We start from the raw sequence: 227,931 nt of genomic DNA, 5'->3' as shown, positions 1-227,931 counted from the left end.
CACGTCCGAATCCGGTGCGAAGGCGATCGGCGAGCGCCTCGCCGCGCACGGCGGTCATGGCCGTGTGCTCGACGTGAGCGATGCCGAGTCCATCGAAGCGCTGATCGACGGCATCGCCAAGGACATCGGCGCCATCTCGATCCTCGTCAACAACGCCGGCATCACGCGCGACAACCTGTTGATGCGCATGAAGGACGAGGACTGGCAGGCGATCCTCGACACCAATCTCACCAGCGTCTACCGCACCAGCAAGGCGGTGATGCGTTCGATGATGAAGGCGCGCAAGGGCCGCATCATCAACATCGCCTCGGTGATCGGCGTGACCGGCAACGCCGGCCAAGCCAACTACGCGGCGGCCAAGGCCGGCATCATCGCCTTCAGCAAGTCGCTGGCGAAGGAGATCGGCAGCCGCAACATTACCGTTAACGTGGTGGCGCCGGGTTTCATCGATACCGACATGACCAAGGCGCTGCCCGAGGACGCCAAGAACGCCATGCTGGGGCAGATCGCGCTGGGCCGTTTCGGCGAGCCGGCGGACATCGCCCGTGCCGTCGCCTTCCTGGCGGGCCCGTCGGCGGCCTATATCACCGGTGAAACCCTGCACGTCAACGGCGGCATGTACATGCCGTGAAGCGGGCCCGGCAGGGCAATGTTTCAGCTGTAACCGCTTGAACCCCAAGGGCTTTCGCGTATGCTCGCGAACGCCTTCGATTCAATTAGACTATTCCGTCGAATATCCCGTCCCGGGAGGAGTGAGAACCCATGAGCAGCATCGAAGAACGCGTCAAGAAGATCGTGGTCGAACAGCTTGGCGTTAAGGAAGAAGAAGTCACCAACAACGCTTCGTTCGTCGACGACCTCGGCGCGGACTCGCTCGATACCGTCGAGCTGGTGATGGCGCTCGAAGAAGAGTTCGAGTGCGAGATCCCGGACGAAGAAGCCGAGAAGATCACCTCGGTGCAGCAGGCCATCGACTACGTGAAGGCTCACGTCAAGTCGTAAGTTCATCCTGCGCGCGGGCCGGCCATCCGGCGGGACCGCGCGAGAACGCCATCGCCATCTCTGGCGCCTGGTATGTCAGGAAAATCAGACCGGGGCCGCACATCGCGGCCCCGTGTCTTATCAGCCGGTCTATACGCCGGCGTAGTGTCAGACGGAGTGTTTCATGTCCAACAACCGACGCGTAGTCGTGACCGGCCTCGGCGCGGTGTCGCCGCTGGGCAACGACGTCGCCAGCACCTGGGACGGCATCGTCAACGGTCGCTCCGGCATCGGCCCGATCACCCATTTCGACGCCTCCGCCTTCACCACCCGTATCGCGGGTGAAGTGCGCGACTTCGACATCACCCAGTGGGTGAATCCGAAGGACGCCAAGAAGATGGAGGAGTTCATCCATTACGGCGTCGCCGCTTCGCTGATGGCGATGAAGGACGCCGGCCTCAACGTCGATGAATCCAATGCCGAGCGCATCGGTGCGCTGATCGGCTCCGGCATCGGCGGCCTGCTCGGCATCGAAGAGCAGACCGTGAAGTACCACGACGGCGGCCCGCGCAAGGTCTCGCCGTTCTACGTGCCCAGCACGATCATCAACATGCTGCCGGGCCAGGTCTCGCTGCTGACCGGCATCAAGGGTCCAAACTTCTCGGCCGTCTCGGCCTGCGCCACCGCCAACCATTCCATCGGCATGGCGATGCGCATGATCCAGTACGGCGATGCCGACGTGATGGTCGCCGGCGGCGCCGAACGCGGTTCCTCGCCGACTTCGGTCGCGGGCTTCTGCTCGATGAAGGCGATGTCCACCCGCAATGACGATCCGACGCACGCGTCGCGTCCGTGGGACAAGGACCGCGACGGCTTCGTGCTCGGCGACGGCGCCGGCATCCTGATCCTGGAAGAGTACGAACACGCCAAGGCCCGCGGCGCGCGCATCTACTGCGAGCTCGCCGGCTTCGGCGCCAGTTCCGACGCCTTCCACATGACCGCCCCCAGCGAGAACGGCGAAGGCCCGGCGCGCTGCATGGTCGCGGCCATGAAGGACGCGCGCATCAATCCGGAAGAGGTGGCCTACCTCAACGCGCACGGCACCTCGACGCCGCTGGGCGATCTGGCCGAAACGCTCGCGATCAAGCGCGCACTCGGCGACCATGCCTACAAGACGATGGTCAGCTCGACCAAGTCGATGACCGGTCACCTGCTCGGCGCGGCCGGCGGCGTGGAAGCCATCTTCTCGGTGCTGGCGCTGCATCACGGCATCATCCCGCCGACGATCAACCTGTTCGAAGCGGGCGAGGGCTGCGATCTGGACTACGTGCCGAACGTGGCGCGCGAGAAGAAGATCGACGTCGCGATGTCGAACGGCTTCGGCTTCGGCGGCACGAACGGCACGCTGGTGTTCAAGCGCGTCTGATCGGGTCCGCGTGATGCGATCCTGGAAATCCCCGCTTCGGCGGGGATTTTTCGTTTGGCCGGCTTCGACCATTCCTGAAGCCGCATCCACACCCTCAGCAGGGCGCTCAAGCGAAGTCGTCTGCCAAGTCCCCCGACGACGTTCCTAACCGACGCTCCCAACCAACGATCCCGAAGCGAAGTCCTCAACCGAAAGTCTTCAACTGAAGTCTTCAACCGTAACGGTCAACCGTAGCCGTCATCCCGGCGAAGGCCGGAATCCAGGCCGACACACGTTCCGTCGCAAGGGCCTTCGCTCGGTCGATGATCCGGCTGCCTCGGCCTGCCTTGGCCGCTTCGAACGGCAAGCACCGCGAACGTCGAACGTGAAGGCCCTGGATCCGCCCTTCGCCGGGATGACGGGCGGTTGCGCCAACGCCTGGGGAACCCGTTCTTGCCTCCCCATCCCAGCCGCGAAGCCTCACCAATAGCGGACAATGTCGCCATGCTCCTGACCCATCCGCTGCCCGGCTCCTTCGATCTGCTCGCGCTGCAACGCCTGGCGCCCACGCGCTACCCGCTGCTGCTGGAATCCAGCGCGCACGGCACCGCGCAGGGACGTTGGGACCTGCTGCTCGTGGCCGGCGCAGGACAGCTTCGTCTCGAGGCCGACGGAACGGTGCGCGACGAACGCGGCGCCGACGTCGGCACCGACTTCTTCGCCGCCCTCGATACCCGCTGGCAGCACGAACGCGTGCCGCGCGACGAACCGCGCTGGCCGTTCCGCGGCGGTTGGGCGCTGCTGTTCGGTTACGAGGCCGCGGCGCAGGTCGAGCCGATCCTGCAACTTCCGCGCGCCGAAGGCCGGCTGCCCGTCGCACTTGCGCTGCGCTGCCCGGCGGCCGTGCTGCGCGACCACACCAGCGGCGAGTGTGTGCTCGTCGTGGAAACCGGACAGGACGCCCTGCGCGATGGCGTGCTCGACGACATCGCCCGGCTCGCCGCGCTGGCGCCGTTGCCGACGTGGCGAACGCCACACGCACTCGAAGAAGACGAGCCCGAACGCTTCACCGATGGCGTGCGCCGCGTGCTCGACTATCTCGCCGCGGGCGACGTATTCCAGGCCAACCTCTCGCGCGGCTGGCGCGCCCGCTTCGATCGAAAGGTCGAGGCCGCCGAGCTCTTCCAGCGCCTGCGCGACAACAACCCCGCGCCGTTCGCCGGCGTGTTCGCGGGCGAGGACTGGGCCGTGGTCAGCGCCTCGCCGGAACGTCTGGTGTCGGTGCGCGGCGACGTCGTCGAGACGCGGCCCATCGCCGGCACGCGCCCACGCTTCGCCGGCGACGACGATGCCGCACGCATCCAGGAACTCGTCGGCCATCCGAAGGAACGCGCCGAACACGTGATGCTGATCGATCTGGAGCGCAACGACCTCGGCCGCGTCTGCACGCCGGGCAGCGTCGAAGTGGATGAGCTGATGACGGTCGAGAGCTACGCGCACGTGCACCACATCGTCAGCAACGTGCGCGGTCGCCTGCGCGCGGAGGCGACGCCGGGTCAGGTGATCCGCGCGGTGTTCCCGGGCGGCACGATCACAGGTTGCCCGAAGGTGCGCTGCATGCAGATCATCGCCGAGCTCGAAGGCGTCGGCCGCGGCGCGTACACCGGCGCGATGGGCTGGCTCAACCGCGACGGCGACATGGACCTGAACATCCTGATCCGCAGCGCCGAACTGGAATCCGCGCAAGGCGGTGCGACGCTGCGCTTCCGCACCGGCGCCGGCATCGTCGCCGACTCCGATCCGCGCAAGGAACTCGACGAAACCCGCGCCAAGGCGCGCGGCATGCTGCGCGCGCTGGGAGTCGCCGGGTGAGCGTGCGGCACTTCATCAGCGACGACGCCGTCGCGGGCACCCCCGATCACGATCGGGGCCTCGCCTACGGCGACGGCCTGTTCGAAACGATGCGCGCCCATCAGGGCGAAGTGCACTGGTGGTCCGCGCATTGGCGCCGGTTGCAGCGCGGCGCGCAGGTGCTCGGCCTTGCTCTGCCGGATGAATCGCGCGTCCAGCGCGAGGCGCGAGCGCTGCTCGAGGGCACCGGCGGCGTGCTGAAACTGATCGTCACGCGCGGCACGGGCGGTCGCGGCTACGCACCGCCGGAAAGCCCGACGCCACACTGGATCCTCTCGCGTCACGACGTACCACCTGCCGCGCCTGCCGAAGGCCTCACGCTCCGCTGGTGCGACATGCGACTGGCGCTGCAACCGGCGCTGGCCGGAATCAAGCACTGCAACCGGCTCGAACAGGTGCTGGCGCGCGCCGAATGGCGCGATCCGGACATCCACGACGGCCTCGTGCGCAGCACCGATGGCGACGTCGTCTGCGCCACCGCCGCCAATCTCTTCGTGGTCCACGGTGACCGCTGGACGACCCCGGCCGTGGACCGCTGCGGCATCGCCGGCGTGTGCCGCGAATGGGCGATCGGCGCGCTCGGAGCCCGGGAAGCGCGCCTGGCTGTGACGGACGTCGAAGCGGGCGACGCGGTTTTCCTGTGCAATGCCGCGCGCGGTATCCTGCCCGTGGCGCGGCTCGGCGCTCGCTCATGGCGACCGCATCCGCAGGTGGCGCAACTCCGCCGCCGCCTGGCCGCCGAGCATCCCGCATTCGCCACGGAGGTTGCGTGAGTCGCAAATCTGGACGCCGCCTGGGCGGCTTCTTGTTCGTGCTGCTGTTGATCGCCGCAGGCGTCGGCGCGTATCTGTGGCACCGTTATACGAGCTTCGCCGACGCCCCGCTGGCGGGGTTGGAACCCGGAGAGAGCCTGGTCGTCGAACGCGGCGATTCGCTGCCCTCGGTCGTGCGCAAGCTGCGCGAGGCCGGCGTGCGCCAGGGCGACCTGATCGAATGGCGCGCGCTGGCGCGCCAACTCGGCGCCGCCGGCAAGCTGCAGGCCGGCGAGTACGCGCTGGAGCCCGGCACCTCGCCGCGCGACCTGCTCACCGCGATGCGCGACGGCAAGGTCGTGCGCCGCCGCTTCACCATCGTCGAAGGCTGGAACATCCGCGAACTGCGCGCGGCGCTGGCGCGGGCGAAGGAACTGGAGCAGGAAACCGCGGGTCTCGACGACGCCGCGCTGATGACGGCGCTCGGCCATCCGGGCCAGCATCCGGAGGGCCGCTTCCTGCCGGAAACGTATCTGTTCACCCGTGGCGACAGCGACCTGGACGTGCTCCGCCGTGCGCACGAATCGATGGAAAAGGCGCTCGCCGCCGCGTGGGAGCGCCGCGTGCCGGACAGCGTGCTGAACACCCCGGAGGAAATGCTGATCCTCGCGTCCATCGTCGAGAAGGAGACCGGCATCGCCGAGGAACGCCCGCGCATCGCCGGCCTGTTCGAGCGTCGCCTGAAGATCGGCATGCGCCTGCAGACCGACCCGACGGTGATCTACGGACTGGGAACGAGCTACGCCGGCAACATCCGCAAGGCCGATCTCACCAGCGACACGCCGTACAACACCTACACGCGCGCTGGCCTGCCGCCGACGCCGATCGCGATGCCCGGCGCCGATGCGCTGCAGGCCGTCGCGCGTCCGCAGCGCGGCGAGGAGCTGTACTTCGTCGCGGTCGGCGACGGCAGCGGGCGCCATCTGTTCGCGCGCACGCTGGCCGAACACGAGGCGAACGTGCAGCGATACTTGGTCAAGTATCGCCAGGCGCGCGCGGCCGAACGTGCCATCGAATCCGGCGCGAAGACGCAGGAGCGGCAATGACGCTGCGTTCGTATCCACGCTTCATCACGCTGGAAGGCAGCGAGGGCGCCGGCAAGTCGACCGTGCTCGCGGCATTGCGCGACGTGCTGTCGAACGACTCGCGCGCGACCGTGGTCACGCGCGAGCCCGGCGGCACGCCGCTGGCCGAACAGATCCGCGGCCTGCTGCTCGACACGCACCATGAAACGCCCACGTCCGAAGCCGAGCTGCTGCTGGTCTTCGCGGCGCGCGCGCAGCACGTGCGCGAAACCATCGTGCCGGCGCTGGAGCGCGGCGCGTGGGTGATCAGCGATCGTTTCACCGACGCCAGTTACGCCTACCAGGGCGCGGCGCGCGGCGGCGATGCGGCGTTCATCGGCGAACTGGAACGGCGCGTGGTCGGCATCGCGCCCGGCATGACGCTGCTGCTCGACGTGCCGGTGGCCATCGGTCTGCAACGCGCGCGCGGACGCGGTGCCGCCGACCGCATCGAGGCCGAACGCGAGGACTTCTTCGAACGCGTGCGCGAAGGCTACCTCGCGCGCGCCGCGGCCGAACCGGCGCGGTTCCGCGTGATCGACGCCACGCAGCCGGCCGACATCGTCGCCGCGCAGGCGGTCGCGCACCTGCGCGCATGGATGGAAGCGAACGCATGATCGCCGCGATCCCGAACTTCGCGCCGTGGCAGCAGCGCGTGTACGAACAGGCCGTGACGGCGCTCGACGCGGGACGGCTCGCGCACGGGCTGTTGTTCTGCGGCCCGGCGAAACTGGGCAAGCGCGCCGTGGCCGAACGCCTCGCGCGACGCGTGCTGTGCCAGCAGCCGGTCGCCGGCGGCGAGCCCTGCGGCGCCTGCCGGAGCTGCCACCTGATCGACGCCGGCACGCATCCGGATTACCACGTCGTCTCGTTCGTTCCGAACAAGGAAGGCACGCGGCTGCGCACCGAGATCGTGATCGAGCAGATCCGCCAGCTGTCCGAGCAGCTCGCGCTGACGCCGCAATACGGTGGCGCGCAGGTGGCGATCCTCAACCCGGCCGAAGCCATCAACAACGCCGCGTGCAACGCGTTGCTGAAGACGCTGGAGGAACCGGTGCCGGGTCGCTACCTGTGGCTGGTGAGCGCGCATCCGGCGCGATTGACGGCGACGATCCGCAGCCGCTGCCAGCGTTACGAATTCAGGTTGCCGCCGCACGACGACGCGCTGGCGTGGCTGCGCGCGTGCGGGCACGCCGAGGCCGCCGCGCGCGAAGCGCTCGACGCCGCGCGCGGGCATCCCGGCCTGGCGCACGAATGGCTGGAGAACGACGGCCTCAAGCTGCGCCGCGACGTCGCCGCCGATCTGGCGAAGCTGGGTCGCGGCGACGCGGGGGCCGTGGAAATCGCCCAGCGCTGGGTCGGGGATGAACAGGCGGCGCTGCGTCTGCGGCACGCCGCGGACCTCGCGCTGGCCGAGGCATCCGGCTTGACCGACCCAGTGCGAACGCGCAGTCTGGCCGCGTGGTTCGACCAGGCGAACCGGACCCGGGACCTGTTGCGCACGACGGTGCGGGCGGACCTCGCGGTCACCGAATTGTTGCTGGCCTGGCGCGGCGCGAGCGGCGCCCGGGCGTCAGGGGGAAGCAGGAGATGAGCGGTATGAACGCAGCGGGCGGCGCGCGCCAGGGCATCCTGTCGTGCGCGATCAAGGACAAGGCGCAGCTCTACAGCGCCTACATGCCGTTCCTCAAGAGCGGCGGCATCTTCGTACCCACGCCCAAGCGCTACTTCCTCGGCGACGAGGTCTTCCTGCTGCTCACGCTGCCCGAATCGAGCGAACGCCTGCCGGTCGCCGGCAAGGTCGTCTGGGTGACGCCAGTGGGCGCGCAGGGCAACCGCCCGGCCGGCATCGGCGTGCAGTTCGCCGACACCGCCGAAGGCGAAACCGTGAAGGGCAAGATCGAAGCCCTGCTGGCCGGCACGCTTACCGCCGAGCGGCCGACGCATACGATGTGAGCCGCGCGCGGCTGGATCAACGCGGCGCGCCGTCGAGGAAATCCAGCAGCTGCCCGGCGATGACCGGATAGCTGAAACGCTTCGCCACGAATTCGCGGGCCCTCACGCCGAGCGCATCACGCAACTTCGCATCGCACAGCCGCAGGATCGCGTCATCCCCGCGAAAGCCGGGATGACGATGTTCTTGGGATGACGATCTTCCCGGTACGACAATCCTTCGCGGGACACGGCTTGCTCCTGTAGCCCGGGCAAGCGAAGCGCACCCGGGTTGGAGAGGCGACCGCGCTCCCGGGTGCGCTTCGCTTACCCGGGCTACAAAAGCGGCTGCTCTTTGCTCGTCATCCCCGCTTGCAACGTGATGAGCAACAAACGCCGCGCTGCACGCACGGAGCAGTTATTGCCGGCCCCGCACCACGAGCCGCCGAGCCAAGCGCGTCAGGCCGCCCGCGAAACCGCAGCCTGCCCGCGCAGCGTCGGATTGTCCCAGCCCGGTCGCGGCTTGAAACGATCGCCGTAGCGCTGCTGGAGGATCTCCAGTCGCGCCACCAGGTTGTCGACGCCCGTTTCGCGCACGTACTGGATCGGGCCGCCGCGGAACGGGGCGAAGCCGGTGCCGAAGATCACGCCGGCGTCGAGCAGTTCCGCATCGTCCACCACGCCTTCGTGCAGGCACGCCACCGCTTCGTTGATCAGCGGCATGATCAGGCGGTCCTCCAGATCGGAGGGGATCTGGTAATCCTTCGGCAGCGCGGGCTTCACCGGTTTGCCGTTCTCCCACTTGTACAGGCCCTGGCCGTCCTTCTTGCCTCGCTTTCCGGCTTGCGGCGGCGTGGAGAGCGACGCCGGGATCGGCAGGCCGAGGAACGGCGCGAGCTCCGCGCCCACGCCCGCCGCGACGTCCAGGCCCACCGTGTCGATCAGCTCGATCGGGCCCATCGGCATGCCGAACTTCACCGCGGCCTTGTCGATCGCCGCGCCCGGAATGCCATCGGCGTAGGCGGTCGCCGCCTCGAGCATGTACGGGAACAGCACGCGGTTGACGAGGAAGCCCGGCGTGCCCGCGACCGGCACCGGCAGTTTGTCGATCGCCTTGCAGAACGCCGCCAGGCGCTGCTCCGTCTGCGGCGCGACGCGATCGTGGTGGATGATTTCCACCAGCGGCATCAGCGCCACCGGGTTGAAGTAGTGCAGGCCGGCGAAATGCACGGGACGCGCGATGTGTTCGCGCAGTTCGGTCAGCGGGATCGACGAGGTGTTGGTCGTCAGCAGCGCGTCGAACTTCATCCGCGGTTCCAGCGAGGCGTACAGCTCGCGCTTGGCTTCGGCGTTCTCGATGATCGCCTCGATGACGAGGTCCGCATCGGCCACGCCGTCGCCGGCGAGGTCGCCCTTCAACCGCGCCGCGACCGAGGCTCGCTTGGCCTCGTCCTTCACCTTCTTCTCGAACAGCGCCTGCGCGCGGGTCAGCGCGGCATCGATGAAGCGCTGTTCGCGATCCTGCAGCGTGACGTCGAACCCCTTGCACGCCGACCATGCGGCGATGTCGCCGCCCATCACGCCGGCGCCGACCACGTGGACATGGCGGATGCCGTGATCCTTTCCGCCCAGGCCCTTCAGCCGTTCCTGCAGGAAGAACACGCGGATGAGATTGCGCGCGGTCGGCGTGGACGCGAGCTTCACCACCGCCTTGCGTTCGGCCGAGAGCTGCTGCTGGATGCCGCCGCCCGCGTTCGCCCAGCTGTTGATCAGTGCGTACGGCGCGGGGTAGTGCTCCCTGCGCGCCTTGCGTGCGACCTGCTTGGTCAGCATCGGCGCGAGCAGCTTGCGGGCGGGCAGGGTGTTCGTCGCCCAGCCGAGGAAGCGCTGCTTGAACGGACGCTGCGCGCCGGCCCTCAGCGCGAAGGCGACCGCAACGTCGACCAGCGTGGCGGGATCGGTGACCTTGTCCACCAGTCCGTTCGCGCGCGCGGCCGAGGCCGAGAGCGTGCGGCCGGTCAGCATCATGTCGAACGCCGCCGGCGCGCCGATCAGGCGCGGCAGGCGCACGCTGCCGCCCCAGCCCGGGAAAATGCCGAGCTTCACTTCCGGCAGGCCGATGCGCGTGGACGGATCGTTGCTGGCGACGCGGTAGCGGCACGCCAGCGAGATCTCGGTGCCGCCGCCCATGCAGAAGCCGTGGATCGCCGCGACCGTTGGGCAGGGCAGTTCGGCCAGGCGCTGGAAGGTCTGCTGGCCGCGACGGATCGCGTCGCCGACCGTGCCCTTTTCGTCGAAGGCCTGGAATTCCCGGATGTCGGCGCCGGCGATGAAGCCCGAGGTCTTGGCCGAGCGCAGCACCACGCCCTTGGGCGGATCCAGCGCGAGGCGTTCGATCAGGGTGTCCAGTTCGATCAGCACGTCCTGCGAGAACGTGTTCACCGGCGTGCCGGCCTTGTCGAAGGACAGCAGCAGCACGCCGTCGGGGCGCAGCTCGGTCTGCCAGTGCTGGAAGCGAAGCCCGTCGAAGCCAGCCGTCATGGGAGGCACCATCCGTTCAGGTATGGAGAGACCGCTATCATCCCGAGGATGTTTCGCCGGCGTCAATCGCCGCGTCTTCCGCACCTCCCGCCGGACCCCTGACGGCCGGCGCTTGCGGGCCATCGGCGCATCCCCATTAATGATCGTGATTCAGTCTTCGCCCCGTTGAACGTCGTGTTGAACCCGCCGTTGAACTTTCGTCCTCCGGGGTTGTCCATTCGTTCGGCCATGGCCGAGCTGACAGGAGCGCCGGCGCGGTATGGCCGAAACGACGTTGCACAAAGATGCTGAGTTGGACCAGGAGCTGGTCGCGCGCGTGCAGCGAGGCGACGGCGCGGCCTTCGATGCGCTGGTGCGCAAGTACCAGCACCGGATCACCGCGCTGATCGGCCGCTACGTCGCCGACTGGAGCGAATGCCAGGACGTGGCCCAGGAAACCTTCATCCGCGCCTACCGGGCGCTGCCGAACTTCCGGGGCGACGCGCAGTTCTATACATGGTTGCACCGTATCGCCGTGAATACCGCCAAGAACCACCTGGTCGCACAGAACCGCCGCCCCCCGACGGACGACGTCGATGCCGGCGAGGCGGAACTGTTCGACACCGGCACGCGGCTGCGCGACACCGACACGCCGGAACATGAACTGTTGCGGCAGGAAATCGAACGCACGGTGATGCGTGTGGTCGAAGGACTGCCGGAGGAACTGAGGGCCGCGATCACCCTGCGCGAGGTGGACGGCCTGAGCTACGAGGACATCGCGCAGAAGATGGGGTGCCCCATCGGTACGGTCCGCTCGCGCATCTTCCGCGCGCGCGAGGCGATCGATACCGAACTGCGGCCCCTGCTGGACCACGACACTGCGAAAGCCACCAAGCGATGACTTCCAACCAACGATCCATCGACGATCGACCCACCCAGGACCGCGAGACGCTGTGCGCGCTGTTCGACGGCGAGTTGCGCGGCGACGAAGCGCGCTTCGCGTTGAAGCGGCTGGGCCATGACGTGCAGTGGCGCGACACCGTCGGCCGGTGGCAGTTGTACGGCGACGCGTTGCGCGGACAGGCGCAGGGCATCGCAGGGAGCCGTTTCGCCGATCGCGTGGCGCTGGCGATCCGCGAAGAGGAATCGCTGCATGTCGCGATGCCGGCGAAAGCCGTCGGCGGACGTCGCGCCTGGGCCGGCGGCTGGATGGGCGGTGCGCTCGCGGCATCGGTCGCGGTCGCGGCGTTGTTCGTGACGCGACCGTTCACCGACGACGCGCCTTCGACGGGCGATCGCGTTTCTCCCCAGGTCGCCAGCGCGCCGGGCGCCGCGGTGTCGCGCATCGCCGCCGGTGCGGCCTCGCGCACGCCGGTCGCGCCGGCCGCCACGCCCGCGACGCCGGGCACGACCGATCCGCAGTCGCCGGGCGCCACACTCGCCGCGAGCGCGGCGGCCGTGGCCGCGATCGAGGCCCCGCGTCGCGCCAGCCGCGCCGCGCGCAACACGAATCCACGCGTGCCACGCGTCACGCGTGCGATCGAGCAACCCACCGTCGCGAGTGCCGACATCGCCCGCACCGCCGTCGCCGATGCGACCCCGTCGATTGTCGCGCCGACTCCGGCGAAGCCGTTCCAGCCCGAACACATGGAGCCGGCTTCGCGTCCTTGGCCGCGCGCGGTGTTGCCGCAGTACGGCGGCAGCGGCGCGCTGACCGCCAGCTTCGGCGGAAACAGCGCCGCCTCGCCTTCGTTCTATCCGTTCGAGCCGCAGACCGCGATGCCCGCCGCCGAAGAAAGCCCGGCGCCACGCGAGTCCCAGGACTGACCCCACGGACGGGCCCGCTCCCGCGATCGGGCCCGCAGCGATCCCCACTTCCTCGCGCCGTGAAAACGGCGTACCGCCCACACTCATCCCAACGTTTTCCCGAGGCCCGATGCCGATGAACCGCACGCCCCGTTCCCCCCTGCGCAGCATCTTCCTGGTCGCCGCGATCGCCGCGGCGCTCCCGGTCGCCTGCACGGCGCAGCCGCCCGCGAATCCGATCGCACAGCCGCCTGCCGCGACGCCGGCGCCGCCGCTGGTCTCGGGCCTGCCGGACTTCACCAACCTGGTGCAGCGTGTCGGCCCGGCCGTGGTCAACATCCGCGCCGAAGTCGCGCCGCGTCGCACCGCGCGCGGGCAGATGCCGGACGAGGAGCAGATTCCCGAAATCTTCCGCCGCTTCTTCGGCGATGAGCTGCCGTTCCCCGGCGGTCCCGGCGGCCCGGGTCCGCGCGGCCCGCGCGGCGGCGGCACCTCGCTGGGCAGCGGCTTCCTGATGTCGGCCGACGGCTACGTCATGACCAACCACCACGTGGTCGATGGCGCGGACAGCGTGACGGTCACGCTGTCGGATCGTCGCGAGTTCCCGGCCAAGGTCGTCGGCAGCGACGAGCAGTCGGACGTCGCGCTGCTGAAGATCGACGCCAAGGGCCTGCCGTTCCTGCGCATGGCGCCAGCGAATGCGACGAAGGCCGGTCAGTGGGTGATCGCCATCGGTTCGCCGTTCGGCCTGGATCATTCGGTGACCGCCGGCATCGTCAGCGCGGTCGGCCGCGCCAATCCGTACGCGAACCAGCGCTACGTGCCCTTCATCCAGACCGACGTGGCCATCAACCAGGGCAACTCGGGCGGCCCGCTGCTCAACACCAGCGGCGAAGTGGTCGGCATCAATTCGCAGATCTTCAGCAACTCCGGCGGCTACATGGGCGTGAGCTTCGCGATCCCGATCGACGTCGCGATGAGCGCGGCCGAACAGCTGCGCGCGACCGGCAAGGTCAGCCGCGGCCAGTTGGGCGTGCAGGTGCAGGCGCTGACCAGCGAATCGGCGAAGGCGCTCGGCCTGCCCGACAGCAGCGGCGCGCTGATCGCCGACGTGCTGCCCGGCAGCCCGGCGGAAAAGGCCGGCATCGAACGCGGCGACGTGATCCGCGCCGTCGACGGCCGCACCATCGACGATTCGGCCGACCTGCCGCCGATCATCGGCAACATGGCGCCGGGCACGAAGGCGAAGGTCACGCTGATCCGCGACGGGCGCACGATCGACAAGACCGTGACCGTCAACGAACTAGACGAGCTGGCCGGCAACGGTCGGGCGACCCCGCGGCCGGCCACCGATGGCGGTTCCGCCAAGCCGTCGTCCGGCAACGCACTGGGCCTGGTCGGTCAGGACCTGTCGGCGGGCGAACGCCAGCGCCTGGGCCTGCGGTCGGGCGAGGGCGTGCTGATCCGCAACCCGGGCGACTCCGGCGCCGAAGCCGGCCTGCGTCCGGGCGATGTGGTCCTGCAGGTCGGCCGCAGCGCGGTCGGCTCCGCCGCCGCGCTCGACAAGGAGCTGGGCTCGGTGAAGTCCGGCGACACCGTGATGCTGCTGGTCCGCCGCCAGGGTTCCACGCAGTTCATCGCCGTCACCGCGCAGGACGACGCCCAGACCGGCTGAGGTCCATCACCGCCATCCCGGCGCCCGCCATGGCGTGGCGCCGGGACCGGCTGCGGCGGGGCCTGTGCGATAATCGCGCGTTGATTTCAAGGAACGGCCAGCCTCGCGCGCCCCCGCATGCAGCAGATCAGAAACTTCTCCATCATCGCCCACGTCGACCACGGCAAGTCGACGCTCGCGGACCGCATCATCCAGCTCTGCGGCGGCCTCGAAGCCCGCGAGATGGAAGCGCAGGTGCTCGACTCCAACCCGATCGAGCGCGAACGCGGCATCACCATCAAGGCCCAGTCCGTGTCGCTGCCATACAAGGCGCGCGACGGCCAGACCTACTACCTCAACTTCATCGACACGCCCGGCCACGTCGACTTCAGCTACGAAGTCAGCCGCTCGCTGGCCGCCTGCGAGGGCGCGCTGCTGGTGGTCGACGCCGCGCAGGGCGTCGAGGCGCAGTCGGTCGCCAACTGCTACACCGCGGTGGAGCAGGGGCTGGAGGTCGTGCCGGTCCTCAACAAGATCGATCTGCCGACCGCGGACATCGAGCGCGCCAAGGCCGAGATCGAGGCCGTCATCGGCATCGACGCCGAGGACGCGGTCGCCATCAGCGCCAAGACCGGCCTGAACGTCGTGGACGTGCTGGAGGCGATCGTGCATCGCATCCCGCCGCCGAAGCCGCGCGACACCGACAAGCTGCAGGCGCTGATCATCGACTCGTGGTTCGACAACTACCTGGGCGTGGTCTCGCTGGTGCGCGTGATGCAGGGCGAGATCCGCGCGGGCAGCAAGATCCTGGTGATGTCGACCGGTCGCACGCACCAGGTCGACCAGGTCGGCGTCTTCACCCCCAAGCGCAAGGTGCTCGACAAGCTCGGCGCCGGCGAGGTGGGCTGGATCACGGCGTCGATCAAGGACGTGCACGGCGCGCCGGTCGGCGACACGCTCACGCTGGCGGGCGATCCCGCGCCCAAACCGCTGCCGGGCTTCCAGGAAATGCAGCCGCGCGTGTTCGCCGGCCTGTTCCCGGTGGACGCCGAGGACTATCCGGACCTGCGCGAAGCGCTGGAAAAACTGCGCCTCAACGACGCCGCGCTGCGTTTCGAACCGGAAAGCTCCGAGGCGATGGGCTTCGGCTTCCGCTGCGGCTTCCTCGGCATGCTGCACATGGAAATCGTGCAGGAGCGCCTTGAGCGCGAGTACAACCTCAACCTGATCACCACCGCGCCGACGGTGATCTATGAGGTGCTGCGCACCGACGGCGAGATCGTCCCCATGGACAACCCGGCCAAGCTGCCGCCGGTGAACATGGTCGAGGAGATCCGCGAGCCGATCATCCGCGCCAACATCCTCACGCCCGAGGCGTACATCGGCAACATCATCAAGCTGTGCGAGGAAAAGCGCGGCGTGCAGCTGGGCATCCAGTACCTGGCCAGCCAGGTGCAGATCAGCTACGAGCTGCCGATGGCCGAAGTGGTGCTGGACTTCTTCGACAAGCTCAAGTCGGTCAGCCGCGGCTACGCTTCGCTGGACTACCACTTCCTGCGCTTCGACGCCGGCCCGTTCGTGCGCGTGGACACGCTCATCAACGGCGACAAGGTCGACGCGCTCTCCATCATCTGCCATCGCAGCCATGCCGACCGCCGCGGTCGCGAGCTGTGCGAGAAGATGAAGGAACTGATCCCGCGCCAGATGTTCGACGTGGCGATCCAGGCGGCGATCGGCTCGCAGATCATCGCCCGCACCACGGTCAAGGCGCTGCGCAAGAACGTGCTGGCCAAGTGCTACGGCGGCGACATCACCCGCAAGAAGAAGCTCCTCGAGAAGCAGAAAGAGGGCAAGAAGCGGATGAAGCAGGTCGGCCGCGTCGAGATCCCGCAGGAGGCGTTCCTGGCCGTCCTGCAGGTGGACAAGTAATAAAGGCGATGCCGCGGCGTTTTCCTACGTCCGGGCGGGGAGTTCCCGCCAGCTTCGGGAAGGGTTCGCCCATGACGGACGGCACGCACGCGGCTATCCTCGCCATGGCAGGTTGCCGGGGGGCGACCTGCGCGGTCCCCGGGCCTTCCTGCCCGGCCTCGGTCCACTCGTCCGTATTCCCGTTCCCCGCTCTGCCAAGGAGCATGCATGCGCTGGTTTGAAATCGCCCTGGTCGTCCTGACCCTGTTCACCGGCCTGGTGTGGCTGCTCGACAAGCTGGTGCTCGCCAAGCGCCGCGAAGCGCGACAGGGCCTGCTGGACGACGGCAAGGAGCCGATCGTCGTCGACTATTCCAAGGCCTTCTTCCCGGTGCTGGCGGTGGTGCTGATCCTGCGCAGCTTCGTGGCCGAGCCGTTCCGCATCCCGTCCAACTCGATGATGCCGACGCTGCTGACCGGCGACTTCATCCTCGTCAACAAGTTCACCTACGGCCTGCGCCTGCCGATCAACAACCACAAGTTCCTCGGCATCGGCGAACCGGAGCGCGGCGACGTGGTGGTGTTCCGCCCGCCTCACCATCCCGACCAGGACTGGATCAAGCGCGTCGTCGGCCTGCCGGGCGATCGCGTGGGCTACCACGACAACCAGGTCAGCGTGAACGGCAAGGTGCTCGGCTACGCGCCGGTGGGCGTGTACCAGGGCAAGGGCAACGGCACCGAGATGACCGGCGCCGAGGAACTGCAGGAAAACCTGCTGGGCCGAGAGCATCGCGTGCTCGAACGCACCAACCTGCCGTTCATCGACCAAGGCGAAGGCGACTGGATCGTGCCGCCGGGTCACTATTTCGTGATGGGCGACAACCGCGACAACAGCGAGGACAGCCGATACTGGGGCTTCCTGCCGGAGCAGAACCTGCGCGGCAAGGCGTTCCTGATCTGGATGAACTTCGACGGTGGCGTGGACACCTCGCGCATCGGCAACAGAATCCAGTAAGACACTGCCTGCGGCGGCGGGGGAGCGCGCCGCTCGCGGGTTCGAAGCTGACTCATGGGGGATAGAAAAAATGAAGCGTACGCAGAGCGGCATCACGCTGATCGGGTTCATCGTGGTGCTGGCCGTGGTCGGTGTGTTCGTCTACATGGGCATCAAGGTGGTGCCGATGTACACCGAGTTCTTCGCGGTGAAGAAGGCGTTGAGCCAGCTTTCCGAGGAACCGGGCATCACGCGGGAAGACCCCGCGCGCATCAAGGAGCTGTTCTTCCGCCGCCTGGACATCAGCTACGCCGACAGCGTGAAGAAGAACAACGTGAACGTGCTGCGCCGCGACGCGGGGTTCCTCGTCACGGTCAACTATGAAGTCCGCCGTCCCCTCATCTCCAACATCGACGTGGTCGGGCGCTTCAACGCCGAGCAGAGCCTGAGCCGTAGTGAGTGATGCGATCGGCCACCGCTTCGCGCGCCCGGAACTGCTGCAGCAGGCGCTGACGCACCGCAGTGCCGGTGCGCCACACAACGAGCGGCTGGAGTTCCTCGGCGACGCACTGGTGAACCTGATCGTTGCCGAGGCGCTGTACACGCACTGGCCGCGCGCCGATGAAGGCGCGCTCACGCGCGCGCGCGCCGAGCTGGTGCGCGAATCCGCGCTGGCGCCGATCGCGCGCACGCTCGAGTTGGGCCCGCGCCTCACGCTGGGACCGGGCGAGATGAAGTCCGGGGGGCATCGGCGCGATTCCATCCTGGCCGACGCGCTGGAGGCGGTGATCGCCGCCATCTACCTGGATTCGGATTTCCCGACCTGCCGGGCCGTGGTGATGCCGTGGTTCGAGGCGGCCATCGCCGCGCTGCCGCCGCCGCACAAGGTGGGGAAGGACGCCAAGACCCGCCTGCAGGAATGGTTGCAGGCCCGGCAGAAGCCGCTGCCGGTCTACGCGCTGCTCGCCGAATCCGGCGAGGACCATGCCAAGAGCTTCCAGGTCAGCTGCACGCTCGGCCAGCCGTCGCTGGTCGCCGAGGGCGTCGGCAACTCGCGACGCGCGGCCGAGCAGGCCGCCGCCGAGGCCGTGCTGGAATTGCTGCAGGAGCGCTGAGCGCCCGCTTTCGCCGCACGCTCCCGGGCGGCGCCTTACAATTCCCAGCATGAATACCCCCGCCCATCGCGCCGGCCACGTGGCCGTCATCGGCCGTCCGAACGTCGGCAAATCCACCCTGGTCAACGCCCTGGTCGGCGCGAAGGTCAGCATCACCTCCAGCCGCCCGCAGACCACGCGCCACCAGTTGCTCGGCATCGCCACCTTCCCGGAGGGCCAGCTGCTGCTGGTCGACACCCCGGGCATCCACCGCGAGCAGAAGCGCGCGATGAACCGTTGGATGAACCGCGCCGCCCGCGGCGCCCTGGAAGGGGTGGACGCGGCCGTGCTCGTGGTGCGCGCCGGGCAATGGGACGACGAGGACGCGCTCGCCTACGACGCCCTGACGAAGGCGGGCGTCCCGGTGGTGCTCGTGGTCAACCAGGTCGATCGCATCAAGGACAAGGCGGCGCTGCTGCCGTACCTGGCCAAGGTCAGCGAAGGCCGCGACTTCGCCGGCGTGCATCCGGTTTCCGCGCTCAAGCGAACCGGTCTGGACCCGCTGGTGAAGACCATCCTCGCGCAGCTTCCCGAACAACCCGCGCTCTATGGCGAGGACGAGATCACCGACAAGAGCCAGCGCTTCCTCGCCGGGGAGATGGTCCGCGAACAGCTCATGCGCCAGCTCGGCGAGGAACTGCCGTACGCGACGACAGTGGAGATCGAGAAGTTCGAAGTCGACGGCAACCTGTTGCGCATCGGCGCGGTGATCTGGGTCGAACGCGACGGCCAGAAGGCCATCGTCATCGGCAAGGGCGGCGAACGCCTGCGCGAGATCGGTGCCCGCGCGCGCCAGCAGATGGAACGCCTGTTCGGCAACAAGGTGTTCCTGGAAACCTGGGTCCGCGTCCGCGAAGGCTGGTCGGACGACGAGGCGGCGCTGCGGGCATTCGGCTACCACGATTGAGGCAGGAACGAGTGGAGAGGAACGAGGAACGAGTGTCGCGCTCACGACTAACCCGTTTCCCCGTCGGTCGTTCCTAGCATCATGCGTCTCAGCGCCGAACCCGCCTTCGTCCTGCACGCGCGCCCCTGGCGCGAGACCAGCCTGCTGGTCGAAGTGCTGAGCGAACACCACGGCCGGCTCGGCCTGGTCGCGCGCGGCGTGCAGGGGCCGAAAAAGCAGGCGCTGCGTGCGGCGTTGCAGCCGCTGCAGTGGATCCGGCTGGATGCGGTGCAGGTCGGCGAGCTGGCACGGTTGAACACCGCGGAGGCGCTAGATGTCGCGCCACGTCTGTCCGGCGAGGCGATGCTCTCGGGTTTCTATCTCAACGAACTCACTCTGCGCCTTGCGCCGCGCCAGGACCCCGCGCCGGAACTCTACGAAGCCTACGGTCGCGCCCGCGCACGACTCGGCGCCGCCGAGCCGCTCGCATGGACGCTGCGCCGTTACGAGCGCGACCTGCTCGACGCCCTGGGCTTCGGCTTCGACTGGGCCAACGACGGCGACGGCGTACCGATCGATCCGGCGGCACGCTACCGGCTCGATCCCGAATACGGTCCGCGCCGGGTGCTGAGCGATCGCGGGCACGGCGATCGCAGCCAGGCCGCCACCGGCCGCGGGCTGCTCGCGCTGGCCGACGACCGGTTGCCGGAATCCGACGACCTGCCGGGTCTTCGCCGCGCCATGCGCGACGTCCTCGCGCATTATCTCGGCCCGCGCGGGCTCAAGTCGTGGGACATGCTTGCCGAGTTGAACCGCGTTTCGCGCGCCCCGGATCAAAGCGCGGCCGACTGAGCCTCGGTGAGCGGTGCCCGGAACGACGGGACGTCGGCGTGCGCGAGCGTTTCGTTTGCGACGTGTTCCAGCGCCGCCAGCCGGGCCGTCGACGAGGGTTCCTCCTGCAACGTCTGCACGGCCGCGGCGAGGCGTTGCGCCCCGACGAAGCCGCAACTGGCGCGCAGCCGATGCAGGTCGCCACGCACCGAGTCCAGGTCGCCGCGTTCGGCCGCGGTGGAAATCGCATAGACCGACTTCGCCAGCTCCTGCACGAACAGATCGCGCAGCGTGTCCACGTGCGTGCGGTTGCCGTTGAGCGCGAGCGTCGCCGCGTCGTCGTCCCATAGCGGCAGCTCGTCGCCGGCCACCGCGAGGGCCACCGGTGCGCTGTCCGACGCGACGCCGAGCACGCGACGCAGCGCGGATTGCACGGTGATGGCGGGCATCGGCTTGACCAGCGCCTCTGCGAAGCCGGCGGCGACCAGCGCGTCCAGCACCTGCGCCTCGTGCGCGGCGGTGTGCGCGATGGCCGGCGTGCGCGGATCGCGTTCGCGCAGTCGGGCCAGCAGTTCCTCGCCGCTGCCGTCGGGCAGGCGCGCATCGATCATCCACGCCGAATACGCCTGCGAGGACGCAAGCGCCCACGCCGCGGCCATGGTGTCGACGGCGTCGACGTCGGCCGGCGTCGCGCGCAGCGCGGCGGTGAGGAAGGTACGGCTGGTCGGATCGTCCTCGACCAGCAGGATGCGGGGGAGCATGTCGGGCATCATCGGCATTTCGCGTCCTGTCGGTATGCTGATCGGATGTCGCGTTCGATCTTACGCCTCCTGCTGGCCATGACGGCCATCGCGTTCGCCGCATGCAGCGGCGTTGCCGCCGCCGCGACCGCGCAGGCGAGGATCGCCCGGGTGAGCACCGCGGTGGCTACGCTGGAAAACGTCCGCGTGCAGCTCGACTGGCCCGATGCCGCGCCGCAGGGCGTCCTGCGCCTGCAGGCCGCGCGCATCGACGCGCCCGGGCTCGGCTACCGCTTCGGCGACGTCGCCTGGCAATGCCCGCTCTCGCGTGCAGGAAACCGGTGGCGGTGTGAAGGCGCCGTGCGCGAGGGGCGCGGGCCGGTACTGACGCTGGCCATCGACCTGGACGACGCGCGCACCGACGCGCGTCTTTTTCGTGGGCGAAGCAGCATCGCCCTGCATCGCGACGCACGCACGCCGGACCTCACCCGCATCGACCTGACGCAGGTGCCGATCGTCTGGGCGCAGGCGCTGGTCGCGCGCGCCTGGGAGGCCGGACGGCTGGGCAAGGGCACCCTGGAAGGCCGGATCGACGTGCGTGCACCGGCCGATGCGCCGTTGCAGGTGAGCGGCCCGCTGCGCCTGTCCGGTGTGGCCTTCGATACCGCCGATGGCCTGATCGCGGGAGAAAATGTCTCGGCGCAGGCACGCCTGGACATGCGCGTCGGCCCGGATACCTCGGTCGCGATCGACGGCGCGCTGCACGGCGGCGACCTGCTGTTCGGCAACGCATACCTGGCCCTAGAGCAGCGTCGCGTCGCCGTCGATCTGCTGGCGACGCAGCACGGCGCCGACGGCTGGCACCTGCCGCGGATGCGCTGGAACGACACCGGCATCCTCAGCGCCGAGGGCAGCGCGGCACTGGGCGCAGGCGGTGCCCTGCGTTCGCTCGACGTGCGTGCGCGCAGCGAGGACCTCGCGCCGTTGCGCGACGGCTATCTCACGGGCTTCCTCGGCATCGCGGGCCTGGCGGACCTGCAACTGCGCGGCGCGGCCGACGCCCATCTGCGCATGCACGAAGGCACCGTGCTTGACGCGTCCTTCGTGCCGCACGGCGTGTCGATCGACGATCCGCGCGGGCGCTTCGACTTCGCCGGGCTCGAAGGCGACGTGCGCTTTTCCTCCACGAAGCCGCTCGACAGCGAACTGCGATGGAGCGGCGGCCGGCTGCACGGGCTCGCGTTCGGCGAAGCGACGCTGCCGTTCGCCAGCAGCGCGGGCGAATTGCGCCTGCGCGCGGCGTCGCGGATGCCGATGCTCGGCGGCACCGTCACGTTCAACCATCTGCACCTGCGGCCACCTGCGGGCAGGCAGGGACTGGAGATCCGGTTCGGCATGGACCTGGACCGCCTGGACATCGCGCAACTGTCGCAGGCGCTGGGCTGGCCGCCGTTCACGGGCGAACTCACCGGCCGCATCCCTGAAGCGCGCTATGCGGACGAACGGCTCGATTTCGAAGGCGGGCTTTCGGTCGAACTGTTCGGCGGCACGGTGCAGGTGTCGTCGCTGGCGATGGAGCGGCCGTTCGGCGTCGCGCCGACCTTGTCATCGGACATCGCCTTCGAGGACATCGACCTGCAATCGCTCACCAGCGTGCTCGGTTTCGGCGAGATCACCGGCAAGCTCGATGGCCGCTTCGACCGGCTGCGCCTGGTGGACTGGCAGCCGGTGGCGTTCGAGGCGGCGATCGCCACCGATGCGCAGGCCGCACGCCGCGCGCGTGTCCGCCAGCGCATCAGCCAGCGCGCGGTGCAGGATCTGTCGAGCGTGTCCGACGCGTCGTTCGTGGGCAGCCTGCAGGCGCAGCTGATCGGGCTGTTCGACGATTTCGGCTATCGGCGGCTCGGCCTGTCGTGCTATCTCGACGACGAGGTGTGCCGGATGAGCGGTCTGGGTTCAGCCGGCAACGGCTTCACTATCGTCGAAGGGTCCGGCCTGCCGCGGCTGACGGTGGTGGGATTCAATCGTGACGTGGACTGGCCGACCCTGCTGGAACGCCTGAAGGCCGCCAGCACGGGCGACGTGAAGCCGGTCTTCGAGTAAGTTTCGCGGCATCCCGGCGCACGCTGCATGCCGGTCAACGGATCAACAGGAGAAATCGTCATGCGTCGTTGGATGGGCATTCCGCTGGCGGCGGTCGCGTTGACCGCCTGCGTCACGATCAACGTGTACTTCCCGGCGGCCGAGGCCAAGGAAGCGGCGCGCGAGTTCGTCGAGAAGGTCATCGGCGACGAAGCGCAGCCCGCACCGCAGCCGCAGGACAAGCCCGGCGGGCAGAGCGCGTTCGTGCCGTCTGCGCAGCGTTCGCTGGCCGCGCGCATCGACTGGCTGTCGCTGGTCGGTATCGGCAGCGCGCATGCGCAGGGACAGCCGGACATCACGATCAGGACGCCGGCGATCCAGGCGATCCAGTCGCGCATGTCGCAGCGGTTCGATGGCCAGTTGAAGGCGCATTTCGGATCCGGCGCGCTGGGCATCGCCAACGACGGCACCATCACCGTGCGCGACGCGGCGAAGATCCCGCTGCCGCAGCGCGTGGCGGTGAACCAGGCCGTCGCCGACCAGAACCGCGACGCACGCGCCGTGTATCGCGAGATCGCCGTGGCCAACGACCATCCCGAGTGGGAGCAGCAGATCCGCGCGGTGTTCGCGCGCCAGTGGATCGACAGCGCGCGCCCGGGCTGGTGGGTGCAGGATGCGGGTGGGGGCTGGCGGCAGAAGTGATCGGGTAGCGCCGACAGCGCGCCCCGTCCGACTCACCCGACAGCGCCCTCACCGCCACCGCCGATGGCTCCCTCCCCTGCGTGCAGGGGAGGGTTGGGGAGGCGCAGCGGGCCACGCAGCGGCGAACTGGCCTGGCACGCGTCCATGAAGACCGGGACCCTCCGCCGGAATGCCGGTGACATCGTTCGCCGGTAAGGGACTGCCCGAACATTCCGGGCCTGGATCCCGGCCTTCGCCGGAATGACGGATCCCGAGTACCGAATCCCGGCCCCCCAGCCGCGATCTGCGACAATACGCGGCCCTGTTGAGCAGTATCGCCAGCCGCTGTGGCCCGCATCGATCAGACCCCCTTCGAAGTTTCCATCACCGACCTGACCCACGACGGACGCGGCGTCGCCCGCCGTCCCGACGGCAAGGCCGTGTTCGTCGCCGGCGCGCTGCCGGGCGAACGCGTCATGGCCTCCCAGACCGGCCGCCACCGCAGTTTCGATGAAGCCCGGACCGTCGAGGTCCTGGACGCCGCGCCCGAACGCGTCGCGCCACGCTGCGCGCATTTCGGCGTGTGCAGCGGCTGCGCGTTGCAGCACTACGACGAGGGCAGGCAGATCCTCGCCAAGCAGCGCGTGCTCATGGAGAACTTCGAGCGCATCGGCCACGTCGAGCCCGAACGCATCCTGGCGCCGCTCGTCGACGGCGCATGGGGCTATCGCCGCAAGGGCCGGTTCTCGGTGCGTCGCGTGGAGAAGAAGGACAAGACGCTGGTCGGTTTCCGCGAGACCGACCCGCGTTTCGTCGCCGACATCCGCGAATGCCACACGGTGATGCCGCAGATCGCGTCGAAGCTGCCGGAACTGGCCGCGCTCATCGACGGCATGCAGGCGCGCCGCGAGATCCCGCAGATCGAGTTCATCGCGGGCGACGCGCAGGACGATTTCAGCGGCGTCGCGTTGACCATTCGCCATCTGGCGCCGTTGTCCGACGGCGATCGCGATGCGCTGGTCGCCTTCGGAAAGACGCACGGCTTCGCCATCTTCCTGCAGCCTGGCGGCGTGGACAGCGTGCATCCGCTGTGGCCGGAATCGCCGAAGCTGGCGTTCTCGCTGCCGCAATGGAACCTGGAATTCCTGTTCCGCCCGCTGGATTTCATCCAGGTCAACGCCGGCCTCAACGGCAAGATGATCCAGCTGGCGATCGACCTGCTCGATCCCAGGCCCGAAGACCGCGTGCTCGACCTGTTCGCCGGCCTGGGCAATTTCACCTTGCCGCTGGCGCGCCAGGTGCGCGAAGTGGTGGGCGTGGAAGGCGAGGCGGGCCTCGTCCGTCGCGCGCGCGAGAACGCCGCGCACAACGGCATCGCGAACGCCGAGTTCCACGCGGCGGACCTGGCGAAGGACCTGTCGAGCGAATACTGGATGAAGCAGCCCTTCGACAAGCTGCTGCTCGACCCGCCGCGTTCCGGCGCCGACGTCGTGCTCGCGCAGCTCCCGCTGAAACAGTTCGACCGTATCGTCTACGTCAGCTGCCACCCGGCATCGCTGGCGCGCGATGCGGGTTTCCTGGTGAAGGAGCGCGGCTGGAAGCTGAAGGCGGCCGGCGTGATGGACATGTTCCCGCATACGGCGCATGTCGAATCCATTGCGTTGTTCGAGCGCTGACCGCTTTCGTCCTGCAGGAATCACGAAGATGGCCCTCGAAATCGAACGCAAATTCCTGGTCACCGGCGACGGCTGGCGCGCAGCCGCGCGCGACGTGGTGCCGATGGCGCAGGGCTACATCAACGACCAGAAGGCGATGGACGAAGGCGCGATGAAGGCGTCGGTGCGCGTGCGCATCGCCGGCGACGAGGCCTTCCTCAACCTCAAGTCGCGCGAACTCGGCCATACGCGGCAGGAATTCGACTACGCCATTCCGGTCGCCGATGCACGCGCGCTGCTCGCGCTGTGCGTTGGAGGACTCGTCGACAAGCGCCGCCATTACGTGCGGCACGAAGGCCATCTGTGGGAGGTCGACGAGTTCCTCGGCGACAACGCCGGGCTGGTGGTGGCGGAGATCGAACTGTCCAGCGCCGACGAGGCATTCGCGCGTCCGGAGTGGATCGGCGCGGAGGTCACCGACGCCTCGCGCTACTACAACCTCGCGCTCGCCACGCGCCCGTACAGCCAGTGGAGCGCCGACGAGCGCGCCGGCGTGGTTGCGTAAGGCCGGCCCGGCCCCACTTCAATTCAATGGACAACACTCCCTTGCGCATCGACATCTGGTCCGACGTGGTCTGCCCCTGGTGCTGGATCGGCAAGCACCGGCTGCGCGAAGCGCTGGCGCAGCTGGGCGACAAGGGCCGCACGGCCGAGATCCACTGGCACGCATTCCAGCTCGATCCCGAATCCGACGACACGCCCGTGCCCTTGCGCGAGGCGTACGAAAAGAAGTTCGGCGGCGCGCAGCGCACCGAACAGATCCTGTCGCAGACCCAGGCCACCGGCCTTGCCGAAGGCCTGCCGTTCGATTTCGATCGCGGACAGGTGCGCGTGAGCACGCTCAAGGCGCATCGGCTGATCTGGCTCGCCGGTCGCGAAGGCGATGCGGACAAGGTCGGCGAGGCGCTGTTCCGCGCGCATTTCGCCGAAGGGCGGAATCTCGCCGACGTGCAGACGCTGGTCGAGGCCGGTGCCGCAGGCGGACTCACCGAGGCGCGCGTGCGGGCGATGCTCGACTCCGACGAAGGCGTGGCCGAAGTCCGCGCCCAGCTCGCCCAGGCGCAGGCGCTGGGCATCCAGGCCGTGCCGACGTTCGTGTTCGACGGCCGCCTGGCGGTGCAGGGCGCGCAGACGCCGGCGGTGTTCGCGCAGGTATTCGAGCGCCTGGGGCTCGAATCGCGGCCCACCGACGAGCGCGCCGGCGGCGACGCCTGCGGTCCGGGCGGTTGCGCGGTCTGAGCACCGCGCGTTCACACCGGTCCCATGCGTGCGGATGCCCCGCCAGGGCATCTGCGCGACAATGCGGCTCCGCGCGTACGGCGCGGTCCGCCCTGACGAAGTGTCCACTGGAGTCTTCCGCATGCTCGTGATCGGCGTCGCCGGTACCGAACTCACCACGCAGGAGCGCGACTGGCTGCAGCACGACGCGTGCGCCGGCGTGATCCTGTTCAGCCGCAACTTCGCATCGAAGGCGCAGGTGACCGAACTGTCGGCCGCCATCCGCGAGGCCGCGCCGCGCCCGCAGCTGGTCTGCGTCGACCAGGAAGGCGGGCGCGTGCAGCGCTTCCGCGAGGGCTACAGCGCGCTGCCGCCGCTCGACGGTTTCGGCCGCCGCTATGCCGCCGATCCCGAGGCCGCGCTCAAGCTCGCGGAGGAACACGCCTGGCTGATGGCGAAGGAAGTGCTCGCCAGCGGCGTGGACCTGAGCTTCGCGCCGGTGGTCGACCTGGGACGCGGCAACCTCGCCATCGGCAATCGCGCGTTCTCCGGGGATCCGGCGGTCGTCGCCGACTTCACCCGCGCCTACATCCGCGGCATGCACGCCGCCGGCATGCCGGCGACGCTGAAGCATTTCCCCGGCCATGGCTCGGTGCAGGCCGACACGCACTTCGGCGAGGCGGTCGACCCGCGTTCGCTCGACGAACTGCGTGCGAACGACCTCATCCCGTTCATCGCCGGCATCGACGCCAAGGCCGACGCGGTGATGATGGCGCACGTGAAGTACCCGGCCATCGCGCCGGAACCGGCCGGCTATTCCAGGCGCTGGATCGAGGAGATCCTGCGCGGCGAGCTGCATTTCCGTGGCGTCGTCTTCAGCGACGACATCGGCATGAAGGCCGGTGAACACGCCGGTGGCGTGAAGGGCCGCATCGACGCGCACTACGACGCGGGCTGCGACGCGGTGCTCGTCTGCCACCCGCAGCTGGTGGAGGAATCGCTGGCGGCCGTCGAAGGCCGCAAGCTCAACACGATGGCGCTGACCGGCCTGATCGGCCGCGGCGCCCTGGGATGGGACGGGTTGCTCGCGGACGCCCGCTACGGCGTGGCGCGCAACCGGCAGGAAGGACTGGCTTGATGGAAACCATTGCGAACACGCACGACCTGGCCGCGGCGCTGGCCAATTCCGATCTTCTGCTCGACCGCGCCACGCTGGAGCAGGCCATCGCGCGCATGGCACGCGACATCGATGCCGATTACACCGCCGCCGATGTGCCGGTGTATCTGACGATCATGCACGGCGGCCTGCCGTTCGCCGCGCAACTGGCGATGGAACTGGGCGCGCTGGGCCAGGACCTGGAATTCGATTACCTGCACGCCACGCGCTACCGGGGCGAGACCTCCGGCGGCGAGCTGGTGTGGAAGCACCGTCCGGCCACGCCGCTGAAGGGGCGCCGCGTGCTGCTCGTCGACGACATCCTCGACGAGGGCCACACGCTGGCGGCGATCCGCGACTGGTGCCAGGAGCAGGGCGCGCGCGACGTGCGCATCGCCGCACTGGCGGTGAAGAAGCACGACCGTTGTGTCGAAGGCATCTGCGCGGACTACGTCGGCGTCGAAGTGCCGGACCGCTACGTCTTCGGTTACGGCATGGACTACCACGAGCAGGGCCGCAACCTGCCGGCGATCTACGCGCTGAAGGACTGAGCCTCCGGGCCCTCCCCATTCGAGGGAGCCGCGCAAAGCCCTCCCGTTCAATGGGAGGTTGGGTGGGATGGTCTCGAGCCGACACGCAAACCAGAGAAACCGAATGAGCAACATCGAACTCGCCGTCATCGGCGGCACCGGCCTGTACAAGCTGGCCGACCTGCAGGACGTGGAGACGCAGCAGCCCGACACGCGCTTCGGCGCGCCGTCCGGGCCCATCCGCATCGGCACGCTCGATGGCCACCGCGTCGCGTTCCTGGCGCGCCATGGCGAAGGCCATTCACTGCCGCCGCACAAGATCAACTACCGCGCCAACCTCGCCGCGCTGCAGGCGCTCGGCGCCACGCGCGTGCTCGCGATGAACACCGTCGGCGGCATCACCGAACGCTTCGGCCCGCGCGTGCTGGCCTGCCCGGACCAGCTGATCGACTACACCTGGGGCCGCATCTCGACGATCTGCGAGGAGCCCGGCACCGACGTGCTGCACGTGGATTTCGGCGAGCCGTACACGCGCTCGCTGCGCGAGGCGGTCATCGAGGCCGCCCAGCGGGCCGGCGTCGAACTGGTCGCCGACGGCTGCTACGGCGCCACCCAGGGCCCGCGCCTGGAAACCCGCGCGGAGATCGCCCGCATGCGGCGCGACGGCTGCGACCTGGTCGGCATGACCGGCATGCCCGAGGCCGGACTCGCCCGCGAACTGGGGCTGGAGTACGCCTGCCTGGCCATCGTCGCCAACTGGGCGGCGGGGGCGGGGCCGGACGTCGACGAGGTCATCACGCTGCAGGATGTCCTGGACAATGTCGCCGCCGCTTCGTCCGGCCTGCCGCGCCTCCTGTCGGCCCTGCTCGGCGCCCCTGTCAAAAGGTGATTGTCAAGCCGGCATTCAGTTTGCATACTCGCCGGGCGCTCCGGATCGCATCCGCGTCGGTGCGCGACTCGCATCCAGCATGAGGTTGACAAGGACATGCAGTACGGCACCGTGAAGTGGTTCAACGACGCCAAGGGCTTCGGGTTCATTTCCCCCGAAGATGGCAGCGCAGATGTGTTCGCGCACTTCTCCGCGATCAACGCCAAGGGCTTCCGCAGCCTGCAGGAAGGCCAGCGCGTGAGCTACGAGCTGACGCAGGGCCCGAAGGGCGCCCAGGCGTCCAACATCAACGTGGTCGCGTGATCCCTCGGGAACCACGCCACATCGCGTTCGAAGGCCCCGCTCTCGCGGGGCCTTTTTTTCGCCCCGACCGCGGGCACTGACCGAAGGCACGACCGGTTCAAGGATGGAACTTCCAGCTTCGCCCCTGCGCATCGGCATCGTCGGCTACGGCACGGCCGGGCAGGCGGCTGCGTTGTTGTTCACGCGCGACGGGCATGACGTCGAGGTCTTCGAACGCGCACCGGTACTCGGCCCCGTCGGCGCCGGCTTCCTGCTGCAGCCGACCGGACTGGCGGTGCTGTGGGAGCTCGGCCTTCTCGACGCGGCGCTGGCGCACGGCGCGCGCATCGGCCGCCTGTTCGGCGAGACCACCGCCGGGCGCGCGGTGATGGACATGCGCTACCACGAGCTGGAGCCGCGCTTCTTCGGCCTGGGCATGCAGCGCGGCGCGCTGTTCGGGCTGCTGGACGACGCATGGCGCGAAGGCCGCCGCGTGCATTGCGGCCGGCGCATCGTCGAGGTGGACGCCGATCGTGGCGTGCTGCGCGACGAACATGGCGCCGAACACGGCGCGTTCGACGTGGTGATCGTCGCCGACGGCTCGGCCTCGGCGCTGCGCGGCGCGGTCGCCGCGCCGGCACTCGATCGGCCGTACCCGTGGGGCGCGCAGTGGTGCCTGGTCGCGCAGGAGGCGTGGGCGTTCCCCGACGAGCTGCGCCAGCGCTACGTCGGCGCCCGCCGCATGGCCGGCATGCTGCCGGTCGGCACGCGGCCTGGCGATTCCGTGCCGCGCTTGAGTTTCTTCTGGAGCCTGCCTGCCGCCGCGCTGCCGAGCGCTGGCACGGATGAGGCCGCCTGGCGCGACGACGTCGCCGCCGTGTGGCCCGAAGCCGCCGAACGCCTGCGCGATACCGCGGTTCCGGCCGGCCTCGCGCAGGCGCGCTATCGCGACACCGTGCAGCGTCGCTGGCATCGTGGTCGCGCGGTGCTGATGGGCGATGCCGCGCATGCGATGAGCCCGCAGCTCGGGCTGGGCGTGAACATGGCGCTCGCCGACGCGCTGGCGCTGCGCGACGCGTTGCGGACGCACGGCCGCACCGCCGATGCTTTCGCCGATTACGAACGCCGCCGCCGCGATCATCTGTCGGCGTATCACTTCTGGAGCCGCTGGCTGACGCCGCTGTTCCAGTCCGAACGCGATCGCCTGGCGGCAATGCGCGACCTCGTCTTCCATCCGCTCTCACGCGTGCCGGGCGGGCGCGGGCAGATGCTGCGCGTGCTCACCGGGACGCGCCGCGGCTGGCTGGGCACGTTCGCGCTCGACCCCGGCTTCCTCGATGCATTGGCCGAGCGCAGCTTCCTCGCGCTGGGCCGTCCCGCCGGCGAGGCGTCGTAGCGAACGAAAAGCCCCGCCGGAGCGGGGCTTCCCTCACGAGCCAATCGCGGCGGGCGCGTCAGAAGCTGGCGCGAATGCCGACGCGGTATTCGCTGATCGTGCCGCCGAGGTTGGCTTCGCCGACCAGGCCCCAGGTCTCGTTGAGCTTCAGCTGGCCGCCGAGCGTGGCGCCGAAATCGCGGTCGTAGGCATCGCCACCGATGTAGTTCGCCAGCGCCCAGCCTTCGACATGCTTGCCCATGCGGCTGCGCACGCCGACCGACAACCGGGCGTCGCTCGCGCCGGCATCGCTCGTGTTGAGGCTGTGGCGGCCGTCGACACGGACGTCGTACACCTTGGCGTGCGTCCACAGGTAGGCGACTTCGCCGATGAGGTCGGTGCGTTCGGAGATCCCGTGGTGGAAGCCCAGGCCGATCGAGCCCTGCTCGACGTCCGCTTCGAACGAGCCGTCCGAGGACGTCACGGCGTTGCCGATGCCGAAACCGGTAGTGTCCTTGCCCTGGCGGTAATCGGCGAGCACGTACAGCGTTTCGCCGGCCGCCACGGAGCCGCGCACGTAGGCGCCCCTGGGCTTCATGTCGTCGATGTGGGCCCACTGGTCCTGGCCGAGGGCCTGGTCGCTGCCGGAGTCGATCTTCGCCTGCGCATAACCGGCCTCGACGAAGCTGTAGCGCAGGCCGGCGGCGTTCGCCGAAAAAGCCGTCGTGGACAGCAGGAGCAGGGGGAGGAGCTTGTTCATGTACGTTCCTTGAGAGTCGGTGCCGTCCTGGCGATGTGCCGGCCGGGCGCGCACCTTATTGGCGGCCCGTTCCGGCGGACATGCGGTTTTTTCCCGATGGCAGCGGCCGCCGCCCGGGCCGGCCTACGTAGCGTTCCGGAGGCCCCCTGTGTCCTCCTAGAATCGTTTCATCGGTGCCCCTCCATCCCCGCAGGAGCCGCAGTGGACCCTCTGCCGCCGTTTGCCACGCATCGCGTCGAGAACCAGCCGCCGGAATTCGCCCCGCGCGACCTGTGGAAGGACGACGTCGCGCTGCGCGAGGCGGTGGTTCGCGAGGGCGGCGGCGATTTCGCCGAGTCGCTGGCGACCTACGGCGCGCTCGCCGGCGACGAGCTGTACCGGCTCAGTTTCGACGCGCATCGCGACCGGCCGCGGCTGCGCACGCACGATCGTTTCGGCCAGCGCATCGACCTGGTCGAGTTCCATCCGAACTACCACCGCATCATGCAGGCGGCGATCGAACACGGCGTCGCGGGGTTGTCGTGGGCGCAGCCGCGTCCGGGCGCGCACGTCGCGCGCGCGGCGCTGAGCTACCTGCACCATCAGGTCGAACCGGGCACGAGCTGTCCGTTGACGATGACGCACGCCGCCGTGCCGGTGCTGCGCCACGCACCGCGGCTGGCCGGTTGGGAAGGCAAGGCGACGTCGCCGTTCTACGACCCGCGCGACATCGTGTGCGAGCAGAAGCTGGGCATCACCCTCGGCATGGGCATGACCGAGAAGCAGGGCGGCAGCGACGTACGCGCCAACACGACCGTCGCGATGCCGCTGTCCGGCGAGGGCGAATACCGGCTGGTCGGCCACAAGTGGTTTTTCTCCGCGCCGATGTCCGACGCGTTCCTCGTGCTCGCGCAGGCGCCCGCCGGGCTCAGCTGCTTCCTGATGCCGCGATGGACGCCCGACGGCGTCAAGAACGCCTTCGCGCTGATGCGGCTGAAGGACAAGCTCGGCGACTGGTCGAACGCGTCATCGGAAGTCGAGTTCATGGACGCGTGGGCGTACCGCATCGGCGAGGAAGGGCGCGGCGTGGCGACCATCATCGAGATGGTGATGCTCACGCGGCTGGACTGCATGCTCGGCGCCGCCGCGGAAATGCGCATGGCGCTGGCGCAGGCGATGCATCACACGCATCACCGCGCGAGCTTCGGCAAGCGCCTGGCCGATCACGCGTTGATGCGCAACGTGCTGGCGGACCTGGCGATCGAGGCCGAGGCGTCGATCGCCTTGGCGATGCGCGTGGCGCGTGCGGTCGACCGCGCTCCGTACGATCCACAGGAAGCCGCGTTCGCACGCATCGCCACGGCCGCCGGCAAGTACTGGATATGCCGCCGCGCGCCGGGCTTCGTCAACGAGGCGCAGGAATGCCTGGGTGGCGCGGGTTACATCGAGGAATCGATGCTGCCGCGCCTCTATCGGCAGGCGCCGCTGAATTCGATCTGGGAAGGCAGCGGCAACATCCAGTGCCTGGACGTGCTGCGAGCGCTGCAACGCGAGCCGCAGACCGGACGCGCGCTGCTGGCCGAACTCGAGGTGGCGGGTCAGCTCGATCCGGATTTCGACGCGGAACTCGCCGAGCTGCGGCCGGTGCTGGAAGGCCGGAGCGTGCCGGGTGAAGTCGAGGCTCGACGCTGGGTGGAAGCACTGGCGATCGCGTTGCAGGCGAGCCTGCTGCTGCGCAACGGCAGCCCGATGGCGGCGGCGTTCTGCACCACGCGCATCGGTGGCGATCATGGCAATGCGTACGGAACGTTGCCGCGGGATTTCGAGCTGGGCACGTTGATACAGCGAGCCTGGGTTGGCTCGTGATCAACGCGGTATCTGCTTCGCGATAAGACCGAAGAGCTGCAGTGCCGGCGCTCAGCGCGGAGCGGGGTAGGCCGGCGTGTCGGTGATCGACGTGGTGCTCAGCACTGGTATTTGCCGCGAATATGGTCGTTGTAAAAGTTGCCCTTTGAAGCGGCGCGCATGAGACCGTCGAAGACGTGCTTCGGAACGCCACAGAAGTCGTAGCTGTGTCCTTCCTTGAAGCGGATATTCATTCGCATGGTCGACGCGTCGTATCCCACGGCGTCGATGGCGGAAGAGTGGACTGGAATCATGTCCATGTTGGCTCCTTCGTTGGTCGAGTGCGGCTCAGGCGGCAGATCTTGCGCTCCATGTTGGGGCAATCCATCCATGCCTCACCACCTTGGCGAGGCGTCAGATTCCTGAATCAATCCAGGAACTGCAACTTGGCCAGTTCCGAATACAGCCCGCCCTGCGCCAGCAGTTGCTCGTGCGTGCCCTCGGCGATGATGCGGCCGTGATCCATCACGACGATGCGGTCGGCCTTGAGCACGGTGGCGAGCCGGTGCGCGATCACCAGCGTGGTCCGGCCTTCCATCAGCGTTTCCAGCGCCTGCTGCACGGCACGTTCGCTCTGCGCGTCCAGCGCGCTGGTGGCCTCGTCGAGCAGCAGGATCGGCGCGTCCTTCAACAGCGCACGGGCGATGGCGATGCGCTGCTGCTGGCCGCCGGAGAGGCGCGCGCCGCGTTCGCCGAGCTCGGTGTCCAGCCGCTGCGGCAGGGCGGCGATGAAGTCCGACGCATGCGCGGCCTTGACGGCGTGCACGACGTCCGCGTCGCTCGCGTCGAGGCGCCCGTAACGAATGTTGTCGCGCGCGCTTGCCGCGAATATCGTCGGCTGTTGCGGCACGAGCGCGATCGACTCGCGCAGTTCGGCCGGATCGAGCTGGCGCACGTCGGCGCCGTCCACGCGCACCGCGCCGGACTGCGGATCGTGGAAGCGCAACAGCATCGAGAACACGGTGCTCTTGCCCGCGCCCGATGGACCCACCAGCGCGACCGTCTCACCGGGCCGCACGCGCAGATCGAAATCCTCCAAGGCTGGCGCATCGGGTCGGAGCGGGTAGTGGAAGCTCACGCGTTCGAACGCCAGCTCGCCTCGCACGGGCTTCGGCAGCGCAACCGGATGCGCGGGCGGTTTCACGGAGGCGGTTTCCACCAGCAGTTCGCTGATGCGCCCCATGCCGCCGGCCGCGCGTTGCAGTTCGTTCCAGACTTCGGCCAACGCGCCGACCGAACCGCCGCCGATCAACGCGTAGAGCACGAACTGGCCCAGCGTGCCCGCACTCATGCGGCCGGCGACGACATCGTGCGCGCCGGACCACAGCACCAGGGTGATCGCGCCGAAGATCAGCACGATGGCGATGGCGGTGACCCAGGCCTGCGCCTGGATGCGGCGACGCGCGGTGTCGACGGCTTCGCGCAGAGCGGTGCCGAAGCGGTCGCGTTCGTACGGCTCGCGCGCGTGCGCCTGCACGGTGCGGATCGCGCCGAGGGTTTCGTTGGCCAGCGTGTTGGCGTCGGCGATGCGGTCCTGGCTGGCGCGCGAGATCTTCTTCAACCGTCGCCCGCCGACGACGATCGGCAATACCGCCAGCGGGATGCCTACCAGCGCGAACGCCGCCAGCCGCGGCGCGGTGACGAACAGCATCGCCAGGCTGCCTACGACGGTCACGAGACTTCGCAGCGCGACCGACATGCTCGATCCCACCACGCTGCGCAGCAGTTCGGCGTCCGCGGTGAGGCGCGAGACGAGTTCGCCGCTGCGGTTCCGGTCGTGGAAACCGGCATCGAGTGCGATGAGATGCGAATAGAGGCGTTCGCGCAGGTCGGCCACCACGCGTTCGCCCAGGAGCGAGACGAAGAAGAAGCGCGCGGCGGTCGCCAGCGCGAGCGCCACCGCCACGGCGAACAGCAGCAGGAATGCCCGATCGATCGCCGCGCCGCCGCCCTGCGCGAAGCCCTGGTCGATCATCGTGCGGAACGCGACCGGCAGGCTGAGCGTGGCCGCGCTGGATCCTGCCAGCGCGACGAGCCAGGCGACGAACAGTGTGCGGTGGCGGCGCACGAACGGCCACAGCGTGCGCAAACTGCCGATCGGAGCGTTGGCGGATGGGGCGTCGGTCATCGGATGGCCAGTATGGAGGCGGCGGTGGAACCGCGGAACGCGGAACGGACCGCGCGCGAGTGTCGGAAGTTTCCGCGTTTCGGCCTCGGCGGGAGAACCGCCTACGCCTCGGAGAAACGCACCCGATCACGGGTGGCGTCGCGCAGGCGGGCTTTCAAGGTGTCGGCACGATCGGCCGGCAGGCGCAAGAGCAGGTGGACGCCGTCCGTCTCGAAGCGTTCGTCGAGTTTTTCCGCCTCGAATTGCGCGATCAGTGCGTGCACCGTGCCGGTTTCGGCGAACGGGTAGGCGAGGCGGAATTCGGCGAACACCACCAGCGGGCGACGCGGCGCGATGCGCAGGCATTCGGCCGCGCTGCCGCCGTAGGCGCGAACGAGGCCGCCCGCGCCGAGCTTGATGCCGCCAAACCAGCGCGTCACCACCGCGACCACGCGGTCCAGGCCCTGGCCGTCGATGGCGGCGAGGATCGGGCGTCCGGCGGTACCGGCCGGTTCGCCGTCGTCGTTGAAGCGGTATTCGCCGCCGATGCGGTAGGCCCAGCAGTTGTGCGTGGCGTCGGGATCGCCGACGCGCGCGACGAATGCCAGCGCGTCCTCCGGCGTCTCGACCGGCGCGGCGTTCACCAGGAAACGGCTGTGCTTGACCTCCAGTACATGCGAGGTCGGGCCGGCGAGCGTGCTGCTCATCGCGTCGTGGCGGGCTGCGCGAGCGCGCGCAGGTCGCGCGGCAGGCGCACGCGCGGATACGCCTTGCGGAACTGCGCGAGGCTTTCGCGCGCGTCCTCGACGTTGCCGGCGTCGCGGCGCTCGCGGATGCGTTCGAGCCATGCGGCCGGCTCCAGGCGCGCGTCCTCGACGACGGGCGTGGCGGCGATCCCGCCCTCCGAAGCGAGCCGGCTGCCGGTGACTTCGACGCGATCGAGCGTGGACGGCGGTTCGGCACTGGCCGGGGCGGCGGCGGAAGCTGCGGCAGGCACGGAGGCCGCGACGTCGCGTTGGGCGGCGACCGTCTGCTCGTCGCTGCGTTGCTGGCGTGCGCGGGCGAGCTGGAAAGCCTCGCCCCGTTCGGCATCGGAGTACGCCTGCACTTCGCGCGGCGCCACGGGAGCCGCCGCCGGGGCGGCGAAGGCATCCCGGCTTCGCGCATCCGCGGCGTCCTTGCGGAACGCGGCGGGATGCTCGTCCGGACCGACCGTCGCGATGCGGGGTGCCGCGCCGGCCGGTGCTTCCTCCGGCAAGGGCGCCGGAGCAGCGGCCGGAGCCGCTGCGGTCGCCTTTCGCTGCGCCACCACCGCAGCCCGGTCCACAGGCGGCGGGTTCAACGCCTTCGCCGTCGCGGGCGCTTCCGCGGCAGGCGGCGGCGGCGCCACCACCTGCTGGCGTCGTTCGATGATTTCCGCGCTGACATAGGCACCATCGCCCTCGCCGCGCGCCGGACGCGGCGCCGGATCGGACGGCCGCAACTGCCACACGGTGCCGATGACCAGCACCAGCGCGGCGGCCATGCCGGCGCCGGTGATCAGTCCGCCGGGAATCGCGGTGAGTCCCAGCCGGCGGCGACGGCGCGCGGGTCCCGCCACGGCGGCGTGGGCCGCGGCGAGGATCTTCGCGTCCAGCGCCGCCGACGGGCCATCGTGCGGGCCCAGCCGCGCCAGGCGGTCGGCCAGCGCGCGTTCTTCCGGGCTCAGCGGTTCGTCGTCGAAGCGGCTCATTCGTTCAATCTCGCGCGCAGCTTGTCCATCGCATAGCGAAGCCGCGACTTGACGGTTTCCCGGCCGGCGCCGGTGATCGCGCCGATCTCCTCCAGGCTCAGTTCCTGCTCCAGCCGCAGCAGCACGGCTTCGCGCTGCTCTTCGGGAAGTTCCTCGATCGCCAGCTGCAGGCGACGGCGCTGTTCGAACTCCGACAGCTCGCGCTCCGGGCTGCTCGGGTCGGGCACTCGGGCAGCGCGCTCGTCGGCGTCGTCGGGCGCGGCGGGGCGGTGCTTAAGACCGCGCCAGTAATCGTTGAGGCGATTGTGGGCGATGCGGAACAGCCAGGTCCTGAACGCGGCCTCGGGTTTCCAGCCCTGGCGCGCGGCGATCACGCGCTGCCAGACGTCCTGGAAGAACTCGTCCGCAAGCGCCGGATCGCGCACCTGCCGCAGCAGGAATCGGTACAGCGGCCCGCGATGGCGCGCGTAGAGCAGCTCGAACGACGCGGCGTCGCCGGCCGCCCAGGCCAGCATCAGCACGTCGTCGTCGGTGTCCGCTCCCGCATTCATGCGCGGCAGGGTACGGGGTGAGGGCGCCGGCGGGAAGTCGCGGGAGTCGCGGGCCGGTCCGGCGACCGCATGCGCTGCGAGGTTCATATTCAGACGAACGGGTCGCAGTTCCGGATGGGGTTGAGCACGCGGACGAATTGCCGCGTTATCCTGCCCCGTCCGCCCAGGGGTTTCTTCCGCAGTGTCCACTCGTCCCAGGCCCAAGGCCGTGAGAATCGTCGACGCCCGCAGCGGGCGGGACGCGCTCGCGGACACGCTGCAGGAAGCCCTGCCGGCCGGGTCGGAAGTCGCCGTGCTGTGGCGCGACGGCTACGGCGGTGTGGCCGGATCGGCTTCGCCCGGCGCGAGCTCGTCGCTGGCCCACCGCGCCGAGTCGCTGCTCACCCGCGATCCGCTGACCCAGCATTCCCAGCGCATCGAGGCGAGCTGGACCACCTCCGAAGGCGTGCGCGTCGGCCTCGCCGCGCAGCTGCCGGCGGCGCTGTCGTCGGAAACGCGCGAGATGTGGCTGGCGCTGGCGCGCATCGTCATCGGCGCGCACCTGGTGGCGCTGCGCACGCTGGCGCGCGCGGAGTCGCTGGAGAAATCCGAACGGCTGCAGCAGGCGCTGTTCGAGATCGCGGATCTTGCCGGCTCGGACCTCGAACTGGCCGACATGCTGCGCCGGATCCACACCGTCGTCGCCGGCCTGATGTACGCGGCGAACCTGTACATCGTGCTGTACGACGACGTGCGCGATTCGATGCGCTTCCTGTACTTCGCCGACCAGCGCGACACCTACGTGGCCGAGCCCGAGCGCGACATCCCCGTGGAGGAGATGCCGAATTCGGTGACCGTCGCGCTGCTGCGCCATGGCGAGCCGCTGCAGGGGCCGTCGGCCGCGATCCGCGAACGCCTCGGCGTCGCGCGCGACATCCGCCACGGTCCGGACAGCGAGGACTGGCTCGGCGTGCCGATGCGTCGCGACGACCGCATCTGCGGTGCGATCGTGGTGCAGAGCTACGACCGCCCCGATGTCTATGGCGAAGAGGAACGCGCGCTGCTCGCCTTCGTCGCGCAGCACATCCTGACCGCGCTCGACCGCTTCCATGCGCGCGAGGAACTCGAACGCCGCGTCGAGGAGCGCACGCAGGCGCTGCAGCTGAGCAACCGCGACCTGCAGGCGGAGATCATCGAGCGCCAGCGCGCCGAACGCCTGCAACGCGCGCTGTTCCGCATCGCCGAGCTGTCGATCACCTCCGAGACGCTGGAACGCTTCTACACGCAGGTGCACGACGTCGTCAGCGACCTGCTGTACGCGCGCAACTTCTACATCGCACTGCTCACCGACGACGGCGAGCGGCTGGAATTCCCGTACTCGATCGACGAACGCGATGCCGTACGCGAAACGCGCAAGCTCACCTCGGGCCTGACCGAGTACGTGATCGCACGCGGCCGGCCGCTGCTGGCCGACCGCAAGCGCATCGCCGCGCTGGAAACGCAGGGCGTGCTGCGCAGCCGTGGTTCGCTGGCGCATTGCTGGCTGGGCGTGCCGCTGTTCCGCAACGAGGCGGTGGTCGGCGTGATCACCGTGCAGAGCTATTCCCCCGCGATCAACTTCAGCGTGCGCGACCAGGAACTGCTGACGTTCGTCGCGCACCACATCTCCATTGGCCTGGCGCGCAAGCAGTCGCAGGATCGCCTGGTCGCCGCGCATGCGGAACTCGAACAGCGCGTGGAATCGCGCACGCGCGAACTGGCGCAGGCGAATGCGGAACTGCTTTCGCAGATCGGCGAGCGTTTGCGCGTGGAGCAGCAGCTCACGCATCAGGCCACGCACGACGCGCTCACCGGGTTGCCCAACCGCAGCCAACTGCTCGATCGCCTGTCGCACGCCATCGCGCGTGCGCAGGGTGATTCGCAGCGCACTTTCGCGGTGCTGTTCCTCGACCTTGACCGCTTCAAGCTGGTCAACGATTCCGTCGGTCATTCCGCAGGCGACGAACTGCTGATCGAAACCGGCCGGCGCATCGTCGATGCGGTGCGCACCGACGATACCGTCGCGCGCCTGGGCGGCGACGAGTACGCGATCCTCATCGAGGACATCGACGGCCCGCAGGTCGCCGAGGAACTCGCGCAGCGCGTGCTGCGCGCGCTGGGCGAACCGTGCTGGATCGCCGGTCGCGAAGTCTTCCCGTCGGCGAGCCTGGGCATCGCGCTGTGGCATCCGCGCTATCGCACCGGCGCCGAACTGCTGCGCGATGCGGACGCGGCCATGTATCGCGCCAAGTCGGCCGGCCGCGATCGCTGCGCCGTGTTCGACGAGGCGATGCGCGAGGAGGCCGTGCGCATCCTCGACCTCGAAGCCGACCTGCGCCGCGCGATCAACGGCGATGGCTTCGTCGCGTTCTACCAGCCGATCGTGCGTCTGGACGACCAGCGCGTGATCGGCCACGAAGCGCTGCTGCGCTGGCGCCACGAACGCCGTGGCCTGCTCACGCCGAGTGAATTCATCGGCGTGGGCGAGGACAGCGGCCTGATCGAGGAGGTCGACTGGATCCTGTACCGGCAGGTGATGGACGAACTCGCGCGCGGCGGCGAGGGCTACATCTCGGTGAACGTGTCGCCGCGGCACTTCCGCTCGTCGGACTTCGCCGACCGGCTGCTGCGGATGATCGACCAGGCCGGCGCGGACCCGCATCGCCTGCGCATCGAGATCACCGAGGTCGCGCTGCTCGACGACGTGCCGCGCGCGCTGCGCATGCTGCGCACGCTGCGCAGCCACGGCGTGCTGGCGCAGCTGGACGACTTCGGCACCGGCTTCTCGGCGCTGTCGTACCTGCACCGCTTCCCGATCGAATGCCTGAAGATCGACCAGAGTTTCGTCTCCGGCCTGGTCGGCGACACACAGCCGGAAAGCGTAGCGGTCGTTCGCGCGATCCAGGCGCTGGCCGGCACGCTGGGCATCCACACCATCGGCGAGGGCGTGGAAAACGAAGCCCAGCGCGCGACCTTGCGCGAACTGGGCTGCACGTACGGGCAGGGCTATCTGTTCGGCTATCCGGCCGAACGCCTGCGCGTGGCGCCGCTGAAGGTTGCCGTCACCAGCTGATCCGGCGCCGCAGCGCCGCGGTCACTCCACCGGATCGCGGATCACCAGCAGCCGCTGTTCGGTCATGTCCTCCATCGCGTAACGCACGCCCTCGCGCCCGAGGCCCGAGTGCTTCACGCCGCCGTAGGGCATGTTGTCGACACGGAAGCTCGGCACGTCGCCGACGATCACGCCGCCGACGTCCAGCCGGTCCCACGCGCGCATCGCGTGTTCCAGCCGGCCGGTGAACACGCCGGCCTGCAGGCCGAAATCGCTGTCGTTGACCTGGTCGAGCACCCGTTCGAAGTCCTCGAAGGGTTCGATCAATGCGACCGGCGCGAAGGCTTCCTTGCGGTACAGGTCGCTGTCGTGCGGCACGTTTTCCAGCAGCGCCGCCGGCACCATGTTGCCGTTGCGTTCGCCGCCGGCCAGCCGTTTCGCGCCGCCCTTGCGCGCGGCGGCGATCCACGACTCGATGCGTTGCGCGGCCTTCTCGTCGATCATCGGACCGATGAAGGTGGACTCTTCGCGCGGATCGCCCATGCGCAGCTTCGCCACCGCGGCCTTGAGCTTCTTGCGCAGCTTGTCGTACACCGCCGCGTGCGCGTGGATGCGCTGCACGCTGATGCAGCTCTGGCCGCTCTGGTAGTACGCGCCGAAGACGAGGCGCTCGACGACGTGATCCAGCGATGCGCCCGGCTCGTCATCGACGATGCATGCCGCGTTGCCGCCGAGTTCCAGCGTCACCTTCTTGCGACCGGCGCGCGCCTTCAGGTCCCAGCCGACAAGGCCGCCGGTGAAACTCAACAGCGCGACGCGCTCGTCCTCGACCAGCTGCGCGGCGTCGTCGTTGCTGCAGGCGAGGATGGAGAACGCGCCTTTCGGCAGGTCGGTCTCGGCCAGGATCTCGCCGATGATCAGCGCGCCGATCGGGGTTTTCTCCGAAGGTTTCAGCACGAACGGGCAGCCGGCGGCGATCGCCGGCGCAACCTTGTGCGCGACCAGGTTCAGCGGGAAATTGAACGGTGTGATGAACCCGCACAGGCCGATCGGCACGCGCTTCGTCATCCCGCGATAACCGCGGGTGCGTGGCGAGATCTGCAGCTCGATCACCTCGCCACCGATGCGCGTGGCTTCACCGGCGGCGATGCGGAAGGTGTCGATCAGTCGCGTGACTTCGCCGCGCGCGTCGCGGATGGGCTTGCCGGCTTCGATGCACAGCGCGAGCGCGAGTTCCTCGAAGCGCTCGGTGAAGCGCCGCACGCAATGTTCGAGCACGTCGCGGCGCGCGTCCGGCGGGAATGCCGCCATCGACTCGCGCGCCTGGTAACCGGCGACGATCGCCTTGCGCACGGCCGCGGCGTCCGCCAGCGCCACGCGCGTCGCGCGCTTGCCGCTGTATTTTTCGAGCACGTCGAGGTCGGTGTTGGCCGCGACCGGCGCGTTGGCGAGGTAGTAGGGATAGCTCGACTTCAATCCCTTGCCGGCGCGCGTCTTCTTCTTGTCCTTGGGCATGATGGACTCCCCGGAAAAGCCGGCAGTGTAGGCGAGCGGCCGTTAGTGCGCGGTGGTCTGCGCGGGAGACGCGGACATGTTCGCGACGGCGTCGAGCCCGGCGACCGGCGGGCGGTAATGGCCGATGATCGCGTGGCCGAACAGGATGTCGTCCTCGCGCGTGCCCCAGCCGATGTTGTGCAGGATCAACGGCACGCCTTCGCGCGAGGTGAGGTCGGACACGATGCCGATGTGCAGCAACCCGCTGCCCTGCAGGCGCCAGGCGACGATGTCCTGCGGCTGGTAATCCGCGGCGTTTCCGGACGGCGGCAGCTCCCAGCCCTGTCGCGCGAACCAGCGCATCAGGTTCGGCACGCGACGATGGTCGATGTTGCGGTCCGGCGCGCGTGCGCCCCACATGCGCGGATAGGCGGCGAAATTCCGGCGCATGTCCTCGTGCACGGCACGTTGCAGGTCGAGCCCTTGCCGGCGCAGGGCGCGGACCACCACGTCGGTGCACACGCCGCGATCGACCGGCACGTCGCCGTTGGGGTAAGCGATCGCGGTGTATTCCGGGTCGTAACGCACGGTCACTCCGATCTGTTCGCGCGCGGCGGCGACGAGTGGCGGCGACGGTGGCCTCGTGGGCGGCTCGGCGCGCTGTGTCGCGGTTGGCGCGGGCGCCGGGGCCACCGGAGTACGTTCACAGGCGATCAGGCAGAAGGACAGCGATACCAGCAGGAGCGGACGGGCCGGTCTGGATGGACGCATGCGATGCCCGTAGGCGGTGGCGTTGCGGCGATTCTATGCGCGATCCGGCGCGCGATCCCGGCCACTCAGTCGCGCGTGTCCTTCGCTTCCACCCGGACGGCCAGTTCGCCATCGGACAGGCGCGCGGACAGCCGATCGCCCGGCGCCGCATCCAGCACGCTGCGGACGATCCGGCCGTCGTCGTGGCGCAGGATCGAATACCCGCGCGCGACCGTCGCCAGCGGGCTCACCGCTTCGAGCGAGCGCGCGAGTCCGCGCAGGTGCAGTGCTTCCTTCGACAGCCGGCGCACGATGGCCGACTGCGGCCGTTGCGCCATCGCGGCCAGGCGTTCGCGCAGGCGGTTGATGCGACGCTGCGGATGCGCGGCGCGCAGCACCGCGTCGGCGTGGCGAAGGTGGGCGCGTTCGCGTTCGATGCGGCGTTTCCATGCGGCGTCGAGGCGACGCAGCGCATCGGCCTGCCGCCGGCACAACATGTCCAGCCGGGCGCGGGGACGCAACGCGTTGAGGCGCAGCGCCGCGCGGTCGGCGCGCTGCATCGCCTGGCGCAACCGCTGCAGTTGCAGGTTGCGCAGGCGCGCGTCGAGCACGCGCAGCCGGTGCAGCAGGTCCTCGCGATTGGGCACCAGCAGTTCGGCGGCGACCGACGGCGTCGGCGCGCGCACGTCGGCGGCGAAATCGCTGAGGCTGAAGTCGGTTTCGTGGCCGACGGCGGAGACGATAGGCACGGGCGAGGCGGCGATCGTGCGCGCCAGCCGTTCATCGTTGAACGCCCACAGGTCTTCCAGCGAACCGCCGCCGCGCGCGAGCACGATCACGTCATAGCGCTGCGCGGCGATCGCCTTGAGCAGCATCGTGGTGATCTGCGCCGCCGCGCCTTCGCCCTGCACGGGCACCGGCAGCACGTCGGCCTGCACCAGCGGGAAACGGCGCGACAACACGCTCAGCACGTCGCGCACGGCAGCGCCGCTGGGCGAGGTGATCACGCCGATGCGCCGCGCGAAGCGCGGCAGCGGGCGCTTGCGTTCGGCGTCGAACAGGCCCTCGGCGGCGAGCTTCGCCTTGAGTTCCTCGAACGCGCGGCGTAGCGCACCTTCGCCGGCTTCCTCCAGGTGGTCGAACACCATCTGGTACTCGCCGCGCGCTTCGTACAGCGTGAGCCGGCCCCGGCCGAGCACGCGCAGCCCTTCGCGCGGAGTGAAGCGCAGCCAGCTGCTCTTGGGCCGGAACATCGCACAGCGCACCTGCGCGCGCGCGTCCTTGATCGTGAAGTACAGATGGCCCGACGAGGGGCGCGAGACGTTGCCCAGCTCGCCCTCGACCCAGATCGAGGGAAAGGCGCCTTCCAGCAGGTCGCGCGCCAGCGTGTTCAGCTGGCTGGGCGTGAGCACCGTGTCGGGGCGGCTGGCGTCGGCGAAGGAGGGCATGGCGGGGCCGTTCGATGGCCGGCCACGGTACCTCAGGAGGGGGCGTCGGTCACGTGATCGTTCGCACGCCCGGCCGCGTGAAGACGCGCGGTCGCCACGGCCGCGTGGCCTACAATAGGCGCATGAATTCGCACGCCCAGGCGCCCTGCGCCCATCCCGGTTTCGGACCCCTGCCACGCCGCCTGACGACGGCGGTGCGCATCGGCGGCGTCGACGTCGGCGGCGGCCATCCGGTCGTCGTGCAGTCGATGACCAACACCGACACGGCCGACGTCGCCTCCACCACGAAGCAGGTCGCCGAACTGTGGCGCGCCGGCTCGGAACTGGTCCGCGTCACCGTCAACACGTTTGAAGCCGCCGCCGCCGTGCCGCGCATCGTCGACAAGCTGGCGATGATGGGCGTCAACGTGCCGATCATCGGCGACTTCCACTACAACGGGCATCAGCTGCTCACCGCCGAGCCGGCCTGTGCCGAAGCGCTGGCGAAGTACCGCATCAACCCGGGCAACGTCGGCTTCGGCAAGAAGAAGGACAGCCAGTTCGCGACGCTGATCGAACTGGCGATCCGTTACGGCAAGCCGGTGCGCATCGGCGCGAACTGGGGCTCGCTCGACCAGGCGCTGGCCGCGCAGCTGATGGACGAGAACCACACGCTCGCCGAGCCGCGCGAGGCCGGCGAAGTGCTGCGCGAGGCGCTGATCCGTTCGGCGCTGGATTCGGCGGCGCGCGCGGAGGAACTCGGCCTGCCGGCGGACCGCATCGTGCTCAGCGCGAAGGTCAGCGGCGTGCAGGAACTCATCGCGGTGTATCGCGAACTCGCGCGCCGTGGCAACTACGCGCTCCACCTGGGCCTGACCGAGGCCGGCATCGGCAGCAAGGGCATCGTCGCCTCCAGCGCGGCGTTGGGCGTGCTGCTGCAGGAGGGCATCGGCGACACGATCCGCATCTCGCTCACGCCGGAGCCGGGGCAGTCGCGCACGAACGAAGTCGTCGTCGCGCAGGAACTGCTGCAGACCATGGGCCTGCGCGCGTTCACGCCGATGGTCACCGCGTGCCCGGGCTGCGGTCGCACCACCAGCACGTTCTTCCAGGAACTGGCCAAGACCGTGCAGGAACACGTGCGCGCGAAGATGCCGGAATGGAAGGTGACGCATCCGGGCGCGGAGAACCTGACGCTCGCGGTGATGGGCTGCGTCGTGAACGGCCCGGGCGAATCGCGCCACGCGAACATCGGCATCTCGCTGCCGGGCACGGGCGAGGCGCCGTCCGCGCCGGTGTTCGAGGACGGCGAGAAGACCGTGACCCTGCGCGGCGAGAACATCGCGCACGAGTTCGTGGCGCTGATCGACCATTACGTCGAGCGCAAGTTCGGGGCCGGCGCGGCACGTGGCGGCTGAGGCGGGCGGCGGCGCGCTGGCGAGCGTCCTGCGTTTCGGCGCGGGCCTGCTGCGCCGGCACGGCCTGCGTCTGGCGGTGGTGTTCGTCGGGTTGCTGCTGCCGCTGTGGGTGTTCGGCGAACTCGCCGACGAGATCCACGAGCAGGAAGCCATCGCCTTCGACGAGCCGATCCTGCGTTTCGCCCACGCGGTGGCGCGCGAGGGCTTCGATACGTTCTTCGTGTTCATCTCGAAGGTCGGCTACGCCTGGGGCGTGGTGCCGTTCGACGTCGCGTTCGTGCTCGTGCTGGCGCTGCTGCGCCGTTATCGCGAGGCGGTGTTCGCGGCGATCGCGCTGGGTGGCTCGGCGCTGCTCAACATCGGTGCGAAGCTGTTCTTCGCGCGCGATCGCCCGGCGCTGTGGGATTCGGTCGCGCCGGAAACCACCTACAGCTTCCCCAGCGGCCACGCGATGGGCTCGATGACGCTCGCATGCGTGCTGGTGCTGCTGGCCTGGCACACGCGCTGGCGCTGGCCGGTCGCACTGTCGATGGCGGCGTTCGTGGTCCTCGTCGGCCTGTCGCGCGTGTACCTGGGCGTGCATTACCCGTCCGACATCCTCGCCGGCTGGGCCGTGGCGATGGCGTGGGTCGCGGCGGTGTTCCTTTCGGTGTATCGCGTGCACGGCCGGCCCTGGGCGCGGCCGGTCATCGATCCCGCGGCCGACTGACGCGGGCGCTCATTCGCCGGGCTTGGCGGCTTCCGTGGGTGCGGTCGTTGCGTGCCGGCGCAGGAGCACGGCTTCACGGTGCGCGATGTAGGCGACCGACGAAAGGATGATGCCGGCGCCGATCCAGGTCCACAGGTCCACCGTTTCGTCGAACCAGAGCCAGCCCACCAGCGCCACCAGCGGCAGCTGGATGAAGCTGATCGGCGTCAGCGCGGAGACCTCGCCGAGCTTGAGCGCGTGCGTCCACAGCACCTGGCCGCCCGTGCCGAACAGGCCGGCGGCGATCACCCACAGCCAGGTGATGCCCTGCGGCCATTCCCACACGAACAGCGCCGGCACCAGCGAGATCGGCACCCAGAACAGGTACGTGTAGAGCACGATCGTGTTGGCGGCATCCACGCGCGAGAGCTGCTTGATCTGGATCGCCACCACCGCGCTCAGCACCGCGGCGAGCAGCGCGATCAGCGTGCCGCCGGTGAACTCGTGCGAGAACGGCCGCACGATCACCAGCACGCCGATGAAGCCGGCCGCGACCGCGGCCCAGCGCCGGCCGCGCACGTGTTCGCCCAGCAGCAGCGCCGCGAGGATCGTCACGAACACCGGCGAGGAATACGACAGCGAAATCGCCTGCGCGAGCGGCAGATGGCCGATCGCCCAGAAGCCGCACAGCATCGAGAAGATGCCGATCACGCATCGCACGAAATAGCGCGGCAGCTGCCGCGTGCGGAGCGAGGCCGGGTCGACGCGCATCACCAGCGGCAGCACGGTGAGCAGGCCGAACAGGTTGCGGAAAAATGCGATCTCCAGCGTGTTCAGCGACTGCGAGGCCAGGCGGATGGCGATGGCCATCACGCCGAAGCAGAGCGTGCTGGCGAGCATGAAGCCCGCGGCGCGAAGCGGATGGGGCAGGGCTTCGCTCACCGTGGAGGCTCCTTACCAGCTCGCGCCGACGATGCGCGGTTCGGGTTCGATGGATACCGAAAAGCGCGTGTGCACCGAGTCGGCGATGCGTCGCGCCAATGTGAGCAGGTCCTGTCCGGTCGCGCGGCCGTGGTTCACCAGCACCAGCGCGTGCGTGGGCGCGACGCCGGCGTCGCCGTCGCGGTGGCCCTTCCAGCCACAGGCGTCGATGAACCATGCGGCCGAGAGCTTGCGCGTGTCCGGACCGTTGCCCCGGAACACGGGCATGCCCGGATGTTCCGCCGCCAACGCTTCGGCTTGCGCGTGCATGACGATGGGATTCTTGAAGAAACTGCCCGCATTGCCGAGCACGGCCGGGTCCGGCAGCTTGCGCCGGCGGATCGCGATGACCGCCTGCGCGACGTCGCGCGGCGTGGGCGAGGCGATGCCCATGGCGACGAGCTCGTCGCCGATGCCGGCGTAGTCGAGTTTGAGCGCCGGCGTGCGCGGCAGCGCGAATTCCACGGCGGTGACGATGTAGCGATCGGGCTCGTGCTTGAACACGCTGTCGCGATACGCGAACGCACACTGCGTCGCGTCGAAGCGGTGCACGCGACCGGTGGCGGGCTCGAAACTTTCCACCGCATGGATGAACTCGCGCACCTCGATGCCGTACGCGCCGATGTTCTGGATCGGCGCGGCGCCGACGGTGCCGGGTATCAGCGCGAGGTTCTCCAGCCCGGCGAAGCCTTCGTCCAGCATGCGCAGGACGAAGCCGTGCCAGGTCACTCCGGCATCGGCGCGCACGATCGCGATGTCGCCTTCGTCGCGGACAACGCGAACGTCCTGCCCGGTGAGCGCGAGCAGCGGGACGGCCGGATCGCCGGCGAACAGCAGGTTGCTGCCGCCGCCGAGCACGAGCGGCGTGTGCGTGTCGAATTCGGGCCGTGCGAGCAGGTCGGGCAGGGCGCGGGCGTCGGCGACTTCGGCCAGGAGGGGCGCGGTCGCCGCGACGCCGAACGTGTTGCGCGAGTGCAGCGGCGCGTCGCGCAGTACGCGGATGGCGTCGGTCATCGGGATTCGCACTCGTCGTTCACGCGGCTGCGAGTCGCCTTCGTGTTGCGGAAGCGGGCGGTTGGACGGGACATCGGTCGTACTGTCAGGGAACCTTGCGGCCCCGCAACCGGGGGAACGGCGATCGAAGGCCTCATACGATCGGCGGCATGTTGCCGCGGCTCGGCGCTTCCTTGCGGCGACGCATGGCTTCGACGCATTCCTTGATCAGCGCGGGGCCGCGATAGACCAGGCCGGTGTAGCACTGCACCAGCGTCGCGCCCGCGGCCATCTTCGCCGCGGCGTCGGGACCGGAGAGGATGCCGCCGACGCCGATCATCGGGATCGATTCGGGCAGGCGCGTGCGCATCATGCGCAGCACCGCGGTCGCCTGGCCGAGCAGCGGCCGGCCGGAGAGCCCGCCGGTTTCCTGCGCCAGGGGCGAGCCTTCGATGCCCACGCGCGAAACGGTGGTGTTCGTCGCGATGACGCCGTCCACGTGCAGATCGCCAAGTACGCGGGCGGCGGCCTCGACGTCGTTGTCGGTGAGGTCCGGCGCGATCTTCACCAGCATCGGCACGCGCCGGCCGTGCACGCCGGCCAGCCGTTCCTGCGCGTCGCGCAACGTGCCGACGAGACGGCGCAGCGCCTGCTCTTCCTGCAGTTCACGCAGACCGGCCGTGTTGGGCGAGGAGATGTTCACCGTCACGTAGTCGGCGAGCGGGTACACGCGCTCCAGGCAGAACAGGTAGTCGTTCTCGGCCGACTCGTTCGGCGTGTCCTTGTGCTTGCCGATGTTGATGCCGAGCAGGCCGTGCCGGCGCTTCGCGCGTTCGACATTGCGCACCAGCGCATCCACGCCGCCGTTGTTGAAGCCCAGGCGGTTGATGACCGCTTCGTGCTCCGGAAGCCGGAACATGCGCGGCTTCGGATTGCCTTCCTGCGCGCGTGGCGTGACCGTGCCGATCTCGATGAACCCGAAGCCGAGCGCGAGCAGCGCGTCGATGTGCGCGCCGTTCTTGTCCAGCCCCGCCGCGAGGCCGACCGGATTCGGGAACGTCAGCCCGAACGCGCGCGTCGGCAGCGGAGCCGGCCGGCGCGAGAGCAGCGCGCCCGCGCCGGTGCGGTAGGCCACTTCCAGCGCGTTGAGCGCCGCGCCGTGCGCGGCTTCGGCGTCCAGGCCGAACAGGAAGGGGCGGGCGAGTCCGTACATGTCTTTTCGGAATTCGGGATTCGGATTTGAGATTTGGGGATTCGAGAGGGTCGGACGTGGTGGATCAGCGGTCGCAAGGACGGGCTTGCCGCGATTCGTCGGCGGCTGGCGCCGCCGCCTTTGCGCATCCCGAATCCCGAATCACGAATCCCGGCGTCACAGATCGAACTTGATGCCCTGCGCCAGCGGCAGCGCGTCGGAGTAGTTGATGGTGTTGGTCTGGCGGCGCATGTAGGCCTTCCAGGCGTCGGAGCCGGACTCCCGGCCGCCGCCGGTTTCCTTCTCACCGCCGAACGCGCCGCCGATCTCCGCACCCGAGGTGCCGATGTTGACGTTGGCGATGCCGCAGTCCGAACCGGACGCCGACAGGAACGCCTCGGCCGCCTTCAGGTTCTGCGTGAAGATCGCCGACGACAGGCCCTGCGGCACGTCGTTCTGCATGTGGATGGCGTCGCCGAGGTCGCTGTACTTCATGACGTACAGGATCGGGGCGAAGGTCTCGTGCTGGACGATGTCGACGTCGTTCGACAGGCCGGTCACGATGGTCGGCAGCACGAAGTTGCCGGCGCGATCGATCGCCGCACCGCCGGTCTCGACCTTGCCGCCGGCAGCCTTGGCCCGTTCGACCGCTTCGAGGTACGCCTGCACCGCGTCGCGGCTGTTGAGCGGGCCCATCAGGTTGGCCGGATCGGTCGGATCGCCGATCTTCTTCTCCACCTGCTTGTAGGCGGTGACGAGCTTGGCCAGCACGTCGTCGTAGATGGATTCGTGCACGAACAGGCGGCGCGTGGTGGTGCAGCGCTGGCCGGCGGTGCCGACGGCGCCGAACACGATGGCGGGAATCGCCAGCTTCAGGTCCGCCGACGGGTCGACGATGATCGCGTTGTTGCCGCCCAGTTCCAGCAGCGAACGGCCCATGCGGCGCGCGACGCGCTCGCCGACGATGCGGCCGACCCGGGTCGAACCGGTGAAGCTGATCAGCGGGACGCGCTTGTCGTCGACGAAGGTCGAGGCGAGTTCGGTGCCGGCGTCGTTGAACAGGAAGAAGATGTCGGGGAAGCCGCCGGCCTTCAGCGCTTCGTTGCAGATCTTCATCGAGGCGATGGCCGACAGCGGAGTCTTCGGCGACGGCTTCCAGATCGTGATGTCGCCGCAGATCGCAGCGATGAACGAGTTCCACGCCCACACCGCGACCGGGAAGTTGAACGCCGAGATCACGCCGACCAGGCCGATCGGATGCCACTGCTCGTACATGCGATGGCCGGGGCGCTCGGAGTGCATGGTCAGGCCGTACAGCTGGCGCGACAGGCCGACCGCGAAGTCGCCGATGTCGATCATTTCCTGCACTTCGCCGTCGCCTTCGGGCTTGGACTTGCCCATCTCCAGCGCGACCAGCGAACCCAGCGCGTCCTTGTGCCTGCGCAGCGCGTCGGCACACAGGCGGATCGCCTCGCCGCGGCGCGGGGCCGGCGTGGTGCGCCACACCTTGTAGGCGGCCTGGGCGCGCTCGACGATGGTGTCGTAGTCGGCCTGCGACGACGCGTGGACCTTCGCCAGCACCTCACCGTTGGTCGGGTTGACGGACTCCAGCACGCCGGCGTCGCGGGTGGCGGACCACTCGCCGTTGCCGAGGTAGGTGCCGGATTCGGCGTCGTTCAGGCCGAGGGCGGTGAGGACGGGGTGGGTCATGGCGGCTCCCTTTACTGCGAGAAACGAGTGGAGAGGAACGAGAAACGAGTCGCGGGCGGAGAAACCGTTCGTTTCTCGTCCGGGCACTCGCTGCTGCTTCATGGCGGCCCCGACACGATTCGAACGTGCGACCTGTCCCTTAGGAGGGGACCGCTCTATCCAGCTGAGCTACGGGGCCATGCGGCGGGCATTTTCGCATGAACGCGTGCGGATCGGGCCGGCCCGCGGGCCGAAGTGGTGTCGGAAAAGTCTGCGGATTCGCGTCAGGACGCGGGCCGGCGCGCCTTTCGCGGGTATGCGTCGCGCGGCCCGGCCGCGCGATCAGCCGTCCGACGGCCCTTCGCCGAGCCCCGGATCGACCGGATCGCGTTGTCCCTTCGCCACCACCGTCGTGGCGGTGAGGTCGCCGGTGACGTTGCCGAGCGTGGCGAACACGTCGGGAATGGTGTCCAGCGCAAGCAGCAGGCCGAGCGGCTCGACCGGCAGTCCCAGCGCCTGCGTCACCGGCATGTTGGTGGCCATGAAGCTGACCTGGCCGGGCAGGCCGACGGAGCCCATGCTGATCACCACCGCCAGCGCCGCCGCGGCGGCCCACTGGGCGATGGTCAGGTCCACGCCGTAGGCCCAGGCGATGAACGCGGCCACGCCCAGGTACTGGATCGGGCTGGTGATGCGGAACAGCGACACCGCCATCGGCAGCACCAGCGAGGTCACGCTGAGCGGATGGCCGAGGCGTTCGCGTGAGGACTCGATCATCGCCGGCAGCGACGCCAGCGAGGACTGCGTGCTGGCGGCCACCACCTGTGCCGGCGCGATGGCCGAGGCGAAGCGGCGCAGGCGTTCGCGGCCCGCGATCGCGGCGATGGGATACATCAGTGCCGTCGCCAGCAGGTACATCGTGCACAGGATCGCGATGTACCAGCCGAACGCGCCGATCATGCCGTGACCCACGCGCGCGCACACGGCCAGCACCAGCGCGAACACGCCGACCGGCGCGACCCACAGCACCCAGTGCACGATCACGATCATCACGTCGGCGATGCCCTGCACCAGGTCGAGCAGGCGCGCGCGGCGTCCGGCTTCGATCCTCGTCAGCGCGAAGCCGAAGAACAGCGCGAACACCACCAGCGGCAGCATCGCGCTCGCCGCGGCGGCGGCCAGCGCGTTGGCGGGGATGATGCCGGCGAACCATTCGGACAACGAACTGGGAAGCGAGAGTTGCGCCGCGCCCGCGGTGGCCGCGCGCAGCGAATCGGCCAGGCCTTCCTGGCGCGGCACGAACGAGAACAGCACCGGCGCGACAATCGCCGCGAGCGCCGCGCACACCGAAAGGATCACCACGAAGGTGACGATCGCCTTGCGCGCGGTACGGCCGGATGCCGCCGCATCGGTGGCGTTGTTCACGCCGATCACCACCAGCGCCGCGACCAGCGGCACCACCGTCATCTGCAGTGCGTTGAGCCAGAGCCGGCCGACGGGCTGGACGAAGTCGGCGACCTTGACCGCGAGGTCCGGCGCCAGCCACGCGAGCAGCAGGCCGATGACGGCGCCGAGGAAGAGTCCGAGCAGTACGCGGGCGGTGTTCGACATCGGGCGTCAGTTCCGGTTGTGCGGTGGAGCCATCCTCGCGCAGCGGCGGGGGCGTGGGTCGCGAGGCGCGATATTTTCAGCGGGACGATGCCGGAGCCGGCAAACGCCAGGTTGCGTGGAGGCGTTCGAGTTCATCCTCGGGCAGCAGCGCGAACACGGGCCTGCGGCGCGGATCCAGCCACGCGAGCAGTGCGCGCATCGCCGGTTCCGGCATGGCGGTGCAACCGGCGGTGGGCTCGCCCGGCGCGCGCCACAGGTGCGCGAAGATGCAGCTGCCCGCGCCGCTGCGATGGCCTGCGTTGTGTTCGATGACGAATCCGAGCTTGTAGCGCACATCGCCGTCGGCGTGCAGGTCGCGGCGCATCGGCTCGGTGGAGCCTTCGACCGCGGCATCGCCCACCGCCTTCGCATCGACGATGCGGTTGTAGAGCGGGGACGCGGGCACGTCGATGCACCAGTCCGAGGCGGACATGCCCTGGTACGGCCACGCCGTCGCGGCGCTGTCGGCATAACCGAACGCCGTGCCGATGCGGAACACGCCCGCCGGCGCGCGGCCGTCGCCTTCCTGTTTCTGCGGGCCGTCGGATTGCGCCGGATTCAGGCCCAGGCCCCATGCCGAACCGCTACGGCCCACCGTGATCGGCGTCGCGCTGCCAACCTCGCGCCATGACGCGCCATCGCGCTCGTAGCGACGCAGCGTGCCGGTCGTCGCGTTCCAGTCGGCGGTGGTGACCAGCACGAGTTGTTGCGCGTCGCTCCACGGCACAGTGGCATCGGTTTTCGAGGCCATCCCGGCGCAGCCGGCGAGCAGCGCGAGCGATGCGGCGGCCAGGCCCCGGACGAATGCAGCGGTCGAACGCATGGAGAACCCCGGTCAGTGGTCGAGCAGATCCTGCATGCGCTCGAAGTTGAAGTCGAGTTGCAGCCGGCGTTCCTCGCTGGCATCGCACAGCAGGATGAAGATCAGGTCGAGCAGGTGCTGCAGCGCCGACTGGTACAGCAGCGGCTCGATGTGTCGGCGCTCGTCGTGCGCCGATACCAGCAGCGCGGCATCGGCGTGCGCGCGCAGCGGATTGGGCGTGTGCCGCGTGACGGTCACCACGCGACCCACGCGCTCGCGGAACAGATGGCTGATCTGGCACAGGGTCGGTTGGCGGCCGTGTTCGGAGAACACCAGCAGCACATCGCCGGGCGCGGCGCTGGAGACGCCGGCCTGCATCAGGATCGCGTCGACGTAGTGCACCGTGAGGATGCCCAGCATCGACAGCCGCGTGGCGAACGCGCGCGCCGGGATGCCGTCCTCGCCCAGGCCGATGATGAACACCTTGCCGGCCTGCGCGATGGCGTGCGCGATCGCGTCGATGTTTTCCGGCGGATTGATCAGGCGCGTTTCGGCTTCGGCCATCGCCTTCAGGTGCCAGAGGTCTTCGGCCAGCGCCGCGTGCGGATCGCCCGCGCGCGCTTCGCGACCATTGCCGCCTTCCTCGCCGCCATCGCCACGCGCCACGGCCTGACCGATGGAGTACTTCAGGTCCGGATAGCCCTTGTAGCCGAGCTTCTGGCTGAACTTCACCACGCTCGACTGGCTGATGCCGAGCGCGTTGGCGAGCTGCTGCGAGGAGTAGTCGCGCAGCAGGTGCGCGTTTTCCAGCAGGAAATCCGCGATGCGCCGCTCGATGGCGGACATCTGGTCGCGCTCGGAGCGGATCTTCAGCAGCGGCGACATGGGGCCCGCAACGAGTGGGAAGGAGTGAGAAACGGGTGGGCAGCCTCGCACGCGTGACGGGCCAAGAACGAGAAACGGGGACGGCGGAACCGGGAACGAGCGGGCGCGTTCCTTCGCTGCATGCGCGGGAAACGGCGATGGCCTTTGCTTTTCACTCGGTTCTCCCTCCTCGTCACTCGTTTTCCGCCTCCCCGTCACCCGTCCCTGCGCTTCAAAGAAGCTCCAGCCCCCGAATCTCCCGAATGCCCAGCCCCGGCGCATCGGTCACCGAGATCTCCGATTCGTTGAAGATCACGCCGCCATCGACCGGATTGAACGCGGAAAGCGAGGGGCCGTCGAGGTCCACCTTGGTGATCGCATTGGACTTGGCCACCGCCAGGTGCACGGCCGCGGCCACGCTGATGCTGCTTTCGAGCATGCAGCCGATCATGCATTCCACTTCGTACAACGCCGCGATATCGGCGATGCGGATCGCGTTGCTCAGGCCGCCGGTCTTCATCAGCTTGATATTGATGATGTCGGCCGCGCGCATGCGGATCAGGTCGATCACTTCCTTCGGCCCGAACACGCTTTCGTCGGCCATGATCGGCGTGTGCACGCGCTCGGTGACGTACTTCATGCCATCCAGGTCCTGCGCCTTCACCGGCTGCTCGACCAGTTCCAGGCGCACGCCGGCGTCTTCGAGCATGTTGATCGCATGCACGGCCTGCTTCGCGGTCCAGCCCTGGTTGGCGTCGAGGCGGAGCAGGGCGCGGCCTTCGACGGCGGCGTAGATCGCCTTGACGCGCTCGATGTCCACGCCGATGTCCTTGCCGACCTTGATCTTCAGCGACTCGAAACCGCGATCCACGGCGCTGAGCGAGTCGGCGACCATCTTCTCGATGTAGTCGACGCTGATGGTGATGTCGGTGGTGATCACCGGATCGCCGCCGCCGAGCATCTTGTACAGCGGCACGCCGTACAACTGCCCGAACAGATCGTAGACGGCGATTTCGACCGCGGCCTTCGCGCTGGTGTTCTTCTCCAGCGCGGTCTGGATGAGCTGCGTGATGCGGTTGAGGTTGGCGATTTCCTGTCCGATCAGGCGCGGCGCGATGAACTTGCGGATCGCCTCGACGATCGAGCCGTGCGTGTCGCCGGTGATGACCGCCGTCGCCGGTGCTTCGCCGTAACCGACCTGCCCGGTGTCGGTGTGCACGCAGACGATGATGTCCTCCACCGCCTCGACCGTGCGCAGGGCGGTCTTGAACGGCGTTTTCAGCGGAACGCGCAGCATGCCGAACCGGATGTCGGTGATTTTCATTCGTGTGGTTCTGGGATGTGGGGTGCGGGCGGGAGTGGGTGCCGGCGCTTACGGCCGGATCCGCTGGATGTTGGTGATGCGGTCCACGAAGCTGGTCTTGCCGTTGAACAGCAGCGGCGTGAGCGGCGAGACGGTGACGCCGTTGGTCCTGGCACGCACGATCCCGCCGTCGGGGCCGGCGAAGCTCAGGCCGGTGGTGTCGTGGATCACGTACGGTTCGCCGTCGATCCGGCCGATCACCATCATCACGTGGCCGGGAATGTAGACCAGATCGCCGACCTGCAATTCGCGCACGGCGGCCATCCGCTTTGCGTGGCTGTCCTTTTCGGCGAACGCGATGCGGTTGAGCGCGGGGCTCACCGCCTGGTCGCTGGTGTTGCGCGGCAGTTGCACGCCCATGCTGCGGTAGATCTCGGATACGAAACCGCTGCAGTCGCGTGCGTTGTAGCTGTGGCCCCAGCCATAGCGTTCGCCGAGGAACTTGAAGCCCTGCTGGATCAGGTTGCGCGGGGTGAGCGCGAGCGGCGCTTCGGCGGTCGGTTCGCGGCGAGGGAGCAGCGCCGGCGCGAAACGCAGCGAACCGTCGTCATTGCGCACCGGTAGCTGGATGACATGCGAGGTGTAACCATGCTGACCGTTCACGGCGGTGCCGACCGGCCAGTCGGCGAGTACCGGCACGCGCACGCCCATGTCGAGCTGCACTTCGGAAACGCCCGGTTCCTCCGGCGTGTAGACGGTGGTGGCGCGTGCGCCGGTGACGATGCGGAACGGCGTCTTGCGGCCGTAGCCCAACACCGCGTCGCGGCTGCCTTCGGCGACGTACTGCTTCTCGATCCACGCCGCATAACGCGTGTTGACGATGAAGAACCACTTGCCGTCGCGGCTCTCGTGCACGATCGCCACCGGATCGCCCGGGAAAAGCCCGCTTTCCTGGAAACGGTCGATGTCGTGGTCGTCGTTCGAACTGAACACGCGCGTCCGCGTCGGGAACGAGCGCAACGCGGCGCGATGCACGACCAGACCGAAGCGCGTGGCCTGCGTCGCGGGCACCGCGGCGAGGTTGGCGTTGTCGACGATCGCGTCGAGATCGGCAGCCGGCACGACTTCGCCGCGTTCGTCGTAGAGCGTGCGCGTGGGACGCTTCGACAGGCCCTCGATCCAGCCGGCCACGCGCGCACGTTCGAGCGAGGACGGCAACGCATCCAGGTCGTGCATGCTGCGATCGAGCTGCATCAGCTTCGCGTTCTGCACGGCGATGGCCTGCGCGTCGAGGATCACGCGGTCCGGTTCGGTCTGCCTTTCGACCCACCACGCGGGATCGAGCTGCGCCTGTTCGACACCGACCACGCCGGTATCGGCGGGAATGGTCCACCCGCGCTCGTAGGCGTTGGCCGACGAGAGCAGGCCCGTTGAAAGCAGGGCGGTGGAAAACAGGCAGGCGGCGAGGATGGGGCGAAGGCGCATGGAGCGGAATCCGTGAACGGCGGCGCGAGGGCCGGAAGACTGGACCGCGGCGTCGCGGCGCGGTTCCGGCAACCCGCGAACAGCGGCGGACGCCTGCGCGGCGTTCGCCGTGCGGCGGCCGAAGGCCGAAGCGTCCTCGATCATCGCGTCCCCTCCTGGACCGCCTTGCGGGAGGCGGCGGCCGGCTGGGACAGAATAGATACTTCTTTCTGCCGGATAGTCAAGAATAAATTATTGACCGGGTACTCCACTCATGTTACACAGCGGTGAACGGCCCATCTAACGGCCGCCCAGTGAGTGGTCTGCGTGGACGATCTACGGTTACCGCTTCGATCGCCGATGCCCCGGACGCGCCGCCGGCACGTCCTGTTCGCCGCCATTCTCGCCCTTGGGGCGATGGCCGCGACGGACGCCGCCCTGTCCGCCACGGACCCGCTGTCCGACGTGATCGCCCGTATCGACAGCGGTGATTTCCGCGAAGCGACCGCCCGCATCGATGCGGCCCTGGCGCAACCCGGACTCGACGCGCGAACCCGCGCGGACCTCGAATTCCAGCGCGAACGCATGCGCCGCATCCGCCTGGATTTCACGCTCACCGCCGACCAGGCGCGCGCGAAGCTGCGCGAATCCATTCCCGACCTGCGCGAGGACGAATTCCAGCGCTGGACGCAGGCGGACCTGCTCGAGCACATGGTGATCGACGGGACGCCGTGGTACTTCAACCGGTCCATCTCGAATCTGTTCCGCGTGAGCCCGGAGGCGATGGCGCGACGCGCGACGCCGTTCCAGCGCAACGACGGGCCGATGGAAAACGCCAACGCCTACCACGACGAGGCGGTGGCCGATGCGCGACGGACCGGCAACAGCAGCGTCGCGCCGCGCCGCGTGCGGGTGAAGCAGTCGATCACCGTCGATGCCGACGCGGTGCCCGCGGGCGAGACCGTGCGTGCGTGGATCCCGTATCCGCGCGCGATACCGGGGCGACAGGAAGACATCCGTTTCCTCGCGAGCCTGCCTGCGAAGCAGCGCATCGCGCCGGAGTCGACGATGCAACGCACGGTCTATCTCGAACAGCCGGCGGTGGCGGGCAAGCCGACCACGTTCTCGATCAGCTACGAACTCACCATCTTCGGCGAGCACCACCTCATCGATCCCCCCAAGGTGACGCCGCTGGGCGACCGGCCGGACCTCGCGCCGTACCTGGCGGAGCGTCCGCCGCACATCGTCTTCACCGACGAGATGCGCGCGTTCTCGAAGAAGGCCGTCGGCGACGAGACGAATCCGTATCGCATCGCGAAGAAGCTGTTCCAGGCCGTGGACGCCATTCCGTGGGGCGGCGCGCGCGAGTACTCGACCATCACCAACATCAGCGATTACGCGCTGCGCGGCAACCACGCCGACTGCGGCCAGCAGACGCTGCTGCTGATGACGTTGCTGCGCCTGAACGGCATTCCGTCGCGCTGGCAGTCGGGCATGGTCTATTCCGATGGCACGTACGACAACCTGCACGACTGGGGCGCGCTGTACCTCGCCCCGTACGGCTGGGTGCCGATGGATGTGACGACCGGTCAGTTCACGGGCGCGCGCGATCCTGAAGTGGAGTGGTTCTATCTCGGCGGCCTGGATGCGTACCGGATCGCCTTCAATGACGATTTCGGCACGGATTTCGTGCCGGCCAAGCAGCACGTCCGGTCGGAGACCGTGGATTCGCAACGCGGCGAAGTGGAGTGGGCAGGGGGCAACCTCTACTTCGACCAGTGGGATTACAGCTTCGAAGCGCAGGTGCTGCCCGTCGCCGGGACCGGACGGTAGCGCCTTCCGCATCACTTTCACCGTGGAGAGGGGACATGAAGAGCATGGGGTTTCGTAGGACCGCGTTGTGCATGGCGCTGGGCGTTTGCCTGACATCCGCGCTGTCGTTGCATCAGGCGCACGCCGCCAACACGGACGGTTCGCTGGTCGGCCGCACCACGCCGAACGCCGAGGTGACGGTGCGCAATCCCGCCACCGGCTTCACCCGCACGGTGCGCGCGGACGGGCAGGGCAACTACCGCTTTCCGTTCCTTCCGGTGGGCGACTACCAGGTCGAGGTGAGCCGCGACGGCCAGCCCGTGGCGGAACCGTTCGCGACGTCCATCAGCCTCGGCAACGCGACCACGTTGAACATCGCCGAAGGCGGCGCGGCGACGGAGCTCGCCGCGGTGCAGGTCGTCGGTTCGCGCGTGATCTCGCCGGTGGACGTGACCTCCACCGAATCGGCCACCAACATCAGCCGCGAGGAAGTGGCGCGCCTGCCGGTGCAGCGCGACATCCTCGACGTCGCCACGCTGGCGCCCGGCGTGAACCGTGGTGAGTTCGGCGGCCTGTCGTTCGGCGGTTCGTCCGTGGCGGAAAACACCGTCTACATCAACGGCCTGAACGTCACCGACTTCTACAACCGCGTGGGCTTTTCCTCGCTGCCGTTCTCGTTCCTGGAAGAGTTCCAGATCAAGACCGGTGGCTACTCGGTGGAGTACGGCCGCAGCACCGGCGGCGTGATCAACGCCGTGACGCGTCGCGGTACGAACGAGTTCCAGGCCGGCGCGGACATCGTGATCGACGGCCTGTGGCAGGGCAAGGGCAGGAACTACGCACCGACGCTGTACACCCGCTGGGACGATTCGGACGAGAACAACTATTCGATCTGGGGCTCCGGCGCGCTGGTGAAGGACCGCCTGTTCTTCTTCGGTATCTACGAGAAGCGCGACCTCGAGGCGCAGAACACCGACGACGGCGGCGGGAACTTCTTCGAGAACCAGGGCGACAACGACTTCTGGGGCGCGAAGATCGACTGGCAGATCAACGACGCCAACCTGCTGGAGGTGTTCGGCTTCTCCGACAAGAACGACACGACGCAGGACGTCTACGGGTTCGACGCCGACACCGGCACGCGCGAGGAATTCCGCAACCGCATCGTCAACAAGTCCGGCGGCGACAACTGGGCGCTCACCTACACCAGCTACTTCACCGATACGTTCTCGATGAAGGCCATGTACGGCGAGAACGAGCGCAACGCGTCGTCCATCGGCGTCAACGACGACCGCTGCAGCCTGGTGCAGGACCAGCGCGTGAACACCTCGTTCATCGGCTGCACCAGCAACACCGCGGTGATCGACCGCACCGATACGCGCGAGGCCGCGCGCCTGGACTTCGAATGGAGCCTGGGCGACCACCTGCTGCGTTTCGGCGCCGACCACGAGAACAACACGTCCGACTACAGCAGCCGTTATCCGGGCGATGGCCTGCGTTACGAGGTCAACAACGCCGGCGCGCGTGTCAACGGCGTCGACGTGCCGGAAGGCACGGTGTACGTGCGTACGCGCCAGGTCGCCAACCAGGGCACGTTCGAGACGGAGAACCAGGCCTTCTACATCGAGGACAACTGGAACGTCACGCCGAACCTGCTGCTGAACCTGGGCGTTCGCATCGAGAGCTTCGACAACAAGGACGCGGCCGGCAACAGCTACATCAAGCTCGACGACATGATCGCGCCGCGCTTCGGCTTCTCGTGGGACATGAACGGCGACGGGCGCTCGAAGGTGTTCGGCAACGTCGGCCGCTACTTCCTGCCGGTGGCGAACGTCATCAACATCAAGCAGGCCGGTCCGTTCCTGGATGCACGCCGCTTCTACTTCTGGGACGGCACCTTCGCCGACGGCGACAACCCGATTCCGGGCCTCGGCGCGGAAATCGGCACCGTGGACGACTCGCAGGGCGATGGCAGCGTCGCCGACTTCCGTGGCGAAGTCGACAAGGACATGGATCCGGTCTACCAGGACGAGTTCATCCTCGGCTTCCAGCAGATGCTGGGCGAGAAGTGGTCGTGGGGCGTGAGCGGCACGTACCGCAAGATGCACAACGCCATCGACGACATCGAAGTGGTCAACAGCTGCGGCGACAGCGGCTTCGTCATGGCGAACCCGGGCAAGAACCTGACCTACTACACCGACACCGACTGCGACGGCGAGAACGACGGCTTCGTCACCATCGACACCGGCGTGACGGGCTGGGAACTGCGCGACGGCACGATGATCGGCTGGGAGAACCCCAAGCGCACCTATCGCGCCATCGAGCTGCAGCTCGACCGCGCGTGGGACGACAAGTGGGCGTTCAATGCCACCTACGTCTGGTCGGCGAGCAAGGGCAACTACGAAGGGCCGGTGAATTCGGATACCGACTTCTCCGACTCGGGCCGTACCGAAGCCTTCGATAATCCGTTCGTGGAAATCGGCGGCTACGGCTTCCTGCCCAACGACCACCGCCACCAGATCAAGCTGCGCGGCAACTACGCCATCACCGACAACTGGACCATCGGCGCGACGCTGGATGCGCGCTCGGGCCGTCCGATGAGCGAATACGGTGCGGGCAATCCGTACGACGACAACGAGTTCCTCACGCACTACATCTGCGAAAGCGATCCGAGCCTGTGCTACACGGACGAGGGCCAGTGGCGGCTGTCGCGCCGCGGTGCGTACGACACCCTGCCGTGGACCTACAACCTCGGCCTGAGCGTGGCGTACAACACCGACCTGGGCCCGGTGAAGCTCAATGCGAAGTTCGCCGTCTACAACGTGCTCAACGAGCAGACGGTGATCGAACGCAACGAGACGCTGCAGGAAGAGGAAGGCGTGGGCCTGATGAATCCGTTCTTCGGCAACCCCACCGCGTTCCAGGCGCCCCGCAATGCACAGTTCATCCTTTCGCTGAGCTATTGATCTCCCTCGAGCGGCGGGCGGCCAGGTGCCGTCCGCCGCCTTTTTTCTTCCACAGGGACGGGCCTTGTCGAACTTCCATCCCGGCGAACTGGACGCGATCGCGCGTCACGTCCACACGCCGTTCTACGCATACTCGGCCGACATGATCCGCGCGCGGATCGCCGGCCTGCAGAACGCCTTCCGCGGCCTCGACATCCGCATCTGCTACGCGGTCAAGGCCAACCCCAATCTCGCGATATTGCAGCTGATGGCCGGCCACGGCGTCGGCGCGGACATCGTCTCGCTCGGCGAGATGCAGCGCAGCCTGAAGGCAGGCATCGCCGCGGACCGCATCGTGTTCTCCGGCGTCGGCAAGACGGCGGAGGAAATCGACGCCGCGCTGTCCGCGGGCGTGTGGCGGTTCAACGTCGAATCCGCCGACGAACTGCAGCTGCTGCAGCACGTGGCGCAGGCACGCGGCGCGTCTGCGCGCGCGGCGGTGCGCATCAACCCCGACGTGGATGCGCGCACGCACGCCAAGATTTCCACCGGCAAGGCCGAGAACAAGTTCGGCGTGTCCATCGACGAAGCGCGCCGCTGGTTCTCGCAGGCGGCGTCGCTGAGCCACGTGCGGCTCGATGGGCTGCACGCGCACATCGGTTCGCAGATCCTCGACCTCGAACCCTTCCGCATGGCGCTGCAACGCGTGGAAGCGTTCCGTCGCGAACTGGTCGAAGCCGGCCATGCCATCGCCAGCGTCGACATCGGCGGCGGCCTGGGCGTGGTCTATCGGCCGGGCATCGACCGGCCCATCGACATCGCCGACTACGCCGCGCTGGTGCGCGAGACGTTCGCCGGTTTCCAGGGCACGCTCGCGCTCGAGCCCGGCCGTTATCTCGTCGGCGAGGCCGGCGTGCTGGTGACGCGGGCGATCCGCGTGAAGCATGGAACCGATCGCCATTTCCTCGTCGTGGATGCGGCGATGAACGACCTGCTGCGGCCTTCGCTCTACGACGCGTGGCACGAGATCGTCCCGCTCCACGGCCGCGCCGAGGCCGAGGTGGCGTACGACGTAGTCGGCCCGGTGTGCGAAACCGGCGACACCTTCGCGCAGGGCCGCACGATGGCGCGCTGCGAGGCCGGCGACCTGTTGATGATCGGCGGCGCCGGCGCGTACGGTGCGTCCATGGGGTCCACCTACAACTCCCGGCCGCTGCCCGCGGAAGTGCTGCTGGACGATGGCCGCTACGCCATCGTGCGCCGGCGCCAGACGCTCGCGGAGATGATGGCCGGCGAACAACTCGCGCAGGCATGGCATGAAACCTGACCGGATCGTCGCGTTCGCGCTTTCGTTGTGGCTGGCGTGCCTGCCGGCCGTCTGCGGCGCGGCGTCATCGGCCTCGGACCGCGAGGCGGTCGATGCGATCTTCGAGGACGTGTTCGCGCGCTACCGCCTGCCAGGGCTTGCGCTGGGGATCGTCGAGGATGGGCGCGTGGTGTATTCGCGCACCGCCGGCGAACTCGTGGAGGGCGAGGGCGACAGGATCGACTCGCAGACCCTCTTCAAGGTCGCCTCCAATACGAAGTCGATGACGACGGCGACGCTCGCGCGCCTGGTCGATGCCGGCAAGCTGCGCTGGGACGACCCGGTGGTGAAGTGGCTTCCGGACTTCCGCATGCATGACGCATGGGTCGGTCGCGAAATGCAGGTGCGCGACCTGCTGATCCACAACAGCGGCCTGCGCGCAGGTGCCGGCGACCTGATGCTGTGGCCGGAGCCGAACACGTTCACGCGCGCGGACATCATCCATGGGCTCGGGTATCTCAAGCCGTACCGGAGTTTCCGTTCCGGTTACGACTACGACAACCTGATGTACATCGTCGCGGGCGAAGTCGCCGCGGCGGCGGGCGGTGCGCCGTATGAAACGCTGGTGCGTCGCGAAGTGTTCGAACCCCTGGGCATGTCGCGTTGCCAGGTCGGGCAGTGGAATCGCATCGAGGTTGGCAACGTCGCCCAGCCGCATCGCCGCGAAGGCCAGCGCAACGTGCCCGTGCGCAGCGATGGCGATATCGTTCCCGCGACGACGATGGACCCCGCCGGCGGCGTGCGCTGCAGCCTCGACGACATGCTCCGCTGGACCGCGAACTGGCTGAAGCCCGAACCCGCCAACGCGGGCTGGCTTTCGCAGGAGCAGCGCCAGGCATTGTGGGCGCCGCAGATGCCGATGCCGGTCTCCAGACGCATGCGCGAATGGGATCGCAGCCATTTCGCCGCCTATGGTTACGGCTGGCGCCTCGCCGACGTCGATGGCGTGTTCAAGGTCGCGCACACCGGCACGTTGATGGGCATGTACTCGGCCGTGACGATGCTGCCCGACAAGGGCGTGGGCTTCGTCATCCTGATCAACGGCGAAGGCGACGAAGCGCGCACCGTGCTGACCCAGGTGCTGGTGAAGCGCTACACGTCCAACGATCCGGCATTGTCTGTCGCGCATTACGCGCGGTTGCTGGACGAGGAGGAAGCCGCGCGACCGGTCGCCGAAAAGGCGCCGGACACGTCGCGTCGCCGGCGCGCCACCGCGAAGGAGTTGTCGCCGCGACTCGGCGCGTATCGCGATCCGTGGTTCGGCGAAGCGACGCTGTGCCGCGATGGCAATGCCGTGCGGTTCCGCGCGCGCAAGTCGCCGCTGCTCGATGGCGTGGTGCAGCGCGTCGGCGATCGCTGGCTCATCGACTGGAACGAACCGAGCGTCGATGCGGAAGCGTGGCTCGACTTCAACGAGGGTGGCATGCGCCTGGCGAAGGTCGATCCGCAGGCCGATTTCAGCTACGACTACGAGGACCTTGCGTTCGAACGGGTGGGGGATTGCCCCTGATGCGTCACATTGCATGCCTGGCGATCGCGTTCGCCACGCTCGCATTGGCGGCATGCGCGTCGACGCCGCGGATGGAGATCGATCCCGCGACCACGCCCGAAGCCGCCGGACTCGTCGATATCCGCACGCTCGTGCCCGACATCGACCTGGACATGCGCTACGCCGGCAGCAACAACTTCACCGGCGCGACGGTGGACGGCTACGGCGCACCGCGTTGCTACCTGCTGGAACCGGCGGCTAAGGCGATCCAGCGCGCCGAAACCGCGCTGCGCGCGGAAGGTTTCCGCCTTCGCATCTTCGACTGCTACCGTCCCGCGCGTGCGGTGCGTTCGTTCGTGGCATGGGCGAACAACGCGGATGAGCGCACGAAGGCACGCTTCTATCCGGCGCTGGAGAAGCCCGATCTGCTGGGCGGCTACATCTCGCCGACCTCCGGGCACAGCCGTGGCGCGACGATCGATCTGACGCTGATGCGTTGCGACACCGCGGGCGCATGTACGCCGCTCGACATGGGCACCGGGTTCGATTTCTTCGATCCGCTCGCCAATACCGATTCGCCGCACGCGACGCCGGAGCAGCGCGCCAACCGCGATCGCCTGCGTGCTGCGATGGCGCGTGCGGGACTGAAGAATTACCCGATGGAGTGGTGGTACTTCACGCTCGATCCGGAGCCGGCGCCGAAGCGATTCTTCGACGTGCCGATCGAATGAGTTCCTGCTCTTGTAGCCCGGGTAAGCGAAGCGCACCCGGGAATGCCGCCGTCTCTGCGCCCCGGGTGCGCTTCGCTTGCCTGCGCTACAACGACACGCGTCAATTCGTCGCGGTTTCGCCCATCGCCAGTGCGCCGATCCTCTTCGCAAGCTCGTAAGGCTCCGGATCGTCGCGATTGGTCAGCATCACCACGGTCAGGCGCCGCTGCGGCCAGCGCACGATGACGTTGCGAAAGCCGATGGACTCGCCCGAATGCCACAGCGAATCGCCTGTGATGCGCCAGCCGAAGCCGTATTCCACCTGCGGATCGTCGGTCGGCGTGGCCGGCGTGAAGGCCTGCCGCAGCGATTGCGCGGACAGCAGGCGCCCGTCGTAAAGCGCGGCGTCCCACTTCGCCAGGTCGTCGATGGACGAATAGATGCCACCATCGCCCAGCACCGCGCTGGTCGTGCTCTGGTCGGTGCGCGTCCACGCGCCGTTCTCGAAACTGTAGCCGTACGCGCGATGCGCGACTTCGGACACGCCGGCCTCGTGGGCGACGGTATCGCGCATGCCAAGCGGCTGGAAGATGCGATCGTGCAGGAACCGCGCGTAGCGCTGGTTCGATGCGCGTTCGACGATCAGCGCCAGCAGCGCATAGCCGCTGTTGCTGTAGCGGTATCCGGTGCCGGGCGCGAAGTAGGTGCGGTCCTGCGACTGCAGCAACGTGAGGACATCGGCATCGTGCACCTGCCGCGTGTCGGCGGGGTCCATCACGTCCTCGTAATCGATCAGGCCGGACGTGTGCGTGAGCAGGTGGCGGAGGGTGATGGCGTTCGTTGCGGCGGGCAGGCCGGGCAGGTACTGGCCGATGCGGTCGTCCAGCTTCAGCCGTCCATCCTCGATCAGCAGCAGCACCGCGACGGCAGTGAACTGCTTGCTCACCGAAGCCAGTCGGTAGTTCGTCTGCGGTGTGGCCGCGGTGCCGTCCTCAAGGTTCGCCATGCCATGCGCCCGCCGCACCAGCGGCTGGCCGTCACGCAGCACGAGCACGCTCGCGCCGGGCACGCGGCCCTGGTAATCGCGCATGAGCGCGTCGATGTCGTGCTGCATTCGCGTCCCTCCGCTCGCGCAACCGGCGAGCAGCAGGGCGGCGCCCGTAAGCCAGTGATGGATGCGCATCGACGCATGGTAGCCGGCGCGGGTCCGGGTATGCGAGGCTGCCGTCACGAAGGGGGCGGCCTCGTGCCGCGCAGGGAAGATCGCGGCTGCACACGCCGCACATTCGCGAGGGGAACGGGATGAACGCAGTGAAGGCATGCGTCGGCGCGCTGGTGCTGGTGGCGGGCGTGGGCGTGTGGAAAACCTACATCGACAGCGGACGCGTGGACCCGAAGGCGTGGGTTGCCGAGCGCGTCGGCTCGTCCGCTGCGGGCGACGCGAGCGCGCAGGGCTTCCAGGCGATGCCCATGCCCGATGGCGTGCCGTCGCGGGGCGTCATCGTGTTCGCGCCGAAGCACTGCACCTCCGACGCCGCGCGTCGCACCGAGCAACTGGTCAGCCATCTTTCGAAGCAGCGCATCGCCTACGTCCGCACCGACCAGGCGAGCTACAACAGCCTCACCTCGCCCGAGGAAGCCTCGCGCGTGATGTCGGTGATGAACGGCCCGGTGCCCATCGTCTACGTCAACGGCCGCGCGAAGGCGAACCCGACGCCGGAGGAAGTGGTCGCCGAGTTCCGCGGGAAGTCGGCGGGCTGAAGGTCGGGCATTCCCGGGTCTCGTGCATTCCGGGGCCCCATGGCAAAACAGCGCGTAACGCCTGAGGCGTAACGCGCTGTCCTGGCTGGATGAGTGGTGGAGCGGAGGAGGATCGAACTCCCGACCTTCGCATTGCGAACGCGACGCTCTCCCAGCTGAGCTACCGCCCCACGAAGGTGCAAATTCTAGCGGGCGATGCGGCGGTGCGCTAGCCCCCGGGCGGGAATCGGGCCCGGAGGGGAGACATCGGCTCAGCAGCGAGCCGGCGGACGATTGATCGGGCTCAAGCGCGGTGCCGGGCCGCGGCGGGACAGTGCGGTTTTCCCATCGCAGGAGGTCCCGTGTCCATGCAGGAACATCGCGAAACCGCGTCGATCGACGTGCCGTCGACCGACACCCACGGCCCGAGGATCGCCGACGGCGGCGACCGGCAGCCCGACGCCGCGCCCGGCGCCCGCATGTCCCGTGTCCGCTACGAGCGCGAGAAGCGCGGGCTGCAGATCGAACTGCTGAAATGGCAGGCGTGGGTGAAAGGCTCCGGACAGCGGGTGGTCATCCTGTTCGAGGGACGCGACGCGGCCGGCAAGGGTGGGGCGATCAAGCGCTTCATGGAGCACCTGAACCCGCGCGGCGCGCGCGTGGTCGCGCTGGAGAAACCCAGCGATACCGAGCGCTCGCAGTGGTATTTCCAGCGTTACGTCGAACACCTGCCGGCGGCGGGCGAGATCGTGCTGTTCGACCGCTCCTGGTACAACCGCGCCGGCGTGGAGCGGGTGATGGGGTTCTGCTCGACCGACGAGTACCTGGAGTTCATCCACCAGTGCCCGAACTTCGAACGCATGCTCGTGCGCAGCGGCGTGCGGCTGTTCAAGTTCTGGTTCTCGGTGAGCCGCGCCGAGCAGCACCGCCGTTTCGCGCAGCGCAGGAAGGATCCGCTGAAGCAGTGGAAGCTCTCGCCGGTCGACCTGGCCTCGCTCGACAAATGGGACGAATACACGCGCGCGAAGGAGGCGATGTTCGTCGCGACCGACACGCCGGATGCACCATGGACGGTGATCCGTTCCGACGACAAGAAGCGCGCGCGGATCAACGCGATGCGCGTGGTACTGGACGCGTTCGACTACACCGCCAGGGATCGCGACGCGATCGGCGAGCCGGATCCGTTCATCGTCAGCCCGGCCTCGCGCGCGTACGAGGACGGCGACGGCCCGCTTGCGGGCGATCGCTCACGTCGATTCGCACAACTGGCGGCGGTGTAGGGCTTCAGCGCGCCTGCGCGAGCAGCGGCGCCAGTCCGGGCTCCAGCGCCCGGCGGCGCCAGCCAGCCAGCGCTTCGGGCCATTCGCCCTGGTCCATCAGCACTTCCAGCCAGCGGCGCGAGGCGAGCACGCCGTCGGGCAGGCCGAGTTCGGCGCTGCGCACGGCGACGGCGTCCTGCAGTTTGCGCAGGCGCTGCTTGTCGCGCTGTTCGGACTGCACGGCGTCGGGCGCGTCGCCTTCGTCGGACAGTGGCGTGTTCAGCGCGGACCAGATCGCATCGGTGAGGCGGCGCGGCGACTTGGGAATCGCGTCGAGCGTGCGCTGCAGTCCGGCGCGATCGACCGGCGGCGTGCGCGCGAGCGTGACCGCCAGTTCGTTGTCGAGGATCCAGCTGCGCGGACGGTCGTTCTGGCGCGCGTACACGTCGCGCCAGCGCAGCAGCCGCAGCAGGCGCAACTGGGCATCGCGGTCGAGGAACTGCGCGCTGCGCATCGACGCGTGCGGCCAGCGCTCGGGCGCTTCGTGCTCGGCGTTGAACACGGTACGCGCGGCGTCCTCGGCCAGCCATTCGCGACGATTGAGTTCGCCCAGACGATGGTCCAGCTGGTCGTGCAGTTCGAACAGGTGGCGGACGTCGTCGGCGGCGTATTCCAGCTGCGATGGCGAGAGCGGGCGACGCAGCCAGTCCGACCGCGTCTCACCCTTGGGCAGCACCACGCCCGTGAGCTGCTCGACCAGCTTCTGGTAGCCCAGGCCGCCGCCGACCCCGGTCAGCGCCGCGGCGAGTTGCGTGTCGAACAGCGGCTTGGGCACGACGTCGCACGCATGCCTGAACGCCACCAGGTCCTCGCTCGGGCTGTGCATGACCTTGACGATCGCCTCGTCGGCGAGGATCGGCGTCAGCGCCTGCAGCATGCCGGGCACCAGCGGATCGATCAGCAGGATGTCCGGCTCGCCGCCCGCATCGCCCAGCGCGATCTGCACCAGCGCCAGTTGCGGCCAATAGGTGCGTTCGCGGATGAATTCGGTGTCCAGGCCGATGCGCGCCGGCTTTGATGCGAAGCGGGCCCGCAGTTCGGCGGGGTCGTTGATCCAGGCGACGGGCATGTCAGCGGTGAACGGACGATTCGGCGGCGGTTGCCGGGGCGGGCGACAATAGCCTACTTTCGGGGCTCCCGGCATCGCGGTCCGTGAAGGCCGGACCCATGACCACCCGCATGATCTGCCCAGGAGGCGAGGAGGACGTTTGCGCGCATTGCCTTTGACCGCCGGCATCGCGGTGATGGCACTGGTGGCGGCGGGATGCTCGCGCGATGCGTCCTCGCCTGCGCGCGACGGCGCGGGCGCACGCACCCCGATCGTCACCATCAGCGCCGACCAGGCGGTGTCACCGGTGCCGCCGTGGCGCGTGCCGGCCGTGCAGGTGACGGACGAAAACGTCGCAGAGCTGAAGGAAAAAGCCTCACAGGCGCTGTCGCGCGGCCGGCTGTTCGGCGGGGCGGAGGATGCGATCCCGCTGTATTACGCGCTGCGCCGTTTCGATCCGGAAGACGCTGCGGCCAACGCCGGGTTCGATCGCTCGCTGAAGCGGCTGATCGCCAGCGGCGACGAGGCGCTGGCCGCGCTCGACCGCGATCCGCTCTCGCTGCGCCGCGCGCACGAGATCGCCGCCGTCGCGCGCGCCGTCGCGCCGGGCAACGTCGACATCGTCGAATACCTCGCGCGACTGGATCGCGCCGACGAAGCGCAGGAAGCCAACCGCCTGGGCGAGGAAGCGCTCAACGCCGGTCGCCTCGGCGTCGGCGGCGAGGCGGGGCATGCGCTGACGCATTTCCGCCAGGCGCTCGAACTCCGGCCGGGCGACATGCGCGCCAACCAGGGCATCGCCGCCGTCGAGAGCGCGCTGATCCGCCGCGCCGAGCTCGCGGCCGATCGCGACGATTACGTTACGGCCGAACGCGAACTCGACATCGCCGCGAAGGTGCGTCCCGACGCGCCCAGCGTGGAGGACGCGCGCGGGCGGATGGCGATGCAGCGCATCGTGCGCGTCAACGCGTTGCGCGACGCCGGCATGGCGGCGCTGATGCGGCAGGGCGGCATCGACGAAGCGCGGCGCCATCTCGCGGTGATGCTGCGCATCGCGCCGGCCGGCGATCCGGCCACGCGCGAGTTGCGCGAGCGCATCGACCTGGCGACGCATTACGGCCTGTTCCGCCCGGGGCAGGTGTTCACCGACGCGATGCAGGGCGGCGGGCGCGGGCCGCAGATGGTGGTGATTCCCCACGGCGCGTTCCGCATGGGCTCGGAGGAGAACGAAGGGCAGGAATCCGAGCGTCCGGCGCGCAATATCCGTTTCGAGCGCGGCCTGGCGATGTCGCGGACCGAGATCACCGTGGGCGAGTTCCGCCGCTTCATGCAGGCCACCAAGCATCGCGCGCGCGCCAGCCGGCGCGGCTATTCGACCGCCTACGACGAACGCAGCGGCAACCTGGTGCGTCGCGGCAACGTGGACTGGCAGTCGGACTACGTCGGCCAGCCCGCGCGCGACGACATGCCGGTGCTCCACGTCAGCGCGAAGGACGCGCTGGCCTACGCCGAATGGCTGTCGGCGCAGACCGGCGAGCGCTACCGGCTGCCGAGCGAGGCGGAATTCGAATACGCACTGCGGGCCGGCAATCGCGGACGTTACCCGTGGGGCGAAGGCCCGCCGCCGCTGCGGATCGGCAACTTCACCGGCGGCGCGGACGTCTCCCCGAGCGGTCGGCGCTGGCGCAATGCGTTCCCGGGGTATGGCGATGGCGCGTGGGGGCCGGCGCCGGTCGGAACCTACCAGCCCAACGCCTGGGGACTGCACGACATGGTCGGCAACGTCAGCGAATGGGTCGCCGACTGCTGGCACGACAGCTTCCGTCGCGCCCCGCGCGGCGGCGAGGCCTGGCTCAATCCCGGCTGCCGTTCCCGTGTGGTACGGGGCGGCTCGTGGACCAGCGCGCCGGAGGAAATGCGTTCGGCCTGGCGACAGGGCAGTGACGCCAACAACACGACCGCGCGGATAGGGTTCCGCGTGGTGCGCGACATCTGAGCATCGATCCGGCCGCGACGCGGCCGCACACTGACCAGGGACGGAAGAGGAGGCGCAGATGAGGATCGACCCGTTTGGCGGGGCTCGGCAGCAACAGGGCCGTCCACGCCGTGGCTTTGGCGGGATCCGCTGGTGGATCCTGATCCTGTTCGCCGGTTACGCGGCGTGGCAGTGGTTCGGCAATGCGCGAGTGGATCCGTACACGGGCGAGAAGGCCCACTACGGCACCACCGCCGACGAGGAAGTGCAGCTGGGCGCGCAGGCGTTCCAGCAGGTGCTGGGCGATGCCAACGCGCAGGGCGCGCTGTTGCCGGCCGATTCGCAGGCGAGCGTGCAGATCCGCCAGATCGCGCAGCGGCTGATCCAGCGCGTGCCCGAGGTGACCGCGACGCTGGCCGCGCAGAACCAGCAGCAGGTGCCGACCGAGCACCAGCAGTTCCAGTGGGACGTGGCGGTGATCCAGTCCGACCAGGCGAACGCGTTCTGCCTGCCGGGCGGGAAGATGGCCGTCTACACCGGGCTGATCCCGATCGCGCAGAACGCCGATGCGATGGCGGTGGTGATGGGCCACGAGATCGCCCACGCACTGCTGCGCCACGGCAGCCAGCGAATGGCCCAGCAGAAGCTGGTGCAGATGGGACAGATGGCGGCCGGCATGGCGATCGGCGGCATGGACCCGCAACAGCAGCAGGCGGTGATGGCGGCGCTCGGCGCCGGCGCGCAGTACGGTTTCATCCTGCCGTACGGGCGCAACCACGAGACGCAGGCGGACAAGGTCGGGCTGATGCTCGCCGCGGCGGCGTGCTACGACCCGAATGCGGCGATCCCGCTGTGGGAGCGCATGTCCGAACTCGGCGGCGGCGAACGCCCGCCGGAATTCGCCTCCACCCATCCGGACCCGGCCAACCGCATCCAGGTGCTGCAATCGCTGATGCCGCAGGCGGAGCAGTTCCGGGCGCAGTATTGCGGGGCGGGGGCGAAGACGGCGGTGGCGGCGACGGCGGTGCGCTGAGGCGCGCCGGCGCGAAGGCAAGGCACCGCGTCGGTGAACCCGGGTGCGCTTCGCCTACCCGGGCTACAAAAGCTCGCTACAAACGCTCGCGTCGTCATTCCGCGACATCTTCGCCCTCGGTCCGTCATGCGCCAGGACGACGGGCGAACTCAGCGCTTCTGCTCGCCGCCCTTGGCCTTGTTCGGCGGCGGCGTGGTGCTCTGGCCGACGCTGCCGGACAGGTTGCGCTGGAACTCGTTCCACATCTGCAGATTGCGCTCGGTGAGCTGGTTCATCAGCGCCCACGGGGTCTGGCCGAGGATGCCGCCCATCTGGTTGCGGAACTGCTGCTGCTGGTCGAGGAAGACCTGCATCGACCGCTCCAGGTAGCTGCCCATGAAGCCCTGCAGCGAGTCGCCGTAGAAGCGGATGATCTGGCTCAGCAGCTGGGTCGAGAGGACCGGTTCGCCGTCCTGTTCGTGCTCGGCGATGATCTGCAGCAGCACCTGGCGGGTCAGGTCGTCGCCGGTGCGGGCGTCGCGCACCTCGAACTCCTCGCCGTCGACGATGAGCTGTCGAACGTCCTCGATGGTGATGTAACTCGAAATCTCGGTGTCGTAGAGCCGGCGGTTCGGATACTTCTTGATGACGCGCATCGAGGCCATGGAGCATCGGCTCTAAATCGTGATGCTTCGCAGCATGGCGCAGCCCGGCGGGCCTTGCAACTGCCGCCGGGCACGGTCGGCAGGCGCGGTCGGGTGAATGGGGAAGGCGCCGTCGCGACCGGCAACGCAGGCTGAAAGCGCTTGAAAACGTTCCCGGAAACGACACGCCGGCGGCGCGAACACCGGACGCGCGCCTCACCAGCCCATGTGGTGGCCGCCGTTGATGTCGAGGTTCGAGCCGGTGATCCACGCCGCTTCCTCGGCGACCAGGAACGACACCGCATAGGCGATCTCGTCCGGCGTGCCCAGGCGCCCGGTGGGGATCTCGGCGACGATCTTCGCCCGCACGTCCTCCGGCACCGCCATCACCATGTCGGTGGCCACGTAGCCGGGCGAAACGGTGTTCACGGTGATGCCGAAGCGGGCGTTCTCGCGCGCCAGGGAAATCGTGAAGCCGTGCATGCCGGCCTTGGCGGCGGCGTAGTTCGCCTGGCCATACTGGCCCTTGAGGCCGTTGATGGAGCTGATCTGCACGATCCGCCCCCACTTGCGCTCGCGCATGCCCTCGATGACCGGACGGGTCACGTTGAAGCAGGAATTGAGATTGGTGCCGATCACCTCGTTCCACTGCACCGGCGTCATGCGGTGGAAGGTGGAATCGCGGGTGATGCCGGCGTTGTTCACCAGGATCTCGATCGGCCCGAGCTGGCGTTCGATGTCGTCGACCAGCGCCTGCGCCTCGTCGGGCGAGGACACGTCGCCGCGCGCCAGCACCACCTCGACGCCGCGCTCGCGCATCTTCGCCTGCCAGGCGAGGGCACGCGCCTCGTCGCGGTAGTTCGTGGCGACGCGATGCCCCATGGCCGAAAGGCGCTGGACGATCGAGCTGCCGATACCGCCGGTACCGCCGGTGACGAGGGCGACGCGAGACTGCATGGGGGATCTCCTGGACGGGTCCGCACGACGCGCGACCCATGACGATTCTATGGTCAAGGCAATCGCCGGATCGTGCGCGACGCTCATGACATTTCGTGCGGTGCGCCGTCGCGTGGCGGAATGCGCGACGGGTCGAACGCCGTCGTCGCGCGGGCCAGCAGGTCGGGCACGTCGCGGGCCTCGGCCAGCGCCTGCGGTGCCTGCCCGAGCCGGAGCCATGCCGCGCGCAAGGTCGTGAGCGGATCGGCCGGATCCACCGGCTGCGCCGCATCCGACTTGGACAGCTTGCGCCCGTCCGGCCCCAGCACCAGCGGCAGGTGCGCGTAGCGCGGCGTCGGCAGGCCGAGCGCGCGCTGCAGCAGGATCTGTCGCGGCGTCGAATCGAGCAGGTCGGCGCCGCGCACCACGTCGGTGATGTCCTGATCGGCGTCGTCCACCACCACCGCCAGCTGGTAGGCCCAGAACCCGTCGGCGCGCCTGAGCACGAAATCGCCGACCTCGCGCGACACGTCCTGTTCGACATGTCCGCGGATCGCGTCGTCGAACGTCACGACGCTGCCATCCTCCACGCGCAGGCGCACCGCCGGATCGGGCCGCGTGTGGCGCGCGACGCACCTGCGGTGGATCCCTGACACGGTGGCAAGGTCGGTCCGGCTGCAATGGCAATGGAAGGCGCGGCCTTCGTCGAGCAGCCGCTGCAGCGCCGCCTCGTACAGCGCCGGGCGCCGGCTCTGCCAGACGATCTCCTCGTCCGGTTCCAGGCCGAACGCGTGCAGCGCGTCGAGTTGCCGACGAGCGGCGCCTTCGACTTCACGCGGCGGATCCAGGTCCTCCACGCGCACCAGCCAGCGCCCGCCGGCGCGGCGCGCCAGCAGCCAGCTGCCGAAGGCGGCGAGCAGGGAACCGAAATGCAGATCGCCGGTCGGAGAAGGGGCGAATCGCCCGCGATAGCCGGAAGGGCCAGGGGAAGTCGTCACGGCGGGTCGTCGGCGGGTCGCGGTTTCACTTGAATTCAACGCGAGCGTGCCACATTTTTCCGACATGCCGCGCGTGGTGCGCGGAAGGTTCCCATCATGTTCAAGCGTCTGTTCCTGTTCCTTGCCACCAATTTCGCGGTCCTGATCCTGCTGAGCATCGTCATGTCGATCCTCGGCGTCGATCCGCGCACGTTCTCCGGCCTGCTGGTGATGGCGACGGTGTTCGGCTTCGGCGGTTCGCTGTTCTCGCTGATGATCTCCAAGTGGGTCGCCAAGCGCTCCACCGGCGCGCACGTGATCGAGCAGCCGCGCAACGAGTCCGAACAGTGGCTGGTCAGCACCGTGCGCCGCCAGGCGGAAGCGGCGGGCATCAAGATGCCCGAAGTCGCCATCTACGACGCGCCGGAAATCAACGCCTTCGCCACCGGCCCGAGCCGCAACAACTCGCTGGTCGCCGTGTCCACCGGCCTGCTGCGCGCGATGAACCGCGACGAAGCCGAAGCCGTGCTCGGCCACGAAGTCAGCCACGTCGCCAACGGCGACATGGTGACGATGGCGCTGATCCAGGGTGTGCTGAACACGTTCGTGATCGTGCTGGCGCGCGTGGTCGGCCGCGTGATCGACAGCTACCTCAGCGGCAACCGCGAAGGCGGCCCGGGCCTGGGCTACTTCGCCATCGTGTTCGTGCTCGACATGGTGTTCGGCCTGTTCGCGAGCATGATCGCGATGTGGTTCTCGCGTCACCGCGAGTTCCGCGCCGACGCCGGCGGCGCCCGACTGGCCGGCCGCGAGAAGATGATCGCCGCGCTGCAGCGCCTGTCGATGACCTACGGCGAAAGCACGCTGCCCAAGACGGTGCAGGCGTTCGGCATCAGCGGCGCCGTGGGCCACGGCCTGCGTCGCCTGTTCCTGAGCCACCCGCCGCTGGAAGAGCGCATCCTGGCCCTGCGCAATGCGCCGATGGAGCAGGTGCGGGGCACGGTGGTGGGCTGACTGCCCGCATAAGTCAGCAAGCAAGCCCGCCTTCCGGCGGGCTTTTTGTTTCAGGAGTTATCTGGTACGCGCCGATGCTGCGGTCGTCATGCGTCGCTCGATCAAACCGGCGATCAGGAACCCGGCCGCGCAGGCGATGAAGAACACGCCCGGGACATGTCCGGCGGGCTGGGCACGAGGCTGGACGTCATACAACTGGCTCAGTCCGAGCGACATCAGCGTCCAGAACAGGAACTGATGGATATCGAGGTATGGCGCGATGGCGCGCTGCCATCGCGATGGGCGGCCTCGTCGCGACCGGATGCCGAGTAATGTTGCGAGGGGCGGAAAGATCAGCCAGATGCCAGCGATCAGCGGCCAGTGCGCATCGGCACCGGGATGTGCGAATGCCGCCGTGCGGTCCACGTCCAGCCCGCCCGAGAGGCCCAGGGGCACGCCGATCAAAAGAGCGTTGAGCCTGGGAGGGCGCAATCTTTCGAACACGTCGACGCCATCAGAACTCGTAATCCATCGCCGCACCCGGCGGCGCGAGGAAATTGCCCTGCGCGTAATCGATGCCCGCGCCGAACAGCGTGCTCATGCTGGCCGCGTCCTGCACGAATTCGGCGATGGTCGTCTTGCCGAGTTCGCGCGCCTTCTCGGCGATCTCGCGCAACCGCGCCTGGTGGTCGGGATTGCTGGACAGGTCTTCCATGAAGCTGCGGTCGATCTTGAGCAGCGCGGCGTTGAAGTGGGCCAGCAGCTGGAACGAATTCAGGCCCACGCCGAACTGCTCCAGTCCGACGCGCACGCCGTACTGCGCGACCTGCGCCTGGAAGTCCTGGGCCGCGCGCAGGTGCGTGAACACCTTCGATTCGGGCAGCTGCAGCACCAGCAGGTGGCCGTCGGCGCCGTGCTTGGCGAGCTTTTCCTGGATGAACTGCGCCAGCGTGTTGTCCTGCAGCGAGGCCTGGGTGATCTTCACCAGCACCGTCGTCGGGCGGCCGGCGCGCGAACGCTCGCCGATGACCGAGATCGCCTTGCCGACGACCCAGCGGTCGATTTCCCACAACAGCCCGTGTTCCTCGGCGATCTGCAGGAACGCCAGCGGCGGCACCAGCTCGCCGTGTTCGCCCTGCAGGCGCAGGTAGGCCTCGTACATCTCCAGCGGTTCGCCGTGCAGGCCGATGAGGGGCTGGTATTCCATGACGAAACGGTCGGCGTCGAGCGCGTCGCGGATGCGCTGCACCCACGCTTCGACGCGTTCTTCCTCGGCGCGGTCGGCCGCGCCGGGGTCGAACAGTTCGGTGCGGTTGCCGCCCACGCCGCTGGCCGATTGCAGGCACTGGCTGGCCTTGCCGAGCACGGCGGTGATGCTGGCGATCTTCTCGCCGATGAGCACGCCGCCGATGCTGACGGTGGTGCTGAGCGAACGGTCCGGCGTTTCCAGCACGTGGTCGGCGAACGCCGCGCGGAGCTTTTCGGCAAGGCCGGTGACCATGCGGTGGTCGGCGTTGGGCACGAGCACGACGAACTGGTGTTCGCCGAATCGCGCCGCGACGTGGTCGGTGCCGAGCACGGTGCGCAGGCGGTCGCCCATCGCGGACACCAGTGCGTCGGCGGCATCCAGGCCGATGTCCTGCAGCAGGCGGTTGAAGTGGTCCGGCTCGATCAGCAGCAGGCCGTGGTGTGAGGCGTTCTGCGCGGCATCGCCGACGGTGTCCTCCAGCGAACGCAGGAAGGTCGCGCGGTTGAGCAGGCCGGTGACCTGGTCGCGCTGGCGCAGTTCCTCGACTTCGCGCGCGAGTTCCGGATCGACTTCCTGCCGGCGCAGGATCACCTGCAGGCAATGCTCGCCTTCGTACGTCGCCGTGGTGAACTCCATCACCGCCGGGAACGCGCTGCCGTCGAGCGCGCGCGCCTCGGTCTCATGGCGCGGCGGCGCCTCGCCCTTGGCGATCTGCTTGAGCAGCGTCTTGAAGCCCTCGACCTTCGACGGAGCGATCAGGTCGAGCAGCGACATGCCTTCGATGTCCTCGAAGGACTCGAAGCCGAAGATTTCCAGGTACGCCGGATTGGCGCGGATGTGCATGCCTTCGTGGATGTAGGCGATCGGCTCGCGCGAGGAGTCGATCAGCGCGTCGCAGCGGCGCTCGGTCTCGCGGATCTGCGCCTCCAGGCGGCGCTGCGAACGGCGCGCCTCCAGGTCCGCCCATTCCTGGCGGACGCGGACCTGCAGGTGTTCGCCGCTGCGGCGCAGGACGATGCCGCGGGCGCCGAGGGTCACCATCTCCAGCACGCGCGAGTCGTCCACGGTGTCCAGCAGCATCAGCACGGGCAGGTCCTTGCCGCTGGCGTCCACCGCCTGCATGACCCTGGTGATCGGAACCAGCGTCGCCTCACGGGCCGCGAGGACGAGGTCCGGCGACTGGCTCGCGATGAGCGTGGCCAGTTCGTTCTCGTTCTCCGGTCGCGACGGGCGCACGGCGATGCCGCTGTTGCGCAGTCCGCTGACGATGGCCTCCGCCGCCTCGACGCTGTCGTCGACGATCAGCAGCCGCAGCGCCGTGTCTTTGCCGAATTGCATTGCGTCACCTCCCCGAACGCGAGTTATGACATGAACGGGAGTGTTCAGTCCATTCACGCACGCCGGAACTGGGGGATATGACGGTTTAGCGACCGGAGCGGAACGAACTTGAGACGGACGTCGCGCGCGGCTTGCCGATTGCGGCGGATCGGAGGTGTCGACTACAGCGGGCGCTTGCCCGGATCGCCGGCGACTTCGCGCACCAGCTTCGGCACGAGATAGCCGGACACGCGCGCGGCCAGCTCGCGGTGCAGGCGCAGGGCGACCTCGTCGGGGACTTCGAAGTGCGCCGAGCCCTGCACGCGATCGAGCTGGTGCAGGTAGTAGGGCAGTACGCCGGCCGCGTGTCCGCGCTCGCCGAGGGCGGCGAGCGCATCGACCGAATCGTTGACCCCGCGCAGCAGCACGGCCTGGTTGAGCAGCATCGCGCCGGTGCCGCGCAGGCGGGCCAGTGCGGCGTCGACGTGGGCGTCGAACTCGTTGGCGTGGTTGGCGTGGAGCACCACGGTGACCGGCCAGGGCAGGGCGGCGAGCCAGTCGGCGAGCGCATCGTCGACGCGCTCGGGCAGCACCACCGGCAGGCGCGTGTGCACGCGCAGGCGCTTGAGGTGCGGGATACGGGCCAGCGCATCGGTCAGTTCGGCCAGCTTCGGCGTAGCCAGCGACCAGGGGTCGCCGCCGGAGAGGATCACCTCGTCGATCGAGGCGTCGTTCCGGATCGCCGCGACCGCCTCGCGCCAGCCGGCCGCCGCCGCGGTTTCCCCGGCGTAGGGGAAGTGGCGGCGGAAGCAGTAGCGGCAGTGGATCGCGCACGAACCGGTGGCGATCAGCAGTGCCCGGCCGCGGTACTTCCGGATCACGCCATGGCCGGCCTTCGCCGCGCCGTCGCCGACGGCGTCGAGGGCGAAGCCGGGCATCGGGCGCATCTCGTCGTCCAGCGGCAGCACCTGGCGCAGCAGCGGATCGTGCGGATCGCCACGGCGCATCCGCGCCACGAACCCGTGCGGCACGCGCAGCGGGAACTGCGCCGCCGCCTCGTCCGAAACGCCCAGCCCGGACGCGTCCAGCCCCAGCATCGCCAGCAGCTCGCGCGGGTCGCGCACGGCGTCGCGCCACAGCTGTTGCCAGCGCGGCGGGGTGGCAGGGGACGAAGCGGGGTGAAGAGGGGCGGGGGCAGCAGGTATCATGGCGGACCGGTTTTCCTTGCGCCGCGGCCATCCGGCCGGGCACAACAGCCCGACATTCTAGCCTCCCGCCCGCGTCCGGGCGGCCGGCGACACCTATTCACCTACGCAGGAGTTCCACTCATGGCCAGCCTGGGCATGAACGACGTCAAGACCGGACAGAAGATCCTGGTCAACAACGACCCGTGCATCATCACCGAAACCGAGTACGTCAAGCCGGGCAAGGGCCAGGCCTTCACGCGCGTGAAGTACCGCAGCATCAAGTCGGGCCGCGTGGTCGAAATGACCATGAAGGCGACCGACAGCGTGGAGCAGGCGGACGTCGTCGACACCGACATGCAGTACCTGTATTCGGACGGCGAGTACTGGCACTTCATGAACCAGGAGTCCTTCGAGCAGGTGCAGGCCGACAAGGCCGGCATGGGCGGTGCCGAAAAGTGGCTCAAGGGCGAGGAAGAGTGCGTGGTCACGCTGTGGAACGGCACGCCGATCGCCGTGCAGCCGCCGAACTTCGTCGAACTGAAGATCGTCGAGACCGACCCGGGCCTGCGCGGCGACACCTCCGGCGGTGGCGGCAAGCCGGCGACGCTGGAAACCGGCGCCGTGGTCCGCGTGCCGCTGTTCGTGAACCAGGAAGAAGTGATCAAGGTCGACACCCGCTCGGGCGAGTACGTCAGCCGGGTGAAGTGACGCACCGGCGCGTTCGCGCGTAGCGCGAACGCCTTTGCCGATGCGTCATCCTCGCGAAAGCGAGGATCCAGGCCGTCACGCGACCCGGAGGAAACCGGGCCGTGACCTTCCCGGAACACCGGCAAGCCACCTGGATCAAAGCGAGCCGCGACGCGGCTCGCCCCCTCCCCAACCCTCCCTGCAGGCAGGGGAGGGAGTAGCCAGAAACGAGGCCGCATGACCCACGATCGAGCCCCCGAATCCTGCGATCTGCTGATCGAAGCCGGCTGGGTCGTGCCGGTCGTCCCGCACGGCGTGGTGCTCGAAGCCCACGCCGTCGCCGTACGCGACGGCGCCATCGTCGCGGTGCTGCCGGTCCGCGAGGCCCGCGAGCGTTTCTCCGCGAAGGAAACCGTCTCGCGCCCCGACGCCGCGCTCATTCCCGGCCTGGTCAACGCGCACACGCACAACCCGATGACCCTGCTGCGCGGCATCGCCGACGACCTGCCGCTGATGGAATGGCTGCAGGGCCACATCTGGCCGGTCGAAGGCGCGGTGATGGGGCCTGAGTTCATCGAGGACGGCATCGCGCTCGCCATCGCCGAGATGCTGCGCGGCGGCACCACCTGCGCCAACGAGAACTACTTCTTCCCCGACGTGCAGGCCGCCGTCTACAAGCAGCACGGCTTCCGCGCGCGCGTCGGCCTGCCGGTGATCGATTTCCCCACCGCGTGGGCGAAGACATCCGAGGAATACTTCGAACGCGCCGGCGAAGTGCACGACCAGTGGCGCGACGATCCGCTGGTGGCGACCGCCTTCGCGCCGCACGCGCCGTACACGGTGTCGGACGAGAACTTCGAGCGCATCCGCATGCTGTCGGACCAGCTCGACATTCCCGTGCACCTGCACACGCACGAGACCGCGCATGAAGTCGTCGAATCGCACGCGAAGCTCGGCCAGCGGCCGATCGCGCGCCTGGACCGCCTCGGCCTGGTCAACGACCGCCTCATCGCCGTGCACATGACCCAGCTCACCGACGCGGAAATCGCGCTGTGCGCGCAGCGCGGCGTGAGCGTGGTGCACTGCCCGGAATCCAACCTCAAGCTGGCCTCGGGCTTCTGTCCCGTCGGCAAGCTGGTGAAGGCCGGCGTGAACGTCGCCATCGGCACCGACGGCTGCGCCAGCAACAACGACCTGGACATGTTCGGCGAGGCGCGCACCGCCGCGCTGCTGGCCAAGGCCGTGGCGGAAGACGCGTCGGCGTTCGATGCCGCGACGGCGCTGCATGCGGCCACGCTGGGCGGCGCACGCGCGCTGGGCTTCGACGCGCTGGTCGGTTCGATCGAACCGGGCAAGCAGGCCGACCTGGTCTGCGTGGACCTGGGCCAGATCGAAACCCAGCCGCTGCACCACGTTGTCTCGCAACTGATCTACGCGACCGGCCGCCACCAGGTGAGCGACGTATGGATCGCCGGCCGCGCGAAGCTGCGCGAGCGCATGCTGGTCGACATGGATGCCGCGGCGCTGGTCGCCAACGCACGGCAGTGGCGCGAGCGGATCGCGGCGATAAGACTCACCTGACACCACGGCCGGTGCCCGTCGTTCCCGCGCAGGCGGAAATCCAGCGACTCGCGCGCGACGCGGCAAGGCACCGATTCCCGCATCGCGGGGACGAAGAAACGGAGCGCCAATGACGACCAACGCATCCACCGACGGCAACTTCACCCAGTCCGAGCTCGACAAGTTCGGCGCGCTCGCGCAGCGCTGGTGGGATCCGGACGGCCCGCAGAAGGCGCTGCACGCGCTCAATCCCGCGCGGTTGGGCTACGTCGCCGATCGCACGCCGTTGCGCGGCGCGCGCGTGCTCGACGTCGGCTGCGGCGCGGGCCTGCTGAGCGAAGCGATGGCGCGCGAAGGCGCGCAGGTCACCGCGCTCGACCTCGCACCGGAACTGGTCAAGGTCGCGCGCCTGCACGGCCTGGAATCGGGGGTGAAGGTCGATTACCGCCTGCAGTCGGTCGAATCGCTCGCCGACGAAATGGAGGGCCAGTTCGATGCGATCACCTGCATGGAGATGCTCGAGCACGTGCCCGATCCGGGTTCGATCATCCGCGCGTGCGCGACGCTGCTTCGTCCGGGCGGCAAGCTGTTCCTGTCGACGTTGAACCGCACGCCGGCGGCGTTCGCGCTCGCCATCGTCGGCGCCGAATACATCGCCCGGCTGCTGCCGCGCGGCACGCACCAGTACCGCGATTTCATCAAGCCGCACGAACTCGGCGCCTGGTTGCGCGACGCGGGCCTGGCGCTGGAGGACGTCAGCGGCCTGATGTACGAACCCTGGCGCAACGGCGCGCGCATCATCCCGCGCACCGACGTGAACTACCTGGCCTGCGCGGCCAAGCCGGACGCGGCGTGATGCCGGCGGTGGAAGCGGTGAAGTTCCCGAAGGCGGTGCTGTTCGACCTCGACGGCACGCTGCTCGACAGCGCGCCGGACATGGTCGCGGCGATCGACGCGATGCGCGCCGAACGCGGCCAGCCGCCGATGCCGCTGGAAGCGCTGCGTCCCCACGTTTCGAAAGGCGCGCGCGCGATGGTCGCGGCGGCGTTTCCCGACGTCGCCGAAGACGAGCGCGAGCGCTGGATTCCGGAATTCCTCGATTGCTACCAGCGCGCGCTAGGGCAGTACGGCGCGCCGTTCGACGGCATCGAGGCGATGCTCGCGGCGCTGGAAAACGCCGGCTGCGCGTGGGGCATCGTCACCAACAAGCCCGAATACCTCGCGCGCCAGCTGATGCCCGTGCTCGGCTGGGAGCAGCGCTGCGCGGTGCTCATCGGTGGCGACACGCTCAAGGCGCGCAAGCCCGATCCGCTGCCGTTGATCGTCGCCGCGGAGCGCATCGGCGTGGCGCCGGAACAGTGCGTCTACGTCGGCGACGACGAACGCGACATCGTCGCCGCGCGCGCGGCCGGCATGCCGTCGGTGGTCGCGCTGTGGGGCTATCGCCTCGACGAGGACGATCCGATCGCGTGGCAGGGCGACGCGATGATCGACCTGCCGTCGCAACTGATCGCCGCCGAGGCCTGGCCGGGCACGCGATGAACACGATCGGGCCCGCACGCGACGAAGCGCTCGACAGCTTCCTCGACAAATGGCGCACGCGCTGGCCGGAATGGGCCGTCGCGCAGGCGTTCGTGCCGCCGGCGCAACGCGACATCGCGCTCGCCTGGGCCGCGTTGCAGCAGGAGCTCACCGACGCCGCCTGGGGCGGCAGCGATCCGCGTCCGGGCGAGGCGAAGCTCGCGTGGTGGATGGAGGAACTGCAGGGCTGGTCGCGCGGCCTGCGCCGGCATCCGCTCGGCATCGCGCTGCAGAAGCTGCCGGCGCCCTGGACGGCCCTCGCGGCGGCGATTCCCGCGCTGCGCGAGAGCCGCGAACGTCCGCGCGATCGCGACGAGGCCTTCGCCGCGTTGGCGCCGTTCGCGCAGGCGGTGGCGGAGATCGAAGCGGTGCTGTTCGACGCATCGCCGGGCGCGGCGTCCGCCGTGCAGGCGGGCCTGCTGCACACGCGGCTCGCGCATGCAGGCGAGGCGTCGGTGCCGATGAGCGTCATCGCCCGTGCGGGCGAGGGCGCGACGACGCGCGCCTGGGCGGCGGAACTGCTCGGACACTGGCCGGAGGACGCGGCCAATCGCCCGCGTCGCGTCTGGAACGCGCTGGCCCGCCAGCGCCTGCGCCGCGGCGATGCGTCGCAGCCGCTGCCGCCGTGGTCGGCGCTGTGGACCGCCTGGCGGGGCGCTCGCGGGTGAACGCGCCGCGGCTATCGGTCCGATAGCCGTCTTCACGCCCCGTAACTGACTGTTGCAGCCTGTCCGGCTGGCCGTCCGGATACGGCCGCTACAATGGCCCGGCTTGCGCTCCCCCGCGCCAACCCCACATCGTCCGCCGTGACCACGACTTCCAACACCCCGCGCCGTCTGCCCGATGTCGCCTTCGATGCCGCCGCCGCGGCGCGACCGCTCGACTGGGTCGGCATGTCCAACATCGCCCTGCCGCTGCGCGTGGCCGGACCCGAGGGCGAGGCGATCACCGTCGCCGCCTCGGTCGATGTCAGCGTCGACCTGAAGGACGCCAACGCGCGCGGCATCCACATGTCGCGCATGTACCTGCAGTTGCAGGACGCCTTCGCCAGCGAGACGGTGACGCCCGCCGGCCTGCGCCGCGTGCTGCAGACGCTCATCGAGAAGCAGGGCGGCATTTCCAGCGCCGCGCGGCTGGTGCTGCGCTACGAACAACTGCTGCTGCGCCCCGCGCTCGCCAGCAACAACGCGGGCTGGAAGCGCTATCCGGTCGAGATCGATGCGACCCTGCGCGACGGCCATCTGCATCTGGCGCTGGCGTTTTCGGTCGAATACTCCAGCACCTGCCCGGCGTCGGCGGCGCTGTCGCGCCAGCTCAACGCCGAGCGCTTCGCCGAGGATTTCGCCGCCGCGCGCCCGTTGTCGGCGGCGGTGGTCGGCGAATGGCTTGCCTCCGAACGCGGGCTGGCCGCCACGCCGCACGCGCAGCGCAGCCGCGCCGATGTTCGTGTCGAACTGCGTCCGGCGTTCGACGAGGTGCCGCTGTCGGCGCTGATCGACGCATTGGAAACCGCCGTGGCCACGCCCGTGCAGACCGCGGTGAAGCGCGAGGACGAGCAGGCCTTCGCCCGCCTCAACGCCGAGAACCTGATGTTCTGCGAGGACGCCGCGCGTCGCGTCGCCGCCGCGCTGTCGGCCGATCCGCGCATCGAGCGCTTCGACGCCCGGGTGTCCCATTTCGAAAGCCTGCACGCCCACGACGCGGTGGCTCGGGTGACGGGGCAGGGCGCCCCGGCCTGACCTTCCGGGGCACCGCCGGCCCCGGCCGGCTTGCCCTTCGTCGGACGGTTCCGCGACGGCCGTCTCATTACGGTATGCTCCCCGGCCTTGCTCGGGGGCCAGACGGGTCATGGGGAAACCCTTTCGTCGGTGGTGGCAGGCCGCATTGGCCGCGTTCGGCATGCTCGTGGCGACGTCCGCGTCGGCGCAGCTGTTCGACGTGTCCCGCCTCGACGGAGATCCGGTGCCGCTGGAAGTCCTCTCCGGCCGGCACCAGGGCGAATTCGCCAGCGTGGAAGGCCAGGCCATCCACGAGACCAGCCGCCGTCCGCGCTGGTGGCGGCTGACCGCCCGGGAAGCCGTGCAGCCGGCCGATGCGCCGAACCTGATCCTGCGCTTTCCCTATCTCAACCACGTCGAAGTCTGGCGTCCGGGCGACGCGATCCCGGTGCGCCGGGGGCTGGTCGGCGACGACGCCGACCTCGAATTCTCCACCCGCGCGCTGGTCGTCCCGCTGCCGCAGGGGCTGGCCACCGGCGAGTCGATCTACCTGCGCGTGAGCGCGTTGTCGCCCACGCCGATGGCGGTGGACATCGAACCGCTCGCCGCCGTGCACCGGCACGACCTGCGCCACGTCGCGCTGCGCACCTTCGTGCTCGGCACGCTGGTGGTGTTGGCGCTGCTGGCGGTGGGTTTCTGGGTGGGCATCGGTGAGCGCAGTTACGCCTATCTGTCGTTGACGCTCGCCGCGCAGGCGTTCTACCTGGCCTGCATGGGCGGCGAGATCCGCGCCGTGCCCTGGCTGGCCGAACTGGTCGGCTCCGATCCGCGCGTCGGACGCATGTTCGGATTGCTGGGCGTGCTGGCGAGCAACAGTTTCGTCGCGCTCTACCTCAACCTGCCCGAACGCCACGTGCGTTTCATGCGCGCGCTGCACGGCTGCAACGCGGTGCTGCTGGCGCTGCTGCTGGCGAACATCGGCAGCGCGGCAGGCTGGCTGGGCTGGGTGGCGAACGTGGTGTTCCTGCTCTCGGCGGTGATGACCTTCGCCGCCAGCGTGACCGGCGCCTGGGCCCGCCAGCGCGAGGCGTACTTCATGGTGCTCTCGTGGGCGCCGATGGTCGCGCTGGTGATGTTGCGCATGGGCGAACTGCTGGGCGGCTGGCGCAATCCGGAGTGGATGGAGTACGCGTTCCCGATCGGCCTGGCGATGGGCGGCCTGGTGCTCACCATCGGCCTGACCGATCACATGCACCAGATGCGCCGCGACCGCGACCATGCCAGCCGCCTGGCGACCTACGACGTGCTGACCGGCGCGCTGACGCGTTCGGCCATCAACGAGCGGCTGGAAGCGCTCGCCGAGGCGGCGCAGCGCGGGCGGCGTCCGTTGTCGGTGGTGTTCTTCGACATCGACCATTTCAAGCGCATCAACGACGCGCACGGCCATCGCGTGGGCGACCAGACATTGCGCATCGTCGCGCTGCGCACGCGCAACCGGCTGCGCACGTACGACCTGTTCGGACGTTACGGCGGCGACGAGATCCTCGTCGTCCTTCCCGACACGCAGTTGCGCGAAGCGCTGTGCGTCGCCGAGAACCTGCGCGCGGCGGTGAACTGCCGGCCGCTGTCGATCGACAACCGTTTGTTCACCACGACGTTGAGCCTGGGCGTGGCGGAACTCCACCACGGCGAAACCGTGGAGAAACTGCTCGAACGCGCCGACGCCGCGCTGTACGCCAGCAAGGCCGCCGGCCGCGACCGCGTCACCGGCTACACCGCCTCGCGCCTGCGCACCACGTCGGCGACGCCGGTGGCGAATACGGCCGATTCGGTGGTATGAGGCGTGAGGTGAGAGAAGTGAGAAGTAGGAAGTGAGAAGGCGGCTGTACTCGCTGCCCGCTCCCCTTCACCCACTCCTGCACTACTGCGTGCGCTCCAGCACCAGCAACGGATCCACGCGCACCTCGAACCAGTTCATCCCCCAATGCAGATGCGGCCCGGTCGCGCGTCCCGTCGCGCCCACCGCGCCGATCACCTGGCCCTGCTGCACGCGATCGCCCACCTTCACGTCGATCCGCGACAGGTGCAGGAAATTCGAACTCACGCCATGCCCGTGATCGAGCAGCAGCGTACCGCCGGTGAGGTACAGGTTCGGCGCGGCGAAGGTGACCACGCCCGCGGCCGGCGCCAGCACCGGCGTGCCGTTGGGCGCGGCGATGTCCATGCCCGAATGCGGCGATTTCGGCACGCCGTTGTACACGCGCTGGTTGCCGAAGCGCCCGCTGATGCGGCCCTGCAGCGGCCAGATGAACGCCTGCGCGAAATCGACCCGATCGTCGTCGCGGGCACGCGCCGCGGTGACCTGCGCCTGCTCGCGTTCGATGCGCGCGGCGATGTCCGGCGGTGGTGCCACCGTCTTCGGCGGGACGCCGCGCACGTTCTCGACCGGCCAGTCGCGCGGCGTCACGTCGACACTCGCGACCTGCGTGCGGCCGTCGGCGGTCAGGATGTCGACGCTGACCGGCCCCGCCTCGTCGCGCCCGACGCCGAACACGACCGTGCCGTAGTTTGTCGGCCGCAGCACGCGGGTGCCGTAGCGCACGGTCGCGTTCGCCGGCACCTTGCCGAACACGAGCGAGCCCTGCTGCACGGACGCGGGAAACACCACGCGCGTATCGACCGGCGCGGTCGCGGCGGCCGAAACCTGCGCAATCGCCTGCGATACCGGAGCCGCCGCACCACCCGCCGACGCCATCGCCAGCAGCGACAGCGCGAACGCCTGCGCGAACCTCATCGATCGAACGCCAGTCGCTGGCCGCGCGGTTGCCCGACCAGTTGCCGGCCGTCCCACGCGAGCTCGCCGTTGACCCAGGTCGAGGCGATGCGCGAACGGAACGTCGTGCCTTCGAACGGCGACCAGCCGCACTTCGACAGCACGTCCTCGCGCTGCACGGTGAAGGGCGTGTCGTCGATGAGCACGAGGTCCGCCGCGTAGCCTTCGCGCAGGAAACCGCGCTGCTTCACGTCGAACAGCTGTGCCGGCGCATGCGCGAACTTCTGCACGACCTGCGCCGTGGTCAGGCGACCTTCGTGCACGAGTTCGAGCGCCGCGACCAGCGCGTACTGCACCAGCGGCAGGCCGCTCGGCGCGCCGGTGTACGGACGCGCCTTTTCCTCCAGCGTGTGCGGCGCGTGGTCGGTGGCGAGCACGTCGAGCACGTCGTCGGCCAGCGCCTGGATCAGCGCCTCGCGGTCGCCGGCGTCCTTGATCGCCGGGTTGCACTTGATCAGGTGTCCCAGCCGCGCGTAGTCGTCGCGGTCGAAGCGCAGGAAGTGGATGCAGGTCTCGGCGGTGATGCGCTTGCGGCTGCCGTCGGCGCGGACCAGCGGACCGGCTTCGAACAGCGCCAGTTCGTCCGCCGTGCTGATGTGCAGCACGTGCAGGCGCGCATCGTGCTTGCGGGCCAGCGACAGCGCCAGCTGGGTGGACTTCATGCACGCTTCGCGCGAACGGATGTCCGGATGGCACGCGGCCGGGATGTCGTCGCCGTACTTCGCCTTGTAGCGGGCGAGTTCGGCGTCGATCATCGGCGTGTCCTCGCAATGCGTGATGATCGGCGTGGGCGCATCGCGGAAGATGCCGTCGAGGATCTCCGGGTTGTCGACCAGCATGTTGCCGGTGGAGGCGCCCATGAACACCTTGATGCCCGGCGCGGCGAGCGGATCCAGCGACTGGATCGCGGCGAGGTTGTCGTTGCTCGCGCCCATGTAGAAGCCGTAGTTGCCCCATGCCCGGCCGGCGGCGCGGCGGTATTTGTTTTCCAGCGCTTCGGCGTCGAGCGTGGGCGGGTTGGTGTTGGGCATGTCCATGAAGGACGTCAGCCCGCCCGCGACGGCGGCGGCCGATTCGGTCGCGATGTCCGCCTTGTATTCCAGGCCCGGTTCGCGGAAGTGCACCTGGTCGTCGATCATGCCCGGCAGCAGGCGACGGCCACCGGCATCGATCACCGATTCGTTCGCGCGCGCCGACAGGCCTGTGCCGATCTGGGCGATCCGCCCGTCCTCGAAGCGCAGGTCGCCGTCGAATTCGCGGCCTTCGTTGACCAGGCGGGCGTTGACGATCAGTGTCGATGGCATGAGTGTTTCCCAGAGGGTGGTTCCGGAACGGGATCGATCCCGCCCGGGTGAAGGGGATGGCAACGCAGGATCCGGCGCAGCGCCAGCCAGCTGCCCTTGAAGGCGCCGAAACGGGCGATGGCCTGCATGGCGTATTCCGAGCACGTCGGATGGAAACGGCAGCGCGGACCAAGCAGCGGACTGATCCAGCGCTTGTAACCGCGCAGCAGGATGATGAGCAGACGGTCGATCACGGTTCCTTAATGCGGACAGGCATCTGAATATGCGGTTGCCGCAGGTGCCGGGGCAGGGTATAACAGCGCGCTTTCCCGTCACAAGGCTCCAGTTTTCGGCCGATCCACGGATCGACCGACCATCGCGGAACCGGCACGATCGATGGCTTCCGCGGACGGTGTCCGGCACATGCATGCGATGTCATGCAGCGCGGACACGAAGTGGGGCATGCTGTGCTCCACACCGCCTTCGGACCGTCGTCCGGAGGTCCTCAGGGAACAGAAGGACACGTCGCTCGTGGCAGTGAAAAAAACCGCGAAGAAGGCCGCCAAGGCCATCAAGAAGACCGTCAAGCCGGCCGCCAAGAAGGCCGCGTCCAGCAAACCCGCAGCGAAGAAGACCGCGGTGAAGAAGCCGGCCGCGAAGAAGGCGGCTCCGGCGAAGAAGCCGGTGGCCAAGAAGGCCGCTCCGGCCAGGAAGACTCCCGCCACCAGGCCGGTCGCCAAGAAGGCTCCGGTGGCGAAGAAGGTGCCGGCCAAGCCGGCCGCCAGCACGAAGAAGCCCGTCGTCGCCAAGAAGGCGGCTCCGGCGGGCAAGCCGGTCGCCAAGCAGGCGCCGGCCCCCGCGAAAAAGGCCGCCCCGGTGAAGTCCACGCCGGTGAAGGCCGCCCCTCCCCAGGAAGGCAAGTCCACGGCCGCAAAGCCGGCGGGCAAGCCTGTCGTCAAGAAACCCGCAGTGCAGCCGGCCGCCGAATCCCAAGCGGCCAAGCCGGTCGCCAGCAAGCCAGAAGTCGCCAAGAATCCAGTGACACAACCCGCATCCAACAAGGCGCCTGCAACCAAAGCGGCGGCAGCAAGCAACCCCGCGACCAAGACCGCTCCGCGCCCGGCCGGCAAGGTCGCCGTGGCCGTCGTCGCCAAGCCGCAGGCTCCCGCGCCGAAAGGCAAGGTCAAAGTCGTGCCGTACCAGACAGATGAGGCCACCGGCCGTCCGCTCGTCCCGCAGGGCTACAAGCCCACGGTGGACGAGGAATACATGAACCCGCTGCAACTGGAGTACTTCCGCCAGCGCCTGCTGCAATGGCGTGCGGACCTGGTCGAGGAATCCAAGCAGACCATCGAGAACCTCAAGGACGAAGTCCGCGACGTCGGCGACGAAGCCGAGCGCGCGACCCGCGAAACCGAGAACTCGCTGGAACTTCGCACCCGCGACCGCTATCGCAAGCTGATCAGCAAGATCGACAGCACGCTCAAGCGCGTGGATTCGGGCGATTACGGTTACTGCGTCGACACCGGCGAGGAAATCGGCCTGGAACGCCTGGAAGCCCGCCTCACCGCCGAGCGCACGATCGACGCGCAGGAGCGGTGGGAACATCTGCAGAAGCAGATGGGCGACTGATCCAGCGTCGCTTGTACAGCCACGAAAGCCCGGCGCATGCCGGGCTTTTCGTTTCGGTTTCCTTCCGTCGGTGGAGCCTTCCTCTGCGAAACATTGCCGGTTTGCTGCTGGTCGTGATTGCGGGTTGTGGCAGCGGTGCTCCGCCGGTGTACCGCAATCTCCATGTGCTTCCGGACGGCAGCCTTGAACTGGATGGCATGACGGGCGAGCTGGACCGCCTGCAAAGCCACCTGGGCGATCCGGAGTCGATACGGGTCAATATCGTGGGCTGCCCGCAAACCCCGTACCGTGCGGTCGCGCGCATCGCGAGCGCGCTCGAATCGGCGGGCTACCGGCGGGTGGGCTTCGTGGAAGGCGATTCGCCGCGAGCGAAACGGCTCTGCTCGCAAGCGCATCCGGTCGGCGACATCGTCGCTCCGTAACGGCCCGATCCAGTCCATGCGCCGCGCCCGCCGCCGGTGCATGCTGCTGCTTCCGAACGAAGCCCGCAGCCGTCATGTCCGAACCCACTGATTTCATGCGAGAAGCCATCGCGCTGGCGCGTGCGAACGTCGCCGAAGGCGGGCGTCCGTTCGGCGCGGTGCTCGTGCGCGATGGCGAAGTGCTCGCGCGTGCCGCCAATCGCATCCATGCGACCCTCGATCCCACCGCGCATGCGGAACTGCTCGCGATCCGCGAGGCCGCGCAGCGGTCGGGTTCGCCCCGCCTCGATGGAGCGGTGATCTATGCGAGCGGGCATCCGTGTCCGATGTGCATGGCCGCGATGCACCTGTGCGGCGTGACGCGCGCGTACTACGCGTATTCGAACGAGGACGGCGAGCCGTTCGGTCTCTCCACCTCGGCCGTGTATGCGCAGATGGCGCTGCCGCCGGATCGGCAATCGCTGTCGTTGGAGCCCCTGCGTCCCGAAGGCGAGCGCGGACTCTACGAGGCGTGGTCGGCGGTGCGCGGCTAGGGTTTCAGCCGCTTGCGCATGAAGATGCGCTCGTGCGCGTCCGGGTAATCCTCCAGCACCGCGAACCGCTCGTAACCCTGGCGCCGGTAGAACGCCTCGGCCTGCCAGTCGAACGTGTCCAGCCGTGCGTGAAGCGCGCCCAGTGCGAGCGCCCGCTGCTCGCAGGCGTGCAGCAGCGCGGCGCCGTGGCCCTGCGCGCGGACGCGTTCGTGAAGCCACAACACGTGGATTTCCAGCCAGCCGAGCAGGACTTCGGCGACGATGCCGCCGATCAGTTCGCCGTTGTCGTCCTTTGCCGCGAGCTGGATCGCAATGCAGTCGATACTGCCCGCCGCCGCGCGATTGAACGCCTGCAGCCCCAGGCAGATGCGCTGCGTTTCCGCGGCGGTCGCGTCGGTGATGGCGGACATCAGTGCAGGTCGCGCAGATCGAGCCGGCGCAGTTTCGGCGCCAGCTTCGCGGTCGCGCCCACCACGGCCAGGGTCATGCAGCCGCCGAAGATCACCGACGGCACCAGGCCCAGCAGTTTCGCCGCGACGCCCGATTCGAACGCGCCCAGCTCGTTCGACGAGCCGATGAAGATGCCGTTGATCGACGACACGCGCCCGCGCATATGATCCGGCGTCGCCAGCTGCAGGATGGTCGAGCGCAGCACCACCGACACGCCGTCGCACATGCCGGAGAACACCAGCATCAGCGACGACAGCCACAGATGCCGCGACATCGCGAAGCCGATGATCGACAGGCCGAAGCCCGCCACCGCGATCAGCAGCACGCGTCCCGCGTGGCGTTGCAGCGGCCGTCGCGCCAGGTAGATGCCCATCAGCACCGCGCCCACCGCCGGCGAGGCGCGCAGCAGGCCCAGCGCTTCGGGGCCGTAATGCAGGATCTCGTTGATGAACGCCGGCAGCAGCGCGACCGCGCCGCCGAACAGCACCGAGAACATGTCCAGCGCCTGCGCGCCCAGCACGACCTGCGTGTTGAGGACGAAACGCAGCCCTTCGCCGATGCTCTTGAACACCGGCGCGCGTTCGCTCGGCAGCGGCGGCTCGGTCACGCGAAGCGTGATCACCGCGATCGCCGCCGCCGCCGCGAAGGCAGCCGCGACGAGGTAGGCGGCGCTCTTGCCGCCCCAGGCCACCAGCAGGCCGCCGGCGGCGGGGCCGAAGACCAGGCCGGTCTGCATCACCACGCTGCTCACGCCCGCGCCGCGGACGAATTCCTCGCGCTTGAGCACGCGCGCGAACAGCGACATGTACACCGGCGCCAGGAACGCACGCACCACGCCGTTCACCGCGATCGCCGCGTAGATCGTGAGCGTGCCGAACCAGGAGGTGCCCGCCGGCAAAACGCCCGACGCGACGCCGGCGAGCGTCAGTGTCGTGAGCAGCAAACCGATGCACGCCGCCATGCCGAGCCGGCGACGTGGCAGGTGGTCCACCGCGTATCCGGCGAACAGCGCGAAGCAGAAATACGGAATGACTTCGGCCAGGCCGATCAGGCCGAGCGCGAACGCGTCGCGCGTGAGTTCGTACACATGCCACCCGACCGTCACCGCGACGATCTGGTAGGACAGCATCGCCAGCAGGCGATAGGTCAGCAGGCCGGTGAAGCCGCGGTTGCGCAGGAGTTCGCCGACGCCGGGGTGGGCGGGACTTTCGCTCTCTGCAGCTTCGCTCACCGGTCAGGACTCACAGCGCCTGGCGCGCTCGCTCGCGGATGAAGCCCAGCAGGGCCGCCAGGCCGTTGCTGCGGGTGGGCGAGAGGTGCTTCGCCAACCCGATCTCGGCGATGTAGTCCGCGTCGGTTTCGGAGATCTCCTTCGCGCTGCGGCCCGAATAGACGCGCAGGGCGAGGTAGATCAGCCCCGAGACGATGGCCGAGTCGCTTATGGCATGGAAATCGAGCCGGTCGGCATCGCCCTCGGCGACGATCCAGACCATCGACTGGCAGCCGTGCAGGCGGTGTTCCTCGGTCTTCCAGTCCGCCGGCAGGTCCGGCAGCTTGCGGCCGAGGTCGATCAGATACTGATAACGCTCGGACCAGTCGCCGAAGAAGGCGAACTCATCGCGGATGGCCTGCTGCGCCTCGCGCGCGGTGGCTTCGAGCGGGAACGGGCTGGTGGGGGCGGCGATGGCGTTCATTGCGTGTGATTTTACGCGTGCGAGCGGAATGCACGGTGAGGTTTGTTGTTGCGCCGCAGGCTGTCTCGCGGGGCCGTCTTGTTTGCTCCTCCCCCTGCTTGCAGACGGAGGTTGGGAGGGTAGGCGGCGCGAAGCGCCGGGTGCAGCGACCAGGTCAAACGTGGCCGCAGTTCACTTCACCTTCCCCCAAAGCAGGGGAAGGAGCAAAAAAGCATCAACCGCGCTTCCAGCGCACGCCCTGCGGCGTGTCTTCCAGCAGGATGCCTTCGCCGGCGAGCTGGTCGCGGATCGCGTCCGCACGCGCGAAATCACGGGCCTTCTTCGCCGCGACACGCTCGTCGATGAGCGCCTGGATCCGCGCGTCGTCGTCATCGTCGGTGCCGCGCGCGAACCACGCCGCCGGTTCCTGCTGGAGCAGACCGAGCGCCAGACCCGCGCCGAGCAGTTCCGACTTCAGTCGCGCCTTCTCGTCGACCGACCCGGCCTTGCGCGCCTCGCCGGCGATGCGCGCGATTTCCGCCATCACCTGCGGCGTGTTGAGGTCGTCGTCCAGCGCGGCTTCCACGGTGTCCGGAATCGCGGCATCGGCGGAGACATCCGCCAGATCGCGCAAGGTTCCGTACAGCCGGTCCAGGGTGCGCACGCTCTGTTCGATCAGCCCGTCGGACCACTCCAGCGGCTGGCGGTAATGCGCCGACAGCAGCGCGAAACGCAGCGCCTCCGGCGGGTACTGCCGGACCAGATCGTGCACGCGCTGGATGTTGCCGACCGACTTGGCCATCTTGGCGCCGCCGAAATTCAGCATGCCGTTGTGCAGCCAGTAGCGGGCGAAGATCCTGCCGCCGTGGGCGCACTCGCTCTGCGCGATCTCGTTCTCGTGGTGCGGGAACTGCAGGTCGACGCCGCCAGCGTGGATGTCGATGGTCTCGCCCAGGTGCGCGGCGGCCATCGCCGAGCATTCGATGTGCCAGCCCGGACGGCCGCGGCCCCAGGGCGATTCCCAGCCGGGGAGATCGTCGGTGGACGGCTTCCACAGCACGAAATCGCCCGCATCGCGCTTGTACGGCGCCACGTCGATGCGCGCGCCGGCGAGCAGTTCCTCCGGATCGCGGCGCGACAGCTTGCCGTAGCCGGCGAAGGTGCCGACGGCGAACAGCACGTGGCCTTCGGCCTCGTAGGCGTGGCCGGCGTCGATCAGGCGCTGGATCATCGCGATGATCTGGGGCACGTGCGCCGTCGCCTCGGGCTGGATGTCCTGCGGCTTCACGCCCAGCGCGGCCATGTCGTCCAGGTACGCGGCGGTGAAGCGGGTGGTGATCTCCGAGATCGGCACGCCGCGCTCGCGGGCGGCGTTGTTGATCTTGTCGTCGATGTCGGTGATGTTGCGGGCGTAGGCCAGGCCGCCGAATCGGCGGCGCAGCACCTCGGCCAATACGCCGAACACCACCGGCCCGCGCGCGTTGCCGATGTGGACGAAGTTGTAGACCGTGGGCCCGCACAGGTACATGGTCGGGCGGGCGGGATTGAGGGGCGCGAACGGCTCGACCCGACGCGTCAGGCTGTTGAAAAGATGCAGGCTCATGGGGTTACCGCCGGAAGTGCCGGCCATTCTAGCGGCAGCGCCGGGGCTCGCGACCCGGCTCCGCGCGTCCACCACCCCGGGCAACCTAAAGGCGGGGTTCAGACCCCGGCCACCGTATCCGCTTACACTTTCTGAACATTTCCCTACCTTGCGAGAGTGATGGCCCGTCGAGTCACGTTCCTGCCGGCGACAGCAGCCGCCCTGTCCGGGCCCGTCGCCGCGGTGGCCATCGCGATGCTGTGGGTGGGGGCGGCGCAGGCGCAGCAGGCGCCGACGCAGAACACGGTCATCCAGGCGGAGAACGTCCGCTTCGACTACGCGCAGGTGCTGCGCGTGACGCCGGTCTACCAGACCCTCAAGGCGAGCTCGGTCGAGGAGCAGTGCGAGGAACCCAAGGGCGATTCCAAGCTCTCGCGCGCGATCGGCGCCGTGAAGGAAGCCCTCGGCCGCGAGGAGAAGGACAAGCAGGCGGCGGCGGTGGACTGCAAGCCGGTCACCGTCGAACGCGAGTTCCGTCGGCCGATCGCCTACGACGTCGACTACACCTACAAGGGCGCCAAGTACCGCTCGCGCCTGCCGGAGGATCCGGGCAACCGGCTGCGGATCCGGGTTTCCGTGACGCCGGTCGTGCAGCCGCCGCGCAGCCGGTAGATCCGGGCCGCGTCCGCCAAGCCAGCTGCGTGCAGCGGCTTTGCCGGATCACCATGCCGGCAGGCGCGACCCATCCGTTCCCAACCCCGGGCACAAATGTGTTGCGCCGGCCCCCCTCGCATGCGAGCATTCGCCCCCTCATGAACGCCCTTTACGCCGACGCCGACGTGCTCACCTCCGCCTGGATGGCGGCGGGGATGACCTCGCGCGCGCGCCGACCGTACACCCGCCAATCCGCTGGGTAGACGGTCGCACGCGCCATTCGCAACAGGCGAAGTGACACACGGAAAGCCCAGCCTACGCGCTGGGCTTTTCTGCTTTTCGGCCCAGCGATCCACTCCCCACCGGAACGCAGTCGATGACCCACAGGCACTTCCTCAACACCCAGGACTGGTCGCGCGACGACCTCGACGCGCTGCTCGCGCAGGCCGCGCGGTTCAAACGCAGCAAGCTCGGCGACCAGCTGAAGGGCAAGTCGATCGCGCTGGTGTTCTTCAACCCCTCGATGCGCACGCGCACCAGCTTCGAACTGGGCGCCTTCCAGCTCGGCGGCCATGCCGTGGTGCTGCAGCCGGGCAAGGACGCATGGCCGATCGAATTCAACCTCGGCACGGTCATGGACGGCGACACCGAGGAGCACATCGCCGAAGTCGCGCGCGTGCTGGGCCGTTACGTCGACCTGATCGGCGTGCGCGCGTTCCCGAAGTTCGTCGACTGGCAGCTCGACCGCCAGGACATCGTGCTCAACAGCTTCGCGAAGTACTCGCCGGTGCCGGTGATCAACATGGAGACGATCACGCACCCGTGCCAGGAACTCGCGCACATCCTCGCGCTGCAGGAGCACTTCGGCACCTCCGACCTGCGCGGCAGGAAGTACGTGCTGACCTGGACCTACCATCCCAAGCCGCTCAACACCGCGGTGGCGAACTCCGCGCTGACGATCGCCACGCGCATGGGCATGGACGTCACGCTGCTGTGCCCGACGCCGCAGTACGTGCTGGATGAGCGCTACATCGGCTGGGCCGAGCAGAACGTCGCCGAAAGCGGCGGCTCCTTCGCCATCAGCCACGACATCGAAAGCGCCTATCGCGGCGCCGACGTCGTCTACGCCAAGAGCTGGGGCGCGCTGCCGTTCTTCGGCAACTGGGAACCGGAAAAGCCCATCCGCGATGAGTACAAGCACTTCATCGTCGACGAGGCGAAGATGGCGCTGACCAACAACGGCGTCTTCAGCCACTGCCTGCCGCTGCGCCGCAACGTGAAAGCCACCGACGCGGTGATGGATTCGCCGCAGTGCATCGCCATCGACGAAGCCGAGAACCGGCTGCATGTGCAGAAGGCGATCATGGCGGCGCTGATGCAAGGCCGTGATTCGTGATTCGGGATTCGTGATTCGAAACAGCAATCACGGTCCAGTTCTCCACCTCTCATCGAAACAGAGCCCCCCCATGTCCCAGCAGAACGCTTCCACGAATCCCGAATCCCAGACCCCGAATCCCGGCGCCAGGGACATCGTCCTCGCCTTCTCCGGCGGCCTCGACACCAGCTTCTGCGTTCCCTACCTGAAGGAGCGCGGCTGGAACGTGCACACCGTGTTCGCCGACACCGGCGGCGTGGATGCGGAAGAGCGCGCCTCCATAGAGCAGCGCGCCGCGGAACTGGGCGTCGCCTCGCACGTCACCGTCGATGGCGGCCCGGCGATCTGGGCTGGCTTCGTCAAGCCGTTCGTGTGGGCGGGCGAGGGCTACCAGTCGCAGTATCCGCTGCTGGTGTCCGACCGTTACCTCATCGTCGAAGCGGCGCTGAAGCGTTGCGCCGAGCTGGGGACGAAGGCGATCGCGCATGGCTGCACCGGCATGGGCAACGACCAGGTGCGTTTCGACCTGGCGGTGAAGGCGCTGGGCGAGTACGAGATCGTGGCGCCGATCCGCGAGATCCAGAAGGAACACACCGAAGTCCGCGCCTACGAGCAGAAGTACCTGGAAGACCGCGGCTTCGGCGTGCGCGCGAAGCAGAAGGCATACACGATCAACGAGAACCTGCTGGGCGTGACGATGTCCGGCGGCGAGATCGATCGCTGGCAGACGCCGGGCGAGGGCGCACGTGGCTGGTGCAGGCCGCGCGCCGAGTGGCCGGCCGACACGCTGCGCGTGAAGATCGGTTTCGTGAACGGCGAAGCGGTGACGCTCGATGGCCAGAAGATCGAAGGGCACACGATGCTCGCCAAGCTCAACGGTCTGTTCGCGCAGTACGGCGTGGGTCGCGGCCTGTACACGGGCGACACGACGATCGGCCTGAAGGGCCGCATCATCTTCGAAGCGCCGGGCCTGACCGCGCTGCTCACCGCGCATCGCGCGCTGGAGGAAGCGGTGCTGAGCAAGCAGCAGAACCGCTTCAAGCCCGAGGTCGCGCGCAAGTGGGTGGAGCTGGTCTACGAAGGCTTCTTCCACGATCCGCTGAAGACCGACCTGGAGGCGTTCCTGCAGTCGAGCCAGTCCACCGTGAACGGCGAAGTCACGCTGGAAACGCAGGGTGGCATCGTCAATGCGGTCGCCATCGAGTCCAGGCACATCCTCAACGCCAAGGGCGCGACCTACGCGCAGGCGGCGGACTGGGGCGTGGCCGAGGCCGAAGGCTTCATCAAGCTGTTCGGAATGAGCAGCACGCTGTGGGCCGAGGTCAACCGGAAGGGCTGAGAAGCGAGAAACAGCAGAAGCGGGAAGTGAGCGAAGCGATGCTCACTCCTCACTCCTCTCCACGCACTCCTGCGCAAACGACATGCTCGACCAGACCCTCCAACACCTCGAAGCCCTGGTGTCCTTCGACACCCGCAATCCGCCGCGCGCCATCGGCACCGGCGGCATCTTCGATTACCTGCGCACGCAGCTTCGTGGCTTCCGCATCGACGTGACGGACCACGGCGACGGCGCCGTGTCGATGCTGGCCGTGCGCGGCAATCCACGCCGCCTGTTCAACGTGCATCTCGACACCGTTCCGTCATCGGAAGCGTGGAGCGCCGATCCGCACGTGCTGCGCGTCGCCGGCGACCGCGCCATCGGCCTGGGCGCGTGCGACATCAAGGGCGCCGCCGCCGGATTGCTCACCGCCGCTGCGGCGACCAAGGGCGATGCCGCGTTCCTGTTCTCCACCGACGAGGAAGCGAACGACGCGCGCTGCATCGCGGCATTCCTCGCGACCGCGCATGCGTTCCAGGACGTCATCGTCGCCGAACCCACGCAATGCGAAGCGGTACTCGCGCATCGCGGCATCAGCTCGGTGCTGATGCGCTTCCGCGGCGTTGCAGGTCACGCATCGGGCGCGAACGCGATGCAGGCCAGCGCGCTGCACCAGGCGATCCGCTGGGGCGGTCACGCGCTGGACTTCGTCGAAAGCCAGGCGCACCAGCGTTTCGGCGGGCTGACCGGCCTGCGCTTCAACATCGGCCGCGTCGAAGGCGGGATCAAGGCGAACATGATCGCGCCGAGCGCCGAGTTGCGTTTCGGCTTCCGCCCGCTGCCGTCGATGTCGATCGATGCGCTGCACGAGCGCTTCGGCACGCTTATCGAGGCCGGCGCGGTGGAGCGTTACGAGGAAACCTTCCGCGGTCCGTCGCTGCCGTCGGGCGACATCGCGGATGCGGAGAACCGGCGCCTGGAAGCGCGCGACCTCGCCGATGCGCTGGGCCTGCCGATCGGCAACGCGGTGGATTTCTGGACGGAAGCGTCGCTGTTCTCCGCCGCCGGCCTCACCGCGATCGTCTACGGTCCCGGCGACATCGCCCAGGCGCACACCGCCGACGAATGGGTCGCGCTGGAGCAACTGCAGCGCTACACCGAATCGGTAACCCGCATCCTCGAACATTGACGTAGCCCGGGTAGGCCGCAGGCCGCACCCGAGATCGACGCATACCCGGGTGCGCCGCGCTTACCCGGGCTACAGAGACCAACGGAACGCAATACGTGAACGACACCCGTGACATCCAGACGAGACAAACCATCGTGCGCCTGCTCTCGAGCATGGCCAGCGCGAAGGAGATCTCGCAGTACCTCAAGCGCTTCTCGCAACTGGACGCCAAGCGCTTCGCCGTGGTGAAGGTCGGCGGCGCGGTGCTGCGCGACGATCTGGAAGCGCTGACGTCCTCGCTCGCGTTCCTGCAGGACGTGGGCCTCACGCCCATCGTCATCCACGGCGCCGGCCCGCAACTCGACGAGGAGCTGTCCGCCGCCGGCATCGTGAAGCAGACGGTGAACGGCCTTCGCGTCACCTCGCCCGAAGCGCTCGCCATCGTGCGTCGCGTGTTCCAGTCGCAGAACCTGAAGCTGGTGGAAGCGCTGCAGGCGTTCGACGCGCGCGCGACGTCGATCGTCTCGGGCGTGTTCGAATCCGACTACCTCGACCGCGACACCTACGGCCTGGTCGGCGAAGTGAAGCGCGTGAACCTCGCGCCGATCGAGGCGAGCCTGCGCGCCGGTTCCATTCCAGTGATCGCGAGCCTCGGCGAAACTGCGTCCGGCCAGATCCTCAACGTCAATGCCGACTTCGCCGCGAACGAACTCGTGCAGAAGCTGCAGCCGTACAAGATCGTCTTCCTCACCGGCACCGGCGGCCTGCTCGACGACAACGGCAAGGTCATCGACTCGATCAACCTGTCCACCGAGTACGACCACCTGATGTCGCAGCCGTGGATCAACGGCGGCATGCGCGTGAAGATCGAGCAGATCAAGGATCTGCTCGACAAGCTGCCGCTGACCTCTTCGGTGTCGATCACCAAGCCAAGCGAGTTGGCCAAGGAGCTGTTCACCCACAAGGGCTCGGGCACGCTGGTGCGTCGCGGCGAGCGCGTGCTGCAGGTGTCGCAGTGGAACGAGCTCGACCTGGAACGCCTGCGCGGGCTCATCGAATCGGCGTTCGGTCGCCGCCTGCTGCCGGACTACTTCGAGCGCACCAGGCTGCATCGCGCGTACGTCAGCGAGAACTATCGCGCGGCGGTGATCCTGACGAGCGAGGAAGCCGGTATCTACCTCGACAAGTTCGCCGTGCTCGACGAAGCGCAGGGCGAGGGCCTCGGCCGCGCGGTGTGGCTGGTGATGCGCGAGCAGAATCCGCGCCTGTTCTGGCGTTCGCGCCACGGAAACCCGGTGAATCCGTTCTATTACGCCGAGTCCGACGGCTGCCTGAAGCAGGAGAAGTGGAAGGTGTTCTGGTACGGCATGGACACGTTCGACGAGATCGCCCGCTGCGTGGCGCACTGCGCGGGACGGACCGCTACGCTGAAGGACTGAGGGGAAACGAATGAGCGCGCAAGTCGATCACTGGACCCGTGTCCCCAGCCTTCGCGGCGAGCATGTCGCGCTCGAACCGCTGCGTCCGGCGCATGCCGCCGGGCTGCGCATCGCGCTGGGCGACGGCGAACTCTCGCGCCTGTGGTACACCAACGTGCCCGAGCCGAAGGACATCGAAAGCCATATCGCCGCCGCGCTGGAGATGCAGTCGCAGGGCAAGGCGCTCGCGTTCGCGGTGCATGACGCGAATGGCGAGCTCGTTGGTTGCACGCGTTTCTACGATCTCGATCCGACCGTGCCGCGCGTCCAGATCGGCTACACCTGGTACGCGTCGCGCGTGCAGCGCACGGGCCTGAACACGCAGGCCAAGCTGCTGCTGCTCACGCATGCGTTCGAATCGATGGGCTGCATGTGCGTGGGTTTCGAAACCAGCTGGTTCAATCACGCCTCGCGCACGGCGATCGCGCGGCTCGGGGCGAAGCAGGACGGCGTGCTGCGCAGCCATCGTCGCCATGCCGACGGCAGCGTGCGCGACACCGTCGCGTTCTCGATCATCCAATCCGAATGGCCAGCGGTGAAGCGCAACCTGCTTCATCGCCTGGAACGACACGAGCAAGGGAGCGACCGGACGTGAGCAGGTCCGTCAAGAGCAGGTCCGTGGGCATCGTCGGCGCGCGTGGTTACGTCGGCGCCGAACTCATCCGGCTGATCGCCGGCCATCCGGATTTCGAACTCGCGTTCGTCTCGTCGCGCGAGCTCGTCGGCCAGCGCGTCGCCGACCACTTCGAAGGCGTTGCGGGCATCGATTCCGGGCTGCGGTACGTCGCGCCGGCGAACGATGAGTTGCCGGCGCTTGGCGCCGACGCGGTCGTGCTCGCGCTTCCGAACGGCAAGGCCGCCGCATGCGTGGCGGCCTTCGATGCGGCGGGCGTGGATCCGGTGATCGTCGATCTGTCCGCCGATTACCGTTTCGACGATACGTGGTACTACGGCCTGCCCGAACTCACGCGCGCGAAGTACGCCGGACAGCGCCGCATCAGCAATCCCGGCTGTTATGCGACCGCGATGCAGCTGGCGGTCGCGCCCATGCTCGATGCGCTGGGAGGGCCGGTGCAGTGCTTCGGTGTGTCGGGCTGTTCCGGCGCGGGAACGTCGCCGTCGGACAGGAACGATCCGGAAAAGCTGCGCGACAACCTGATGCCGTACGCGCTGACCAACCACGTGCACGAGCGCGAGGTCACGCGCCAGCTCGGCCACGAAGTGCAGTTCCTGCCGCACGTCGCGCCGCACTTCCGTGGCTTGACGATCACGGCGAACCTGCCGCTTTCGACCTCGTTCGATCGCGAGGCCGTCGTCGCGCGTTATCGCGAACGCTACGCGGGCGAGGCGCTGGTGGACGTGCTCGACGAGGCGCCGTGGGTGAGCCGCATCGCCGGCAAGCATCACGTCGAACTCGGCGGTTTCACGCTTTCGCCGGATGGTCGTCGCCTGGTCGTGGTCGCGACGGAGGACAACCTGCTGAAGGGTGCGGCGACGCAGGCGCTGCAGAATCTCAACCTCGCGTTCGGCTTCGACGAGAAGCTGGGCATTGCACGATAAAGCGCTACGAGACCGCGCCAAGATCGCTGGAAGGTGACCCCCATGTCCGAACTGTTGTGGCAGAAACCCGGCGTCAAGGTCGACGCGCGCATCCAGAAATTCCTCGCCGGCGAGGACGTGATCCTGGATCGCGAGTTCTTCGTGTTCGACATCGAAGCCAGCCGCGCGCACGCGCAGGGATTGCAGCAGATCGGCATTCTCACCGCCGCCGAGCTCGCCGGGCTGGAACGCGAACTGTCGACCCTTGCCGATGACTTCAAGGCGCGGCGTTTCGTGCTCGACGAGCAGTACGAGGACGGGCATTCGGCGATCGAAGCCCGACTGGTCGAACGCCTCGGCGATGCGGGCAAGAAGATCCACACCGGCCGCAGCCGCAACGACCAGATCCTCGTCGCGACGCGCCTGTGGCTGAAGGATCGCCTGACGCGCCTCGTCGCCACATGTCGCGAAAGCGCGCAGGTCGCACTCGCTCGCGCGGAGGCCGAACAGGCCGTGCCACTGCCGGGCTACACGCATCTGCAACGTGCCGTCGTGTCGTCGCTCGGCATGTGGTGGGCCGCGTGGGCGGAAGGCTTCATCGACGACGCGCAGCGCGCCGCCGACACGCTAGCGTGGGTCGACGCGAATCCGCTCGGCAGTGCCGCCGGCTACGGCGTGAACCTGCCGCTCGCGCGCGACCACACCACGCAGGCGCTGGGCTTCGGACGAATGCAGGTATCGGCCGCGTACGCGCAGCTGTCGCGTGGCAAGTTCGAGATGGCGGCGATCGAAGCGTTGACGTCGGCGCTGCTCGACCTGCGTCGTCTCGCCTGGGACCTGAGCCTGTTCACCAGCGCCGAGTTCGGCTTCGTCGCGCTGCCGTCGCAGTACACGACCGGCAGTTCGATCATGCCGAACAAGCGCAATCCCGATGTGATCGAACTGATGCGCGCCAGCTATTCCGCCGCCGCCGCCGCGCGCACCGAGATCGAACAACTGCTCTCGTTGCCGTCGGGCTATCACCGCGACCTGCAGTTCTCGAAGGGCGCGATCTTCCACGCGTTCGGTCGTGGACTGGATGCGCTGGAGTTGCTGCCTGACCTGCTGCGCAACCTCGAATGGAAGACCGACCGCATGCGCGAAACGCTGGACCCGTCGATGTACGCGACGGATCTCGCGGTCGACATGGCGCGCCAGGGCCTGCCGTTCCGCGAGGCGTACCGGCTCGCAGCCGATCCCGCACGCTGGGCCGGGGGCGATCCGGATACGAGCCTGCGCGCGCGCGTGTCGCCGGGCGCATCCGCCGACCTTCGCCTGGATGCATTGAAGGAACGTCTCGGCGGGTAGCAGCACCAGGGCAGTTGCAGTCGCAGTTCCGCATCACACGGTTCGACCATGATGAAGGGGAGCTCCACATGCGCCGTTGGTTCATCGCAATGCTCGCGGTCGCGCCCGCCCTGGCGGCGGCGCACGCGATTCCCGCACCCGCCGCCATCGAGGCCGAAGTCGCGCGCGTGATGCGCGACACCGGCGCGAAGGGGCTGGCGATCGCGATCATCGACGGCGGCAAGCCGGTCCACGTCGCCGCGCACGGCGTGCGCAACGCGGCGGGCGATCCGCTGCAGATCGACACGATCATGTACGGCGCGTCGCTGACCAAGGCGGTGTTCGCATACACCGTGATGCGGCAGGTCGATGCGGGGCGTTTCACGCTCGACACTCCGCTCGCGGACCTGCTGCCGAAGCCGTTGCCATCGTATGCATCGGCCGACATCACGAACCGCTATGCCGACTGGACCGCGCTGGACCCGCGCTGGCGCAAGCTCACGCCACGCATCGTGCTGACGCATTCGACGGGGTTCGCGAACTTCGGATTCCTCGAACCCGACGAGAAGCTGCATTTCCACTTCGATCCCGGCGCGCGCTACGCGTACTCGGGCGATGGCCTGAACACGCTGCAGTTCGCGCTGGAAACCGGAAAGGGCATCGACGTCGGCGCGGAAACGGCGCGTGTCTTCAAGGAGTTCGGCATGTCGCGAACAAGCCTGATCTGGCGCGACGACTTCGCCGGCAACCTCGCCGATGGCTGGGACGAGAACGGCAGGATCGAGCCGCACGACGAGCGATCGAAGGTGCGCGCGGCCGGTTCGATGGACACCACCATCGCCGATTTCGCGGAGTTCGCCGCGGCCTTCGTGCGTGGCGACGGACTCACGCGCGAGAGCCGCGCGGAGATCGTGAAGCCGCAGTTGGCGATCACCACGAAGTCGCAGTTCCCGACGCTGCAGCCGGAGCTTCCGGTCGAACAGCGCCGCAAGGATCTTGCGGCCGGCCTCGGCGTGGTGGTGTTCGACGGCCCGCAAGGCCGGGGTTTCTTCAAGGGCGGGCACAACGAAACGACCGGCAATACCTGGGTCTGCGTCGAACAGCACGAACGCTGCGTGGCCATCCTGTCGAACGACGTGCGCAGTGAAGCGGGCTTCCCGCAACTGGTGCGCTTCGTGCTGGGCGAAACCGGCGTGCCGTTCGACTGGGAGTACGGCACGCGATAGCGCGCGGAGAACCTTGCGATGAACGCCACCGATTTCCCCGCGCAACCGCTGCCAGACTGGCGGCGCGCCGTGCTCAAGGTGGGCAGCAGCCTGCTGTCGGGCGAAGGCGGGCTCGATCCGCGTCATGCCGGCGCACTGGCGCGCTTCATCGAACACGCACGAATGCGGCAGCGCGATGTCGTCCTTGTGTCGTCGGGCGCGGTCGCGGCGGGGCGGCATCGCGTCGCTGCGGGCGGCGACGGGCTCGTATTGCGACAGGCGCTTGCGTCGCTCGGGCAGGCGTCGCTGGTGACGTTCTGGCAGCGATTGATCGATCGCCCGGTCGCGCAGGTGCTGCTCACGCATGACGACCTGCGCAACCGCCGCCGCTATCTCAACGCGCGCGCCACCCTGCGCGAACTGTTGCGCCTGGGCGCGCTGCCGGTCATCAACGAGAACGATGCGGTGGCGGTGGACGAACTCAAGCTCGGCGACAACGACAACCTCGCCGCCGCGGTCGCATCGCTGGTCGATGCGGACCTGCTGCTGATCGCCACCGACATCGGTGGGCTCTACAGCGCGCATCCGGCCGATCCGTCGGCGCGGCCGATCGCGCGCGTTGAGGCGATCACGCCGGAACTGTTGCAGGCCGCGAGCGGTGGCGCCGGCGCGCTCGGCACCGGCGGCATGCGCACCAAGCTCGATGCCGCTGCGAAGGCCGGCGCGGCGGGTATCGCGACGGCGCTGTTCTGCGGTCGCGATGGTGACGTGGTGCGTGCGCTTCACGACGATCGCCTGCACGGCACGCTGGTGCTCGCGCAGGGCGACCGCCTGCGCGCGCGGAAGCAATGGCTGCGGCATGCGCCGTCTTCCGGTCGCCTGTTCGTCGATGCGGGTGCGTTCGCGGCGCTGCATCGCCAGGGCGCGTCGCTGCTGCCCGGCGGCGTGCTTTCGGTCGAGGGCGAGTTCCGTCGCGGCGACGTGGTGGAAGTCGCGAGCGGGCAGGGCGACGCGTTCGCACGCGGCATCGCGCAGTACAGCGCGGGCGAGATCCGGCGCATCGCGCGCCGGCACAGCAACGAGATCGAAACCATCCTCGGTTTCCGCTACGGCGAATCGGTGGTGCATCGCGACGATCTGGTGCTGCTCGATTCGAGTGCCCACAAGGAGGCCACGCCATGAGCGGTTACGTGCGTCATCTCGCCGAACGCGCGCGCGAAGCGGCGATGCGGATCGCGCGCCTGGACGGCGCCGCGCGCCAGCGCCTGATCGAAGGCATGGCCGACGTGCTTTCGCAGCGTCGCGCGGAGGTGCTTGCCGCGAACGCCGAAGACATGGAGCGCGGTCGCGCCGCCGGCCTGAACGATGCGGTGCTCGATCGCCTGAAGCTCGACGACGCGCGCATCGACGCGATCGCGCAGGGCCTGCGCGAGGTCGCCGTGCAGGCCGATCCGCTTGCAGGCATCGTGCGGCGCGAGGTGCGTCCGAACGGCGTGATCGTCGAACGCCAGCGCATTCCGCTGGGCCTGATCGCGATGATCTACGAGGCGCGCCCGAACGTGACCGCCGATGCCGCCGCGCTATGCCTGAAGGCCGGCAACGCGGTGCTGTTGCGTGGCGGCTCGGAAGCGCGCGCGAGCAACGCCGCCATCGCCGCCTGCCTGCACGCGGCGCTGCGCGCGGAAGGATTGCCGGAAGCGGCGGTGTCGCTGGTCAGCGATCCCGCGCGCGAGCACGTGCTGGAGCTGCTGCAACTGTCGGACCTGATCGACCTGGCGATCCCGCGCGGCGGCGAAAGCCTGATCCGCTTCGTGGCCGAGCATGCGCGCGTGCCGGTCATCAAGCACTACAAGGGCGTGTGCCATCTCTACGTCGATCGCGCGGCGGACCTGGCGCTCGCGCTGGACCTGCTCGTCGACGGCAAGGCGTCGCGGCCGGGCGTGTGCAATGCGCTGGAAACACTGCTGGTGCATCGCGATGTCGCGGCGGATTTCCTGCCGTCCGCGCTGGCGCGCCTGGCTGCGCGTGGCGTCGAAATGCGTGGCTGCGAACGCACGCGCGCGATCCTGCCGCAGGTCCGCGAGGCGGACGAGGGCGACTACGCGGCCGAATACCTCGATCTGGTGATCGCGGTGCGGGTGGTGGACGACCTCGACGCGGCGCTGTCGCACATCGCACGGTTCGGCTCGGACCACACCGAGGTGATCGCGACGCAGGATGAGGCCGCGGCCGAGGCTTTCGTGCGCGGTACGCGCAGTTCGGCGGTGATGGTGAATGCGTCGTCGCGATTCAACGACGGCGGGCAGCTGGGGCTCGGCGCGGAGATCGGCATCTCGACCACGCGCCTGCATGCGTACGGGCCGATGGGCGCGGAGTCGCTGACGATCGAGCGCTTCGTGGTGCGCGGGGAAGGGCAGGTGCGGCATGAGGAGTCGCGGGATGCTTGAGGCGCTCTCTCTTCGGGGTCATCCCTCATCCGCCCTCCGTGCACCTGGTCCGCAGGGAGAAGCAAGAACCGCCGGCATTCACTCCCGCAACCGCTGCACGCCCAGCCACCGCTCCCCTGGCGCGAGCGGGACCGGCTCCACGACAGCCGCCGCTTCCACGCAGACGAAGCGCAGGTGCTCGCCGGCGCCGAGGTCGCCCATCGACGCCGCCAGCGTCGCGCCGGGATTCCACACGACCGCGTCGCGGAAACCTTCGGCGTCGATGTGCAGCGTCGAGTCGCCTTCGCGCAGCCGCAGCGCGCTCGGCGCGCCTGCATAGATCCGGTCCAGTTCGCCTTCGAAACGCACCGGCGCGCCGGACGCCGGCATCGCCGCGCCCTTGCGTGCGCTGTCCTCGTACGGCGTGGATTGCAGGCCGTCGAGCTCGACCGCCGCGAGGCGCCCCACGCGCAGGTAGGTGTGCAGCGCGGCGGTGAAGGCGAACGGCGTCTCGTCGCGATTGAGCACTTCCAGGCCCACGTCGAGCGCGCCCGGCGACAGCGTCACGTGCAGCCGTGCACCGAAGCGGAACGGCCACAGCGCACGGGTGTGTTCGCTGTCGTCCAGTTCGAACACCGCCGCCTCGCCGAACGGGGTGGCGTCCTGCAGGCCGGCGAAGCGCCATTCCAGCAGCCGCGCGAAGCCGTGCTTCACCAGCGGGCCACGCCCGGCGAACTGCGGGAAGACCACGGGAATCCCGCCGCGGATCGCACTGCCGGGCGCGTGGCTGGCGTTCGGGCTCAGGTACAGGCGCTCGCGACCGGGCGCCGGCATCCACGACAGCACGTGCGCGCCGTGCAGGCTGATGGCGACGCTCGCGCCGGCGGAATGGCGCAGGCGCACGCAGGGGCGGCCGTGCTGTTCGAAGGACTCGATGGAAAGGGGCATGGGCGGCCGGACGGGGAACTGCGCCGCATGATGCCGCAGCGCGCGTCGATGCGCGCATGCGTGGATCGGGACGAAGCCGGGGCGGCCGACGCCCCAAACGAAAAACGCCGGCATCGGCCGGCGTTTTCTGGGTCAGCAACCGCATCGCTGCGGAGTTGGTCGGGGAGACAGGATTTGAACCTGCGACTTCTACGTCCCGAACGTAGCGCTCTACCAGGCTGAGCTACACCCCGACTGCTGAGCCGCAAATTCTAGTCAGTCCGACGGGGGCGAGGCAAGGGGTCGGATGCAATTTCTTCAGGTCGGCCCGATCCACGCGTCCGGCTCGCTGGGGGAAGACCGGGCGCAACCGCTAAACTGTGGCGGTTTCCACCCCTCGCGACGCGCCGCACAGGCGCGCCCGCCCGATCCACTGGAGTCCCGCTTGATCAAGCCGCGCACCCCGCCCGGGGTCATGGAGCTGCTGCCTCCTGACCAGATCGCCTTCCAGCGCATGCTGGACGCGATCCGCCGAAATTTCGAACGCTTCGGCTTCCTGCCGGTGGAAACGCCGGTGATGGAGCTGTCGGAGGTGCTGCTGACCAAATCCGGCGGCGAAACCGAACGCCAGGTGTATTTCGTGCAGTCCACCGGTGCGCTGGGCAAGTCGTCCGAAGGCGGGGCCGGCGAGGGCCTCCCCGAACTCGCCCTGCGCTTCGACCTGACCGTGCCGCTGGCGCGTTTCGTCGCCGAGCACGAACACGAACTCGCGTTCCCGTTCCGTCGTTACCAGATGCAGCGCGTGTACCGCGGCGAACGCGCCCAGCGCGGCCGTTTCCGCGAGTTCTACCAGTGCGACATCGACGTGATCGGCAAGGACGCGCTGAGCGTGCGTTTCGATGCCGAACTGCCCGCGGTCATCTACTCGGTGTTCAACGAGCTGGACATCGGCGCGTTCACCATCCAGCTCAACAACCGCAAGCTGATGCGCGGCTTCTTCGAGGCGCAGGGCGTCGCCGACGGCGAACTGCAGGCGCTGGTGCTGCGCGAAGTCGACAAGCTCGACAAGCGCGGCGAGGACTACGTGCGCGAGACGCTGACCGGCGAAGGCTTCAACCTGCCGGCCGGAGGCGTGGAGAAGATCCTGGATTTCGTGAAGCTGCGTTCGACCTCGCACGCCGATGCCATGGCGAAGCTGGACGCGCTGGGCGAGGGTAGCGAGTCGCTGCGCGAGGGCGTGGCCGAACTGCGCGAGGTGCTGGAGCTGGTGCGCGCGCTCGGCGTGCCGGAAACGCATTACGCGCTCAATTTCTCCATCGCGCGCGGCCTGGACTACTACACCGGCACCGTCTACGAGACCACGCTCAACGATTACCCGCAGATCGGTTCGATCTGCTCGGGCGGTCGTTACGAGAATCTTGCCAGCCACTACACCAGGTCGAAGCTGCCCGGCGTCGGGATCTCGATCGGCCTGACGCGCCTGTTCTGGCAGCTGCGCGAGGCGGGCCTGCTCGGCAAGGCGACCGGCAGCACGGTGCAGGCGATGGTCGCGCTGATGGACAACGCGTCGCTGGACGACGCGCTCGACATCGCGCGCCGCCTGCGTGCGGCCGGCATCAACACCGAGATGCAGATGGAAGCGCGCAAGATCGGCAAGCAGTTCCAGTACGCATCGCGCGCGGGCATCCGCTTCGTGGTGCTGACCGGCGAGGACGAGCGCGCGCGCGGCGTGGTCGCGGTGAAGGATCTGTTGCGCGAGGAGCAGTTCGAAGTCGCGCGCGAGGAGCTGGCGAGCACGTTGCGCGTGGAGCTGGAGCAGGCGCAAGTTCTGGCGCGACGCTGAGCTGCCTTTCTCCTCCTCCCTGTTTACAGGGGAGGTGGGGAGGGACGAGGCGCGAAGCGCCGGACGCCGAGGCGACGGACTTCACCCTCCCCAACCCTCTCCTGCATTCGCAGGGGAGGGAGCTGAAACCACAAACGGAACATCCATGAAACCCATCCGACTCGACGGCCGCTCCCTCACCCGCGCACAGCTGGTCGACGTGGCCTATGGCGCGCACGTCGAACTGGCGCAGGAGCAGCTTCCGGCCGTCGCGCGCGCCGCCGAATTCCTGGCCGAACAGGTCAGCCGCGAGGAGCCGATCTACGGCGTTTCCACCGGCTTCGGCAGCAACGCCGACCGCCTGCTCGGCAACCATCGCCTGCGCGATGAGCTGCCTGGCAGTTTGCGTTCGAACGAGACGCTGCACGAGGAACTGCAGCGCAACCTCATCGTGACGCACGCGGTGTGCGTGGGCGAGGCGTTCGCGCCGGACGTCGTCCGCGCGATGCTGTGCATCCGCATCAACACGCTGATGCGCGGACATTCGGGCATTCGCGTGGAAACGCTGCAGGCGCTGACGGCGATGCTCAACGCCGGCATCGTGCCGGTGGTGCCGCAGCTGGGTTCGGTCGGCGCTTCGGGCGATCTGGCGCCGCTGTCGCATCTGGCGATCGTGCTGCTCGGCGGTGGCGAGGCGTTCTTCGAAGGCCAGCGCATGCCGGGCGCGCAGGCGCTGAAGCGCGCGGGCCTGTCGCCGATCACTTTGTCGTACAAGGAAGGCCTCGCGCTCAACAACGGCACCGCGCAGATGCTCGCCTGCGGCGTGCTCGCGCTGGACAAGCTGGAGGACCTGCTCGACACGGCGGATCTCGCGGCGGCGATGACCATCGACGCTTTCGCCGGCCGCCTCGGCGCGTTCGCCGAGGAAGTGCATGCGCTGCGTCCGCATCCGGGCCAGGTGCACAGCGCGGCGAACCTGCGCATCCTGCTGGAAGGCTCGACGCTGGCCGACATCCCGTACCATCTCGTGCCGAAGTTCCGCGCATGGCAGCCGGGCAGCTGGGACACGGAGCAGGCGCAGCAGTTGCGCTTCGACATCGGCTGGGACTGGGTGCCGCTGGCGCAGCGTCACGGCCGCGAGAAGTTCTACCGCCGCTTCCGCCCGTTCCGCGGCGGCAAGAAGCACCAGCCGCAGGACAGCTACTCGCTGCGCTGCATCCCGCAGGTGCACGGCGCGGTGCGCGATGCCATCGCGCAGGCCGCGCGCGTGCTCGACATCGAACTCAATGCGCTGACCGACAACCCCATCGTGTTCCCGGACGCGAAGGCGGAGTTCGTCGAACAGCAGGTGATTTCCGCCGGCCACTTCCACGGCATGCCGCTCGCGTTGGCGATGAGCTACGTGAAGGCCGCGATCCCGGTGCTGGCGAGCATTTCCGAGCGCCGCCTCAACAAGCTGGTCGATCCGGCGACGAACGACGGCCTGCCGGGATTCCTCATCGGCAATGAGGATTCCACCGAATCCGGCCACATGATCGTGCAGTACACGGCCGCCGCGATCGTCAACGACCTGGCGAGCCGCGCGCATCCGGCGTCGGTGTATTCGATTCCGACCAGCGCGAACGCCGAGGACCACGTCTCGATGGGCGCGAACGAAGCGCGCCACGTGCTGGCGATGGCCGACGACCTGGGCAAGGTGATCGCGCTGGAGCTGTACACCGCCGCGCAGGCGCTGGATCTTCGTCGCGACATGATCAACGCCGCCCGCGATCTCGCCAGCCGCGCCGACGCGGCCGCACTGGCCGCGAAGATCGCCGGTGGCCCGACGCCGGGAACGCTGGAGTACGACGCGTTCCTGGACGAAGTGGAATCGCTGCGCGTGGAGCTCGCGATGGCCGATGAGTTCCAGCCTGGCCGCGCGGTCGCTGCCGCGCACGCCGCGATCCGTCGCGAGATCCCGTTCCTCGATCGCGATCGCGCGCTCGACGGCGAAGTCGCGACGGCGGTGCGGCTGGTGAAGGACGGGACGATCCTGGGGGCGGCGCGGGGCTGATGGCAGTCGCGTTGCAGTCGCGCTGATCATTCCCGCGCAGCGGATGAAGTGACGGAGGTCAGCGCGCCCTCACGCCATCTCCCCCTGCGACGTCCGCACGCAATCGCGTCCATCCGCCTTCGCGCGGTACAGCGCCTGGTCGGCCAGCTGCAACAGCGGGTCGATCCCGCCGGCGGTCGCAGGGTCGACCGCGTGCACGCCGATGCTCGCCGTCACCGGGATCTCGTACGTGCCGCTGCTGCGGAACGGGGCTTCGCGCAGGTGCTGCCTCAGGTCTTCGGCGACGCGCGCCGCCGCGACGAGGTCGAGCCCGGGCAGCACCACCACGAATTCCTCGCCGCCGAAGCGCGCCAGCAACGCGTCGTGATGCGGGCGCAATGCGTGGCCCAGCGTGCGCGCGGCCCAGCGCAGGCATTCGTCGCCGATCAGGTGGCCGTAGCGATCGTTGATCGTCTTGAAGTTGTCCAGGTCGATCATCAGCAGCGACAGCGGGCGGCGATGCTCGCGCGCCTGCCGCAGCAGCGCATCGAACCGGTCGCGGAAATGGCTGCGGTTGTGCAGGCCGGTGAGCGCGTCGCGCTGGCTGGATTCGCGCAATCGCGCGTGGGCGTCCTCCAACTGCACCAGTGCGCTGCGCAGCTCGGTGGTGCGCTGTTCGACCTTGTGTTCCAGCAGTTCCTTCGCTTCGCGCGCGATGCGTTCGTTCTCGCCGCGAAGCCGCGCGTAGCGGTGCCCCAGCGCGACCGACAGCAGCAGCATCTCCAGCGCCGAGCCGATCTGCACACCGTATTCGGTCAGGAAATTCTTCGGCGCCATGCCGAAGGCGACACCGACGAACAGTCCCGTGCCGAGCAGGAACATCGCCCACGCGATCAGGAACAGCCGCGCCGGCGCGTAACCACGGCGAACCATCGTCACCGTGACGATCGCGATCCACGCGATGCTCGCCAGTACCGCGGCGGCAGCCAGTGGCGTCGCGATGCGATACGGCAACCACGTGGAGGCGATGCCGAGCAGCGCGAAGAAGGCGATCAGCGCCAGTCCAGCGCGATCGCCGGGCGGCCAGCGCTGGCGCAGTTCGAGGAACACGCGCGTGAACTGCTGCATGCCGATCTGCGCAAGACACACCGACAGCGGCACCATGCGGTCGTTCAACGTCGATGAGCCCGGCCACAGGTACTCGAACCCCAGGCCGTTGAGGGTGAACAGCACCAGTCCGAACGCCGACAGGTGGAACAGGTACCAGAAGTAGCCGGCATCACGCAGGCTCAGCCACAGCGCGAGGTTGTAGAAGAACAGCGCCAGCAGGATGCCGTAGTACGCACCGATGACGAACTGCGCGTCGCGCGTGGTTTCGGCGAAGGCGGGCAGGGTGAGCAGGGACAGCGGCACCTGCATCGAGCTCTCGCTGCGCACGCGGACGAACAGGTCCACCGGCTCGCCCCGAGGCAACGTCAGCAGGAAGTTCGGATGCCGGTAGCGGATGCTGCGCGCGCCGAAGGGGCGGTGATCACCGCCGGCCTGGAACGCGACGCGGCCATCGGCATGTCGCGCGTAGACGTCGATGCGGTCGCTGAGCGCGAAGCGCTGGACCAGCAGCCAGCGGGTTTCGGGGTTGTCGCGGTTGAGCACGCGAGTGTGGAACCAGAAGGCGCCGTCCTGGAAGCCGAGCGACGTCCGTCCGCGCGGCAGGGGCCGGAACCGGCCTTCGTCGAGCCAGCGTGTCGCCGCCGCCAGATCGCCCTGCGCCGTGGCGTCGTGGACATGGCGCATCGCCGGGCCGAGCGCCACCTCGGCGGTGTCCCGGCGCAGCTCGATCGTCTCCCCGCGCGGGCCTGCCGCCATCGCCGCGGACGCGAGCAGGACGACCCCCGCGAGGCAGAGCCGGAGCCAGGCAGGCGCACATCCCATGTCGTCCCCTTCGGCACCGGCGGTCGGCCGGCGTCCGGTCGTTGGTTCCTGTGACGGGCATCGGGCCACGGGCAGTGCGGGGCGATGCAGTCGCGTCGTGACGCGGCCGTCACTATCGCCGTGGACGGTGTGAACGCGGCGTTCAGACAAGCGGGGCCGAAGGACCGCGGACCCGATCGCGGAAGCCGTTCCGGGTTGACGCGCGTCCTCGTCGAATGGTCCAATGTATTAACACGTTAATACATTCATTCGCCCGCAATGAAACGACGACCCACCGAAAACGAGCGCAGCGCCGAGAACCTCGCGTTCCTCGCGACCGCGCTGGCCAGCCTGCGCACGGTCGAGGAGGTCCAGGCCTTCCTCGAGGACCTGTGCACGCCGGCCGAACTGGAAGCGATGGGCGACCGCTGGCGCGTCGTCCCGCTGCTGCAGGAAAACGTGCCGTACCGCGAAATCCACGAGCGCACCCAGGTCAGCGTGACCACCATCGGCCGCGTCGCGCGCACGCTCGAACGCGGCGCCGGCGGCTACGGCATCGCGGCATCCCGTCTTTCCACGCCTCCCGCCGCCGTCAACGCCGGCTGATCCGAGAACCCCATGAGTCCGTCCCCCAACACGCCGGCGCGCGACCGCCTGCGCATCGCGATCCAGAAGTCCGGCCGGCTGGCCGACCCGGCGCGCGCCCTGCTGACCTCCTGCGGCCTGAGCTGGCGCGAGAGCCGCGACCGCCTGTTCTGCTACGGCGAATCGCTGCCCGTCGACCTGCTGCTGGTGCGCGACGACGACATTCCCGGCCTGATCGCCGAAGGCGTGTGCGACCTCGGCATCGTCGGCCGCAATGTGCTGCTTGAGCAGGGCTGCGACCGCGAGGCGAACGGCGCCAAGCCCACGTTCCGCGAATGGCGCGCGCTCGGCTTCGGCGGCTGCCGCCTGTCGCTCGCCATTCCCGATGGCTGGGACTGGCAGGGCCCGGAGCAACTCGCCGGCAAGCGCATCGCCACCAGCTACCCGGCGCTGCTCTCGCGATGGCTTGCCGACCGGGGCATCGACGCGAAGGTGGTGCTGCTGTCGGGCTCGGTCGAAATCGCACCGCGCCTCGGCCAGGCCGATGCGATCTGCGACCTGGTGTCGAGCGGCGCGACGCTCGCGGCGAACCAGCTCAAGCCGGTGACCACCCTGCTGGAAAGCGAAGCCGTGCTCGCCGGCCCGGCCGAGGCGCTGGACGCCACGCGCGGCGAACTCGCCGACCTGCTGCTGCGTCGCCTCGACGGCGCGCTGCGCATCCGTCACAGCAAGCTGCTGCTGTTCCAGGCGCCGCGCCGCGTGCTGCCCGATCTGCTGCCGCTGCTGCCGGATGCGGAAGCGCCGACGGTAATGCGCCTGGACGACGGCGAAGACCTCGCGTTGCAGGCGCTCTGCCACGGCGCGGTGACCTGGCAGCGGCTGGAGGAACTCAAGCGGGCCGGCGCGCGCGGCCTGATGGTGCTGCCGGTGGAGGGCATGCTGGCATGAGCGCCGCCGTCTCCACCGAATCGCTGATGCGCCGCGTCGACTGGCGCGTGCTCGATGCGCGCACGCAATCGCAGTTGCTGCGCCGTCCCGCGCAGATGGCGTCCAGCACGACGGCGAGTGCCGTCGCGGCGATCATCAACGAGGTCCGCGACAACGGCGATGCCGCGCTGCGCGCCTTCGGCGAACGCTTCGACGGCGTGGAACTGGCCGGCTTCACGGTGAGCGATGCGGAATTCGCCGAGGCCGAATCCGCGCTGCCGCCGGACCTTCGCGCCGCGATAGACGAAGCCGCCGAACGCATCGCCGTCTTCCACGAAGCCGGCATGACCGCGCCGTACGCGGTCGACACCGCGCCCGGCGTGCGTTGCGAACGCGTGCTGCGACCCATCCAGCGCGTCGGCCTGTACGTGCCGGCGGGGTCGGCGCCGCTGCCGTCGACCGCGCTGATGCTCGGCGTGCCGGCGCGGCTGGCCGGCTGCCCGGACATCGTGCTGTGCACGCCGCCGCGTCGCGACGGCAGCGCCGATCCCGCCGTGCTGTACGCGGCCAGGCGCTGCGGCGTGACGCGCGTGTTCAAGGTCGGCGGCGCGCAGGCCATCGCCGCGATGGCCTACGGCACGGCGACCATCCCGCGCTGCGACAAGCTGTTCGGCCCCGGCAACGCGTACGTGACCGAGGCCAAGCGCCAGGTCGCGATGGACGTCGACGGCGCCGCGATCGACATGCCCGCCGGCCCGTCGGAAGTGCTCGTGATCGCCGATGCCGGTGCGAACCCGGCCTTCGTCGCCGCGGACCTGCTCTCCCAGGCCGAGCACGGGCCCGACTCGCAGGTGCTGCTGCTCAGCGACGATGATGCGTTGATCGAATCGGTGGCCGGCCAGCTCGCGCTGCAACTCGCGCAGCTGCCGCGCGCGGACATCGCACGACGTGCGCTGCAATCCTCCAGCGCGATCCGCGTGGAATCGATCGAGCAGGCGCTGGAAGTCAGCAACCGATACGCGCCCGAGCACCTCATCCTCGCGCTGCGCGACGCGCGCGAGTGGTTGCCGCGTGTGACGGCGGCGGGTTCGGTGTTCCTCGGCGACTGGGCGCCCGAAGCGCTGGGCGATTACTGCAGCGGCACCAACCACGTGCTGCCGACCAGCGGCGCGGCGCGCTTTGCCGGTGGCCTGAATGTCGCGAGCTTCCAGCTGGCGATCACCGTGCAGGAAGTGCAGCCGCGCGGCATCGAGGCGATCGGCCCGTGCGCGGTGGAACTCGCACGCGCCGAAGGCCTCGACGCGCATCTGCAAGCGGTCGCGCTGCGCTTGCAGGCGGTGGCGTCGTGAACGCGGTCGTGAACGAGAACATCGCCACGGGTCCGCTCGCGCTGGTGCGCGAAGACCTGCGCGATTTCGGCGGCTACCGCTCGGCGCGCAGCGATCGCCTGCAGGGCGAGATCTGGCTCAATGCCAACGAATCCCCATGGCCGAATCCCTCGGACGCCGACGGCATGCTGCGCCGCTATCCCGATCCGCAACCGCAGGCGCTGCGAGAAGCGCTCGCCGCACTCTACGACTGCGCGCCGGAGCAGCTGCTCGCCGGTCGCGGTAGCGATGAAGGCATCGACCTGCTGGTGCGCGCCGTGTGCCGGCCAGGCGGCGATGCCATCGTCGTCAGCACGCCGACCTTCGGCATGTATGCGGTGAGCGCGCGCCTGCACGGCACGCGCGTGATCGACGTGCCGCTGCGCGAGAACGACCGCGAGTGGCGCTGCGATTTCGCTGCCATCGGCGATGCCGCGCTCGCGCAGGGCGCGCGCATCGTGTTCCTGTGTTCGCCCGGGAATCCGACCGGCGCGCTGCTTCCGCTCGACGCGATCGCCGCGCTCGCCCGTCGCCTTGAAGACCAGGCGCTGGTCGTGGTCGACGAGGCCTACATCGAGTTCGCCGACGCGCCCTCCGCAACGCAACTGATCGCCACCTGCCGCAACGTGGCCGTGCTGCGCACGCTGTCGAAGGCGCACGCGCTGGCCGCGGCGCGCATCGGTGTCGTCGTCGCCGATGCCGCACTGATCGAAGTGCTGCGCCGTTGCCAGGCGCCGTATCCGTTGCCTGCGGCGTGCACGGACGAAGCACTGCGTGCACTCGCGACGGGAGCGGCATCGCGGACGCGATCGCGCATCGGCATCGTGCGAGCCGAACGCGACGCGCTTGCGGAGAAACTCGCGGAACTGCCCGGCGTTCGACGCGTGTACGCCTCGCGGGCGAACTTCGTGCTGGCGCGCTTCGACGATGCGCAGTCCGCATTCGATCGCCTTCTCGACGCAGGCATCGTCGTGCGCGACATGCGCGCCGCGCCGGGCCTCGGCGACGCGCTGCGCATCAGCGTGGGAACGCCGCAGCAGAATGCGACGGTGCTGTCGGTGCTGGAGTCGCGCGCATGAACACGACGCCCATCCTGTTCGTCGATCGCGACGGGACGCTGATCGAGGAACCGTCCGACTTCCAGATCGACCGCTTCGACAAGCTGCGTTTCGTGCCGGGCGTGATCCCGGCGATGCTGCGCCTGCGCGATGCCGGCTACCAGTTCGTGATGGTCACCAACCAGGATGGCTTGGGCACCGACGCCTTCCCGCAGGCCGATTTCGATGGCCCGCATGGCTTGATGATGCAGGTGTTCGAGAGCCAGGGCATCGTGTTCCGCGACGTGCTCATCGACACGAGCCTGCCGGCGGAGAACGCGGCCACGCGCAAGCCGGGCATCGCGCTCGCACTTCCGCTGCTGCGCGATCGCGGGATCGACTGGACGCGTTCGGCCATGGTGGGCGATCGCGAGACCGACAACGCCTTCGCCCGCAACCTCGGAATCCGCGCGTTCCAGCTGCGCACGCCACAATTCGGCGGCGAGTGGGACTGGAGCGGCATCGCACATGCGCTGGCCGATGCGCCGCGAACCGCGCGCGTGACGCGCAACACGCGCGAGACACGCATCGAGGTCGCGGTCGATCTCGACCGCAACGCGGACCCGAAGGTGTCGACCGGGCTCGGTTTCTTCGACCACATGCTCGAACAGATCGGCAAGCATGGCGGCATCGCGCTGGAGCTTCGCTGTGACGGCGACCTGCACATCGACGAACACCACACGGTCGAGGACAGCGCGCTCGCGCTCGGCCAGGCCCTGCGCGAAGCGCTGGGCGACAAGCGCGGCATCGGTCGCTACGGTTTCACGCTGCCGATGGACGAATCGCTGGCGAGCGCGGCGCTGGACTTCTCCGGCCGCCCGTACTTCGTATTCGAAGGCGCGTTCGCGCGCGAACGCGTGGGCGGGCTGCCGACCGAACTCGTCCCGCATTTCTTCCGCTCGCTGTGCGAAACCGCTGGACTCAACCTCAACCTGCGCGTGGACGGCGACAACGATCACCACAAGGTCGAAGCCTGCTTCAAGGCGGTCGCGCGCGCGTTGCGTCAGGCCGTCAAACGCGAGGGGCGCGAGCTGCCGAGCACCAAGGGCACGCTCTGAGGGGCGGAATTCGCATGAGCTTCAACGTGACATTCAAGGGCCGGCAATCATGACTGACGTCGTTCTCATCGACTGGGGCGGCGGCAACATCGGTTCGGTGCGTTATGCGCTGGAGCGCGTGGGCGCACGTGCGGTGTTGAGCGCCGACGCGGACACCATCGCCAACGCGCCGCGCGTCATCCTGCCGGGCGTCGGCGCCGCCGCGCCGGCGATGCGGCGCCTGCACGAACTCGGCCTGGTGGAGACGATCCGGTCGCTCGAAGCGCCGCTGCTCGGCATCTGCCTGGGCATGCAACTGCTGTACGAATCCTCGGAGGAAGGCGACGTGGAAGGGCTTGGCGTGCTGCGTGGACGCATTGGACGCATGCCGCCGCGCCCAGGCCTGCGCGTGCCGCACATGGGCTGGAACCGCCTGCGATGCGAGCGCGCCTCGCCGCTGCTCGATGGCATCGCGAACGGCGAATGGGCGTACTTCGTGCATGGCTTCGCCGCGCCGCCCAGCGAGGACACGCTTGCGAGCAGCGAGTACGGCAGTGCATTCACCGCCGTCGCCGGACGTGGTCTCCGCTTCGGTGCGCAATTCCATCCGGAACGTTCGGCCGCGACCGGGCAGCGCCTGCTCGCGAACTTCCTCGCGATGGAGGCGGCATGAACGTGCCTTCGCCAGCGATGCGGGACATCGCCTTCGAACTGTATCCCGCCATCGACGTGCGCGACGGCCGAGTCGTGCGATTGCACCAGGGCGACTACGCGCGCGAGACGCGCTATGCGCCGTCGCCGATCGAGCTCGCATCGCAGTATGCGGCCGCCGGTGCGCGGTGGTTGCATCTGGTCGACCTGGACGCCGCGCGTGAAGGCGGTTACACGCTGCGCCCGCTGGTGCGCGAGGTGGTCGCGCGAACCGGATTGCGCGTGCAGACCGGCGGTGGCGTGCGCAGCGAGGACGACGTCGCGATGATCCTCGATGCCGGCGCCGAACGCGTCGTGGTCGGATCGCTTGCGGTGCGCGAACCGGAACGCGTGCTGCGCTGGGTCGAACGCTTCGGAGCGGATCGCATCACGGTTGCGCTCGATGCGCGCCAGGACGCGTCCGGCGCTTGGCGCCTGCCGACCGCGGGCTGGACGCAGGACAGCGGCGTCGAACTCGATGCACTGGTGCAGCGCGTCGCGGACGGCGGTGTGCGCAACGTGCTGTGCACCGACATCGCGCGCGACGGCATGCTCGCGGGCCCGGGCATCGCGCTGTATCGGCATCTGTCCACGTTGGCGCCAAACCTGCGCGTGCAGGCGTCCGGCGGCGTGCGCGGTGTCGACGACATCGAAGACGCGCGCGGCGCCGGCTGCGCCGGGGCGGTGCTGGGCAAGGCGCTGATCGAAGGACGCTTCGCACTCGATGAAGCGCTGAAGAGGACACAGGCATGCTGAGCCGCCGGATCGTGCCGTGCCTGGATGTTCGCGATGGCCGCGTCGTGAAGGGCGTGCGCTTCCGCGATCACGTGGACATGGGCGATATCGTCGAGCTCGCATTGCGTTATCGCGATGAGGGCGCCGACGAACTCGTGTTCTACGACATCACCGCGAGCCCCGAAGGCCGCAGCGTGGACCGGCAGTGGGTGGAGCGCGTCGCACGGGTGATCGACATTCCGTTCTGCGTGGCGGGCGGCATCCGCTCGGTCGAGGATGCGCGTGCGGTGCTGCATGCGGGTGCGGACAAGGTGTCGATCAACACGCCGGCGCTGGAACGGCCCGCGCTGATCGGCGAGATCGCCGACGTGTTCGGTGTGCAGTGCGTCGTGGTGGGCATCGACAGCCTGCGCGACGCGGACGGCGAATGGCACGTGCGCCAGTACACCGGCGATCCCTCACGCACGCGCGCGTTGCCGAAGCGCACGCTCGACTGGGTCGTCGAGGCGCAGGAGCGTGGCGCGGGCGAGATCGTGCTCAACTGCATGGGCAGCGATGGCGTGCGGCAGGGCTACGACATCGAACAGTTGCGCGCCGTGCGCGAGCGCTGTGCGGTGCCGCTGGTGGCGTCCGGCGGCGCGGGGACGATCGCGCATTTCGCGCAGGCGTTCGCGCAGGCCGATGTCGATGCGGCGCTTGCGGCGAGCGTGTTCCACACCGGGGCGGTGCGGATTCCCGAACTCAAACGGTACCTGCGCGGGCAGGGCATCGAGGTGCGCGATGTCGGTTGAACGTTCGTCCATCGCGATCGAAACGCTCGCATGGGACAAGCAGGGCGGCATGCTGCCCGCGATCGTGCAGGATGCGGACACCTTGCGCGTGCTGATGCTGGGCTACATGGATGCCACCGCGCTGCGCACCACGCTCGACAGCGGGCACGTCACGTTCTTCAGCCGCAGCCGCAACGCGCAATGGACGAAGGGCGAAACCTCCGGCCATTACCTCGATCTCGTCGCCATCGACGTGGATTGCGATCGCGACACGCTGCTGGTGACGGCGCGACCGCATGGGCCGACCTGCCACCTTGGACGCGAAAGCTGTTTCGCGCAGGCGCCGGGCGGGGCGCAGCCGTTCCTGCACGAACTCGACGTCCTCATAGCGCAGCGCGAACGCGAGCGCCCCGCCGACAGCTACACCACGCGGCTGTTCGACGGTGGCATCCGCCGGATCGCGCAGAAGGTGGGCGAGGAGGGTGTCGAGACCGCGCTGGCCGCGGTGGCGCAGGGCGACGAGGAACTGATGGGCGAAGCGGGCGATCTGCTGTACCACCTGCTGGTACTGCTGCGCGCGCGCGGGCTCGGGCTGGCCGACGTCGAGGCGCTGCTGAAGGCGCGTCACGCCCGCTGAGGCAAGCCGCGCGACTTCCGGCGGACACGGGCGCGGACGATAATCCCGCGATCCCGGTGCCGAGTCCCGCCATGCCGCACGTTCTTCCCGTCGTCCTCATCGCCCTGCTGGCCGTGTCGGGCCACGCGGCGGCGCAATCCAGCGTTGCCGGCATCGTGTTCGACGATGCGAATGCAAATGGCCGGCGCGATGCGCGCGAGCGCGGCATCGAGGGCGTGAAGGTCTCCAACGGCCGCGAGCTCGCGATCACCGACGCGCAGGGCACTTACACGCTGCCGATGCGTGAAGGCAGCACCTTGTTCGTCGTCAAGCCGCCGCGACATGCCGTTGCCACCGGTGCGAACGGACTGCCGCTGTTCTGGCATCACCTGTTTCCGCTGGGCTCGCCGTCGCTGCGCCATGGCGGCATTCCCGCGACCTCGCCGCAGGCGTCCTACGACTTCGCGCTGCATCGTCTCCCGCGTCGGCCCGGCGAGTTGAGGATGCTGGTGTTCGGCGATCCGCAGCCCAAGAGCATGGTGGACGTGGGCTACTACGAACGCGACATCGTCGATCCGCTCGTCGGCCGACACGACGCGCAGCTCGGCATCAGCATGGGCGACATCGTCAACGACGATCTGTCGCTGTATCCGGCGATGAACCGCGTGACGGCGAAGCTCGGCGTGCCGTGGCTTCATGTGGCGGGCAATCATGATCTGGATTTCGACGCCACGCGCGACGAGGACGCGCTGCTCGGCTTCCGCAACGTGTTCGGACCGGATACGTACGCGTGGGAGGAACCGCAGGCCAGCTTCATCGTGATGGACGACGTGGTGTACATGCCGGGGAAGAAGCCGTCCTACGTCGGCGGATTGCGCGAGGACCAGTTCGCGTTCCTGGAGGCGTACCTGGCGACGTTGCCGAAGGAGCGGCGCGTGGTGATCTCGGTGCACATCCCGCTCTTCGATCCGGTGCCGGGCGTCGAGACGTTCCGTCGTGCCGATCGCGAGCGGTTGTTCGCGCTGCTGGCCGATCGCCCGAACGTGTTGCTGCTCAGCGCGCACACGCACAACCAGCGGCACTATTTCCATGGTGCTTCCACCGGATGGCACGGCGCAAAGCCGCTGCACGAATACAACGTCGGTGCGACCTGCGGCGCGTTCTGGTCGGGCGTGAAGGATGCGCAGGGCATTCCCGACACGATGATGAGCGACGGCACGCCGAACGGCCATGCGTGGGCAACGTTCCGGCCGGACGGCTCGTACTCGCTGCGCTACGTGGTCGCGCGTGGTGCGAAGGATGAGGCGATCGGCCTGCATGCGCCGAAGGTGCTGCGTCGCGGCGCGTATCCGGCGTTCGGCGTGTTCGCGAACGTGTACATGGGCGACGCCGAAACCCGCATCGAGTACCGTATCGACGATGGTGCGTGGAAGCCGATGAAGCGCGTCGAGCAGCCGGACCCGAAGCTGCTTGCGGAGAACGTCGCCGACGATACGGCGGCGTCGCTGCGCGGCTACGACCGGTCGCCCGAAGCCGACCCGTCGACGCACCTGTGGCGTGGTGCGTTGCCGACGGATCTTGCGGTGGGCGAGCATCGCATCGAGGTGCGCGCGTTCGATCGCTGGCAGGGCGAGCAGCGTGCGCAGGGAAGCTATCGTCTGGACGATGCAGGGGAGTAGGCGCGATGAGTGTGCAACCGCCGACGGATCTGCCGATCAAGCTGTTCAGGACCGAAGCGGCGTGGGAGCAGTGGCTCGGCGCGCACGGCGATGACGCGGGCGTGTGGCTGAAGATCGCGAAGAAGGACACGGGCGCGACGTCGCTGAGCTATTCGCAGGCGCTGGACGTGGCGCTGTGCCATGGCTGGATCGACGGGCTCAAGCGCAGCTGCGATGCGCAGTACTTCCTGCAGCGCTTCACGCCGCGCAAGGCGAAGAGCCTGTGGTCGAAACTCAACGTGGCGCGGGTGGAGAAACTGGTCGCGGCCGGACGCATGCAGCCGGCCGGATTGCGCGAGGTCCACGCGGCGAAGGCGGATGGTCGCTGGGACGCCGCGTACCAGGCGGCGAGCGTCATGGACGTCCCGCCGGAACTCGCCGCGGCACTGGCGAAGAACGCGAAGGCGCGCAAGGCCTTCGACGCGCTGGATCGCACCAACCGTTACGCGTTCTGCTGGCGCGTGCACACGGCGAAGAAGCCGGAAACGAAGGCGGCGCGCGTGGAGAAGTTCGTCGGGATGCTGGAGCGCGGGGAGAAGATCCACGGGTGATCGCGCATGTCGCGATCACCGTCGTCGGGAGCATGCTCCCGTAACGGCGAAAGGCGATCGTGGGCGGCGCTATCGGCCGATCGAAACGTCCGCGAACGTCTCGACGCGCGTGTGTCCGTGCGTACCTTCGCCGGTGCGCGGCGTTGCGTAATCCTCGAGCCGGTCGATCAGCACCGTCTGCAATCCGGCCTCGCGCGCGGCGTCGAGCTCTTCCACGACGTCGGACAGGAACAGGATCTCGCCGGCCGGGAGGCCGATGGATTCGACGATGTTGCGATAGCTCCGCGCCTCGCGCTTGCCGCCAACTTCGGTGTCGTACCAGCCGGAGAACAGCGTGGTCAGGTCGCCGGCATCGCTATGGCCGAAGAACAGCCGCTGCGCGGGCACGCTGCCGGAGGAGTACACGTACAGCGGCAGGCCGGCCGCATGCCATGCGCGCAGGGCCTTGGCCGCGTCGGGATAGATGTGCGCGGTGAAGTCGACGTTGCGGTAGCCGTCGGCCCAGATCATGCCCTGCAGCGCCTTGAGCGCGGTGTGCTTGCGGTCCTCGTCGATCCAGCCCTGCAGCACCTCCACGATCATCTCGTCCTGGCACATGCCGCCGTTTTCGGTCGCCACGGCGTCGAGCCACTTGCGCACCCCCGGCTCCCTGCCGCGCGCGGCGACGAAGCGGGGCAGGGCGCGTCGTGCGTACGGGAACAGCACATCCTTCACGAACGAGATGCTGCTGGTGGTGCCTTCGATGTCGGTGAGGATGGCTTTTACGGTCATGAAGTAAGTGGGAGCTGAGGTGTGATCGGAAGTCGGGAACGAGTGCGCAGGAACGACAAACGCGAGGAAGGGAGCGAAACGCGAGCGACGCTCGTTGCTCGTTCCCCCCCGCTCGTTTCTCGCCGTATCACCCCGCCTGGCCTTTCTCGAAGCGCGGGAAGCGCTGCGCGATGTCGGTGCCGGTGAAATGACCGACCCAGCCGTCCGGTTCGGTGAAGAAGCGGATGGCGATGAAGCTCGGTTCCGGGCCCATGTCGAACCAGTGCTTCGTGCTGTCGGGCACGGCGATCAGGTCGCCCTGCTCGCACTTCACCTCGTACACCTCGTCGTTGACGTGCAGGGTGAACAAGCCCGAGCCCGCGACGAAGAAGCGCACTTCGTCTTCCTTGTGGAAGTGCTCGTCGAGGAACTTGGTGCGCATCGCCTCGCGCTGCGGGTTGTCCGGCGCGATGCTCACCACGTCGACGGTCTTGAAGCCGCGCTCGCGGACGAGCCGGTCGATGTCGGCGCGATAGGCGTCCATGATCGTCTCGGGCGCATCGCCTGGCGCGACCGGCGCGGTCGCCTGCCACTGTTCGAAGGCCACGCCGATCTTCTCCAGTTCCTTCGCCATCTCGGCGTGGTCGGAGGTGGACAGGCGCGGATTGGACGGGTCGTTCTCGGAAAAGATGCGCAGGCGGCTCATCGCTGCAGTCTCCTCAGTTCAAGCTCGCAGCCGAGCAGGAATTCGAATGCTTCAAGGTGGCGCCGGGCTTCCGGCATGTCCCGGCCCCAGGCGTAGAGGCCGTGGCCGTCGATCAGGTAGCCCCACATCTGCTGGCGGTCGAGCAGGCAATCGACCTGCGCGGCCAGCGTGTGCATGTCCTGGCTGTTGGGCAGCACGGGGAGCTCGACGCTGATCTCGTGGGTGGTGTTGCCGGTGAAGGCTTTCAAGAGCTCGTAGCCTTCCAGGTGGACGTGCCCGGGGCCGGCGTACAGGCGCGAGGCGACCGTCTGCACCTTCGAATGCGTGTGGAGGACGCAGCCGATGTCGGGGAAGCGCTTGTACAGCTGCGTGTGGAGCAGCGTTTCGGCGGAGGATTTCTGGGTGGTGGCGACCGGCCGGCCTTCGAGGTCGACCACCATGATGTCCGACTCGGTGAGCTTGCCCTTGTCGCGGCCGGAGACGGTGATCGCGATGTGCTGCTCGTCCATGCGGCGCGAGAAGTTGCTGCTGGTCGCCGGCGTCCAGCCCAGCGCCGACAGCTCGCGCACGTTCACGATGATTTCCCCGGCGCAATGCGCCAGGCGCTGGGAGTCGTAGGGAAGGGGGGCGTTCATGCCGGCAAGTGTAGCGGACCGGTGGTAAGGGACCGTTCCGGAAGGGGGAATCCGGCATCCCGTGGGCGGAAAGACGCGCCTTTCGTGCCGGCTCGCCCGTGCGTTCGGCGGCCGCCTGGAAACGACGAAGGCGCCACGTGGGCGCCTTCGTGCGTGGGCCGGAACGGGCGTCAGCCGCGCCGCAGGCGGCTGTGGCGGTAGCCGTAGAGGAAGTAGATCAGGAAGCCGGCGGCGGTCCACAGGATCATCAGGAACCAGTTGTGGGCCGTCATCGTCGAGAGCAGGGCGAGGCAACTGAGGATGCCGGCGCCGCAGATCAGCCATGCCGCCGGGATGCGGAACGGCCGCGGCAGGTCGGGCTGCGTGCGGCGCAGGATCAGCACGCCGCCGCAGACCGCGGCGAAGGCGATCAGCGTGCCCATCGAGGTCAGTTCGCCCAGCACATCCAGTGGGAACAGCGCCGCCAGCAATGCGATGCCGATGCCGGTGATCACCGTGTTGATGTGCGGCGTGCGGTACTCGGGATGGATCTTGGTGAACACCGGCGGCAGCAGGCCGTCGCGCGCGATGATCATGAAGATGCGCGGCTGGCCGATGATCATCACCAGCACCACCGACGACAGGCCGATCAGCGCGCCGATCTCCACCACCACGCGCAACCAGCCCAGCTCGGGATGCGCGGCAACGGCGGTCACGACCGGCTCGTCCGTGCCCAGCAGGTTGAAGGGGACAAGACCGGTCATCACCGCGGCCATCGCGATGTACAGCACGGTGCAGATGGCGAGCGAGGCGAGCATGCCGATGGGCAGGTCGCGCTGCGGCTTGTGCGATTCCTGCGCGGCGACGGAGACGGCCTCGAAACCGATGTAGGCGAAGAACACCATCGACGCGCCGCGCAGCACGCCTTCCCAGCCGTACTTGCCGGGACCTTCGTTGGCGGGAATGAAGGGGTGCCAGTAGTCCGGATTCACGTACTTCCAACCGACGAAGATCACCAGCAGGATCAGGCCCGTCTTGAGCACGACCATCGCCATGTTCATGGCCGACGACTTGCGGATGCCGACGTAGCACAGCCACGTCAGCAGCAGCACGATCGCCGCCGCGGGAATGTTGGCGATCGCGCCGGTGGGGCGCAGCTGGCCATCGAGCGGGGCGCTGACGAGTTCCCTTGGCAGGGTGATGTCGAAGTGTTGCAGGAGGCTGAGGAAATAGCCGGTCCAGCTCACCGCCACCGCCGACGCCGATACGCCGTATTCGAGTACCAGCATCCAGCCGATGAACCACGCGGCCAGTTCGCCGAGCGTCGCGTAGGTGTAGGTGTAGGCGCTGCCGGACACCGGCACCATCGCCGCGAATTCGGCGTAGGCCAGGGCGCAGAAGGTGCAGCAGATCGCCGCGAGGACGAACGACAGCATGATCGCCGGGCCGGCGTGGTTCGCCGCGGCCTGGCCGGTGATGACGAAGATGCCGCCGCCGATGACCGCGCCGATGCCCAGCGCGGTCAGGCCCCAGGGCCCGAGCGTGCGGTGCAGGCTCAGTCCTTCGGCGTCGGTGTGGCTGGCGTGGGGATGCTTGGTCGCCCAGAGTTGTTGAAGCATCGTGATTCCCGAAAGCCGGCGCATCGATGGCCGGCGAAATGGAGCCGAAAGGAACGAGGCCGGCGGGAATGCCGCCGGCCTCGTGATCGTCAAGGGATCAGCGCGCCGCCTGGCGCACCTTGCTGTTGCGATAGCCGTAGAGGAAGTAGATCAGCAGGCCGATCGCGGTCCAGCCGGTCATCAGGTGCCAATGCTCGGAGAACGGCTGCCAGAACAGGTACAGGCACGCCGCCATGCCCAGCGGGCACACGATCCACACGGCCGGGACGCGGAACGGACGCGCGAGGTCCGGACGCTTGTAGCGCAGCACCAGCACGCCGACGCACACGGTTGCGAAGGCGAGCAGCGTGCCCATCGACACCAGGTCGCCCAGCAGGTTGATCGGCAGCAGGCCGGCGAGCAGGCAGGCGCACACGCCGACGATGATCGTGCCGACGTACGGGGTCTGGTGCTTCGGGTGGACCTTGGCGAACAGCTTCGGCAGCAGGCCGTCCTTCGCCATCGAGTAGAAGATGCGTGGCTGGCCCATCAGCATGACCAGGATCACCGAGCTCAGGCCCGCGATGGCGCCGATCTCGACGATCTTCTTCAGCCACAGCAGCGACGGGTAGGCTTCCAGCGCGGTGGCGACCGGCTTGGGCGTGGAGAGCTCGTAGTAGGGCAGCAGGCCCGTCAGCACCAGCGCGACGATGATGTAGATGACCGTGCAGATGACCAGCGAGCCGAGGATGCCGATCGGCATGTCGCGCTGCGGGTTCTTCGCTTCGCCCGCTGCCGTGGATACGGCGTCGAAGCCGATGTAGGCGAAGAACACGGTCGCCGCGCCACGGATGATGCCCTGCGTTCCGTAATGGCCGATGCCGTTGGCGTCGGTCACGCGGTCGGGAACGAACGGCGTCCAGTGGTCGGGATTGACGTACTGCGCGGCGAAGGCCACGAACATCACGATCACGATCACCTTGATGGCGACGATGACCGAGTTGACGATCGCCGACTGCGTGATGCCGACGTAGCACAGGCCGCTTAGCGCGGCGACGATGACCACCGCCGGCAGGTTGACCAGCCCGCCGGTGTAGACGACGGAACCATTGATGACGTTGAGCGGCGCGGCGGCGAGCGAGGCCGGCAAGGCCATGCCGAGGTCGCCGAGGAAGCTGTTGAGGTAGCCCGACCAGCCCACCGCGACGGTGGAGGCGGCGAACATGTATTCCAGCACCAGGTTCCAGCCGATGAACCAGGCGACGAATTCGCCGAGCGTGGCATACGAATAGGAATAGGCGCTGCCCGACACCGGCAGCATCGCCGCGAATTCGGCGTAGCACAGGCCCGCGAGCGCGCAGGCGAAACCGGCGATGACGAAGCTCAACACGATGGCCGGGCCGGCGTGTTCCGCGGCGGCGTGGCCGGAAAGTACGAAGATGCCCGCGCCGATGACGGCGCCGATGCCCAGCATCACCAGCTGTGTGGCGGTGAGGGACCGCTTGAGGGTGGCCTCACCCTGGAGGCTGCCTTCTACGGGCTCACCGGCGTCGACGTGCCCTGCGGGTTCGACCGGCTTGGTGAGGAACAGGTTTTTGAACATCGAAGTCCCCTGGGGATGTGAGATCTGCGCCCGTTCAGGCGGGCGATGAAACGTATGGCCGTGGGGGGCGGGCCACCATAACCCACGCGGGAAAGCAGCGGCAAGCGCGCAAGGTCACGGTCGAAACCACGTGTGCGAGCCCTCGCGCCACGGTGTCGCGAGGGCTCGCGTTGGATCAGAACGCCATGTTCAACGCGACCTGCGGCGCGAAGATCGCGGCGGCGTTGCGGCCATCCAGCGACACCTGCGCGCCGGCGATCAGGCCGATGTTGTCGGTGAAGTTGTATTCGACCGCGGGGGCGAGGGACAGGCGCCAGGACGACGGCAGTTCGCGATCCCAGTCGGCCCGACGGCCGTCCGCACCGGTCCACGTGCCGCGCACGTGCGCGCCGCGATCCTGTTCGTAGATGAGGTCCGTCGCCAGCACCCATTGCGGATTGAGGCTGTACTCCAGCGCGATCGACGCCTGCGATGCGGCGTGGAGTTCGGCGCGTCCGCGGAACGAGTCGGGCGTGCCGTACGCGCTGTCGTCGTCGATCGACGCGTGCGCGCCGGGCAGGCGCCAGGCGACGTTGAAACGGCCGCGCAGGTTGCGGCCCTCGAGGAAGTACGCCTGCCCGGAGAGCGACAGCTGCGTCGTCGACGCACCGCTGCCGGTGGCTTCGGCGAGGTTGTGGCGCGACAGCACATCGGCCTGCCCGCTCGGCAGGGTCTGCCTGAGCGTTCCGAACAGCGTGGAGTTGTGCTTCTCGCCGCTCGCCAGCACGTACGCCGCGGACACGTTGGTGTCGCCGAGTTCCCACGTGCGATCGCCGGACAGCGTCGAGGCATAGCCCGCCGAGAACGTGGCGCCGACGCCGAGGCGGTCGGTGAGGCCGTAGCTCATCGGCACGACCACGGCCCAGCTGTCGGGGACGCCATCGACGTCGTGGCGATTGCCGCGGTCGTCGTACACGCCGCGGACCTGGGTGTCGATCAGGTAGGGCTCGATGTTGAACATGCCTGTCGGCAGCGGCGGGCCGCCCGTGGCGAGCGAACCGGTGAAGCGGATGTCCGGCTCGGCGGACACGCCGGTATCGGCATGCGCGAGGGAGACGGCGAACAGGCCCAGTGCGAGGCCGGCGAAGGCCGGGGCCACGCGCGCGGACAGGGCGCGGGCGTGGAAGGAGCGGGATGCTGGCATGAGGACCTTCTTGCGTTGAGGACACCCAGACGGTGCCGCTTCGTGTCGCTCACTGGCATCGGACGATTCCGAAATTCATCACCCGATGATTGCGCGGATATGCAAGCAGGAGTTGGCAGCTCCCTCGAGGTCGGCCAGGAAGCCGAAGTACACTGTCGCGCCCGACCCGCAGGCCCGTTCCTTGGATTCTTCAGCCTCGCCTTCGCAGACCGCTTCGCTGCACGACGCGCTGGTCCGTTATGCGCAACGCTGGCCGGAAGAAGCACACCTCGCGCGTGAGTTCGCCGCGTTCCTGGACGAGGCGTCGACGGTGTTCGAACGCATCCATCTGGTGGGGCATTTCACCGCGTCGTCGTGGCTGGTCGACCGCGGCGGCACGCGCGTGCTGCTCACGCACCATCGCAAGCTCGAACGCTGGTTGCAGTTGGGCGGCCACGCCGATGGCGACCGCGATCTCGCGCGCGTCGCGCTACGTGAGGCGGAAGAGGAGTCGGGCCTGACCGGCCTGCGCGTGGAGCCGGAGATCTTCGACCTGGACCGCCACTGGATTCCCGACCGCGGCGACGTGCCCGGTCACTGGCATTGGGACGTGCGCTACGTGGTGCATGCCGAAGGCGGCGAGGCGTACGTCGTCAGCGAGGAGTCGCACGATCTGGCGTGGCGCGGGATCGAGGAAATCGCGAACGACCCGACAAGCGATGAATCGATGCGGCGGATGGCGGGAAAGTGGAAGACGCGGTCGTAACCGCTCCGACTGGATGAGAGCCGCGCCTGTGTAGCCCGGGTAAGCGAAGCGCACCCGGGTTCGCAACGTTCGCGATCGGGTCGGCTCCTTGTGGGCGCGGGGCTCAGCGGTTGCGCTGAGCGGTGCCTTCAGTCGAAACGACTCAATACAGAACGCGCGTCCGCAGCGTCCCCGGAATCCGCGCCAGTGCCTCGCGCACCTGCGCGGCCTGGTCCTGCGTCGCGGTGACGTCGATGACGACGTAGCCCACTTTCGGATGCGTGCGCAGGAACTGGCCGTCGATGTTCACGCCCAGGCGCGAGAACACGTCGTTCACCTGCGACAGCACGCCTGGCACGTTGCGGTGGATGTGCAGCAGGCGCGTGCTGCCGGTGTGCTCGGGCAGCGTCACTTCGGGGAAGTTCACCGCCGACAGCGTCGAGCCGTTGTCGCTGTAGCGGATCAGCTTGGCCGCCACTTCCAGGCCGATGTTTTCCTGCGCTTCCAGCGTGCTGCCGCCGATGTGCGGGGTGAGGATCACGTTGTCCAGGCCGATCAGCGGCGAGACGAACGGATCGGCATTGCCCTGCGGCTCGACCGGGAACACGTCGATCGCCGCGCCACCGATCGCGCCGGAGGCCAGTGCGCCGGCGAGCGCGTCGATGTCCACCACCGTTCCGCGCGAGGCGTTGATCAGGTGCGCGCCCGGCTTCATCTTCGCCACCTGTGCCGCGCCGAACATGCCCTGCGTCGCCGGCGTCTCCGGCACGTGCAGGGTGACGATGTCGCTGCGTTCGAGCAGGTCGTCCAGCCCCATCGCCATGCGCGCGTTGCCGAGCGCGAGCTTGGTTTCGATGTCGTGGAAGATCACCTGCATGCCCAGCGCTTCGGCGATCACGCCGACCTGCGTGCCGATGTGGCCGTAGCCGACGATGCCCAGCGTCTTGCCGCGCACTTCGTGACTGCCGGCGGCGGACTTCGACCACCCGCCGCGATGGCACTGCGCGCTCTTCTGCGGGATGCCGCGCATCAGCATGATCGCCTCGGCCACGACGAGTTCGGCGACGCTGCGCGTGTTGGAGTAGGGCGCGTTGAACACCGGGATGCCGGCCAGTTCGGCTTCGTCCAGGTCGATCTGGTTGGTGCCGATGCAGAACGCGCCGATCGCCATCAGCCGGCGCGCGTGCGACAGCACTTCGGCGGTCAGCTGCGTGCGCGAGCGAATGCCGACGATGTGCGCCTGCGCGATTTCCTGCTGCAGCAGGTCGGCCGGCAGCGATTTGTCGTAGAGCTGGATGTTCGAATAGCCGGCGTTGCGGAAGCTTTCCACGGCGGTGGGCGCGACGCCTTCCAGCAGCAGGACGCGGATGTCGGACTTCGGAAACGAGGTCGTCAGGCTCACGACGGTGACGGGCTGGGGAGGGAAACCGACTATGTCAGAAATCCGGCCCGGTTGCTGCGGTGCATCACTGGACGCCGGCGCGGGGCCGGTGGCAGGCTGGCCGTCCCGTCCGGCCGTGTTGTCCGCCCGCCTGCCATGACCGATCCGAGCCCGTTCGAACCCCGCCTGCAACGCCTGCTCGCACGTGCGCCGGGCCTTCGCCTGACCACCGATCCGGCCGACGCCGAGCACTACGGTCGCGACTGGACCCGCCGCTGGACGCCCGCGCCGCTGGCCATCGCGTTGCCGTCGTCGGTGGACGAGGTCGCCGAAGTCGTGCGCTGGGCCGTCGGGGAAGGCGTGGCGGTGGTGCCTTCCGGCGGTCGCACCGGGCTGTCGGGCGGCGCGGTCGCGGCGAACGGCGAACTGGTGCTGAGCCTGGAACGCATGAACCGCGTGCTCGACTTCGACATGATCGACCGCACGCTCACCGTCCAGGCGGGCATCGCATTGGAGGCCGTGCACAACGCGGCGCGCGAACACGGCCTGGTCTACCCGGTCGATTTCGCCGCACGCGGTTCGTGTTCGATCGGCGGCAACATCGCGACCAACGCTGGCGGCATCCGCGTGATCCGGTACGGCAACACGCGCGAATGGATCGCCGGGCTGAAGGTCGTCACCGGGACGGGCGAGGTGCTGGAGCTCAATCGCGCGCTGATCAAGAACTCCAGCGGCTACGACCTGCGCCAGCTGATGATCGGCTCGGAAGGCACGCTCGCCATCGTGGTCGAGGCGACGCTGCGCCTGACCGATCCGCCGCCGCCGACCAACGTCATGCTGCTGGCGCTGCCGTCGTTCGAATCGCTGATGCAGGTGTTCGCCGCGTTCCGCGAACGCCTCACGCTGGAGGCCTTCGAGTTCTTCACCGACCGCGCGCTGCATCACGTGCTCGCGCATGGCGCGCAGAAGCCGTTCGACGAGGTCCATCCGTTCTACGTCGTCACCGAGTTCGCGGCGGGCGACGACGCGGAAGCCGCCGCCGCGATGGCCGCCTTCGAACACTGCCTGGACAACGGGCTGGTCAGCGATGGCGTGATCAGCCAGAGCGACGCGCAGGCCGCGCAGCTGTGGCGCCTGCGCGAGGGCATCACCGAGAGCCTGGCGAAGTACAAGCCGTACAAGAACGACGTGTCGGTGCGGATCTCGGCGATGCCGGCGTTCCTCGCCGAGACGCAGGCGCTGCTGGCGCGCGAGTACCCGAAGTTCGACGTGGTCTGGTTCGGCCATATCGGCGACGGCAACCTGCACATCAACGTGCTCAAGCCGGACGATGCGGAGTACACGGCGTTCGTCGGCCAGTGCGAGCACGTCACGCAGCTGCTGTCGGATGCGCTTGCGCGCCACGGCGGGAGCATCTCGGCCGAGCACGGCATCGGGCTGGTCAAGAAGCCCTACCTGGCGGGCACCCGCTCGGCGGCGGAGATCGAGCTGATGCGCGGGATCAAGCGGGTGCTCGATCCGGCGGGGGTGTTGAATCCGGGGAAGGTGTTCGACGCGTGACCGCGCCCCGCGCGCAACCGGGCGGCAGATGAACATGCCTGCGATACGCGGCCCCGCGCACCGATTTTCCGCCCGCAACCCGGTACCCTTCACGCGCCGGCCGCGCCCTGCGGCCTTCCATCGAACCGGGAAATCCTGATGAAGCGTTCCACCCTGCTGCTCACCCTTGCCCTGATGGCCGCCACGCCGGCCGCCTTCGCCTCCAGCTTCGCCGGCACCAGCGCCGGTACGTCCGCCGGCGGCAGCTCGGCGTCCAGCGACGCCAGCTCCGATTCGAGCTCGGGCGGCGACGACAAGGTGGTGCTGGCGGCGCGCGACGACGCGGCGGGCTTCGTCGCCAGCGACGGCGCGATCCGCGACGCGCAGCTGGAAGCGGCGCTGCGCCACCTGCGCGACCACGTGCCGCAGGCGCGCGACGCGAGCGACCTGGAACTCGCGCAGGCCATCCTCGCGAAGTGAGCAAGTTCGCCGGCCGTCGCGGAGCGATCCGCGGCGGCCTTCTTTCGACGGGATGGGCGTCGGCGGTACTGGTATCGACGCTCTGGGCCGGTGGCGCACAGGCGGCGCTGCGGCTCGACACCACCGGGCTGACCCCGGACGAAACCGCCGCCACGCAGCGCCTCCTCGACGAGGCGCGGTCGCGCCTTCCCGACGCCCTGCGCGCAGCGTCGGGCCCCGACATCATCGTCCGCTGGACATCGGCGCTCGATGCCCGGGTGCACGGCCGCGCCAGGCGGTCGGAGCTGCTGCTCAACCGCACGCTGCTGCCGCCGCTGCTCCAGCCACACGACGAACCGGCCAGGCGCGACGCGCTCGCGACGGTGCTGCACGAACTGGCGCATTTCCACGATCGCGCGCTCGGCATCTCGCGCGATCCGCGTTTCCTCGATCTCGCCGGCTGGCAGGTCCGCGCGACGCGGCTGACCACGCGCGTGGCCGGACGGGTGCACGAAAACCGCTTCGTGGACCGCACGCCGGATGCCTACGAACTGCACGCGCCGTCCGAATACTTCGCAGTGAACCTGGAGCATTACGCGCTCGATCCGCAGTACGCCTGCCGACGTCCGGCGATGGCGCGCTACCTGCGCGAACGCGTCGGCGCTTCGACGGCCGCACCGGACGCCTGCGCGGACGACCTGGTCTACGTGGACGCGGGCGAACGCCAGGGCGGCGCGCTGGCGACGCTGGATCCCGCGCGCGTCTACGCCATCGACTACCTGCTCGCCGAAGGCAATGCGCAGCCGATGAGCCGCTGGGGCCACAGCATGCTGCGCCTGGTGGTGTGCGCGCCCGGCCGCGCGCCGGGGCCGGATTGCCGGCTCGATCTGGCGCACCATCGCGTGCTCTCGTTCCGCGCGTTCGTCGACGACGTGCAGATTTCCACTTGGCGCGGGCTCAGCGGTCGCTATCCCTCGCGATTGTTCGTGCTGCCGATGGAGCAGGTGATCGACGAATACACCCGGGTCGAACTGCGCGGCCTCCGCTCGGTGCCGCTGCGGCTTTCGCGCGACGAGATCGCGGCGGTGCTCGAACGCACGGCGCAGCTGCACTGGAGTTACGACGGTCGCTATTACTTCCTCGGCAACAACTGCGCCGCGGAAACCTGGAAGCTGCTGCACGACGGCGTGCCCAGGCTCGCCGGGCAGGGCATCGGCAGCATCACGCCTACCGGCTTGTTGCGACGGCTGGAGAATGCCGGCGTGGCGGACGCGTCGGTGCTGGAGGATCGTGCGGAAGCGCTGCGGCTGGGCTATCGCTTCCAATCGCAAGGCGCGTATTTCGGGCAGGTTTATGCGACCGCCAAGGCGTCGTTGTCGCTGCCGTACCGCTCCGTCGAACAATGGATGGATCTTTCGCCCGGACAACGCCGGCCGTGGATCGAACGCGCCGATCTGCGCGCGAGCGCCGCGCTGCTGCTGCTCGAACAGGCGGCGCAGCGGCGCGCGCTGGCGCAGGTGCGCGAGACGCTCAAGCGGCGGTATCTCGCATCGAACCGCGACGAGGGCGATGCACCGGACGCCGTGCGTCGCCTGCTGGAGGAAAGCGTGTACCTCGGCCGGCCTTCGCGCCTGCTGGACGATGCCGGTTACGGCGTGCCACAGGCGGACGAACGCGCGGCGCTGGAAGATCGCAGCGCATCGCTGGTATCGGAACTGAAGACGGTGCGTGCGGAACTGGAACGGGGCGCGCGCGAGTGGATGGGCGCGGATCAGCGCGATCGTCTCGACGCGATCGCCGACAACACGGAGCGGCTTGGCTCGCGCCTGCGCGCGCTGCATGCGGAGCAGGGCGGACTGCGGTTGCCCTGAAGGGCAGGGGCACGAGGAAACAGGAACCAGGAAACAGGAACAGAAAAAACAGGAACGAAAAACGAGTGAGGCGACGCCTAGTCACTCGTTACTCGTTCCTCCGCACTCGTTGATCAGAGCGCCGCGCACATCCTCGATGAGCCGCTTGCGGCTGCTGCGCGCGTATTCGGCCGGCGCGAACGGCATCGACAGGGTTTCGTAACGCGCGATGAGATCGCGCACGCGCGCCTTCTCGTCGCCGGCGTAATCGCGCCGCGTGCCGTTCGCGGTGAGGCGGGTGAGGCGCGCCTGCGCGGCTTCCTTCGCGACGATGTGCGCTTCGTCCTGCGGATCGGCGACGCACAGGCCGTAGGTGCCTTCGAGGAAATGGCGCCAGATCGATGCGAACTCCGCATCGAAGGACGCTTCGTCGAAGTGGCCTGCGCCGTCGACGAAGCCAGGGATGGGGCCGTCGATCGCATGCGATTCGCGCAGCGCTTGCAGGTATGCCCCACGAAACCGGGCCTGCAACGCATCCGAAGCCGCGTTGGCATCGCCGTCGTGCGCCGCCAGCGCGTCGCGCGCGCGTGCGACCCAATGCGTACTGCGCCGGTTGAACCAGCGACCTGCGGGCGCGCCCGGCGATTCGATCTCGCCGAATACGAACGAGCGCATGCGCCCGGCCTCATCGATCACATACGCCGGGCGGGGCGCCAGGCCACGTTCGATCAGCGCCGACAGTTCGTCGGCGCCAATGCCGCACGCCGCGGCGAACGCATCGGCGTCGAGGAAGCGTTCGCGCAGGTAGCGCTCCACGCTCATCAGTCGGCGCGGCCGGCGAACTCGCCCGTGGTCGTGTTCACCAGCACGCGTTCGCCGTTGCCGATGTACTCGGGGACCATGATCTCGATGCCGGTCGACAGCTTCGCCGGCTTCGGTCGCTTGGTGGCGGTGCCGCCCTTGAGTTCCGGCGGCGTCTCGACGACTTCGATCGCCACGCTCTGAGGCAGCTGCAGCGCGACCGGCGCGTCGTCGATGATCTGCACGTAGCAGCCGGTGAGGTCGGCCACGATGTAGCCGGCCAGGTCGCCCACGACGTCGGCATCGAGCGTGTACGGCGTGTAGTCCTCGTCGTCGAGGAACACGAACGCGTCGCCGTCCTTGTACGAGAACGTCGCCTGGCGGCGGCTGAGCTCGACTTCCTTCAGTTCGTCCTCCGCGCCCATGCTCACGTCGAGCTTGGTGCCGCCCGGCACGCTGTACATGGTGAAACGGAACTTGACGTTGCCGCCGCGACCCTGCGGCGAGCTGCGTTCGATGTCGCGGATCTGGTAGACCGCGTTGTTGTACTCGACAACGTTACCTTTCTTTACGTCGTAGGCTTTCATGGCTTTTTTCGGGAATGGGGAATCGGGAACAGGGAATGGGTAAAGCGGGCTGCATCGAATGGGGAGGCGCTTTCGCTTTCACGATTCACCATTCCCCACTGCCGATTCCCGGCTTACTTCGGCGCCAGCCGCGTCGCGCCGTCCAGGCGGATCGTCTCGCCGTTGAGGTAGGTGTTGCCGAGGATGTAGGCGACCAGGTCGGCGAATTCCTTCGGCTGGCCCAGGCGCGAGGGGAAGGGGATCGAGGCGGCGAGCGACTGCTGCACGGAGTCGGGCATGCCGTCGACCATCGGCGTCCAGAACACGCCCGGCGCGATGGTCATGACGCGGATGCCGAAGCGCGCCAGTTCGCGCGCCATCGGCAGGGTCATGCCGACCACGCCGCCCTTCGACGCCGAGTACGCGGCCTGGCCGATCTGGCCCTCGTATGCGGCGACGGATGCCGTGTTGACGATGACGCCACGCTCGCCGTCGGTGCCGGCTTCGTTGTGCTGCATCAGTTCGGCGGCGGCCTTGGCGACGTTGAAGCTGCCGACCAGGTTCACCATCACCGTGGACTGGAACTGCGACAGCGGCATCGCGCCTTCCTTGCCCAGCACGCGGCCGGCGCCGAGGATGCCGGCGCAGTTCATGACGACGTTGAGGCCGCCGAGGAACTCGCGGGCGGCCTTCACGTTCGCGACGACGCCGGCTTCGCTGGTGACGTCGGTCTTGAAGTAGCGCGCGTTGGCTTCGCCCAGTTCGGCGACGGCGGCAGCGCCCTTCTCGTCGTTCACGTCGAACAGGGCCACCTTGCCGCGGCTGGCGACGAGGTGCTGGGCGACGGCGAGGCCGAGGCCGGAAACACCGCCGGTGACGATGGCGCGGACGGAATCGAGTTGCATGGGCGTGGGTCCTGGGACGCGGAAAGGCGGGATTTTAGCGTTTGAATACCCGTCCCCGCAGCGCGCTTCCTCCCCTGCGGATGCGGGGGGAGGGGAAGTGGCCGGCCAATTGCGCCCGATCGGAGCGCAGCGATCGCCCAGCGCGCACGCCGCCATCGGAAACGCAGCGGGTCCCCGGGTGCGCTTCGCGTACCCGGGCTGCAAAAACTCAGGCCACCCCCACCGTCGGATACCGCTCCCGCACCTCCTCCGGCGTCAGCCCCGGCGCGAACAGGAACCCCTGTCCGACCTCGACGCCCAGGTCCAGCAGGAAGTCGCGGTGGTGTCCGGTCTCCACCCCCTCGGCGACCAGCGCCAGCCCAAGGCTCCGCGCGATGCCGGCGACGGCCTGGCAGACCGCCACGTCGGACTGGTTGTCCGGCACGCCCTGCACGAACAGCTGGCTGAGCTTGAGCCCGTGGATCGGCAACCGGCGCAGATAGTTCAGCGCGCTGTAGCCCTCGCCGAAATCGTCGATCGTCAGGATCACGCCGAGCTGGCGAAGCGCCGCGAACGTGCGCAGCGTGTCCGGCGCGTCCTCGATCAGCACGCGCTCGGTGAACTCCAGTTCCAGCGCATGGCCGGGCAGGCCGTATTCGGCGAGCACCGCGCCCACGGTGCTGGCGAGGTCCTCGCCGAGGAACTGCCGGTACGAGACGTTCACCGCGACGCGCGGGATCTTCAGCCCCGCGTCCTGCCATTCGCGCATCTGCCGGCAGGCCTCGTTGAGCACCCAGTCGCCGATGCCGACGATGTCGCCGGTGGTCTCGGCGTGATCGATGAACCGGTCGGGGCGGATCTCGCCCAGCGAATGGTTGCGCCAGCGGATCAGCGCCTCCACCGCGACCACTTCACCGCTGCGCATCTCGACCTGCGGCTGGTAGACGAGATGGAATTCCTCGTTGTTCACCGCGCGGCGCAGGTGGGTTTCCAGTTGCAGGCGATGCAGCTGCTGCTCGGCCAGTTCCGGGGTGAAGGTCTGCCAGCCGTTGCGACCGCGACGCTTGCTGTCGTACATCGCCACGTCGGCGCTCTGGATCAGCTGCTGCGAACGCACGCCGTCCAGCGGCGCCTGCGCGATGCCGATGCTCGCGGTGATGCTGAATTCCTCGCCGTCCAGGCGGAAGCTGTCGCCGAAGATTTCCAGGATCGCATCCGCCAGCCGTTCCGGGCGCGAGGGATCGCTGCCGGTGTCGCACAGGATCAGGAACTCGTCGCCGCCGAAACGCGCGATCAGGCCTTCGTTGCCGATCGCGCGCTGGATGCGACGCGCGGCCGATGCGAGCAGGCGATCGCCCGCCGCGTGCCCGAGCACGTCGTTGACGACCTTGAAGCGATCCAGATCGACATACAGCACCGCCAGCTGCGAGCGCAGCGGATCGTCGAGCCGGCTTTCCAGTTCGGCCAGCACCGCGTCGCGATTGAGCAGTCCGGTGAGCGGATCGCTGCGCGCCTGCACGCGCAGGGTTTCCTCGTCGTGCTTGCGTTCGGTGATGTCCTGCAGCGTGCCGGTCAGGCGCGAGTTGAGCGGATCGCCGGCTTCGGCTTCGCCGATCACCCGCACCCAGAACGAACGTCCGTCGGCGCGATGGCCCTGGACTTCCAGGTCGAGGTTGCGGCCGAAGGAGATCGCCTGGCCGAGCGCCGCGCGCAGGCGGTCGCGGTCGTCGCCACGCAGGCACGCGAGCATGCCTTCGATGGTTTCGGGCGCGGGCCGGTGGCCGAGGATGCGCTGCGCTTCCTCGGTGAGGTACAGCCGGTCCGGCGCGACGTCCCATTCCCAGCCGCCGATGTGCGCCATGCTCTGCGCGCGATCGAACAGCGTGCTGTCGCGCTTGAGCGTGGTGACGTCGGAGAACATCGACAGCACCTGCTGCGGCTTGTCGCCGCCCGGCGGGAACTGCGGCACGGCCGTCACCGACAGCCACATCAGCTGCTGGCGCGTGCGGTGGTACAGGCCGAGCAGGGTGCTCTCGATGATGCGGCCGGTCTGCAACGCGCGCGTGGACGGATAGCGTTCGCGTGGCAGTTCGCGCCCGCGTTCGTCCACGACCAGCCACTGGTCGGCGCGCAGCGCGTCGTTCACCAGTTCGTCCTCGCCGACGCCGAGGATCTTCATCGCCGCGACGTTGGCGTAGGTGATCTGCAGGTCCGCGTCCTGCACGAGGATGCCGCGGTCCACCGCTTCCATCAGCTCGCGGTAGCGCAGTTCGGCGGTGTGGCGGCTGCTGAGGTCGCGCGCGACGGCGACCATCGCCTTGCGGCCGTCGAACGTGAGCCCGGCGGTGTGCACCTCGACCGGGAAGCGCGTGCCGTCGCCGCGCATGTTGGTGACTTCCACCACGTAGGTGCCGCCGCGGTTGAGCGTCTCCCACACCGGGACCATGTGGTCCTGCGGCAGGTCGGGATTGAGCGTCTCGATCGGCTTGCCGACGATTTCCTCGCGCGGACGGCGATAGGCGTCCATGCCGGCCTTGTTGAGATCGAGCACCGTGCCGTCCCACGCGATGATGCTGACCGGATCGGGCACGGCATCGAACAGCGTGCGATAGCGGGCGCGTTCGGCCTCGCATTCGGCCAGCGCTCGCGACAGCGACTCATGCGCCTGCAGCAGCAGTTCGCGCGTCTGCGCGGGAAGCGTGCGATCGCGCGCGGCTTCCTCCAGCGCCGCCAGCGTGGTCTTCGCATCCGCCGGTTGGGGCGGGGCGGTGTCCTGCGCGGGCGTGCGTCGCGTCATTTGGGCGGGCCGTCAGGTGCTTGCGATCGCCTTGCCCACCTTGCTGCCGGTCTCGCGCCCCAGGAGCTGCGCGAGCCAGCGGCCGGTGTCGGCCAGCTTCGGAAGATCGATGCCGGTCTCGATGCCGAGGCCGTGCAGCATGTACACCACGTCCTCGGTCGCCACGTTGCCGCTGGCGCCCTTCGCGTACGGGCAACCGCCCGTCCCGGACACCGCGGCGTCGACGACGGCGACGCCTTCCTCCAGGCACGCCAGAACGTTCGCCAGCGCCTGTCCGTAGGTGTCGTGGAAATGCACGGCCAGCGCGTTGATGGGCACTTCGGACGCGACCGCCAGCAGCATCGCGCGCGCCTTGCCGGGCGTGCCGACGCCGATGGTGTCGCCGAGCGAGATCTCGTAGCAGCCCATTTCGTGGAGCGCACGCGCCACGCGCACCACATCGCTCAGTGGCACCTCGCCCTGGTACGGGCAGCCGAGCACGGTCGATACGTAACCGCGCACGGCGACGCCGTCGGCGCGCGCGCGTTCCATCACCGGCGCGAAGCGCTGCAGCGATTCGTCGATGGACGCGTTGATGTTCTTACGGTTGAACGCTTCGGACGCCGCGGTGAACACCGCGATCTCCTCCACGCCCACGGCGCGGGCGCGTTCGTAACCCTGTTCGTTCGGCACCAGCACGGGATAGCGCACGCCAGGCTTGCGGTGGATGCCGGTGAACACCTCCGCCGCATCGGCCAGCTGCGGCACCCACTTCGGGCTGACGAAGCTGGTCGCCTCGATGCTGCGAAGGCCGGTGTCGGACAGGCGATCGATCAGCGCGATCTTGTCGGCCGTGGCGATCGTCGCCTTCTCGTTCTGCAGCCCGTCGCGCGGGCCGACTTCGACGATGCGGACGGTCGACTTCATCGCGGACGGCCTCATTCGTCCTGCGCCAGCGCGACGAGCACGGCGTCGGCCTCGACGAAATCGCCCGCGGCGGCGCGCACCTGCGCGACGGTGCCGGCGCGCGGCGCCTTCAGGCTGAGCTCCATCTTCATCGCTTCGATCACCATCAGCTCCTGACCGGACTCCACCGTATCGCCTTCGGCGGCCTTCACCAGCACCACGCGGCCGGGCATCGGCGCGAGCACGTGGTGGCCGGCGTTGCCGCCTCCGCTGCGCTCGTGACGATACATCGGCACCCCCAGCAGGCGCAGGCGGCGTTCGCCGTCGTGCACCACCAGACGCTGGCGTCCTTCGGCCAGCGTATCCAGTTCGAACGTAAATCGGCGTCCATGTCCGCCAATGCGCAGGCTCAGCGTGCCGTCGGCGCCGATGCGGGCGCCTTCGACCGCATGGGACTGGCCGCCCAGCTCGATCCGGTATTCGCCGGCCGCGCCCTGCGCGTGCAGCTCATGGCGGATGTCGCCCTGCAGGAAGGCGAGGCTGCGATGGCCCCCATGCCCCAGGCGCCAGCCGTCGGCGATGGCCCAGGGCGAGGTCGGATCGCCCGATGCCGCCGCGCGCTGGCGCGTGTCGCGCTCCTGCGCGAGCAGCACGACGGTCGCGGCGGCGAGCAGGCGCTCGCTGGCATCCTCAGCGGCGGGGGCCAGGAATTCGTCGAGATGGCGGTCGAGATAGCCGGTGTCGATGGTTCCATCCACCACGGCGGGGTGACGTGCGAGGCGTTCGAGGAATTCGACGTTCGACTTCGGTCCGGCGATGTCGCACGCCGCCAGCGCCGCGCGCAGCCGCGCCAGTGCGGCGGGACGGTCGGCGGCGTGGACGATGAGCTTGGCGATCATCGGGTCGTAGAAGATCGTGACGGTGTCGCCCTCGATCACGCCCGGATCGATGCGCACGCCTTCGCCGGGACGCGGCAGGCGCAGGCGTTCCAGCGTGCCGGAGCCCGGCAGGAAACCGGCGTCGGGATCTTCGGCGTACAGGCGCACTTCGATCGCGTGGCCGTCCTGGGCGATGGCGTCCTGCGCGAGCGGCAGCGCTTCTCCGGCAGCCACGCGCAGCTGCCATTCGACCAGATCGAGTCCGGTCACCATTTCGGTGACGGGATGCTCCACCTGCAGGCGCGTGTTGATTTCCATGAAGTAGAAACCGCCGTCCTGCCCGACGATGAATTCGACGGTGCCGGCGTTCACGTAGTCGATCGCGCGCGCGGCGAGCACGGCGGCGTCGCCCATCGCGCGGCGCAGTTGCGGCGTGAGGAACGGCGAGGGCGATTCCTCCAGCACCTTCTGGTAGCGGCGCTGCGCCGAGCACTCGCGCTCGTTGAGGTGGATCGCATGGCCGTGCGTGTCGGCGAAGACCTGGATCTCGATGTGGCGCGGCTTCTCGACATAGCGTTCGAGCAGGACGCGGTCGCGCCCGAACGCGTTGGCCGCTTCGCGCTGGCAGCTTTGCAGGTTCGCGGCGAATTCGGCGCTTTCGCGCACGATGCGCATGCCTTTGCCGCCGCCGCCGTGCGCGGCCTTGATCATCAGCGGGTAGCCGATGGCGTCGGCCTCGCGTTGCAGGCGTTCGGGCGACTGGTCCTCACCGGTGTAGCCCGGGACGACCGGCACGCCGGCGGCCTGCATCAGTTCCTTCGCGCCGGCCTTGCTGCCCATCTTGCGCATGGACGCCGCTTTCGGACCGATGAACGCGATGCCCGCCGCTTCGACGGCATCGGCGAAATCGGCGTTCTCGCTGAGGAAGCCGTAGCCCGGATGCACCGCCTGCGCGCCGGACTTCAGTGCGACTTCGATGATCGCATCGCCACGCAGGTAGCTGTCCTGCGGACGCGGGCCGCCGATGGCGTAGGCCTCGTCGGCCTGGCGCACGTGCTGCGCGTCGGCGTCGGCTTGCGAATACACCGCGACGGTGCGGATGCCGAGGCGCCGGCAGGTGCGGATGACGCGGCAGGCGATTTCGCCGCGGTTGGCGATGAGGATCTTTTCGAACTGGCGCTGTTGGGGCATGAGGTCACTCGGGACGATGGCACACGGCTTCGATGTTGTTGCCATCGAAGTCGATGACGAAGGCGCCGTAATAGTTCGGGTGGTAATGCGGGCGCAGGCCGGGCGCGCCGTTGTCGCGCGCGCCATGCTGCAGGGCGATGGCGTGGAACTCGTCGACGGCCGCGCGCGAGGCGGCGACGAAGGCGATGTGCACGCCAGTGCTTGGTGTCTGTCCGGTGCCTATCCAGAAGGCGGGCTTGCCTTCGGGGCCGAAGCCACATCCTTCGTAGCCTCCGGTCTGCTCTTTCGTGACGTCCATGACGACGCCGTAGTCGAGTACGCCGAGGACACGTTCGTAGAAGGCGCGGGAATGCGCGTAGTCGGAAACGGTGATGCCGGTGTGGTCGAGCATGATCGCGGTCCTCCCGTTTATTGGCACCAGCGCGGCTTGCGCTTGTCGAGGAAAGCGGTGAGGCCTTCCTGCCCTTCGTCCGAAACGCGCAGGCGCGCGATCAGCGCGGCGTTGTCGTGATCCAGACGATCGCGGTCGCGTTCGAACGCGACGCGGCGCACCAGCGCCTTCGCCTGCGCGCTGGCGTGCGGGCCGGCTTTCAGCAGCAGGTCGATCTGGCGCTGCACGGCCGCATCGAGCGCCTCGCCCGCGACGACCTGGTGCAGCAGGCCGATCTCGAGCGCGGTGGCGGCATCGAAGATTTCGGCGGTGGCGAACCAGCGCCGCGCCTGGCGCGGGCCGATCGCGTCGATGACATAGGGTGAGATCACCGCCGGCAGCAGGCCCAGCTTGCTCTCGGTCAGGCCGAATTTCGCGTCGGCCGAGGCGATGGCGATGTCGCAGCAGGCCACCAGCCCGACGCCACCGCCGAAGGCCGCGCCCTGGATGCGGGCGATGGTCGGGCGGGGGAGTTCGTCCAGGGTCCGCATCAGGCGGGCGAGGGCGAGGGAATCGGTGCGGTTGGCTTCCTCGCTGGCGGCGGCCATGCCGCGCATCCAGTTGAGGTCCGCGCCGGCGGAGAACGAGAGACCTTCGCCTTCCAGCACCACCACGCGGACACTATCGTCCTCGGCTACGGCCTCCAGGGCCCCGGTCAGGGCCGCGATCAGCATGGCATCGAAGGCGTTGTGCAGCTCCGGGCGATTCAGGCGCAGGCGGGCGACGGGCCCTTCGCGCAGGTTCAACAGCGGATTGGTCATCGGCCGGGATGCTTGTTGGAGTCTGGCGAATGATAGCCGCTGCCCTCCGACCGCCGTGCCGCGACCGGCCGCGGCCGCATCCGGGTGCTACAATTGAGAACGATTCCCATCTTGCCGCCTCGTCGCTCCCGCGCCGGATCGGCCCACAGGTGAACCTTGAAGCTGTCCGAACTGCCACGCCGTACCGCCGCCACTGTCGATGCCGTCGAGGACCAGTCGCCCAACGACGCGATCGCCCGCCGCCTGCGCGAGCTGGGCTTCGTGCGCGGTGAGCGCGTGGAAGTGATGGCCGCGGGTCCCGTCGCCAGGGAGCCGCTGCTGGTGCAGGTCGGCTTCACCCGCTTCGCGCTGCGCCGCACCGAGGCCGCGCGGGTGCAGGTGCTGCTCGACGACGCCGTCGCCGGAGCCGTCGCATGAGCGCCGTCGACAGCGTCGTCCCGGGCGCGGCGGTCAGGAGCGAGGCGACGCAGAGCGTGCGCGTCGCGCTCATCGGCAACCCCAATTGCGGCAAGACCGCGCTGTTCAACCAGCTCACCGGCAGCCGGCAGAAGGTCGCCAACTACGCCGGCGTCACGGTCGAGCGCAAGGAAGGCCGCTTCCATGCGCCGTCGGGCCGCAGCTACGCGGTGCTCGACCTGCCCGGCGCGTACAGCCTGCACGCGGCGAGCCTGGACGAGGCCGTCGCGCGCGACGTGTGCCGCGGCTTCTATCCGGGCGAACCCGCGCCCGACGTGCTGGTGTGCGTGGTCGATGCGACCAACCTGCGCCTGCATCTGCGTTTCGCGCTCGAGGTGCGAGAGCTGGGCCGACCGATGGTGCTGGCCGTCAACATGATGGATGCCGCCAAGCGTCGCGGCATCGAAGTCGATCTGGCCGCGCTGGAACGCGAACTCGGCGTGCCGGTGGTTCCGACGGTCGCCGTGCGCAACGGCGGCGCGCGCGAGCTGGTGGCGATGCTCGACCGCGTCGCGCAGAAGCTGCACGAACCCACGACGCACCTGCCGGCCGAACTCGTCCACGATCCCGACGCGCTGCACGCCGAAACGCGCCGCCTGCTGTCGCTCGCGGTGACCATGCCGCGCCGCACCGCCGAGGTGGACGACGCGCTCGACCGCTGGCTGCTGCATCCGGTGCTGGGCCTGCTGTCGCTGGCGGTGGTGATGTTCCTGATCTTCCAGGCCGTGTACGCCTGGGCGACGCCGCTGATGGACCTGATCGAAGCGGGCACCGGTGCGCTCGGCGAAACGCTCGACAACGCGATGCCGGACGGTCCGCTGCGCAGCCTGCTGGTCGACGGCATCATCGCCGGCCTTGGCAGCGTGGTCGTGTTCCTGCCGCAGATCCTGATCCTGTTCGCCTTCATCCTCGCGCTGGAGGAATCGGGTTACCTGCCGCGCGCGGCGTTCCTGCTCGACCGGCTCATGTCGCAGGCGGGCCTGTCCGGGCGCTCGTTCATCCCGCTGCTGTCGAGCTTCGCCTGCGCCGTGCCGGGCATCATGGCGACGCGTTCGATCCAGGATCCGCGCGACCGTCTCGCCACCATCCTGGTCGCGCCGCTGATGACATGTTCGGCGCGCCTGCCGGTGTACGCGCTGCTGATCGGTGCGTTCATCCCGCAGCGGCAGGTCGGCGGCGGCCTGCTCAACCTGCAGGGCCTCGTGCTGTTCGCGCTGTACGCGGCGGGCATCGCCAGCGCGCTGGCGGTCGCATGGATCATGAAGAAGTGGCGCCGCGACAAGAGCGAGCATGCGCTGCTGCTCGAACTGCCGTCGTACCGCATCCCGCATCCGCGCGACCTGCTGATCGGCCTGTGGGAACGCGCGTGGATCTTCCTGCGCCGCGTCGGCGGCATCATCCTCGCGCTGACGATCCTGCTGTGGTTCCTGCTGACGTTCCCGGCGCCCCCGGCCGGCGCCACGGGCCCGGCGATCGACTACAGCTTCGCCGGCCGCATCGGCCACGCACTCACGGCGGTGTTCGCGCCGATCGGCTTCAACTGGCAGATCTGCATCGCGCTGATCCCCGGCCTGGCCGCGCGCGAAGTCGCGGTGTCCTCGCTGGCGACGGTGTACGCGCTGTCGGCCGCCAACGACGAAGCCGCCGCCCAGGCGCTGTCGCCGATCATCACCGGCTCGTGGTCGCTGGCCACCGCGCTGTCGTTGCTGGTGTGGTTCATCTACGCGCCGCAGTGCATCTCGACGCTGGCGACGATCAAGCGCGAGACCAACTCGTGGAAGCAGGTGACGATCGCCACCGGCTACCTGTTCGGACTGGCGTACCTGGCGTCGTTCGTGACGTACCACGTCGCCGTGGCGCTGGGCGCGGGCTGACGATGGACGCGGGCCTGCTCGTGCAGTACGCGATCATCGCCGTGGCGGTGATCGCCAGCGCATGGTTCGTCGCGAAGCGGCAGTTCCCGAACGCGGTGCGCCGGTTGCGCGTGGCGGTCGCGGTTCCGATGGTGCGCGATGGGCGCGCGTCGTGGTTGCAGAAGCTCGGACGGCGGATCGCGCCGCCGGCCATGTCGAACGATGGTGCGTGCGGAGGATGTAACAGCTGCGGGCCGTCGGAGCCCAAGCGGCACTGATCGGTAGGGGCGTTACGCCGCCACGCCGGGCGCTCCTGGTGCGCACTTCCCCCCAACCCTCCCCTGCACCGCAGGGGAGGGGGTAGAAAGCACTCAGTGCCTCCGCCGAGCCCGATAGCCGCGCACTTCCACCGCCTCGACCTCGAGCGTGAACGAGCGCTCCTCGTCGCTGAAGAGCGCGCCCACGCCCATCACCTGGCGATCGATTTCCTCGCCATCGGCGTTGCGGATCGTGAGCACCACCGAGTACTCCAGCGCGTTGTCGCCCGGCGGCGGCTTGATCGTGCCCTCCACGCGCAGCGGCACCGACCGCAGTTGCGCGGACTGTACGGCGTCCGGATCGAAACGCAGGTGGTGCCGGCACGACGGACAGACGTTGGCGCTTTCCAGGATCGTCGTCTTGCAGTGCGGGCACGTCCGCGTCGCGCCGGGCGTACCGGGGCGCGCCAGGCTCATGACGCGGCGGACGCCTCGGCCTTCGCTTCGCCCTTGTCGGACTTGTCGGCCTTCTCGCCCTTGTCGGGCTTGCCGGCGGTGCGGGTGTCGCGATCGTCGAAGCCGAAGTCGACCTGGCCGCGCATGCGCGAACCCGGGGCGATGCTCACCACGCCGGCCTTGACGTCGCCGATCACCACGCCGCCTTCCAGCAGTTCCACGCGCTGCGCGGATTCGACGTTGCCTTCGAGCTCGCCGGCGATCACGACCTTGCGCGCACGCACGCCGCCGTTGACCTTCGCGCCGACTTCGATGGTGAGGTCGCCTTCGACGTGCACGTCGCCCTTGAAGCGGCCGGCGATGCGGATGTGGCCGGCGCCGTTGATCTTGCCTTCGATCGACAGGTCGGCGGCGATCACCGACTCCTTGCCTTCGCGCTCGACCGGACGCGGGCTCGACGACGGCGTCGGCGCAGGCGCGGGGGCCGTGGCGGCCGCGGGCTTCGGCGCGCCGAAGGAAAACTCGTCGCGTGCCGGTTCCTTCGGCAGCGCGGATTCGGGCGGGGTGTTCGGCGCGGCGGCGTTGTCGCGCTTCGGGGCGGAGGGCTGTGGGGAATTGAAGATCGCCATGACGCACTTCCTCGATTGGCAGGGGCGGGGCAATGCACGGGGGTGCAATGAGTGGGGTGCAACCCACCCGAGGCTACGCCCGTCGATCCACCCCCGGTGTGACACTTCTCACCCAATCGTCGGCGTGAACGCGCCGTTCATGTGCCGATCACGTGCCTGAATCCGCCGCAGCGCGGGCGAAGCGCGAACGCGCGTCGTTCCACAGCACGCGCGCATGGCGGATCGCGTCGATCAGCCAGAACGTCGTGCCGAGTCCCGCGCTCACGAACGGGTACACGATCGCCAGCGCGCCGAGCCCGAAGATGCCCTTGAGGAACGGAAGCACGAAGAGGATCCGCCAGCCGACGAAGCTCAGGCGCAGGTTCGCGCGCCCGCCCAGACGCAACAGGCCCGTCACGCACGCGAGCAGCCCCAGCCACGCAGCGGCGGCCGTGTACCCCAACTGGTAGTCGACCACGGCCAGGCCCGCGAGCAGCGGCACCCACAGCAGCCGCAACATCGGCCAGCGCACGGGAGCGCCTTCCGGCGCGCATTGCCAGCGCACGTACGCCCGGACCGCGTGCCAGACCTCCCACAGCGCGTAGGCGAGGACCGGCCCACCGGCGAGCAGCAGCGCCGCCTGCAGCGCCTCGGCGCCGCGTTCTTGCGGCGCGATGTCGGCCACGAGCCAGCGGACCGCCAGCGCCATCAGCCCGACCGCCCAGACCACCGCGGCGCAGCGCGCCATGACGACCGCGCGTCGCGCCGTCGACATGCGCGAGGTGTCGCCCGCATCGAGCCAGAACTGCGCCTGCCGCACGTCGATGGTCTCGCCGAGCCGATCGATCCGGCCATCGTCGAGGTTGTTCACGATGCGGAGCATCTGCGGCGCGCGCCCGTAGGGCAGGGCGAACCACAGCGCGCCGTCCCACGAGAACGGCTTGCGCAGCTGGCGCATCGCCCGGCGCACGAGCGGAAGCCGTTCGTGGTACGCCGTGCCCGCGGCCACGCGGTTGGCCAGATCGTATTCGTGGCCCGGCAGCAGTTCGTGCCTGAGCCGCAACTGCGCGCGCAGGCTGTGCAGGAACCACGCGTCCACCCCGCTGAGCACGTGGTCCATGTCGAAGAAGCGCAGCATCTCGTCGAAGTTGGCGGCCGGCATCGCCGGCGCGCGTTCGTCGAGCGCCTGCAGCAGCCAGCGGCCGATCTGCGGCTTCATCTGCAGCGACCACAACACCGGCTGCGCTTCGAGCCAGCGGCGCAGCGAGGCCGGATCGTCCTGCGTGAGGTGCGCGATGCAGTCGTCGAGGAAGGCGGGAAGATCGAGCGCCTCGCCTTCGTCCGCGACCTCCGATGCGGCGTGCGCCGGCGGTTCGACGGCGGGTTCGGTGGCCGCGACGGAAGGCGTCGGGATTTCGATGTGCGACGCGAGCGGCGGTTCGCCGTCGATGATCGAAGGCGCCTGGAGCTCGGCCGACGCCTGGGTGGTCTCGGCCAACGGTTCCTCGTGCGTTCGGTCCGTCTCGACGTCGTCCTGCCACGCACGATCGCGCGAGTGGTCCAGTGCGTAGCGATACGCGTCGTGCAGTCGCTGGAAGCCTTCCGGATCGACGTCCGGCCGCGTCTGCTTCAGCTGCCGTGCGTAGGCGCGCTTGATCGCGCGCTCGTCGGCATCGCCCGGAAGCCCGAGCACGTCGAGCGCCCACATCAGGCGTTCGCCTCCAGCGAGTCGAGGGCTTCGTGCAGCTGTCGGCGGTGGTCGGTGACCAGGTCCGTGTCCTGCGTTTCCAGCACGCCGCGGAAGCGGCCGATCCACTCCTGCAGCATCGCGCGCTGGTCGATGTATTCCTCGTACAGCCGCTCGGCGCGCGCGAGGACGGACAGGTTCTCGTGCTGATCGCGCGGATGGATCTTCAGCTCCGCGAGCGCCGCCAGTCGCCGGCGGACTTCGTCCGCATCGAGCAGTCCCGGATTCTGCTGCAGCACCAGTTCGTGCACCTTGCCGGTGGAATGCTCCTTCACTTCCACCTGCAGCAGGCCGTTGACGTCGTAGGTGAAGCGCACGGTCACGCCGTTCTCGGCCGCGCCGCGCTTGCCGTCGAGCGCGACCTCGATCTCGCCGAGCTTGATGTTGTTCGCCACCATCGGGCTTTCGCCCTGGTAGATGTCGATCAGCAGGCGCTTCTGCGCGTCGTCGATCGGGTAGAACGAATCCTCGCGGCTGATCGGCACCGTGCTGTTGCGCTGGATGATCGGATGGAAGAAGCCCGCACGCACCTGGCCGTCGCCATCGCGGCGCGAGACCTGCGTGCCCAGCGTGTACGGGCACACGTCGGTGAGGATGATTTCCTCCAGCCGTTCGTCGCGCGATTTCAACCCGGCCGCGACGGCCGCGCCGAGCGCGATCGTCTGGTCCGGATTGACGTGCCGCAGAGGCAGGCGGCCGAACATGCGCGAGACCAGCCGCGCGACCTGCGGCATCCGGCTCGCGCCGCCGACCAGCACGATCTCGTCCAGTTGCGTGGGTTGCAGGCGCGCGTCACGCATCGCGCGTTCCAGCGGACCGCGCATGCGTTGCAGCAGCGGTTCGCACAGTGTGGCGAAGCGGCCTTCGTCCACGCTCCAGTCCAGCGTGCGCCCGGCGATCTGCACCTGCACGGCTGCATCCGCGCGGTTGCTCAGCTCGCGCTTGGCCTGCTCCAGGCGACGGCGCAGCTGCGCGATCTCGTGGGCGGGCAGCTCGCGCGAGCGCAGTCCGTGGTCGGTGCAGAACGCTTCGACGAGCGCGTCGAGGAAATCCTCGCCGCCGAGGAAGTTGTCGCCCGCGCTCGCATGGACTTCGACCACGCCTTCGAACACTTCCAGGATCGACACGTCGAACGTGCCACCGCCCAGGTCGAACACGAGGAAGCGTCCTTCGCCCTCGCGGTCCTGCAGCCCGTAGGCGAGGGCGGCGGCGGTGGGTTCGTTGATCAGCCGTTCGACCTTGATGCCGGCCAGCTCGCCGGCCGTGCGCGTGGCCTTGCGCTGCGCGTCGGAGAAATACGCAGGCACGCTGATCACCGCCTCGCGCACGCGTTCGCCCAGTTCGGCTTCGGCATCGGCGATCAGCGAACGCAGCACCATCGCCGAGAGTTCCTCCGGGCGGAACGTGCGCTCGCCCAGTCGCGTCTCGCGGGAGGAACCCATCCAGCGCTTGAAGTTCGACACGGTGCGCTGCGGATGGCTCACCAGCCGTTCGCGCGCGGCCCGGCCGACCAGCACGCCGGAATCGTCCAGGCTCACCACCGACGGCGTGAGGACATCGCCCAGCGCATTGCGGAACAGGCGGCTCCCCGTCGCCCCATACGCGCCGATCAGCGAATGGGTCGTCCCCAAATCGATACCCACGATCATCTGCTGCAACTCCCCCGGTTGCGTCACGTTCCAATGTGCGGTGCGCGCGCCCGCCTTACATGCGGAACACGCCGAAGCGCGTACTGCCGTCGCCCGGCGCGCTTTCGATCGGCGCGTTGAAGCTGGCCGACAGCGCCAGGCCGAGCACGCGACGCGTATCGGCCGGGTCGATGATGCCGTCGTCCCACAGGCGCGCGGTCGCGTAGTACGGGTTGCCCTGCGATTCGTACTGCTCGCGGATCGGCGCCTTGAACGCGTCTTCCTCTTCGCTCGACCACGACTTGCCGGCCGCTTCGATGCCGTCGCGCTTCACCGTCGCCAGCACGCTGGCGGCCTGCTCGCCGCCCATCACGCTGATGCGCGCGTTGGGCCACATCCACAGGAAGCGCGCGCCGTATGCGCGGCCGCACATCGCGTAGTTGCCCGCGCCAAAGCTGCCGCCGATGACGACGGTGAACTTCGGCACGTGCGAGCACGCCACGGCCGTCACCATCTTCGCGCCGTCCTTCGCGATGCCGGCGTTCTCGTACTTGCGGCCGACCATGAAGCCGGTGATGTTCTGCAGGAACACCAGCGGGATGCCGCGCTGGTTGCACAGTTCGATGAAATGCGCGCCCTTGAGCGCGCTCTCGGCGAACAGGATGCCGTTGTTGGCGACGATGCCCACCGGATAGCCGTGCACGTGCGCGAAGCCGGTGACCAGCGTCTTGCCGTAGCGCGCCTTGAATTCCTGGAACTCGCTGCCGTCGACGACGCGCGCGATCACTTCGCGGATGTCGAACGGGCGACGCGTGTCCTTCGGCACGATGCCGTACAACTCGCTGGTGGGGAACGCCGGGTCGCGCGACTCGCGCACCGCGACCGGCAGCGTCTTGCGACGATTGAACGTGCCGACGATGTCGCGCGCGATCTGCAACGCATGGCGGTCGTCCTCGGCGAAATGGTCCGCCACGCCCGACACGCTGGTATGCACGTCGGCACCGCCGAGCGCTTCGGCGTCGACCACTTCGCCGGTCGCGGCTTTCACCAGCGGCGGGCCGCCGAGGAAGATCGTGCCCTGTTCCTTGACGATGACCGATTCGTCGCACATCGCCGGCACGTACGCGCCGCCGGCGGTGCACGAGCCCATGACGACGGCGACCTGCGGGATGTTTTCCGCGCTCAACCGCGCCTGGTTGTAGAAGATGCGGCCGAAGTGTTCCTTGTCGGGGAAGACCTCGTCCTGCAGCGGCAGGAACGCGCCGCCGGAATCGACGAGGTACACGCAGGGCAGGCGGTTCTCGCGTGCGATCTCCTGCGCGCGCAGGTGCTTCTTCACCGTCATGGGGAAGTAGGTGCCGCCCTTGACGGTGGCGTCGTTCGCGACGATCACGACTTCCTGCCCCATGACGCGACCGATGCCGCAGACCATGCCCGCCGCGGGCGCCGCATCGTCGTACATGCCTTCGGCGGCGAGCGGTGCGATTTCGAGGAAGGGCGAACCCGGATCGAGCAGGGCGGTGATGCGATCGCGCGCGAGCAGCTTGCCGCGTTCGGTGTGCTTCGCACGCGCCTTTTCGCCGCCGCCGCCGGCCGCGCGGGCGAGGCGGGCATCCAGTTCGTCGACCAGCGCGCGATGGTAGGCGACGTTGTCCTGGAATTCCTGCGAACGGGGATCGATGTGGGAAGTCAGCGCGGGCATCGATGCGACAGCGTGCGGAAGATGCGGCATCAGACCACAAAGGGCGGGGTGCGGCCAACCGTGCGATGTGGCAGACGCACTGACATGGGACGTTTGCGCGCCACCTGTGCAAAGAAAAGGCCCGCGCGGGGCGGGCCTTTCGAAAGCGACGCGTTGCGTGCGTTACTTGCGTTCGGCGGCTTCCTGGTCGGCCTTCTCCGCGGCGGCATCGGCCTTCTCGGCGACCTTGCTCGCCGCATCGGCGGTGGCCTGCGCGGCGTCGGCCGTGGCGGCAGCGGCACCGGCGGCGGCATCGTTGGCGACTTCGCGCGACTGCTCGGCGGCATTGTCCACGGCGACGCTTGCGCGCTGCGCGGCTTCGTCGGTGGCGGCGGCTGCGGCCTCGGCCGATTCCTGGGCGGCGTTGGCGGTCGCGTCGGCCGCCTGGTCGGTGGCGGCTGCGGCTTCGGCGGCTTCGCTCTGCGTGTCGGCGCGATTGCAGGCCGACAGCGACAGCGCGGCGGCGGTCATGGCGATGGCGACGTAAAGCTTGGTGTTCATCGGGGTTCTCCGTGTGACGGGGTGGGTTCCCAGCCGGGGCGGACGATGACAGCGCGGGCGCGAAGAAAAAGTCATTGCCGACGACGCGCGCGGCGTTCGACATGAATCGCCAGGAAACGCGTGCGTGGCGATGCCCGGAGCGGGCGCTTTCGAAACGGCGCATGACCGGCGAGGGTCGAAAGCGGAGCGTCATCTCGATGCACAACGACTGCTTTCGACTGCATGCGAATGCAGTCGCGACAAATGAAAAAGCCGCCGGAGATCCGGCGGCTTTTTCGAGAGGAAGTCACCTGGGCAATCGCTTGCCCGGAGTGATTACTTCTTCTCTTCTTCCTTCGAAGAATCGGCAGCCTGCGTGGCGGCGTCAGCAGCCTGGCCGGCAGCGTCGGCAGCCTGCGAAGCGGCGTCGGCAGCAGCGTCGGCAGCGGCCGGAGCAGCAGCGGCGGCGGTGGCGTCGGCCGAAGCGGCGGCGGCGTCAGCAGCCTGGGCAGCGGTGTCGGCAGCGGCCTGGGCAGCGTCGGCAGCAGCGGCGTCGCCAGCAGCAGCGGCGTCGGTGGCGGCAGCAGCGGCTTCGGTCGAAGCAGCGGCGGCGTCGGCAGCGGCTTCGTCAGCCTGCTTCTGGTTCGAGCAGGCGGCCAGAGCGGCAACCATAGCCAGGGCGATCAGCGCCTTGTTGAAGGTCATGATTTTTATCCTCGTCGTTAGTTAGGCAACGCGCAATTGCGCGTCAATAACATGATGACAAGCCGGTGACGCGTGTCAAGCGGCTTGGCCGGTTTTTTTTGAGTAATGCGTTTTTAACGCCTTATAGCAGCTCGATGGCGACAGCGGTAGCTTCGCCACCCCCGATGCACAGGGACGCCACACCCTTCTTGACGCCACGTGCACGCAACGCGTGCAGCAACGTCACCACCAGGCGGGCGCCACTGGCGCCGATCGGATGCCCCAGGGCAACAGCGCCGCCGTTGACGTTGAGCTTCTCGTGCGAGATGCCCAGGTCCTTCATCGGCGCCATGGCCACACAGGAAAACGCCTCATTGACCTCGAACAGGTCAACGTCCCCGACCGACCAGCCGGCCTTGGCCAACACGTTTGAAATCGCTTTCACCGGTGCGGTGGTGAACCACTCCGGCGCCTGCGCGTGGCCCGCATGCGCCACGATGCGCGCGAGCGGCTGCAGGCCGCGCTTGCCGGCTTCCTCGGCGCTCATCAGCACCGTCGCCGCGGCGCCGTCGGAAATCTTGGAGGACGAGGCGGCGGTCAGCACGCCCTCCTTGCCGAACGCCGCGCGCAGCGTCGGGATCTTGGCCAGGTCGATCTTGCCCGGCTCCTCGTCGGTGTCGACGACGACGTCGCCCTTGCGACCCTTGACCGTCACCGGCACGACTTCGTCCGTGAACGCACCGCCGCTCACCGCGGCCTGCGCACGACGCGCGCTTTCGGCCGAGTACGCGTCGAGCGCTTCGCGATCGAAGCCGTACTTCTCGCACGCCATGTCGCCGAACACGCCCATCGCCTTGCCGTCGTACGGATTGGTCAGGCCGTCCCACGCCATGTGGTCGAGGAACTCCGCGCTGCCATAGCGGATGCCGGTGCGCGAGTTGTTGAGCAGGTGCGGCGCGTTGGTCATCGACTCCATGCCACCGGCGACGACGACACTGGCCGAACCGGCCTTGATCAGGTCGTGCGCGAGCATGATCGACTTCATGCCCGAACCGCACACCTTGTTGACGGTGGTGCAACCGGCGGAGGTGGGAAGGCCGGCGCCCAGCGCGGCCTGGCGGGCCGGCGCCTGGCCGAGGCCGGCCGGCAGCACGCAACCCATGATGACCTCGTCCACCTGGTCGGCGGCGACGCCGGCGTGCTCCAGCGCGCCCTTGATGGCGGCCGTGCCCAGCGCCGGTGTCGGGACGCCGGTGAACTGGCCGAGGAAGGAACCGATGGCGGTGCGCTTGGCACCGACGATGACGACGTCGCTCATGGGGACTCCAGCAGAACTTGGACGGCAGACCGGCGCGCGGCCGGAACCTCCCGATTATGCGGGGCCGTGCTGCGCCGCGGCAAACGGCTGGCGGGCGAGTTCCAGCAGATACAGGGCCCGGCCGCGTCCCGGCGGGCCCAGGCGGCGAAACCCCAACGGCTCATAAAGGGACGGCACGCCGGTCCAGACGAATGCTCCGGCCTGGCGCTCGCCGGGGGCGAGCGATTGCGGGTAGGCCTCGATCTCGGTCGCGCCGCCGTGTCGCGCAAGTTCGACCGCGGCGGCGACCAGTGCCCGTGCCACGCCCTGGCCGCGCCATGGTGCCGGTACGAAGAGGCAATTGAGCGACCACGTCGTGGCGGTCCAGTCGCGTACCAGTGGACGGCTTCGATCCACGCGCGGAAAGTCGGCGCGTGGACCGATGGCGCACCAGCCCACGGGCTCGCCTTCCACGAACGCCAGCACGCCCGAGGCCTCGCCAGCCTTGACGATTCCGCGAAACGCGCGGCGATTGGGCTCGCCTTTCGCGGCGTCCCATGTCCGGCCGCCCTTGGGCACGCGCCACCACATGCACCAGCAGCCGCCGCACGCGCCGCGCGGGCCGAACAGCGTTTCGACGACCGGCCAGTCGTCGCTTCGCAAAGGTCGTGTGTCGATGCGGTGCATGGCGTTCACCGATGTGGTTGCGACGTGCGTGCGATGTGGATTTCGTCACCCAATCGTTCATGCCGATTGTGGACGATCCGGCTTGGGTCAATACTCGGTGCGCGCCGCTGGGGAGCGACGCGATCTTTTCGGGGGAATCACATGCATTGCAGGCAAAAGGGACTTGTGACGGCGATGCGCAGCGTGCTGCTGTGCTCGGGGCTGATCGGACTGGCCGCGTGCGGCGGAGGCGGGGGCGGAGGCAACGTCCGCGACGAACCTCCGCTCTTCGCGCCACCGCCGGCCGAGCCGACGCCTCCACCGAGCACGCCGACGACCCCGGTCGTCAGTACGCCCAATCCGGCTTACAGCCAACACATCGCGCTGACCAACACCGCCGTCGCGCACCAGGCCGGCATCACCGGCACCGGCCTGCGCATCGGCATCGTCGACAGCGGCGTGATGCGCGACCACCCGGCGCTGGCGCCGCGTGTGGTCGCCAACTTCAACTACGTGCCGTCGCCGCCCAACAACCTGCAGGTGGACGACGTGCTCGGCCATGGCACGAGCGTCGCGCAGCTCGCCGCGGGCACGCCGTTCGGCGCGTGGCCGGGCGGCATCGCGCCGGGCGCGCAGATCGTCTCGGCGCGCATCCTGGCCGACGAGGACCCGGTCGACGACGGCAGCGGGCAGGGCAACGAGGTCACCGGCGAACTCGGCCTGCGCCAGATCCACCAGCAGTTGATCAGCAGCGGCGTGCGCATCATGAACAACTCGTGGGGCGGCCTGTACTGGACCGACCCGGCCGCGACCAATCCCATCGCCGACGAATACCGTCCCTTCATCCTCAGCAACAACGGCCTGGTGGTGTTCGCCACCGGCAACGACGGCAGGCCCAACCCCGACAGCATGGGCGCGCTGCCGAGCCAGCCCGGCCCGAACGGCACGCTGCCGGCGGCGGACCTGGAGCGCGGCTGGCTCGCGGTGACGGCGGTCAATCCGAACAACGTGCAGCAGCTCGACGTCGACTCCGACGGCGTCGTCTACGCGAACGCCTGCGGCGTGGCGCTGCGCTACTGCATGGCCGCGCCGGGAACGGCGGTGTTCACCGGCACCGACGACGGTCCGACCGCGCCGACGTACTGGCGCGGCTCGGGCACCTCGTATGCCGCGCCGCAGGTGTCGGGTGCGGCGGCGCTGGTGTGGCAGGCCTTCCCGTACTTCAGCAACGACCTGGTGCGGCAGACGCTGCTGGGCACGGCGACCGACCTCGGCACGCCGGGCGTGGACATCACCTTCGGCTACGGCCTGCTCAACGTGGCGCGGGCCATCAACGGCCCCGGGCGTTTCGACTGGGGCGTGACCACGGCCAACGTCTCCGGCACCAGCCGCCCATGGAGCAACGACATCGCCGGCAGCGGTGGCCTGCGCAAGCTGGGCTCCGGCACGCTCGCGCTCACCGGCGCGAACACCTACACCGGCCGCACCACCGTCGAGCAGGGCACGCTCGAAGTGCAGCGCGCGATGCCCGGCGGCGCCACCGTGCTGTCTGGCGGACGGCTGCGGCTTAGCGCCGGCCTGCAGGGCAATCCGGTGGCGGCGAACGTCGGCTCGCTCGACAACACCGGCACGATCGAATTCCTTGGCGGCGCCACGTCGCAGGGCGCGACGTACACGATGTCGTCGTTCCGCAACAATGCCGGCGGCGCGATGGAACTGCAGATCGGCGCGCACCTGGATGTATCGGGTACGGCGACGCTCGGCGGCGAACTGCGACTGACCGGCCGCGCGCCGAACTACGTCATCGCGACGCCCAGCATCACCTCGCCCACGCGCGAGACCTTCCTCGAAGCGGGCACGGTCAGCGGTACCTTCGCGACCGTGACGTGGTCGCCGTTCGTCACCGGTTCGGTCGAGTACGCCGCCACCGACGTGTCGTTGCTGCTCTCGCGCGCCGACGTCGCCACGACCGCCACGTCGATGGGCCTGACCGCGACCTCGCTGTCCAGCGCGGAGCGCATGGAAGGCGCGATGGACCAGATCGACGCCGGCCTCGAAAGCGGCGCGGGTGCCGATGCCAGCGTCCTCGCCGGTGCGACCGCCTTCCAGGGCACGCCCGATGCCGCCGCGGCCGAACGTTCGCTGTCGAGCCTTTCGGGCGAACTGCACGTGGCGGACGCGGCGTTCGCGATGATGGCGATCGAAGGCAACCGTCGCGCATTGGAATCGCGCATCGATGCGTTGCAGGACGCGCCGGCCGGCGGCGCGTGGTTCGACAACCTGGATTCGCAGCGTGCGCTCGCGCGTTTCGACATGCAGGCCGACGGCTGGATGGCCGGACAGGACCATCGCTTCGGCGCGCTCACCCTCGGCGCCGCGCTCGCGCAGACCGAAGGCTACGCGCATCATGAACAACGCTTCGATCGCGAACACAATCGCCAGCTCGAAGCGCAGTTCTACGCGAGCTACGACCTCGGTCAGGGCTACCTGCTCGGCAGCCTCGCCGTCGGACGGATGCAGCGCTGGACCCGCCGCGACGTGCTGCTCGGCGTGGATGCATTCCGCGTCGGTACCGATTACGCGCAGCGTTACGCGAGCCTCGGCATGCAGGCCGGCTTGCCGATGCGCGTGGGCGAGGGGCGCATCACGCCGTATGTCGGCGTGCAGAACCTCCAGCTCGAACGCGATGGCTTCAGCGAAGCGGGTGCGGTCGGCTTCGGCCTGAGCTCGGACGCGTCGTCCATGCGCGTCAGCCAGGCGCTGCTCGGCGCGCGTTACGCGACGCAGTGGAGCCTCGGCTCGGCCCAGTGGGACTTGCAGGCGCGTGCGGAATGGCAGCGTTTGCTCTCGCAGTCCGGCGGCGACATCCAGGCGCGCTTCACCGCGCTGGACGTGTGGTCGCCGATCCTCGGCGGCACGCTGGACCGCGACGTCGGTGTACTGGGTTTCGGCATCGGCACGTGGTTGCGCCACAACAGCCGCCTAAGCCTGGACCTCGACGCCCGCCGCGATCAGGGCGAAACCTGGACGCAGGCGATGGTCAACTGGACGACGGCGTTCTGATTCGCGCGGCCACGCCTCGCAAAGGCGAGGCCGTCGTGATTCACTAGCGCGAGCGTGCGCGGAGGTCGCCGGGGGGCGGCTCCGTCCGCAGGGGAGAAGACATGGAACGTGTGCCGAATCGCGCGCCGCTGGCGCGCGGCGTGATGCTGGGACTTTGCATCATGGGACTGGTGGGGTGTGGGGGTGGTGGCGGTGGCGGGAACGTGCGCAGCGATCCGCCTCCGGCGCCGAATGCGCCCGATCCGGTCACGCCGACCGACCCCACAACGCCCACGACGCCTCCGGTCGCACCCGCGCCCAATGCGATCGACGCGCATCTGTACTTGACGAACACGTACGACGCGCAGCGGGCGGGACTCACCGGAGCCGGGCAGGGGATCGTGTTCTTCGATTCCGGGTTGAAACGCAACGACCTTGCGCTGGCCGGGCGGGTGAAGGATTCGATGGTGGCGGTGGATGCCGCACGCAACGACCTGAGCGTCGATGATGCGATCGGCCACGGCACCTCGGTCGCGCAGATTGCCGCGGGCAGCCCGGTTGGCGGATGGCCGCGCGGCATCGCGCCCCGCGCCGACCTGTACTCGGTACGCACGTACGAGGACGCACTTACCGATCAGGACGCGCGACAGTCGTTCGCCGTGAACGATGCATGGCGCCAGGCCATGGCATGGAGCGCCGACAAAGGGCGCATCGTCGATATCTCCGGCAGCCGGCTCCACTGGTCCGATCCGCGGACATCCACGGACCTGGTCGCTTCGTTTGATGTCCTCGACCAGCATCTGATCGTCGCTCCGACCGGCGACGACCAGAAGGCGGAGCCGTCGCAGTTCGCATCGTTGCCGCAGCTGGCTGCCCGACCGGACCTCGGGCTCGATCCTGCTGCGCTGCAAAAGCACTGGATCAACGTGGCGGCGGTCGACTCAACCGCTCCTTCGCAACTGGCGACCTATTCGAACGCATGCGGTGCGACGATGGCGTACTGCATGACGGCGCCAGGCGACGTCATGGTGCCTGCCGAGGGTCATACCGCCGAGACGACCAGGCTGCGCACCGTACGCGGCACTGATTACGCCGCGGCGCAGGTGGCCGGTGCGGCGGCGCTGGTGTGGGAGCGCTTCCCCGGCTTTACCGAGGAACAGGTGCAGCAGGTCCTGCTGACGACCGCGAAGGACCTGGGAGACCGTGGCGTCGATCCGGTCTTTGGCTGGGGCCTGCTGGATGTCGCCAAGGCTGTGGCCGGACCGACTCGATTCGAGGAAGACTGGCTGGTCCAGATGGCGACGACCGATTACTACAGTTTCGCCAATCCCATTTCCGGGCCGGGCGGCCTCACCGTCCGTGGAGGCGTTTCAGGAAACCACGCGCATCTGGATCTGTTCGGTGAAATGACCTATGAAGGTCCCACGCGTGTGGTTGCCGCGGCGCTCACGGTGGAAAAATCGCTGAAGTCCTCCTCCATCACGATCGAGAGCGGGGGCTCGGTGCAGATCATGGGGGGCACGATCGCGGGCGATCTGAACATCGATAACGGCTGGCTCTATGTCACCCCGACCACCTTCAACCCTCCGACCGTCATCCAGGGCGATATCCGCAACCGCTCCTTCTTCCAGTACATGGACTATGGCAATACGGTTTCGTTCGAGGGCAACTACACGCAGGAAAGCGGGGGTGCGCTGGTCTACATACTGGGCGAGCCGCCGGCGCACTTCGCCGGCACCGCGACGATCCAGGGCCCCATCCTGCTGGCCGGATACAAGGAAGGCTACGTCGCACCCGGACGAAGCACGGTGCTCATCGCCGATGGCGGCATCACGGGCGCCTTCAGCAGCGCGTACCCCTATGCCGGCAATCTGCTGATCGAGGCGAACATCGGGCAGAACGCCACCACGGTCTGGCTCGACGTGATCCGCGCGCAGACGACCAGCGTAGCAACCGCGACGGGGCTGGAAGCGACGGCGCTGGGCAGCGCGCAACGCATCGACGACGCGCTCGGCGCGCTGGATCGCGAACTCGCCGACGGTGAAGCCGTAGCCGCGGCAACGCTTGAGGGCGCGGCTGCATTCCAGTCGGTCAGGTCGGTGGCGCAGCTGGACCGCTCGCTGTCCAGCCTTTCCGGCGAGCTCCACGACATGGACACCGCATTTGCGATGATGGCCATCGACGGGAACCACCAAGCGCTCGAATCGCGTCTGGATGCACTGGATTCAGGCGCGGAGCCCGGTGCGTGGTCGCATCGCATGGATGGCATGCGTGGCTGGTCCTCCTTCGACGTGAACACCCATGGCTGGACGCTCGGCTTCGACCAGCCCGGTCGCGACGGCATGACCATTGGCGCGTCGCTCGCGCAGACCGACGGCGACGCCTGGCATTCGCAGCGGTTCGATCGCGAACGCAACCGCCAGGTCGACGCGCAGGTGTACGCCTCGTGGACGCTGGGCGAGGGCGGTTACCTGCTCGGTTCGGCCGCGTTCGGCCACATGCAGCGCTGGTTGCAGCGCGAAGTGTGGCTGGGCGATGCGTCGTATCGCGTGTCCAGCGATTACGCGCACCGTTACGGCGCACTCGCGTTGCAGTCCGGACGACGCATCCCGTTCGGCGCAAGCGTGATCACGCCCTACCTCGGCGTGCAGGCCTTGCAGCTGGCGCGCGAAGGTTTCAGCGAGGAAGGCGCGTCGGGCTTCGGCCTGACATCGGACGATGCCTCGATGTCCGCGTTGCAGGCGCTGGCGGGCGCGCGCTGGAGCCATGCGTGGGGAACGCGCACCAACCGCTGGACGCTCAGTGGCCGGCTCGAGTGGCAGCGCCTGCTATCGCAATCCGACGCCTCGATCCAGGCGCGTTTCACCGGCATGGATGCGTGGGCGCCGATCGTCGCCGACGGGTTGGATCGCGATGTGGGCCTGTTCGGCCTCGGACTGGAAGCCGGCTTCGGCGCGCGCGGCACGGTGCGATTCGATCTCGACAGCCGCTACGGCGACGGCGAGCAGTGGACCGGCGCGATGGCGACATGGATCACGGCGTTCTGACCGCGCAAAGCGAAACGGCCGTCGTCCGGCGGCCGTTTCGTTGCGACAGTAAAGACGTTGCGGCTCAGTGCCGCTCTTCGAACAACTCGCGCCCGATCAGCATCCGGCGGATTTCGTTCGTGCCCGCGCCGATCGCATAGAGCTTCGCGTCGCGCAGGATGCGGCCGGTCGGGAATTCGTTGATGTAGCCGTTGCCGCCCAGCGCCTGGATGCCTTCCAGCGCGACCTGCACCGCCGCTTCGGAGGCATGCAGGAGGCACGATGCGGCATCGACGCGGCTGCTGTGGCCGGCATCGAAATCGCGCGCCACCTGGTAGGCGAACGCACGGCTGGACTGCAGCGCGGTGTACATGTCTGCGATCTTGCCCTGCATCAGCCCGAACGTGCCGATGGCCGCGTTGAACTGCTTGCGTTCGCGCACGTAGGGCAGGGCGATGTCGAGCGCCGCCTGCATCAGGCCGATCGGCCCGCCGGTCAGCACCAGGCGCTCGGTGTTGAGGCCGCGCATCAGCACCTTCACGCCGCGGTTCACTTCGCCCAGCACGTTTTCGGCGGGAATCTCGCAGTTGTCGAACACCAGCTCGCAGGTGTTCGAACCGCGCATGCCGAGCTTGTCGAGCTTCTGCGCGGTGGAGAACCCCTTCATGCCTTTCTCGACGATGAAGGCGGTCATGCACTGGCTGCCCGCGTCCTTGCCGGCGGTGCGCATGTAGACGATCAGCACGTCGGCCTCGGGGCCGTTGGTGATCCACATCTTGTTGCCGTTGGCGATCCACACGCCGTCGTGAAGTTCGGCGCGGCAACTCATCGAGCCGACCACGTCCGAACCCGCGCCCGGTTCGCTCATCGCCAGCGCGCCCTTCCATTCGCCGCTGCACAGCTTCGGCAGGTATTTCCGCCGCTGCGCTTCGTTGCCGTTCGCGTACAGGTTGCTGACGCACAGGTTCGAATGCGCGCCGTAGCTCAGGCCGACGGAACCGGACGCGCGCGAGATCTCCTCCATCGCGACCAGATGCGCGAGGTAGCCCATCTCGCTGCCGCCGTACTCGCCCGGAACGGTCATGCCGAGCAGGCCCATCTCGCCGAGCTTCGGCCACAGGTCCTGCGGGAACCAGTTCTCCTCGTCGATCTGCGCCGCGCGCGGTGCGATCTCGGCCTCGGCGAAACGTCGCACGGCGTCGCGCAGGGCATCGATTTCGTCACCGAGAGGGAAAGGGCGCATGGGAATCCTTGAGTTCGAAAGGGTGGCGCGGTCGCAGCCCGCGCGAGATACGCCAATTCTAGTGGTGCGCGGTGAAACGGTCGTCGTGCGGTGCAATAAAAACCGGCTGCCCCGCAACCGTACGCAACGGTGCGGGGCGCCACGACGCGCGTTGGAAGCGGCGATCAGCCCCGGAAATGCACCACCGGCCGGCCGTTGCGCGGCTGCACGTTGCGGTTGTTGTGGCGGTAATGCGCCAGGAACGCATCCATCTGCTTTTGCGACATCGTCACCGGCGCGGGCAGCACGTACCACTCCACGTTCTCGGTCAGCGGCGGCGTGGTCAGCGAGCCCAGGTAATGGTAGTAGCCACGCGGCTTCGGCAGCAGCGCGTCGATGTCGACCTCGTGCGGCGCGTTCTTCCTGTGCGCCAGGCTGTCCAGCACGGCCTGCGCCTGTGCGTTCGGCCTGCCCACCTCGTACATCACGCCGACGACGGCCAGGCGCCCGTCCTGCGCCTTGAAGACGTAATGGCCTTCCAGCGGGTAATGCCTGCCGTCGATGGTGTGTTCGCTGGCGGCGTGGAAATGGAACTGGGTCAGCGTGAAGTGCCGACCGCGGATGGTGGCGTCGGTGGAATGGGTTTCCACTTCCACCGCGTGGCCGTTGTCGACCGCCTCCATCGGCGCGCGCGTATGCGTGAACACCAGCGTTTGCGGTTCGTCGGCCTGCGCGTCGATGGCGTCGTGCGTGACGATGTCGATGGGCGACTGCGACATGTCGTGCGCGGCCTGCCATTTTTCCTGGTGGTCGTAATCGATGCGGCCGTCGCCGGCATGGGCCGCGAATGCGGCGGCGAAGCAAAGCGCGGCGAGGGGCTTGGCGAGGCGCATGGGAGCACTCCAGTGTGGGGAGTGCCACTGTGCGCCGAGCGCAATGCGGCGTCTTTCGGAATTGCCTGAAAAAGGCCGTGGGTCGCAATCGGTCCTCATCCAGGCGAAAGCCGGGATTCAGGCCGTCACGGCAAGACGTCAGCGACATGCGCGACCCGCGACGCAACGAGCCTGGGTCCCGGCTTCCGCCGGAATGACGACGGGAGACGGTACGACCCGGTGAAATGGCCGAAAGAATGCACCGCACAATCGCCGCACAAAAGAAAACGCCCGGACAAGCCGGGCGTTTCTCGAAGCATTGCGATGCGGCTCCTGCACCCCGTCGGAAGCGATAGCCCCCTTTGGTAAAGGGGGCGCCGCGGCAGCGGCAGGGATTTGGAGGCAGACTGCTGGGGCCCGAAGTTTGCGAATGCAAACTTTGGGGATTTTCCAGTCTCGACTGGAAAATCAGTGCCCGCCGCGAATGCGACCCTGGAACCGCGGCGCCGAACGACCCAGCGGCAGCTTCAGCTTGCCGATCGCCGTGATGCGCTCTTCGGCCAGACGATCGGCCGCGCGGTAGGTCGGGATCGCGTCGCGCTCGGCGATCTCGAAGATGCGCGCGAGGTTGTGGTAGATCGTGCGCATCATGCGCATCGCGCGCTCGCGGTTGTAGCCGTCGAGTTCCAGCGCCACGTTCATCACGCCGCCCGCGTTCACCGCGTAGTCCGGCGCGTACAGGATGCCGCGCTTGGTCACTTCGTCGCCGATGGCGTTGTTGGCCAGCTGGTTGTTGGCCGCGCCGCAGATCACCTTCGCCTTCAGACGCGGCAGGGTGTTCTCGTTGACGGTGCCGCCCAGCGCGCACGGCGAGTACACGTCGGCCGGGACGTCGTAGATCTCGTCCAGGCCCACGGCCTCGGCGCCGTACTCGGACACGGCCTTGTCGACCAGGCCCTTGTTGATGTCGGTGACGAAGATCTTCGCGCCGCGCTCCTTGAGCAGCTTCACGAACTCCATGCCGACATGGCCCAGGCCCTGCACGGCGTAGGAGTACTTGCCGACTTCCTCGTCGCCGAAACGCTTGTTCAGCGTGGCCATCAGGCCCTGCAGCGTGCCGTACGCGGTGAACGGCGACGGATCGCCCGAACCGCCGTGGACCTGGTGCACGCCGGTGACGTACTCGGTCTCGCGGTACACGTATTCCATGTCGTTGACGTCGATGCCCACGTCTTCGGCCGTGATGTAACGGCCGCCCAGCGATTCGACGAACTGGCCGAACGCGCGGAACAGCGCCTCGGACTTGTCGGCGGCCGGATCGCCGATGATCACCGCCTTGCCGCCGCCGATGTTCAGGCCGGCGACCGCGTTCTTGTAGGTCATGCCGCGCGACAGGCGGAGCACGTCGTTGAGCGCATCCTGCTCGGTCTTGTACGGCCACATGCGCGTACCGCCGAGGGCCGGACCGAGCACGGTGTTATGGATCGCGATGATGGCCTTCAGGCCCGCGTCCTTGTTGTGGCAAAACACGACCTGCTCGTGGCCGAAGGTGTCCAGGGTTTCGAAAATCATCGGGTGCTCCGCGTTGGCGCGAGGAGTTGCGCATCGCGCTTTACGCCAACTGTGATGGGTAAGTCGTTGAATCGAAATGGAATCGCCTCTGCGACTTTGGGTCATGACCCCGCCGCAGGCGCGACAGTCTAATCCAATCGGCGAAGTGGGACAGGCATGCCGACGGACGGCTTGCCGGGCGCCGCCCATTCAGCAGCCATCGTTCAGAAGTCGCGGTACGGCGCCTGGCGCAGCCACAGCGTGGCCAGCCACTTCTCGCCGCGTTCGACCGGAAGCCCCGCGTGCAGCGAATCCGCATCCGGCGTGCCGTCCGCGTGCAGGTTGTCGAACACCACCGCGCGTCCCGGCCGCGGTTCCACCTTCAACGCGGCGATCGGGAATTCGGTCTGCCCGCCGGCTTCGACGTCGTTGAGGTACACGCAGATCGTGCGCAGGCGATTGCCGGCCTGCGGACGGTCGCGCTCGATCGAACTCGGCGGCCGGTAATCGCGATGCGGGCGGTATTCCTGGCCGGGTTCGTAGCGCAGCACGACGAGATGTTCGGCGTGATCCAGCGGCACGCCGGCCGCGCTCGCCATGCGCAGTTGCACGGCGCGCAGCGCGAGATCCTCGAGGATCGCGTCGAACGCCGCATCGCTGCTGGTGCGGATTTCCTGCTCCATCGGCAATCCCGTTTCCGGATCGACCGTGCGCGAGCGTTGCAGGTGCACTTCGGCGTTTGCGATCAGCAGCCGGCATTCCTCCGCACTGAGCAGGCCGTCCACGGTGGAAACGCGCGGGCGCGTGGCGCGCGATTCCAGCGCGACCGGCTCCAGCACGTCTTCCATCGACAGCACGCCGGGCGCGGAGACGTTCGGTGCGTACTCCGGCACCGCGATGTCGGGCAGCGCCTTGATGCCTCGCGCGCGCAGCTGCACGCGCAGTTCGTGCGCGGCGTCGGGTTGTGGCTTGTCGCCTTCGCCGCGCGCGAGGCGTTCGAGGAACAGCCTGGCCGCGATCACGTCGCCCAGCGACGTCGCACGTTCCAGCAATTGCAGGCAGCGCAGCTGGTCGGCCGGATGCGCCTTGCGGCCGAAATGCACCGCCGCCGCACGCAGCGCGGGCGGATAGTCGGCGCGCACCGCGCGAAGCACGCGCTCGTTGATGCGTCCATCGCGCGGCAGCGTGCGCCCGCCGAGCGACATCAAGGCAAGGAAATAGGACGCGATCGGGCTGCCCGATGCTTCCGCGCGCAGCAGCCATTCGGCGGCGCGCACCGGTTCGGCATCGCAGCCCACGCCGTACATCAGCATGCGCGCGTATTCGATCTGCGCATTCGCCAGCCCCGCTTCCGCCGCGCGTCGATGCAGGGTGAACGCCTCGTCCAGCTCGTGTCGCGCGACCAGCGCCGAAGCGAGCTGGTACAACGCCTGCGGCGCCCCGTCGTGTGCGCGCCGGCGAAGGTCGAGCAGGGCGGCGTCCTGGTTCATGGCGGCTCGCGAGGTGGGAGGGCGAGTGTAGCCAGAAAGGAAGCTCGACTTTGCCGAACGGGTCGGTTGCTGCGGTGGTTGGTATGAACGCGTGACAGCCTGGCCCCCGGCCTTCCCCGGGATGACGAGCTCCTGTAGCCCGGGTAAGCGAAGCGCACCCGGGGAGGCGGCCGGCGGCTCCCGGGTGCGCTGGCGCTTCCCCGGGCTGCAAAGGCCAAAGCCCACGCCCGTCGATCCCGCGCCGCACAACAAGCCCCTAATCCCCCTCGGGCTACAATACGGATTCGACCGTTTCCGTATTTCGAGCGTCCATGAGCACCCCCGCAAGCAACCTGCCCGAAGCCCAGACCGAGACCAGCCCGCTGCGGTTCGTCACCGCCGCCAGCCTGTTCGACGGGCACGACGCCGCCATCAACATCATGCGGCGCCTGATCCAGGGGCAGGGGGCGGAGGTCATCCACCTGGGCCACAACCGCTCGGTGGAAGACGTCGTCCGCGCGGCGCTTCAGGAGGACGCCGACGGCATCGCGCTGTCGTCCTACCAGGGCGGCCACGTCGAGTACTTCAAGTACATGGTCGACATGCTCAAAGAGCGCGGTGCCGGCCACATCCGCGTCTTCGGCGGCGGCGGCGGCACGATCACCCCGGAAGAGATCCGCGAACTCCAGGCCTACGGCGTCGAGCGCATCTACCACCCCAACGACGGCATGCACATGGGGCTGGTGGCGATGATCGAGGACGTCGTGCGCCGCGCCGGCGATGCGCGCAAGTCCGCGCAGCATCCCGACAAGACCGCCGACATCGACGACGAAATCAGCATCGGCCACACCCTCAGCGCCATCGAGGAGGGCATCTTCGACGACGCCCAGCTCGCGCACCTGCGCAAGCAGTGGCAGCTGGCCGGCGGCAAGACGCCCGTCATCGGCATCACGGGCACTGGCGGCGCCGGCAAGTCGTCGGTCACCGACGAACTGCTCAACCGTTTCCTCGCCGCCTTCCCGGAGATGCGCATCGCCGTGATCTCCGTCGACCCCACGCGTCGCCGCACCGGTGGCGCGCTGCTGGGCGACCGCATCCGCATGAACTCGCTGCGCAGCAAGCGCGTCTACATGCGTTCGATGGCCACGCGCCGCCAGCACGCCGCCACCAACACCGTGCTGAAGGACTGCATCGGGTTCCTCAAGGGCCTGGGCTATGACCTCGTCATCGTCGAAACCGCGGGCATCGGCCAGAGTGATTCGGAAATCGTCGACCTCGTCGATTTCCCCATGTACGTCATGACCAGCGACTTCGGCGCGCCGAGCCAGCTGGAGAAGATCGACATGCTCGACTTCGCCGAGCTCGTGGTGCTCAACAAGTTCGACAAGCGCGGCGCCGAAGACGCCCTGCGCGACGTGCGCAAGCAGTGGAAGCGCAACCGCGTCGCCTTCCAGACGAAGGACGAGGACGTGCCGGTCTATCCGACCATCGCCTCGCAGTTCAACGACCCCGGCATCAGCTGGATGTTCGCCAACCTCTGCCGCCTGCTGCGCGACAAGCTCCAGCTGCCGGCCGAGAAGTGGACGCCGGAGATCGACACCTCGCTGAAGGAGCCGCGCGCCACCGTGCTGATTCCGGGCGCCCGCGTGCGGTATCTGGCCGAGATCGCCGAGCAGGGCCGCAGCATCAACGCGAAGATCGAGACGCAGGCGGAAGTCGCCGATCGCGCGCAGAGTTACTGGCAGTCGCTGAACGATCTGGGCGACGAAAGCCTGCCGAAGGCGCTCGACCTGTACGCCGGCGACGCCCTCACCAGCGGCGGCGACAAGACGCTCCTCACCCTGCGCCAGCGCTACAGCGACGCCGTGCAGTCGCTCACGTCCGAGGCGCTGAAGCTGCTGCGCGACTGGCCCGCGCGCCTGAAGTCGATCACCGACGAAGTCAACGAATACAAGGTCCGCGACAAGACGATCCGCGTCGAGAACTACCGCGAATCGCTGAGCCATCAGAAGATCCCGAAGATCGCCGCGCCCACCTACAAGAGCTGGGGCGAGCTGCTGACCTTCCTGCAGAAGGAAAACCTGCCGGGCTACTACCCGTACACCGGCGGCGTGTATCCGTACCGCCGCACCGGCGAGGACCCCATCCGCATGTTCGCCGGCGAAGGCACGCCGGAGCGCACCAACCGCCGCTTCCATTACCTGTCCGTCGGCCAGCCGGCCGCGCGCCTGTCCACCGCGTTCGACAGCGTCACGCTCTACGGCGAAGACCCCGCCGTGCGTCCGGACATCTTCGGCAAGATCGGCAACTCCGGCGTCAACATCGCCACGCTGGACGACATGAAGAAGCTGTACTCCGGCTTCGACCTGTGCGCGCCGAGCACCTCGGTGTCGATGACCATCAACGGCCCGGCGCCGATCATCCTGGCGATGTTCATGAACACCGCCATCGACCAGCAGGTCGAGAAGTACCTGCGAAGCGATGACGCGCGCTGGAACGAGGCGCACGACAGGATCGAAAAACTGTTCGAAGGCAAGAAGCGCCCCGAATACAGCGGCATGCTCCCCGAAGGCAACGACGGCCTCGGCCTGGGCCTGCTGGGCGTGACCGGCGACCAGGTCATCGACGCCGAAACCTACGCCAACATCAAGGCGCAGACGTTGGCCACCGTGCGCGGCACCGTGCAGGCCGACATCCTGAAAGAGGACCAGGCGCAGAACACCTGCATCTTCAGCACCGAGTTCGCCCTGCGCATGATGGGCGACATCCAGCAGTACTTCGTGGACAAGAATGTCCGCAATTTCTACTCGGTGTCCATCAGCGGTTATCACATCGCCGAGGCCGGGGCGAACCCGATCAGCCAGCTGGCTTTCACGCTCAGCAACGGCTTCACGATCGTGGAGTACTACCTCGCGCGCGGCATGAAGATCGACGACTTCGCGCCCAACCTGTCGTTCTTCTTCAGTAACGGCATGGACCCGGAATACACCGTCATCGGCCGCGTTGCCCGTCGCATCTGGGCGCGCGCCATGCGCGAGCGTTACGGCGCCTCGGCCCGTAGCCAGATGATGAAGTACCACATCCAGACCAGCGGCCGCTCGCTGCACGCGCAGGAAATCCAGTTCAACGACATCCGCACCACGCTGCAGGCGCTGTACGCGCTGTTCGACAACTGCAACAGCCTGCATACGAATGCATACGACGAAGCCATCACCACGCCGACCGAAGAAAGCGTGCGCCGTGCCGTCGCCATCCAGATGATCATCAACAAGGAACTGGGGCTCAACTTCAACGAGAACCCTTGGCAGGGCAGCTTCATCGTCGACAAGCTCACCGACATCGTCGAGGAAGCCGTCTACAAGGAATTCGAAGCCATCAGCGAACGCGGCGGCGTGCTGGGCGCCATGGACACCATGTACCAGCGCGGCAAGATCCAGGAAGAAAGCCTGTACTACGAGCACAAGAAGCACGACGGCACCCTGCCGCTGATCGGCGTGAACACCTTCCTGCCGAAGGACCACGGCGGCGACATCGTCACCGAGATCGAACTGATCCGCTCCACCGAAAGTGAGAAGGGCCAGCAGATCGAGAACGTCGCCGGGTATCAGGGCAACCGCAATAGCTATGCGCCGGAGGGGTTGAAGGCGCTACAGGCGACGGCTCGGGAGCGGCGGAACGTGTTTGCCAGTTTGATGGAGGCGGTTAAGACGCATAGCTTGGGGCAGATTAGCCATGCGCTTTATGACGTTGGCGGGGAGTACCGGCGGAATATGTGAGAACGAGCCCCGCTTTTGCGGGGCTCTTCGCTTCTGGAGTCCAAGCCGCTTCGGGCCGGTCGGCGACCGGGGAGTCTCAAGTGGCACTTACGTCGGCTTGTTTGATTACGGTTGCCTACGAAGTGTTAGGGCGTTCTGTCGAACCGCCCTCAGGGAAGCCGTCCCAAGAGCCGCCCAAGCCGCCCCAAGAGCAGCAGAAGTAGGTGGTAATTACGGCTTAGCAGCACATGGAGACAATTTCACGCGACTTTTCGCGGGAAATGTGCAAAAGTTGCCTCGAAATGGTTTCAAGGGGTCTCTTACAGTGCTGGTCGAATTCTCCGTATCTAACTTCCGGTCCATCCGGGAGCGGCAAACCCTCACGTTCGTCGCCACCTCTGGGGACGAACTCGAAGCTACTCACGTATTCAATCCTATTGCGCCCGGAGTTGATCGATTGGTTCGATCAGCAGTGATCTATGGGGCTAATGCTGCGGGTAAATCGAATTTGCTCCGGGGATTGGACGTCATGCAAGACATCGTCCTGCTGAAGAATCAGTTGGGTGATCATGTTCCCGTTGTCCCGTTCTTGTTCGATGAGCATCAGCATGGTCCAACCATGTTTGAGGTCGTGTTCATTCGTGACGGCGTGAAGTTTCAGTATGGGTTCGCATGTACGCGGGACGCGATCGTGGAGGAATGGCTGTACGCATTCCCCGAAAAGCGCGCACAGCGCTGGTTTCATAGAAAGTCTGATGAAGGTGGCGAAACGAACTGGGAATTCGGGGCCTCCCTCAGAGGTAAGAAGAAAGATTGGAGTGCCGCTACGCGACCTAATGCTTTGTTTCTATCGACAGCCATTCAGCTTAATGCCGACTCTCTTAAGCCGATCTTTTCCTGGTTTAGGGACACACTGAGGCTAGTAGTCGGCAGTGGCGTGATATCAGAGGACTACACAATTGGTCGACTAGACATCGCGCAAGACAGGATCGTTTCGCTCCTAAAGAACGCCGACACGGGAATACATGGTTTAGAAGTATTCAAGAAGCCGCCAGGTGAAATGTTCCGCGAAATAGCTGAGAAGGCATTGCCAGAAGATGTGCGTCAAAGAATTATTGATAACGCAAGCAAAGGAGTGCGGGCTAAGCACATCGGTAAAGACGGCCAAGAAATCTGGCTAGATATGGAGGACGAATCGGAAGGTACTAAGAAGCTCTTTGCTTGCGCCGGTCCGTTTATTGACGTCCTCGAGAATGGTCGCGTACTCGTTATTGATGAGCTCAACAACAGTCTTCACCCAATAATGGTGAAATGGATCATTGATTCGTTTAATAGTCCAGTGACCAATCCTAAGAACGCTCAGCTGCTGTTCGCCACGCATGCGACTTCAGTTCTGTCATTGGAGATTTTTCGCCGCGACCAAATTTGGTTCGCCGAAAAGTCGGACGAGGGTGCCACATCTATCTATCCCCTCACTGATTTCAGCCCGAGAAAAGAGGCATCCATAGCGGGGGGGTATCTGCGAGGTCGATATGGAGCGATCCCATTCTTGACTGCAGGAACGGATCTATGAGCTTTCGGCGTCCTCGATCTTTCAGGGAAACCCGACGTTCAACGCCGAACCGAGAACCCTATGATGTCGTGCTGATTGTATGTGAAGGGCAGAAAACAGAGCCCTCATACTTTCGATCGCTCATCAAGGAGCTTCGCCTGTCGAGTGCCAATGTCAAGATCGTTGGCGAAGAATGCGGCTCAAGTCCCGCAACGCTCGTTGACTTCGCGGTCGACGAGCTAGCCGCCTCCGATGGATACGATAGAGTTTTCTGCGTCTTTGACCGAGACAGTCATCCTGACTTCGAGAAGGCGCGTGATAGATGCCATTCGCTGAGGCAAAAAAAGAATGGGAAGGTCATTCCATTTGAAGCCATAACTTCAAATCCTTGCTTTGAATATTGGCTTCTTCTGCACCTGTTAGAGACTTTCAAGCCCTACGCAGCTACAGGAAGCAAATCTGTAGGTGACCTTGTTCTGCGGGAACTGAAGGTTCTGCTTAAGGATTATCAGAAGGGTAACGCTTCGACTTTTGATCGGTTACGAGAAGGGTTGGACTTGGCAATTCAACGCGCAAAGCGTGGACGTCAAATGGACCTAGAGAATCCAAGTACTAATGTTGATGTTCTGGTCGAGTATCTCCGTGAAGTGAGGCGCGCCGCAAAGTAGCATCGAGCGTGATAGGCAGCGCAGCCTGGCTAGGTTGAGCGCGTCTGGGGTGATGTAACCGAGCGCCGAACTCTCGCGATTCTTCCTGCCCTAGGTATCTGCCTGTTACAACATGTCAAAGCACGCTTGCGCGATCCTGGGACCGACCTGCGAACGGTCCGTAGGCATGACAACGAGGCAGGTATGACCAAGAAGGACATCCACGTGGTTCCGCACACGGACGGCTGGGCGGTGCAGAGGGAAGGCGGCGAGCGCGCCAGCTCGATCCACTCGACCAAGGAAGCGGCTATGCACGAGGCTCGCGACATGGGCCGCCGGGACAAGGTGGAAGTCGTGGAGCACGGCAAGGACGGGAAGATCCAGGGCAGCAACAGCTACGGGAACGATCCCAACCCGCCGAAGGACACCAAGCCGTAACCCGGTGTTGCGCGCCGCTGCGGCGTTCGAATCAAAGGCCCGCTTCGGCGGGCCTTTTCTTTGCGCTCATCTCAACCCGACTTTTTCACCCCCGACTCGGAATTTCCGTACCCCTCCACGCGTTCTTCGCTGACGGCGAGGGAAGTAGTCGGGCGATGACGATGCAATCGCCCGATTCGGGCGAACTCTTGGAATGCACCATGTCGCAGAACCTCATTTCCCTCACGCTTTCCGATGAACAGCTGGCCGCCGTGGACCAGGCGCTGTCCTCGCTGGAAGCCGCGCTCACCGGCCTGATCGCGCTGGACCCCGACACGCGCAAAGGCCTCAGCCGCATGGGGCCGAAGTCGGAGCAGTTCTGCCGGCAGACCCTCAGCGTGCTGACGGACAACCCGCAGGTGGTGCCGGCCAGCATCGGGCTGGCCGAGGCGCTGGTCGATCTGCAAACGCTCGACCGTCTGCGTCCGCGCCTGAACCGCCTGCGCAAGCTGGCCGAGCGCGCGGATGACTCTGAGGTCGCGCTGGGCAGCGACGTGATGTCGCTGGCGCTGGAAGGCTACGCACTGCTCAAGGTGGCCGGCCGCAATCAGGGACTGGAAGCGCTGCGGCGCGAACTGTCCGGGCGTTTCAGCAAGACGCCGTCCCCCGAACGCACAGCGCCGACGCCGGCCTGATGCCGCGCGGCGCATCGCGCGCCGCGTGAGCCCCGAAAAGCCGCTCCCGAGCGGCTTTTCGCGTTTGTGGAAGCGCGGTTTGCGCCGGCGTCGGCGCTGTCCGCGACGTTGCTGGCGAAAAAAGCGTCATCACCACCGCGTTTCTGATTGCCGCCAAGGTCCGAGCGCGCCGATGCCGACGCTCTCCGGGCCGTCGCCACCGCTCTGTACGCCATGGTTGGCGAAAAGAGCGCCAGCGCAGCGGCTTTTCGTGCCAAGGGAAAGCGGAAATAGCGTCACGACTTACGCTTCGGACGCCGCGAGAAGCACATTGAACGCCAACGTCTAAGTGAAGCGCACCCGGGGGCACGGGCAGCCAGCGTAGCCCGGGTAAGTGAAGCACACCCGGTGTTGAACATTGGCAGCATTTGAAGGCCCTCGTTGGCCGGGACTTCGGGAAGGTTAGCTACCTACGACTTTCCTCATTCCGGCGAATCAAGCGACCAGAGCCACTTGCCCTTTCCGGACTTGGGTACTTCAAATCCAGACAACCCCCAACCTTCGTATGCGAGATGGGTGAACAGTAATGTCAGTTCGCCTGGGGCGCGGACGTCGCCGAAACCCGCAAGCGACCAGCTGTTGGTCTGCGACTCGCAGCCGTCACAACTGGATTTTGCTTCAACGTGGTCGGCCTTCCACTCTCCGGATTGCGTTCGAATGAATACCCCTAGATATGTCGATAGACGGGGCTCGCCGCCAGCATCAGTCGAGCGGGCTTCAGAGGTGTAAACCGCTACATCGCCGTGCTGTCCTGAGGTATCGGTCACGATCGTGAGTACGCCGGCGCGATTCGGAACCTCCTGCGATGCCAATCGGGCCGTCTCGTGTTCAAACAATTCCCCTGTAGCAACGATCTCAGCGCGCTCTTCCTGTGTCGGAGCCCTCTGTCTGTACTTGCGGCCGGGATTAAGGTCGCGGTCGCTGAGCAGGGTGCCCGGGGCAACATCGATGCTCGGTGAGAAGGTGGCGCCGATCCCATCATCGCCAGGCGGCTCGAAGACAGTTTTCACTAGGGTTTTGCCGAGATACCTCCCGTCGTGATAGACGTTCAAGAGCGTACCCGGCGGAGGAAACTCGACACCAAAGACAGCGGCGTAGTCGAAAATATCTGGGACGTCGGTTGGATCAACCATGACGACCACTGGGAGCGCGTCAGGTTTGTCGTCCAGTGCCCGACTTTGGTGTGCACATCCGAGCACGCAGGAAACCAGTAGAACTGCTACGCGTCTCATCACAGCACTCCCGGCGCGTTGACGGTGATATGCAAATGGTCCTTGTGTGTCTTGGGTGTGCCGGCTGTCATTTCATTTGGCGTTGGGGCAGCGGGATCTCGCGTGTTTGAGTCGACGTACCAAGGGTCGAACAGTTGCTGAATGTGCGGGGAATCCTGAAGCTGCTGCCGGAACGTCATGAATAGGGCGGGGCGGTTTGCTTCCATCTCCGCGATCCATCTGCGCCTTGCATCCGCGCTTCGTGTCCTCTCCTGATAAAGCTGGCGTTCCCGTTCGCTCACCCACGGTAGGTCAGGGCCTTTGCCGATCAGCTCCCCACGATTGACACGTATGCTGTCGGCGGTGTCGCCAATCCGATTCACATCCAAGCCGATGCCTGCACGGTGCGCGATGGAGCCGAGAAGGGGGCGCCAGCACGAGGTTATGTTCAGGTTTTCCACCCGCGCTACTCGGGCGGCTTCGATCAACGCAAACAACCCAACGGGGTGTATCCGAGTGAGTCCGTCGCGGAGATTGTCGAAGTTGCGGATGTTCGTTCTCGCGTTGTCTGCGTCGGAGAACGTGATGGTGATTCTGTGGTTCCTGGGATTGTTGCAGGCAACGGAAAGCGTCGCTTGTGCAAGAACGCGATACACGGAAAGGATGGCAGAACGCACGCCTTCATCGCATTCTGCTGGAAGCAGCTGGTCTGCGTCGCGCTCGGTGTACTTCCGTGAGATCCTGGCCCATATCTCGCCGTGCAGAAGGGCTTTGTAGTAGTCCGTCATGACGCCAGACTGTGGATCTGTAGCCGATCTGTCCAGCGTCGCAACGGGCTGCGCTGTATGGATGCCGCGACGCTCCGTGATCTTCACGTACACGTCGTTACGTCGCGGCGTGACCGCGTACACCGGGCACTGTCTCGCACCCTCCAAAGAATCGGTATTGAGGTAGAGCGAGACTTCTGTTCCCTCGGGAACCTTGATTGAGAATCGGGTCCGTCCAACGATGCGTTTGGGCCAGCCTCGGACTCGTTGTTGCACAGCTCCATTGAAAGCAACCTCGTAAGGGATCTTCAATCCGATCTCTGTGGAGGAGGGATCAGGCCAAGTTCCTGTCTCAAAGAAGTATGTGACGGTGCGCATGGCCCTAACCGGTGCATCCGTCGGTTGCGTTCCCTCAGTCGTTTGCGTAACTGCATTGACTTGCTGCATGTTCAGCATCCCTCAATGTCGGGTTTATCGTTGTCTTCTGCATCATTCCATGCACTAAGCCATGTCACACTTACCTGCTCAGGTGCATGCGAGGAAACACGCGCGGTTAACCCAAGAGCGTCTGTCTTCCCTCTGAGCGTCCTGCCATCGGCCAGTTCAATTAGATAGGGAACGTTAGCCAGCGGGGCGCCAGAGCGCTCGTCAACCGCGCGGTACTGCTCAGTGAACCGGCCCGGCGCCGATGAATCAAAGCTCGCCGTCGAAGCGGGAAGGAACGTCTTGCCGGTGGCTGCCACCTCAAACCTCAGCAAACGCTGCCGCGTCGCCACCATCCGATGCCCGCACGCCAGCTTGCAGCCGTGGTACGCGGCGGGCTTGTTGGTGAAGAAACCTGGGTATCCCTCGGCGACGGTGGTCATGCCGCACTGGCCGCAAAGGACCGAGTCGCCTATGCAGACCAGAAAGCTGTAATTGCCGTCAAGGCATTGGATGCGGTGGTCGGTCATGCCCGTCAGGGCCTCTCCGCCAACTTCGGTCGGGTCGCCGACCACGATCGCGTACTGGAGGCTCATGCCGGCACCGGATACTCGGCCAGCAGGGGCTTGGCGCCTTCGAACTCGATCAGCTCCGCCCGTGCCTGCGGGCTGGTCACGATGAAGTCGCCGTTGCTCAAGCGGCTGCCGACAACCGCGATCGGACGGCCGTAAAGCTCGACGTACCAGGAGCCCGTAACGATCCACGCCTTGCGTCCGTCCGGGTAATGCACCTCATCGCCGACGCGTGCGATGTTCCGTCCCTCAAGCAGTGTTCCAGTGTGTGCCGCCGTTACAGCACCGCCATGTTGCGTGGTTGCGCCGTCGGTCGCGATTGCGTACTTCACTTTGATTGCTCGTCCTGCTTCGTTCATTCCCTGGGCTCCGGTAATGGATCGGTTTGACCGAGGGGGATCGAGCTGCCTCGGCAACCCTGAAACACATCGAAGTGAGTCCGAGCACTTGCTATCGAGTCGAGCAGTACGAGCCCTACTGGTTCCTCCCGGCGTTGCTTCATCGGGAGGTCTCCCGCGTTCAAGGGCCTAACGAGCCCGAGTATCACTGGTTCTCCTGGTGGCAGGTGCCTGCGTTCTATCGCCTTGTGGACCAGCGCTCCGGCAAGGTGCTGGGCACTTCCGAAGTGTTCGACGCCGCTAGGGAACAACTGGGTATCGGTGCTGGCATCGTGGATTGGGGAAGTGCTGGCAACCCTGACGTATACGTAGGGAACTTTCGTATCGGAGCCGGTAATGATCCTGCGTGCGCCGCGGCCGATCATTCGCGATCGGAATCGAAGCGCGATGCTACGCAACGGAACCTCCGGGCACTGGCGGGACGCAGTCAGCTGACGAGGAAGGAAGCGTGCCTGAAGACGCACCTTGAGTATCAGAAGGCGTGGTACGAGTATCTCGACCGGTTGCCGACGTCCAGTTTTCCACCCCTCCAGCCGCCACCGCTTCCCACCTGCAACCCGCGATCTAGCGGTCCTGGTGGACCGCACTTCGAGATGGATCCGGTTCCAGACATCCCCGCGCCGGCGCTTGAGTAGCCAATCGGCATTTGTAGCCCGGGTAAGCGAAGCGCACCCGGGTCAACGTCACCGCCGCCTTATCGCTCGTCGCATCCCGGGTGCGGGCTTCGCCCTTTACCCGGGCTACAACCGCGGCGGCCGTGACTATCGACATTCCCGCCCACCCGGCGCGCGCCTCTAGAGTGGCCCCGTTTGGATCAGGAAGACGCCAGGCGAGGGGCAGGGCGTTGGACGGTCCGCCCGCCCTGCATGAAGACGTCCCGATGACCACCCGCCGTGACCTGCTCAAGTTCAGCGCGCTCGCCGCCGCTGCCGCGACGCTGCCGTCGTTCGCGTTCGCGGACGAGAAGGCCAAACCTGTCGGCCGTGCGAAGAAGCCGCTCAACATCCTCATCCTCGGCGGCACCGGGTTCACCGGGCCGTTCCAGGTGAACTACGCACTGGCGCGCGGGCACAAGGTCACGCTGTTCAATCGCGGCAAGAAGCCGTCGCCGGAGTGGCCGGGCGAGGTGGAGCAGCTGTTCGGCGATCGCAACACGGGCGATCTGAAATCGCTGCAGGGTCGCAAGTGGGACGTGTGCCTCGACAACCCGACCAGCCTGCCGTTCTGGGTGCGCGACGCCGGCAAGGTGCTGGCCGGCAACGTGGGGCATTACCTCTTCATCTCGACCATTTCGGTGTATGCCGACGGCAGCAGACCGGGCATCGACGAGAACGCGCCGCTGGCCGTCTACAAGGGCCGTGACGCGATGGCCGAAACGCAGGAATCGCTGCGCGCCGACATCGAAAACCTCTACGGCCCGCTCAAGGCGCTGAGTGAGGCCGAGGCGCGCAAGCAGTTCGGCGAGCGCGTGACCATCGTGCGTCCGGGTTACATCGTGGGCCCGCGCGATGAGACCGATCGCTTCACGTATTGGCCGCACCGCGTCGCGCAGGGCGGCGAAATGCTGGTGCCCGGCGACGGCCTCGACCCCGTGCAGATCGTCGACGGCCGCGATCTGGGCGAATGGATGATCCGGTTGGCGGAAGCGGGCACGATCGGCACGTTCAATGCCGTCGGCCCGGAAAAGCCGATGACGATGGACGAGATGCTGCGCGTCTGCCAGAAGGCCACCGGCGGCAAGCCGACGTATACGCATGTCACGCCCGAGTTCCTCGAAGCACAGAAGGTGGCCGAACTGCCGATCTGGGTGTCACGCAAGAACGGCGAATTCGCGGGGTATGGCGCGGTCAGCAATGCGCGGGCCATCAAGGCGGGGCTCACCTGTCGCCCGCTGGAAACCACCGTGACGGAGCTGATGGCCTGGTTCCGCAGCCAGCCCGCCGAACGGCAGGCCCAACTGCGCGCGGGCATCACGCGCGAGAAGGAAGCCGAACTGCTGAAGGCGTGGCATGCGCAGCAGGGTGCGTAGGCGGGTGACGCGGAAGGGGCGACCCGGGTGCGGGCTTTGCCCTTACCCGGGCTACAAAAGCCCGGCTTGATCGCGGTCGTGCCGGCGGCAGCGTTGTGGCTCTGCGCGGGGCGGGTCCAGCCGATCCTGCATGAGTGGCCCCTTCATGCACGATCGTGCATAGTCCTCGCGCCGCGCTTGGCGCAAGCTCGCGGCAGACCGGAAGACGATGCGGCCCGCCCATCACCACTGGCTCAAGGAGAACCGAGATGGTCAGCAAGAACACGGTGTGTCTGTGGTACGACGGCACCGCGCTGGACGCTGCGACGTTCTACGCGAAGACCTTTCCCGACACCGCGGTCACCGCGGTGCATCACGCGCCGGGCGACTATCCGGACGGCAAGCAGGGCGATGTGCTGACCGTCGAATTCACGGTCATGGGCATCCCCTGCATCGGCCTGAATGGCGGGCCCGCGTTCAAGCATGACGAGGCGTTCTCGTTCCAGGTCGCGACAGACGACCAGGAGGAAACGGATCGCCTGTGGAACGCCATCGTCGGCAACGGCGGCCAGGAAAGCGCCTGCGGCTGGTGCAAGGACAAGTGGGGCCTGTCCTGGCAGATCACGCCGCGCGCCCTCATCGCCGCGTTCACCAATCCCGACCGCGCGGCAGCCAAGCGCGCGTTCGACGCGATGATGACGATGACGAAGATCGACATTGCGACAATTGAACGCGCGGTGAGAGGCTGACTCGCCGGTCGCTCGCCGCCTTCTGTCGTCCATCTTCACCGGAGTCCCGCCACACGCAGGCCCTCACGTTGCCTGCGCCGCGAGTCCAATAGCATTCGCTCGTTGGCTCGTGCCCGGATGCGGGCATGGAGGTGATGCATGGCATCGGTCAGGTACATCGCCGACGAGATCGACCGCTGCGTCGACTTCTATCGGGATCTGCTCGGCTTTTCGGTCGAAAAGCACAACCCGGGCAAATTCGCCGAACTGGTGCGTGAGGATCTGCATCTGTTCCTCAATGCGCCGGGAGCCGGCAGCGCAGGGAAAGCCGGTGGAGATCCACGGCCGGGCGGATGGAGCCGGTTCATGGTCGTGACCGGGGACCTGGACGGCATGATCGACCGGCTCCGCAAAGCGGGCGCGCGCTTCCGTGGCGACGTGGCGGCGGCCGGGGCCGGGCGTCAGATCCTGCTCGAAGACCCCTCCGGAAACGCCGTGGAGTTGTTCGAGTACGCAGGTCGCTGAACCGCTGCAGCCCGCGACGCCGAGGCCGACGGCCGGTACGCTTGCGCACCCGGTTTCCGCCACGCGCACCCATGTCCATCGTCCTCACCGAATTCGCCCGCCCACGCCTGTTCCCGCGCGAGCCGCGCCGCAACACCATCCAGGACTGCACGCCGGAGGCGTTCGAGCGGCATCTCAATGAGGTGCCGCCGCTGGAGGTACTCGACGGCTACGCGCCGTTCTGCAAGCTGCACGTGCATCGCAACTGGACGTCGACGAAATGCCTGGCGGTGCCGATCACCGAGCAGAACCGCCACCTGCTGCGCTCCGATTACGACGCGCGCACGCGCGACGAACTGCCGGTGCTGGTGCGCTGGTTCGAAGGGCTGGAACCGCCGGTGGCGAACTACCTCATCGTCATCCTCTACAGCCGCGAGCAGCTGGCGAAGGAAGGCACGCGCATCGACGCGGACTGGGGCGTGGTGGGTTGCATGTACACGGCCGAGCCGGTGGAAACGCCGATGGCGCCGATCACCATCATGCGCAACGCGCTGGGCGTGGAAGAGGGCGGCTCCGGCGTGCCGCTGGATCGCGAGGCGTATCTGCGCAGCGTGGAGTTCTGGCGGACGCATGCGAACTGGCGGGGGTAATCCGCCAGCGCTCTTGTAGCCCGAAGCGCACCCGGGACGGTCGCCGGCGCGTCATCCCGGGTGCGGCCTGCGGCCTTGCCCGGGCTACAACGGCCACAAGGGTGCAAGGCAGCGATGCGACGCGACGCGCGTCACGCTGCACGACATCCACGTCCGCGTTTTACGCATCGCTTACCGCATCTTCACCGATGAAACATCGCCGCCTGCTTCGAATGCCTGCGTTCACCACGAACGCAGGAGATCGAGCATGAGCAAGACGTTCAGCGGCATCGCGATGGCGCTCGCGCTGTTCGCATCGGGCACGGCGCTGGCCGCCATCACGCACGTGAGCGGCACCGGGATCAGCTACGACCCCGGCATCGCGCTGGAAGCCGCGCGCGCCGACGCGGTGGCGCAATGCACCGCGCAGGGCGGCGAGCCGATCGAGGAGGTCTACAACCACCTCACCCGCGCGAACCAGTGGATCGCCAGTTCGATCTGGTCGTGCGAGGTGCCCGACGCGCGGTGATGCGCGGGTCATCGGCGACAAGTCGCCCGATGCGATGGCCGAAACGCCCGCCGTGATGGCGGGCGTTCCGTCATGCGGACCGCAGATGCCGCGCGGGAGACAGCGGACGGTGCGAGCCCCGGTGAAGTCCACGGCGTGATCGGCGCAACGTGATCGCATCCGGGCCCTCGCATGCGGGGCGATGCTAGAGTCGCGCTTCCTGCCACGCACGAGCCCGCATCATGAACGACACCGCCCCGTATCCCATCGGCACGCCCGGAACGCCCTGGGGCGCGGCGGAACGGGCGCAGTGGCTTTCGCGGCAGGTGCGCCATCGCAGTTATGCGGACGAAGTGGTGGGCGCGATCGAAGCGCTGCGCTCGCGGTTCGACGTGGTCGAATACGGACGCCTCGAATATGGCGATGAGCGCTTCCCGCTGCTGGCGATCCGCAGCCGCGACTGGAGCGACGACCTGCCCGTCGCGCTGGTCACCGGCGGCGTGCACGGGTACGAGACCAGCGGCGTGCACGGCGCGCTGCAATTCGTGCGCGAGCATGCGGCCGATTTCGCCGGGCGCGTGAACCTGCTGGTCGCGCCGTGCGTCAGCCCGTGGGCGTACGAGCGCATCCATCGCTGGAATCCCGATGCGATCGATCCGAACCGCTCCTTCCGCGAGAACAGCCCCGCGCAGGAATCCGCCGCGCTCATGCGCCTGGTCGAGCCGGTGAGCGATCGCGTGCTGCTGCACATCGACCTGCACGAGACCACCGACACGGACGAAACCGAATTCCGTCCCGCGCTTGCCGCACGGGACGGCAAGCCGTTCGAAGCCGACGGCGTGCCGGATGGGTTCTACCTCGTCGACGACAGCGAGCATCCGCAGCCGGCGTTCCAGCAGGCGGTGATCGAAGCCGTCGCGAAGGTCACGCACATCGCGCCGGCGGACGCGCAGGGCCGCATCATCGGCTCGCCGGTGGTCGCGCATGGCGTCATCGAATATCCGCTGCGGAAGCTCGGCCTGTGCGCGGGTATCACCGACGCGCGCTACAAGACCAGGACCGAGGTGTATCCCGACAGCCCGCGCGCGACGCCCGAACAGTGCAACGCCGCGCAGGCCGCCGCCGTGTGCGCCGCGCTGGAGTACGCGCTGGCGCACGGCTGAGGCCTGGAAACCGCTGCATCCCGCGACCGAACGCTTCCTTCGAGACGCCGCCATGCCCAACGAGCATCGCCGCAGGTTCCTCGCCGAGACCGCCATCGCACTGGCCGCCGCGCCGTTCATCAGCACGGCCGCCACGCGCGAGAAGTCGCGGCAATCGCGAAAGCTCGGCGTGGCGGTCTGCGGGCTGGGGCGGTTGAGCGAGCATCAGATCGCGCCCGCGCTGATGAAGACGAAGTACTGCCGGCTCGCGGGCATCGTCACCGGAACGCCGGCGAAAGCCGCGGCGTGGCAGGCGAAGTACGGCATTCCCGATGGCGGCGTGTACTCGTACGACACCCTGCATCGCATGGCCGACAACCCGGACATCGACATCGTCTACGTCGTGACGCCGAACGCGCTGCACGCCGATCACACGATCGCCGCCGCGCGCGCCGGCAAGCACGTGTTCTGCGAGAAGCCGCTGGAGACTTCGGTCGAACGCTGCCAGGCGATGATCGACGCCTGCCGCGATGCGCGCCGGCTGCTCGGCACCGCGTACCGGTGCCAGTACGACCCGCATCACCTGGAATGCATCCGCCTGGTGCGCGAGGAAGTGTTCGGCAAGCCGACCATCGTGCAGGCGGGATTCGCGATCGACGTGGGCGATCCGGGGCAATGGCGGCTCAAGCGCGCGCTCGCGGGCGGCGGCGCGCTGATGGACGTGGGCATCTATGCGCTGCAGGCCACGCGCTATCTGACCGGCGAGGAGCCGGTGCTGGTGTCGGCGATCGAGACGAAGACCGATCCGGTGAAGTTCGCCGAGGTGGACGAAACCATCGCGTGGACGACGAGATTCCCCAGCGGCGTGGTCGCGTACTGCAGCACCAGCTACAAGGCCGGGCGCATCCAGAACCTGCGCGTGAACGCCGAACGCGGGTGGTTCGAACTGGACCCGGCGTTCTTCTACGACGGCAATCATGGCCGGCGCAGCGATGGCAAGGAGATCCGGTTTCCCGAGATCGACCTGTTCGCTGCGGAAATGGACGACTTCGCTCGGTGCATCCTGGAGAACCGGCCGACGAAGGTGCCGGGCGAGGAGGGGCTGCGCGATGTGCGGATCATGCAGGCGATTTATGAGTCGGCAAGGACGGGTAAGGCTGTTTCGTTGGCCTAGTGGGGGCATTGAAGGTTCCTCCCCCGCGAATGCATGGGAGGGCAGAGGGGCTCACGCCAGAGAGAGAGCGAGCTAAAACCACCAGCGAGCTCGAGCTCCACTTCCACCGCTTCCGGTTATCGTGTCCCGCACCCCAGCCAAGAGACGTCCGCATGCTCCGCCAGCGCCTGGCCGCCGTCGCCATCGTCCTTTCCGCACTCACCGCGCCGGCGATCGCCGCCGAGCCCATCGTCGGCGCGTACTACCCCGGCGGTTCCTTCGAACGCTATCCCGTGTCGAACATCCCCGCCGACACCGTCACGCACCTGTTCTACGCCTTCGCGCGCATCGAGGACGGCCGCTGCGTCGTGGCGAACGACGCGCCGGCGCACTTCGAGGCCTTGGCGCGACTGAAGCAGCAGCATCCGGAACTGCGCACGCTGATCTCGATAGGAGGCTGGGAAGCCGGCGGTTTCTCCGATGCCGCGCTGACCGACGAAAGCCGCAAGCGCCTGGTGTCCTCGTGCGTGGCGATGTTCTTCGACACGCATCGCGGCAGTTTCGACGGCGTGGACATCGATTGGGAATTCCCGGTGTACGGCGGTCCGAAGCAACTCCCGGCGCGGCCCGAGGATCGCGCGAACATGACGCTGCTGGCGAAGGAATTCCGCCGCCAGCTCGACGCGAAGGCGAAGGCGCGCGGGCAGGCGTACCTGCTCACCGCGGCGTTGCCGGCGGGCCGCATGCAGTCGGCGGGGCCGTACGATCCGGCGCGCAGTTTCGATCTGGCCGCGCTGGGCGAAACGCTCGATTTCATCAACCTGATGACCTACGACATGGGCACCGCGTTCTCCACCGTGTCCACGTTCAACGCGCCGCTGCGCGAGGTCGCCGACGATCCGCTGGCGCCGGAGCTGCGCCGCACCAACAACGTCGAAGGCGCGGTGGATTTCTACCTGGAACACGGCGTGCCCGCCGACAAGCTCGTGCTGGGCGTGCCGTTCTACGGTCGCGGCTTCCGCGTGGACAGTGCCGCCAACGACGGCCTGTACCAGCGCTACCGCGAACCGTATGCCGCCGGCGACTGGCGCGACATCCAGTCGAAACTGCTGAAGGACGGCAAGTGGACGCAGCACTGGCATCCCGTCGCGCAGGCGCCGTACCTGTTCAACGCCGACGAGCGCGTGTTCGTGAGCTACGAGAACCCCGAATCCATCGCGCTGCGCGCGCAGCTGGCGAAGGAGCGCGGCCTGCGCGGCGTCTTCATGTGGGAACTCACCGGCGACGACGACCAGCGCAGCCTGCTGAAGGCGATGGCGGCGCCGTTCGCGCCGGGCGCCACGCGGTGAATCGCATGTGAAGCCGTGCGCCCCCGCGCGGGCGCACAATGGCCGCCTCCCGCGCGAGGCGGCCACCCATGTCAGGACCGACCGACGATACGGCGACGTTGCAGGCACTGCTCGATCGCCTGTTGAAGTTCCGGCTGCCGCGCGCGATGGCGCTGAAGGAGCGCGTCGATGCCGGCGAGCGCATGACCGATGCCGACATCGCCTTCATGAAGGAATCGCTGGAGGACGCGCAGGATGGGCAGCATTTCGTCGCGCGCAATCCCGAGTTCCACAAGCTCGGCGCGCAGCTGGCGCAGCTCTACGAGGAGATCGTTGAGAAGGCCACCCAGAACGAGAAGGACGCCGCCGGCGAGTGACCGGCGCTACTCGGCAGGCGCGCGCGGAAGCGAGGCGAGCGTCTGCGTGGCGATCGCGTCTAGGTTCACGTGGCCGGTGTCCTTCGCCTTCATCGAGCCGCGATAGAGCGCGCGCCACAGCACGCGGATGTCCGACGGCTGGATCACCTCGACCTGCAACCCGCCTTCGACGGTATCGACCGTGTGTACCTTGAACGTGGGCACGCCGCCCGCGCCCTGGCTGACGATCTGCGAACAGCCGCCGGGCCCGCATTCGACCGCGCTCTCGCGCAGGCTGCCGCCCTGCGCGGCGCGCTCGGTGACGCTGGTTTGCTGCACGTCGCGCACGCCGACGCGATAGGCGACGGCGAGGTCGGCCTTGCGCACGTCCTCGATGCGGCGATAGCCCTTGGCCTGCAGCGCCTTGTCGAGCGAGGCCTGAAGTCGCGTGCGGAAGGCGGGATCCTGTGCGCGCTGGTCGAGTTCCGCTTCCAGCCGTGCCGGCATCGGCACCCACGCGTAGGTCGGGCCGGGCAGGGAGGTGGCGCCTTTCGACACGTCCACCTGTGCGACCGGCTGCTTGCGCGACTGGGCGACGGCGGCGGGCATGAGCGTGGCGAGCAGCGTGCCGACAACGAGCGCGAAGGCGGGCGTTCTCATGGTGCGTCCTTGGCCGGAGGGTGGCGCCACTGTGGTTGCGGCGGCATTAGGGTGGTGTGAGGTTGCGGGCTCGCTGCCCCGCTTGCAGCGAGGATGGAGGGGACGTGCGCGGCGCCGTATCGCCAATGGAAGCACCGGCACATCACTGCACTGCTCGCCCCGACCCTCATCCCAACCCCTCTCGGCTCTGCACGCCCTTCGGTCGCCGATGCGAGAGGGCTGGATCGACAACACCCCCGCGGCCGATGCGTTACGTTCCCCGCATCCGTGAAGGAGGCTCCATGCGCAATCTGGATTTCAGTTCCTGGCAGGCCGTGCTCTCGACGCTGATCGGGCTGGCGGTGATCACGCTGATCGGCGTGGGCATCCGGCTGATCGTGATGCAGACCGTGCAGGCGCGACGCGAGCGCGAGAACCGGCAGATCAACGAACGCCTGCGCACGCTCATCGCGGCGTACAAGACGCTCGGCGGCTCGTTCACCGGCAACCTCGCCGTCGATCCCACCCACCTGCGCGACCTGCAACGCCGCGACGGCGAAGCCGCGGGTATCGAACCGGGCAGCGCGGAGTTGGCGTGGCCGAGTTCCGACCGCTCGCGCCGCATCCGCGACGCGGTGGAGGGCGCGCTGTCGGACATCCTGCTGCTCGGCACGGACGAACAGGTGCGGCTGGCCGCACGTGCGGCGTCGGAGCTCGCCGCGGGGCGGCCCGTGCATACGGCGGAACTCGTGGTGTCGCTGCGCGATTTCATCCGCGGCGTGCTCGACCTGGAGCTGGTGCCGCGCAACCTCGAGATTCCGAGGCAGGGGCCGAGCCGGCCTTCGTCCGGTTCCAAGGGGAAGGGCGAGGGCGGGCGCGAGGAAGGGAAGCAGGGCGGCCGTGGTGGCGGTGGGATGGGCGGCGGCGGAATGGGCGGCGGGCTTGCCGCGGGCGGCGTCGGGATGGGATTGGGCGCGGGGTTGAGCGACGAGGCGGGGCAGGAGGGGCGTTAGCCGGGCGCTGTTTACCTCCACCGTCGTCCCGGCGAAGGCCGGGATCCAGGCTGTCACGCCATCAGTCCCTTTTCGTCATTCCAGCGAAAGCCGGAACCCATTCTGCTCTTGAGGTTGGTGGTTGCCGAGAGATCAAGCAACAGCACAGCGTTGTGCGTCAACTATTCGCCGCTTCCGCTTCGTTATCCCTCACCCCAACCCCTCTCCCGTCGGGAGAGGGGCTCAACGCTCGCGGCCCTCGCGAGCCGTGGCAACAGACGTTACTTCGCCTGCTTCTCCATCCCCGCCACCGCATCCAGCGTTTCCTTCACGTGCTTCTGCGGATTGAGGTCGGAGTACACGTGGGCGATGGTGCCGTCCGGGGCGATCACGTACGAGGTGCGGTCCGACCACTCGGGCTTCTTGGCGAGGATCGCGTCGTACTGCTTCGCGATCTTCGCGCCGCTGTCGGCCGCGACCGGGAACTTGCCCCCGCAGTGTTCGGTGGACTTGGAGAACGCGGCCAGCTGGTCGGTGTTGCCGGCGGTCACGCCGATGACGGTGGCTTTCCCGGCCTTGAACCTGTCGATGGCCTCGGAGAACAGGTGCGCCTCCAGGTTGCAGCCCGGAGTGAACGCGGCGGGGAAGAAATAGACCACGACCGGGCCCTTCTTCAGCGTATCGGACAGTTTGAAGGTGAACGGCTCGCCGGCCAGGTACGCCGGGGCACTGAAATCGGGCGCCTTCGCGCCGGTCTTCAGCGCCGCCAGCGCCGGCGTGGCCAGCGTGGCGGTCACCAGGACGCCGGCGATCGATCGCTTCAGGAAAGCACGCTTGAACATCGCAGGCTTCGACAGGGATTCCATGACGCGCTCCACTTCGGACGGGTGCGCATACGATAAGGATTTCCAGCCCCGCGCACGAGGATCGTCCGCCACGGCGCGACGCGCGGTTGACGCGCCATCCCCGACAGTCGCTCCATGGCGAAGGCGAACCCGCTGGTGCGGATGGCGTGGCTGCTGCCCGTGGTGGTCGCGCTCGGCCTGGCATGGGCGGTGTGGACCGGGCGGCTCCGCATTCCCGAAGCGTGGAATCCCTGGGCGCCGCTGCGCATCGACGCGCCGCCGAACCTGCTCACGCGGTTCAAGCTCGACCGCGCGTCGAACGATCGCGCCGCGTGCCAGGCCGCGCTGGCGCAGGCGGACATGCGGCTCACGCCACTGGACGACCGCGTCACCGGTGAGCATTGCGGCTTCACCAACGCGGTGCGCATCGAGCGGACCAGCGTCGCGGTCGGTTCGCCGTTCTCGCTGAGCTGCCGCGCGGCGCTGTCGCTGGCGATGTGGGAACGCCACGTGCTGCAGCAGGCCGCACGCGAACACCTCGGCGCGCGCGTGGTGCGGATCGAACACCTGGGTTCCTACGCCTGCCGCAATCTCTACGGCGAACAGGGACGCCGTCGCAGCCAGCACGCGACGGCAGACGCATTCGACGTGGCGGGCTTCGTGCTCGATGACGGGCGGCGCGTGCGGGTGCTGGCGGATTGGCAGTCGCTTCGGACTGAGGAGCCGGTGCCCATGCAAGCTGCGCCACCGGAAGCTGCGCCTCCGCGCCGTGCACGATGGCGCATGCGACTACTTCGACGTGGTGCTCGGACCGGATTACAACCGCGCGCACGCGGATCATTTCCACTTCGATCGTGGGGCGGCGCGGGTGTGCCGGTGACCCGGCCCGGTCCATGACGTCGATCCATCACGTCTCGCCGCTCACGCCAGAACGACAACCCCGCGACTACCGTCTTCGCAACGAAGTTCCACGGAGTCCGGCCATGTTCAAGTGGGCCATCATCTTCGCCGTCATTGGCCTGATCGCCGGCGCGCTCGGCTTCACCGGTGCGGCGGGTGCGGCGATGGGCATCGCCAAGCTGCTGTTCTGGGTGGGCCTGATCATCGCGATCGTGCTTTTCATTCTGGGCGTGACCATCGCCAAGAAGGTGACGTAAGTCGCCACCGCCGCCGATGCGTGGGGCGTCGGCGGCGGTTTTTTTTCTTCGGAGTCCGGGGGCGCGACGCGCCTCGACCGCATCCATCGACACCGCCCGTCGCGCCATGGCGTCGGGTCGTCGCGACGCGTGAACGCCGACGGCGGCGCACCGGCTATCCTCGCCGGCACGTGCCACCACCGCCGCGGAGGTTCCCATGGCCGACACGCCCCGTCGCAAGGCCAGCGACTTCGATCCGGAAGTGCTGAAACTGTTCGACCAGTACGTGCACGGCATCATCGACCGGCGCGGCTTCCTCACCGGCGCGGCGCGTTTCGCGGTCGGTGCGGCCGGCGCATCGGGCCTGCTGGCGGCGCTCGCGCCCAACTTCGCCGCAGCGCAGCAGATCAAGCCGGACGACAAGCGGCTGAGCGCGAAATACCTCGAATTCCCCTCGCCGCAGGGCTACGGCACCGGGCGCGGCTACCTGGTGCGTCCGGCGAAAAAAAGTGGCCCGCTGCCGGTCGTGCTGGTGGTCCACGAGAACCGCGGCCTCAACCCGCACATCGAGGACGTGACGCGACGCCTCGCGCTGGAGGGCTACATCGCCTTCGCGCCGGACGCGCTGTTCCCGCTGGGCGGGTATCCGGGCGACGAGGACAAGGCGCGCGCCGAATTCGGCAAGCTCGACCAGGCCAAGACCCGGCAGGATTTCCTCGCCGCCGCGAAGATGCTGCGCACGATCGAAGGCGGCAACGGACGGCTGGGCGTGGTCGGGTTCTGCTACGGCGGGGGCATGTCGAACTTCCTCGCCACGCAGCTGCCGGACCTCGACGCCGCCGCGCCGTTCTATGGTCCGCCGCCGGAACTGGCCGAGGTGCCGAACATCAAGGCACGCATGCTGGTCGTGCTGGCCGCCAACGACGAACGCGTCAATGCGGGCTGGCCTTCGTACGAAGCCGCGCTGAAACAGGCCGGCGTGAAGTACGAACTGTTCCAGCCGCCCGGCACGCAGCACGGCTTCAACAACGACACCACGCCGCGTTACGACGAAGCCGCCGCGCGCGAAGCGTGGAAGAAGACGCTGGCGCTGTTCGACCAGACGCTGCGCAAGCCGTCGGCGTGAAGCGAAAGCCCGTGCGCCGCCAGCGATGGCGGCGCACGGTGCGCCGTCAGGGCGTCGCGGTCGCGATGGTCGGTGCCGCCGCTGCGACCGGTGCGTCCTCGAACCACGACGCGTACGCCGGCGCGACCAACGCCTTGAGCTCGCCGCCCGGTACTTCGATCTCGTCGCCGTTGTCGGTGCGGAAGCGCAGGCCGGCGATGCGGCCGGCCGAGTTGAAACGCGGCACGAACACGCGCTGCATCGCGCGTTCGTTCGCCGGCGCGCTGAGCGAAGCGGATTCCTCGCGATGCGACTGGCGGATCTGCTCGTGCAGGCGCGACCACGCGGCGGGATTGGGGATCATTTCCTCCGGCGTGAGCAGGCGGTTCTCCGCCGGCAGCCAGAGGAATACCGTACGGCCCGGGCGACTGGCCGTGCCACCGGTGTAGAGCTCCTCGTCGGCGGTCACCGCGAACATGCGCGGCGCATCGGCGGCCGTGCTGAAGCGCAGCGTCAGCTCGAACGGCACCGCCGGGCGCGGCGTTTTCTCCAGCGCGGCGGCGAGCGCGGCGCGACGTTCCTGCGCATGCGCGACGAGGATCCTGGCGAGCGCCGGGAAACGCTCCAGCCCCGGCGGATAGCTGATGCCGACCATGGCGCGCGCATCGCGTTCGAACACGTCCTGCGGCGGGCTGAACGTCTCGACTGGAGCGGGTTTGGCTTCGGCCTGGACGGACGCGGAACGGCGCTCGCACGAGGCCAGCGTGAAGACGGCGACGCAGGCGAGCGTGGCGATGGAGAGGCGCGACGCGGCGCGCGGAAGAAGGTTCGACACGGCAGCGAATGGAGCGGCGGAGGCGCGGAACGTTAGCAACGCGATCCCGCGCGATCTCTCGGAATCCTCCGAAAAAACCGGCGGCTTTTGCGCATCCCCGTTAAGGAAACGGCGGACCGGCCTTCGCGCGGCGTTTCCCCGCGTTCTGGCAGGGTGGGGCTCCCGCGAGCCGATTGGAGGTGGACCCATGCATGATCGATCCGCGCGAAGTGCCCTGGGCACGCTGTGCAACGTCGCGCTGGCCTTCGCGGCCGGTGCCCTGGCGATGTACCTGATGGATCCCAATACCGGCCGTCGCCGTCGCGCCATGATGCGCGACCGCGGCGTTTCGATGCGCCACGATGCCGAGCGCTACGTGCGCGGCAAATCCAAACGTGCCGCCGACCGCCTGCGCGGCGTCGCCGCGCGCACGCGTGCGAGCCTGGCGTCCGAGCCGGTCGACGACGATCTGCTGCACGAGCGCATCCGTTCGCGCCTGGGCCGGCTGGTCGAGCGCCCGCACGACGTGGAGGTGCGCGTGCACGGCGGCCACGTGCAGCTGAAAGGCCACGTGTCGGAGGACGAATTCCACGAGCTGCTGCATACCGTCTCGTCGATGCGCGGCGTGCAGAACCTGGAAAGCCTGCTGCGCACGCATCCGGCGCACTCCATGCAGACCTCCGCGCCGCACTGAGCGCGCCACGACACAGGGACGACACGATGGAAACCCAGGAACTCCACCGCGGCCGGCTGATCGACCACGTCCAGTTGGTCGTGCGCGACCTGCCGGCGAGCCGCCGCTTCTACGACGCCGTGTTCGACGTGTTGCAGGTGCCGCTCGGCGGCACGCTCGACGATGGCGCGTTCTGGTACGACGAGCTGTTCGTGTCGAACGCCGAAAGCGAAGCCGCGTTGGGCCAGCTGACCGGGCGGCATCACCTGGCCTTCCAGGCGAAGGATCGCGCGATGGTCGACGCTTTCCACAAGGCGGCGCTGACCAGCGGCGGCATCGACAACGGCGCGCCGGGCGAGCGGCCTTACCACCCGGGCTACTACGCCGCGTTCGTGCTCGATCCCGACGGGAACAACATCGAGGCGGTGTATCACGGCGAGCACACGCGCAGCGCGGCGTCGGTGAAAGTGACGTTCTGAAGGTGGTGCCGGGAACGACGGAAGTGGGGCTGATGACGTGACAGCCTGGATCCCGGCCTTCGCCGGGACGACGGTTTCAAGCCCCTCTCCCAGTGGAGAGGGGTTGGGGTGAGGAGCAACGAAGCGGAAGCGGCGAACCGCGATTGCGGCACAGCGCCGCGCAATCGTGCGCAACTGCTTGATCGCAGCAGCGCCTACTTCACCCGCGCCGCCAACACCTTCCCGATGAACGTATCCAGCGCATCGCCACGATCGATCCACCGCACCACGATCAGCAGATCGTTGTCGCGATCGATGTACACGATGTTCTGCCCGTTGCCGCGGAAGGTCACGCTGCTTTCCGGTGCCGACGGCAGCGACTTGCGGCCGGTATTGAGGAACCAGTTGCAGTAGCCGTATTCGGGGTTGTCCGCGCCGGGCGTGCGCGCCTTGGCGATCCATTCGCGCGAGACGATCTGCGTCCCATCCCATTGCCCGTCGCGCAGGAAGAGGTAGCCGAAGCGCGCCAGGTCCCAGGCATCGATGAACATGCCGCCGCCCCAGTGGCCGCCGCCGGACACCGACTGCATCTTCTGCCCGTCCAGTTCGACCCACGAATTGCGGTAGCCGTGCCAGCGCCAGCGCGTGCTCGCGCCGATGGGTTCCATCACGTGTTCGCGCAGCACGTCCGGCAGCGGGCGACGCCACACCTGCAACGCGGCCAGCGCGAGCACGTTCACGCGCACGTCGTTGTACATGTAGTGGGTGCCGGGCGCGTGGCGTTCGCGGTTGGGCCATTGTTCCGGCGGACCGGACGGACGATCGCCCCAGTCCGGCTTGCCCCACAGCGTGCCCTGCCAGTCGCTGGTCTGGCGCAGCAGGTGCTCCCAGGTGATCGGCGCGTTGTGCGCGGAGGCGAACAGATCCACGTCGCGCGGCATGTACTCGGCGGCACGATCGTGGGTGTCGCGGATCAGCCCGCGCTGCCACGCCACGCCGACCACCGTGCTGAGGAAGGTCTTGGTGACGCTGTGGCTCATGTCGACGCTGCGGGTATCGCCGAACTCGGCGACCACCTTGCCGCGATGGATGATGATTCCGTTGAGCCCGGCGCGAACGGCCGTCGGGCCGATCTGGCCTTCGAAGAACGGCTCCTTGGCGCCGAAGCTCCGCGCCAGCGAGATCGACTGGTCGCGCGGCTCCTTCGCTTCGTGGGCGAGGGCGTAGTCGACCGCCTCCTGCAACCGCTTCGGATCGAACCCGCCCTGAGTCGGCGCCACGCGCGCCCACGCTCCGCGCGGCGGGAAATAGCCGCCCTGGGCCCAGGCGGTGCTGGCGAGCAGCAGCCAGAGCAGGACGAAGGCGCGGGCGTGGAGGGCGGCGGGTCGGGGCATCGGGCGCGTCGCAGGGCGGGCGGAAGGGATCGCCGCAGCATACCGGCCCGTGCCGCGCGCCATTGCGCACGGTTTGTCGATTCCGCGCGTGGCCGCTCGTCGATCCCATCGAAGGCACGCTTCCACGCCGGCATCGACGGCGGGCGCGCCCTTCCACCCAAGGAGCTCCCATGCGATTCCTGTCCCTGATCCGCGTCGACGAGAACACCGGCCAGGTGCCCAGCCAGCGGCTGATCGACGAAATGACCGTGCTGATCGAGCAGATGCGCGCCGCCGGCAAGCTCGTCGACACCGGCGGCCTGCAGCCGACCGCGAAGGGTCGCCGCGTGCGGCTGCACAACGGCAAGCTGTCCAGCATCGACGGCCCGTTCACCGAATCCAAGGAAGTGATCGGCGGTTACGCGATCCTGGAAGCGGCCGACCTGGACGAGGCCACCGAGCTCACGCGCCGCTTCGCCGCGCTGCACGGCGACGAGTGGAACATCGAATGCGAGGTTCGGCAGATCGAGGAGGCGTAGGAGCCGTGGAGTCCCGGGCGCCCGCTACGGCGTGCGCGTCCCGGATTCCGCGTTCCTGCCCGCGCGTTTCTCGATCAGGTCCAGCAGCGGGCCGGTCATGGCGGTGGTCACCAGCGCCATGACCACGAGCACGGCGAACAGGCGGTCGCCGATCAGGCCGAGCTCGTAGCCCAGGTTCAGCACGATCAGCTCCATCAGGCCGCGCGTGTTCATCAGCGCGCCCAGCCGCATCGCGTCGACGTTCGGCATGCCGGCGCTGCGTGCGGCCACCCACGTGCCCGCGCCCTTGCCGATCGTCGCCACCGCGATCACGCCCAGGCCGAGCAGCACGTCGGCGGCCTGCCACCCGTCCACGCGCAGGCGCAGGCCGGTCATGGCGAAGAACAGCGGCAGCAGCAGCGAGATCGCGAACGGCTCCACGCGTTCGACCAGCAGATGGCGCAGGCGCGCGTTGCCCGACACCGCGATGCCGGCCAGGAACGCGCCGAACAGCGCGTGGATGCCCAGCGCCTCGGTCGCCAGCGCGCACGCCAGGGCGAGCAGCAGCAGGCCGATGAGCGCGCGGCCTTCGCGTTCGGCGGGGATCTCGCGTCGCGCGATCCACGGCCGCGCCAGCGCGAGCACCGCGGTGGCGAACAGCAGCGTGCCGGCCAGGCTCACCGCCGCCATCGTCCACCCGCTGGCCTGCACGGTCGCGACGATCACCGCCAGCAGGCACCACGCGCTGGCATCGCCGAGCGCGGCGCAGGCGATCGCGATGCGCCCCATGTCGCTGCGCGCGATGCCGCGGTCGGACAGGATCCGCAACAGCACGGGAAACGCGGTGATGCTCAGCGACACGCCCAGGAACAGGGCGAAGCTCGCGAAGCCCACGCCCTGCGGCGCGTGATCGGCGAACAGCGCGAAGGCCAGCAGCACGCCGCCCAGGAAGGGCAGGGCGATGCCCGCATGGCTGACCAGCAGCGCGAAGCCGCGCCGCCCGTTGAGGCTGGCCATGTCCAGCTCCGCACCGGCGACGAACAGGAACATCAGCACGCCCAGCTGGCTCACCATGCCGAGCGCGCCCAGGCTCTCCGGCGCGAACAGCCAGCCCTGCGCCTGCGGCGCGACGGCACCGAACAGCAGCGGCCCGAGCAGCAGCCCGGCGGCCATCTCGCCGATCACCGCCGGCTGCCCGAACCGCCGCAGCAGCCAGCCGGCGCTCTTGGCCACGCACAGCACGACCAGCAGCTGCAGGAGGAAGCGCGAGAGCGGGGAGGTCAGCGGACCATGCGTGGTGCCTGGCGTCGTCGATGGCGCGGCGGTCGATACATCCGGCATCGGCAGTCCGTTGCGCGCGACCACCACCGCCACCACCAGCGGCACCACGACCAGCAACAGGTAACGCCATGGGAACTTGGGCTGCATGCGGTGCGGGTGCGGCAGGTCCATCAGGCGCTCCGTCGGCCGTTCGAGGGACTATAGCGGTTCATGCCGTCCGCTTCCCCTTCGTCATTCCCATCCTTTCGTCATTCCAGCGAAAGCCCATTCTGCTTTTCCGGCTTTGCGTCGCACTGACGGTGACGAAGCAACAGCGCAGCGTCCTGTGGCAATGGCGGTTCACCGTTCCCGCTTCGTTGCCCCTCACCCCGATCCTCTCCAGAAGGGAGAGGGGTCGAAGCTACCTCCGATCCACCACCAGTCGCGCAAGCTTCCTCGGCGCAAGCGCGCAATAGCTGTCAACGACATGCCGCTCCACGTCGTCCCACTCGGTGCGATCGTCCAGCGTCATCCCCGCGATGTCCGGCCACCAGCGCGGAAGGAAATACGGGGCGCGCGCCAAACGTCCGATCTCCGCCGCCGCGCGCGGCGTGCGGAAGGTCAGCACGCAGAGCGGGCCGTCCGATGCGGCGGCCTTCGCGTAGGCCGGGGGCCAGCCATCGGCGATCATCACCACGTGCGCGAAGTTCTTGTGCGCCACGCACCAGCGCGTGCCGGTCCACGCGGCTTCCTCCACCGCCTCGGGCAGGTCCAGGCAGATCGCCCGCAGCCGGTCGACCAGCGCCTGCGGCGGTGAGGGATGCCTGGCCATTCGTCCGATGCCCGCGTGCGTCACGCGAAGGGTACGCCCCACCGGCGCCGCGGCACGACGCGGATTTAACGGTCCCGTCCGCCAGCGCGCCCTATGCTGCGGCCTCGCCCCGAGGAGCCGCGTGCCATGGCCACCGATCCGCTTCCGTCCAGCGATCCGCTCGCGTCGAGCGCCTTCCAGTCGGCCGTCTTCGACGAATACCTCGACAACGCCCGCGCCCATGCCGCGCAGTACCTGCGCCGGCTGCCCGATCGCCACGTCGGCGCGCGCGCCTCCCGCGAGGAACTGCTGTCCGCGCTGCGCATCGCGCTGCCCCGGCAGGGCGACGAAGGCGGCGACGTGATCGACCTGCTCGCGGGCCAGGCCGAACGCGGCGCGGTCGCGTGCAGTTCGCCGCGCTATTTCGGCTTCGTGATCGGCGGTGCGTATCCGGTCGCGCTGGCGGCGGACTGGCTGGTGTCGACCTGGGACCAGAACGCCGGTATCTACGCGATCTCGCCGCTGGTGTCGGTGCTGGAGGAAGTGGCCGCGCAGTGGCTGCTGGACCTGTTCGACCTGCCGCGAGGGGCCGGCGTGGGCTTCGTCACCGGCTGCCAGATGGCGAACTTCACCTGCCTGGCCGCCGCGCGCCATCACCTGCTGCGCCGCGAAGGCTGGGACGTGGAAGCCGACGGACTGCAGGGTGCGCCCCGGCTGCACGTGGTCGCCTCGGCCGAATCGCACGTCACCATCGACGTCGCGCTGCGTTACCTCGGACTGGGCACGCGTTCGGTGCATCGCGTGGAAACCGACGCGCAGGGACGCATGAACGCCGAGCGCCTGCGCAAGGTGGTCGCGTCGATCGAAGGGCCGATGGTCGTCTGCGCGCAGGCGGGCAACGTGAACACCGGTGCGTTCGATCCGCTGCGCGAGATCGCCGACGTGGTGCGCCAGCGCGGCGCGTGGCTGCACGTGGATGGCGCGTTCGGATTGTGGGCACGCGCGAGCGCGTCGTTGCGCGTGCTGGCCGACGGCATCGAACTGGCCGATTCCTGGGCCACCGACGCGCACAAATGGCTCAATGTGCCTTACGACTGCGGCGTGGCGATCGTCCGCCATGCGCAGGACCATCGCGATGCGATGACCTCCGCCGCGCCGTACCTGATCCAGACACGCGGCGAGGAGCGCGACGCGGTCGACTGGGTGCCGGAGTTCTCGCGCCGCGCGCGCGGCGTGCCGGTGTACGCGACGCTGCGCGCGCTCGGGCGCGACGGCGTGCAGGACCTGATCGACGGCAACTGCGCACGCGCGCGGCAGATGGCCGACGCGCTGCGCCAGGTCGAGGGCGTGCGTGTGCTCAACGACGTCGTGCTCAACCAGGTGCTGGTGCGCTTCGGCGACGACGACGAGCTCACCCGCGCGGTGATCGACGGCGTGCAGCGCGACGGCACCTGCTGGCTCGGCGGCACGACGTGGCAGGGGCAGGGCGCCATGCGCATCAGCGTGTGCAATTGGGCGACCAGCGAGGTGGATGCGGAGCGCAGCGTGGCGGCGATCCTGCGGGTGTTCCATTCGCTGCGTACGAGCGTGGCGGGGTGAGGCGGGAAACGCGCCAGCTTCCGTAGCCCGGGTAAGCGAAGCGCACCCGGGGTGAGACGTGGCCAGCTCCCGGGTGCGCTTCGCTTACCCGGGCTACCAATGCCGGGTGGGAAGGAGTGAGAAGGGACGAGAAACGGCAACGCCGCTCTTCCCTGTTTCCCGCTCATCTCCACTCGTTCCTGGTCCTGATCCCCCGCGCCGCACGCGGATTCAATTCCCGCACCCGCTTCTGTAGCCCGGGTAAGCGAAGCGCACCCGGGTGAGACGTGGCCAGCTCCCCGGGTGCGCTTCGCTTACCCGGGCTACCAATGCCGGGTGAGGAAGGAGTGAGGGGGAACGAGAAACGAGCAAAGCCCTCTTCCCCGTTTCCCGTTCCTCTCCACTCGTTCCTGGTCCTGCCCCCCGCGCCGCATGCGGATTCAACTCCCCGCTTCTGTAGCCCGGGTAAGCGAAGCGCACCCGGGGTGAGACGTGGCCAGCTCCCCGGGTGCGCTTCGCTTACCCGGGCTACCAATGCCGGGTGAGGAAGGAGTGAGGGGAACGAGAAACGAGCAAGGCCCCTCTTCCTCGTTTCCCGTTCCTCTCCACTCGCTCCCGGGCCTAATCCACCCGCGCCACGTGCGAGTTCAACTCCCGCACCAGCTCCGCCAATCCCACCGGTTTGCGGCAGCGCGGAATGTCGATGTACGCGGCCGGCAGCGCGCTGTCGTCGTAGCCGGTGAGGAAGAGCATGGGGACGCCCCGGCTGCGCAGGGCTTCGACCACGGCGAATGAGGTTTCGTCGCCGAGGTTCACGTCGAGCAGGGCGCCGTCGAGCGCGCCGGCCTGGGAGATCCCGTGCAGGGCGCCCTGCACGTCGGGGTAGGGGCCGACGATGGTCGCGCCCTCCAGTTCCAGCGCCTCCTGCAAGCCCGAGGCGAGGAGGTAGTCGTCCTCCACCAGCAGCAGGTGGAGGCCGCGGAGACCTGCATGGCGCATGGGTGCTCTCCTCGGACGCCCGGGCATTGTTCGCGAGCAAAAGTTAATGCGGCGAGAGGACACCGCATTCACGCAGCGCCACGGTACAGGAGCGGAAGGTGTCCGGATCCCGCCCGGAGCGCTCCCGTGACCGTCCAGCCCGTCCCGACGCGGGGCACGGAAGCCTCGGGGTTCCTCGGCGTCGCGCTGGCCGACGCCGGCGACCGCCGCCGCGCTGCGTGCGTCGCCGGCGTGCTGCTGCTGGCGTTCGCGGCGACCGCGCCGTTCGCGCGCATCGCGCTGCCGGCGGTGCCGACCTTCGTGCCCGCCTACGACGCGGCGGTCATGGTGCTGGCGTCCATCGCCGCGGTGATGCTGCACGCGCAATACCGCGACCTGCACCAGCGCGGCTTCCTCTGGCTCGCGTGCGGCTATCTGCTGAGCGCGATGTTCGCGCTGCTCCACGGGCTGAGCTTTCCGGACGCGTTCGTCAGCGGCAGCCTGCTCGGCGGCGCCGAGACCGCGCCGTGGCTGTGGATCTTCTGGCACGGCGCGATGCCGCTGTTCGTCATCGCCTACGCCTTCGCGGGCCCGGCGCGCGAGGACGACGTCGGAAAGCCGCTGCACCGCATCGCATACCCGGCCACGGTCGGGATCATCGCGACCATCGCGCTCGCGCTGGTGTGGATGGACGACCAGTTGCCGAAGCTGCTGCTGAAGACCCGGTACCGCGCGCCCACCACGCCGTGGATCGGCGGCACGGTGTGGGCCGTGCACCTGGCCGCGATCGCGCTGCTGGTCTGGCGCACGCGGCTGCGCCGGCTGCTCGACCTGTGGCTGTGCGTGACGCTGGTGGCGGCGGTGATCGAACTCGCGCTCAGCGGCATGATGATCAGCGCCCGTTACCAGCTGGGCTTCTACGTCGGCCGCGTGTACGGGCTGATCGGCACGCTGGTGATGCTCGCGCTGCTGCTGCGCCACGCGCTGCTGCTGCAGGCGCGGATGGTGCGCGCGGCGCAGGCGCTGCACGACAGCGAGCGCCGCTATCGCGACCTGTTCGACAGCATGGGCGAGGCGTTCTACATCGGCGAGGCGCTGACGGACGAGCAGGGCACCGTGGTCGACCTGCTGTTCCTGCAGGAAAACCCGATGGCGCGGCGTTACGTCGGGCGCGATATCGCCGGGCGGCGGGTGTCGGAAATCGCGCCGGACTTTGGCCGGGAATGGCTGCCCGTCGTCGATGAAGTGGTGCGTACCGGCCGCGAACGCACGCTCGAACGTCCCTCGCCGCGCACGCAGCGCCATTTCCGCTACCGCGTCTTCCGCCTGAAGGGGCAGCAGAAGCAGGTCGGCATCCTGTTCCAGGACATCAAGCCGCATCGCGACGCGGAGAAGGCGCTGCGCGACAGCGAGGAACGCTTCCGCCAGTTCGGCCAGGCGGCCTCCAGCATCCTGTGGATCCGCAACGCCGACACGCTGGAGATGGAGTACGTCAGCCCGGCGTTCGAAACCACCTCCGGACGCCGCTGCGAGGACGTGGTCGGCCACGGCTTCAAGGCGTGGCTGGCGATGGTGCACCCGGACGATCGCCATGCCGTGTGCAGCACGGTCAGGCGCGTGCAGCAGGGCGAGCGCGTGGAGCACGAGTTCCGCATCCTGCACGGCGAGAGCCGCGAGGAGCTGTGGATCCAGAGCACCGAGTTCCCGATGCGCGACGCCGCGTGCCGGCTCAACCGCATCGGCGGCATCGCCCAGGACGCCACGCTGCTGAAGAAGGCGCAGTTCCGCCTGCGCGAGAGCGAGGACCGGCTGCGCAGCGCGATCGAGGTGGGCCGGCTGGCGACGTGGGACTGGAACCTCGCGACGGGCGAGGTCGCCTGGTCGGACGAGCACTACCGCATCGAAGGCTATGCGCCGGGCGAGGTCGTGCCCAGCTACGAGGCGTGGATCGCCCGCGTCCATCCGGAAGACCGCGAATCCGCCGAGGCGGCGGTGCGGCAGGCGATGCTCACTGGCGGCGAATACGCGCGCGAGGTGCGTTTCCTGCACCCGGACGGTTCGGTCCACTGGGCCAACGCGCGCGGGCGCTTCTTCTACGACGTGGCGGGCAAGCCGGTCCGCATGGTCGGTTCGATGCTCGACACGACGCATCGGCGCGAGTTCGAGGAAGCCCAGCGCGTGCTGGTGGCCGAACTCCAGCACCGCACGCGCAACCTCATCGCGGTGGTGCGCGCGATCGCCGACCGCACGCTGCGCGAGAGCACGGACATGGACCAGTTCTCCACCGCCTTCAGCGAACGGCTGGGCGCGCTGGCGCGCGTGCAGGGCCTGCTGTCGCGGCTGAAGGAGGGCCAGCGCGTGACCTTCGACGAACTGCTGCGCATGGAACTGGCCGCGCACCTGGATGCGCAGGACGGCTCGCGTTTCGAGCTGTCCGGGCCGGACGGCGTGTCGTTGCGGTCCTCCAGCGTGCAGCCGCTGGCGCTGGCGATCCACGAGCTGATCACCAACGCGGTGAAGTACGGCGCGCTGAAGGACCCCGGCGGCTGCCTGCGCATCGCCTGGCACGTGGAACTGGAGGACGGCCGCCCGTGGCTCCACGTGGACTGGCGCGAGAGCGGCGTGGTCAGTTTCGCCACCGGCGCGACATCGCCCGGCGGCGGCGCGGGCCGCGAGCTGATCGAGCGTGCGCTGCCGTACCAGTTCGGCGCGCGCACGCATTACGAGCTCACCGAAGCCGGCGTGCACTGCACGATCGCCATGCCGATATCGCGGCGCGAAGCGACGTCATGGCACGGTCATGACGGGCGGTTATGAAGTCATTCGCACGCGCCGCCACGGTGACGGCGCGGCGAATGATTGCTTCGCCACGGCTTAACCTCCCTGCCGTGATCCTGTGCCTCCGAAACGACAGGTTCTTCCCCCATGGCCACCCGCAAGCCGCCGACTCCTTCCCAGGTGCCGGGCGCGACCCCGTCGCCCCGTCCACGCGCGCGGGTCGTGCGCCTGCCATGGCGGGAGGAAGTGCGCAAACCGACGCGCGCCGATCGCGCGGAGCATCAGTTGCGCTTGCGTCGGCTGAGTGCCGGGCAGGCGTGACGGCCTGGGAACGAGCGGAGACGAACGAGAAACGAGGGCGCCGTTTCGTCGCCGCATGAACAGGAGCGCGAAACGAGAGCGAGGCGCTCCACTCGTTTCTCGTTCCTCTTCCCTCGTTGCTCGTGTCTCCGTTCCCCTGCTACGATCGGCCCGGAAGGGGAGTAGCTCCATCGTGCTGTAGCCGTCATTACGGGAGGTTCCGCAAGGGAATCGTCCCCGGCGCAGCAGCAGGCCACGCGGCCTGCGGGCAAGACCTTCGCCGTAACACCCACGGCGAAGGTGCGTCCGCAGCGGACTGGTCCGGTGACCCGACCAGCCGCCGATCCAGCGGATGCGTTCGCGTCGTGGGCCCCGCCCACCGAACCGAACGTATCCGATGGAAACCCTCCTGAATCCCGAAATCTGGATCGCCCTGGCCACGTTGACGGCGCTCGAGCTCGTGCTCGGCATCGACAACATCATCTTCATCTCCATCCTCTCCGGGAAACTTCCGCCGCACCAGCGCGACAAGGCGCGCAGGCTCGGCATCGCGCTCGCCGCGATCACGCGCCTGGGCCTGCTTCTGACCATCGCGTGGATCGTCGGCCTCACCGCGCCGCTGTTCTCGGTGTGGGGCCATGAGTTCTCGTGGCGCGACCTGATCCTGATCGGCGGCGGCCTGTTCCTGATCGCCAAGGCCACGCACGAGATCCACCAGAAACTCGAAGGCGCCGGCCAGCACGCCACGCCCGGCGGCGCGCTCGGCGCCAGCTTCATGGGCGTGATCGCACAGATCATGGTGCTGGACATCGTCTTCTCGCTGGACTCGATCATCACCGCCGTGGGCATGGTCGACGAGCGCTGGGTGATGGTGGCCGCGATCCTGATCTCGATCGTCTTCATGCTGGCCTTCGCCAAGCCGATCGGCGATTTCGTCGAACGCCATCCGACGGTAAAGATCCTTGCGCTGAGCTTCCTGATCATGATCGGCCTGGTGCTGATCGCCGACGGCTTCGGCCAGCACATCAGCAAGGGCTACATCTACACGGCGATGGCCTTCTCGGTGTTCGTCGAGATGATCAACCTGTGGATCCGCAGGCGCGAAGCGCGGAAGGTCGAACCGGTGAAGCTGCGCGAGCGGTTCGAGCAAGCGCAGCAGGAATAAGCGCGTTTGCCTACTTCCTCCCCTGCGATGCAGGGGAGGGTTGGGGTGGGGTGAAGTGACGCCGTATCGACTGGTGCAGGAACAATGCGCGCCCTATTTCGGCACCGCGCCGCATGTCGCGCCCTCACCCCAATCCCTCTCCCGAAGGGAGAAGGGCCAACAGCTCACCCTGCCTCCCGCCATCGCCGGATCGACCGCTGGAAAAACTGGCTGTTCGGAATCTGCAGCGTCGTATCCGGCGCGTCCTCGCGGATTTCCTGCAGCGTGGTGTAGATGAGGTTGATGTCCACCACGCGGCCCTTCAGCCCCGGCTTCTCGCCGTTCTCCAGCAGCTCGATCACGTCGTGCAACCGGAACGGGCGCGCGGTGAGGATCAGGAACGTGCAGAAGATGTTCGACAGCACGCTCCATGCCGCGAAGAACGCCACCGCCGCCACCGCGGCGAAACCGGTCAGCGCCGTCCACAGCACGCCGGCCGAGACGCCCAGCCGTTGCAGGATCAACAGCGTCGCCGCGACATAGATCACCGTGCCGACCAGGCGTCGCGCGCCGATGGTCATTTCCGGCGGCAACTCGTAGCGCGTGCACACGCGGTTGAGCAGCTTGCGCAGCGACAGCCGCAGCAGCCACGCGGCGGCGAGGATCAACGCCGCTTCGCCGAGCGGCACGATCAGGTCCGCCCATTCGCGCACCCACGGCGTGCTGGAGAAATGCCCGGCGGGCGAGAAGACGTTCATCGCGCGCCTCCCGCGCGCGCTGCGCCGGCAACGGTCAGAACATCGGCGCCCCGCCGGCCACGGTCAGCAGCGCGCCGGAGGTGTAGCTGGCCGAATCGGCGGCCAGCATCACGTAGGCCGACGCGAGTTCCGCCGGCTGGCCCGGCCGCTTGAACGGCACCGATTCGCCGAAGTGCTTCACTTCCTCCTCGTCCATGCCGGCGGGAATGAACGGCGTCCAGATCGGCCCCGGCAGCACCGCGTTGACGCGGATCTTCTTCTCCGCGAGCAGGCCCGCCAGGCCCAGCGTCATGTTCGCCAGCGCGCCCTTGGTGGACGCGTACGGCAGGATGTTCGGCGAAGGCTTTTTCGACTGCACGGAAGCGGTGTTGATGATCGATGCGCCCTCGCGCATGTGCGGCAGTGCGAGGCGCACCAGGTTGAACGGCGCGTGCACGTTCGTGTCGAAATGTCTGGTCCATTCCTCCAGCGTAATCTCTTCCAGCGACTGGTAGTAGCGCTGGTACGCGGCGTTGTTGACGAGCACGTCGATGCCGCCCAGCGCCCCGGCGGCCTGTTCGATCATCGCCTCGGCCTGCGCCGGGTCGCTGATGTCGCACGCGTAGGCCGTGCCTTTCGTGCCGGCCTTCTCGATCAGTCCAAGCACGTGCCCCGCGTCGTGCTCCTCGCTGGGCAGGTGCACGATGGCAACGTCCGCGCCCTCGCGCGCGAAGGCGATCGCCACCGCGGCGCCGATGCCGCTGTCGCCGCCGGTGATCAGCGCCTTCTTGCCCTTGAGCAGGCCGTGGCCGACGTAGCTTTCCTCGCCGTGATCGGGTTCCGGCTCCATCCTCGCGGTCTTGCCCGGAAACGACTGCTGCTGCGGCTTGAACGGCGGACGGGGGTAATCGGGCACGGCCATGGCATCCTCGCGTGGGTGTGGAGGGATGCAGTGTCGGGAGATCGCCGTAAGCGGCCCGAGAAGGCGGACGGGGCGGCCGGCGACGCGACCTTTACGAGCGGAAGGAGCGAGCGGAGAAGAACGAGAAACGAGTCGGCGCCTTTACTCGTGTCCCACTCCTCGTTTCGCACGCCTGTCTTCGTCACTCGTTACCGCTCCACCGCCGCGCCCATTCCTCGCCACGACGCCGCATCTCGTCCTCGTCCACATCCTCGACGTGCGTGCCGAGCATCCAACGGTGCCCGAACGGATCCACCACGGTGCCCATGCGGTCGCCCCAGAACTGGTTCTCCACCGCCTGCAGCACGCTCGCGCCGGCCTTGATCGCGCGCTCGAACACGGCGTCCACGTCATCCACGTAGACCAGCAGGCTGCCCGTGGTGCCACCGCGCGATTCAGGACCCAGCGCGTCCCATTCGGGGAATTCGTCCGAGAGCATGAAACGCGCATCGCCGATGCGCATCTCCGCATGCGCGACCTTGCCGCCGGCTTCCAGGCGGTACGTTTCCTTCGCGCCGAAGGCCTTCTCGTAGAAGGCGATCGCATCGCGCGCATCGCCGACGACGATGCCGGGCGTGATGCGCTGGTAACCGGGCGGAATCGGATCGACGGCCATGACGCGCGCTCCCGGACGGGGAGCGCCAGCATGCGCGCGCCCGCGTGAAGGCGCGAACGACGCCTCAGTAGAACGCGATGCCCGGCCGCAGCACCAGCTGGAACACCAGCAGCAGCGCGGCGGCCGACAGCAGCGGCGCCGCGATCGCACGGAGCCGCGTTCCGCCCACGCGCACATCGCGCACGCGCCATGCGCCGGCAAGCATCCACAGCGCGCCCGGCACGCCGACCAGCAGCGGCAGCAGCACGACTTCCAGCGCCTCGCGCGGCACGCGGAAGGGAATCACCAGCGCGGTGCCCACCAGCATCGGCAACGCGATCGTCTGCGCGACGAAGCGCGTGCGCGCGCCTGGCGTGGCGACGGCCGCCGGATCGTCCGCCAGTTCGAGCGCCGGCCGCAGCAGCGCGAGCGCGACGGCGACGATCGCCAGCAACGCGAGCACCGCCGCGACGGTCTTCGTCGCCGGCGAAAGACCGAAGTACACCATCGCCATGCCCACGTCGCTGCCGGTGCTCAGCGCGCCGATCACCACCTGCGGCAGGGCCATCAGCAATCCGCAGTACGCCATCCACAGCGCGAACAACCGCCACGCGGTCGCACGCGGACGGCCCGCGCGCACCGCGATCAGGCAGGCGATGCCGACGAGCGCGGTCGCGAGCGCGCCGGTGCCCTGGAACAGGCTCGCCAGCGGGTTCTCGCCGGTCCAGCCGTGGTTGTTGTGGAACAGCGTGGGCTGCAGCCCCGGCGTCAGCGCCTTGGGCACCACGAGGAACAGCTCCTGCACGAAGAACGTCAGGTTGAAGGCCAGCGTGTAGAGCAGCGCCGATACGGCGACCGTGCGCCAGCGCCAGCGCCAGCGCGACGACGCCGCGACGGCGGGCTTCGACGACGATACGCGCCAGCCGGCCAGCGCCATCAGCGCGGGACCGGCCAGCAGGATCAAGGCGGTGACGATCAACAGCATGCGCGTTCCCCTGGCGAGCAGCGCGCATCATCCCGTCAGATGGCGGCAAACGGAAGCGCTAATCGCGATCCGGCGCGCCCAGCGGGAAGTAGGGCCGGTACGGACGCGCCTCGTCCACCGCGCGCGCGAACGCGCGCCGCGCGAGCAATCGCGCCCGGTACGCGCGCACGTTGGCGTAGCGCGCATCGATGCGGTGCGTCCAGTCGGCGTAGAACAGGAACGGTCCGGCGCCACAATCGGCAAGGCTGAAACGCGCACCGGCCGCCCATTCGCGATCGCGCATCACGCCGTCGAGCCAGGCGTAGGCGGTTTCCAGCATCGCGCGCGCTTCCTCCACGCCGTACCGGTCGCGGTCGGCTTCCGGGCGCAGCGCGTCGTACACGAACTTCTGCTGCGGCGTGGAAATGTAGTGGTCGAAGAAACGGTCCATCATCCGCACTTCGAGCGCCTCGTCGGCATCGTCGGGAAGCAGCTTCACCGGCCCGGGATGATGCAGGTGCAGGTACTCGATGATGCAACTGGCCTCGGTGACCATGCGGTCGCCCTCCACCAGCACCGGGAAACGCCTGACCGGCCAGATCGCGGCGAGTTCCTTCCAGGCTTCGGGGGATTCGAGCAGTTTCCACTCGAACGGCGTGCCGTTCTCGTACAGCGCGGTCAGGACCTTCTGCGAATACGACGAGAACGGGTGGGCGTACAACTGCAGCATGGCGGCTCCGGGAAAGGCGGGGCGGACTGCCCCGATCTTCCCCGACGAGCGGGGGATTGGCGAATCGACATCCGCGCCGGCCCAAAAAACGCGAAACGAGGAAGGAGCGCGCGCTCCTCCCTCGTTCCCCGTTCCTCCCACTCGTTCCCGGGCTTACCGCTCGATGTCGTACTGCGCCGAAGCGGCGTTCGTCACGAGCGAGGACAACGGCAGCAGCTGCGACAGGAAGCGGTTCCAGCGCGTGATGCCGGCTGGGCCGACCCACACCACGTCGCCTGGCTGCAGGCGGAACCGGTCGCCCAGCGCGAAGGCCACGGGCGATTTCGCGTCGAGGTGGTACACCGTCGCCGCCGACTGCATCGACTGCATCGACTGCGCCGACTGCCCCGGCTGCGGCATGTCCTCCAGGCCGCGGATCACGTACACCGCCTCGCCCTTGGACGTGATCGGGTTGAGGCCGCCGCTGCGGCCGATCGCCTGCGTCAGCGTCAGGTCGGTGGTCTTGAAGGTCAGCGCCTGCGGGCGCATCACCTCGCCGATCACGTAGACCTCCTTGCGATCGTTGAACGGCAGGTACAGGCGATCGCCCGGGCGCAGGAAGATGTCCTGCGCGACGTTGCCGTCGCGGTTGAGCGCGTCGAGATCGAGGTTGTAGTTGCGCCCGTCGCGGGTAAGCACCAGGCCCGACAGGTCGGCCTGCGGCACGTCGATGCGCGCGCGGCCGATCGCCTGCGACAGCGTCAGCGGAACGGTGGTGACTTCCTGCGGCGTGGTGTCCACGAACGCGCCCTGCAGCGCCACGCGGCTGCCGAAACCGACCACGTTGACGTCCAGCTGCGGATTGGTGAGGTACTTCGCCAGGCGGCTGGTGAGCGTGCTGCGCAGGTCCTCGATGGTCATGCCGGTGACGTTGAGCTTGCCGGCATACGGGAAGTAGAACGTGCCGTCGGGCTGCACCAGGCGTCCGTTGGTCACCGCCTGCTGCTGGTTGCCGGCCGGCGTGGTGAGTTCGGGGTGGTCCCAGACCGTGACGATGAGCGTGTCGCCGGGCTGGATCTTGTAGGTTTCGCCCTGGTAGGCGAGCAGTTCCTGCGGCACCACCGCCTTCGGCGCGGGCGCGGACACCACATCGGAGGTGATCGGAACCATCTTCACCTCGCCGCCGACGAAGCGCGCGTCCTGCACGTCCCCGCGCGTCATCTGCTGGCCGGTGCACCCGGAAAGCACGGTCGCGACGGCGACCGAGCAGGCAAGAGTGAGCGTCTTCAATGCATGGCCCTCGAGTTGATGGCGCGGCAATGCGTGCATGCCTTCGTCACGCTTTCCCTGCTGGACGTGCCGGATTGGTGGATCGACGGAGCTGCAGGCAACGCCTGAGTTGCAACAACACCGTGAACGATGCGATGTCCTTTGGTTCGCGCATCGAGCCTAAATCGCGCACGGCGCACGCGGCGTGATCGGATCGGCGAGCGGTGCAGTTACATTCAGTGTTGCGAATGCCGACGTGAACGCGCGTCACGTTCGTTCAGTTGCGTATACGCGCCATCACCATCGCTCCCATTTCCTTGATGGCGCGTCCACTCCGCCATAACGCGCGGCGTGATGGAACCCAGCGCCTCCAGCCTTCGCGATGGCCGTTCTCGGGCACGGGAACGGGAACGACGTGGACGTTCTCCTTCGCGAACTCCAGCACCGCGCGCGGCATGTGCAGCGACGAGGTCACCAGCAGGATGCGGTCGAAGCCGTGCTGCTGCGCAAGTTCGGCGGTGTAACGCGCGTTGTCGCGCGTGTTGCGGCTCCGGGTTTCCAGCAGCAGCACGTCCTGCGGTACGCCGAGCCGCTGGATCGCGTTCGCCATCAGGCGCGCTTCGCTCGCGGCCTCGTTGCCGCCGTTGTCGCCGCCGCCGGAGAGCACCACCACTGGCGCCTTTCCCGCGAGCCACGCGCGTGCGCCGGCGGCGAGGCGGCTGTTCTCCAGTTCGTACGGCGAGACGTTCTTGCGCTCCATCCAGTAGAAGTGCGACGCACCGCCGAGCACGACGATGGCATCGCCTTGCGGAAGCGTGGTTTCGTCCACCGGCGGATATTGCTGCTCGATGCGACCGCGCACCCAGTCGGAGATGCTGGGGATCGCGAGCAGGCCGGACCACGCGATCGCCAGGACGGCGGTCGCCAACGCGAGCCGGCGCCAGCGGGTAAGCGCAAGCAGCGCCGCGGCGACGAGCAGCGCGGCAGTGAGGGCGGGAGGATAGGTGAGGGCGACGAGCAGCGAGTGCAGGGACTGCATTTCCGGGCGGGTGTCCTCAGATCAGGATCTCGTTGGTGACGTAGTAATAGAACACCGCGCACGACAACAGCAAGCCGAAACGCAGCAGCAGCGGATTGCGCAGCGGCGCAAGGCGGCTGTGCACGAGCATCGCCGCGAGGATCAGCGACACGCTCAGCCACGCGGGCAGCAGGTAGCGGTTGGAGAAGTAGCCCCAGCCCACGCCGAAGAACGGCAGCGTCATCACCAGGTAGACCGCCGCGCTTTCCTTGATCCTGTCGCGGTACTCCGCGCGCACCAGCGGGCCGAGGACGTAGGGCAGGCAGTACCAGAAGAACGAGAACACCGCGAAATCGATGCGCACGCCGGCGCGGTAGTACTGCGTGGCGGTGTAGGTCATCACCAGCTCGTACAGCGACGGCACGAGCATCCGCACCGCCTGCATCGAGATCCCGCTGACGTACGCGGCGAACGCGATCACGGCGATCAGGCGTTGCATCTTCGTGCCGAACAGCAGCACCGGCGCGAACACCAGGTACAGCAGCGAGGACAGGTGCAAACTGCTGGCCAGCGCGCCCAGCAGCACGAAGCTTGCCCATCGCTTGCGCTGGAACGACAGCAGCGAGGAAAACACCAGCAGCGCGGCGAGGCCCTGTCGCACCGCGTTGATCGTCGCATTGACGAACATCGGCGAGACGTACAGGAGCATCAGCGCCGCGCCGAGGAAGGTGAGATACCCCCGCGTTTCGCCGAGGTAATCCTGGTAGCGGCGCGTGGCGATCACGATCGTGCCGAGCATGAAGGCGAACAGCGCGGTCTGGTAGCCGGTGACGCCGACGCCGAGTTTCCACAGTGCGTAGGTGAGCCAGACGAAGCCGGGCTCCAGCCGCGTTTCCACGCCGCTGGAATTCAGGCCCTGGAAGAAGCCGGCGTAGGTCTGCGTGTCGGTGCCGATGTCCGGCGAGCGCGTGCCCACCAGCCAGCACCCGAATGCCGCGACGGCGAACAGCAGCAACAGGCTCAGCGTGGTCGCCGCCGGCACGTAGGTCGAACGCCGCTGTCCCATGGCGTACTCGGGAATCGCGTTCACGGCGTCGCGCCTCCCTCGGTGGCGCGGCGCAGCGCCAGCAGCATGCGCTGCCGCGCCTTGCGCACCATGCCGATCCCGCGCGCGAAGCAGTGTTCGGGATAGCTCACCAGCCCCTGGCGCAGCAGTTCGCGACGCACTTCACGGCCGGCGCGATGCATCGCCTTCAGGTCCTCGCTCAGGCCGCCCGCGCCGTAGTTCGCCTTGTGCCAGTACGCGAGCACCTGGTCGAGCTTGGCGCAGCGATAGCCGGAGAAGCCGATCTGGCCCCACAGCAGGAAATCCTCGACACGCCGGTAGTTCTCGTCGAAACGGAACGGAAGGTCGCGCCGCAGCACCACCGAGGCGGTCGGGAACGGGTTGTTGAACAGCAGCCGACGCCTCGGCACGATGCGCGTGCGCGCTGCGTGCGGCGCGGGAGGAGCAGGGCGTTCGCGATCGCGCACGCGCATGCGATGCGCGATCAGCGCGATGTCCGGATCGGCGGTGAGCGCGCGCATCTGCAGTTCCAGCTTGGTCGGTACCCAGGTGTCGTCCGCATCGAGGAAGGCGACGTACGGCTGCGTCGCGCGCTCCCAGCCGGCGTTGCGCGCGCGCGACGGACCGCCGTTCTTGGGCAGCACGACCACTTCGATCCAGCCCGGCGCGTAGCGCGCGGCGACCGCATGCAGCGCATCGGCGGTGTCGTCGGGACTCGCGTCGTCGACCAGCAGGACCTGCGCCGGCCGCAGCGTCTGCGCGTGGACGGACGCGACCGCCTCGCCGATCGTCGCCCCGCAGCGGAAGCACGGAACGACGACGGACACCGGCGCAGTGGCGGCCTGCGCCGGTGCGGCCGTGGACGGATCGGAGGTGCGCGAATCGTCGTTCATGAGCCGCATTGGAAACCGTTCCCGTCGGGTTTTGCGTATACGCGGAGTGAAGCCCGGGTGGGCTTCAAACCTGTGTTCAGACTCGCGCGCGCGGAACGGCGCGCCATTCATCGGGAATGCTCCGGCATGAAGCCGCGCACGCCCAGCCAGCGTGCGACGAGCAGCACGATTTCCGACGCGACCGTCGCCCAGGCCGCGCCCATCACGCCGAAGCGCGGGATCGCGATCCAGTTCAGCAAGACCGCGACGACGGCGGCGAACAGCATCGATACCACGCGATAGCGCATGTGGCTTTCGGTGAGCAGCGCGGCTTCCACGGCGGTGGAGAGGAAGCGCACCGGCACGCACAGCGCGAGCACCGCGAGCAGGGCGGCGACGTCGGCGAACGCGTGCCCGAACGCGAGCGGCACCAGCCACGGCGCGGCCAGCGCGAGCAGCAGGCCGACCACCACGCCCGCGCCGAGCATCGACAGGTTGCCGATGCGGTACACGCGCCAGAAACGCGGGCGATCGTGCACGGCCCAGCGATGCAGTCTCGACAGCAGGAACTTGTGATAGACGGTCGCGGGGAAGAGATAGATCGCCGTCATCACGCCGAGCGCGACGCCGTAATGGCCGGCTTCGGCGTTGCTGCCGAGGTATTTCAGCAGCACCGTGCTCACCTGGAAGAACACCGGATACAGGATCGCGGCGACGCCGTACGCCCAGGCCTGGTTCCACAACTGCGCGACGCCTGGCGTCTGCAACGGCTCCAGCGTGGTCGGGCGTGGCCCGTGGCCCTGCAGTTCCATGCGGCCGTGCCACATCGCGTTGAGTTGCGGGATCGCCAGCGCGGCGACCAGCAGCGCGACCACGCCGTAGCCGAGCGCGGCGCCCAGCGCGTTCGCGAACGGCAACGCCATCAGCGTCGCGGCGACCGCGAGGCGCCCGGCGGACATCAGCATCTGCCAGCCGGCGAGGGCGCCGTGACGTTCTTCCAGGCGCAACTTGCTGCCGACCAGATCGACCGCGAACAAGCCGGCGATCACCGGCGTGAGCAGCAGCAGCGTATCGCGCGTGTCGGCGTCGACCACCGGTCCGAACAGCGCCCACGCGAGGACGCCACCGACCGCGAGCGCGCAGGTCCACGCGGAAAAGCGGAACGACGGCCGCAGCCAGCGATCGCCCGCCCAGCCCTCGGCGCCGTACACGCGCAGGCGGAACTGCGAGAGTCCGAAGCCCGCGAGCGGCGCGACCACCGTCACCGTCGCCAGCGACGAGGCGAACAGTCCGAATTCCGCCGGCCCGAGCCTGCGCGCGAGCAGTACCTGCGCGAGGAACACCATGCCCGCGCCGGCCATCGTCGCCAGCCACAACAGGCTGATCGCCGTTGCCGCCGGCCGCCAGGCGCTGGCGTTCATTCGCGCGCGCATCCGAGCGCCGGAGCGCGCGCCGCCGGAAGCGGCGAGGCCAGCAGCTCCTGATACACCTCCAGCGTGCGGCCGATCACCAGCCGCTCATCGAAATGCGCGAGCGCGCGCTCGCGCGCCTTCGCGCCGAGGCGCCGGACCTGCGCGCGATCGTCGTCGAGCTGCATGATCAATGCGGCCAGCGAGGCCGCATCGCGCGGCGGCACCTGCAATCCGTCCTCGCCGTGCGAGGTGACGACCTCGCGGCATCCCGGAAGGTCCGTGGTGACGATGCACAGGCCGCTCGCGGCGCCCTCGATCAGGCAGCGCGGCACGCCTTCGCGGTAGTAGCTCGGCAGCGTCATCACGTCGACGGAGGCCATAAGCGCCGGCATGTCGTCGACGTGGCCGAGCCACTGCACGAGGCCGGCGTCGTGCCAGCCCTGGACTTCCTCGCGCTGGAACGAACTCGGATTGCCCGGGTCGGGCGTTCCGGCGAGCAGGAATTCCACGGTGCGACCGCGTTCCTTCAACATGCGCGCGGCTTCGACGAACTCGCCCACGCCCTTCTCGCGCAACAGTCGCGCGGCGAGCAGCACGCGCAGCGGCGCGTCGGTCGCGCGGTCGGTGCAGGGCTGGAAGCGCTCGACGTTCACACCCGAACTGCGGATCACGCGGATGCGATCCTGCGATACCAGGCGCAGCCGGGTGAGGGCGTCGGCGTCGTCGGGATTCTGCAGGATCACGCGCGAATTGCCGCTGCCCAGCGTGCTGCGCATCAGCGTGCTGACGACGGGACGCAGCATGCGCGCCTTCAGGCCGTTGCTCGCGTAGACGTAGCCGAGTCCGGCGACGGCGTTGACCACCGCCGGCACGCCGGACAGGCGCGCGGCCATCGCCCCGTACACGGCGCACTTCACGGTGAAATTGTGGATGAGGTCGGGGCGCTCGCGCCGCAGCAGCGTCGCGAGATGCTTGATCGTGAACGCCTCGCGCAGCGGATTGAGGCTGGCGCGATCCATCGGCAGCGTGAGCCAGCGGATGCCGTGTCGGGCGAAGCGTTCGCCGAACGGACCCTCGGGCGAAACCATGACGACTTCAGCGCCATGGGCCTGCAGGTGTGCTGCGGTGGAAAGGCGGAAGTTGTAGAGATACCAGTCGGTGTTGGCGAAGAAGACGATGCGCATCGGGTTGTGTGCACGTGGGCAGCGCTCCTTCCTGGTGCGATGCTTCGGCAAGGCGTCCGGTTCGGGGTTGCCCCGATTCTAGCCATGCCGATTTTCCGTCCCGTGCACGGTCCGCTCACGTTCGCATCGTGACGTGAACGGCGCGATGCCATTGTCGTCACGCCGTCGCAATACGGTCTTGCATTTCCGCAAAAACGAAGGCCGGCATCGCTGCCGGCCTTCGCCTTCATCCCTTGGCGATCGCTCCTTCCGGAGGTCGCGCCGCGGTCTTACTTCGCGTACTGGTTCGACGTGACGCGGATGTTGGTGCAGGTGCTCGACTTCTGGATGTGCGGGTCGTTGCCCTTCGGCGGCGGGCCCGCGAGGATGCCGGTCATCGACACCAGCGGGTAGTTGGTGCTGTGCGTGCCGAAGATCCGCGTGTAGTTGTTGCGGAACACGTTGCTGCTGGCCTGGTAGCCGGTCGACGACGCGGAGAACATCACGCCGCACAGGTAGTTGCGGTTCAGGCGGTTCAGGGCGATGTAGCCCGAGTTGGCGCCGATGGTCAGGATGCCGTAGCCGCCGTTGTACTCGACGGTGTTGCTCTTGATCGTCACGCCCTTCACGCGCTTGTAGACCTGGATGCCGTTGCCCTTGTTGTTGCGGATCAGGCAGTTCTGGATGTGCACGGTTTCGGTCGTGCGCAGGTCGTTGATGTCCGGCTCGATGTCGATGCCGCACTGCGGCGCGGCGCCATTGGACTTGCTGAACTCGCTGTCGTACACGCGCACGTTGCGCGAGCAGCCGATCGTCAGGCCCTGGCGGCGGTTGTTGGTGCACACCACGTTGGAGATGACGACGTCGTTGCACGGCACGACCGAGCCGCTGGCCTGCGCCGCACCGCCGATCGAGATGCCGTCGCCCCAGCAGTCAGCGATGTACATGTCGCGCACGGTCACGCGGGTGGAGCCGCGAATCATGATGCCGTGGCCCCACTCGCCGGTGCTGCCGAGGTGGCGGTAACGGTCGCCGCGGATCTTGCCGCCGGAGATCAGCACGTCGCTGACCTGCATCGCCATCAGCACGTACGCGCGATCGGCGTTGTTGCTCTTGGCCCACAGTTCGGCGCCCGATTCCAGCTTCAGGTGCATCCTGCTGCGCAGGCGCACGTTGCGCTTGGGATCGATCACGTAGTTGCCCGCCGGGACGACGACCGTGCCGCCGGTGGAGGGCAGGGAGTCGATGGCCTTCTGGAACGCGGTGGTATCGTCGTACGAACCGTTGCCGCGTGCGCCGAAGTTGCGGACGTTCACCGAGGCGGAGCCACGTGCGCGCGTCGGCGGAGTGTAGGTGTTGGCGGTGGTCGCACCAGCGGCGATCGCCTTGCCGATGCCGGCGATGCCGAGCATGGGCGGAATGGAAAGCAGCAGGGTCTTGCGCAGGAATTCGCGACGTTCGGCGGTCGCGGGCGCCTTCACTTCGATTTCGTTCACAGTAGGGTTCCGGTAGTAAGGAACGCCCCCGGGGTGAGCAGTCCGGCTCGATTGGGGCTTGGTTACGTGCAGCGCGCCCCCCGCGGCTCACGTCATCACGCCACGATCATCTTCGTGACTTGCCGTGCACCCTACCGGAACAATCGTGAATCGAAACCCCAATCTTCACTATTTGTGCACGCGGGCAAACAAATCGACCCGCGACGTTCAGATTCCTCCGTATTCAAGTTCATGACTGCGTTTTGCGAAACGACCTGATCGGCACGGTTGCGCAGAATGAACCGGGCTCGGCCAGATTTGTCGTGGATGAGGCTGGTGTTTCGGCGTGAAGTCTTCTTCACTGCGAGCTTTGTTGCTTGCAGAGGTTCACGCGTTTGGTGGGCCGTGTCGATGTGTCCGCTGGTCCAGCGCTCCGCCGCCTGGACGCAGCGGGCTCATCCATTCGCGAAAGCGCACGGCGCTGCGTGTGCGCAATGGATCACCCCGTCGGGAGAGGGGCTTCTTTCGCTTTGGTAGCCCGGGTAAGCGAAGCGCACCCGGAGTAGCGGCTCAGTCGAGGTAGCGGTTATCCGCATCCACCCGGATGCCATCCGTCCGTTCGCCGATCGTCACGTGACGCTTCCCCGGGCGTCGCTTCCCGTCGGCATTCGTGCCCGACGGCCCGTTATCGGCGAACTCGTTGCGCGCCACGATCAGCCCGCGCGTGCCCGGTCGCACGGCGACGCCGCCCAGGGCGTTGTGGCGGATGCGGTTGTCCTCGATGCGGCAATCGGTCGCCGCCAGGGTGAAGATGCCGGCGCCCCGGTTGTGTTCGATCAGGCACTCGCGCACCGTCGCACCCGACACGCGCTTGTACAGCTGGATCCCCGCGCCGCGGTTGCCGCGCACCGTGCAGCGTGCGATCACGATGTCGTCGGCGATGTCGCCTTCGTCCGGCTCCACGTCGATGCCCGCCCCGGGCAGCGTGCCGCCGGTGTCGATGAATTCCGAGTCGTACACGCGCACGCGCCGCGAGCGGCCGATGGTCAGGCCCTGGCGGCGATTGTCGGCGCAGACGACGCGCTCGATCGTCACGTCGCGGCTCGGCACGAAGCGACCCGCGACCTTGGCGCCGCCGATCGAAATGCCATCGCCCCAGCAGTGCGAGAAGTGCACGTCGCGCACCGTCACGCGCTCCGACGCGCGGATCATCAGGCCGTGGCCCCATTCGCCGGTCGTGCCCTTGTGCTTTGAACGTTCGCCGATCACCCGGCCACCGGAGATCGTCACGTCGCTCACGCGGTGCGCGTTGAGCACGTACGCGCGTTCGGCGGCGTTCGGCCTGGCGAGCAGGCGCGTGCCCGGCGACATCGCCAGGTGCATGCGGCTGCGCAGCTGCACGCCGACGACGGGGTCGATGAGGTAATCGCCCGGCGGCACCCGCACGGTTCCGCCCGGCTGCGGCAGCGAATCGATCGCCGCCTGGAACGCGCGCGTGTCGTTGTCCACGCCGTTGCCGCGCGCGCCGAAACGGCGCACGTCGACGATGGCGCTGCCGATGGGAGACGCCGCCCGCGACACGATCGGCGCCGCGGACAACAGGACGAAGGATGCGGCGATGCGCCGCCGCTGCAGATCAGGCATAGGCGGGTTCGCGTGTCCGGTCGGCGGGCTGCACGGCGCGTTCCCGCCGCGACGCCAGCCACGGCAGCACCACCGCGAGCAGGTAGAACTTCGAGGCGTGGTACTTGTTGTCGAGGCGGCGGCGGTTGCGGTCGAGCCACGCGACCGCGCCGGGAAGTTCGGGCGAATCGACCGCGAACCCGCGCACGCGGTCGAACCGCGCCTTCGCCAGGCCGCGTACGTCGAAGCGGAAGCTGCCCTTGCCCCTGACGTAGGGCAACTCGCCGAAGCGCGTGGCGATGTGCTCGCGGATCAGCAGCTTGTTGAGCTTCGTCGTCGGATCGACCTTCTGGTAACGCGGCACTTCGCGATGGATCCATTCGCGCAACGTCAGGTCGCAGAAGGGATAGGCGACCTTCAGCGACAGCGCCGCGCTCGCGTACAGGCCCTTGGCGAACGCGCCCGCGGAGCCGGCGATGGAGGTGGACATGTCGCGCCATTCCCACAGGCTGGTCGCGGTGCCGATTTCTTCCTTGAACAGTTCCAGGCGACGGCGCGACTGCTGCGAGACCGGTTGGCCGAACAGCGCGTCCACCTCGTCGTCGGTGAAGCGCGAACCCGGGAACACGCGCTCGATCTCGTTCATGCGCAGCGTGCTCAGCAGGTAGCAGAGCTTGAAACTCCTATCCACGCCGGGCAGCTCGGACAGCCGGCCGGGCAGGGGCAGATCGCGCGAGAGACGCTTGAGCATTTCCTGCCGCTTGCTCATCGGCGTGCCGAAATAGCTGTCGGCACCGAGCCCGTCGATCAGGCCGTCGCCGCCGTTGGCCGCCACCTCGGTGCCCAGGTCGATGCACGAGAGCAGCGCGAAATCCGCGGTCAGCAACGGCATGCGATGCACGACGTCGAGGTAGCGGTCGTACGCGCGCGCCGGATCGCATTGCAGCGTTTCGTGGCGCAGGCCGAGCGTGCGCGCGACGTGCGTGGCCGATTCGACTTCGTCTTCCTCCTGTCCGCCGAGATAGGTGATGCAGGTGGTGTCGGGCCGCGCGTCGGCGATGGCGATGGCGAGCGTGGTCGAATCCTTGCCGCCGCTCTGCAGCAGCCACGGCGAACGCATGCCGGCGCAGCTGCGCTGGATCGCGTCGCACAGGCGGCGGTGGTAGCCGGCCACCCAGTCCTGTTCGCTCGCCGCGTATTCGGGCACTTCGCCCGCATTGCGGAACTTGAAGCGGAACTTGGGTTCGGTGTGCATGTCGTCGTGCGGGCAGAACCCGAACGTGACCAGGCGAACGCCTTCGTAGATCGAGTAGGGCGGATACACGAACGCATTGCGCAGCAGGTCGGCGACCGACACCGTATCGACCGGCGGCAGCGGCGCGTCATCGCGCATCAGGCGCGAGAAATCCGGCGTGCCGTAGTAGGGCGACATCGTGATCTGTGTTCGCATGCGCATCACCTCGCCGGCGCCGGATCGCGGAACGGCGCGTCCTTGATGGGGCCGTCCTTCATGGGCTGGTAGTCGTAGTACGTGTAGGCGTACTGGCCCGAGCCCTTCTTCTGCACCGCGTTGAAGATCGCGCCGCGCACTTCCACGCCGTTCTGTTCCAGGCGCTGCTTGGCGAGCGCGATCTCGCGCTGCTGGTTCAGGCCCCAGCGCACCACCATCAGGCAGGTGCCGACGTGATGGCCGATCACCGCCGCATCGGTCACCGCCAGGATCGGCGGCGTATCGATCACCACGATGTCGTACTGCTGCGAGAGCTTGTCGAGCAGCGCGCCGAAGCGCGGATGCATCAGCAGCTCCGACGGATTCGGCGGCACGGCGCCGCGCGAGATGAACGACAGGTTGTCGGTGCCGCCGACCTTGCGCACCGCCTGCACGTCGTCGATGTGGCCCGACAGCAGCTCGGAAAGCCCGCCGTCGGCGCGGGTGCCCAGCGCCAGGTGCGCGGTGCCGCGACGCATGTCGGCGTCGATCAGCAACACGCGCTGGCCCGCCTGCGCGATGGTTACGGCGAGGTTCGCGCAGACGAAGGTCTTGCCGACGCCGGGGCTCGGCGCGGCGATCATCAGCATGTTGTTCTTCATCTCGAACCGCGAGAAATGCAGGCTCGTGCGCAGCGTGCGCAGGGCTTCCATCGCCAGGTCCGACGGCGAGCGGAACGCCAGCAGCCGCTGCTTGCCGTCACGGCGGTGCGTGCCCGGCTGCGTGGCGATCTGCTTGCCCTTCGGGCTGAACGGGATCGACGCGTACACCGGCAGGCCGAGCAGCTCGATGTCCACCGGATCCTCCACGCCGCGGCGGAACATCTGCCGCGTGAGCACGAAGGCGATCATGAACATCGCGCCGATCAGCGTGCCCGCGCCAATCACGATCAACGGTTTCGGCCACGACGGGCTGTCCATGTTGACGTCGGCCGGGTCGATCACGCGCGCGTTGCCCACCGCGCTGGCGGCGGCGATGTTCAGCTGCTGCGCCTGGTCGAGCAGGTTCGCGTAGGTCTGGTTGATGACCTCCACGTCGCGGTTGAGCCGGAACAGCCCCTGTTGCGTGTCGGGGAGGTTGCCGATCTGGCTCATGATCTGGTTCTTCTTCGACTCGAACTGGCCGATCTGCCGCATCAGCGACTGGTAGACCGGATGTTCGGGCGTGTAGCGGCTGGCGATGTCGGCGCGCTGCACCTGCAACTGCTGGATGCTCTGGTCCAGCGCGACGGTCTGGTCGAGCAGCGCCTTGTTCGACACGCCCACGTCCATCGTGCGGGTGCGCGACTGGAACGTGTTCAGCCGCTGCTGCGCATCGGCGAGTTCGCGTCGCACCTTCGGCAGCTGCTCGGTGACGAACTGCAACCGCTTGGCCGCCTCGGCCGAATTGCGCGCGACGTTCTGCCGCACGTACGCCTGAGTGATCTGGTCGAGCACCTGCTTGGCGCGCAGCGCATCGGGATGCGGATAGGTGAGGTTGATGATGCCCGAGTTGCGGCCCTGCTCGCTGACGGTGATGTCCTTCTTCAGCTGGGTCATCAGTGCCATCGTGTTCAACCGCGTCATCTCGAAGCGCGTGCCGGCGTTGGCGGCGAGGCGGTCGATCTGCAGCGACAGACCGCGGCCGTTGCTGGCCTTCTGGCCGACGCGGCCTTCCAGCAGCAGGTTGCCGTCCGGGTCGAGCAGCTTGTACTGGCCGCGCTCGCCGGCGATCAACTGCAGCGGAATGCCGACCAGCTGTTCGGGCACGATGAACTGGCCGATGTCGACCTGCTCGCCGCCCCACGCGTAACTGTTCAGGCCGAACCACGGTTCGCCCACTTCGCCCGGATGCAGGCGCTGCTGCATGCGCGCGAGCGTGTCGCCGAGCACCGGCATGCGCACCGGCTCGATGACCGTGTCCAGGTCGAGGCGCTCGATCGCTTCACCGAGCACTCGGCGCGAGGTCAGCAGCTGGGTTTCGGTCGCGGCCGGCGAGTCGACGATCGGCGGGGTCGGCGCGGTGTTGGGCTGGTTGAGGCCCGGCACCGTTGGCGGGCGCGATTCCACCTGCACCACGGCGTTGGCTTCGTACTGCGGCGTCGCCAGCAGCACGTAGGCGACCGCGACGAGGAAGAACGCCAGCGTGCCGAGCAGGATCGGCCATTTGTTGTCGGTCAGCGTCGAGACGATGGTGGGGATGTCGATGTCGTCCTCGCGCGCGTTCGCGGCGGGAGGGACGGCGTAGGGGGCATCGGCCCGGGAGATCACGTGAGTGGCCATGTTTCGTCACCTGGTGAAGAGCGGGGCATGCGACAGCGCACGCAGGAGGAACGCGGCGTGCCGCGCGTATGTCGCCCACGACCGGCCGGTCCTGGGATGGAGGCGCGCGCCGCGCGCGGGCAGGGCGTTCACGACGCCCCCCACGCGTTGCGGACCGCGACCTGGTTTGGCGAACCTGGGACCCGCGACGGGTTCGTGTGTGCGTGAGCTGCGGGGCGCAGGCTCGCCAATGCGTCGGCGACGCGCGCATCGGCGTCGCCCGGTTCGGGAATGCGTTCGGTCGTGTGCGACGCGCGCAGCGGCAGCGTCCACGCTTCATCCAGCAGGCGCGACACGTGGCCGGCGATCGCCTCCGCGTCGTGCACCATCAGGTGCACGCGGCCCTGCGCTTCGGCCTGCGGCGGATCCAGGGCGATCAGCGGGACGTCCAGCGCCAGCGCTTCGGCGTGCAGCGACGGGCTGACGAACGCCAGGCGCGCGCGGCGCAGCAGGAACAGCGCGGCGAGATAGTCGGGGGCGTCGATGCGATGCAGGTTCGCCGGGCCCTCGTCGAGGAACACCGGGCCGATCGCGCAGACCACGTCGACGCCGGGGTGTTCGTGCGCGATGCGCGTGAACGCCTCGCACATCAGCGCGGCCTGCGAGGGGTCGCATTCGTGTCCGAGCATCAGCACCAGCGGCGCGTCGTCGCGCAGGACGGCGAAGCGTTGGGCCAGCGCCAGGCCGACGCCGATGTCGGGCCGCAGGCGTTCGAGCGCGATACGCAACGCATCCGGCGCGGCATTGCCGCTGACCAGCACGCGATGCGCGGGCACGCCCTCGGCGACGAGCTGGCGTCCGGTCGACTGGCTCGAGGCGACGTGCAGCGCCGCGAGCGCGCGCGCGATGCGGCGCCCGGGGTCGCCGGCCGCGCGCGGCGCGGCGGTGTTCGCCGGGCCGCCGTCGATGCACACCACCGGGACCTGGTGGTAGTGCGCGGCGAGCGTCGTCGCCAGCGTGGCGGGCGCATCGCCGGGCACCACCACCAGGTCCGGCCGCACCTGGGTCATCACGCGCTTGATGCCGCCCAGCGCGGTGGAGGTGATCTCCGCGGGATCCTCGCCGGCCGACGGCACGTCGACCTGCACGTCGGGCGAGAGATCGAACAGTTCGAGCACGCGCGCCGATTCCTGCTCGGATTCGGTCGCCAGGCACACCGTCGTCTCGAAGCGTTCGTCGCGCGCGAGCTGCTGCGCGATCGGCGCCATGCGCACGGCATCGGGGGAATCGCTCAGCACGCACAACGCGCGCACCGGCGGCTTCGGATTGATGTCGGATGCGGCCTCCGCCGCGGCGTCGGCCAGGTGCAGCACGTCCGGCAGCGCGATGCCGGCGCGCGCGGGGGCGGTGGTGCCGGCGTTGACGCGCGCCCCATCGATGCGCTCGCCGTCGTGGTCGTCGAAGCCCGCCAGCGAGGTGAGGAAGTTCATGCCGTGGTTGTTCGGCACCGCATGCAGCGGCGCCGGCGCGGGGCGGGGCGCGCTGTTCGGCCAGCGTCCGCGCAGCTTCGTGAGCACTTTCGGCACCCACCACACGTGCAGCGCCATCACCAGCATGAAGGCGGCGAACGCGAGCGACTGCGGCATGTCGCGCAGCGACCAGCCCAGCAGCACGAGCAGGCCCGCGACGGCGACCATCGTCAGCAGCACCAGGCGCGGCGGCATGCCGGTGTCGCACAGCAGGTGGTGCAGGTGCTGGCGATCGGCCTTGAACGGCGATCCACCGGCGCGAATGCGGCGATACATCACCGCCAGCGTGTCCATCACCGGCAGCGCGACGCACCACAGCACGTCCGGTGGATTGAGGCGGCCGACCTTCGCATGGCTCATGTAGATCAGCGCCCACGCCAGGATGAAACCGATCAGCGTGCTGCCGGCGTCGCCCATGAAGACCTTGCGCCCGTCGGGCCAGCCCAGGTTGACGAACAGGTACGGGATCAGCGCCGCGAACAGCACCTGCAGCATCAGCAGCACGCCCGGCACCGACCACGACGACTCGTCGAACAGCAGGATCGCGCCGATGCACACCATCGCCATCGACGCGGCCAGGCCGTCGATGCCGTCCATCATGTTGAAGGCGTTGATCAGGCCGATGACGGCGATGATCGTGAAGGGAATGCCGAACAGGCCGATGTCGATGTGGCGCGTGCCGATGATCTCGCCCAGATCGTGCACGTAGAAGCCCGACATGAAGATGACGAGGCCGGCGGCGCCGGCCTCGACCAGAAGGCGTGAAGTCACGCTGAGGTTGCTTGCGTCGTCCAGCGCGCCGGCCGCGACGATCATCACGCCGCCGGCGAGCAGGCTGGTCACGAAACCGTCGATGTAGCCCAGGTAACTCAGCCCCACCAGGGTGCCAAGGAAGAAGCACAGCCCGCCGATCAGCGGAATGCTGCCTCGGTGCTGTTTCCGCGCATCGGGCCGGTCGACGAGTCCGATCTTCCTCGCCCACGGTCGCATGGCGAAGATGGCGAACAGCGTCACGGCCAACGCGATGGCGCTGGCAGCCACCAGCTTGGGGTCCCTCATGCATGCACCTCGGATCAGAACACGAATGACAAAGGGCAAGGCGTGTTGCGTTCCGTGTGCGTACGCACTCAATGGTCGATCGGCACCGCCGACCGCCCGCTTCATCGGGTGAAATTCATCGCGATGAAAACGACGCGGTGCCTCCGTGCTCGAAGGAGCCTATGGAGGGCGGGTTGATGAAAGGATGAAAAAGACACGTTCACCCTGATTAACCTGCAAGCGGCGATAGCTCAGGTTCAGATGGATGAATCACTTCACGACGCCGGCACGACGCTGAAGCGTTTGGAATGAACGTGTCACAGTTTCGTTTTCCAATCGCGGATACAAGACTCGATGCGATCGAATGCGAGATCGAACGCGTTCTGGTCGCGACCGTAGGGATCGTCGATGTCGGTGCCGTCGTCCCAGTGCGTGAGCATGCACACGCGCCCGCGCAGCGTCGGGCACAGCGCGAGCACCGCGGCGACCTGGCGTTGCTCCATCGCCAGCACGAGGTCGGATTGCAGCATCAGCGGCTTGGTGGCCTGCCGCGCGATGTGCCCGGAGCCGTCGTAACCGTGCGCGGCCAGCACCGACTGCGCCTTCGGATCGATCGGAAACCCGCGCATCGCCGCCAGCCCGGCGGACGCGACCTGCATGCCCGGACGAAGCAGCCGCGCGCGCACGATGGCCTCGGCCATCGGACTTCGGCAGATGTTGCCTTTGCAGACGATGAGTACCCGTAGCGACATGGCGATGACGCTAGCAGACGGGGGTGGAGGGGCTGTTCATGTTCGCGGACGCTCGCCTGGCGTTCACGCGCAGGCGTTCGCGCCTTCCGGGAATGATTAACGGTGGAGTGGTTCGTCGGCACGAGTGCCGGCTGCGGCTTTCGCCGGGATCGCGGGAGGAGCGTCAAACCCGATCCGGCAACCCCTGCCGGGCCCGATGCATCGCATGCCACGGATCCCGCTTGAGGTTGCGCGAGCGGCGCAGCGCCCGGGGGAGATCGAACGCGCCGGCCTGGCGGACGCGGCCGAGTTCCTCCCACGTCAGCGGCATCGCCACGGTCGCCCCCGGTTTCGCGCGCAGCGACCAGCTGGCGACGCTGGTGGCGCCGCGCGAGTTGCGCAGCCAGTCGATGAAGATCAGGCCCTCGCGCTTGGCCTTCGATGCGGTGGCGATGTAGCGCTCGGGCGCCTTGGCGACCATCGAATCGGCGAAGGCCTCGCAGAACGCCTTCACCTGCGACCAGTCCGGGCCGGGCCGGATCGGCACCACCACGTGCACGCCCTTGCCGCCGGACAGGCGCACCCAGCTGCGCAGGCGCAGTTCGGCGAGGCGGTCGCGGATCTCGCGCGCGGCGGCCTTCAGCGCGTTCCATTCGATGCCTTCGTCCGGATCGAGGTCGAACACCACCCGGTCGGGCTTCTCGACGTGGTCGATGTGCGAGCCCCACACGTGGAATTCCAGCGAGTTCATCTGCACCAGTTCGAGCACGCCGTCGAGGTCCTCGACGTAGAGGTACTCGCCACGTCCTTCCACTTCGCGCAGCGTGATCGAACCCACGTGCTCGCCGAGCGAATCGGCATGG

The 227,931-nt window shown here is 68.3% G+C and carries 203 protein-coding genes and 3 tRNA genes (2 of these 206 only partly in view); 109 read left to right on the top strand and 97 right to left on the bottom strand.

The window, feature by feature from the left end; genetic code table 11:
* From fabG to AC3ANK_RS12285, 9 genes are all read left to right on the top strand, one after another.
* Positions 1-631, top strand: partial view of a 3-oxoacyl-ACP reductase FabG gene (gene fabG / locus AC3ANK_RS12325; protein WP_206861080.1) — the 3' portion only. The gene continues 113 nt to the left of window position 1, outside the view; the window shows 631 of its 744 coding nt (coding positions 114-744); its start codon lies off the left edge, out of view; its stop codon occupies positions 629-631.
* 131 nt (positions 632-762) lie between these two features.
* The gene (gene acpP, locus AC3ANK_RS12320) at positions 763-1,002 is read left to right on the top strand and encodes an acyl carrier protein (protein WP_031373652.1); all 240 of its coding nucleotides are present in this window, start codon (positions 763-765) and stop codon (positions 1,000-1,002) included.
* A 163-nt stretch (positions 1,003-1,165) separates the two neighbouring features.
* Positions 1,166-2,407, top strand: a complete 1,242-nt coding sequence (fabF, locus tag AC3ANK_RS12315; RefSeq protein WP_206861079.1) for a beta-ketoacyl-ACP synthase II — start codon at positions 1,166-1,168, stop codon at positions 2,405-2,407.
* Positions 2,408-2,890: 483 nt separating this feature from the next.
* Positions 2,891-4,258, top strand: a complete 1,368-nt coding sequence (locus tag AC3ANK_RS12310; RefSeq protein ID WP_484171324.1) for an aminodeoxychorismate synthase component I — start codon at positions 2,891-2,893, stop codon at positions 4,256-4,258.
* Positions 4,255-5,070: an aminodeoxychorismate lyase gene (gene pabC, locus AC3ANK_RS12305; protein ID WP_484171323.1), complete on the top strand. Its 816-nt coding sequence runs from the start codon at positions 4,255-4,257 to the stop codon at positions 5,068-5,070. The genes AC3ANK_RS12310 and pabC overlap by 4 nt, the downstream gene beginning before the upstream one ends.
* Positions 5,067-6,155 carry an endolytic transglycosylase MltG gene (gene mltG, locus AC3ANK_RS12300; RefSeq protein WP_484171322.1) on the top strand — a complete coding sequence of 363 codons (1,089 nt, stop codon included), beginning with the start codon at positions 5,067-5,069 and terminating at the stop codon, positions 6,153-6,155. Before pabC ends, mltG begins: the two co-directional genes overlap by 4 nt.
* Entirely contained in the window at positions 6,152-6,790 is a 639-nt protein-coding gene (tmk, locus tag AC3ANK_RS12295; protein ID WP_206861075.1) for a dTMP kinase, read from the top strand. The genes mltG and tmk overlap by 4 nt, the downstream gene beginning before the upstream one ends.
* Positions 6,787-7,767 carry a DNA polymerase III subunit delta' gene (locus tag AC3ANK_RS12290; protein ID WP_484171321.1) on the top strand — a complete coding sequence of 327 codons (981 nt, stop codon included), beginning with the start codon at positions 6,787-6,789 and terminating at the stop codon, positions 7,765-7,767. The genes tmk and AC3ANK_RS12290 overlap by 4 nt, the downstream gene beginning before the upstream one ends.
* On the top strand, positions 7,764-8,129 hold the full coding sequence (locus AC3ANK_RS12285; protein WP_206861073.1) for a PilZ domain-containing protein: 366 nt from the start codon (positions 7,764-7,766) through the stop codon (positions 8,127-8,129). Before AC3ANK_RS12290 ends, AC3ANK_RS12285 begins: the two co-directional genes overlap by 4 nt.
* Positions 8,130-8,564: 435 nt before the next feature.
* Here the strand turns inward: AC3ANK_RS12285 and AC3ANK_RS12280 are convergent, their stop codons facing one another.
* Positions 8,565-10,646, bottom strand: a complete 2,082-nt coding sequence (locus tag AC3ANK_RS12280) for a 3-hydroxyacyl-CoA dehydrogenase NAD-binding domain-containing protein (protein WP_484171320.1) — start codon at positions 10,644-10,646, stop codon at positions 8,565-8,567.
* A 259-nt stretch (positions 10,647-10,905) separates the two neighbouring features.
* Between AC3ANK_RS12280 and rpoE the strand changes: the two genes are divergently transcribed.
* The 9 genes from rpoE (at position 10,906) to recO (ending at position 19,878) form a co-directional block, all read left to right on the top strand.
* Entirely contained in the window at positions 10,906-11,526 is a 621-nt protein-coding gene (rpoE, locus tag AC3ANK_RS12275; RefSeq protein ID WP_206861071.1) for an RNA polymerase sigma factor RpoE, read from the top strand.
* Positions 11,523-12,452, top strand: a complete 930-nt coding sequence (locus AC3ANK_RS12270) for a sigma-E factor negative regulatory protein (RefSeq protein ID WP_484171319.1) — start codon at positions 11,523-11,525, stop codon at positions 12,450-12,452. The genes rpoE and AC3ANK_RS12270 overlap by 4 nt, the downstream gene beginning before the upstream one ends.
* Before the next feature lie 115 nt (positions 12,453-12,567).
* Positions 12,568-14,106, top strand: coding sequence for a DegQ family serine endoprotease (locus AC3ANK_RS12265; RefSeq protein ID WP_484171318.1), 1,539 nt, complete (start codon positions 12,568-12,570; stop codon positions 14,104-14,106).
* 117 nt (positions 14,107-14,223) lie between these two features.
* Positions 14,224-16,014 carry a translation elongation factor 4 gene (lepA, locus tag AC3ANK_RS12260; protein WP_484171317.1) on the top strand — a complete coding sequence of 597 codons (1,791 nt, stop codon included), beginning with the start codon at positions 14,224-14,226 and terminating at the stop codon, positions 16,012-16,014.
* Positions 16,015-16,221: 207 nt separating this feature from the next.
* Positions 16,222-17,007, top strand: coding sequence for a signal peptidase I (gene lepB / locus AC3ANK_RS12255; protein WP_206861067.1), 786 nt, complete (start codon positions 16,222-16,224; stop codon positions 17,005-17,007).
* A 70-nt stretch (positions 17,008-17,077) separates the two neighbouring features.
* The gene (locus AC3ANK_RS12250) at positions 17,078-17,449 is read left to right on the top strand and encodes a DUF4845 domain-containing protein (protein ID WP_206861066.1); all 372 of its coding nucleotides are present in this window, start codon (positions 17,078-17,080) and stop codon (positions 17,447-17,449) included.
* Positions 17,442-18,101, top strand: coding sequence for a ribonuclease III (rnc, locus tag AC3ANK_RS12245; RefSeq protein ID WP_206861065.1), 660 nt, complete (start codon positions 17,442-17,444; stop codon positions 18,099-18,101). The genes AC3ANK_RS12250 and rnc overlap by 8 nt, the downstream gene beginning before the upstream one ends.
* Positions 18,102-18,150: 49 nt before the next feature.
* The gene (era, locus tag AC3ANK_RS12240; RefSeq protein WP_206861064.1) at positions 18,151-19,047 is read left to right on the top strand and encodes a GTPase Era; all 897 of its coding nucleotides are present in this window, start codon (positions 18,151-18,153) and stop codon (positions 19,045-19,047) included.
* Between the two features lie 81 nt (positions 19,048-19,128).
* Positions 19,129-19,878, top strand: coding sequence for a DNA repair protein RecO (gene recO, locus AC3ANK_RS12235; RefSeq protein ID WP_206861063.1), 750 nt, complete (start codon positions 19,129-19,131; stop codon positions 19,876-19,878).
* On the opposite strand, the gene AC3ANK_RS12230 is transcribed toward recO, so the two are convergent.
* Positions 19,860-20,636 (bottom strand): response regulator, encoded by a 777-nt coding sequence (locus tag AC3ANK_RS12230; protein WP_484171316.1) that lies wholly within the window; start codon positions 20,634-20,636, stop codon positions 19,860-19,862. The genes recO and AC3ANK_RS12230 overlap by 19 nt on opposite strands.
* Before the next feature lie 60 nt (positions 20,637-20,696).
* Between AC3ANK_RS12230 and AC3ANK_RS12225 the strand changes: the two genes are divergently transcribed.
* The 10 genes from AC3ANK_RS12225 (at position 20,697) to AC3ANK_RS12180 (ending at position 30,546) form a co-directional block, all read left to right on the top strand.
* Entirely contained in the window at positions 20,697-22,700 is a 2,004-nt protein-coding gene (locus AC3ANK_RS12225; RefSeq protein ID WP_206861062.1) for a translocation/assembly module TamB domain-containing protein, read from the top strand.
* A gap of 60 nt (positions 22,701-22,760) precedes the next feature.
* Positions 22,761-23,381 carry a YdbL family probable chaperone protein gene (locus AC3ANK_RS12220; protein ID WP_206861061.1) on the top strand — a complete coding sequence of 207 codons (621 nt, stop codon included), beginning with the start codon at positions 22,761-22,763 and terminating at the stop codon, positions 23,379-23,381.
* A gap of 326 nt (positions 23,382-23,707) precedes the next feature.
* On the top strand, positions 23,708-25,036 hold the full coding sequence (gene rlmD, locus AC3ANK_RS12215) for a 23S rRNA (uracil(1939)-C(5))-methyltransferase RlmD (RefSeq protein WP_206861060.1): 1,329 nt from the start codon (positions 23,708-23,710) through the stop codon (positions 25,034-25,036).
* A 28-nt stretch (positions 25,037-25,064) separates the two neighbouring features.
* Positions 25,065-25,580 (top strand): CYTH domain-containing protein, encoded by a 516-nt coding sequence (locus tag AC3ANK_RS12210; RefSeq protein ID WP_206861059.1) that lies wholly within the window; start codon positions 25,065-25,067, stop codon positions 25,578-25,580.
* Between the two features lie 41 nt (positions 25,581-25,621).
* A complete protein-coding gene (locus AC3ANK_RS12205) occupies positions 25,622-26,314 on the top strand; it encodes a DsbA family oxidoreductase (protein ID WP_484172876.1) in 693 nt (230 codons plus the stop codon).
* A gap of 121 nt (positions 26,315-26,435) precedes the next feature.
* Entirely contained in the window at positions 26,436-27,431 is a 996-nt protein-coding gene (gene nagZ / locus AC3ANK_RS12200) for a beta-N-acetylhexosaminidase (RefSeq protein WP_206861058.1), read from the top strand.
* On the top strand, positions 27,431-28,000 hold the full coding sequence (locus AC3ANK_RS12195; RefSeq protein WP_206861057.1) for a hypoxanthine-guanine phosphoribosyltransferase: 570 nt from the start codon (positions 27,431-27,433) through the stop codon (positions 27,998-28,000). Before nagZ ends, AC3ANK_RS12195 begins: the two co-directional genes overlap by 1 nt.
* Before the next feature lie 103 nt (positions 28,001-28,103).
* Positions 28,104-28,868, top strand: coding sequence for an S-methyl-5'-thioinosine phosphorylase (locus AC3ANK_RS12190; RefSeq protein WP_484171315.1), 765 nt, complete (start codon positions 28,104-28,106; stop codon positions 28,866-28,868).
* A 96-nt stretch (positions 28,869-28,964) separates the two neighbouring features.
* A complete protein-coding gene (locus AC3ANK_RS12185) occupies positions 28,965-29,171 on the top strand; it encodes a cold-shock protein (protein ID WP_115842987.1) in 207 nt (68 codons plus the stop codon).
* A gap of 103 nt (positions 29,172-29,274) precedes the next feature.
* Positions 29,275-30,546, top strand: coding sequence for an FAD-dependent oxidoreductase (locus tag AC3ANK_RS12180; RefSeq protein ID WP_484171314.1), 1,272 nt, complete (start codon positions 29,275-29,277; stop codon positions 30,544-30,546).
* A 58-nt stretch (positions 30,547-30,604) separates the two neighbouring features.
* On the opposite strand, the gene AC3ANK_RS12175 is transcribed toward AC3ANK_RS12180, so the two are convergent.
* Positions 30,605-31,285: a hypothetical protein gene (locus tag AC3ANK_RS12175; protein ID WP_484171313.1), complete on the bottom strand. Its 681-nt coding sequence runs from the start codon at positions 31,283-31,285 to the stop codon at positions 30,605-30,607.
* 201 nt (positions 31,286-31,486) lie between these two features.
* On the opposite strand from AC3ANK_RS12175, the gene AC3ANK_RS12170 reads away from it, so the two are divergent.
* A complete protein-coding gene (locus tag AC3ANK_RS12170; protein ID WP_484171312.1) occupies positions 31,487-33,130 on the top strand; it encodes an acyl-CoA dehydrogenase family protein in 1,644 nt (547 codons plus the stop codon).
* A gap of 98 nt (positions 33,131-33,228) precedes the next feature.
* Here the strand turns inward: AC3ANK_RS12170 and AC3ANK_RS12165 are convergent, their stop codons facing one another.
* From AC3ANK_RS12165 to AC3ANK_RS12145, 5 genes are all read right to left on the bottom strand, one after another.
* Positions 33,229-33,501 carry a KTSC domain-containing protein gene (locus AC3ANK_RS12165; RefSeq protein WP_484171311.1) on the bottom strand — a complete coding sequence of 91 codons (273 nt, stop codon included), beginning with the start codon at positions 33,499-33,501 and terminating at the stop codon, positions 33,229-33,231.
* Positions 33,502-33,536: 35 nt separating this feature from the next.
* Entirely contained in the window at positions 33,537-35,297 is a 1,761-nt protein-coding gene (locus tag AC3ANK_RS12160; protein ID WP_484171310.1) for an ABC transporter transmembrane domain-containing protein, read from the bottom strand.
* A gap of 101 nt (positions 35,298-35,398) precedes the next feature.
* Positions 35,399-35,983 (bottom strand): IMPACT family protein, encoded by a 585-nt coding sequence (locus AC3ANK_RS12155; protein ID WP_206861051.1) that lies wholly within the window; start codon positions 35,981-35,983, stop codon positions 35,399-35,401.
* Positions 35,980-37,008, bottom strand: coding sequence for a hypothetical protein (locus AC3ANK_RS12150; protein WP_484171309.1), 1,029 nt, complete (start codon positions 37,006-37,008; stop codon positions 35,980-35,982). Before AC3ANK_RS12150 ends, AC3ANK_RS12155 begins: the two co-directional genes overlap by 4 nt.
* On the bottom strand, positions 37,005-37,559 hold the full coding sequence (locus AC3ANK_RS12145) for an RNA polymerase sigma factor (protein ID WP_484171308.1): 555 nt from the start codon (positions 37,557-37,559) through the stop codon (positions 37,005-37,007). Before AC3ANK_RS12145 ends, AC3ANK_RS12150 begins: the two co-directional genes overlap by 4 nt.
* Before the next feature lie 208 nt (positions 37,560-37,767).
* Between AC3ANK_RS12145 and AC3ANK_RS12140 the strand changes: the two genes are divergently transcribed.
* Positions 37,768-40,650: a sensor domain-containing phosphodiesterase gene (locus AC3ANK_RS12140; protein WP_484171307.1), complete on the top strand. Its 2,883-nt coding sequence runs from the start codon at positions 37,768-37,770 to the stop codon at positions 40,648-40,650.
* A gap of 21 nt (positions 40,651-40,671) precedes the next feature.
* Here the strand turns inward: AC3ANK_RS12140 and AC3ANK_RS12135 are convergent, their stop codons facing one another.
* The 3 genes from AC3ANK_RS12135 to xseA form a co-directional block, all read right to left on the bottom strand.
* Complete coding sequence (locus AC3ANK_RS12135) at positions 40,672-42,144, bottom strand: aldehyde dehydrogenase family protein (protein ID WP_484171306.1); 1,473 nt, start codon at positions 42,142-42,144, stop codon at positions 40,672-40,674.
* Between the two features lie 42 nt (positions 42,145-42,186).
* Positions 42,187-42,894, bottom strand: coding sequence for a DUF1287 domain-containing protein (locus AC3ANK_RS12130; protein WP_484171305.1), 708 nt, complete (start codon positions 42,892-42,894; stop codon positions 42,187-42,189).
* A gap of 65 nt (positions 42,895-42,959) precedes the next feature.
* Positions 42,960-44,321: an exodeoxyribonuclease VII large subunit gene (xseA, locus tag AC3ANK_RS12125; RefSeq protein WP_484171304.1), complete on the bottom strand. Its 1,362-nt coding sequence runs from the start codon at positions 44,319-44,321 to the stop codon at positions 42,960-42,962.
* Positions 44,322-44,443: 122 nt separating this feature from the next.
* Here xseA and ispG point away from each other — a divergent pair, with 122 nt between their 5' ends.
* Both ispG and AC3ANK_RS12115 read left to right on the top strand, forming a co-directional pair.
* On the top strand, positions 44,444-45,718 hold the full coding sequence (ispG, locus tag AC3ANK_RS12120; RefSeq protein ID WP_484171303.1) for a flavodoxin-dependent (E)-4-hydroxy-3-methylbut-2-enyl-diphosphate synthase: 1,275 nt from the start codon (positions 44,444-44,446) through the stop codon (positions 45,716-45,718).
* A 16-nt stretch (positions 45,719-45,734) separates the two neighbouring features.
* Positions 45,735-46,427, top strand: coding sequence for a phosphatase PAP2 family protein (locus AC3ANK_RS12115; protein ID WP_484172875.1), 693 nt, complete (start codon positions 45,735-45,737; stop codon positions 46,425-46,427).
* A 9-nt stretch (positions 46,428-46,436) separates the two neighbouring features.
* Here AC3ANK_RS12115 and AC3ANK_RS12110 read toward each other — a convergent pair whose 3' ends face one another.
* From AC3ANK_RS12110 to AC3ANK_RS12065, 10 genes are all read right to left on the bottom strand, one after another.
* Positions 46,437-47,306 carry a DMT family transporter gene (locus tag AC3ANK_RS12110; RefSeq protein WP_206861614.1) on the bottom strand — a complete coding sequence of 290 codons (870 nt, stop codon included), beginning with the start codon at positions 47,304-47,306 and terminating at the stop codon, positions 46,437-46,439.
* Positions 47,307-47,360: 54 nt separating this feature from the next.
* Complete coding sequence (murB, locus tag AC3ANK_RS12105; protein ID WP_484171302.1) at positions 47,361-48,401, bottom strand: UDP-N-acetylmuramate dehydrogenase; 1,041 nt, start codon at positions 48,399-48,401, stop codon at positions 47,361-47,363.
* Between the two features lie 133 nt (positions 48,402-48,534).
* Complete coding sequence (locus tag AC3ANK_RS12100; protein ID WP_484171301.1) at positions 48,535-49,593, bottom strand: quinone-dependent dihydroorotate dehydrogenase; 1,059 nt, start codon at positions 49,591-49,593, stop codon at positions 48,535-48,537.
* A 156-nt stretch (positions 49,594-49,749) separates the two neighbouring features.
* A complete protein-coding gene (gene amaB / locus AC3ANK_RS12095) occupies positions 49,750-51,282 on the bottom strand; it encodes an L-piperidine-6-carboxylate dehydrogenase (protein WP_206861042.1) in 1,533 nt (510 codons plus the stop codon).
* A gap of 101 nt (positions 51,283-51,383) precedes the next feature.
* Positions 51,384-51,460, bottom strand: a tRNA-Arg gene (locus AC3ANK_RS12090).
* A gap of 143 nt (positions 51,461-51,603) precedes the next feature.
* On the bottom strand, positions 51,604-52,872 hold the full coding sequence (locus tag AC3ANK_RS12085) for a dicarboxylate/amino acid:cation symporter (RefSeq protein ID WP_484171300.1): 1,269 nt from the start codon (positions 52,870-52,872) through the stop codon (positions 51,604-51,606).
* 76 nt (positions 52,873-52,948) lie between these two features.
* Positions 52,949-53,734 (bottom strand): L,D-transpeptidase family protein, encoded by a 786-nt coding sequence (locus AC3ANK_RS12080; RefSeq protein ID WP_484171299.1) that lies wholly within the window; start codon positions 53,732-53,734, stop codon positions 52,949-52,951.
* Between the two features lie 12 nt (positions 53,735-53,746).
* The gene (locus tag AC3ANK_RS12075; RefSeq protein WP_206861039.1) at positions 53,747-54,598 is read right to left on the bottom strand and encodes a MurR/RpiR family transcriptional regulator; all 852 of its coding nucleotides are present in this window, start codon (positions 54,596-54,598) and stop codon (positions 53,747-53,749) included.
* A gap of 211 nt (positions 54,599-54,809) precedes the next feature.
* Entirely contained in the window at positions 54,810-55,901 is a 1,092-nt protein-coding gene (locus AC3ANK_RS12070; protein ID WP_206861038.1) for a dipeptide epimerase, read from the bottom strand.
* Positions 55,902-55,949: 48 nt separating this feature from the next.
* Positions 55,950-57,365, bottom strand: coding sequence for a C40 family peptidase (locus tag AC3ANK_RS12065; RefSeq protein WP_484171298.1), 1,416 nt, complete (start codon positions 57,363-57,365; stop codon positions 55,950-55,952).
* A gap of 339 nt (positions 57,366-57,704) precedes the next feature.
* Here AC3ANK_RS12065 and AC3ANK_RS12060 point away from each other — a divergent pair, with 339 nt between their 5' ends.
* From AC3ANK_RS12060 to AC3ANK_RS12040, 5 genes are all read left to right on the top strand, one after another.
* Complete coding sequence (locus tag AC3ANK_RS12060; RefSeq protein WP_484171297.1) at positions 57,705-59,177, top strand: transglutaminase-like domain-containing protein; 1,473 nt, start codon at positions 57,705-57,707, stop codon at positions 59,175-59,177.
* A 71-nt stretch (positions 59,178-59,248) separates the two neighbouring features.
* On the top strand, positions 59,249-62,119 hold the full coding sequence (locus AC3ANK_RS12055) for a TonB-dependent receptor (protein ID WP_484171296.1): 2,871 nt from the start codon (positions 59,249-59,251) through the stop codon (positions 62,117-62,119).
* Positions 62,120-62,183: 64 nt separating this feature from the next.
* Positions 62,184-63,425 carry a diaminopimelate decarboxylase gene (gene lysA, locus AC3ANK_RS12050; protein WP_484171295.1) on the top strand — a complete coding sequence of 414 codons (1,242 nt, stop codon included), beginning with the start codon at positions 62,184-62,186 and terminating at the stop codon, positions 63,423-63,425.
* On the top strand, positions 63,415-64,974 hold the full coding sequence (locus tag AC3ANK_RS12045) for a serine hydrolase (RefSeq protein ID WP_484171294.1): 1,560 nt from the start codon (positions 63,415-63,417) through the stop codon (positions 64,972-64,974). The genes lysA and AC3ANK_RS12045 overlap by 11 nt, the downstream gene beginning before the upstream one ends.
* Positions 64,974-65,684 (top strand): M15 family metallopeptidase, encoded by a 711-nt coding sequence (locus AC3ANK_RS12040; protein WP_484171293.1) that lies wholly within the window; start codon positions 64,974-64,976, stop codon positions 65,682-65,684. Before AC3ANK_RS12045 ends, AC3ANK_RS12040 begins: the two co-directional genes overlap by 1 nt.
* A gap of 100 nt (positions 65,685-65,784) precedes the next feature.
* Here AC3ANK_RS12040 and AC3ANK_RS12035 read toward each other — a convergent pair whose 3' ends face one another.
* On the bottom strand, positions 65,785-66,846 hold the full coding sequence (locus AC3ANK_RS12035; protein ID WP_484171292.1) for a serine hydrolase domain-containing protein: 1,062 nt from the start codon (positions 66,844-66,846) through the stop codon (positions 65,785-65,787).
* Positions 66,847-66,965: 119 nt separating this feature from the next.
* On the opposite strand from AC3ANK_RS12035, the gene AC3ANK_RS12030 reads away from it, so the two are divergent.
* Positions 66,966-67,424 (top strand): hypothetical protein, encoded by a 459-nt coding sequence (locus AC3ANK_RS12030; protein ID WP_206861030.1) that lies wholly within the window; start codon positions 66,966-66,968, stop codon positions 67,422-67,424.
* Positions 67,425-67,518: 94 nt separating this feature from the next.
* Here AC3ANK_RS12030 and AC3ANK_RS12025 read toward each other — a convergent pair.
* Positions 67,519-67,594, bottom strand: a tRNA-Ala gene (locus tag AC3ANK_RS12025).
* Positions 67,595-67,771: 177 nt separating this feature from the next.
* Between AC3ANK_RS12025 and ppk2 the strand changes: the two genes are divergently transcribed.
* A complete protein-coding gene (gene ppk2, locus AC3ANK_RS12020; RefSeq protein ID WP_484172874.1) occupies positions 67,772-68,683 on the top strand; it encodes a polyphosphate kinase 2 in 912 nt (303 codons plus the stop codon).
* A gap of 4 nt (positions 68,684-68,687) precedes the next feature.
* Here the strand turns inward: ppk2 and rnd are convergent, their stop codons facing one another.
* Complete coding sequence (rnd, locus tag AC3ANK_RS12015) at positions 68,688-69,791, bottom strand: ribonuclease D (protein WP_484171291.1); 1,104 nt, start codon at positions 69,789-69,791, stop codon at positions 68,688-68,690.
* Between the two features lie 175 nt (positions 69,792-69,966).
* On the opposite strand from rnd, the gene AC3ANK_RS12010 reads away from it, so the two are divergent.
* Positions 69,967-71,766, top strand: a complete 1,800-nt coding sequence (locus tag AC3ANK_RS12010; RefSeq protein WP_484172873.1) for an SUMF1/EgtB/PvdO family nonheme iron enzyme — start codon at positions 69,967-69,969, stop codon at positions 71,764-71,766.
* 58 nt (positions 71,767-71,824) lie between these two features.
* On the top strand, positions 71,825-72,778 hold the full coding sequence (locus AC3ANK_RS12005; RefSeq protein WP_206861024.1) for a M48 family metallopeptidase: 954 nt from the start codon (positions 71,825-71,827) through the stop codon (positions 72,776-72,778).
* A gap of 149 nt (positions 72,779-72,927) precedes the next feature.
* Here the strand turns inward: AC3ANK_RS12005 and phaR are convergent, their stop codons facing one another.
* The 3 genes from phaR to gluQRS all read right to left on the bottom strand — a co-directional run bounded on the left by phaR (position 72,928) and on the right by gluQRS (position 75,335).
* The gene (gene phaR / locus AC3ANK_RS12000; protein WP_206861023.1) at positions 72,928-73,422 is read right to left on the bottom strand and encodes a polyhydroxyalkanoate synthesis repressor PhaR; all 495 of its coding nucleotides are present in this window, start codon (positions 73,420-73,422) and stop codon (positions 72,928-72,930) included.
* A gap of 195 nt (positions 73,423-73,617) precedes the next feature.
* On the bottom strand, positions 73,618-74,358 hold the full coding sequence (gene phbB, locus AC3ANK_RS11995) for an acetoacetyl-CoA reductase (RefSeq protein WP_206861022.1): 741 nt from the start codon (positions 74,356-74,358) through the stop codon (positions 73,618-73,620).
* Positions 74,359-74,441: 83 nt separating this feature from the next.
* Positions 74,442-75,335, bottom strand: coding sequence for a tRNA glutamyl-Q(34) synthetase GluQRS (gene gluQRS / locus AC3ANK_RS11990; protein WP_484171290.1), 894 nt, complete (start codon positions 75,333-75,335; stop codon positions 74,442-74,444).
* Between the two features lie 96 nt (positions 75,336-75,431).
* Here gluQRS and htpX point away from each other — a divergent pair, with 96 nt between their 5' ends.
* Positions 75,432-76,328, top strand: coding sequence for a protease HtpX (gene htpX / locus AC3ANK_RS11985; protein WP_206861020.1), 897 nt, complete (start codon positions 75,432-75,434; stop codon positions 76,326-76,328).
* A 57-nt stretch (positions 76,329-76,385) separates the two neighbouring features.
* On the opposite strand, the gene AC3ANK_RS11980 is transcribed toward htpX, so the two are convergent.
* From AC3ANK_RS11980 to epmB, 3 genes are all read right to left on the bottom strand, one after another.
* Positions 76,386-76,811: a hypothetical protein gene (locus tag AC3ANK_RS11980; protein ID WP_484171289.1), complete on the bottom strand. Its 426-nt coding sequence runs from the start codon at positions 76,809-76,811 to the stop codon at positions 76,386-76,388.
* A 10-nt stretch (positions 76,812-76,821) separates the two neighbouring features.
* On the bottom strand, positions 76,822-78,894 hold the full coding sequence (locus AC3ANK_RS11975) for an EAL domain-containing response regulator (protein ID WP_484171288.1): 2,073 nt from the start codon (positions 78,892-78,894) through the stop codon (positions 76,822-76,824).
* A 161-nt stretch (positions 78,895-79,055) separates the two neighbouring features.
* Positions 79,056-80,081, bottom strand: coding sequence for an EF-P beta-lysylation protein EpmB (gene epmB, locus AC3ANK_RS11970; RefSeq protein ID WP_484171287.1), 1,026 nt, complete (start codon positions 80,079-80,081; stop codon positions 79,056-79,058).
* 120 nt (positions 80,082-80,201) lie between these two features.
* Between epmB and efp the strand changes: the two genes are divergently transcribed.
* From efp to AC3ANK_RS11935, 7 genes are all read left to right on the top strand, one after another.
* A complete protein-coding gene (gene efp, locus AC3ANK_RS11965; protein WP_206861016.1) occupies positions 80,202-80,768 on the top strand; it encodes an elongation factor P in 567 nt (188 codons plus the stop codon).
* A gap of 216 nt (positions 80,769-80,984) precedes the next feature.
* Entirely contained in the window at positions 80,985-82,328 is a 1,344-nt protein-coding gene (locus tag AC3ANK_RS11960) for a TRZ/ATZ family hydrolase (protein ID WP_206861015.1), read from the top strand.
* A gap of 109 nt (positions 82,329-82,437) precedes the next feature.
* Positions 82,438-83,163 (top strand): bifunctional 2-polyprenyl-6-hydroxyphenol methylase/3-demethylubiquinol 3-O-methyltransferase UbiG, encoded by a 726-nt coding sequence (gene ubiG, locus AC3ANK_RS11955; RefSeq protein WP_484171286.1) that lies wholly within the window; start codon positions 82,438-82,440, stop codon positions 83,161-83,163.
* A complete protein-coding gene (locus AC3ANK_RS11950; RefSeq protein ID WP_484171285.1) occupies positions 83,163-83,849 on the top strand; it encodes a phosphoglycolate phosphatase in 687 nt (228 codons plus the stop codon). Before ubiG ends, AC3ANK_RS11950 begins: the two co-directional genes overlap by 1 nt.
* Positions 83,846-84,556, top strand: a complete 711-nt coding sequence (locus AC3ANK_RS11945) for a phytoene/squalene synthase family protein (protein ID WP_206861012.1) — start codon at positions 83,846-83,848, stop codon at positions 84,554-84,556. The genes AC3ANK_RS11950 and AC3ANK_RS11945 overlap by 4 nt, the downstream gene beginning before the upstream one ends.
* Positions 84,557-84,694: 138 nt before the next feature.
* On the top strand, positions 84,695-85,627 hold the full coding sequence (gene folE2 / locus AC3ANK_RS11940) for a GTP cyclohydrolase FolE2 (RefSeq protein WP_320415168.1): 933 nt from the start codon (positions 84,695-84,697) through the stop codon (positions 85,625-85,627).
* Between the two features lie 109 nt (positions 85,628-85,736).
* Positions 85,737-87,446 carry a diguanylate cyclase gene (locus tag AC3ANK_RS11935; protein WP_484171284.1) on the top strand — a complete coding sequence of 570 codons (1,710 nt, stop codon included), beginning with the start codon at positions 85,737-85,739 and terminating at the stop codon, positions 87,444-87,446.
* Between the two features lie 81 nt (positions 87,447-87,527).
* Here the strand turns inward: AC3ANK_RS11935 and AC3ANK_RS11930 are convergent, their stop codons facing one another.
* From AC3ANK_RS11930 to yidD, 3 genes are read right to left on the bottom strand one after another with little or no spacing between them, the layout of a single operon-like run.
* Positions 87,528-88,400, bottom strand: coding sequence for a M23 family metallopeptidase (locus AC3ANK_RS11930; protein ID WP_484171283.1), 873 nt, complete (start codon positions 88,398-88,400; stop codon positions 87,528-87,530).
* Positions 88,397-89,743, bottom strand: a complete 1,347-nt coding sequence (locus tag AC3ANK_RS11925) for a dihydroorotase (RefSeq protein WP_206861008.1) — start codon at positions 89,741-89,743, stop codon at positions 88,397-88,399. The genes AC3ANK_RS11930 and AC3ANK_RS11925 overlap by 4 nt, the downstream gene beginning before the upstream one ends.
* Entirely contained in the window at positions 89,728-89,976 is a 249-nt protein-coding gene (gene yidD / locus AC3ANK_RS11920) for a membrane protein insertion efficiency factor YidD (protein WP_206861007.1), read from the bottom strand. The genes AC3ANK_RS11925 and yidD overlap by 16 nt, the downstream gene beginning before the upstream one ends.
* A gap of 277 nt (positions 89,977-90,253) precedes the next feature.
* Between yidD and dksA the strand changes: the two genes are divergently transcribed.
* The 3 genes from dksA (at position 90,254) to AC3ANK_RS11905 (ending at position 92,309) form a co-directional block, all read left to right on the top strand.
* Positions 90,254-91,354, top strand: a complete 1,101-nt coding sequence (dksA, locus tag AC3ANK_RS11915; RefSeq protein ID WP_206861006.1) for an RNA polymerase-binding protein DksA — start codon at positions 90,254-90,256, stop codon at positions 91,352-91,354.
* 11 nt (positions 91,355-91,365) lie between these two features.
* Positions 91,366-91,776 (top strand): ExbD/TolR family protein, encoded by a 411-nt coding sequence (locus AC3ANK_RS11910; RefSeq protein WP_484171282.1) that lies wholly within the window; start codon positions 91,366-91,368, stop codon positions 91,774-91,776.
* Positions 91,777-91,850: 74 nt separating this feature from the next.
* Positions 91,851-92,309 carry a nucleoside deaminase gene (locus AC3ANK_RS11905; protein WP_484171281.1) on the top strand — a complete coding sequence of 153 codons (459 nt, stop codon included), beginning with the start codon at positions 91,851-91,853 and terminating at the stop codon, positions 92,307-92,309.
* Here the strand turns inward: AC3ANK_RS11905 and AC3ANK_RS11900 are convergent.
* The 4 genes from AC3ANK_RS11900 to cysS form a co-directional block, all read right to left on the bottom strand.
* Entirely contained in the window at positions 92,306-92,719 is a 414-nt protein-coding gene (locus AC3ANK_RS11900; RefSeq protein ID WP_484171280.1) for a GNAT family N-acetyltransferase, read from the bottom strand. The two genes, AC3ANK_RS11905 and AC3ANK_RS11900, sit on opposite strands and share 4 nt — an antisense overlap.
* The gene (locus AC3ANK_RS11895; RefSeq protein WP_206861002.1) at positions 92,719-93,990 is read right to left on the bottom strand and encodes an MFS transporter; all 1,272 of its coding nucleotides are present in this window, start codon (positions 93,988-93,990) and stop codon (positions 92,719-92,721) included. The genes AC3ANK_RS11900 and AC3ANK_RS11895 overlap by 1 nt, the downstream gene beginning before the upstream one ends.
* A 10-nt stretch (positions 93,991-94,000) precedes the next feature.
* Positions 94,001-94,453, bottom strand: a complete 453-nt coding sequence (locus AC3ANK_RS11890; RefSeq protein WP_206861001.1) for a SufE family protein — start codon at positions 94,451-94,453, stop codon at positions 94,001-94,003.
* 214 nt (positions 94,454-94,667) lie between these two features.
* Entirely contained in the window at positions 94,668-96,035 is a 1,368-nt protein-coding gene (gene cysS, locus AC3ANK_RS11885) for a cysteine--tRNA ligase (protein WP_206861000.1), read from the bottom strand.
* Positions 96,036-96,269: 234 nt separating this feature from the next.
* Here cysS and AC3ANK_RS11880 point away from each other — a divergent pair, with 234 nt between their 5' ends.
* The 11 genes from AC3ANK_RS11880 to AC3ANK_RS11830 all read left to right on the top strand — a co-directional run bounded on the left by AC3ANK_RS11880 (position 96,270) and on the right by AC3ANK_RS11830 (position 108,524).
* Positions 96,270-96,686 (top strand): hypothetical protein, encoded by a 417-nt coding sequence (locus AC3ANK_RS11880; RefSeq protein WP_206861612.1) that lies wholly within the window; start codon positions 96,270-96,272, stop codon positions 96,684-96,686.
* Between the two features lie 358 nt (positions 96,687-97,044).
* Entirely contained in the window at positions 97,045-98,064 is a 1,020-nt protein-coding gene (locus AC3ANK_RS11875) for an N-acetylornithine carbamoyltransferase (RefSeq protein WP_484171279.1), read from the top strand.
* Between the two features lie 70 nt (positions 98,065-98,134).
* Positions 98,135-99,382, top strand: a complete 1,248-nt coding sequence (locus AC3ANK_RS11870) for an argininosuccinate synthase (protein WP_484171278.1) — start codon at positions 98,135-98,137, stop codon at positions 99,380-99,382.
* An 82-nt stretch (positions 99,383-99,464) separates the two neighbouring features.
* Positions 99,465-100,550: an acetylornithine deacetylase gene (locus AC3ANK_RS11865; RefSeq protein WP_484171277.1), complete on the top strand. Its 1,086-nt coding sequence runs from the start codon at positions 99,465-99,467 to the stop codon at positions 100,548-100,550.
* Positions 100,551-100,702: 152 nt separating this feature from the next.
* The gene (locus tag AC3ANK_RS11860) at positions 100,703-101,968 is read left to right on the top strand and encodes an acetylglutamate kinase (RefSeq protein ID WP_484172872.1); all 1,266 of its coding nucleotides are present in this window, start codon (positions 100,703-100,705) and stop codon (positions 101,966-101,968) included.
* Between the two features lie 10 nt (positions 101,969-101,978).
* Entirely contained in the window at positions 101,979-102,602 is a 624-nt protein-coding gene (locus AC3ANK_RS11855; protein ID WP_484171276.1) for a GNAT family N-acetyltransferase, read from the top strand.
* Positions 102,599-103,567, top strand: a complete 969-nt coding sequence (gene argC / locus AC3ANK_RS11850) for an N-acetyl-gamma-glutamyl-phosphate reductase (RefSeq protein ID WP_484171275.1) — start codon at positions 102,599-102,601, stop codon at positions 103,565-103,567. Before AC3ANK_RS11855 ends, argC begins: the two co-directional genes overlap by 4 nt.
* Before the next feature lie 42 nt (positions 103,568-103,609).
* Complete coding sequence (argH, locus tag AC3ANK_RS11845; RefSeq protein ID WP_484171274.1) at positions 103,610-104,893, top strand: argininosuccinate lyase; 1,284 nt, start codon at positions 103,610-103,612, stop codon at positions 104,891-104,893.
* A gap of 68 nt (positions 104,894-104,961) precedes the next feature.
* Positions 104,962-106,098 (top strand): serine hydrolase domain-containing protein, encoded by a 1,137-nt coding sequence (locus AC3ANK_RS11840; RefSeq protein ID WP_484171273.1) that lies wholly within the window; start codon positions 104,962-104,964, stop codon positions 106,096-106,098.
* An 18-nt stretch (positions 106,099-106,116) separates the two neighbouring features.
* A complete protein-coding gene (proB, locus tag AC3ANK_RS11835) occupies positions 106,117-107,259 on the top strand; it encodes a glutamate 5-kinase (RefSeq protein WP_484171272.1) in 1,143 nt (380 codons plus the stop codon).
* Positions 107,256-108,524 (top strand): glutamate-5-semialdehyde dehydrogenase, encoded by a 1,269-nt coding sequence (locus AC3ANK_RS11830; protein ID WP_484171271.1) that lies wholly within the window; start codon positions 107,256-107,258, stop codon positions 108,522-108,524. Before proB ends, AC3ANK_RS11830 begins: the two co-directional genes overlap by 4 nt.
* A 78-nt stretch (positions 108,525-108,602) precedes the next feature.
* Here the strand turns inward: AC3ANK_RS11830 and AC3ANK_RS11825 are convergent, their stop codons facing one another.
* Together AC3ANK_RS11825 and AC3ANK_RS11820 are read right to left on the bottom strand one after the other, a co-directional pair.
* Positions 108,603-109,451: a D-hexose-6-phosphate mutarotase gene (locus AC3ANK_RS11825; protein ID WP_206860990.1), complete on the bottom strand. Its 849-nt coding sequence runs from the start codon at positions 109,449-109,451 to the stop codon at positions 108,603-108,605.
* A gap of 156 nt (positions 109,452-109,607) precedes the next feature.
* A tRNA-Pro gene (locus AC3ANK_RS11820) sits at positions 109,608-109,684 on the bottom strand.
* A 191-nt stretch (positions 109,685-109,875) separates the two neighbouring features.
* Between AC3ANK_RS11820 and hisS the strand changes: the two genes are divergently transcribed.
* Both hisS and AC3ANK_RS11810 read left to right on the top strand, forming a co-directional pair.
* Positions 109,876-111,273 carry a histidine--tRNA ligase gene (gene hisS, locus AC3ANK_RS11815; RefSeq protein WP_484171270.1) on the top strand — a complete coding sequence of 466 codons (1,398 nt, stop codon included), beginning with the start codon at positions 109,876-109,878 and terminating at the stop codon, positions 111,271-111,273.
* Between the two features lie 145 nt (positions 111,274-111,418).
* Positions 111,419-113,305, top strand: coding sequence for an HAL/PAL/TAL family ammonia-lyase (locus tag AC3ANK_RS11810; RefSeq protein WP_206860988.1), 1,887 nt, complete (start codon positions 111,419-111,421; stop codon positions 113,303-113,305).
* 69 nt (positions 113,306-113,374) lie between these two features.
* On the opposite strand, the gene AC3ANK_RS11805 is transcribed toward AC3ANK_RS11810, so the two are convergent.
* Positions 113,375-115,150, bottom strand: a complete 1,776-nt coding sequence (locus tag AC3ANK_RS11805) for a sensor domain-containing diguanylate cyclase (RefSeq protein ID WP_484171269.1) — start codon at positions 115,148-115,150, stop codon at positions 113,375-113,377.
* A gap of 324 nt (positions 115,151-115,474) precedes the next feature.
* Here AC3ANK_RS11805 and AC3ANK_RS11800 point away from each other — a divergent pair, with 324 nt between their 5' ends.
* The 11 genes from AC3ANK_RS11800 to AC3ANK_RS11750 all read left to right on the top strand — a co-directional run bounded on the left by AC3ANK_RS11800 (position 115,475) and on the right by AC3ANK_RS11750 (position 125,288).
* Positions 115,475-115,801, top strand: coding sequence for a YerC/YecD family TrpR-related protein (locus tag AC3ANK_RS11800; RefSeq protein ID WP_206860986.1), 327 nt, complete (start codon positions 115,475-115,477; stop codon positions 115,799-115,801).
* 12 nt (positions 115,802-115,813) lie between these two features.
* On the top strand, positions 115,814-116,728 hold the full coding sequence (gene hisG, locus AC3ANK_RS11795) for an ATP phosphoribosyltransferase (protein WP_484171268.1): 915 nt from the start codon (positions 115,814-115,816) through the stop codon (positions 116,726-116,728).
* Positions 116,729-116,754: 26 nt separating this feature from the next.
* The gene (hisD, locus tag AC3ANK_RS11790; RefSeq protein WP_484172871.1) at positions 116,755-118,056 is read left to right on the top strand and encodes a histidinol dehydrogenase; all 1,302 of its coding nucleotides are present in this window, start codon (positions 116,755-116,757) and stop codon (positions 118,054-118,056) included.
* A complete protein-coding gene (hisC, locus tag AC3ANK_RS11785) occupies positions 118,053-119,153 on the top strand; it encodes a histidinol-phosphate transaminase (protein WP_484171267.1) in 1,101 nt (366 codons plus the stop codon). The genes hisD and hisC overlap by 4 nt, the downstream gene beginning before the upstream one ends.
* Entirely contained in the window at positions 119,150-120,229 is a 1,080-nt protein-coding gene (gene hisB, locus AC3ANK_RS11780) for a bifunctional histidinol-phosphatase/imidazoleglycerol-phosphate dehydratase HisB (protein WP_484171266.1), read from the top strand. The genes hisC and hisB overlap by 4 nt, the downstream gene beginning before the upstream one ends.
* A gap of 49 nt (positions 120,230-120,278) precedes the next feature.
* A complete protein-coding gene (gene hisH, locus AC3ANK_RS11775) occupies positions 120,279-120,881 on the top strand; it encodes an imidazole glycerol phosphate synthase subunit HisH (protein WP_484171265.1) in 603 nt (200 codons plus the stop codon).
* A 26-nt stretch (positions 120,882-120,907) separates the two neighbouring features.
* A complete protein-coding gene (gene hisA / locus AC3ANK_RS11770) occupies positions 120,908-121,654 on the top strand; it encodes a 1-(5-phosphoribosyl)-5-[(5-phosphoribosylamino)methylideneamino]imidazole-4-carboxamide isomerase (RefSeq protein WP_484172870.1) in 747 nt (248 codons plus the stop codon).
* Positions 121,648-122,424, top strand: a complete 777-nt coding sequence (gene hisF, locus AC3ANK_RS11765; protein ID WP_484171264.1) for an imidazole glycerol phosphate synthase subunit HisF — start codon at positions 121,648-121,650, stop codon at positions 122,422-122,424. The genes hisA and hisF overlap by 7 nt, the downstream gene beginning before the upstream one ends.
* Positions 122,414-123,040, top strand: a complete 627-nt coding sequence (hisIE, locus tag AC3ANK_RS11760; RefSeq protein WP_484171263.1) for a bifunctional phosphoribosyl-AMP cyclohydrolase/phosphoribosyl-ATP diphosphatase HisIE — start codon at positions 122,414-122,416, stop codon at positions 123,038-123,040. The genes hisF and hisIE overlap by 11 nt, the downstream gene beginning before the upstream one ends.
* A gap of 71 nt (positions 123,041-123,111) precedes the next feature.
* Positions 123,112-124,698 carry a calcineurin-like phosphoesterase C-terminal domain-containing protein gene (locus AC3ANK_RS11755; RefSeq protein ID WP_484171262.1) on the top strand — a complete coding sequence of 529 codons (1,587 nt, stop codon included), beginning with the start codon at positions 123,112-123,114 and terminating at the stop codon, positions 124,696-124,698.
* 5 nt (positions 124,699-124,703) lie between these two features.
* The gene (locus AC3ANK_RS11750; RefSeq protein WP_484171261.1) at positions 124,704-125,288 is read left to right on the top strand and encodes a YdeI/OmpD-associated family protein; all 585 of its coding nucleotides are present in this window, start codon (positions 124,704-124,706) and stop codon (positions 125,286-125,288) included.
* A 69-nt stretch (positions 125,289-125,357) separates the two neighbouring features.
* On the opposite strand, the gene mtnC is transcribed toward AC3ANK_RS11750, so the two are convergent.
* The 6 genes from mtnC to AC3ANK_RS11720 form a co-directional block, all read right to left on the bottom strand.
* A complete protein-coding gene (mtnC, locus tag AC3ANK_RS11745) occupies positions 125,358-126,059 on the bottom strand; it encodes an acireductone synthase (protein WP_484171260.1) in 702 nt (233 codons plus the stop codon).
* A 127-nt stretch (positions 126,060-126,186) separates the two neighbouring features.
* A complete protein-coding gene (locus tag AC3ANK_RS11740; protein ID WP_206860977.1) occupies positions 126,187-126,744 on the bottom strand; it encodes a 1,2-dihydroxy-3-keto-5-methylthiopentene dioxygenase in 558 nt (185 codons plus the stop codon).
* A complete protein-coding gene (locus AC3ANK_RS11735) occupies positions 126,741-127,379 on the bottom strand; it encodes a methylthioribulose 1-phosphate dehydratase (RefSeq protein ID WP_206860976.1) in 639 nt (212 codons plus the stop codon). The genes AC3ANK_RS11740 and AC3ANK_RS11735 overlap by 4 nt, the downstream gene beginning before the upstream one ends.
* A 170-nt stretch (positions 127,380-127,549) precedes the next feature.
* A complete protein-coding gene (locus AC3ANK_RS11730) occupies positions 127,550-128,977 on the bottom strand; it encodes an amino acid permease (protein ID WP_206860975.1) in 1,428 nt (475 codons plus the stop codon).
* A 97-nt stretch (positions 128,978-129,074) separates the two neighbouring features.
* The gene (locus AC3ANK_RS11725) at positions 129,075-130,559 is read right to left on the bottom strand and encodes an amino acid permease (protein WP_206860974.1); all 1,485 of its coding nucleotides are present in this window, start codon (positions 130,557-130,559) and stop codon (positions 129,075-129,077) included.
* A gap of 175 nt (positions 130,560-130,734) precedes the next feature.
* Positions 130,735-131,742, bottom strand: coding sequence for a hypothetical protein (locus AC3ANK_RS11720; protein WP_484171259.1), 1,008 nt, complete (start codon positions 131,740-131,742; stop codon positions 130,735-130,737).
* Positions 131,743-131,923: 181 nt separating this feature from the next.
* Between AC3ANK_RS11720 and AC3ANK_RS11715 the strand changes: the two genes are divergently transcribed.
* Positions 131,924-132,487, top strand: coding sequence for an NUDIX hydrolase (locus AC3ANK_RS11715; protein ID WP_484171258.1), 564 nt, complete (start codon positions 131,924-131,926; stop codon positions 132,485-132,487).
* 142 nt (positions 132,488-132,629) lie between these two features.
* Here the strand turns inward: AC3ANK_RS11715 and serA are convergent, their stop codons facing one another.
* A complete protein-coding gene (serA, locus tag AC3ANK_RS11710) occupies positions 132,630-133,868 on the bottom strand; it encodes a phosphoglycerate dehydrogenase (protein WP_484171257.1) in 1,239 nt (412 codons plus the stop codon).
* Positions 133,869-134,003: 135 nt separating this feature from the next.
* Between serA and AC3ANK_RS11705 the strand changes: the two genes are divergently transcribed.
* The 3 genes from AC3ANK_RS11705 (at position 134,004) to AC3ANK_RS11695 (ending at position 137,716) form a co-directional block, all read left to right on the top strand.
* Positions 134,004-135,407, top strand: a complete 1,404-nt coding sequence (locus AC3ANK_RS11705) for an FAD-binding oxidoreductase (RefSeq protein WP_484171256.1) — start codon at positions 134,004-134,006, stop codon at positions 135,405-135,407.
* Positions 135,408-135,545: 138 nt separating this feature from the next.
* Positions 135,546-135,866, top strand: a complete 321-nt coding sequence (locus AC3ANK_RS11700; protein ID WP_484171255.1) for a DUF2388 domain-containing protein — start codon at positions 135,546-135,548, stop codon at positions 135,864-135,866.
* Positions 135,863-137,716, top strand: a complete 1,854-nt coding sequence (locus tag AC3ANK_RS11695) for a DUF7844 domain-containing protein (protein WP_484171254.1) — start codon at positions 135,863-135,865, stop codon at positions 137,714-137,716. Before AC3ANK_RS11700 ends, AC3ANK_RS11695 begins: the two co-directional genes overlap by 4 nt.
* 81 nt (positions 137,717-137,797) lie before the next feature.
* On the opposite strand, the gene AC3ANK_RS11690 is transcribed toward AC3ANK_RS11695, so the two are convergent.
* The 8 genes from AC3ANK_RS11690 to AC3ANK_RS11655 all read right to left on the bottom strand — a co-directional run bounded on the left by AC3ANK_RS11690 (position 137,798) and on the right by AC3ANK_RS11655 (position 146,888).
* Positions 137,798-138,517 (bottom strand): DUF6058 family natural product biosynthesis protein, encoded by a 720-nt coding sequence (locus tag AC3ANK_RS11690; protein ID WP_484171253.1) that lies wholly within the window; start codon positions 138,515-138,517, stop codon positions 137,798-137,800.
* Positions 138,517-139,083 (bottom strand): elongation factor P-like protein YeiP, encoded by a 567-nt coding sequence (gene yeiP / locus AC3ANK_RS11685; RefSeq protein ID WP_158987810.1) that lies wholly within the window; start codon positions 139,081-139,083, stop codon positions 138,517-138,519. The genes AC3ANK_RS11690 and yeiP overlap by 1 nt, the downstream gene beginning before the upstream one ends.
* A gap of 113 nt (positions 139,084-139,196) precedes the next feature.
* A complete protein-coding gene (locus AC3ANK_RS11680) occupies positions 139,197-139,967 on the bottom strand; it encodes an SDR family NAD(P)-dependent oxidoreductase (protein ID WP_484171252.1) in 771 nt (256 codons plus the stop codon).
* Between the two features lie 208 nt (positions 139,968-140,175).
* Entirely contained in the window at positions 140,176-142,743 is a 2,568-nt protein-coding gene (locus tag AC3ANK_RS11675) for a sensor domain-containing protein (RefSeq protein WP_484171251.1), read from the bottom strand.
* 12 nt (positions 142,744-142,755) lie between these two features.
* Entirely contained in the window at positions 142,756-143,649 is an 894-nt protein-coding gene (locus AC3ANK_RS11670; RefSeq protein ID WP_206860965.1) for a hydroxymethylglutaryl-CoA lyase, read from the bottom strand.
* 11 nt (positions 143,650-143,660) lie between these two features.
* Positions 143,661-145,697 (bottom strand): acetyl/propionyl/methylcrotonyl-CoA carboxylase subunit alpha, encoded by a 2,037-nt coding sequence (locus AC3ANK_RS11665; RefSeq protein ID WP_484171250.1) that lies wholly within the window; start codon positions 145,695-145,697, stop codon positions 143,661-143,663.
* Positions 145,698-145,701: 4 nt separating this feature from the next.
* Entirely contained in the window at positions 145,702-146,088 is a 387-nt protein-coding gene (locus AC3ANK_RS11660; protein WP_206860963.1) for a VOC family protein, read from the bottom strand.
* Positions 146,089-146,105: 17 nt separating this feature from the next.
* Positions 146,106-146,888 (bottom strand): enoyl-CoA hydratase-related protein, encoded by a 783-nt coding sequence (locus AC3ANK_RS11655; protein ID WP_484171249.1) that lies wholly within the window; start codon positions 146,886-146,888, stop codon positions 146,106-146,108.
* Positions 146,889-147,044: 156 nt separating this feature from the next.
* Between AC3ANK_RS11655 and AC3ANK_RS11650 the strand changes: the two genes are divergently transcribed.
* From AC3ANK_RS11650 to AC3ANK_RS11640, 3 genes are read left to right on the top strand one after another with little or no spacing between them, the layout of a single operon-like run.
* Complete coding sequence (locus AC3ANK_RS11650; protein WP_206860961.1) at positions 147,045-147,305, top strand: FeoA family protein; 261 nt, start codon at positions 147,045-147,047, stop codon at positions 147,303-147,305.
* Positions 147,302-149,218, top strand: a complete 1,917-nt coding sequence (gene feoB, locus AC3ANK_RS11645) for a ferrous iron transport protein B (protein WP_484171248.1) — start codon at positions 147,302-147,304, stop codon at positions 149,216-149,218. The genes AC3ANK_RS11650 and feoB overlap by 4 nt, the downstream gene beginning before the upstream one ends.
* Positions 149,219-149,220: 2 nt before the next feature.
* On the top strand, positions 149,221-149,475 hold the full coding sequence (locus tag AC3ANK_RS11640) for a DUF6587 family protein (RefSeq protein ID WP_484171247.1): 255 nt from the start codon (positions 149,221-149,223) through the stop codon (positions 149,473-149,475).
* Between the two features lie 93 nt (positions 149,476-149,568).
* Here AC3ANK_RS11640 and AC3ANK_RS11635 read toward each other — a convergent pair whose 3' ends face one another.
* From AC3ANK_RS11635 to AC3ANK_RS11595, 9 genes are all read right to left on the bottom strand, one after another.
* Entirely contained in the window at positions 149,569-149,931 is a 363-nt protein-coding gene (locus AC3ANK_RS11635; protein WP_206860958.1) for a hypothetical protein, read from the bottom strand.
* Entirely contained in the window at positions 149,928-150,539 is a 612-nt protein-coding gene (locus AC3ANK_RS11630) for a bactofilin family protein (protein WP_206860957.1), read from the bottom strand. The genes AC3ANK_RS11635 and AC3ANK_RS11630 overlap by 4 nt, the downstream gene beginning before the upstream one ends.
* Positions 150,540-150,687: 148 nt before the next feature.
* The gene (locus AC3ANK_RS11625; protein ID WP_484171246.1) at positions 150,688-152,226 is read right to left on the bottom strand and encodes a J domain-containing protein; all 1,539 of its coding nucleotides are present in this window, start codon (positions 152,224-152,226) and stop codon (positions 150,688-150,690) included.
* The gene (locus AC3ANK_RS11620; RefSeq protein WP_484171245.1) at positions 152,226-153,914 is read right to left on the bottom strand and encodes an Hsp70 family protein; all 1,689 of its coding nucleotides are present in this window, start codon (positions 153,912-153,914) and stop codon (positions 152,226-152,228) included. Before AC3ANK_RS11620 ends, AC3ANK_RS11625 begins: the two co-directional genes overlap by 1 nt.
* Positions 153,915-153,969: 55 nt before the next feature.
* Positions 153,970-155,595: a carboxyl transferase domain-containing protein gene (locus AC3ANK_RS11615; protein ID WP_484171244.1), complete on the bottom strand. Its 1,626-nt coding sequence runs from the start codon at positions 155,593-155,595 to the stop codon at positions 153,970-153,972.
* A gap of 162 nt (positions 155,596-155,757) precedes the next feature.
* A complete protein-coding gene (locus AC3ANK_RS11610) occupies positions 155,758-156,135 on the bottom strand; it encodes a hypothetical protein (RefSeq protein WP_206860953.1) in 378 nt (125 codons plus the stop codon).
* Between the two features lie 315 nt (positions 156,136-156,450).
* Positions 156,451-156,819, bottom strand: coding sequence for a hypothetical protein (locus AC3ANK_RS11605; protein WP_206860952.1), 369 nt, complete (start codon positions 156,817-156,819; stop codon positions 156,451-156,453).
* Between the two features lie 121 nt (positions 156,820-156,940).
* The gene (locus AC3ANK_RS11600) at positions 156,941-158,116 is read right to left on the bottom strand and encodes a thiolase family protein (protein WP_484171243.1); all 1,176 of its coding nucleotides are present in this window, start codon (positions 158,114-158,116) and stop codon (positions 156,941-156,943) included.
* A gap of 54 nt (positions 158,117-158,170) precedes the next feature.
* A complete protein-coding gene (locus tag AC3ANK_RS11595; RefSeq protein WP_484171242.1) occupies positions 158,171-158,782 on the bottom strand; it encodes a GNAT family N-acetyltransferase in 612 nt (203 codons plus the stop codon).
* Between the two features lie 174 nt (positions 158,783-158,956).
* Between AC3ANK_RS11595 and AC3ANK_RS11590 the strand changes: the two genes are divergently transcribed.
* The gene (locus tag AC3ANK_RS11590; protein WP_484171241.1) at positions 158,957-161,824 is read left to right on the top strand and encodes a S8 family serine peptidase; all 2,868 of its coding nucleotides are present in this window, start codon (positions 158,957-158,959) and stop codon (positions 161,822-161,824) included.
* A gap of 101 nt (positions 161,825-161,925) precedes the next feature.
* The gene (locus AC3ANK_RS11585; RefSeq protein ID WP_484171240.1) at positions 161,926-164,850 is read left to right on the top strand and encodes an autotransporter domain-containing protein; all 2,925 of its coding nucleotides are present in this window, start codon (positions 161,926-161,928) and stop codon (positions 164,848-164,850) included.
* Positions 164,851-164,914: 64 nt separating this feature from the next.
* Here AC3ANK_RS11585 and AC3ANK_RS11580 read toward each other — a convergent pair whose 3' ends face one another.
* From AC3ANK_RS11580 to AC3ANK_RS11565, 4 genes are all read right to left on the bottom strand, one after another.
* Entirely contained in the window at positions 164,915-166,072 is a 1,158-nt protein-coding gene (locus AC3ANK_RS11580) for an isovaleryl-CoA dehydrogenase (RefSeq protein WP_484171239.1), read from the bottom strand.
* 164 nt (positions 166,073-166,236) lie between these two features.
* Complete coding sequence (locus tag AC3ANK_RS11575; RefSeq protein ID WP_484171238.1) at positions 166,237-166,944, bottom strand: carbonic anhydrase family protein; 708 nt, start codon at positions 166,942-166,944, stop codon at positions 166,237-166,239.
* Between the two features lie 447 nt (positions 166,945-167,391).
* On the bottom strand, positions 167,392-168,495 hold the full coding sequence (locus tag AC3ANK_RS11570; RefSeq protein WP_484171237.1) for a Glu/Leu/Phe/Val dehydrogenase dimerization domain-containing protein: 1,104 nt from the start codon (positions 168,493-168,495) through the stop codon (positions 167,392-167,394).
* A 203-nt stretch (positions 168,496-168,698) separates the two neighbouring features.
* Entirely contained in the window at positions 168,699-169,964 is a 1,266-nt protein-coding gene (locus AC3ANK_RS11565) for a 2OG-Fe(II) oxygenase (protein ID WP_484171236.1), read from the bottom strand.
* Between the two features lie 311 nt (positions 169,965-170,275).
* Between AC3ANK_RS11565 and AC3ANK_RS11560 the strand changes: the two genes are divergently transcribed.
* From AC3ANK_RS11560 to AC3ANK_RS11540, 5 genes are all read left to right on the top strand, one after another.
* Positions 170,276-173,719 (top strand): methylmalonyl-CoA mutase family protein, encoded by a 3,444-nt coding sequence (locus AC3ANK_RS11560; protein ID WP_484171235.1) that lies wholly within the window; start codon positions 170,276-170,278, stop codon positions 173,717-173,719.
* 508 nt (positions 173,720-174,227) lie between these two features.
* On the top strand, positions 174,228-175,271 hold the full coding sequence (locus tag AC3ANK_RS11555) for an AAA family ATPase (RefSeq protein WP_484171234.1): 1,044 nt from the start codon (positions 174,228-174,230) through the stop codon (positions 175,269-175,271).
* Positions 175,268-175,918: an RloB family protein gene (locus tag AC3ANK_RS11550; protein WP_484171233.1), complete on the top strand. Its 651-nt coding sequence runs from the start codon at positions 175,268-175,270 to the stop codon at positions 175,916-175,918. The genes AC3ANK_RS11555 and AC3ANK_RS11550 overlap by 4 nt, the downstream gene beginning before the upstream one ends.
* A gap of 183 nt (positions 175,919-176,101) precedes the next feature.
* The gene (locus AC3ANK_RS11545) at positions 176,102-176,335 is read left to right on the top strand and encodes a DUF2188 domain-containing protein (RefSeq protein ID WP_484171232.1); all 234 of its coding nucleotides are present in this window, start codon (positions 176,102-176,104) and stop codon (positions 176,333-176,335) included.
* Between the two features lie 200 nt (positions 176,336-176,535).
* Complete coding sequence (locus AC3ANK_RS11540; protein ID WP_484171231.1) at positions 176,536-177,009, top strand: hypothetical protein; 474 nt, start codon at positions 176,536-176,538, stop codon at positions 177,007-177,009.
* A 461-nt stretch (positions 177,010-177,470) separates the two neighbouring features.
* Here AC3ANK_RS11540 and AC3ANK_RS11535 read toward each other — a convergent pair whose 3' ends face one another.
* From AC3ANK_RS11535 to AC3ANK_RS11520, 4 genes are all read right to left on the bottom strand, one after another.
* Positions 177,471-178,181 carry a hypothetical protein gene (locus AC3ANK_RS11535; RefSeq protein WP_484171230.1) on the bottom strand — a complete coding sequence of 237 codons (711 nt, stop codon included), beginning with the start codon at positions 178,179-178,181 and terminating at the stop codon, positions 177,471-177,473.
* Positions 178,182-178,279: 98 nt separating this feature from the next.
* Complete coding sequence (locus tag AC3ANK_RS11530; RefSeq protein WP_484171229.1) at positions 178,280-179,473, bottom strand: hypothetical protein; 1,194 nt, start codon at positions 179,471-179,473, stop codon at positions 178,280-178,282.
* A gap of 2 nt (positions 179,474-179,475) precedes the next feature.
* Positions 179,476-180,045 carry a PAAR domain-containing protein gene (locus AC3ANK_RS11525; protein ID WP_484171228.1) on the bottom strand — a complete coding sequence of 190 codons (570 nt, stop codon included), beginning with the start codon at positions 180,043-180,045 and terminating at the stop codon, positions 179,476-179,478.
* A complete protein-coding gene (locus AC3ANK_RS11520; protein WP_484171227.1) occupies positions 180,042-180,380 on the bottom strand; it encodes a PAAR domain-containing protein in 339 nt (112 codons plus the stop codon). The genes AC3ANK_RS11525 and AC3ANK_RS11520 overlap by 4 nt, the downstream gene beginning before the upstream one ends.
* A 919-nt stretch (positions 180,381-181,299) precedes the next feature.
* On the opposite strand from AC3ANK_RS11520, the gene AC3ANK_RS11515 reads away from it, so the two are divergent.
* The 9 genes from AC3ANK_RS11515 to AC3ANK_RS11475 all read left to right on the top strand — a co-directional run bounded on the left by AC3ANK_RS11515 (position 181,300) and on the right by AC3ANK_RS11475 (position 188,796).
* Complete coding sequence (locus tag AC3ANK_RS11515; protein WP_484171226.1) at positions 181,300-182,448, top strand: SDR family oxidoreductase; 1,149 nt, start codon at positions 181,300-181,302, stop codon at positions 182,446-182,448.
* A 248-nt stretch (positions 182,449-182,696) separates the two neighbouring features.
* The gene (locus AC3ANK_RS11510; RefSeq protein WP_484171225.1) at positions 182,697-183,176 is read left to right on the top strand and encodes a VOC family protein; all 480 of its coding nucleotides are present in this window, start codon (positions 182,697-182,699) and stop codon (positions 183,174-183,176) included.
* Between the two features lie 138 nt (positions 183,177-183,314).
* Positions 183,315-183,680 carry a VOC family protein gene (locus AC3ANK_RS11505; RefSeq protein ID WP_484171224.1) on the top strand — a complete coding sequence of 122 codons (366 nt, stop codon included), beginning with the start codon at positions 183,315-183,317 and terminating at the stop codon, positions 183,678-183,680.
* Between the two features lie 71 nt (positions 183,681-183,751).
* The gene (locus AC3ANK_RS11500) at positions 183,752-184,309 is read left to right on the top strand and encodes a DUF3228 family protein (protein ID WP_484171223.1); all 558 of its coding nucleotides are present in this window, start codon (positions 183,752-183,754) and stop codon (positions 184,307-184,309) included.
* Between the two features lie 247 nt (positions 184,310-184,556).
* Positions 184,557-184,817 (top strand): hypothetical protein, encoded by a 261-nt coding sequence (locus tag AC3ANK_RS11495; protein WP_206860933.1) that lies wholly within the window; start codon positions 184,557-184,559, stop codon positions 184,815-184,817.
* Between the two features lie 221 nt (positions 184,818-185,038).
* On the top strand, positions 185,039-185,959 hold the full coding sequence (locus tag AC3ANK_RS11490; protein WP_484171222.1) for a M14 family metallopeptidase: 921 nt from the start codon (positions 185,039-185,041) through the stop codon (positions 185,957-185,959).
* 52 nt (positions 185,960-186,011) lie between these two features.
* A complete protein-coding gene (locus AC3ANK_RS11485; RefSeq protein WP_484171221.1) occupies positions 186,012-187,112 on the top strand; it encodes a Gfo/Idh/MocA family protein in 1,101 nt (366 codons plus the stop codon).
* 152 nt (positions 187,113-187,264) lie between these two features.
* Entirely contained in the window at positions 187,265-188,440 is a 1,176-nt protein-coding gene (locus AC3ANK_RS11480) for a glycoside hydrolase family 18 protein (protein WP_484171220.1), read from the top strand.
* Between the two features lie 68 nt (positions 188,441-188,508).
* Positions 188,509-188,796, top strand: a complete 288-nt coding sequence (locus AC3ANK_RS11475) for a hypothetical protein (RefSeq protein WP_206860929.1) — start codon at positions 188,509-188,511, stop codon at positions 188,794-188,796.
* A 6-nt stretch (positions 188,797-188,802) separates the two neighbouring features.
* Here AC3ANK_RS11475 and AC3ANK_RS11470 read toward each other — a convergent pair whose 3' ends face one another.
* On the bottom strand, positions 188,803-189,435 hold the full coding sequence (locus AC3ANK_RS11470) for a DUF4136 domain-containing protein (protein WP_484171219.1): 633 nt from the start codon (positions 189,433-189,435) through the stop codon (positions 188,803-188,805).
* A 281-nt stretch (positions 189,436-189,716) separates the two neighbouring features.
* Here AC3ANK_RS11470 and AC3ANK_RS11465 point away from each other — a divergent pair, with 281 nt between their 5' ends.
* A complete protein-coding gene (locus AC3ANK_RS11465) occupies positions 189,717-190,427 on the top strand; it encodes a hypothetical protein (RefSeq protein WP_484171218.1) in 711 nt (236 codons plus the stop codon).
* Positions 190,428-190,687: 260 nt separating this feature from the next.
* Here the strand turns inward: AC3ANK_RS11465 and AC3ANK_RS11460 are convergent, their stop codons facing one another.
* Positions 190,688-191,272: a peroxiredoxin gene (locus AC3ANK_RS11460; protein ID WP_484171217.1), complete on the bottom strand. Its 585-nt coding sequence runs from the start codon at positions 191,270-191,272 to the stop codon at positions 190,688-190,690.
* A gap of 114 nt (positions 191,273-191,386) precedes the next feature.
* Here AC3ANK_RS11460 and AC3ANK_RS11455 point away from each other — a divergent pair, with 114 nt between their 5' ends.
* The 3 genes from AC3ANK_RS11455 (at position 191,387) to AC3ANK_RS11445 (ending at position 193,513) form a co-directional block, all read left to right on the top strand.
* Positions 191,387-192,148 (top strand): extensin-like domain-containing protein, encoded by a 762-nt coding sequence (locus tag AC3ANK_RS11455; RefSeq protein WP_484171216.1) that lies wholly within the window; start codon positions 191,387-191,389, stop codon positions 192,146-192,148.
* 86 nt (positions 192,149-192,234) lie between these two features.
* The gene (locus AC3ANK_RS11450; protein WP_206860924.1) at positions 192,235-192,408 is read left to right on the top strand and encodes a DUF1328 family protein; all 174 of its coding nucleotides are present in this window, start codon (positions 192,235-192,237) and stop codon (positions 192,406-192,408) included.
* 196 nt (positions 192,409-192,604) lie between these two features.
* Positions 192,605-193,513, top strand: a complete 909-nt coding sequence (locus AC3ANK_RS11445; protein WP_484171215.1) for a dienelactone hydrolase family protein — start codon at positions 192,605-192,607, stop codon at positions 193,511-193,513.
* A 46-nt stretch (positions 193,514-193,559) separates the two neighbouring features.
* Here AC3ANK_RS11445 and AC3ANK_RS11440 read toward each other — a convergent pair whose 3' ends face one another.
* Positions 193,560-194,327, bottom strand: a complete 768-nt coding sequence (locus AC3ANK_RS11440; RefSeq protein WP_484171214.1) for a hypothetical protein — start codon at positions 194,325-194,327, stop codon at positions 193,560-193,562.
* Between the two features lie 187 nt (positions 194,328-194,514).
* Between AC3ANK_RS11440 and AC3ANK_RS11435 the strand changes: the two genes are divergently transcribed.
* Positions 194,515-195,000 carry a BON domain-containing protein gene (locus tag AC3ANK_RS11435; RefSeq protein ID WP_206860921.1) on the top strand — a complete coding sequence of 162 codons (486 nt, stop codon included), beginning with the start codon at positions 194,515-194,517 and terminating at the stop codon, positions 194,998-195,000.
* A 26-nt stretch (positions 195,001-195,026) separates the two neighbouring features.
* Complete coding sequence (locus tag AC3ANK_RS11430; protein WP_484171213.1) at positions 195,027-195,458, top strand: VOC family protein; 432 nt, start codon at positions 195,027-195,029, stop codon at positions 195,456-195,458.
* A gap of 194 nt (positions 195,459-195,652) precedes the next feature.
* Here AC3ANK_RS11430 and AC3ANK_RS11425 read toward each other — a convergent pair whose 3' ends face one another.
* On the bottom strand, positions 195,653-196,831 hold the full coding sequence (locus AC3ANK_RS11425; RefSeq protein ID WP_484171212.1) for a serine hydrolase domain-containing protein: 1,179 nt from the start codon (positions 196,829-196,831) through the stop codon (positions 195,653-195,655).
* A 170-nt stretch (positions 196,832-197,001) separates the two neighbouring features.
* Between AC3ANK_RS11425 and AC3ANK_RS11420 the strand changes: the two genes are divergently transcribed.
* Positions 197,002-197,349, top strand: coding sequence for a YciI family protein (locus tag AC3ANK_RS11420; RefSeq protein WP_206860918.1), 348 nt, complete (start codon positions 197,002-197,004; stop codon positions 197,347-197,349).
* A 24-nt stretch (positions 197,350-197,373) separates the two neighbouring features.
* Here AC3ANK_RS11420 and AC3ANK_RS11415 read toward each other — a convergent pair whose 3' ends face one another.
* Together AC3ANK_RS11415 and AC3ANK_RS11410 are read right to left on the bottom strand one after the other, a co-directional pair.
* Positions 197,374-198,780: a cation:proton antiporter gene (locus tag AC3ANK_RS11415; protein WP_484171211.1), complete on the bottom strand. Its 1,407-nt coding sequence runs from the start codon at positions 198,778-198,780 to the stop codon at positions 197,374-197,376.
* A 229-nt stretch (positions 198,781-199,009) separates the two neighbouring features.
* A complete protein-coding gene (locus tag AC3ANK_RS11410) occupies positions 199,010-199,420 on the bottom strand; it encodes a hypothetical protein (RefSeq protein WP_484171210.1) in 411 nt (136 codons plus the stop codon).
* 126 nt (positions 199,421-199,546) lie between these two features.
* Here AC3ANK_RS11410 and AC3ANK_RS11405 point away from each other — a divergent pair, with 126 nt between their 5' ends.
* The gene (locus tag AC3ANK_RS11405) at positions 199,547-200,998 is read left to right on the top strand and encodes a pyridoxal phosphate-dependent decarboxylase family protein (RefSeq protein WP_484171209.1); all 1,452 of its coding nucleotides are present in this window, start codon (positions 199,547-199,549) and stop codon (positions 200,996-200,998) included.
* Positions 200,999-201,598: 600 nt separating this feature from the next.
* On the opposite strand, the gene AC3ANK_RS11400 is transcribed toward AC3ANK_RS11405, so the two are convergent.
* The gene (locus AC3ANK_RS11400; RefSeq protein WP_206860914.1) at positions 201,599-201,976 is read right to left on the bottom strand and encodes a response regulator; all 378 of its coding nucleotides are present in this window, start codon (positions 201,974-201,976) and stop codon (positions 201,599-201,601) included.
* 126 nt (positions 201,977-202,102) lie between these two features.
* Here AC3ANK_RS11400 and AC3ANK_RS11395 point away from each other — a divergent pair, with 126 nt between their 5' ends.
* Positions 202,103-204,772, top strand: coding sequence for a PAS domain-containing protein (locus tag AC3ANK_RS11395; RefSeq protein ID WP_484171208.1), 2,670 nt, complete (start codon positions 202,103-202,105; stop codon positions 204,770-204,772).
* Positions 204,773-205,430: 658 nt separating this feature from the next.
* On the top strand, positions 205,431-206,198 hold the full coding sequence (locus tag AC3ANK_RS11390) for a TerC family protein (RefSeq protein ID WP_206860911.1): 768 nt from the start codon (positions 205,431-205,433) through the stop codon (positions 206,196-206,198).
* Between the two features lie 164 nt (positions 206,199-206,362).
* Here AC3ANK_RS11390 and AC3ANK_RS11385 read toward each other — a convergent pair whose 3' ends face one another.
* The 18 genes from AC3ANK_RS11385 to ligD form a co-directional block, all read right to left on the bottom strand.
* Positions 206,363-206,935, bottom strand: a complete 573-nt coding sequence (locus tag AC3ANK_RS11385; protein WP_206860910.1) for a mechanosensitive ion channel family protein — start codon at positions 206,933-206,935, stop codon at positions 206,363-206,365.
* Between the two features lie 34 nt (positions 206,936-206,969).
* The gene (locus tag AC3ANK_RS11380) at positions 206,970-207,836 is read right to left on the bottom strand and encodes an SDR family oxidoreductase (RefSeq protein WP_206860909.1); all 867 of its coding nucleotides are present in this window, start codon (positions 207,834-207,836) and stop codon (positions 206,970-206,972) included.
* Positions 207,837-208,017: 181 nt separating this feature from the next.
* Positions 208,018-208,491: a VOC family protein gene (locus tag AC3ANK_RS11375; protein ID WP_484171207.1), complete on the bottom strand. Its 474-nt coding sequence runs from the start codon at positions 208,489-208,491 to the stop codon at positions 208,018-208,020.
* 64 nt (positions 208,492-208,555) lie between these two features.
* Positions 208,556-209,455 carry a hypothetical protein gene (locus tag AC3ANK_RS11370; RefSeq protein ID WP_484171206.1) on the bottom strand — a complete coding sequence of 300 codons (900 nt, stop codon included), beginning with the start codon at positions 209,453-209,455 and terminating at the stop codon, positions 208,556-208,558.
* A gap of 58 nt (positions 209,456-209,513) precedes the next feature.
* A complete protein-coding gene (locus AC3ANK_RS11365) occupies positions 209,514-210,164 on the bottom strand; it encodes a glutathione S-transferase family protein (protein ID WP_484171205.1) in 651 nt (216 codons plus the stop codon).
* Between the two features lie 153 nt (positions 210,165-210,317).
* Positions 210,318-211,433 carry a polysaccharide biosynthesis/export family protein gene (locus tag AC3ANK_RS11360; protein WP_484171204.1) on the bottom strand — a complete coding sequence of 372 codons (1,116 nt, stop codon included), beginning with the start codon at positions 211,431-211,433 and terminating at the stop codon, positions 210,318-210,320.
* Between the two features lie 256 nt (positions 211,434-211,689).
* Positions 211,690-212,451 (bottom strand): YdcF family protein, encoded by a 762-nt coding sequence (locus tag AC3ANK_RS11355; protein ID WP_484171203.1) that lies wholly within the window; start codon positions 212,449-212,451, stop codon positions 211,690-211,692.
* Between the two features lie 16 nt (positions 212,452-212,467).
* On the bottom strand, positions 212,468-213,520 hold the full coding sequence (locus AC3ANK_RS11350; protein ID WP_206860904.1) for an EpsG family protein: 1,053 nt from the start codon (positions 213,518-213,520) through the stop codon (positions 212,468-212,470).
* Entirely contained in the window at positions 213,517-214,389 is an 873-nt protein-coding gene (locus tag AC3ANK_RS11345; protein ID WP_206860903.1) for a glycosyltransferase family 2 protein, read from the bottom strand. The genes AC3ANK_RS11350 and AC3ANK_RS11345 overlap by 4 nt, the downstream gene beginning before the upstream one ends.
* Positions 214,390-214,496: 107 nt before the next feature.
* Positions 214,497-215,789, bottom strand: a complete 1,293-nt coding sequence (locus tag AC3ANK_RS11340; RefSeq protein ID WP_484171202.1) for a lipopolysaccharide biosynthesis protein — start codon at positions 215,787-215,789, stop codon at positions 214,497-214,499.
* Positions 215,786-216,964 (bottom strand): glycosyltransferase family 4 protein, encoded by a 1,179-nt coding sequence (locus tag AC3ANK_RS11335; protein ID WP_484171201.1) that lies wholly within the window; start codon positions 216,962-216,964, stop codon positions 215,786-215,788. Before AC3ANK_RS11335 ends, AC3ANK_RS11340 begins: the two co-directional genes overlap by 4 nt.
* 269 nt (positions 216,965-217,233) lie before the next feature.
* The gene (locus AC3ANK_RS11330; RefSeq protein ID WP_206860900.1) at positions 217,234-218,439 is read right to left on the bottom strand and encodes a right-handed parallel beta-helix repeat-containing protein; all 1,206 of its coding nucleotides are present in this window, start codon (positions 218,437-218,439) and stop codon (positions 217,234-217,236) included.
* Positions 218,440-218,988: 549 nt separating this feature from the next.
* A complete protein-coding gene (locus AC3ANK_RS11325) occupies positions 218,989-220,062 on the bottom strand; it encodes a right-handed parallel beta-helix repeat-containing protein (RefSeq protein ID WP_484171200.1) in 1,074 nt (357 codons plus the stop codon).
* Positions 220,055-221,491: an asparagine synthase-related protein gene (locus tag AC3ANK_RS11320; RefSeq protein WP_484171199.1), complete on the bottom strand. Its 1,437-nt coding sequence runs from the start codon at positions 221,489-221,491 to the stop codon at positions 220,055-220,057. Before AC3ANK_RS11320 ends, AC3ANK_RS11325 begins: the two co-directional genes overlap by 8 nt.
* A gap of 5 nt (positions 221,492-221,496) precedes the next feature.
* Positions 221,497-223,791: a polysaccharide biosynthesis tyrosine autokinase gene (locus AC3ANK_RS11315; RefSeq protein ID WP_206860897.1), complete on the bottom strand. Its 2,295-nt coding sequence runs from the start codon at positions 223,789-223,791 to the stop codon at positions 221,497-221,499.
* 128 nt (positions 223,792-223,919) lie between these two features.
* Positions 223,920-226,358: a UDP-N-acetylglucosamine 2-epimerase gene (locus AC3ANK_RS11310; RefSeq protein WP_206860896.1), complete on the bottom strand. Its 2,439-nt coding sequence runs from the start codon at positions 226,356-226,358 to the stop codon at positions 223,920-223,922.
* A 296-nt stretch (positions 226,359-226,654) separates the two neighbouring features.
* Entirely contained in the window at positions 226,655-227,089 is a 435-nt protein-coding gene (locus AC3ANK_RS11305) for a low molecular weight protein-tyrosine-phosphatase (protein ID WP_484171198.1), read from the bottom strand.
* Positions 227,090-227,252: 163 nt separating this feature from the next.
* Positions 227,253-227,931 carry the 3' portion of a non-homologous end-joining DNA ligase gene (gene ligD / locus AC3ANK_RS11300; RefSeq protein ID WP_206860894.1) on the bottom strand. It continues 188 nt past the right edge of the window, so 679 of the gene's 867 nt are visible here — the last part of the coding sequence; its start codon lies beyond the right edge, outside the window; its stop codon occupies positions 227,253-227,255.

The sequence above is a fragment of the Lysobacter sp. SCRH-1R genome, assembly GCF_057747855.1.
This window is presented reverse-complemented; position numbering and strand designations above follow the sequence as displayed.

Excerpts from the sequence above, each read along its gene's own strand:
- AC3ANK_RS11495 (WP_206860933.1), top strand. The coding sequence starts at position 184,557 with ATGAGCAAGACGTTCAGCGGCATCGCGATGGCGCTCGCGCTGTTCGCA.
- AC3ANK_RS11870 (WP_484171278.1), top strand. The coding sequence starts at position 98,135 with ATGTCCCAGCAGAACGCTTCCACGAATCCCGAATCCCAGACCCCGAAT.
- AC3ANK_RS11655 (WP_484171249.1), bottom strand. The coding sequence starts at position 146,888 with ATGACCAATCCGCTGTTGAACCTGCGCGAAGGGCCCGTCGCCCGCCTG.
- AC3ANK_RS11675 (WP_484171251.1), bottom strand. The coding sequence starts at position 142,743 with ATGACGCGACGCACGCCCGCGCAGGACACCGCCCCGCCCCAACCGGCG.
- efp (WP_206861016.1), top strand. The coding sequence starts at position 80,202 with ATGGCCAGCCTGGGCATGAACGACGTCAAGACCGGACAGAAGATCCTG.
- AC3ANK_RS11750 (WP_484171261.1), top strand. The coding sequence starts at position 124,704 with ATGAGTGTGCAACCGCCGACGGATCTGCCGATCAAGCTGTTCAGGACC.
- AC3ANK_RS12040 (WP_484171293.1), top strand. The coding sequence starts at position 64,974 with ATGCGTCACATTGCATGCCTGGCGATCGCGTTCGCCACGCTCGCATTG.
- AC3ANK_RS11865 (WP_484171277.1), top strand. The coding sequence starts at position 99,465 with ATGCTCGACCAGACCCTCCAACACCTCGAAGCCCTGGTGTCCTTCGAC.
- acpP (WP_031373652.1), top strand. The coding sequence starts at position 763 with ATGAGCAGCATCGAAGAACGCGTCAAGAAGATCGTGGTCGAACAGCTT.
- AC3ANK_RS12220 (WP_206861061.1), top strand. The coding sequence starts at position 22,761 with ATGCGTCGTTGGATGGGCATTCCGCTGGCGGCGGTCGCGTTGACCGCC.
- AC3ANK_RS11800 (WP_206860986.1), top strand. The coding sequence starts at position 115,475 with ATGAAACGACGACCCACCGAAAACGAGCGCAGCGCCGAGAACCTCGCG.
- AC3ANK_RS12190 (WP_484171315.1), top strand. The coding sequence starts at position 28,104 with ATGAGCAACATCGAACTCGCCGTCATCGGCGGCACCGGCCTGTACAAG.
- argH (WP_484171274.1), top strand. The coding sequence starts at position 103,610 with ATGTCCGAACTGTTGTGGCAGAAACCCGGCGTCAAGGTCGACGCGCGC.
- AC3ANK_RS11930 (WP_484171283.1), bottom strand. The coding sequence starts at position 88,400 with ATGAGGTTCGCGCAGGCGTTCGCGCTGTCGCTGCTGGCGATGGCGTCG.
- AC3ANK_RS11310 (WP_206860896.1), bottom strand. The coding sequence starts at position 226,358 with ATGAGGGACCCCAAGCTGGTGGCTGCCAGCGCCATCGCGTTGGCCGTG.
- AC3ANK_RS11630 (WP_206860957.1), bottom strand. The coding sequence starts at position 150,539 with ATGGCGATCTTCAATTCCCCACAGCCCTCCGCCCCGAAGCGCGACAAC.
- phaR (WP_206861023.1), bottom strand. The coding sequence starts at position 73,422 with ATGGCCTCGATGCGCGTCATCAAGAAGTATCCGAACCGCCGGCTCTAC.
- AC3ANK_RS11455 (WP_484171216.1), top strand. The coding sequence starts at position 191,387 with ATGGCGAAGGCGAACCCGCTGGTGCGGATGGCGTGGCTGCTGCCCGTG.
- AC3ANK_RS11345 (WP_206860903.1), bottom strand. The coding sequence starts at position 214,389 with ATGAACGACGATTCGCGCACCTCCGATCCGTCCACGGCCGCACCGGCG.
- AC3ANK_RS11735 (WP_206860976.1), bottom strand. The coding sequence starts at position 127,379 with ATGAACGCCCCCCTTCCCTACGACTCCCAGCGCCTGGCGCATTGCGCC.
- AC3ANK_RS11585 (WP_484171240.1), top strand. The coding sequence starts at position 161,926 with ATGGAACGTGTGCCGAATCGCGCGCCGCTGGCGCGCGGCGTGATGCTG.
- AC3ANK_RS12135 (WP_484171306.1), bottom strand. The coding sequence starts at position 42,144 with ATGCCCAAGGACAAGAAGAAGACGCGCGCCGGCAAGGGATTGAAGTCG.
- AC3ANK_RS11810 (WP_206860988.1), top strand. The coding sequence starts at position 111,419 with ATGAAACCCATCCGACTCGACGGCCGCTCCCTCACCCGCGCACAGCTG.
- hisH (WP_484171265.1), top strand. The coding sequence starts at position 120,279 with ATGACTGACGTCGTTCTCATCGACTGGGGCGGCGGCAACATCGGTTCG.
- AC3ANK_RS12310 (WP_484171324.1), top strand. The coding sequence starts at position 2,891 with ATGCTCCTGACCCATCCGCTGCCCGGCTCCTTCGATCTGCTCGCGCTG.
- ispG (WP_484171303.1), top strand. The coding sequence starts at position 44,444 with ATGAATTCGCACGCCCAGGCGCCCTGCGCCCATCCCGGTTTCGGACCC.
- hisG (WP_484171268.1), top strand. The coding sequence starts at position 115,814 with ATGAGTCCGTCCCCCAACACGCCGGCGCGCGACCGCCTGCGCATCGCG.
- AC3ANK_RS12130 (WP_484171305.1), bottom strand. The coding sequence starts at position 42,894 with ATGCGTCCATCCAGACCGGCCCGTCCGCTCCTGCTGGTATCGCTGTCC.
- AC3ANK_RS11445 (WP_484171215.1), top strand. The coding sequence starts at position 192,605 with ATGGCCGACACGCCCCGTCGCAAGGCCAGCGACTTCGATCCGGAAGTG.
- AC3ANK_RS12035 (WP_484171292.1), bottom strand. The coding sequence starts at position 66,846 with ATGCGCATCCATCACTGGCTTACGGGCGCCGCCCTGCTGCTCGCCGGT.
- AC3ANK_RS11420 (WP_206860918.1), top strand. The coding sequence starts at position 197,002 with ATGCGATTCCTGTCCCTGATCCGCGTCGACGAGAACACCGGCCAGGTG.
- AC3ANK_RS11465 (WP_484171218.1), top strand. The coding sequence starts at position 189,717 with ATGCGCAATCTGGATTTCAGTTCCTGGCAGGCCGTGCTCTCGACGCTG.
- epmB (WP_484171287.1), bottom strand. The coding sequence starts at position 80,081 with ATGATACCTGCTGCCCCCGCCCCTCTTCACCCCGCTTCGTCCCCTGCC.
- AC3ANK_RS12155 (WP_206861051.1), bottom strand. The coding sequence starts at position 35,983 with ATGAGCAGCACGCTCGCCGGCCCGACCTCGCATGTACTGGAGGTCAAG.
- AC3ANK_RS11680 (WP_484171252.1), bottom strand. The coding sequence starts at position 139,967 with ATGCAACTCGATTCCGTCCGCGCCATCGTCACCGGCGGTGTTTCCGGC.
- AC3ANK_RS11370 (WP_484171206.1), bottom strand. The coding sequence starts at position 209,455 with ATGCTGTTGATCGTCACCGCCTTGATCCTGCTGGCCGGTCCCGCGCTG.
- hisB (WP_484171266.1), top strand. The coding sequence starts at position 119,150 with ATGAACACGACGCCCATCCTGTTCGTCGATCGCGACGGGACGCTGATC.
- AC3ANK_RS12055 (WP_484171296.1), top strand. The coding sequence starts at position 59,249 with ATGGCGCTGGGCGTTTGCCTGACATCCGCGCTGTCGTTGCATCAGGCG.
- AC3ANK_RS11640 (WP_484171247.1), top strand. The coding sequence starts at position 149,221 with ATGGACGCGGGCCTGCTCGTGCAGTACGCGATCATCGCCGTGGCGGTG.
- ppk2 (WP_484172874.1), top strand. The coding sequence starts at position 67,772 with ATGCAGGAACATCGCGAAACCGCGTCGATCGACGTGCCGTCGACCGAC.
- AC3ANK_RS11560 (WP_484171235.1), top strand. The coding sequence starts at position 170,276 with ATGAGCACCCCCGCAAGCAACCTGCCCGAAGCCCAGACCGAGACCAGC.
- AC3ANK_RS12160 (WP_484171310.1), bottom strand. The coding sequence starts at position 35,297 with ATGACCGACGCCCCATCCGCCAACGCTCCGATCGGCAGTTTGCGCACG.
- fabF (WP_206861079.1), top strand. The coding sequence starts at position 1,166 with ATGTCCAACAACCGACGCGTAGTCGTGACCGGCCTCGGCGCGGTGTCG.
- AC3ANK_RS11355 (WP_484171203.1), bottom strand. The coding sequence starts at position 212,451 with ATGCAGTCCCTGCACTCGCTGCTCGTCGCCCTCACCTATCCTCCCGCC.
- AC3ANK_RS11660 (WP_206860963.1), bottom strand. The coding sequence starts at position 146,088 with ATGCTCGACCACACCGGCATCACCGTTTCCGACTACGCGCATTCCCGC.
- AC3ANK_RS11905 (WP_484171281.1), top strand. The coding sequence starts at position 91,851 with ATGTCCGAACCCACTGATTTCATGCGAGAAGCCATCGCGCTGGCGCGT.
- AC3ANK_RS11535 (WP_484171230.1), bottom strand. The coding sequence starts at position 178,181 with ATGGTTGATCCAACCGACGTCCCAGATATTTTCGACTACGCCGCTGTC.
- AC3ANK_RS11450 (WP_206860924.1), top strand. The coding sequence starts at position 192,235 with ATGTTCAAGTGGGCCATCATCTTCGCCGTCATTGGCCTGATCGCCGGC.
- AC3ANK_RS11430 (WP_484171213.1), top strand. The coding sequence starts at position 195,027 with ATGGAAACCCAGGAACTCCACCGCGGCCGGCTGATCGACCACGTCCAG.
- AC3ANK_RS11390 (WP_206860911.1), top strand. The coding sequence starts at position 205,431 with ATGGAAACCCTCCTGAATCCCGAAATCTGGATCGCCCTGGCCACGTTG.
- AC3ANK_RS11945 (WP_206861012.1), top strand. The coding sequence starts at position 83,846 with ATGAACACGATCGGGCCCGCACGCGACGAAGCGCTCGACAGCTTCCTC.
- AC3ANK_RS11435 (WP_206860921.1), top strand. The coding sequence starts at position 194,515 with ATGCATGATCGATCCGCGCGAAGTGCCCTGGGCACGCTGTGCAACGTC.
- AC3ANK_RS11690 (WP_484171253.1), bottom strand. The coding sequence starts at position 138,517 with ATGAGCGTGGAGCGCTACCTGCGCGAACGCTTCCTCGACGCCGATGCG.
- xseA (WP_484171304.1), bottom strand. The coding sequence starts at position 44,321 with ATGCCCTCCTTCGCCGACGCCAGCCGCCCCGACACGGTGCTCACGCCC.
- AC3ANK_RS12145 (WP_484171308.1), bottom strand. The coding sequence starts at position 37,559 with ATGAATGCGGGAGCGGACACCGACGACGACGTGCTGATGCTGGCCTGG.
- AC3ANK_RS11590 (WP_484171241.1), top strand. The coding sequence starts at position 158,957 with ATGCGCAGCGTGCTGCTGTGCTCGGGGCTGATCGGACTGGCCGCGTGC.
- AC3ANK_RS11380 (WP_206860909.1), bottom strand. The coding sequence starts at position 207,836 with ATGGCCGTGCCCGATTACCCCCGTCCGCCGTTCAAGCCGCAGCAGCAG.
- AC3ANK_RS12100 (WP_484171301.1), bottom strand. The coding sequence starts at position 49,593 with ATGTACGGACTCGCCCGCCCCTTCCTGTTCGGCCTGGACGCCGAAGCC.
- era (WP_206861064.1), top strand. The coding sequence starts at position 18,151 with ATGAATACCCCCGCCCATCGCGCCGGCCACGTGGCCGTCATCGGCCGT.
- AC3ANK_RS11530 (WP_484171229.1), bottom strand. The coding sequence starts at position 179,473 with ATGCAGCAAGTCAATGCAGTTACGCAAACGACTGAGGGAACGCAACCG.
- AC3ANK_RS12195 (WP_206861057.1), top strand. The coding sequence starts at position 27,431 with ATGGAAACCATTGCGAACACGCACGACCTGGCCGCGGCGCTGGCCAAT.
- AC3ANK_RS12045 (WP_484171294.1), top strand. The coding sequence starts at position 63,415 with ATGAAACCTGACCGGATCGTCGCGTTCGCGCTTTCGTTGTGGCTGGCG.
- AC3ANK_RS11340 (WP_484171202.1), bottom strand. The coding sequence starts at position 215,789 with ATGAACGCCAGCGCCTGGCGGCCGGCGGCAACGGCGATCAGCCTGTTG.
- AC3ANK_RS11475 (WP_206860929.1), top strand. The coding sequence starts at position 188,509 with ATGTCAGGACCGACCGACGATACGGCGACGTTGCAGGCACTGCTCGAT.
- AC3ANK_RS11580 (WP_484171239.1), bottom strand. The coding sequence starts at position 166,072 with ATGCGCCCTTTCCCTCTCGGTGACGAAATCGATGCCCTGCGCGACGCC.
- mtnC (WP_484171260.1), bottom strand. The coding sequence starts at position 126,059 with ATGACCGTAAAAGCCATCCTCACCGACATCGAAGGCACCACCAGCAGC.
- AC3ANK_RS11575 (WP_484171238.1), bottom strand. The coding sequence starts at position 166,944 with ATGCGCCTCGCCAAGCCCCTCGCCGCGCTTTGCTTCGCCGCCGCATTC.
- AC3ANK_RS12175 (WP_484171313.1), bottom strand. The coding sequence starts at position 31,285 with ATGAACAAGCTCCTCCCCCTGCTCCTGCTGTCCACGACGGCTTTTTCG.
- AC3ANK_RS11315 (WP_206860897.1), bottom strand. The coding sequence starts at position 223,791 with ATGGCCACTCACGTGATCTCCCGGGCCGATGCCCCCTACGCCGTCCCT.
- AC3ANK_RS11670 (WP_206860965.1), bottom strand. The coding sequence starts at position 143,649 with ATGAAGTCGACCGTCCGCATCGTCGAAGTCGGCCCGCGCGACGGGCTG.
- lepA (WP_484171317.1), top strand. The coding sequence starts at position 14,224 with ATGCAGCAGATCAGAAACTTCTCCATCATCGCCCACGTCGACCACGGC.
- AC3ANK_RS11900 (WP_484171280.1), bottom strand. The coding sequence starts at position 92,719 with ATGTCCGCCATCACCGACGCGACCGCCGCGGAAACGCAGCGCATCTGC.
- AC3ANK_RS11890 (WP_206861001.1), bottom strand. The coding sequence starts at position 94,453 with ATGAACGCCATCGCCGCCCCCACCAGCCCGTTCCCGCTCGAAGCCACC.
- AC3ANK_RS11950 (WP_484171285.1), top strand. The coding sequence starts at position 83,163 with ATGCCGGCGGTGGAAGCGGTGAAGTTCCCGAAGGCGGTGCTGTTCGAC.
- AC3ANK_RS11460 (WP_484171217.1), bottom strand. The coding sequence starts at position 191,272 with ATGGAATCCCTGTCGAAGCCTGCGATGTTCAAGCGTGCTTTCCTGAAG.
- AC3ANK_RS11595 (WP_484171242.1), bottom strand. The coding sequence starts at position 158,782 with ATGCACCGCATCGACACACGACCTTTGCGAAGCGACGACTGGCCGGTC.
- AC3ANK_RS12180 (WP_484171314.1), top strand. The coding sequence starts at position 29,275 with ATGGAACTTCCAGCTTCGCCCCTGCGCATCGGCATCGTCGGCTACGGC.
- AC3ANK_RS11755 (WP_484171262.1), top strand. The coding sequence starts at position 123,112 with ATGCCGCACGTTCTTCCCGTCGTCCTCATCGCCCTGCTGGCCGTGTCG.
- AC3ANK_RS11730 (WP_206860975.1), bottom strand. The coding sequence starts at position 128,977 with ATGCTTCAACAACTCTGGGCGACCAAGCATCCCCACGCCAGCCACACC.
- AC3ANK_RS12070 (WP_206861038.1), bottom strand. The coding sequence starts at position 55,901 with ATGAAAATCACCGACATCCGGTTCGGCATGCTGCGCGTTCCGCTGAAA.
- AC3ANK_RS11515 (WP_484171226.1), top strand. The coding sequence starts at position 181,300 with ATGACCACCCGCCGTGACCTGCTCAAGTTCAGCGCGCTCGCCGCCGCT.
- rnd (WP_484171291.1), bottom strand. The coding sequence starts at position 69,791 with ATGCCCGTCGCCTGGATCAACGACCCCGCCGAACTGCGGGCCCGCTTC.
- tmk (WP_206861075.1), top strand. The coding sequence starts at position 6,152 with ATGACGCTGCGTTCGTATCCACGCTTCATCACGCTGGAAGGCAGCGAG.
- AC3ANK_RS11470 (WP_484171219.1), bottom strand. The coding sequence starts at position 189,435 with ATGAGAACGCCCGCCTTCGCGCTCGTTGTCGGCACGCTGCTCGCCACG.
- AC3ANK_RS11665 (WP_484171250.1), bottom strand. The coding sequence starts at position 145,697 with ATGCCCCAACAGCGCCAGTTCGAAAAGATCCTCATCGCCAACCGCGGC.
- AC3ANK_RS11405 (WP_484171209.1), top strand. The coding sequence starts at position 199,547 with ATGGCCACCGATCCGCTTCCGTCCAGCGATCCGCTCGCGTCGAGCGCC.
- AC3ANK_RS12165 (WP_484171311.1), bottom strand. The coding sequence starts at position 33,501 with ATGGATGGATTGCCCCAACATGGAGCGCAAGATCTGCCGCCTGAGCCG.
- AC3ANK_RS11540 (WP_484171231.1), top strand. The coding sequence starts at position 176,536 with ATGTCGCAGAACCTCATTTCCCTCACGCTTTCCGATGAACAGCTGGCC.
- murB (WP_484171302.1), bottom strand. The coding sequence starts at position 48,401 with ATGACCGACGCCATCCGCGTACTGCGCGACGCGCCGCTGCACTCGCGC.
- AC3ANK_RS11385 (WP_206860910.1), bottom strand. The coding sequence starts at position 206,935 with ATGAACGTCTTCTCGCCCGCCGGGCATTTCTCCAGCACGCCGTGGGTG.
- AC3ANK_RS12065 (WP_484171298.1), bottom strand. The coding sequence starts at position 57,365 with ATGCGCCTTCGCCCCATCCTCGCCGCCTGCCTGTTTTCCACCGCCCTG.
- AC3ANK_RS11605 (WP_206860952.1), bottom strand. The coding sequence starts at position 156,819 with ATGACCTTCAACAAGGCGCTGATCGCCCTGGCTATGGTTGCCGCTCTG.
- nagZ (WP_206861058.1), top strand. The coding sequence starts at position 26,436 with ATGCTCGTGATCGGCGTCGCCGGTACCGAACTCACCACGCAGGAGCGC.
- ubiG (WP_484171286.1), top strand. The coding sequence starts at position 82,438 with ATGACGACCAACGCATCCACCGACGGCAACTTCACCCAGTCCGAGCTC.
- AC3ANK_RS11545 (WP_484171232.1), top strand. The coding sequence starts at position 176,102 with ATGACCAAGAAGGACATCCACGTGGTTCCGCACACGGACGGCTGGGCG.
- AC3ANK_RS11975 (WP_484171288.1), bottom strand. The coding sequence starts at position 78,894 with ATGCAATTCGGCAAAGACACGGCGCTGCGGCTGCTGATCGTCGACGAC.
- AC3ANK_RS11365 (WP_484171205.1), bottom strand. The coding sequence starts at position 210,164 with ATGCTGCAGTTGTACGCCCACCCGTTCTCGTCGTATTCGCAGAAGGTC.
- AC3ANK_RS11740 (WP_206860977.1), bottom strand. The coding sequence starts at position 126,744 with ATGAGCCGCCTGCGCATCTTTTCCGAGAACGACCCGTCCAATCCGCGC.
- AC3ANK_RS11325 (WP_484171200.1), bottom strand. The coding sequence starts at position 220,062 with ATGCCTGATCTGCAGCGGCGGCGCATCGCCGCATCCTTCGTCCTGTTG.
- AC3ANK_RS11410 (WP_484171210.1), bottom strand. The coding sequence starts at position 199,420 with ATGGCCAGGCATCCCTCACCGCCGCAGGCGCTGGTCGACCGGCTGCGG.
- AC3ANK_RS11490 (WP_484171222.1), top strand. The coding sequence starts at position 185,039 with ATGAACGACACCGCCCCGTATCCCATCGGCACGCCCGGAACGCCCTGG.
- AC3ANK_RS11305 (WP_484171198.1), bottom strand. The coding sequence starts at position 227,089 with ATGTCGCTACGGGTACTCATCGTCTGCAAAGGCAACATCTGCCGAAGT.
- feoB (WP_484171248.1), top strand. The coding sequence starts at position 147,302 with ATGAGCGCCGTCGACAGCGTCGTCCCGGGCGCGGCGGTCAGGAGCGAG.
- AC3ANK_RS11720 (WP_484171259.1), bottom strand. The coding sequence starts at position 131,742 with ATGCCAGCATCCCGCTCCTTCCACGCCCGCGCCCTGTCCGCGCGCGTG.
- AC3ANK_RS11855 (WP_484171276.1), top strand. The coding sequence starts at position 101,979 with ATGAGCGCGCAAGTCGATCACTGGACCCGTGTCCCCAGCCTTCGCGGC.
- AC3ANK_RS11825 (WP_206860990.1), bottom strand. The coding sequence starts at position 109,451 with ATGCCCCTTTCCATCGAGTCCTTCGAACAGCACGGCCGCCCCTGCGTG.
- AC3ANK_RS12290 (WP_484171321.1), top strand. The coding sequence starts at position 6,787 with ATGATCGCCGCGATCCCGAACTTCGCGCCGTGGCAGCAGCGCGTGTAC.
- AC3ANK_RS11570 (WP_484171237.1), bottom strand. The coding sequence starts at position 168,495 with ATGATTTTCGAAACCCTGGACACCTTCGGCCACGAGCAGGTCGTGTTT.
- recO (WP_206861063.1), top strand. The coding sequence starts at position 19,129 with ATGCGTCTCAGCGCCGAACCCGCCTTCGTCCTGCACGCGCGCCCCTGG.
- AC3ANK_RS11875 (WP_484171279.1), top strand. The coding sequence starts at position 97,045 with ATGACCCACAGGCACTTCCTCAACACCCAGGACTGGTCGCGCGACGAC.
- AC3ANK_RS11600 (WP_484171243.1), bottom strand. The coding sequence starts at position 158,116 with ATGAGCGACGTCGTCATCGTCGGTGCCAAGCGCACCGCCATCGGTTCC.
- htpX (WP_206861020.1), top strand. The coding sequence starts at position 75,432 with ATGTTCAAGCGTCTGTTCCTGTTCCTTGCCACCAATTTCGCGGTCCTG.
- AC3ANK_RS11635 (WP_206860958.1), bottom strand. The coding sequence starts at position 149,931 with ATGAGCCTGGCGCGCCCCGGTACGCCCGGCGCGACGCGGACGTGCCCG.
- AC3ANK_RS11805 (WP_484171269.1), bottom strand. The coding sequence starts at position 115,150 with ATGGCGGCAGGCCCGCGCGGGGAGACGATCGAGCTGCGCCGGGACACC.
- AC3ANK_RS12285 (WP_206861073.1), top strand. The coding sequence starts at position 7,764 with ATGAGCGGTATGAACGCAGCGGGCGGCGCGCGCCAGGGCATCCTGTCG.
- AC3ANK_RS11840 (WP_484171273.1), top strand. The coding sequence starts at position 104,962 with ATGCGCCGTTGGTTCATCGCAATGCTCGCGGTCGCGCCCGCCCTGGCG.
- AC3ANK_RS12060 (WP_484171297.1), top strand. The coding sequence starts at position 57,705 with ATGCCCCGGACGCGCCGCCGGCACGTCCTGTTCGCCGCCATTCTCGCC.
- cysS (WP_206861000.1), bottom strand. The coding sequence starts at position 96,035 with ATGAGCCTGCATCTTTTCAACAGCCTGACGCGTCGGGTCGAGCCGTTC.
- AC3ANK_RS12230 (WP_484171316.1), bottom strand. The coding sequence starts at position 20,636 with ATGCCGATGATGCCCGACATGCTCCCCCGCATCCTGCTGGTCGAGGAC.
- hisIE (WP_484171263.1), top strand. The coding sequence starts at position 122,414 with ATGTCGGTTGAACGTTCGTCCATCGCGATCGAAACGCTCGCATGGGAC.
- AC3ANK_RS11880 (WP_206861612.1), top strand. The coding sequence starts at position 96,270 with ATGCTGTGGGTGGGGGCGGCGCAGGCGCAGCAGGCGCCGACGCAGAAC.
- AC3ANK_RS11335 (WP_484171201.1), bottom strand. The coding sequence starts at position 216,964 with ATGCGCATCGTCTTCTTCGCCAACACCGACTGGTATCTCTACAACTTC.
- AC3ANK_RS11555 (WP_484171234.1), top strand. The coding sequence starts at position 174,228 with ATGCAAGACATCGTCCTGCTGAAGAATCAGTTGGGTGATCATGTTCCC.
- yeiP (WP_158987810.1), bottom strand. The coding sequence starts at position 139,083 with ATGAAAGCCTACGACGTAAAGAAAGGTAACGTTGTCGAGTACAACAAC.
- AC3ANK_RS12110 (WP_206861614.1), bottom strand. The coding sequence starts at position 47,306 with ATGCTCGCCAGCACGCTCTGCTTCGGCGTGATGGCCATCGCCATCCGC.
- AC3ANK_RS11520 (WP_484171227.1), bottom strand. The coding sequence starts at position 180,380 with ATGAACGAAGCAGGACGAGCAATCAAAGTGAAGTACGCAATCGCGACC.
- AC3ANK_RS11610 (WP_206860953.1), bottom strand. The coding sequence starts at position 156,135 with ATGAACACCAAGCTTTACGTCGCCATCGCCATGACCGCCGCCGCGCTG.
- hisF (WP_484171264.1), top strand. The coding sequence starts at position 121,648 with ATGCTGAGCCGCCGGATCGTGCCGTGCCTGGATGTTCGCGATGGCCGC.
- AC3ANK_RS12265 (WP_484171318.1), top strand. The coding sequence starts at position 12,568 with ATGAACCGCACGCCCCGTTCCCCCCTGCGCAGCATCTTCCTGGTCGCC.
- AC3ANK_RS12075 (WP_206861039.1), bottom strand. The coding sequence starts at position 54,598 with ATGTCGCCGCTGCTGAAGATCCGCTCCGAGCGCGACCAGATGTCCGCC.
- amaB (WP_206861042.1), bottom strand. The coding sequence starts at position 51,282 with ATGACCCACCCCGTCCTCACCGCCCTCGGCCTGAACGACGCCGAATCC.
- AC3ANK_RS12005 (WP_206861024.1), top strand. The coding sequence starts at position 71,825 with ATGAGGATCGACCCGTTTGGCGGGGCTCGGCAGCAACAGGGCCGTCCA.
- AC3ANK_RS11415 (WP_484171211.1), bottom strand. The coding sequence starts at position 198,780 with ATGGACCTGCCGCACCCGCACCGCATGCAGCCCAAGTTCCCATGGCGT.
- AC3ANK_RS11320 (WP_484171199.1), bottom strand. The coding sequence starts at position 221,491 with ATGCGAACACAGATCACGATGTCGCCCTACTACGGCACGCCGGATTTC.
- AC3ANK_RS12150 (WP_484171309.1), bottom strand. The coding sequence starts at position 37,008 with ATGAGCCGCTTCGACGACGAACCGCTGAGCCCGGAAGAACGCGCGCTG.
- AC3ANK_RS11400 (WP_206860914.1), bottom strand. The coding sequence starts at position 201,976 with ATGCGCCATGCAGGTCTCCGCGGCCTCCACCTGCTGCTGGTGGAGGAC.
- AC3ANK_RS11960 (WP_206861015.1), top strand. The coding sequence starts at position 80,985 with ATGACCCACGATCGAGCCCCCGAATCCTGCGATCTGCTGATCGAAGCC.
- AC3ANK_RS12210 (WP_206861059.1), top strand. The coding sequence starts at position 25,065 with ATGGCCCTCGAAATCGAACGCAAATTCCTGGTCACCGGCGACGGCTGG.
- AC3ANK_RS12225 (WP_206861062.1), top strand. The coding sequence starts at position 20,697 with ATGACGGCCATCGCGTTCGCCGCATGCAGCGGCGTTGCCGCCGCCGCG.
- AC3ANK_RS12080 (WP_484171299.1), bottom strand. The coding sequence starts at position 53,734 with ATGCGTTCGACCGCTGCATTCGTCCGGGGCCTGGCCGCCGCATCGCTC.
- AC3ANK_RS11925 (WP_206861008.1), bottom strand. The coding sequence starts at position 89,743 with ATGCCATCGACACTGATCGTCAACGCCCGCCTGGTCAACGAAGGCCGC.
- AC3ANK_RS11375 (WP_484171207.1), bottom strand. The coding sequence starts at position 208,491 with ATGGCCGTCGATCCGATTCCGCCCGGTTACCAGCGCATCACGCCCGGC.
- AC3ANK_RS12185 (WP_115842987.1), top strand. The coding sequence starts at position 28,965 with ATGCAGTACGGCACCGTGAAGTGGTTCAACGACGCCAAGGGCTTCGGG.
- AC3ANK_RS11830 (WP_484171271.1), top strand. The coding sequence starts at position 107,256 with ATGAGCGGTTACGTGCGTCATCTCGCCGAACGCGCGCGCGAAGCGGCG.
- rpoE (WP_206861071.1), top strand. The coding sequence starts at position 10,906 with ATGGCCGAAACGACGTTGCACAAAGATGCTGAGTTGGACCAGGAGCTG.
- AC3ANK_RS11615 (WP_484171244.1), bottom strand. The coding sequence starts at position 155,595 with ATGCCCGCGCTGACTTCCCACATCGATCCCCGTTCGCAGGAATTCCAG.
- AC3ANK_RS12280 (WP_484171320.1), bottom strand. The coding sequence starts at position 10,646 with ATGACGGCTGGCTTCGACGGGCTTCGCTTCCAGCACTGGCAGACCGAG.
- AC3ANK_RS11550 (WP_484171233.1), top strand. The coding sequence starts at position 175,268 with ATGAGCTTTCGGCGTCCTCGATCTTTCAGGGAAACCCGACGTTCAACG.
- AC3ANK_RS11725 (WP_206860974.1), bottom strand. The coding sequence starts at position 130,559 with ATGTTCAAAAACCTGTTCCTCACCAAGCCGGTCGAACCCGCAGGGCAC.
- AC3ANK_RS11500 (WP_484171223.1), top strand. The coding sequence starts at position 183,752 with ATGTCCATCGTCCTCACCGAATTCGCCCGCCCACGCCTGTTCCCGCGC.
- AC3ANK_RS11525 (WP_484171228.1), bottom strand. The coding sequence starts at position 180,045 with ATGAGCCTCCAGTACGCGATCGTGGTCGGCGACCCGACCGAAGTTGGC.
- AC3ANK_RS12085 (WP_484171300.1), bottom strand. The coding sequence starts at position 52,872 with ATGTCGAACACCGCCCGCGTACTGCTCGGACTCTTCCTCGGCGCCGTC.
- AC3ANK_RS11620 (WP_484171245.1), bottom strand. The coding sequence starts at position 153,914 with ATGATCGTGGGTATCGATTTGGGGACGACCCATTCGCTGATCGGCGCG.
- AC3ANK_RS12030 (WP_206861030.1), top strand. The coding sequence starts at position 66,966 with ATGAACGCAGTGAAGGCATGCGTCGGCGCGCTGGTGCTGGTGGCGGGC.
- AC3ANK_RS11860 (WP_484172872.1), top strand. The coding sequence starts at position 100,703 with ATGGCCAGCGCGAAGGAGATCTCGCAGTACCTCAAGCGCTTCTCGCAA.
- AC3ANK_RS11565 (WP_484171236.1), bottom strand. The coding sequence starts at position 169,964 with ATGAACCAGGACGCCGCCCTGCTCGACCTTCGCCGGCGCGCACACGAC.
- AC3ANK_RS11705 (WP_484171256.1), top strand. The coding sequence starts at position 134,004 with ATGACCGATCCGAGCCCGTTCGAACCCCGCCTGCAACGCCTGCTCGCA.
- AC3ANK_RS11425 (WP_484171212.1), bottom strand. The coding sequence starts at position 196,831 with ATGCCCCGACCCGCCGCCCTCCACGCCCGCGCCTTCGTCCTGCTCTGG.
- AC3ANK_RS11485 (WP_484171221.1), top strand. The coding sequence starts at position 186,012 with ATGCCCAACGAGCATCGCCGCAGGTTCCTCGCCGAGACCGCCATCGCA.
- AC3ANK_RS11935 (WP_484171284.1), top strand. The coding sequence starts at position 85,737 with ATGGGGAAACCCTTTCGTCGGTGGTGGCAGGCCGCATTGGCCGCGTTC.
- AC3ANK_RS11480 (WP_484171220.1), top strand. The coding sequence starts at position 187,265 with ATGCTCCGCCAGCGCCTGGCCGCCGTCGCCATCGTCCTTTCCGCACTC.
- AC3ANK_RS11700 (WP_484171255.1), top strand. The coding sequence starts at position 135,546 with ATGAAGCGTTCCACCCTGCTGCTCACCCTTGCCCTGATGGCCGCCACG.
- AC3ANK_RS12010 (WP_484172873.1), top strand. The coding sequence starts at position 69,967 with ATGGCACTGGTGGCGGCGGGATGCTCGCGCGATGCGTCCTCGCCTGCG.
- proB (WP_484171272.1), top strand. The coding sequence starts at position 106,117 with ATGAACGCCACCGATTTCCCCGCGCAACCGCTGCCAGACTGGCGGCGC.
- phbB (WP_206861022.1), bottom strand. The coding sequence starts at position 74,358 with ATGCAGTCTCGCGTCGCCCTCGTCACCGGCGGTACCGGCGGTATCGGC.
- AC3ANK_RS11505 (WP_484171224.1), top strand. The coding sequence starts at position 183,315 with ATGGCATCGGTCAGGTACATCGCCGACGAGATCGACCGCTGCGTCGAC.
- AC3ANK_RS11625 (WP_484171246.1), bottom strand. The coding sequence starts at position 152,226 with ATGTGGGCGCTCGACGTGCTCGGGCTTCCGGGCGATGCCGACGAGCGC.
- AC3ANK_RS11510 (WP_484171225.1), top strand. The coding sequence starts at position 182,697 with ATGGTCAGCAAGAACACGGTGTGTCTGTGGTACGACGGCACCGCGCTG.
- hisD (WP_484172871.1), top strand. The coding sequence starts at position 116,755 with ATGCGCCGCGTCGACTGGCGCGTGCTCGATGCGCGCACGCAATCGCAG.
- lepB (WP_206861067.1), top strand. The coding sequence starts at position 16,222 with ATGCGCTGGTTTGAAATCGCCCTGGTCGTCCTGACCCTGTTCACCGGC.
- AC3ANK_RS12270 (WP_484171319.1), top strand. The coding sequence starts at position 11,523 with ATGACTTCCAACCAACGATCCATCGACGATCGACCCACCCAGGACCGC.
- AC3ANK_RS12250 (WP_206861066.1), top strand. The coding sequence starts at position 17,078 with ATGAAGCGTACGCAGAGCGGCATCACGCTGATCGGGTTCATCGTGGTG.